177 protein-coding genes (1 of these 177 cut by a window edge) are annotated in these 230,544 nt (G+C 33.2%); 102 read left to right on the plus strand and 75 right to left on the minus strand.

Translation table 11 applies throughout. The features are described from left to right. The 31 genes from H0V01_08895 to H0V01_09045 all read left to right on the plus strand — a co-directional run. Positions 1–123 carry the end of a hypothetical protein gene (locus H0V01_08895; protein ID MBA2583484.1) on the plus strand. 531 nt of this gene lie to the left of the window's left edge, so the window shows 123 of its 654 coding nt (coding positions 532–654); its start codon lies beyond the left edge, outside the window; it ends in the stop codon at positions 121–123. 4 nt (positions 124–127) lie between these two features. After that, a complete protein-coding gene (locus H0V01_08900) occupies positions 128–544 on the plus strand; it encodes an acyl-CoA thioesterase (protein MBA2583485.1) in 417 nt (138 codons plus the stop codon). Between the two features lie 12 nt (positions 545–556). Next, a complete protein-coding gene (locus H0V01_08905) occupies positions 557–1,711 on the plus strand; it encodes a beta-ketoacyl synthase (protein ID MBA2583486.1) in 1,155 nt (384 codons plus the stop codon). A gap of 15 nt (positions 1,712–1,726) precedes the next feature. Then, positions 1,727–2,800, plus strand: coding sequence for a class I SAM-dependent methyltransferase (locus H0V01_08910; GenBank protein MBA2583487.1), 1,074 nt, complete (start codon positions 1,727–1,729; stop codon positions 2,798–2,800). 142 nt (positions 2,801–2,942) lie between these two features. Then, positions 2,943–4,541, plus strand: a complete 1,599-nt coding sequence (locus H0V01_08915; GenBank protein ID MBA2583488.1) for an NAD(P)/FAD-dependent oxidoreductase — start codon at positions 2,943–2,945, stop codon at positions 4,539–4,541. A 340-nt stretch (positions 4,542–4,881) separates the two neighbouring features. Further along, the gene (locus H0V01_08920; GenBank protein ID MBA2583489.1) at positions 4,882–5,799 is read left to right on the plus strand and encodes a dialkylresorcinol condensing enzyme DarA; all 918 of its coding nucleotides are present in this window, start codon (positions 4,882–4,884) and stop codon (positions 5,797–5,799) included. Between the two features lie 169 nt (positions 5,800–5,968). After that, entirely contained in the window at positions 5,969–7,111 is a 1,143-nt protein-coding gene (locus tag H0V01_08925; protein ID MBA2583490.1) for a beta-ketoacyl-ACP synthase III, read from the plus strand. Between the two features lie 57 nt (positions 7,112–7,168). Next, on the plus strand, positions 7,169–7,567 hold the full coding sequence (locus H0V01_08930) for a hypothetical protein (GenBank protein MBA2583491.1): 399 nt from the start codon (positions 7,169–7,171) through the stop codon (positions 7,565–7,567). 59 nt (positions 7,568–7,626) lie between these two features. Then, on the plus strand, positions 7,627–8,628 hold the full coding sequence (locus H0V01_08935) for a BtrH N-terminal domain-containing protein (protein ID MBA2583492.1): 1,002 nt from the start codon (positions 7,627–7,629) through the stop codon (positions 8,626–8,628). Then, the gene (locus H0V01_08940) at positions 8,628–9,377 is read left to right on the plus strand and encodes an ABC transporter ATP-binding protein (GenBank protein ID MBA2583493.1); all 750 of its coding nucleotides are present in this window, start codon (positions 8,628–8,630) and stop codon (positions 9,375–9,377) included. Before H0V01_08935 ends, H0V01_08940 begins: the two co-directional genes overlap by 1 nt. Beyond that, positions 9,377–10,657 carry an ABC transporter permease gene (locus H0V01_08945; protein MBA2583494.1) on the plus strand — a complete coding sequence of 427 codons (1,281 nt, stop codon included), beginning with the start codon at positions 9,377–9,379 and terminating at the stop codon, positions 10,655–10,657. The genes H0V01_08940 and H0V01_08945 overlap by 1 nt, the downstream gene beginning before the upstream one ends. A 134-nt stretch (positions 10,658–10,791) precedes the next feature. Beyond that, positions 10,792–11,043 carry an acyl carrier protein gene (locus H0V01_08950; GenBank protein ID MBA2583495.1) on the plus strand — a complete coding sequence of 84 codons (252 nt, stop codon included), beginning with the start codon at positions 10,792–10,794 and terminating at the stop codon, positions 11,041–11,043. Positions 11,044–11,061: 18 nt separating this feature from the next. Next, positions 11,062–12,264, plus strand: a complete 1,203-nt coding sequence (locus H0V01_08955) for a beta-ketoacyl-[acyl-carrier-protein] synthase family protein (protein MBA2583496.1) — start codon at positions 11,062–11,064, stop codon at positions 12,262–12,264. A gap of 3 nt (positions 12,265–12,267) precedes the next feature. Next, complete coding sequence (locus tag H0V01_08960) at positions 12,268–13,332, plus strand: beta-ketoacyl synthase chain length factor (GenBank protein MBA2583497.1); 1,065 nt, start codon at positions 12,268–12,270, stop codon at positions 13,330–13,332. A 155-nt stretch (positions 13,333–13,487) separates the two neighbouring features. Beyond that, on the plus strand, positions 13,488–15,119 hold the full coding sequence (locus H0V01_08965) for a hypothetical protein (GenBank protein ID MBA2583498.1): 1,632 nt from the start codon (positions 13,488–13,490) through the stop codon (positions 15,117–15,119). Between the two features lie 452 nt (positions 15,120–15,571). Beyond that, positions 15,572–16,186 (plus strand): 3-oxoacyl-ACP synthase, encoded by a 615-nt coding sequence (locus H0V01_08970; GenBank protein ID MBA2583499.1) that lies wholly within the window; start codon positions 15,572–15,574, stop codon positions 16,184–16,186. 2 nt (positions 16,187–16,188) lie between these two features. Further along, entirely contained in the window at positions 16,189–16,443 is a 255-nt protein-coding gene (locus H0V01_08975) for an acyl carrier protein (protein MBA2583500.1), read from the plus strand. A gap of 7 nt (positions 16,444–16,450) precedes the next feature. Then, positions 16,451–17,650: a beta-ketoacyl-[acyl-carrier-protein] synthase family protein gene (locus H0V01_08980; GenBank protein MBA2583501.1), complete on the plus strand. Its 1,200-nt coding sequence runs from the start codon at positions 16,451–16,453 to the stop codon at positions 17,648–17,650. Positions 17,651–17,652: 2 nt separating this feature from the next. After that, positions 17,653–18,711 carry a beta-ketoacyl synthase chain length factor gene (locus tag H0V01_08985; GenBank protein MBA2583502.1) on the plus strand — a complete coding sequence of 353 codons (1,059 nt, stop codon included), beginning with the start codon at positions 17,653–17,655 and terminating at the stop codon, positions 18,709–18,711. A 92-nt stretch (positions 18,712–18,803) separates the two neighbouring features. Further along, positions 18,804–19,478 (plus strand): polysaccharide deacetylase family protein, encoded by a 675-nt coding sequence (locus H0V01_08990; protein MBA2583503.1) that lies wholly within the window; start codon positions 18,804–18,806, stop codon positions 19,476–19,478. Then, positions 19,471–20,109 (plus strand): outer membrane lipoprotein carrier protein LolA, encoded by a 639-nt coding sequence (locus H0V01_08995; GenBank protein ID MBA2583504.1) that lies wholly within the window; start codon positions 19,471–19,473, stop codon positions 20,107–20,109. The genes H0V01_08990 and H0V01_08995 overlap by 8 nt, the downstream gene beginning before the upstream one ends. After that, positions 20,087–20,704: a hypothetical protein gene (locus H0V01_09000; protein ID MBA2583505.1), complete on the plus strand. Its 618-nt coding sequence runs from the start codon at positions 20,087–20,089 to the stop codon at positions 20,702–20,704. The genes H0V01_08995 and H0V01_09000 overlap by 23 nt, the downstream gene beginning before the upstream one ends. Next, on the plus strand, positions 20,704–21,078 hold the full coding sequence (locus H0V01_09005) for a 3-hydroxyacyl-ACP dehydratase (GenBank protein MBA2583506.1): 375 nt from the start codon (positions 20,704–20,706) through the stop codon (positions 21,076–21,078). The genes H0V01_09000 and H0V01_09005 overlap by 1 nt, the downstream gene beginning before the upstream one ends. A gap of 3 nt (positions 21,079–21,081) precedes the next feature. Then, positions 21,082–22,281: a DUF2062 domain-containing protein gene (locus H0V01_09010; GenBank protein ID MBA2583507.1), complete on the plus strand. Its 1,200-nt coding sequence runs from the start codon at positions 21,082–21,084 to the stop codon at positions 22,279–22,281. Beyond that, complete coding sequence (locus H0V01_09015; GenBank protein ID MBA2583508.1) at positions 22,274–26,125, plus strand: 1-acyl-sn-glycerol-3-phosphate acyltransferase; 3,852 nt, start codon at positions 22,274–22,276, stop codon at positions 26,123–26,125. Before H0V01_09010 ends, H0V01_09015 begins: the two co-directional genes overlap by 8 nt. Next, positions 26,126–27,649, plus strand: coding sequence for an NAD(P)/FAD-dependent oxidoreductase (locus H0V01_09020; protein MBA2583509.1), 1,524 nt, complete (start codon positions 26,126–26,128; stop codon positions 27,647–27,649). Further along, positions 27,633–29,309, plus strand: a complete 1,677-nt coding sequence (locus tag H0V01_09025; GenBank protein ID MBA2583510.1) for a peptidase C45 — start codon at positions 27,633–27,635, stop codon at positions 29,307–29,309. Before H0V01_09020 ends, H0V01_09025 begins: the two co-directional genes overlap by 17 nt. Next, positions 29,306–29,680: a holo-ACP synthase gene (gene acpS / locus H0V01_09030; GenBank protein ID MBA2583511.1), complete on the plus strand. Its 375-nt coding sequence runs from the start codon at positions 29,306–29,308 to the stop codon at positions 29,678–29,680. Before H0V01_09025 ends, acpS begins: the two co-directional genes overlap by 4 nt. 9 nt (positions 29,681–29,689) lie before the next feature. Beyond that, positions 29,690–30,973, plus strand: a complete 1,284-nt coding sequence (locus tag H0V01_09035) for an AMP-binding protein (protein ID MBA2583512.1) — start codon at positions 29,690–29,692, stop codon at positions 30,971–30,973. 122 nt (positions 30,974–31,095) lie between these two features. After that, positions 31,096–31,941 carry a hypothetical protein gene (locus tag H0V01_09040; GenBank protein MBA2583513.1) on the plus strand — a complete coding sequence of 282 codons (846 nt, stop codon included), beginning with the start codon at positions 31,096–31,098 and terminating at the stop codon, positions 31,939–31,941. 99 nt (positions 31,942–32,040) lie between these two features. Continuing rightward, the gene (locus H0V01_09045) at positions 32,041–33,282 is read left to right on the plus strand and encodes a tryptophan 7-halogenase (GenBank protein MBA2583514.1); all 1,242 of its coding nucleotides are present in this window, start codon (positions 32,041–32,043) and stop codon (positions 33,280–33,282) included. 137 nt (positions 33,283–33,419) lie between these two features. Here the strand turns inward: H0V01_09045 and H0V01_09050 are convergent, their stop codons facing one another. Further along, positions 33,420–35,327: a von Willebrand factor type A domain-containing protein gene (locus H0V01_09050; GenBank protein MBA2583515.1), complete on the minus strand. Its 1,908-nt coding sequence runs from the start codon at positions 35,325–35,327 to the stop codon at positions 33,420–33,422. A gap of 578 nt (positions 35,328–35,905) precedes the next feature. On the opposite strand from H0V01_09050, the gene H0V01_09055 reads away from it, so the two are divergent. Together H0V01_09055 and H0V01_09060 are read left to right on the plus strand one after the other, a co-directional pair. After that, a complete protein-coding gene (locus H0V01_09055) occupies positions 35,906–36,301 on the plus strand; it encodes a hypothetical protein (protein MBA2583516.1) in 396 nt (131 codons plus the stop codon). Positions 36,302–36,676: 375 nt separating this feature from the next. Further along, positions 36,677–37,180, plus strand: a complete 504-nt coding sequence (locus tag H0V01_09060; GenBank protein MBA2583517.1) for a hypothetical protein — start codon at positions 36,677–36,679, stop codon at positions 37,178–37,180. Positions 37,181–37,288: 108 nt separating this feature from the next. Here the strand turns inward: H0V01_09060 and H0V01_09065 are convergent, their stop codons facing one another. Next, positions 37,289–37,654 carry a response regulator gene (locus H0V01_09065; GenBank protein ID MBA2583518.1) on the minus strand — a complete coding sequence of 122 codons (366 nt, stop codon included), beginning with the start codon at positions 37,652–37,654 and terminating at the stop codon, positions 37,289–37,291. A 66-nt stretch (positions 37,655–37,720) separates the two neighbouring features. Further along, positions 37,721–37,900, minus strand: a complete 180-nt coding sequence (locus H0V01_09070) for a hypothetical protein (GenBank protein ID MBA2583519.1) — start codon at positions 37,898–37,900, stop codon at positions 37,721–37,723. A 199-nt stretch (positions 37,901–38,099) separates the two neighbouring features. Between H0V01_09070 and H0V01_09075 the strand changes: the two genes are divergently transcribed. Further along, entirely contained in the window at positions 38,100–38,306 is a 207-nt protein-coding gene (locus tag H0V01_09075) for a hypothetical protein (protein ID MBA2583520.1), read from the plus strand. Positions 38,307–38,453: 147 nt separating this feature from the next. Here the strand turns inward: H0V01_09075 and H0V01_09080 are convergent, their stop codons facing one another. Continuing rightward, on the minus strand, positions 38,454–39,734 hold the full coding sequence (locus H0V01_09080) for a T9SS type A sorting domain-containing protein (GenBank protein MBA2583521.1): 1,281 nt from the start codon (positions 39,732–39,734) through the stop codon (positions 38,454–38,456). A 361-nt stretch (positions 39,735–40,095) separates the two neighbouring features. On the opposite strand from H0V01_09080, the gene H0V01_09085 reads away from it, so the two are divergent. After that, positions 40,096–41,745 carry a hypothetical protein gene (locus H0V01_09085; GenBank protein ID MBA2583522.1) on the plus strand — a complete coding sequence of 550 codons (1,650 nt, stop codon included), beginning with the start codon at positions 40,096–40,098 and terminating at the stop codon, positions 41,743–41,745. Positions 41,746–42,146: 401 nt separating this feature from the next. Here the strand turns inward: H0V01_09085 and H0V01_09090 are convergent, their stop codons facing one another. Together H0V01_09090 and H0V01_09095 are read right to left on the minus strand one after the other, a co-directional pair. Further along, positions 42,147–46,307 carry a choice-of-anchor L domain-containing protein gene (locus H0V01_09090; GenBank protein MBA2583523.1) on the minus strand — a complete coding sequence of 1,387 codons (4,161 nt, stop codon included), beginning with the start codon at positions 46,305–46,307 and terminating at the stop codon, positions 42,147–42,149. A 20-nt stretch (positions 46,308–46,327) separates the two neighbouring features. Then, positions 46,328–46,735: a hypothetical protein gene (locus H0V01_09095; protein MBA2583524.1), complete on the minus strand. Its 408-nt coding sequence runs from the start codon at positions 46,733–46,735 to the stop codon at positions 46,328–46,330. A gap of 962 nt (positions 46,736–47,697) precedes the next feature. On the opposite strand from H0V01_09095, the gene H0V01_09100 reads away from it, so the two are divergent. Continuing rightward, a complete protein-coding gene (locus tag H0V01_09100) occupies positions 47,698–53,727 on the plus strand; it encodes a T9SS type A sorting domain-containing protein (GenBank protein MBA2583525.1) in 6,030 nt (2,009 codons plus the stop codon). A gap of 541 nt (positions 53,728–54,268) precedes the next feature. Here the strand turns inward: H0V01_09100 and H0V01_09105 are convergent. The 5 genes from H0V01_09105 to H0V01_09125 all read right to left on the minus strand — a co-directional run bounded on the left by H0V01_09105 (position 54,269) and on the right by H0V01_09125 (position 72,369). After that, positions 54,269–54,502: a hypothetical protein gene (locus H0V01_09105; GenBank protein MBA2583526.1), complete on the minus strand. Its 234-nt coding sequence runs from the start codon at positions 54,500–54,502 to the stop codon at positions 54,269–54,271. A gap of 358 nt (positions 54,503–54,860) precedes the next feature. Beyond that, positions 54,861–58,829, minus strand: a complete 3,969-nt coding sequence (locus tag H0V01_09110) for a gliding motility-associated C-terminal domain-containing protein (protein MBA2583527.1) — start codon at positions 58,827–58,829, stop codon at positions 54,861–54,863. Between the two features lie 2 nt (positions 58,830–58,831). Further along, positions 58,832–61,144, minus strand: coding sequence for an SBBP repeat-containing protein (locus tag H0V01_09115; protein ID MBA2583528.1), 2,313 nt, complete (start codon positions 61,142–61,144; stop codon positions 58,832–58,834). Continuing rightward, positions 61,144–64,635, minus strand: a complete 3,492-nt coding sequence (locus tag H0V01_09120; protein ID MBA2583529.1) for a gliding motility-associated C-terminal domain-containing protein — start codon at positions 64,633–64,635, stop codon at positions 61,144–61,146. The genes H0V01_09115 and H0V01_09120 overlap by 1 nt, the downstream gene beginning before the upstream one ends. A 45-nt stretch (positions 64,636–64,680) precedes the next feature. Next, complete coding sequence (locus H0V01_09125) at positions 64,681–72,369, minus strand: T9SS type A sorting domain-containing protein (GenBank protein ID MBA2583530.1); 7,689 nt, start codon at positions 72,367–72,369, stop codon at positions 64,681–64,683. 530 nt (positions 72,370–72,899) lie between these two features. On the opposite strand from H0V01_09125, the gene H0V01_09130 reads away from it, so the two are divergent. The 3 genes from H0V01_09130 (at position 72,900) to H0V01_09140 (ending at position 75,874) form a co-directional block, all read left to right on the plus strand. Continuing rightward, on the plus strand, positions 72,900–73,445 hold the full coding sequence (locus H0V01_09130; protein MBA2583531.1) for a methylated-DNA--[protein]-cysteine S-methyltransferase: 546 nt from the start codon (positions 72,900–72,902) through the stop codon (positions 73,443–73,445). 275 nt (positions 73,446–73,720) lie between these two features. Then, the gene (locus tag H0V01_09135) at positions 73,721–74,191 is read left to right on the plus strand and encodes a tryptophan-rich sensory protein (GenBank protein ID MBA2583532.1); all 471 of its coding nucleotides are present in this window, start codon (positions 73,721–73,723) and stop codon (positions 74,189–74,191) included. Positions 74,192–74,518: 327 nt separating this feature from the next. Further along, entirely contained in the window at positions 74,519–75,874 is a 1,356-nt protein-coding gene (locus H0V01_09140) for an NAD-dependent succinate-semialdehyde dehydrogenase (protein ID MBA2583533.1), read from the plus strand. 112 nt (positions 75,875–75,986) lie between these two features. On the opposite strand, the gene H0V01_09145 is transcribed toward H0V01_09140, so the two are convergent. Further along, complete coding sequence (locus tag H0V01_09145) at positions 75,987–76,988, minus strand: hypothetical protein (GenBank protein MBA2583534.1); 1,002 nt, start codon at positions 76,986–76,988, stop codon at positions 75,987–75,989. 190 nt (positions 76,989–77,178) lie between these two features. Between H0V01_09145 and ytxJ the strand changes: the two genes are divergently transcribed. After that, positions 77,179–77,574: a bacillithiol system redox-active protein YtxJ gene (gene ytxJ / locus H0V01_09150; protein MBA2583535.1), complete on the plus strand. Its 396-nt coding sequence runs from the start codon at positions 77,179–77,181 to the stop codon at positions 77,572–77,574. A 196-nt stretch (positions 77,575–77,770) separates the two neighbouring features. Further along, a complete protein-coding gene (locus H0V01_09155) occupies positions 77,771–77,971 on the plus strand; it encodes a hypothetical protein (GenBank protein ID MBA2583536.1) in 201 nt (66 codons plus the stop codon). A 113-nt stretch (positions 77,972–78,084) separates the two neighbouring features. Here the strand turns inward: H0V01_09155 and H0V01_09160 are convergent, their stop codons facing one another. Then, positions 78,085–78,519, minus strand: coding sequence for a hypothetical protein (locus H0V01_09160; protein ID MBA2583537.1), 435 nt, complete (start codon positions 78,517–78,519; stop codon positions 78,085–78,087). A gap of 376 nt (positions 78,520–78,895) precedes the next feature. Here H0V01_09160 and H0V01_09165 point away from each other — a divergent pair, with 376 nt between their 5' ends. Together H0V01_09165 and H0V01_09170 are read left to right on the plus strand one after the other, a co-directional pair. After that, positions 78,896–80,476, plus strand: a complete 1,581-nt coding sequence (locus H0V01_09165) for a peptide chain release factor 3 (protein ID MBA2583538.1) — start codon at positions 78,896–78,898, stop codon at positions 80,474–80,476. Between the two features lie 9 nt (positions 80,477–80,485). After that, entirely contained in the window at positions 80,486–81,172 is a 687-nt protein-coding gene (locus H0V01_09170) for a class I SAM-dependent methyltransferase (GenBank protein ID MBA2583539.1), read from the plus strand. Here H0V01_09170 and H0V01_09175 read toward each other — a convergent pair. Further along, positions 81,123–81,938 (minus strand): 2,3,4,5-tetrahydropyridine-2,6-dicarboxylate N-succinyltransferase, encoded by an 816-nt coding sequence (locus H0V01_09175; protein MBA2583540.1) that lies wholly within the window; start codon positions 81,936–81,938, stop codon positions 81,123–81,125. The genes H0V01_09170 and H0V01_09175 overlap by 50 nt on opposite strands. A 103-nt stretch (positions 81,939–82,041) precedes the next feature. On the opposite strand from H0V01_09175, the gene ruvX reads away from it, so the two are divergent. The 3 genes from ruvX to H0V01_09190 all read left to right on the plus strand — a co-directional run bounded on the left by ruvX (position 82,042) and on the right by H0V01_09190 (position 83,734). Continuing rightward, positions 82,042–82,455 carry a Holliday junction resolvase RuvX gene (gene ruvX / locus H0V01_09180; protein MBA2583541.1) on the plus strand — a complete coding sequence of 138 codons (414 nt, stop codon included), beginning with the start codon at positions 82,042–82,044 and terminating at the stop codon, positions 82,453–82,455. A gap of 151 nt (positions 82,456–82,606) precedes the next feature. Beyond that, positions 82,607–83,176 (plus strand): peptide deformylase, encoded by a 570-nt coding sequence (locus H0V01_09185; protein MBA2583542.1) that lies wholly within the window; start codon positions 82,607–82,609, stop codon positions 83,174–83,176. Between the two features lie 18 nt (positions 83,177–83,194). Next, the gene (locus H0V01_09190; protein ID MBA2583543.1) at positions 83,195–83,734 is read left to right on the plus strand and encodes a tetratricopeptide repeat protein; all 540 of its coding nucleotides are present in this window, start codon (positions 83,195–83,197) and stop codon (positions 83,732–83,734) included. 109 nt (positions 83,735–83,843) lie between these two features. Here the strand turns inward: H0V01_09190 and dnaK are convergent, their stop codons facing one another. Next, positions 83,844–85,766 carry a molecular chaperone DnaK gene (gene dnaK / locus H0V01_09195; GenBank protein MBA2583544.1) on the minus strand — a complete coding sequence of 641 codons (1,923 nt, stop codon included), beginning with the start codon at positions 85,764–85,766 and terminating at the stop codon, positions 83,844–83,846. A gap of 156 nt (positions 85,767–85,922) precedes the next feature. After that, the gene (locus H0V01_09200; GenBank protein MBA2583545.1) at positions 85,923–87,014 is read right to left on the minus strand and encodes a DUF4249 family protein; all 1,092 of its coding nucleotides are present in this window, start codon (positions 87,012–87,014) and stop codon (positions 85,923–85,925) included. A 132-nt stretch (positions 87,015–87,146) separates the two neighbouring features. On the opposite strand from H0V01_09200, the gene panB reads away from it, so the two are divergent. Further along, entirely contained in the window at positions 87,147–87,968 is an 822-nt protein-coding gene (panB, locus tag H0V01_09205; protein MBA2583546.1) for a 3-methyl-2-oxobutanoate hydroxymethyltransferase, read from the plus strand. 1 nt (position 87,969) lies between these two features. On the opposite strand, the gene H0V01_09210 is transcribed toward panB, so the two are convergent. The 4 genes from H0V01_09210 to H0V01_09225 are packed head-to-tail and all read right to left on the minus strand — an operon-like array spanning position 87,970 to position 90,194. Further along, positions 87,970–88,668 (minus strand): methyltransferase domain-containing protein, encoded by a 699-nt coding sequence (locus tag H0V01_09210; protein ID MBA2583547.1) that lies wholly within the window; start codon positions 88,666–88,668, stop codon positions 87,970–87,972. Further along, positions 88,658–89,137: a hypothetical protein gene (locus H0V01_09215; GenBank protein ID MBA2583548.1), complete on the minus strand. Its 480-nt coding sequence runs from the start codon at positions 89,135–89,137 to the stop codon at positions 88,658–88,660. The genes H0V01_09210 and H0V01_09215 overlap by 11 nt, the downstream gene beginning before the upstream one ends. Before the next feature lie 5 nt (positions 89,138–89,142). Next, complete coding sequence (locus tag H0V01_09220; GenBank protein MBA2583549.1) at positions 89,143–89,427, minus strand: antibiotic biosynthesis monooxygenase; 285 nt, start codon at positions 89,425–89,427, stop codon at positions 89,143–89,145. Then, positions 89,424–90,194 (minus strand): SAM-dependent chlorinase/fluorinase, encoded by a 771-nt coding sequence (locus H0V01_09225; protein MBA2583550.1) that lies wholly within the window; start codon positions 90,192–90,194, stop codon positions 89,424–89,426. Before H0V01_09225 ends, H0V01_09220 begins: the two co-directional genes overlap by 4 nt. 251 nt (positions 90,195–90,445) lie before the next feature. Here H0V01_09225 and H0V01_09230 point away from each other — a divergent pair, with 251 nt between their 5' ends. The 6 genes from H0V01_09230 to H0V01_09255 all read left to right on the plus strand — a co-directional run bounded on the left by H0V01_09230 (position 90,446) and on the right by H0V01_09255 (position 95,434). Then, on the plus strand, positions 90,446–91,402 hold the full coding sequence (locus tag H0V01_09230) for a PhoH family protein (GenBank protein MBA2583551.1): 957 nt from the start codon (positions 90,446–90,448) through the stop codon (positions 91,400–91,402). Between the two features lie 220 nt (positions 91,403–91,622). Next, positions 91,623–92,573, plus strand: coding sequence for a phosphoribosylaminoimidazolesuccinocarboxamide synthase (locus H0V01_09235; protein MBA2583552.1), 951 nt, complete (start codon positions 91,623–91,625; stop codon positions 92,571–92,573). Between the two features lie 324 nt (positions 92,574–92,897). Then, positions 92,898–93,485, plus strand: a complete 588-nt coding sequence (locus H0V01_09240) for a hypothetical protein (GenBank protein MBA2583553.1) — start codon at positions 92,898–92,900, stop codon at positions 93,483–93,485. A 104-nt stretch (positions 93,486–93,589) separates the two neighbouring features. After that, positions 93,590–94,138, plus strand: a complete 549-nt coding sequence (locus H0V01_09245) for a hypothetical protein (GenBank protein ID MBA2583554.1) — start codon at positions 93,590–93,592, stop codon at positions 94,136–94,138. Positions 94,139–94,164: 26 nt separating this feature from the next. Continuing rightward, on the plus strand, positions 94,165–94,770 hold the full coding sequence (locus H0V01_09250; protein MBA2583555.1) for a hypothetical protein: 606 nt from the start codon (positions 94,165–94,167) through the stop codon (positions 94,768–94,770). Positions 94,771–94,795: 25 nt separating this feature from the next. Then, positions 94,796–95,434 (plus strand): hypothetical protein, encoded by a 639-nt coding sequence (locus H0V01_09255; GenBank protein MBA2583556.1) that lies wholly within the window; start codon positions 94,796–94,798, stop codon positions 95,432–95,434. A 475-nt stretch (positions 95,435–95,909) separates the two neighbouring features. Here the strand turns inward: H0V01_09255 and H0V01_09260 are convergent, their stop codons facing one another. The 4 genes from H0V01_09260 to H0V01_09275 all read right to left on the minus strand — a co-directional run bounded on the left by H0V01_09260 (position 95,910) and on the right by H0V01_09275 (position 100,819). Further along, the gene (locus H0V01_09260) at positions 95,910–97,178 is read right to left on the minus strand and encodes a dihydroorotase (GenBank protein MBA2583557.1); all 1,269 of its coding nucleotides are present in this window, start codon (positions 97,176–97,178) and stop codon (positions 95,910–95,912) included. A gap of 14 nt (positions 97,179–97,192) precedes the next feature. Further along, positions 97,193–99,235, minus strand: a complete 2,043-nt coding sequence (locus tag H0V01_09265; protein MBA2583558.1) for a BatA domain-containing protein — start codon at positions 99,233–99,235, stop codon at positions 97,193–97,195. 163 nt (positions 99,236–99,398) lie between these two features. Continuing rightward, a complete protein-coding gene (locus tag H0V01_09270; GenBank protein MBA2583559.1) occupies positions 99,399–100,172 on the minus strand; it encodes a TIGR02757 family protein in 774 nt (257 codons plus the stop codon). Beyond that, a complete protein-coding gene (locus H0V01_09275) occupies positions 100,169–100,819 on the minus strand; it encodes a DUF5011 domain-containing protein (GenBank protein ID MBA2583560.1) in 651 nt (216 codons plus the stop codon). Before H0V01_09275 ends, H0V01_09270 begins: the two co-directional genes overlap by 4 nt. Before the next feature lie 261 nt (positions 100,820–101,080). Here H0V01_09275 and H0V01_09280 point away from each other — a divergent pair, with 261 nt between their 5' ends. Then, positions 101,081–101,488: a hypothetical protein gene (locus H0V01_09280; GenBank protein MBA2583561.1), complete on the plus strand. Its 408-nt coding sequence runs from the start codon at positions 101,081–101,083 to the stop codon at positions 101,486–101,488. Between the two features lie 689 nt (positions 101,489–102,177). Here H0V01_09280 and H0V01_09285 read toward each other — a convergent pair. Then, a complete protein-coding gene (locus H0V01_09285; GenBank protein ID MBA2583562.1) occupies positions 102,178–102,663 on the minus strand; it encodes a calcium-binding EGF-like domain-containing protein in 486 nt (161 codons plus the stop codon). Positions 102,664–102,983: 320 nt separating this feature from the next. On the opposite strand from H0V01_09285, the gene H0V01_09290 reads away from it, so the two are divergent. Beyond that, positions 102,984–104,987, plus strand: coding sequence for a dehydrogenase (locus H0V01_09290; GenBank protein ID MBA2583563.1), 2,004 nt, complete (start codon positions 102,984–102,986; stop codon positions 104,985–104,987). Positions 104,988–105,009: 22 nt separating this feature from the next. Here H0V01_09290 and H0V01_09295 read toward each other — a convergent pair whose 3' ends face one another. The 4 genes from H0V01_09295 to H0V01_09310 all read right to left on the minus strand — a co-directional run bounded on the left by H0V01_09295 (position 105,010) and on the right by H0V01_09310 (position 110,342). Beyond that, complete coding sequence (locus tag H0V01_09295; protein ID MBA2583564.1) at positions 105,010–107,295, minus strand: patatin-like phospholipase family protein; 2,286 nt, start codon at positions 107,293–107,295, stop codon at positions 105,010–105,012. A 98-nt stretch (positions 107,296–107,393) separates the two neighbouring features. Then, positions 107,394–109,079, minus strand: coding sequence for a glutamate formimidoyltransferase (gene ftcD, locus H0V01_09300; protein ID MBA2583565.1), 1,686 nt, complete (start codon positions 109,077–109,079; stop codon positions 107,394–107,396). A gap of 236 nt (positions 109,080–109,315) precedes the next feature. Then, on the minus strand, positions 109,316–109,504 hold the full coding sequence (locus H0V01_09305) for a patatin-like phospholipase family protein (GenBank protein MBA2583566.1): 189 nt from the start codon (positions 109,502–109,504) through the stop codon (positions 109,316–109,318). Beyond that, positions 109,494–110,342: an MBL fold metallo-hydrolase gene (locus H0V01_09310; GenBank protein ID MBA2583567.1), complete on the minus strand. Its 849-nt coding sequence runs from the start codon at positions 110,340–110,342 to the stop codon at positions 109,494–109,496. Before H0V01_09310 ends, H0V01_09305 begins: the two co-directional genes overlap by 11 nt. A gap of 244 nt (positions 110,343–110,586) precedes the next feature. On the opposite strand from H0V01_09310, the gene H0V01_09315 reads away from it, so the two are divergent. The 3 genes from H0V01_09315 to H0V01_09325 all read left to right on the plus strand — a co-directional run bounded on the left by H0V01_09315 (position 110,587) and on the right by H0V01_09325 (position 113,684). Next, on the plus strand, positions 110,587–111,954 hold the full coding sequence (locus tag H0V01_09315; protein MBA2583568.1) for a peptidoglycan synthetase: 1,368 nt from the start codon (positions 110,587–110,589) through the stop codon (positions 111,952–111,954). Between the two features lie 379 nt (positions 111,955–112,333). Then, a complete protein-coding gene (locus H0V01_09320) occupies positions 112,334–113,086 on the plus strand; it encodes a hypothetical protein (protein ID MBA2583569.1) in 753 nt (250 codons plus the stop codon). Between the two features lie 91 nt (positions 113,087–113,177). Further along, entirely contained in the window at positions 113,178–113,684 is a 507-nt protein-coding gene (locus H0V01_09325) for a hypothetical protein (protein ID MBA2583570.1), read from the plus strand. Here H0V01_09325 and H0V01_09330 read toward each other — a convergent pair. From H0V01_09330 to H0V01_09350, 5 genes are all read right to left on the minus strand, one after another. After that, entirely contained in the window at positions 113,681–115,939 is a 2,259-nt protein-coding gene (locus H0V01_09330) for an MMPL family transporter (protein ID MBA2583571.1), read from the minus strand. The two genes, H0V01_09325 and H0V01_09330, sit on opposite strands and share 4 nt — an antisense overlap. Positions 115,940–116,012: 73 nt before the next feature. After that, positions 116,013–116,477 (minus strand): DUF4293 domain-containing protein, encoded by a 465-nt coding sequence (locus H0V01_09335; protein MBA2583572.1) that lies wholly within the window; start codon positions 116,475–116,477, stop codon positions 116,013–116,015. An 18-nt stretch (positions 116,478–116,495) separates the two neighbouring features. Beyond that, positions 116,496–117,722: a pyridoxal phosphate-dependent aminotransferase gene (locus H0V01_09340; protein MBA2583573.1), complete on the minus strand. Its 1,227-nt coding sequence runs from the start codon at positions 117,720–117,722 to the stop codon at positions 116,496–116,498. 100 nt (positions 117,723–117,822) lie between these two features. Next, the gene (locus H0V01_09345) at positions 117,823–118,185 is read right to left on the minus strand and encodes a DUF1573 domain-containing protein (protein ID MBA2583574.1); all 363 of its coding nucleotides are present in this window, start codon (positions 118,183–118,185) and stop codon (positions 117,823–117,825) included. Positions 118,186–118,213: 28 nt separating this feature from the next. After that, positions 118,214–118,684, minus strand: a complete 471-nt coding sequence (locus tag H0V01_09350; protein ID MBA2583575.1) for a DUF1573 domain-containing protein — start codon at positions 118,682–118,684, stop codon at positions 118,214–118,216. A 214-nt stretch (positions 118,685–118,898) separates the two neighbouring features. On the opposite strand from H0V01_09350, the gene H0V01_09355 reads away from it, so the two are divergent. Next, the gene (locus tag H0V01_09355) at positions 118,899–121,532 is read left to right on the plus strand and encodes a valine--tRNA ligase (protein ID MBA2583576.1); all 2,634 of its coding nucleotides are present in this window, start codon (positions 118,899–118,901) and stop codon (positions 121,530–121,532) included. Positions 121,533–121,550: 18 nt separating this feature from the next. Here H0V01_09355 and H0V01_09360 read toward each other — a convergent pair whose 3' ends face one another. Further along, on the minus strand, positions 121,551–122,513 hold the full coding sequence (locus H0V01_09360) for a peptidoglycan DD-metalloendopeptidase family protein (GenBank protein MBA2583577.1): 963 nt from the start codon (positions 122,511–122,513) through the stop codon (positions 121,551–121,553). A gap of 643 nt (positions 122,514–123,156) precedes the next feature. On the opposite strand from H0V01_09360, the gene H0V01_09365 reads away from it, so the two are divergent. Then, positions 123,157–125,001 carry a SpoIIE family protein phosphatase gene (locus H0V01_09365; GenBank protein MBA2583578.1) on the plus strand — a complete coding sequence of 615 codons (1,845 nt, stop codon included), beginning with the start codon at positions 123,157–123,159 and terminating at the stop codon, positions 124,999–125,001. Positions 125,002–125,039: 38 nt separating this feature from the next. Here the strand turns inward: H0V01_09365 and H0V01_09370 are convergent, their stop codons facing one another. The 7 genes from H0V01_09370 to H0V01_09400 form a co-directional block, all read right to left on the minus strand. Further along, on the minus strand, positions 125,040–125,420 hold the full coding sequence (locus tag H0V01_09370; protein ID MBA2583579.1) for a DUF1987 domain-containing protein: 381 nt from the start codon (positions 125,418–125,420) through the stop codon (positions 125,040–125,042). Between the two features lie 11 nt (positions 125,421–125,431). Beyond that, a complete protein-coding gene (locus H0V01_09375; protein ID MBA2583580.1) occupies positions 125,432–126,535 on the minus strand; it encodes a hypothetical protein in 1,104 nt (367 codons plus the stop codon). A gap of 152 nt (positions 126,536–126,687) precedes the next feature. After that, a complete protein-coding gene (gene dnaN, locus H0V01_09380; protein ID MBA2583581.1) occupies positions 126,688–127,809 on the minus strand; it encodes a DNA polymerase III subunit beta in 1,122 nt (373 codons plus the stop codon). 233 nt (positions 127,810–128,042) lie between these two features. Beyond that, positions 128,043–129,068: a DUF4340 domain-containing protein gene (locus H0V01_09385; GenBank protein ID MBA2583582.1), complete on the minus strand. Its 1,026-nt coding sequence runs from the start codon at positions 129,066–129,068 to the stop codon at positions 128,043–128,045. Positions 129,069–129,132: 64 nt separating this feature from the next. Continuing rightward, positions 129,133–130,821 (minus strand): gliding motility-associated ABC transporter substrate-binding protein GldG, encoded by a 1,689-nt coding sequence (gene gldG, locus H0V01_09390; protein ID MBA2583583.1) that lies wholly within the window; start codon positions 130,819–130,821, stop codon positions 129,133–129,135. Positions 130,822–130,844: 23 nt separating this feature from the next. Further along, positions 130,845–131,576 (minus strand): gliding motility-associated ABC transporter permease subunit GldF, encoded by a 732-nt coding sequence (gene gldF, locus H0V01_09395; GenBank protein MBA2583584.1) that lies wholly within the window; start codon positions 131,574–131,576, stop codon positions 130,845–130,847. A 298-nt stretch (positions 131,577–131,874) separates the two neighbouring features. Continuing rightward, the gene (locus tag H0V01_09400) at positions 131,875–134,517 is read right to left on the minus strand and encodes a tetratricopeptide repeat protein (protein ID MBA2583585.1); all 2,643 of its coding nucleotides are present in this window, start codon (positions 134,515–134,517) and stop codon (positions 131,875–131,877) included. Positions 134,518–134,820: 303 nt separating this feature from the next. Here H0V01_09400 and H0V01_09405 point away from each other — a divergent pair, with 303 nt between their 5' ends. Beyond that, positions 134,821–136,134, plus strand: a complete 1,314-nt coding sequence (locus H0V01_09405; protein MBA2583586.1) for an aspartate kinase — start codon at positions 134,821–134,823, stop codon at positions 136,132–136,134. Between the two features lie 127 nt (positions 136,135–136,261). Beyond that, complete coding sequence (gene lysA, locus H0V01_09410) at positions 136,262–137,425, plus strand: diaminopimelate decarboxylase (protein MBA2583587.1); 1,164 nt, start codon at positions 136,262–136,264, stop codon at positions 137,423–137,425. A 1-nt stretch (position 137,426) separates the two neighbouring features. On the opposite strand, the gene H0V01_09415 is transcribed toward lysA, so the two are convergent. The 3 genes from H0V01_09415 to H0V01_09425 all read right to left on the minus strand — a co-directional run bounded on the left by H0V01_09415 (position 137,427) and on the right by H0V01_09425 (position 140,500). Continuing rightward, positions 137,427–139,070 (minus strand): hypothetical protein, encoded by a 1,644-nt coding sequence (locus H0V01_09415; GenBank protein ID MBA2583588.1) that lies wholly within the window; start codon positions 139,068–139,070, stop codon positions 137,427–137,429. Further along, complete coding sequence (locus H0V01_09420; GenBank protein MBA2583589.1) at positions 139,070–139,999, minus strand: hypothetical protein; 930 nt, start codon at positions 139,997–139,999, stop codon at positions 139,070–139,072. Before H0V01_09420 ends, H0V01_09415 begins: the two co-directional genes overlap by 1 nt. 123 nt (positions 140,000–140,122) lie before the next feature. Then, positions 140,123–140,500 (minus strand): hypothetical protein, encoded by a 378-nt coding sequence (locus H0V01_09425; protein ID MBA2583590.1) that lies wholly within the window; start codon positions 140,498–140,500, stop codon positions 140,123–140,125. Between the two features lie 417 nt (positions 140,501–140,917). Between H0V01_09425 and H0V01_09430 the strand changes: the two genes are divergently transcribed. Continuing rightward, positions 140,918–143,002, plus strand: coding sequence for a CotH kinase family protein (locus H0V01_09430; GenBank protein ID MBA2583591.1), 2,085 nt, complete (start codon positions 140,918–140,920; stop codon positions 143,000–143,002). A 474-nt stretch (positions 143,003–143,476) separates the two neighbouring features. Here the strand turns inward: H0V01_09430 and ligD are convergent, their stop codons facing one another. Further along, positions 143,477–146,089, minus strand: a complete 2,613-nt coding sequence (gene ligD / locus H0V01_09435; protein ID MBA2583592.1) for a DNA ligase D — start codon at positions 146,087–146,089, stop codon at positions 143,477–143,479. Further along, positions 146,086–146,886, minus strand: a complete 801-nt coding sequence (locus H0V01_09440; GenBank protein ID MBA2583593.1) for a Ku protein — start codon at positions 146,884–146,886, stop codon at positions 146,086–146,088. The genes ligD and H0V01_09440 overlap by 4 nt, the downstream gene beginning before the upstream one ends. A gap of 232 nt (positions 146,887–147,118) precedes the next feature. Here H0V01_09440 and H0V01_09445 point away from each other — a divergent pair, with 232 nt between their 5' ends. Next, positions 147,119–147,499 (plus strand): hypothetical protein, encoded by a 381-nt coding sequence (locus H0V01_09445; GenBank protein ID MBA2583594.1) that lies wholly within the window; start codon positions 147,119–147,121, stop codon positions 147,497–147,499. Positions 147,500–147,731: 232 nt separating this feature from the next. Here H0V01_09445 and H0V01_09450 read toward each other — a convergent pair whose 3' ends face one another. From H0V01_09450 to H0V01_09460, 3 genes are all read right to left on the minus strand, one after another. After that, entirely contained in the window at positions 147,732–148,655 is a 924-nt protein-coding gene (locus H0V01_09450; protein ID MBA2583595.1) for a YihY/virulence factor BrkB family protein, read from the minus strand. Positions 148,656–148,757: 102 nt separating this feature from the next. Further along, complete coding sequence (locus tag H0V01_09455; protein ID MBA2583596.1) at positions 148,758–149,672, minus strand: M20/M25/M40 family metallo-hydrolase; 915 nt, start codon at positions 149,670–149,672, stop codon at positions 148,758–148,760. A 5-nt stretch (positions 149,673–149,677) separates the two neighbouring features. After that, positions 149,678–151,546 carry a T9SS type A sorting domain-containing protein gene (locus H0V01_09460; GenBank protein ID MBA2583597.1) on the minus strand — a complete coding sequence of 623 codons (1,869 nt, stop codon included), beginning with the start codon at positions 151,544–151,546 and terminating at the stop codon, positions 149,678–149,680. A gap of 537 nt (positions 151,547–152,083) precedes the next feature. Between H0V01_09460 and dnaA the strand changes: the two genes are divergently transcribed. The 3 genes from dnaA (at position 152,084) to H0V01_09475 (ending at position 154,783) form a co-directional block, all read left to right on the plus strand. Beyond that, on the plus strand, positions 152,084–153,508 hold the full coding sequence (gene dnaA / locus H0V01_09465; protein MBA2583598.1) for a chromosomal replication initiator protein DnaA: 1,425 nt from the start codon (positions 152,084–152,086) through the stop codon (positions 153,506–153,508). A gap of 82 nt (positions 153,509–153,590) precedes the next feature. Continuing rightward, the gene (locus tag H0V01_09470; protein ID MBA2583599.1) at positions 153,591–154,064 is read left to right on the plus strand and encodes a low molecular weight phosphotyrosine protein phosphatase; all 474 of its coding nucleotides are present in this window, start codon (positions 153,591–153,593) and stop codon (positions 154,062–154,064) included. A gap of 2 nt (positions 154,065–154,066) precedes the next feature. Further along, the gene (locus H0V01_09475; protein MBA2583600.1) at positions 154,067–154,783 is read left to right on the plus strand and encodes an SAM-dependent methyltransferase; all 717 of its coding nucleotides are present in this window, start codon (positions 154,067–154,069) and stop codon (positions 154,781–154,783) included. 441 nt (positions 154,784–155,224) lie between these two features. Here H0V01_09475 and H0V01_09480 read toward each other — a convergent pair whose 3' ends face one another. The 3 genes from H0V01_09480 to H0V01_09490 form a co-directional block, all read right to left on the minus strand. Next, a complete protein-coding gene (locus H0V01_09480; GenBank protein MBA2583601.1) occupies positions 155,225–156,025 on the minus strand; it encodes a hypothetical protein in 801 nt (266 codons plus the stop codon). A gap of 148 nt (positions 156,026–156,173) precedes the next feature. Beyond that, positions 156,174–157,028, minus strand: a complete 855-nt coding sequence (locus H0V01_09485) for a hypothetical protein (protein MBA2583602.1) — start codon at positions 157,026–157,028, stop codon at positions 156,174–156,176. Between the two features lie 24 nt (positions 157,029–157,052). After that, positions 157,053–157,706 (minus strand): protein-L-isoaspartate(D-aspartate) O-methyltransferase, encoded by a 654-nt coding sequence (locus tag H0V01_09490; GenBank protein ID MBA2583603.1) that lies wholly within the window; start codon positions 157,704–157,706, stop codon positions 157,053–157,055. Positions 157,707–157,874: 168 nt separating this feature from the next. On the opposite strand from H0V01_09490, the gene H0V01_09495 reads away from it, so the two are divergent. The 3 genes from H0V01_09495 (at position 157,875) to H0V01_09505 (ending at position 161,252) form a co-directional block, all read left to right on the plus strand. After that, the gene (locus H0V01_09495; GenBank protein ID MBA2583604.1) at positions 157,875–158,864 is read left to right on the plus strand and encodes a Gfo/Idh/MocA family oxidoreductase; all 990 of its coding nucleotides are present in this window, start codon (positions 157,875–157,877) and stop codon (positions 158,862–158,864) included. A gap of 105 nt (positions 158,865–158,969) precedes the next feature. Next, the gene (locus tag H0V01_09500; protein ID MBA2583605.1) at positions 158,970–159,836 is read left to right on the plus strand and encodes a hypothetical protein; all 867 of its coding nucleotides are present in this window, start codon (positions 158,970–158,972) and stop codon (positions 159,834–159,836) included. Between the two features lie 3 nt (positions 159,837–159,839). Next, positions 159,840–161,252, plus strand: a complete 1,413-nt coding sequence (locus tag H0V01_09505; GenBank protein MBA2583606.1) for a sugar transferase — start codon at positions 159,840–159,842, stop codon at positions 161,250–161,252. Between the two features lie 34 nt (positions 161,253–161,286). Here the strand turns inward: H0V01_09505 and xerD are convergent, their stop codons facing one another. After that, positions 161,287–162,195 (minus strand): site-specific tyrosine recombinase XerD, encoded by a 909-nt coding sequence (xerD, locus tag H0V01_09510; GenBank protein MBA2583607.1) that lies wholly within the window; start codon positions 162,193–162,195, stop codon positions 161,287–161,289. 63 nt (positions 162,196–162,258) lie between these two features. Between xerD and H0V01_09515 the strand changes: the two genes are divergently transcribed. Continuing rightward, positions 162,259–162,681 (plus strand): 3-dehydroquinate dehydratase, encoded by a 423-nt coding sequence (locus tag H0V01_09515; protein MBA2583608.1) that lies wholly within the window; start codon positions 162,259–162,261, stop codon positions 162,679–162,681. A 9-nt stretch (positions 162,682–162,690) separates the two neighbouring features. On the opposite strand, the gene H0V01_09520 is transcribed toward H0V01_09515, so the two are convergent. Both H0V01_09520 and H0V01_09525 read right to left on the minus strand, forming a co-directional pair. Continuing rightward, the gene (locus tag H0V01_09520; protein MBA2583609.1) at positions 162,691–164,397 is read right to left on the minus strand and encodes a TonB-dependent receptor; all 1,707 of its coding nucleotides are present in this window, start codon (positions 164,395–164,397) and stop codon (positions 162,691–162,693) included. A 16-nt stretch (positions 164,398–164,413) separates the two neighbouring features. After that, positions 164,414–167,551, minus strand: a complete 3,138-nt coding sequence (locus H0V01_09525; protein MBA2583610.1) for a tetratricopeptide repeat protein — start codon at positions 167,549–167,551, stop codon at positions 164,414–164,416. A 205-nt stretch (positions 167,552–167,756) separates the two neighbouring features. Here H0V01_09525 and H0V01_09530 point away from each other — a divergent pair, with 205 nt between their 5' ends. The 3 genes from H0V01_09530 to xseB all read left to right on the plus strand — a co-directional run bounded on the left by H0V01_09530 (position 167,757) and on the right by xseB (position 170,199). After that, positions 167,757–168,446, plus strand: coding sequence for an ATP-binding cassette domain-containing protein (locus H0V01_09530; GenBank protein ID MBA2583611.1), 690 nt, complete (start codon positions 167,757–167,759; stop codon positions 168,444–168,446). Positions 168,447–168,586: 140 nt separating this feature from the next. Further along, entirely contained in the window at positions 168,587–169,990 is a 1,404-nt protein-coding gene (xseA, locus tag H0V01_09535) for an exodeoxyribonuclease VII large subunit (protein ID MBA2583612.1), read from the plus strand. Then, the gene (gene xseB, locus H0V01_09540) at positions 169,987–170,199 is read left to right on the plus strand and encodes an exodeoxyribonuclease VII small subunit (GenBank protein MBA2583613.1); all 213 of its coding nucleotides are present in this window, start codon (positions 169,987–169,989) and stop codon (positions 170,197–170,199) included. Before xseA ends, xseB begins: the two co-directional genes overlap by 4 nt. Positions 170,200–170,440: 241 nt before the next feature. On the opposite strand, the gene H0V01_09545 is transcribed toward xseB, so the two are convergent. Both H0V01_09545 and H0V01_09550 read right to left on the minus strand, forming a co-directional pair. Further along, complete coding sequence (locus H0V01_09545) at positions 170,441–171,349, minus strand: glycosyltransferase (protein ID MBA2583614.1); 909 nt, start codon at positions 171,347–171,349, stop codon at positions 170,441–170,443. Between the two features lie 206 nt (positions 171,350–171,555). Continuing rightward, positions 171,556–172,677, minus strand: a complete 1,122-nt coding sequence (locus H0V01_09550; protein ID MBA2583615.1) for a glycosyltransferase — start codon at positions 172,675–172,677, stop codon at positions 171,556–171,558. Between the two features lie 140 nt (positions 172,678–172,817). On the opposite strand from H0V01_09550, the gene murB reads away from it, so the two are divergent. From murB to H0V01_09565, 3 genes are read left to right on the plus strand one after another with little or no spacing between them, the layout of a single operon-like run. Next, a complete protein-coding gene (gene murB, locus H0V01_09555) occupies positions 172,818–173,834 on the plus strand; it encodes a UDP-N-acetylmuramate dehydrogenase (GenBank protein MBA2583616.1) in 1,017 nt (338 codons plus the stop codon). A 17-nt stretch (positions 173,835–173,851) separates the two neighbouring features. Next, positions 173,852–174,535, plus strand: coding sequence for a tRNA (5-methylaminomethyl-2-thiouridine)(34)-methyltransferase MnmD (gene mnmD, locus H0V01_09560; protein ID MBA2583617.1), 684 nt, complete (start codon positions 173,852–173,854; stop codon positions 174,533–174,535). 60 nt (positions 174,536–174,595) lie between these two features. Beyond that, positions 174,596–175,312, plus strand: a complete 717-nt coding sequence (locus H0V01_09565) for a hypothetical protein (GenBank protein MBA2583618.1) — start codon at positions 174,596–174,598, stop codon at positions 175,310–175,312. Here the strand turns inward: H0V01_09565 and H0V01_09570 are convergent. Together H0V01_09570 and aroB are read right to left on the minus strand one after the other, a co-directional pair. Then, positions 175,302–176,528 (minus strand): 3-phosphoshikimate 1-carboxyvinyltransferase, encoded by a 1,227-nt coding sequence (locus H0V01_09570; GenBank protein MBA2583619.1) that lies wholly within the window; start codon positions 176,526–176,528, stop codon positions 175,302–175,304. The two genes, H0V01_09565 and H0V01_09570, sit on opposite strands and share 11 nt — an antisense overlap. Position 176,529: 1 nt before the next feature. Beyond that, a complete protein-coding gene (aroB, locus tag H0V01_09575) occupies positions 176,530–177,618 on the minus strand; it encodes a 3-dehydroquinate synthase (GenBank protein MBA2583620.1) in 1,089 nt (362 codons plus the stop codon). Between the two features lie 447 nt (positions 177,619–178,065). Here aroB and H0V01_09580 point away from each other — a divergent pair, with 447 nt between their 5' ends. Both H0V01_09580 and H0V01_09585 read left to right on the plus strand, forming a co-directional pair. After that, the gene (locus tag H0V01_09580) at positions 178,066–180,450 is read left to right on the plus strand and encodes a TonB-dependent receptor (protein MBA2583621.1); all 2,385 of its coding nucleotides are present in this window, start codon (positions 178,066–178,068) and stop codon (positions 180,448–180,450) included. Between the two features lie 170 nt (positions 180,451–180,620). Then, positions 180,621–181,790 (plus strand): proline dehydrogenase family protein, encoded by a 1,170-nt coding sequence (locus H0V01_09585; protein ID MBA2583622.1) that lies wholly within the window; start codon positions 180,621–180,623, stop codon positions 181,788–181,790. 30 nt (positions 181,791–181,820) lie between these two features. Here the strand turns inward: H0V01_09585 and H0V01_09590 are convergent, their stop codons facing one another. Beyond that, the gene (locus H0V01_09590) at positions 181,821–182,198 is read right to left on the minus strand and encodes an STAS/SEC14 domain-containing protein (protein MBA2583623.1); all 378 of its coding nucleotides are present in this window, start codon (positions 182,196–182,198) and stop codon (positions 181,821–181,823) included. A 260-nt stretch (positions 182,199–182,458) separates the two neighbouring features. Beyond that, on the minus strand, positions 182,459–183,226 hold the full coding sequence (locus H0V01_09595) for a pirin family protein (protein ID MBA2583624.1): 768 nt from the start codon (positions 183,224–183,226) through the stop codon (positions 182,459–182,461). 192 nt (positions 183,227–183,418) lie between these two features. Between H0V01_09595 and H0V01_09600 the strand changes: the two genes are divergently transcribed. The 4 genes from H0V01_09600 to H0V01_09615 all read left to right on the plus strand — a co-directional run bounded on the left by H0V01_09600 (position 183,419) and on the right by H0V01_09615 (position 188,376). Next, positions 183,419–184,579 carry a sigma-54-dependent Fis family transcriptional regulator gene (locus tag H0V01_09600; protein ID MBA2583625.1) on the plus strand — a complete coding sequence of 387 codons (1,161 nt, stop codon included), beginning with the start codon at positions 183,419–183,421 and terminating at the stop codon, positions 184,577–184,579. Between the two features lie 220 nt (positions 184,580–184,799). Beyond that, entirely contained in the window at positions 184,800–185,894 is a 1,095-nt protein-coding gene (locus H0V01_09605) for an AI-2E family transporter (GenBank protein ID MBA2583626.1), read from the plus strand. Between the two features lie 229 nt (positions 185,895–186,123). After that, positions 186,124–187,752: a L,D-transpeptidase family protein gene (locus H0V01_09610; protein ID MBA2583627.1), complete on the plus strand. Its 1,629-nt coding sequence runs from the start codon at positions 186,124–186,126 to the stop codon at positions 187,750–187,752. A 63-nt stretch (positions 187,753–187,815) separates the two neighbouring features. Continuing rightward, the gene (locus tag H0V01_09615) at positions 187,816–188,376 is read left to right on the plus strand and encodes a type 1 glutamine amidotransferase (GenBank protein ID MBA2583628.1); all 561 of its coding nucleotides are present in this window, start codon (positions 187,816–187,818) and stop codon (positions 188,374–188,376) included. 190 nt (positions 188,377–188,566) lie between these two features. Here H0V01_09615 and H0V01_09620 read toward each other — a convergent pair whose 3' ends face one another. Further along, the gene (locus H0V01_09620; GenBank protein MBA2583629.1) at positions 188,567–189,178 is read right to left on the minus strand and encodes a DUF1801 domain-containing protein; all 612 of its coding nucleotides are present in this window, start codon (positions 189,176–189,178) and stop codon (positions 188,567–188,569) included. A gap of 32 nt (positions 189,179–189,210) precedes the next feature. Then, positions 189,211–189,732 (minus strand): hypothetical protein, encoded by a 522-nt coding sequence (locus tag H0V01_09625; protein MBA2583630.1) that lies wholly within the window; start codon positions 189,730–189,732, stop codon positions 189,211–189,213. A gap of 132 nt (positions 189,733–189,864) precedes the next feature. Here H0V01_09625 and H0V01_09630 point away from each other — a divergent pair, with 132 nt between their 5' ends. The 6 genes from H0V01_09630 to H0V01_09655 all read left to right on the plus strand — a co-directional run bounded on the left by H0V01_09630 (position 189,865) and on the right by H0V01_09655 (position 197,261). Continuing rightward, positions 189,865–191,058, plus strand: coding sequence for a pyridoxal phosphate-dependent aminotransferase (locus H0V01_09630; GenBank protein ID MBA2583631.1), 1,194 nt, complete (start codon positions 189,865–189,867; stop codon positions 191,056–191,058). A 22-nt stretch (positions 191,059–191,080) separates the two neighbouring features. Further along, a complete protein-coding gene (locus tag H0V01_09635; protein MBA2583632.1) occupies positions 191,081–192,085 on the plus strand; it encodes a D-glycero-beta-D-manno-heptose-7-phosphate kinase in 1,005 nt (334 codons plus the stop codon). A gap of 2 nt (positions 192,086–192,087) precedes the next feature. Further along, positions 192,088–193,899, plus strand: coding sequence for an ATPase (locus H0V01_09640; protein ID MBA2583633.1), 1,812 nt, complete (start codon positions 192,088–192,090; stop codon positions 193,897–193,899). Positions 193,900–194,105: 206 nt separating this feature from the next. Continuing rightward, positions 194,106–194,834, plus strand: a complete 729-nt coding sequence (gene ubiE, locus H0V01_09645; GenBank protein ID MBA2583634.1) for a bifunctional demethylmenaquinone methyltransferase/2-methoxy-6-polyprenyl-1,4-benzoquinol methylase UbiE — start codon at positions 194,106–194,108, stop codon at positions 194,832–194,834. Between the two features lie 36 nt (positions 194,835–194,870). After that, positions 194,871–195,590: a PorT family protein gene (locus H0V01_09650; protein MBA2583635.1), complete on the plus strand. Its 720-nt coding sequence runs from the start codon at positions 194,871–194,873 to the stop codon at positions 195,588–195,590. Positions 195,591–195,716: 126 nt separating this feature from the next. Next, positions 195,717–197,261, plus strand: coding sequence for an FAD-binding protein (locus H0V01_09655; protein ID MBA2583636.1), 1,545 nt, complete (start codon positions 195,717–195,719; stop codon positions 197,259–197,261). Between the two features lie 12 nt (positions 197,262–197,273). On the opposite strand, the gene H0V01_09660 is transcribed toward H0V01_09655, so the two are convergent. Beyond that, positions 197,274–198,050, minus strand: coding sequence for an RNA methyltransferase (locus H0V01_09660; GenBank protein MBA2583637.1), 777 nt, complete (start codon positions 198,048–198,050; stop codon positions 197,274–197,276). Between the two features lie 72 nt (positions 198,051–198,122). Between H0V01_09660 and H0V01_09665 the strand changes: the two genes are divergently transcribed. The 5 genes from H0V01_09665 (at position 198,123) to H0V01_09685 (ending at position 205,238) form a co-directional block, all read left to right on the plus strand. Next, positions 198,123–200,594, plus strand: coding sequence for a BamA/TamA family outer membrane protein (locus tag H0V01_09665; GenBank protein ID MBA2583638.1), 2,472 nt, complete (start codon positions 198,123–198,125; stop codon positions 200,592–200,594). Between the two features lie 104 nt (positions 200,595–200,698). After that, a complete protein-coding gene (locus tag H0V01_09670) occupies positions 200,699–201,757 on the plus strand; it encodes a class I fructose-bisphosphate aldolase (GenBank protein ID MBA2583639.1) in 1,059 nt (352 codons plus the stop codon). A gap of 27 nt (positions 201,758–201,784) precedes the next feature. Next, the gene (locus H0V01_09675) at positions 201,785–202,624 is read left to right on the plus strand and encodes an acetyl-CoA carboxylase carboxyltransferase subunit beta (GenBank protein ID MBA2583640.1); all 840 of its coding nucleotides are present in this window, start codon (positions 201,785–201,787) and stop codon (positions 202,622–202,624) included. A gap of 63 nt (positions 202,625–202,687) precedes the next feature. Then, positions 202,688–202,957 (plus strand): 30S ribosomal protein S15, encoded by a 270-nt coding sequence (rpsO, locus tag H0V01_09680; protein ID MBA2583641.1) that lies wholly within the window; start codon positions 202,688–202,690, stop codon positions 202,955–202,957. A 124-nt stretch (positions 202,958–203,081) separates the two neighbouring features. Then, positions 203,082–205,238, plus strand: a complete 2,157-nt coding sequence (locus H0V01_09685; protein MBA2583642.1) for a polyribonucleotide nucleotidyltransferase — start codon at positions 203,082–203,084, stop codon at positions 205,236–205,238. Between the two features lie 105 nt (positions 205,239–205,343). On the opposite strand, the gene H0V01_09690 is transcribed toward H0V01_09685, so the two are convergent. The 3 genes from H0V01_09690 to H0V01_09700 form a co-directional block, all read right to left on the minus strand. Further along, the gene (locus tag H0V01_09690; protein ID MBA2583643.1) at positions 205,344–206,111 is read right to left on the minus strand and encodes a DUF2236 domain-containing protein; all 768 of its coding nucleotides are present in this window, start codon (positions 206,109–206,111) and stop codon (positions 205,344–205,346) included. A 210-nt stretch (positions 206,112–206,321) separates the two neighbouring features. Next, positions 206,322–207,062: a hypothetical protein gene (locus tag H0V01_09695; protein ID MBA2583644.1), complete on the minus strand. Its 741-nt coding sequence runs from the start codon at positions 207,060–207,062 to the stop codon at positions 206,322–206,324. Between the two features lie 251 nt (positions 207,063–207,313). Then, positions 207,314–207,766 carry a PepSY-like domain-containing protein gene (locus tag H0V01_09700; GenBank protein MBA2583645.1) on the minus strand — a complete coding sequence of 151 codons (453 nt, stop codon included), beginning with the start codon at positions 207,764–207,766 and terminating at the stop codon, positions 207,314–207,316. A 202-nt stretch (positions 207,767–207,968) separates the two neighbouring features. Between H0V01_09700 and H0V01_09705 the strand changes: the two genes are divergently transcribed. Beyond that, positions 207,969–208,352, plus strand: a complete 384-nt coding sequence (locus H0V01_09705) for a hypothetical protein (GenBank protein MBA2583646.1) — start codon at positions 207,969–207,971, stop codon at positions 208,350–208,352. 48 nt (positions 208,353–208,400) lie between these two features. On the opposite strand, the gene H0V01_09710 is transcribed toward H0V01_09705, so the two are convergent. Then, positions 208,401–209,951: a T9SS type A sorting domain-containing protein gene (locus H0V01_09710; protein ID MBA2583647.1), complete on the minus strand. Its 1,551-nt coding sequence runs from the start codon at positions 209,949–209,951 to the stop codon at positions 208,401–208,403. A 482-nt stretch (positions 209,952–210,433) separates the two neighbouring features. Here H0V01_09710 and H0V01_09715 point away from each other — a divergent pair, with 482 nt between their 5' ends. Together H0V01_09715 and H0V01_09720 are read left to right on the plus strand one after the other, a co-directional pair. After that, a complete protein-coding gene (locus H0V01_09715) occupies positions 210,434–211,399 on the plus strand; it encodes a hypothetical protein (GenBank protein MBA2583648.1) in 966 nt (321 codons plus the stop codon). A 237-nt stretch (positions 211,400–211,636) separates the two neighbouring features. Next, complete coding sequence (locus H0V01_09720) at positions 211,637–212,830, plus strand: DEAD/DEAH box helicase (GenBank protein ID MBA2583649.1); 1,194 nt, start codon at positions 211,637–211,639, stop codon at positions 212,828–212,830. Positions 212,831–212,845: 15 nt separating this feature from the next. On the opposite strand, the gene H0V01_09725 is transcribed toward H0V01_09720, so the two are convergent. Next, positions 212,846–214,138, minus strand: a complete 1,293-nt coding sequence (locus H0V01_09725) for an MFS transporter (protein MBA2583650.1) — start codon at positions 214,136–214,138, stop codon at positions 212,846–212,848. A gap of 192 nt (positions 214,139–214,330) precedes the next feature. Next, complete coding sequence (locus tag H0V01_09730) at positions 214,331–214,717, minus strand: hypothetical protein (protein ID MBA2583651.1); 387 nt, start codon at positions 214,715–214,717, stop codon at positions 214,331–214,333. 106 nt (positions 214,718–214,823) lie between these two features. Here H0V01_09730 and H0V01_09735 point away from each other — a divergent pair, with 106 nt between their 5' ends. The 5 genes from H0V01_09735 to gyrB all read left to right on the plus strand — a co-directional run bounded on the left by H0V01_09735 (position 214,824) and on the right by gyrB (position 226,005). Beyond that, positions 214,824–220,076: a gliding motility-associated C-terminal domain-containing protein gene (locus H0V01_09735; protein MBA2583652.1), complete on the plus strand. Its 5,253-nt coding sequence runs from the start codon at positions 214,824–214,826 to the stop codon at positions 220,074–220,076. Between the two features lie 2 nt (positions 220,077–220,078). Further along, a complete protein-coding gene (locus H0V01_09740; GenBank protein ID MBA2583653.1) occupies positions 220,079–221,089 on the plus strand; it encodes a PorP/SprF family type IX secretion system membrane protein in 1,011 nt (336 codons plus the stop codon). A gap of 12 nt (positions 221,090–221,101) precedes the next feature. After that, positions 221,102–223,402, plus strand: coding sequence for a DUF1573 domain-containing protein (locus H0V01_09745; GenBank protein MBA2583654.1), 2,301 nt, complete (start codon positions 221,102–221,104; stop codon positions 223,400–223,402). A gap of 50 nt (positions 223,403–223,452) precedes the next feature. Next, entirely contained in the window at positions 223,453–223,884 is a 432-nt protein-coding gene (locus tag H0V01_09750) for a hypothetical protein (protein MBA2583655.1), read from the plus strand. A 165-nt stretch (positions 223,885–224,049) separates the two neighbouring features. Further along, positions 224,050–226,005: a DNA topoisomerase (ATP-hydrolyzing) subunit B gene (gene gyrB, locus H0V01_09755; protein ID MBA2583656.1), complete on the plus strand. Its 1,956-nt coding sequence runs from the start codon at positions 224,050–224,052 to the stop codon at positions 226,003–226,005. A gap of 92 nt (positions 226,006–226,097) precedes the next feature. Here the strand turns inward: gyrB and H0V01_09760 are convergent, their stop codons facing one another. The 4 genes from H0V01_09760 to H0V01_09775 all read right to left on the minus strand — a co-directional run bounded on the left by H0V01_09760 (position 226,098) and on the right by H0V01_09775 (position 230,216). Then, positions 226,098–226,361: a hypothetical protein gene (locus H0V01_09760; GenBank protein MBA2583657.1), complete on the minus strand. Its 264-nt coding sequence runs from the start codon at positions 226,359–226,361 to the stop codon at positions 226,098–226,100. Positions 226,362–226,368: 7 nt separating this feature from the next. Beyond that, a complete protein-coding gene (locus H0V01_09765; protein ID MBA2583658.1) occupies positions 226,369–228,078 on the minus strand; it encodes a collagen-like protein in 1,710 nt (569 codons plus the stop codon). Between the two features lie 268 nt (positions 228,079–228,346). Then, positions 228,347–229,654, minus strand: coding sequence for a PKD domain-containing protein (locus H0V01_09770; GenBank protein MBA2583659.1), 1,308 nt, complete (start codon positions 229,652–229,654; stop codon positions 228,347–228,349). Further along, on the minus strand, positions 229,641–230,216 hold the full coding sequence (locus H0V01_09775) for a sigma-70 family RNA polymerase sigma factor (GenBank protein MBA2583660.1): 576 nt from the start codon (positions 230,214–230,216) through the stop codon (positions 229,641–229,643). The genes H0V01_09770 and H0V01_09775 overlap by 14 nt, the downstream gene beginning before the upstream one ends. Positions 230,217–230,544 lie beyond the last annotated feature (328 nt).

The raw sequence follows: 230,544 nt of genomic DNA on the forward strand, positions 1-230,544 counted from the left end.
GGTAAGGCCTCTGGTATCTCATTTAGAAATCATTGGAGTAATTCGGTTCATAATATTTTTATAAAAATATACACCAGGGAATATAAAATGTGGAAAAAGGCTTATGGGCCTTCAAAAAAATAATACTATGTTATCTGAAATAACCGAGATTAAGGTAAGGTTTAATGAGGTAGATCCTTTGGGGATTACCTGGCATGGCCATTATTTGAGGTATTTTGAGGATGGACGTGAGGCATTTGGTGCTAAATATGGCTTAGGATATCTTGAAATGTACAAACTTGGTTTTGTTGTTCCAATTGTGAATATAAATTGCAATTATAAAAAATCACTACAATATGGGGATAAGGCAATTATTGAAACAACTTTTATTGATAATCCCGCTGCAAAGATAATTTTTGAATATAAAATTTACAATCCTGAAACACTTGAAATTATTTCTGTTGGAAAATCTGTCCAGGTTTTTTTAGATATTCATACAAAGCAATTACAGATTAAAACTCCAGAGTTTTTTGAAAATTGGAAAATCAATAACAATTTAATTTAATCGATTAAAGTAATGCAAAAGGTTTTTGTTGAGTCTCACAATATTTTATCTCCATTGGGAAACACAACACTTGAAAATTTTATTCAGGTTCAAAATGGTCATTCAGGTGTAAAACTTCACCATAGAAAGGATTTGCATGATGAAGGAATTTGGGCTTCTATTATTGGAGCGGGTCAATTTGAAGAAATAACTAAGGGTATCATTAATTGCAACAATTTCACTCGTTTTGAAAAGCTTTTAATAGCCTCCATAAATAATGCTTTAATAACTTCTTCTGTTGATTTATCCAGTAATGAAACTATTTTTATATTTTCAACCACAAAAGGAAGCATTGAATTGCTAGAAAAACAAGATGCTTCACCAGAACTTTATGAAAGGATGAGTTTACATAATTCCTGTTCACTGGTTTCAAATTATTTTAAAAATGAAAATAAACCAGTTATAATTTCGAATGCATGTGTATCTGGTGTCACTGCAATTTTATATGCAAGGCGAGTATTGGCTTCTGGAAGCTTTAAAAATGCTGTTATTGTTGGGGCTGATACCTTTAGTAAATTTGTATTTTCAGGATTTCTTTCTTTTCAAGCATTAAGTCAAGGAAGGTGTAGCCCATTTTCAAATAACAGGGATGGTATTAATTTAGGGGAAGCTGCAGCCACAATTATTATTACTACACAAGCTGAATACGTAGCACAAGGTGTAAAAATGGAAGTTCTCAATGGAGCTATAAGTAATGATTCCAATCATATTTCAGGTCCTTCAAGAACTGGTCAGGAGTTAAGCACTGCAATTGATAAGGCAATTCAATTATCAGGAATATCTGCTAAGGATATTGGTTTTATTTCAGCTCATGGAACTGCAACCTTGTTCAATGATGAAATGGAAGCCAAGGCTTTTAATTTATCCGGCCTGCAAAATACTCCTGTTAATAGTCTTAAGGGATATTTTGGACATACCCTGGGAGCAGCAGGTTTAGTTGAATCAATTATTAGTATTTTATCTTTAAAGCAAGGAATTGTAATTCCAACAGCTGGGTTTTCAGAATTGGGAGTTTCCCCTCCTATTAATGTGTGTAACAATAAAATTAATAATACAATGCGTTACTTCTTAAAAACTGCTTCCGGTTTTGGTGGTTGTAATGCTACTTTAGTTTTTTCTAAATCATAAATAAATACAAAAAAAATGAAATTTTTTAATAGTGATAATCGTACAGCTCTTGAAGCAATTGAATATGCTCAACACATCGCTTTTGCCCCTATTGTTTTCCAGGCTTCAATAGCACTAAGGGATTTGGGGATATTAACAATTATTGAAAAACAAGGAAAAGATGGAATAACAACTGAACAGGTTGTTGAGCTATCAGGACTAAAGCCTTACGGTGTAAGAGTTTTACTTGAGGCTGGTCTTGGAATCGGACTATTAACCATCGATGATAATTACAATTATTTTTTAACTAAAACCGGTTATTTCATTTTACAGGATGAAATGACAAAGGTGAATATGGACTTTGTTCAGGATATTTGTTACAAAGGGATGTTTGATTTAACTGGTTCAATTCAAACCGGCAAGCCCGAAGGACTAAAAACATTAGGTCCTTGGCCAACGGTTTATGAAGGACTTTCTGTTTTGCCTGAGAAAGAACAAAAAAGCTGGTTTAATTTCGATCATTACTATTCCAGTGATTCTTTTCCTCTTGTTCTACCACATGTATTTAAGGATAGCCCTAAAAAATTACTCGACATTGGTGGAAATACTGGTAAATGGTCACTTCAATGTGCGAAATACAATGAGCAGGTTCAAGTAACAATTGCAGATCTACCAGGACAGTTGAAAATGGCTCAGGCCAATATCGAAAGCCAGGGCCTTTCCTCCAGAGTTGGTTTTCATGAAATTAATATCCTTGATAAAAACGCTAAACTTCCTAAAGGTTTCGATGTTATCTGGATGAGCCAGTTTCTAGATTGTTTTTCCGAGGAAGAAATAATTTCTATTCTGGAAAGATGCTTTGAAGCTCTTGATGAAAACGGACAAGTATTTATTTTGGAGCCTTTCTGGGATAGGCAGAAGTATAAAGTTTCTGCATTTTGTCTTCAGATGACTTCCTTGTATTTTACCAATATAGCCAATGGGAATAGTCAAATGTATCATTCAGGTCTTTTTATAAAACTTGTTGAAAAAGCAGGATTCCATGTAATTGAGAAAATTGACAATATTGGAGTTAGTCACTCTTTGTTAAAATGCAGTAAGAAAAAATAAATTGATATTTTTAAAAAATTAGTAAAGAAAGCCCATTGTACTATAAGTATATATGGGTTTTACTTCATTTTTTTATTAAGCATTTATAGTGCAATTAAACTGAATTTTACCTGTATCTTTTTTAAGCCGGAAATCCTAGCTAATGAAAAATCTTTACACTTCTGATCTTGCCAATTCAAGCTATGATGCTATTGTTATAGGTTCGGGAATGGGAGGACTTACAACAGCTGTTTTTCTTGCCAAGTCAGGCAAAAAAGTTCTGGTTCTTGAAAAGCATTATGTTCCCGGAGGTTTTACCCATACATTTAAGCGGAAAAATTTTGTGTGGGATGTAGGTGTTCACTATGTTGGGCAGGTTAACCTAAAGGATGCATTATTACGTAAGGCTTTTGATTATATTAGTGAGGGAAAATTAAAATGGTCTGATATGGGCGAAATATACGATCAGGCTATTATTGAAGGGGATGTATATAATTTTAAAACCGGGGTTGAAAATCAAATCAATCAAATGATTGAATATTTTCCAGGGGAAGAAAAAGCCATTCGATCCTATTATGAATTGCTTCAAAAAATAAGTGGTAATTCAATCATGTTTTTTTCTGAACGCACTATGCCTGATTGGCTTAGTAGAACACTTGGATATTTTCTGCGCAAGGGATTTTATAAATATTCCAATCAAACCACATATGAAGTAATAAGCAAGCTAACTAAAAATCAAAAATTAATTGCAGTATTATGCGCCCAATGTGGTAATTATGGTTTGCCGCCTAAAAAAAGTAGTTTTGCAATACATGCAATGATTGTTGAACATTTTTTAGAAGGAGGAAATTATCCTACAGGTGGTTCTTCAAGCATACATAAAAGCCTTACTGATGTTATTGAATCACATGGTGGTAAGGTTGCCATAAAAGCAGCTGTGAAAAATATAATTATTAAAAATAATAAAGCCGTTGGGGTTGAAATGGAAAACGGGGATAGAATTCATGGCTTAAAAATTATAAGCAATGCAGGGGCGCATAACACCTTCAATAAATTAATACCAGTAGAATTACAAAAAACTGAAAACACAAAAGCATTAAACAAAATAAAGCCTTCGGTTTCCCATGTTTGTATTTATGTTGGATTAAATGCAAGTGACAAGGAATTAAAGCTACCCAAACACAATATCTGGTTATACGATAGTTATTACTTGGATGAAAAATTTCAGAAGCATCTGGATGGTGAAAATATAAAATCTCCCCTGGCTTATATTTCATTTCCATCTGCTAAAGATGCGGATTGGGAAAACAAGCATCCTGGAACATCCACCATCCAGGTTATAGGCTCATTTCCCTATGATGGAGTAAAATTTTGGGAAGATAAAAAATGGCAAAAACGTGGCCAGGATTACCATGCATTGAAGGAAGAAATAAAAAGCCATCTTCTTGAAAAGTTATATCAGGTATTGCCGCAAGTAAATGGCAAGGTTGAAATTTGTGAATTATCCACACCACTTTCAACAAAACATTTTAGTAATTACAAAAGGGGTGAAATTTATGGGTTGGAACATTCTCCTGAAAGATTTAAATTAGTGCAATTAAGACCCAAAACCAATTATAAAAACCTATATCTTACAGGTCAGGATATTGTCTGTGTTGGTGTTGGCGCTGCTCTTTTCTCTGGAATTATTACAGCGGTTTCAATTTTAAACAGGAATTTATTGTGGAGAATTATACGTTATAAAGTGCCACAAACAGAATGAAAAAATAGATTCTGTAAAATGTAATAAATCTTTAATAGAGTGGCATTTAAAGAAATAATAAGCCTAATTAATTCACCTAAAATAAAATCCCCTAGATTACTGGAATTAATTTATGAAATAGCCATGCACACCGTTCACAAACGCTAATGAATATATCAAGGCTCCAGATAAATCGGGATGACAATTAAAAAAACACATATAAAATAGCCATGCACAAAGGTGAACAACAGAAATGAATTTAACCTGGCCCCTGTTGAATGGAATGACAATTAAAATACGAATGCTTAGTATTCATGGTTCTATGGAGGAACATTAACAAACGATTTAACTTATTATACAGATGAAAAAAGTATTGGTCATTTATTATACTCAATCTGGTCAATTAAATAAAGCATTAAAGGCAACGCTAAAACCATTGGAAGACATTGCCAAAGTTCAATTGTATTATGAACAACTGAAACCGAAAATTCCATTCCCTTTCCCTTGGAGTTACATGGAGTTTTTTGATGCTTTTCCTGAAACGGTTCAAGGAGTTCCATGTGAGCTGGAATCTTTTGAATTTAATCCTGAAGAAGATTTCGATTTAGTTATTATTGCCTATCAGCCTTGGTTTTTATCTATTAGTAGACCTGTGAATTCTTTTTTACAAACTCCTCAAGCAAAAATAGTACTTAAAAACAAACCCGTTGTAACAGTTATAGCCTGCAGAAATATGTGGCTAAACGCTCAACAAAAAATGAAAATTAATTTAAAAAAACTTGAGGCTAATTTAGTGGGTAATATCACTTTTGTAGACAAAGCTTCAAACTTGGTTAGTCTTATTACTGTTCTGGCTTTTGCTTTGGGAGGTGTTAAAGATAAATTCTTAGGTGTTTTCCCTAAATATGGGGTTTCAGATAAGGATCTTGATTTGTTAGCTGGAATTTTTGGTGAAATTATCCTGAAAAACCTCAAAAGTGGCGATTATTCAAAGCAACAACAGGAATTGATTAACCAGGGAGCAATTAATATAAAATCAAATTTAATGCTCATGGAGGGAAGGGGAAGTGTGCTTTTTCCGCTTTATGCAAATTTCATTTCCAAAAAAGGAGCCTCTAATAGCAGGGAACGAAGGACACGTGTTCGTATTTTCGGAATTGTATTACCCACAGCAATTTTGATTCTTTCTCCTATTATTACTATAGTTTCAAGACTAGCTCCGGTTTTATTTCCTAAAAAAATAAAAAAAGAAATTGAGCGCCATTCTTTGATTCACTAGTAATTTCTTCTGTATAGGAAGTTAAAATCCCCATTATTAGTAATAAATTTGAAGTTTTTTATATATTCCTTATCTACGTAATAAAAGAAACTATTATCTTTACCCATACCCATAAGAGTTTAATCCATAATGCAGAATTTAGCATTATAAAGCAAACCTATTTTAATTCATGAATAAGTCAGTCTATATTAACCGCATTTCCAAATTTTTACCTGGTAATCCTGTCAGTAACGATGAAATGGAGCAATATCTTGGATTTGTTGGAGGAGATTTCAAATCCAGATCAAAACCAATTATTCTAAGGAATAATAAAATAACAAATCGCTACTATGCTCTTGATAAACAGGGCAAAAGCACATATAGCAATGCTCAACTTTCTTATGAGGCAATTAAAGGTTTAGTAACAAATGATTTTAAGTTAGACGATATTCAACTCTTAACATGTGGAACCACAACCCCTGATCAACTTTTGCCTTCACATGCATCTATGGTTCACGGGCAATTAAAATCAAAGCCTATAGAGGCCATTTCCTTTGCAGGTTCATGTTGTGCAGGAATGAATGCCTTAAAGTATGCCTACATGTCTGTATTAACGGGCTATACAACAAATGCTGTTACAACGGGTTCCGAGAAACTCTCACAATGGATGGTGGCAAATAATTTTTCTGAAGAAGCTTCAAAATTAAAGCAGGTGGAAGAGAGGCCCATATTGGCTTTTGAAAAAGAATTTTTACGTTGGATGCTTTCCGATGGTGCAGCGGCTGTTTTAATTTCAGATAAGCCAAATAGTGATGAGCTTTCCTTGAAAATAGAATGGATTGAAATAGTTTCTTTTGCAAATGAAGTGGAAACTTGTATGTATGCTGGAGGAGAAAAAACTGAAGATGGAGAAATTAAAGGCTGGGCCACTTTTGAGCAGAAAGAATGGCTGCCAAAATCCCTTTTCTCCTTACGTCAAGATACAAGACTTCTCGAAACTCATATCGCCCAATTAGGTACAAGAAAATACATAGAGTTATTTAAAAAACACAATGTTGATCCCCAAAGTATAGACTGGTTGTTACCTCACATTTCATCAGAGTTTTTTCGTTCAAAAGTAGATGATGAAATGAAAAAATTTGGTGTTCAACTTCCACAAGAAAAATGGTTTATAAATCTTACACGAGTTGGTAATATTGGAGCTGCGGCCATATTTGTTACTTTAGCAGAATTGATGAGTTCTGGGAAACTCAAAAAAGGACAGAAAATAGTACTTACTGTTCCTGAAAGTGCTCGTTTTTCATATGCCAATGCTTTGCTTACTGTTTGCTAATTCAGTAAAAAAATATCCATAGTTTTGATTTAAATTCAGTCTAAGATTTAACTTATAATGGAAAAAGATAAAGTCCCTCAGGATGATTCAAATGTGTTGGAAGGCAAATTAAAAGTATTAAAATATGCTGTTGACGAAAACGGGAAATATACCCAAGTCCCTACAGTAGGCTGGGAGCCTGAAAACATTGTATTATCGCAGGCTTGGGAAGAAATTAATGAAAAAGTAGAAAGTGTTCGAAAACGTGTTCTTGCTAATGAATTAAGCCCCATTGCATATTACATGGAAAAGCAAATGTTGGATATAAAAATGCTTGCTCAATATGTCGGGTATTTTGGGTTTCGTGTAAAAATGCATTTGAAACCTGCTAATTTTAAACGATTGTCTGAAAATCAATTGGACAAATATGCAAATGCTTTTCAAATTACTAAGGAACAACTTTTAAATATTGATTAATGCTCTTTTCCCTCGGTGCATTCTATTGAATTCAGATTAAAAAATTTAACAAAAAAAAATTGAATATAAATTTTATACATAATCAATCAGCTCATTGCGAAAGTGGCGTGGCCTCTAATTTATTGGCTCATCACGGATTGAAATTGAGTGAAGCAATGATATTTGGTATTGGTTCTGGATTGTTTTTCGGGCATATTCCATTTTTAAAAGTGAATGGAATACCAGGCACAACCTATCGTATATTACCAGGAATGATTTTTAAACGCACCTGTAAGCGTTTAGGAATTCAAATGAAAAGACAGACATTCAGAAATGAAGCAAAAGCAATGGATGAGTTGGATAAAGTGTTGGAAAAAGGAATGCCAGTAGGTCTTTTAACCAGTGTTTATTATTTGCCCTATTTGCCTTCCGCATTGCGTTTTCACTTTAATGCTCACAATATTGTAGTATATGGAAAAAGCAATGGGAATTATTTAGTGAGTGATCCGGTTATGGAAACAGTTTCTGAAATTTCATCAAAAGATTTACAACGTGCACGTTTTGCAAAAGGCGCTTTGGCGCCCAATGGCAAAATGTATTATCCTATTCATGTGCCTCAAAATATTGATTTACGCAAACCAATTATTGATGGAATTATTAAAACATCAAGTGATATGACCACTATTCCTGTTCCACTTTTCGGTGTGAAGGGGGAGAGGTTTCTTGCAAAAAAAATTCGTCAGTATCCAAAAAATCTGGATAAGCGTAAAGCTGCACTTTATTTGGGAAATATAGTGCGGATGCAAGAAGAAATTGGTACTGGTGGAGCTGGATTTCGTTTTATTTTCGCAGCATTTTTACAAGAAGCCTCAGTTATCTTAAATCAGGAATGGTTAATGGAGGTTTCAAAAGAAGTAACTCAAACAGGTGATTGCTGGCGTAATTTTGCTTACAATGCTGCCCGTATCTGCAAAGATCGTGCTATTACAGGAGAAAACTACGATAAACTTGCTGATATTATTATGGATTGTGCTTTTCGTGAAGAGCAGATTTTTAATAAACTTAAAAAAATCACCTTGTAATGACCACAAACAGTGCAATTCAAGTCAGCCATTTAGTAAAAATCTATAAAGGAGTGCATACTCCGGCCGTTGATGATATTTCCTTTACTATTGAAAAAGGATTGATATGGGGGCTTTTAGGGCCAAATGGAGCAGGTAAAACTACTACTTTATCTATTCTTTGTGGCTTACTTAAACAATCAGAGGGAGAAGTTTTAATTAATGGTTTACATTATGGAAATCATAAGAACCAGATTAAACACATGATAAGTATTGTTCCACAGGAAATTGCACTTTATCCTACCCTTACTGCATTTGAAAATCTTAGGTATATTGGCAATATGTATGGGTTAAAAGGGAATGCTTTAAAACATCGAATTTCAGAATGCCTAAATATTTTTGGTTTAGAACAAAGTATAAATAAACAGGTAGGAACCTTTTCAGGCGGCATGAAACGCAGGATTAATTTAATAGCAGGAATTCTAAATCAACCACAAATTTTATTTTTAGATGAACCTACCGTTGGAATTGATGTTCAGTCACGTAATATTATTACCGAGTATTTATTAAACATGAACAAACAGGGAACAACTATTGTTTATACCTCACATCTAATGGAAGAGGCAGAAAACCTTTGTTCACATATTGCTATAATTGACCAGGGAAAGATAATTTCTACAGGGAATCCTAAAGATTTAATTCAACAAAACAAGAGTAAAAATTTGGAAGATTTGTTTTTAAAACTAACGGGGAGAAAATTAAGAGATTAATGCTTAGATTATTTTCAACCATAAGAAAGGAATTACTCATACTCATAAGGGATAGGAGTGGGCTTGCCATAATGTTTTTAATGCCCATGACTCTTGTTACTATTATGGCACTAATACAGGATGGCCCTTTTCGGGACTACCAGGAATTTAAAATACCCTTGTTGTTAGTAAATAATGATAGTGGAAGCTTGGGTAAAAAAATTGAGGACGGTTTAATAAATTCAAAAATATTTGAAGTAAGTAATTCCACCAAATCAGAAAAAGAAACTAGACAGGATATTGCCGAAGGAAAATATGACATAGGTATTATTATTCCTAACAATGCCACAGATCAATTGAATGAAAGAGTTGAACGTTTTGTTGCTGAAACCTTGAATTCTGTTGGTATTTCTGACACATTGGAAAAGGAAAATAATAATTCTGAAATTAATTCGGATATCCTTGTTTATTTCGCCCCTACAATAAAAAAGTCATTTAAGAATGCTGTTTTAAGTTCAATTAAACAAGTTTCATCAAAACTGGAGACACAAACCCTTTTGGATTTTTTTCAATCATCCTTAAGAGAATCAACTGGAGAATTGCCTGATGTAAAAAATGAAATTGGTGATTTTGTTAATTTCAGAGAATATGATGCCACTGAATATAGCGGAGATAAAATGGAATTGAATTCTGTACAACACAATGTACCAGCGTGGACCTTATTTGGTATGTTTTTTATTGTAATAACCCTTGCTGGAAGCATTATCAAAGAAAGGGAAGATGGAAGTTATCTTCGAATACTCACTATGCCTGGATCTTATGTTACCGTTATGGCAGGAAAGGTTGTTGCCTTTCTTTTGGTTTGTTTGATACAGTGCATGCTCATGCTTTTGGTGGGAATTTATTTAATGCCAATTCTGGGATTGCCTGAATTGGTAATAGGATCTAGTATTGCAGCCATTTTGCTTGTTGCCTTATGCAGTGCATTGGCCGCTACAGGATATGGGGTTATGATTGGAACTTTTTTTAACACTCACCAACAGTCTTCAACATTTGGTGCTGTTTCAGTAGTTATACTGGCTGCATTAGGTGGTATTTGGGTGCCAGTATATGTAATGCCGGAGACCATTAAAATCCTTGCTGAATTCTCCCCTCTTTACTGGGGTTTAAGCGCTTTTCATGATGTCTTTCTTCAAAATGGAACTGTTGAAACTATTCTGCCTTATGCATACAAATTATTGCTTTTCTTCCTATTTACCATTAGTATTGCATATTTGTTTAATAAAGTAAAATCAAATTAAATTAAATAGATAAGTAGAAAGCATTTGTACCAAATTAAATTTATAGTTAAGCATTTATACGCCTTATTTTTAAATCAGATTCAGAAGAATTTTAAGTAGATAAACTTCAAGAAAAAAAAATTAATAGTATAATCATGGAAGCATTAATTGAGCAATTGAAAATAGAAATAATAGAGCAACTTAATTTAGTTGACATAAAAAAAGAAGACATCACTCCCGACACTCCTCTTTTTGGAATAGGACTTGGCCTGGATTCAATTGATTCATTAGAATTAAGCGTGTTATTGGAAAGAAAATACGGGGTTAAAATCACAAATTCACAAGAGGGTAAAAAGGTTTTCCAATCCCTTCGTACCATGGCTGAGTTTATTCAGTCAAAAAAATAATTCTCCAAGCCCCAGCACATGAGTGAAAAAGTATATGTTACGGGTGTGGGGATTATTTCAGCTATTGGAAATAACATTGCTGAAACATTAAAATCACTAAAAGATCAAAGATCGGGAATTGGTAATTTAAGCTATGTAAATAGCAGACATAAAGATCAACTTTCTGTAGGTGAAGTAAAAAATTCGAATGAGCAGCTAATGCAGCTTAAGGGTTTACAAAAAGGAAGAAAACAAACTCGTACCTCCTTGCTTGGTATCCATGCAGCCAGGGAAGCGCTTATAAGTGCGGGGATTGATAATATTAAGGAATTCCGAACAGGAATAATTTCAGCCACAAGTGTTGGTGGAATGGGTATTGTGGAAAATCATTATAAGGACTATTTCGATATTCAGAAAAAAGGAGAATTCCTGGAGTATATTCCTACCCTTGATTGTGGTGATAGTACCGAAAGAATTGCTGATGACCTTGGAATTAAAGATTATATTTCAACCATAAGTACAGCTTGTTCATCCTCCGCTAATTCAATTATGTTTGGTGCACGTTTAATAAAAATGGGTTTGCTGGACCGCGTGGTAGTAGGAGGAACTGACTCCCTTTCGCGTTATACTATTAATGGTTTTTTGAGTTTAAAGATTTTGGATAAGGATCCCTGCAAACCTTTTGATGGCTTGCGTAAAGGCCTGAATTTAGGAGAAGGTGCTGGTTTTATTGTTTTGGAATCAGAAAAATCAGCAAAGAAAAAAGAAATACTTTGTGAATTATCTGGTTATGGTAATTCAAATGATGCATTCCACCAGACAGCCTCCTCTCCAGATGGAGCTGGAGCATTTCTTGCAATGCAAAAATCCTTTCAGGTTAGCGGGTTAAGTCCAAACAAAATTGATTATATAAATGCTCATGGAACAGGTACGGAAGTAAATGATCTATCTGAAGGACTGGCTATTGAACGAATCTTTGGTAATAATGTGCCTCCTGTTAGCTCCACAAAAGCATTTACCGGACATACACTGGCAGCAGCAGGCGGAATTGAGGCCGTTTTATCTGTTTTAGCAATTAAATACAACACCATTTATCCCAATTTAAATCATAGTAACAACATGCCTGAACTTTGTTTTACACCTGAAAAATCTTTCCTTACCAATAAGTCTGTAAATCATGTTCTGTCTAATTCTTTTGGATTTGGAGGTAACACCTCTTCCTTAATTTTTTCAAAGCTATAAGTTATGGAAGCTTTTATTCGAGGTACAGGAATTATCTCACCCCAAAATACCTTTAATACAGCTAATTTTCTTTTAAACCCAGTTGAAACAGAAAGCAACTTTTTGCATTGTATTGAACCCTCTTACCTGGAATTTTTAAATCCTGTTATGGCTCGTAGAATGGGAAGAATCATAAAAATGGGTATTGCCGCAGCAAGTATTTGCCTGAAAGATGCTAAGTTAGAAATGCCAGATGCAATTATCACTGGAACGGCTTTAGGTTGTCTTGGGGATACTGAGAAATTTTTAACTGCCATTATTGAGGATGATGAACTGTTTTTAACCCCAACATCCTTTATTCAATCCATACAAAATACTGTAAGTGCCCAAATTGCGCTACAGTTAAAATGCATGAATTACAATTTCACTTATGTTCATAAGGGATTCTCTTTTGAAAGTGCGGTTTTAGATGCTATGATGCTTATTGCTGAGGGTAATGCAAACAATGTGCTAATTGGGGGATTAGATGAAATGACAGAAAAAAACTTTTTGGTATATGACCGCATAAATCTATGGAAAAAAGAAAAAATTAAAAGCAGTGAATTAATTCATAGTAAAACCATTGGTACAATTGCAGGAGAGGGAGCGGCCTTTTTTGTTTTAAGCAACCAGGAAAATGAAAATAATTATGCAAAACTAAAGGGTGTTAAAACAATATACAAACCCAACTCTCAACAAGACATAGAAAAAGAAATTTCCTTTATGTTAGCAGACAATAATTTAAACATAAAGAGCATTGATCTTGTAATATATGGAATTAACGGAGACAATAATTTGGATTCTATAAGTAATTTTTTAAAAGACAATTATTTAAAAAACAGTGCAGCTGCATACTTTAAACACCTTTGTGGAGAATATCAAACATCAGGTAGTTTTGCAATGTGGATGGCTGCAAAAATTTTAAAAACCCAAACAATACCTGAACATATACTTATTGGTACTTATGAACTGGACTCTATTAACAATATATTGATTTACAATAATTTTGGTCATGAAAATCATGTCCTTTATTTATTTTCAAGAGTGTGATTTTTTATTCTGAATTTATTCATTTAATCTTTGATTTTTGTTAATATTGTAAAATTATTAATATTATTTGCTAGAAAAATTGCATTGTGAATTTATTGATGTTGATATATTATTAACTTGTAAATAGAATATTTTAATCTTAAACTATAATTTATATGAGAACACAAAACATTTTAATTTTAATTCTATTAATCCTTCCACTGGGATTGTTTTCACAAGACAAATTTACTGTGAGAAGCCCTTATCCTGTTGTGGATGCTGGAAGCAAAAATTATTTTAACAAGGGCGATGAAATTTTGACAGTAAAAATTCATGGAAAAAAAGTATTCATGCAGCGTTTTAACACTAGTAATAGTAATCTGCCTAAAATCAATATAAGTATAATGCCTGATGGTTTTTCGCTTGAAAGGGTTCTTGAATTAAATAATAAATATTACCTGTTTTATTCTCTTTGGGATGGTGCCAACAAAAAAGAACAGCTTTATAGTCGTGAAATTGATTTCGATTCTGGAAAATTTATGGATAAGGAGAAATTATTGGTAAAAGTAAATGGTAAAATAACAGGTTCAGTTGCAGCAGTTGTATCTGGTGGGTTTGGTTGGATTTTTGGAGGAATAGTGGATAAGTTTGATTTCCAATATTCTCAGGATTATTCTAAGCTTATGATTACCTATCGTTTAAAGCCGGATATTAAAAATGATGCTAAAAATTTTGATAAGATTGGCATGTATGTTTTTAGTAATAATTTAGATCCTATTTGGAATCAGGAAGTGGTTATGCCCTATACTGAAAAAAAGATGAATAATATTGATTATTCAATCGATAATAAAGGTAACACATATATTCTTGCCACTGTTTTTGAAGATATTGAACCAAAAGCAAAAAAAAACAGCGATGAACCAAATTACCATATAGAATTGTTGAAAGTTAATGCTAAGACCCAGGAAATGGAAAAATCGGTTATTAAGCTTAATAATATGTTTATTAAATCTGTTTGGCTCTATGAATCTCCAAAAGGGAAAATGGTATGTGCAGGCTTTTATAACAAAGGAATTAATTCTAAATCTACGGATGGAATACTTATTTGCAACATTGATAAAAAAGGTGAAGTAATTGATATTCGTTCTTATGAAATTCCTGTTAAAATTCTTAACATGTATCAATCAGCAAAAATTCAGAAGAAAAACAATAAAAAAGATGAAAAAGCTGTTGCCGAATTTGAAAATCTTAAATTAAGGAATGTTTATTTTGAAGATGATGGAAGCATTGTATTGGTTGGAGAACAGCATTTTATTACATCCCATACAACTTGTAATTCAAAAGGAAATTGCCGTACAACTTATGTTTACCATTATAATGATATTCTTGTAACAAAAATTGATAGTAAAGGAGAATTAGCGTGGATGCAAAAGCTTCCTAAACGTCAAAGAGGAGGAAATGGTAAAGGTGGAATGGGATTTAAATTTATTTCAGGAGATAATAATTATAATTTCCTTTTTCTTGACAATGAAAAAAACCTTGATCTTTCTATGAATGAAATTCCAGCATTGCACCATGATGGAGCAGGGGGATTTTTAACCCTTTACAAGGTGGATAAAGATTTTGGCAATGTATCCAAGGTATCAATTGTAAATTTCAAAGCAGTTAAACTAGCTAAGGATGCAAAAAAAGGTCAGCCTGTCTACCAGTTTTCAACGAGTCGTATTTTGCCCTTATCTCGTAAGCAATTTGCCTTTGAGGTTTACAAAAAGAAAAAGCAGGATGTTTTAATTAAAGTTGATTTGTAAACAATAAATCAATAGAATAAACGAAAAATTAATTTGCATTATTTTTCGGGTTTTTCCCTAATAATTTTTATAAAGCCCCTTGATCAATAATCAAGGGGCTTTATAAAAATTATTAATGTCCGGTAAAAAAGGAAAGATTCCTCACTACACTGCGTTCGTTCGGAATGACATTGAAAGTGAGAACAACTAAAACTCTTGGAAAGCCTGTCATCAGGGTGTATCGAGGAATCTAAATTTTTTTTACCGGACAGCAGTAATTTTAAATATGAAATTTTTTTGAAACTTCCCGGCTAAGAAAAAATTGTGGCAAGTGGATTAAATAAATCTTAGCTTTTATAGTTTAATTTACTTTGATAAAGAGATAAACTAACAAGTTAATGCAAAAGAATCTAATAAAATTGAATTAAATTAAATTTTAATTTTGCAAGGAATCAAAAAGAGAAAATCACAACATGTTTAGTATAAAGCGTTATAGCAGCATTAACAATAATATGGTACATCAAAATGGCCATTTGCTGTTTGATCTTCCCAGCTTTTCTTTTGAAGAGTTTTCGGATGAAATTTACCGCATTTATAAGATTGCTTATCCGAAATATCACAAAATGGATAATCTTTCAAAACTTGGTTTTCTTACTTCTGAAGTGTTATTGAAAGAAATGCCTTTAAAGGAAATCTATGATGAAAATAAAATAGGTATTGTTTTGTCAAATAAAAATTCAAGTCTGGATACAGATATTAAATACAATAATTTGGTAAAAAAAGGTATAGCTAGTCCTGCCATTTTTGTATATTCGCTGCCAAACATAGTGATAGGGGAAATTTGTATTAAGAACGGAATAAAAGGAGAAAACACTTTTTTTGTTTCTAATAGTTATGATATCCCTTCCCAGGTTGATTACGTAGGTAGCCTTTTAAAAGCAGGTATTGTAGATGCCTGTATTTGTGGTTGGATTGAAATTTTGGAGGGCAGCTACAAGTCCTTTTTATTTTTGGTGGATTCGCATGAACAAAAAGAACTGATACCATTTACTGTGAAAAACGTTGAATTATTATATAATACATTATAAAGATGAATGAATTAATACAAAATCTGAAAGTTCAGATTATAGAACAATTAAATTTAAAGGACATTAAGCCTGAAGATATTGGCGATAACCAGCCCTTATTTGTTGAGGGCCTTGGATTGGATTCAATAGATGCACTCGAATTAATCGTATTGCTTCAACAAAATTATGGGATAAAATTAGCCAGGGCTGAGGAAGGACCTGTTGTTTTTAAATCCGTTAGTTCTATGGCCAATTACATAATGGCCAATAAGAAATAATTCTTAAATGAATAAACGTATATATGTTGCAGGTGCAGGTATTATTTCTGCCATTGGTAACGATATAGAGCAAACCCTTTTGAGTTTTGAAAAACATCAATCAGGAGTTAGTTCTGCCATGCACCTTACAACCCGTCATAAAAGTGAGTTTCCCTTGGCTGAGGTTAAAATGAGTAACCAAGAGTTAGGTGAACTTACTGGGCTCAATGAGAATTTAAGCCGTACTGTTTTGCTTAGCTACTACGCTGCAAAACAAGCCGTTTCTCCCTTTTTAACTGATGTTTTAAAGAAATTCAAAATTGGTTTTATTTCTGCTAGTTCTGTTGGAGGAATGGATAAAACAGAATTTTTTTTCCAGGATTTTTTAAAAGACAATAATACAGGGAATCTTCGCGATGTTATGTTACACGATTGTGGAAAACATACTGACTTTGTGGCTGAAAAACTAGGTATAAACGATTTTGTAACAACCATTAGCACCGCCTGTTCATCGTCTGCTAATGCAATTATGTTGGCTGGAAGGCTCATTAAAAGTGGACAGCTGGATATTGTTGTGGCAGGTGGAGTAGATGCACTAACCAGATTTACGCTAAATGGTTTTAATTCCCTAATGATTGTAGATAGAGAACAATGCCGGCCACTTGATCAAACAAGGGCAGGACTTAATCTTGGAGAAGGTGCAGCTTATTTGGTTTTAATGAGTGAAAAGGCAGCTGAAGCTTTTTCAGCATCACCTTTATGTGAACTTACCGGATACTGCAATACCAATGATTCATTTCATCAAACAGCACTCTCCGATGAAGGAAACGGTCCTTACCTTGCAATGATGGGGGCTTTAAAAATGAGCAATTTAAAAACTTCAGAAATTAGTTACATCAATATGCACGGAACCGGTACCCAAAATAATGATAATGCAGAAGGAAAAGCAGTAGAAAGGGTTTTTCATCCTGATTATCCAAAATTAAGTTCCACTAAATCTTTTACCGGTCATACTTTAGGCGCCAGCGGGGCAGTTGAAGCTGTTTTTGCTGCATTAGCAATTAGCAAAGGACTCGTTTTTCCAAATTTTAATTTCAAAGAAACAATTCAGGATTTACATATTAAACCAGAAACCAGTTTTCAAAAAAATCTTGAAATTAATCACGTCTTGTCAAATTCCTTTGGTTTTGGCGGTAATTGTACTTCTCTGATATTTTCAAAAGCTTAAATATGGACGTTTTTATTAAAGGCATGGGAAACATATCTCCTCAAAGAACTTTTGATGGAAATACTATTGAAAATGCTTTCACTTCCTTTGAGGCAAACAGACTAAAATGTATCGAACCTGACTATTCTCATTTTGTAGATGCAAAACAAATTCGCAGGATGAGTAGGGTTATTAAAATGGGAGTTGCCTCATCAATGCTTGCCATGAAAGACGCAGGTTTGCAAAAACCAGAAGCAGTAATTGTTGGAACAGCCTTGGGCTGTTTGGAAGATACTTCCACCTTTTTATCTAAAATGGTGGAATACAAAGAAGATATGTTGAGCCCTACAGCTTTTATACATTCTACCCACAATACAATTGCCTCTCAAATTGCTTTATTGTTTGAATGCAGAGGTTATAACAGTACCTATGTACACCGAAATATTTCCTTTGAAAGTGCATTAATTGATGCAATAATGCTTTTGCAGGAAGGATCCATAACTAATGCACTGGTGGGTGGAATTGATGAATTAACCAACACAAGTTTTAAAATATTGGAGCGGCTGGGACATGTTAAACAATCAGAAGGATTAAACACAGCTAATTTATATCAAAGCACATCCAAAGGGTCTATAGCAGGAGAAGGATCCGCATTTTTTTCACTGGTTAACAAACCCGATAACACTTGTTATGCCAAGATAAAAGCAATAAAAACCATCTCTTTTACTTCATCTGATCAAGTTTGCGAAAAAGCTCTGGCAATGCTAAAAGAAAATGGAATTAAAGAACCGAATGTTTTAATTTCAGCATACAATGGCGATTTGGAGGATGATAATACTACAAGTACAGTTGTAAATTCATTGGGCATGCAAAGTAAGGTTTTAAAATACAAGCATTTATGTGGAGAATACGCTACCTCTGCAGCTTTTGCAATGTGGTTAGCCGCTGTTATAATCAAAAATAAACGACTTCCACAAGAATTTATCACTGCACCTAATTCTGAACAAAAGATTGAAAATATATTGATTTATAATCACTATAAAAAAATTCATCATTCACTTATTTTACTTTCTTCATGTTAACCTGTAGGAATTCTACCATTCTTTTTACAGTTTTGATAGGAGCACTTTTATTTGTTGATTTTTTAAGCTTTGTCCCACTCTGGTTATTTATTGTGACAGTTGGAGCGTATGCTGCAATTTTATTTTTCGGTTCCTATTACATAGGTTCTGGTTTCCATATTCCTATTATTTGCAAAGCTTACACTGATCAAAGGGAAGTTGCATTGACCTTTGATGACGGACCTGTAGAAAAAAACACTTCCATTATACTCGATATTTTGAAGAAGAATAACATACAGGCTGCATTCTTTTGTATTGGAAAGCGCATGAACATTAACAATTCACTTGTGCATAGAATTAATGAAGAAGGCCATATAATAGGGAACCATAGTTATTCACATCATTTTTTTTTCGACCTTTTTTCTAAAAATAAAATGTTGGGTGAATTAAGGGAAACAAACAAAATTGCTCAGGCCATAATTCACAAAAATTTAGCTTTGTTTCGACCACCTTATGGAGTAACTACCCCTGTTCTGGCTAAGGCTATAAAGCAGGGTGGGCTTACACCAATTGGTTGGAGTCTTAGGTCAATGGATACAACGATTAAAGATAAAAACAGATTGGTTAATAAAATAAACAATAATATAAAACCAGGAGATGTTTTACTAATGCATGATTCAGCTGATGTTACAGCCGAGTGTTTACAGGAAATTATTGATTCTGTTAGTAGAAAAGGATTCAAATTTGTAAGATTGGATCGATTATTGAAAATTCAGGCTTATGTTTAAAAAAACCATTGTATTAATTTTTTTCTCCTGTTTGTATTTTAATGCAAATGCTCAAGTTGATGGCTATAAAGCTGTGTCCGATGTGGAGGGTTTTAAAAAAAAACTTGCCAATTCCGCTAATGCAACTCAAAGCATAAGGAGCAATTTCGTTCAGGAAAAGAACCTTAGTGTATTATCAGAAAAAATAGTTTCCAAGGGTGAATTTGCTTTTAAAAAGCAAAATATGGTACGCATGGAATATAAGTTACCTTTTAAATATTTAATGGTTATCAATCAGGACAAGGTGATGATAAAGGATGAACAGAAAACAAATTCATTCTCCTCCAAAAGCAATAAACTCTTTGCAGTTATCAATAATATTGTTGTTGATTGCGTACAGGGAACAGCCCTAATGAATAAAGATTTCTCTTCAAAGATATTTGAAAATGATAAATATTTCCTTTTGGTTCTTACTCCCCAGAAAAAAGAGTTGAAAGAATTTTTCACAACCATCAGTATTTATTTAGATAAAAATGATATTTCAGTTTATAAAATGGACATGTTAGAGCCTACTGGAGACAATACTGTTATTACTTTTTTAAATAAAGAATTTAATGTAAATATTCCTGATGCGGAATTTATTATTAATTAGTATTTGTTGTTTTTTGCTTGGTTGTTTTCAATCCCCTTACCAGAATCTGCAGGCTTCTTCTGAAAATTCATCCTGTCTTGGTAATTTAAAACCAAATTTCACCTCCGTGCTTTATATGGCACATGTAAATGTTGTGGGAAAACATTTAAGCGGATTGTTATTGTTTAAAAAAATGCCGGATAATACCACAAGAGTTGTTTTTTCAAATGAAATGGGAGTTAAATTTTTCGATTTTGAATATGCTGAATCAGGTTTCAAGGTTATACATTGTATTAAACATTTAGATAGAAAAGCAGTAATAAAACAGCTGAAAAAAGACATTGGCCTAGTAATAATGCACAACATTGATGTTTCAACTGCCAAAATTTTACATAAAGACAATCAAAATTATTTTGGATTTTTTTCGGGCAGGGAGCAAACATATTACTTAACTAATAAAACATGCACTCAATTGATAGGAATTGAAAATGCATCTAAAAAGCAAAAAAAACTCATTATAAATTTAACGGATTATAAAGGTGGAATGGCAGATTCTATTTACATTGCACATCAAACCTTTGAATTTAATATTAGTTTAAAACAACTTGAAAGATAATGCTTAAAGACACTTTCTACAAAGTAGTTTCTTCCCTTGAAAAAGATGTATCTTCTTTTCAGTGGTCAATTATTATTAACAAGGAACATGAGATATTTGAAGGCCATTTTCCAGGTCTCCCTATTGTTCCGGGAGTTTGTATGATGCAGATAATAAAAGAACTCTTGCAGGATAAATTGCGAATAAAACTAAATCTTAAAAGTGCTTCAAACATTAAATTTTTATCCCTTATAAATCCCACCGAAACAAACCAGGTAGATGTAGATGTAGAAGTTAAATATACATCATCTGAAACCGGTACTTATATAGCGGATGGAATTATTTCTGTAAATGCAATTCCATATTTTAAAATTGTGAGAGCAGTGTACAATTAATTTATGGACTTAGTAAAACCATATCAGCAAAAGTTCATTGACCACAAGATTTGTGTAATCATTCCTACTTATAATAATGCAACAACGCTTAAAAAAGTAATAGATGATGTTTTGGAATATACTGATAATGTTATAGTAGTAAATGATGGCTCCACAGATGGAACATCCGATATACTTGCTTTATATAAAGACATTAAACAGGTAAATTACAGAAATAATGTTGGCAAAGGCTGGGCACTTCGAAAAGGATTCGAATTTGCTATTGAGCAAGGATTTGACCAGGCCATTACCATAGATTCAGATGGGCAGCATTTTGCAAAGGATCTTCCACAATTTATTGAAAAGCTTGAAAACATTGGAACTTCTCTGATAATAGGAGCGCGCAATATGGACCAGGACTCAGTTCCTGGAAAAAGTAGTTTCGGTAATAAATTTTCTAATTTTTGGTTTTGGGTGGAAACAGGGATAAAAGCTCCCGATACTCAGTCGGGTTACCGTTTGTATCCGCTTACTCAACTAAAGGAAATTAAATTTTTTTCCAGGAAATTTGAATTTGAAATTGAAGTAATTGTTAGAGCGGCATGGAAAGGGATAAAAATTGAATCAGTTCCAGTACAGGTTTATTACGCACCTGATGGAGAGCGCGTTTCTCATTTTCGACCCTTTACAGATTTTTCGAAAATCAGTGTTTTGAATACTATTCTTGTAATTATCACTTTTGTATATATAAACCCGCGTAATTTTTTCTTTGGAATTTTTAAAAGATCAACTTATAGCAGTTTGAAAAATCAAATTTTCAATCCCTATGAATCAAACTTGTTAACCGCATCCTCTGTGGCATTCGGTGTATTTATGGGAATTGTTCCTATTTGGGGGTTTCAACTTGTAATTGCTATATTTCTGGCAATTTTGTTAAGGCTTAATAAAGCTTTGGTCATAATTAGTGCAAACATCAGTATTCCCCCAATGATTCCTGTAATTGTTTTTTTGAGTTATAAAATGGGTCATATTTGGGTGGGTGAAAGTTTTACTTCGTTAATTTTTACAGAAAAAATAACTTTGGAAACAATACATTTGAATTTTATGCAATATGTTTACGGAAGTATTACCCTTGCTGTAATGGCCGCTGTATTCTTTGGGTCAATAGTGTATGTATTGTTGACTTTTTTTAAGAAAAAGAAAATCAGAATTGATAATGAGTAATTTGTTCATAGCCCTATATGAGTTTTTCGAACACAAAAAATTTCTTTTGTTTTTTGTGTTTGCATGTATTGTGTCCTCCCTGATGTTTTTTGCTTCAAAAATACAATTGCAGGAAAATATTATGCAAATGCTCCCAAAAGATAAGGATTCTGAGCAGTTAGCTAGCTTTTTAGAGAATTCCAAATTCTCTGATCGAATTATGGTTTGCATTACTAAAAAAGATACCCTTTCTCCTGCCTTGCCTGATAGTATGGTGGAGTTGGCGGATGTTTTTGCAGATCGTTTAAATGAAGAATTAGCAGAGTATATTGAATCGGTTAATTATACTGCCGATGATAATGATGTATCAGACTTGCTAGAAGTTATTGATAATAACCTTCCTTTATTTCTGGATGACAAGGATTATTTAAAAATAGATTCGATAATAAGTTCAGAAGGAATACGGGAAAAAGTAAAGTACAATTATCAAACCCTAACAGGACCTGCAGGAATAGGTTTGAAAAAATTCATTCTAAATGATCCCCTTGGCCTTAATTTTTTAGCATATAAAAAACTAAACAGTTTTCAGGCTGATGAGCAGTTTGAATTGTATGATCAGCATTTTGTAACCAAAGACAGATACAGTCTTTTTTTATTTATAAATCCTAAATTCCCTTCCTCAGAAACGGGTAAAAATGCTGAATTTTTCATTAAAATGGATCAGCTTATCTCTAAGGTGATAACCCCTGAAAGCGAATTTGAACTTGTTTATTTTGGCGCCCCTGTAGTTGCATCTGGAAATGCAAAACAAATAAGAACGGATACAATATTAACTGTTTCAATTACAATTATTTTGTTGGTTTTAATGGTGGTTTTGTTTTTCAGAAAGCTATCCGCGCCTTTATTAATGCTCATTCCTGTTGTATTTGGAGCTCTATTTGCCTTGGCTTGTATTTATTTAATTAAGGGAAATATATCCGTAATATCTCTTGGGGCAGGATCATTGGTTTTAGGTATTGCTGTAAATTATTCGCTTCACTTTTTAACTCATTTTCATCATCATCCCGATCCTAAAGTTGTCATAAAGGAATTGTCATTTCCAATGACAATAGGCAGTTTAACAACAATTGGTGGTTTTCTTTGCCTTCAATTCGTGAAAGCTCCGGTATTAAGAGATTTAGGTCTTTTTGCAGCTTTTAGCCTAATGGGGGCAGCTTTGGCATCCTTACTTTTTTTACCTCATTTTTTGAAGGAGAAAACAGTTGATACACATGCTGAAATTTCAGATAATTCATTGTTTCAAACTCTATTGAGCAAAATACAAGGTAACAAATTGTTAGTTTGTATGTTTTTAGGCCTTACACCCTTGTTCCTTTATTTTGCTAAAGATGTGCAATTTGAAACCGACATGTATAAGATTAATTATATGTCTTCCCAGGTTAAACATGCTGAAAATAAAGTTAACAGTATTAGTTCCTATTATCAAAAATCGGTGTTTGTTATTACAAAAGGAAAATCCCTTGATCAAGCACTTATTGAAAATGAAAAGACCTTGCCAGTTCTAGAAAAATTGAAAGAAAAGGGCAAGATTAAATCCTATGTAAATGTTTCGGCATTATTGCCCTCCAAACAAGAGCAGTTAAAGCGGATTAAGAAATGGGAAAACTACTGGAGTGCTGAAAAAGGAAATACTGTTTATAATGCAATGGTTAAGCAGGGAGCTGAATTCCAATTCAAGGAATCTGCTTTTATTCCATTTAAAACCCTTACTAACAAAAAATTCAATCTTCTTTCCTCAGGGGATGAAAAAGTATTGAAAGATGCATTTTTAAATAATTTTATCGAAGAAAAAAACGGACATTTTTCCTTGATAGGATTAGTAAAAACCACTCCGGAACAGGTAAGTGAAATTTATGATAATTTATCTTTTCTTCCCGATGTAATTGTATTTGACCGTCAATATGTAACAGATAAATTGATGGATCTTGTAAGTGAAGATTTTAATTTCATAACACTGTGGACCTCCTTGTTGGTTTTTCTTGCCCTACTGCTTGTTTATGGCCGAATTGAACTTGCACTTGTTACCTTTATTCCAATGGTTGTTTCCTGGATATGGATTTTGGGAATAATGGCCTTGCTGGGGATAAAATTCAATATTGTAAACATTGTGCTTTCAACCCTTGTTTTTGCACTAGGCGATGATTATTGCATTTTTACAACAGATGGGCTTCAGCAAGAATATGCAAGGAAAGTAAAAAACATAAAATCAATTACCACCTCAATTTCTCTTTCGGCTATAACAACAATAGTTGGCCTTGGTGTTTTGGTTTTCGCCAGACATCCTGCACTTAATTCAATTGCTTTAGTTTCAATAATTGGAATATTGTGCGTTTGGATTGTTTCACAAACCCTCCAACCTGTTTTGTTTAATGCTCTAATTACAAAGCCTACGAATAAAAAGCATGAGCCTTACACCTTTTTTAATATTATTAAATCAATATTCGCTTTTGGCTTTTTTGTTTTTGGTTCTCTTTTTCTTGGTGTTTTCGGCTTTCTTCTTTTTAATCTAATTCCAATAAAAAAGGCTGTTAAAAAGCATTTTTATCATAAAATGTTAAGTGGCTATGCACGAGCTTTAATCTATATGATGATTAATGTAAACAAACAAGTCATTAATGATTACAAGGAAAATTTTTCCAAACCTGCTGTTGTTATTGCAAATCATTCTTCTTTTTTAGATATACTTTTATTGGTGATGCTTCATCCTAAATTAATACTAGTAACCAACAAATGGGTATGGAATTCACCTGTGTTTGGCCTTGCAGTAAGAATGGCAGATTATTATCCTGTTGCAGAAGGAGCTGAAAATACGATTGCTAAATTTTCAGAGAGAATAAATGAAGGGTATTCAATTGTTATATTTCCAGAAGGCACAAGATCTGTACATGGGAATATTGGTCGTTTTCATAAAGGTGCTTTTTTTCTTGCACAGGAATTGCAGCTCGATATTTTGCCAATTGTTATACATGGCGCTAATTATGCCATGACTAAAGGCCATTTCTATTTGAAAAACAGCAAATTGACTTTGAAGGTTTTACCACGAATTAAACCTGGAGACCTCACTTTCGGAGCAAATTATTCAGAAAGGGCCAAACTAATTGGAAGGTATTTTAGGCAGCAATATGCTGAATTAAGTGCAGATATAGAAACAACAACTTATTTTAAAGGAATGTTGTTTAGTAATTATTTGTATAAAGGCCCAATTTTAGAGTGGTATATGCGCGTAAAGGTAGGCCTGGAGAAAAATTATGAGCTTTTTGATCGCTTATTGCCTAAGCAAGGGAAAATTCTTGATATTGGGTGCGGTTATGGTTTTATGGCATATATGCTGGGTTACCGATCTTCACAAAGGATTGTTAAAGGAATTGATTATGATGGCAATAAAATAGAAATAGCACAAAACGGGTATCTTAAAGGTAAAAATGTTTCTTTTGCTCAAGGAAATGCCTTGGAATTTAAATTTGAGCGTTATGATGCTATTGTATTAAGTGATGTATTGCACTATTTAAAGACTGAAGATCAAATTGTTTTATTGGAAAATTGCATTGAAAATGTTTCTGAAGGTGGTATGCTTTTGATACGTGATGGGGTTAAAGAGCTTGAAAAAAGGCATAAAGGAACAAAACTTACGGAGCTTTTTTCTACTCGTATTTTGGGCTTTAATAAAACAGGTGAAAATGGTTTAACCTTTTTGTCATCCCAATTAATTCATGATATGGCTGCAAAACATTCTCTGGAATTATCCTTAATTGATAATTCTAAATTTACTTCAAATGTTGTTTTTGTACTTAAAAAGATTGCTTAAATGGAGAGCGGAAAAAGAATTGTAATTATTGGAAGCGGTATTGGGGGCTTGATATGTGGTGCGATATTAGCAAAAGAGGGATATGTTATCACCGTACTTGAGATGAATAAGCAGATAGGAGGAAATCTGCAAACCTATGCAAGGGATAAACATGTATTTGATTCAGGAGTCCATTATATAGGAGGTCTTGAAAAGGGCCAAAACCTTTTTAAAATATTTAAATACCTCGATATCATGGATAAATTGAGGATGGAAAAGTTGGATGAAAATGCTTTTGATAAAATTGTTTTCGGAAGTGATAATAAGGAATATAAATATGCTCAGGGCTATGATACTTTCAGTAAATCGTTAATTGCTGATTTCCCGGAAGAAGAACAGGCTATAGAAAAATATTGCCAAACAATTCGTGACATTTGTGATAAATTTCCTTTATATAATTTACGCCAAGGGGATTTCATGGAAAAATCAATTTATCTTGAAATTGATACCAAAACTTTTATCTGCTCCATTACAAATAACACAAGATTACAGAATGTTTTAGGTGGAAACAATCCACTTTATGCAGGAATTGGCGATAAAACCCCTTTATATGTGCATGCCCTGGTATTAAACAGCTACATTGAAAGTTCCTACAGGCTTATCAACGGTGGTTCTCAAATAGCCAAATTGCTTACTCGGATTATTCTTGCCAATGGCGGAAGTGTTAAAAATAAAACGGAAATTAAAAAACTTTCAGTTGATAACCATGGATTGGTGGAGTATGCAGAGGCAGCAGATGGAAGCAGATATGAAGCAGACCATTTCATTTCAAATATTCATCCTGCCAAAACACTTTCCTTAACCGATTCAGAGGTAATCCGAATGGCATATAGAAACAGGATTAATAACCTTGAAAATTCAATTTCTGCATTTATTTTAAATGTTACATTAAAACCCAATATGTTCAAATATGTAAATACAAATTATTATTGTTACCTGGAGGATGATGTTTGGGAGTGTTCAAGTCATACGGATGATTCATGGCCCTTGTTTTATGCCATGTTTTATTCCGGTATGCCAAAAGACACTCAATACGCAGAAGGAATAACAATTATGGGGTATATGAAATTTGAGGAAGTTGAAAAGTGGAAAGATACTTTTAACACTGTTGGTTATCCAAACAGCAGAGGAGAAGAATATGAAGCCTTTAAAAAAAGGAAAGCCGAGAAACTTCTAGATGTTGTTGAACAAAAATTTCCTGGTTTAAAAAATGCAATAAAGAACTATTACACATCCACTCCCCTTACTTTCCGTGATTATATGGGAACGGATGATGGATCTATTTATGGAATTGCAAAAGATTATAAAGAACCACTTAAAACATTTATTTCTCCAAGAACAAAAATTAAAAATCTTTTATTGACTGGGCAAAACATTAATTTGCATGGAATTTTGGGAGTTTCAATAAGCTCACTGGTTACCTGCTCTGTGTTATTGGGTATGGACGAAATAATTAAAAAAGTTGATGATGCCCAAATTGACTAAATGGATCAAGTTTCCTCTGTACATTTTAATAGGATTTGTAGTCCTGGTAATAACCTTATTTGTTTATCTGTTATCCGTTGCCCTTGTAAGTGCTCCTATACCTGATGATTTATCAAGCCTTGAACTGGAAAGGAAACAAATTGACACCAATAGTTATGTTATTGGTAACAACTGGATCAGGAAAAGCAATACCGGAATTTGGGAAATGTATGTTGAAGGAGAGGCTTTTGAAAGAGGAGTGATAAATGGAAAACTTTCCAGTGAACTGGTTTTTGAACAGGAGGACGCATTTAACGATCAAATATGTAAAATGGTACCTTCTTCTTTTTACAGAGGATTTCTAAAGTATTTAATTGCCTGGTTTAATCGTGATTTGGATGAAAATATTAGGGATGAGTATAAACTTGAGATTTATGGGGTTTCAAAATCGGCTTCACCCAAATTTGATTATATAGGCCCTGCCTATCAAAGAATAATGAATTACCATGCCGCACATGATATAGGACATGCTTTACAGAATTTAGCCCTTGTTGGTTGTTCTTCATTTGCTACCTGGAATGATAAATCAAAAGATAAAAAGCTTATTGTTGGCAGGAACTTTGATTTTTTTGTTGGAGATAAATTCGCAGAAAACAAAATTGCCCTTTTCGTCAATCCTGATCAGGGATATAAATTCATGATGGTAACATGGGGAGGAATGACTGGAGTTGTTTCAGGTATGAATATGGAAGGACTTAGCATTACTCTTAATGCTGCCAAATCAGACATTCCATCAAAATCAGCAACCCCTGTTTCGCTGCTGGCAAGGGAGATTTTACAGTATGCAAAAAATATAGATGAAGCAATTGTTATTGCCAAAAAGCGAAAGGTATTTGTTTCTGAATCTTTCCTTATAGCCTCTGCTTATGATAATAAAGCGGTTAACATAGAGATAACTCCTGATACTGTAGGAATTTATAGCCCGGAGGGTAATTATATTATTTGTACCAATCATTACGAAAGTGAATACCTTGCAAAGCAGCAACTCAATAAAGAACATATAGTTGAAAGTGCTTCCCTTTACCGCCATGAACGCATAGAGGAATTGCTTGCTAACATACCCGAAAACACACCTGAACAAACAGTTTCAGTACTAAGAAACCAGTTGGGAAAAGGAGATGAATTTATAGGACTTGGAAATGAAAAGGCAATCAACCAGCTAATATGTCATCATTCAATTGTTTTTGAGCCGCATTCCAAAAAAGTTTGGCTATCGACTTCCCCCTGGCAGCTTGGAAAATTCGTTTCTTATGATTTGAATGAGCTTTTTGCTATGAAAGGATTAACCCAAAACAGTGAACTATATGATACCTTAAATACAATACAAGCCGATACTTTTATGAATACTTTAGAATACAATCAATTTCTACTGTTCAGGAAAATGAAAGAACAAATCACAAAGGGTGGAACTTTTGATGTAAATAGACTTATAAAGCTAAATCCTGAATATTACCACACTTATGTATTGGCTGGAGATTACATGTTCAGGGAAAAAGATTTTTTAAATGCCAAAAAGTTTTATGAGATTTCCTTAAAAAAGGAAATAGCTACAAAAACAGAAGAGTATTATATTGTTGCACAAATAGAGAAATGCAACATTGAAAATAATAAGAAAAAATGATTGCAGGCATAGGCATTGATTTGATAGAAACAGAGCGCGTGGCAGAAAAAATTGCCAAGGAAGGGGGTTTCAGGGAATACGTGTTTTCAGAATCAGAAATTCAATATTGTGAAAGTAAAACCAATAAGGCAGAAAATTATGCAGCACGGTTTGCTGCAAAAGAGGCCTTGTTAAAGGCTATTGGTACAGGTATGATGGGAAATTTTGTTTTCAATGAAATGGAAATTGCCACGGATGATATGGGAAAACCTTCATTTAATTTTACAGGAGGATCAAAAATATTGATGGATTCAAGAAAATATTCAAATATTATGGTATCCTTATCCCATCTAAAAGGGATAGCTTGCGCCATGGTAGTAATAGAATTATAATAGAACAATATGCAGGATATAGAAAAAAAAGCTTCAGGAGATATAAAAGAATATCAAAATAAGGAACTGATCAAATTACTGCTTTATCTTGAAGAAAATTCCATTTTTTATCGTGATCATTTTGTTAAAAACAGGATTAACATTCATGAAATAAAAAGCATCCATGATATTGCTAAAATACCTGTTACCACAAAAGATGATTTGCAGGCAAGGAATTGGGATTTTCTGTGTGTTGAAAAAACAAAAGTAGTTGAATATTGTTGCACTTCAGGAACAATGGGCACTCCAGTAACAATTGCCCTTACTGAAAAGGACATGGAACGGCTTGCCTACAACGAATACCTTTCCTTTTTGTGCACAGGAGGAAGTGATTCTGACATTTACCATTTGATGCTTTCTCTTGACAGGCAGTTTATGGCAGGTATAGCTTATTATGCAGGAGCCAGGAAATTAGGAGCAGGGATTATTCGCGGTGGGCCTGGAAATTTCCCCATGCAGCTTGATACCATTGAAAGACTTTCTCCAAACGTACTCATCTCAGTTCCCTCATTTATTATTCAACTGATAAATTATGCCAATGAAAAGAATGTTGATCTTAATGCTACTTCAGTAAAAAAAATTATTTGCATTGGAGAAAATATTCGTAATGAGGATTTTTCACTAAATGCCTTGGGAGATCGAATAGTTAAAAACTGGAAAGTCGAACTTTTTTCTACCTACGCCTCAACAGAGCAACAAACAGCATTTACAGAATGTAGTAATGGAAACGGAGGGCATCACCATGAAGAATTAATGTTGTTCGAAATACTTGATGAAAATAATAATCCACTTCCAAGTGGGGAATATGGTGAGCTTGCAATAACAACACTTGGTGTGCAGGGAATGCCTTTATTAAGGTATAAAACCGGTGACATATGCGCCTATTACGACCAGCCTTGTTCATGTGGAAGAACTTCATCCAGGATCAGTCCGGTTAAAGGACGAAAGCAACAACTTATAAAATACAACGGCACTACACTTTATCCACAATCAGTATTTAATGTTTTGAACCAAATTGAATACATTCAGGATTATGTTGTGAGTATTTACAAAAATGATATTGGAACTGATGAAATGGTCATTAACATTGCCATGCCTGATTCAGTTAAAATGCATGACAATAAAATAAAACAAGTTCTGCAATCACGTTTAAGGGTTACACCAAAAATTAAATACATTGCCCTTGCTGAAATAATTAGTATGCAAATGAGTGATGGTAAGCGAAAGGCAAGTAAATTAATAGACAGCCGTTGATTTCTTTATTAATAATTCCATTTTATAAATAAAAAATAAAATTTATATTGCAGAAAAATCTGAATAAGTTAATTTTATTCGGATTTTTGTACTTTATCAGTAATTATTTAAAAACTAAAAACATGAAAATTTTTTCAACCATGTTAATACTCATTTTATTGTTAATGAGTAATTTGTATGCCCAAAGACCAGTAAGTGATCCAAAACATGAGAACCATTATTCAGTGGAAACAATTGAAACCGATGATTTGGTTATTGAATTTAAAAATGCCCATTCTCAACATCAATTTACAATAGTAAATGTGAATATTAAAAATAAGAGCAGTGACTATATTTATTTTAAAGGTTCAGAATCCAAATTTAAATATGCTCATGGCGATTACAGTCCAGTAGGCAGTTTAGTTTCTAAAATTGATTTTTTTATTGAACCAAATGGATCAGCATCAAAAACACTTAAAGTTTCCGGTGATAGTAAGTTTCATGTAGAGCAACTTAAACTTGAGCTTTCAGGCTTTTACAGGATTAATCCAAAAGGAGATAAAACCCTTACTGCGGCTGATTTTCAATTGCCTGCTTCCAAGAATTCTTTTTCTGCAGGGGATTGTAATTGTTCCCTTGAAAAATCAAGTCAAACCACAAAAGAAACTTCCGCCAAGTTTAATTGCAAATACCAGGGAAAAGATTTGTTGATATTGGACCCAACTAAACTTTCGGTAAAAGTAAAAAAGAGTCCTGAAAATATTTTTGCAAATGATAACCGAAAAGACAAAGCAGAAATTATTTTTCCAGGAGGCGATTATAAATTTACTGCTGAATTCCACATACCGGGAAAGACAGCTGATATGCAATTTTCTGTATTAGATGTTGTATGGAATGATACTTTTGTGCAGGCTAAAATGATTCCCATAAAAATCCCTTCCGTAAACTTTGTTTTCGATGATGGAATGACTTTATTGAAAAATCAATAATTTAGTTTTGTTAAATGTTATTCAAGTGAATTAATATTCACAAAAATACGTTTTGTACTAAGAATTTTTTTTGCTTGCATACAATAGATAAAACATTAAATGAAAAGAGAACAAGTTGACGTGTTGGTAATAGGGGCAGGACCATCTGGTACAGTTGCAGCATCCATGATAAATAAAGAAGGATTTAAGGTAAAGATCGTTGAAAAATTAAAATTCCCGCGCTTTGTTATAGGAGAGAGCTTATTGCCCAGGTGCATGGAAGCTCTGGAAGATGCAGGATTCATTGATGCAATATCGAAAAAAGGCTTTCAGGAAAAATTCGGAGCTAAGTTTGTTAAAGATGGCAGAATATGTGATTTCAACTTTTCAGAATGCTTCACCCAGGGTAGCAAGACTTGGACATGGCAGGTTCAGCGTGCTGAATTTGACAGGGTTCTTTCTGATGAGGTACAACGAATGGGCGTTCCCATTGATTTCGAAACAGGTGTTACTGAAATTAAATTTAATGGCACTGATTCAGTTACAACTGTGGAGGATTCGAAAGGAAATAAAAAAGAAATTGCTGCACGATTTATTGTTGATGCAAGTGGATATGGCAGGGTTATTCCAAAATTATTTAATCTTGACAGACCCTCCAATCTTCCCCCACGCAAAACATGGTTTTCGCACATTAAGGATGTAAACCGGGATAGTTCGGATGAACCAAACCGTATTACCATTGTTTTACATCAAAAGGATATTTGGATTTGGATCATTCCTTTTTCCAATGGAATTACTTCTGTTGGCTTTGTTGGGATCCCTGAATGGTTTGAAAAATTTAACGGAAATCCTGAAGAAAAATTAAGAGCAATAATTGAATCAGATTCAACCATAAAAGATCGTTTTAGGAATTGCGAATTTGTTTTTGAACCTAGAACAATTGAAGGATGGTCGATGAGTACAGATAAATTTTTTGGTAATGGCTTTGTATTAACCGGAAATGTTACTGAATTCTTAGATCCTGTTTTCTCATCAGGAGTTACCCTGGCAACAGTTTCAGGACATAGGGCCGCTCAAATGGTTTGTGAACAATTAAAAGGCCAACAAGTAAACTGGCAAAAAGATTATACAGATTACATGATGCAGGGGGTTGATACTTTCCGCTCCTATGTTATGGGCTGGTATGATGGTTCTTTGCAGGATATCTTTTTTGCAAAAAAACCAAATCTTGAAATTCAAAAACAAATTTGTTCTGTTTTAGCCGGGTATGTTTGGGATACCGAAAACCCCTACGTAAAAAACCACAAAAGAGCATTACAGTCACTTGCAAAAGTGTTGAAAATGGAAGAAAGTGATAATTAAAATAGGTTTTTCAACTTTTTAATTTCATCCCTAATTCCATATTCTTTCTATCAACATTTATATAAATTAAAAGAGCCGCAAATCATGTTTCACGGCTCCTTTTAATTTTAAATGTTATTTAAATAAACTAAGCTCACTTATTTTCCAACCTTTCTATCGCTTATTTCTAATTTTGAGGCCAGATCTACCAGTCTTATAAATTCTGCCCTATATCCTTCGTTGTCCCTTCCTTTTGATTGTCTGGCAAGTTCTATCGTGTTTGCATAATTGGAGTTGCCTTTATATTCTGAATGGCTTAAAAGCATTCCAAACTGTGCTACAGAGGCTGAGAATCTAAAATCATCAGAAGTACTAAGAAGTTCTTGATTTATTCCTTTTACTGTAACAGATAGCAATTTGCTTTTTGATTCTTTTGGTTCTTTGTACCTGAATTTAATTGTAGCATACTCATTGGATGAAAAATCCTGTGGTTTAACCCTGTTTTCCTGGTATTTCAAAGGGTCGGTTTTAGGATTAAAATCCGAATCAGATAGGATTAGTTCATACAAAGCAGTTACCGTGTGACCAGCTCCAAGCTCACCCGCATCTTTTTTATCGTCATTAAAATCCTTTGCTTCGAGAATCCTGTTTTCATAGCCTACAAGCCTATATCCTTTAACAAGTGCCGGGTTAAATTCAATTTGAATTTTCACATCTTTTGCAATTGTTAATAGAGTGGCACCTAGTTCATTTACCAAAACTTTGTTTGCTTCTTGCAAATTATCAATGTAAGCAAAATTCCCATTTCCTTTATTGGCAAGCTTTTCAAGTTTGGAATCTTTGTAATTACCCATTCCATAGCCTAGCACAGTCAGGAAAATTCCCTCTTCCCTTTTTTCTTCAATAAGCTTTACCAAATCATTATCTGAGCTTACACCTACATTGAAATCTCCATCTGTTGCCAGGATGATCCTGTTGTTGCCATTATTTAAATAATTTTCTTTGGCAATTTTATACGCCAGTAAAATTCCTTGTCCACCTGCAGTAGATCCACCAGCTTTAAGGTTTTCAATGGCGTCCATTATTTTATCTTTTTGATTGCATCTTGTTGGTTCAAGCACAACTCCCGCTGCCCCGGCATAAACAACAATGGATATTTTATCCTCTCTGCCTAATTCATTCACCATTAACCGCAATGATTTTTTGACAAGGGGAAGTCGGTTAGGTGCATCCATAGACCCTGATACATCTATAAGAAATACAAAATTCCCCGGAGGAAGGTTTTCCGCAGTTATTTTTTGTCCTTGTAATCCAATATGAAGTAGTTTGTTTTTTGCATTCCACGGACATGGACCCAGTTCTGTAGTTATACTGAAAGGAAGATTATCCTTGGGTTGGGCATAATCATATGAAAAGTAATTGATAAACTCTTCGGTTCTTACAGCATCAGTAGGAGGGAGGTTCCCCTGTTGAATAAAGCGTCTCGCATTACTGTATGAAGCAGCATCCACATCAATGGAAAAAGTTGACAGGGGCGCATCTAAAGCATGTTCAAACTGGTTTGGTTTATAATGTTCATAGCTTTCTTCTTTTTGTTCATTGTAATAATTGGTGGAGTAATTCTCCTGTGTTCTATAATTGCTATTTTTATTGGACTTATATGACTTTTGAGTTGATTCTGATAGTACAACGGCCCCGGTACTCAAATGATCAAGTGAATTTTGATGTGGTTTTTGCTCTAATTTTTCAACCGATTTCAATTTCTGAGGGCTTTGAATAAGGATAGGATTAATTGTAACAATTTTTCCAGAAGTAATTTGAATCGCTTGTATTAGAGAGGGAGCATAGCCTAAATAGCTTGTTTTTAAAGTATAGGACCCGGGTTTAAGTTTCGTGAATCTATAAAATCCATTACTATCAGTTGTGATTCCTGAAATCTGAATTCCATTTTGCTCTAGCAGTACATTGGCAAAAGCAATTGCTTCTTTTGTAATATTATCGCTTACTTTTCCTTTTAAAATCCCGTTTTCTTCCAAGTTGGAATTGAATTTTCCATAAAAAGTCATTTTACTGTTTGATAAAATTGTGTTCGAGGTGTTTTCAATTGTTGACCAGGCCATTGTTACAATTAGCACAAGGTTAAAAAATATCATTTTTTTCATAAGGCTGAGTTTTTAGTTTTAATTAGTAGTGTTTAGACTCAGATTGTTAATTATTCCATAAGAGAAATGATTTTTTTCATTAAAATTCTTGCAATGCTCTCACTCAAAGCCTAGCCAGGGATCTAAAAAATTTTACCGGGCAGCAGTAACTTCTTTTATAAAGACTGAAATTTGTGAATAAGCAGAGTAGAATTTGAAACTACCAAGGGAAGGAAAGTTTCATTGCAGATTCTTTAAAATAAAATATAGATAATATGGAGATGTGAGAAAACTAAGTTTTATTGTTTGTGTTTTAATTTAAGCTTGAATTTTACATTTTAAGTTTTGTTCAAAGATTGTAAACATAAGAGAAATGATTGCTTTAAGGCTTTTTATTTTAATGAAATGTTGTATATATTTGCCTCAGCTACAATTTATAAGGAATTTATAAAATAAGGCTTAGTAATTTTAATAATTTTTAAACTCATTAAAAAAAAACAAACATGAAAACAATAAATTTCATCTTAGCTGTAGCTACTGTAATATCATTTCTGGGATGTGCGAAAGACCCTAAGAGTGTTTCACTTATTTCAGATAAAACCACTGTAAATAAAGGCGAAACTGCCACTCTGACTTTAAAATGGGAAGGAGGGGCTAAATGGACTGATCTATATATTAAAGCTCCTGGAAGCCAGGAGTATAAGCAAGGACCAGGTACAAATGCAAGTTACTATGAAGGGACATTGGATTGGCCTTTGAATAACTATTTTGATTCTACTGGAGTTTATGGCTTTTACTGTATAATTTACGATTGTCAGAGTAAACCCAGTAAAGGTGAAAAATACAAAGAATGTAAAGGACAAACAAAATCAAATGAAGTTTTGATAACTGTTAATTAATAATTTTAAATATTTTTATTCTTTACTATTAACTAAAAAAGCAAAAAAAATTTTTAAAAGAGCCGTTTAAGTTTCCTTATTCGGCTCTTTTTTCATTTTTAATTTTTGCATCAAATAAACTAAAGTGATAAAGTAAATTTTTTTTTTCAATGGTTTTACTCCTATTTAAATTTTCATTTCAGGGAAATCGTGATGCGCTTAGCTTAATTCGGGACAATTGCATTCTTTTATAGACCAACGATTGCTTCCTCTTTAGTCATAGATGTTCAATCCGATTAAAGGATAATGAAATTTGACACTCCGAGAATTTCTAATATAAATGATAAATAATAGCGTATTTTAACGTTTTATTTATAATCCTATTCAATAAAAAACATGTTACAATTGATATTGCTGTTTGTGTCTTCTCTTTTTTCATCTCCTGATGAAAATATTATATTAATTAGAAATCAATACTACCTGGCTTCAAAGGATAGTAAAGAAGCCGAGGCTTTTTATGAAAAACTATCCAGCGCAAATGAAAAAAACCCTTTAATGCTTGGTTATAGGGGCATGTCTGAATTTATTTCTGCTAAATATGCCTATAATCCATATTCAAAAATGAACTTTTTTAAAAAAGGCAAAGAGTATTTGGAAAAGTCAATTCAATTGGATCCTAAAAATCCTGAATTAAGATGGTTGAGATTTTCTGTTCAGTCCAATGCACCTTCGTTTTTAAACTACAATTCCAATTTGGAAGAAGACAAATTAATTCTAATAAAAGTATTGTTAAAACAATTAAAGGTGGATGCGGATTTGCAAAAGAGAATTTATGATTTTTTACTTCAATCACCTGATTTCACAAGTGAAGAAAAAGAAAAATTCAAAAAAGCAAAATGATTTGTGATGGAAGAAAACCAATTTACTAGGGCCAACCCCAAGATCTATGACCATGCAAAGAGATTTACCTGAAATCTTTCCACAACATGAACTCCCACATCAATACAATTACTTTTTTTCCAAATGATTTACCTTGATTAAAAGTTCATCAAAATTTAACGGCTTTTCTAGAAAATCATATTCTCCCAAATCAAGCTTAAGTTTTGACAAAATGGCATCAGCTTTATTGAGTGAGGAAATAAGAATTACAGGAATAGTATTCGAGTAAAACTGTTTTGTCAGACTGAGTAAGCCATGCCCAGACATGTAGGGCATAAGAACATCACTAATTAATAGATCTATATTTTCTTTTTCAATTAAATCAAGAGCTGAAATTCCATCATTTGCAGTAAGTACAGTATGCTTATCTTTTTTTAATACATGTGCAATTGTTTGCAGCGTAAATTCATCATCATCAACAATAAGTATTTTCATGGTCTTTATCCTCCAATATATAGTGATAAATAAAAAGAAAAACATAAAGGAGAAACACATCGATATTTACTTTTTTTGAAAAACAACATCTTGTTGAATTTTATCCAGGGCTTCTATTCCGTTTCTTATGTTTTTAATTAAATTTTCAATTTTAATAAAGGTACTTTCGCTTTTGCTCACATAATCAAAAGCGCCATATTCAATTGTATCTGCTGCTATTTTTATGCCATCCTTCGCTGAAAGCACTATAATCAGAAAATCAAAATTTTCTGATTATAGTGCTAAGACAATTTATAAGCTAAAATTTACAATTTTTTATCCTTTTGTTAAAAGTGTTTTTTCTTAAACCCTTACTCCTATTTTACAAATATCTTTTCCTTTAAATTAAAATTTGGATTTTTCTTATTTTGTGGGTAAATTCAACTAAACAATTAATCCCATCCTTATGAACGAAGAAAAAAATTTAAACAGCGAAAATGGTAATACCACAAATGAACCTAAAAGCGAAACTCAGGAAGATAGAGATAGACGATATGATGAGCAGAGAGAGCGAGACCGTATGTGGAACCAGGGAGTTAAAGAACGCGAAGATCAATGGAAAAAAGAAGTTAGAGAGCGTGAACACAAAAGGGAACAAGAAGACAGAAGATAAAAGTGCAGTTGCCAGAGAGAGCTACATAATTATTAATTATTGTGTTAACCTGGGAAGTTTCATTTCTAAAACGTTTTAAAACAACAAAAAGCCATTAGTTGTACTTACTATGAGTATAACTAATGGCTTTTTTGGATCCTTGAATAGCTAATCTTTTAATAATTTAGAAATCCTGGAATCAACTTTAAGAAAGTAAATACCAGGAGCAATATCAGTTAAATTCAACTGTATTTGCCCAAGAGTTAAAAACTTACCTGTTTCAATAAGTTTATTGTTCATATCATACAGTTCCACTGATTCTATGTTAGTTCCAGCTATACCAACAAATTCCCTGGCTGGATTTGGATAAATTATAAACTTTTCAAAATCTTTTTGAGAAAGAACAGATGTAGGGTTTTCCTGAACACTGAATGGTATGTATGTAACACAATCATTTGCATCAATTATGGTAAGGGAATAGTTTCCAGGTGAAAGATTATTGATCCCGTTTGGATCTGTAGACCCATTGTCCCAAAGGATTGCATAAGGAGCAGTTCCTCCTGAAACATTTATTGAGGCACTACCATCATTTGCTCCTGTAGTAGAAGTGTTTGTAACAATAAGATTAGGTTCAATAGGTGTAGGTTGTAAAATCACAGACATGCACATTGCCGAAGTACCAGTCATATGCATAATATAGCCATTAACCGGGCCCTCACACTGATTATTAATAAAAAGGGAAGAACTGGAACTTTGGCCAGCTAAATTTGAAAAAATAATTTCATTGGGATTATTCAAAAAGATCAGTGTTGCTTCTCCATCACATTCTCCAATACAAGAAACGTTTTCAGAAAAAATGAAACAATCTAACATATCTATAGCAACTGAAATTATTGGTGGATTACCCATTCCAGGACAGAAAGTTGCACCATCAGTTAGTGAATATCCATAACTTCCGGCACATAAATTTGTTAAAGAATTCCCACTAACTGTGGGCATTACCGAGCCATTTTGATACCAGATTAAAGTTGTTGGAGAATAACCTCCATTAATGTCAAGATTTATTTCGCCATTGCATGTATTGTTAGATATCTTATAGGTTCTTATTACAGATAAGGGCAGCACTGTTGGTTCAATTAAATAGGTTATAGAAGCATTATTAGGATCAAAATTTATGTTTGCTTCGAAAGCATAATTATTTGTTCCATCTGTTGCCTGAAACATGAAATTGTGTGTAGCACTGCAAATAGCCATAAGAGAGGCATCATCCATTAGAACCTGATTGCCGTTATAATTTAGTATGTAGGTAAAAGGACCTTGAGAACAGGTGTAAAATTCAATTTTACCTGTACAAGCATTGTAATCAGGTTGTATGTGCATGTAAACCTGGATGAAGGCATTTGCAGAACTTGTTAATAATACAAAGATTAAAGAGTAAATTAGTTTCATATATATATAATCTATTTGTTGTTAATTATTCCCCCCAGGCACCAATAAATGCTAAAGCATTTGTTTTATAATCCTCAAATGGCAAGCCATATGAGGATTAATTCGAGTTGTTTACTTATTAAACGCAAAGAGTGGAATTGGTTGCTTTATTATTTATCAAAAAATTAATCTTTTTATAATTCTAAATAAAATATAAAACACGATACACTATGCAATTTCCATCGTGCAACAAAAGTCAGCGTAGAAACTTTCTTATTTTATTGATTTGAAGAAAACTCCATTATAATATAAATTCTTAATAATAATCAAAACCTTTTAAACTATTTTTATTATGCTTAAATTCACGGCATAAACCCATTAAATGGTTAAGAAAAATAACAGAGGATTAGTATTGTTTCTAAAAATAAGTGTACTTATTTTCGGCTTTTTTCTGTTGTTAGTTTTTGCTATAAATCCAACACTTGAAAAGATGTTGGCCAAACAAATAGAATTAAAATTGTTGGGCAATTTTAACTACACTTATGAATCCCTGGAAGTTGATTTATGGACTGGTTCGGTAGCATTTAAGGAGATTAAATGGTCTTTTCCAAAAGATTCTACAGCAGTTGAGCAGGAAGGTAGTATTGAAAAAATCAGCATAAATGGAATTGCCTTAAGGATTTTGCTTGGGGATACGGATATTAAAATTGATAAAATTCTTTTTGATAATCCTGAAATGCTTCTTCGTATTTCCGATAATGCTCCTTTAAAGGATTCAGTTGAGCAGAAAGATAAATATATAAAATTTAGTTTTTATTCTCTTTTCCAGGGAAAAATAAATAGCCTTAGAATCCGCAGTATTAGTATAAAAAATGGAAATGCAACCTGGATAAGTTTGGCAGATAATAAGGTCCGTAGAACTATAAAAAATGCACAATTACAAGTAGATGACATAGAATTGGATGCTGAAATTGCAGAGGCAAACAATGGTTGGTTTTCTTTGAGTAATGTTCATTTGGATTGTGCAGGAGGCGAACTTTTTTTACCCGATAGTTTGCATAAAATTAAAACAGGTAAAATACATTTAGATTATAAAGGTTCTGCAATTACAATTGATTCAATTGTACTTGTTCCTTTATATGCAAAATCAGAAATGAGCAGGGCATATAAGTTTGAAATTGATTGGATAGATTTGCTAGCTGAAAGGGTTGATATAAGTGCCATTGACCTGCATACTTTAATGGTGGAAGGGAAAGTTAGGATTGCTAATGTTTTAGTTGAAGGACTTAGCCTAAATGCTTTCAGAGATAAAACCTTAGACCAGGGGCCTAAAAATTATTTGCCTTTGCCACAAGTTTCACTTAAAAATTTAGGAGTAAATATTAAAATTGACTCTGTGAATATTAAGAATGCAACAATAATATATGAGGAACGCAATGAAAAAACAAAGAAATCAGGAACTGTTTCCTTTACAAAATTGAATGCACAAATTTACCATATTACCAATGATAGTATAAGTTGTATTCAAACCCCAACTGCTAAAATGAGGGTAAATACTAAACTAATGGGTAAAATTGATTTGAATGTTGATTTTGGGTTTGTTTTAAATAATGATAAAGGTGATCATTGGTTGAAAGGGAGTATAAAGGATTTTGATCTTAAAATGTTTAATCCTGTTTGTGAACCCCTATCATCAGTATCCATTCGAAGTGGAAAAGTGGAAAAGATAAATTTTGATGTTCGGCTGAATGACCATGTTGCAGATGGTAAAATGACTTTTTTATATTCTGATTTAAAAATAGACATGCTGGATGAAAATTATTCAAAATCAAGCAGGAAAATAAAAACCATAAGTTTTCTCGCAAATACTTTTTTAGTTAAAAAAAGCAACCCTTCGGGCAAAAAGGAACCAAGAATTGGGATTATTCACTTTGAACGATTAAAGGAAAAGTCTATTTTTCACTTTTGGTCTAAATCATTACTTACAGGCGTAAAATCCACTTTGATTTCTACTGAAGAAAATAAAAAATAAGGTTAGAATTCATATTCAAGTTTGCATTTTACAAATCAACTCATGAACGCTAAAGCATTTGATTTTTAATTCCGATTTACCGGAAGCCATTGTTATATTCATTCCTGTTTGTGTATAGTTCCTGTATGGCTATTTCAAATTATTGTAAATAATTTTAAGGCTGAAAGAAAAGAAGGATTTCCTGATTGTTTAAACTTAACATAAATTCCTAAAAATGGACATAGCCTTTTAGAATTTACCTTGCAGTAATAACACGAAAATTAAGTGATACAAGAATCCCATTTATCTTCAATCGATTTATACAAGGACTAAAGACTATTAAAGCAAAAATTCAGATTTGTTTTTTAGGACAAATCTGAATTTCAGAATAAGAATAAATTTATGAGTATAAATCGTTGTTGTTATCTAAACAAGGTAACTGTACCGCTGGTAATTGGATATTTCTTGCCGTCTGATCGTTCAAGGTTTGAAATAATATAGAAGTAGGTTCCATCTGAACAATCTGAGCCAGAATTGTTTTTACCATTCCAGTATCCTTTTGGATCATCCCATTCATAAATTTTCAATCCCCATCGGTTATAAATAGTAGCATGTATAGTTTTCAGGTTAGCGTTTTTAACGGTAAAGACTTCATTTTTTCCATCACCATTAGGTGTAAAAATATTAGGTATAAATAGAGTGTCTAAAACTTCTATTGATGATAGAATGGTATCGCAACATGCGTTTGTATAACAAGCTAAAAGAGAAATTTGATAAACGCCATTTTGTTTGTAAATATGTTGCGGGTTTTCCAGAATTGAATTTTCTGTACCATCTCCAAATGTCCAGGAATAACTAGAAGCCCCGGTGCTTAAATTATTAAAATTTACTGACATAGGAGATTCATTGTCAATTGTGGGAACAACTATAGTATAATCAAAATTAGCCTCTATACCCAATTCCTGATTAATAATAATGGATTTAGAAACAATGCAATTATTCTGATCTTTTATATATACATTATAATAACCTGATCCAAACCCAGTAAGTAAATCCTGGCTTTGATAATCAGTTCCATCAATACTATATTGGTAAGAAGGAGTACCACCATTTGCATTTACCTTAATTTGACCATCCAAATGACCACAAGTTGCAATATTTCCTGTAAGGGTTGTTTGAATGCCCGTTGCTGCTGGAATATTAACAGTTCCTGTTTTGGTGCAACCTGCCAAATCCAGAATTGAATAAGTGTATGAACCTTGTGATAGGTTATTTGCCATTGTTCCTGATTGTGCATTTGACCAGCTAATAGTATAAGTTGGAGTTCCTCCATTTAAGGATACAATGCTTGCAGTTCCATCATTTTTGTCAACACATGTAGTTCCGGTATAGGAGACAGTTTCATTAATTAACGTAGGAGAACTAATTGTAACTGTTTCGTTAACCGAACAACCAACATTGTCAATAAAAGTTACAACATAAGTTCCCGGAGGTAAATTGTTAAATACATTCGATGAGCTTTGTTGAGTTCCATTAATAAGATAAGAAAATGGAGTATTAACACCAGATCCATTAATGGTAATTGAACCATCATTATACAATGCCCCTGAAGCAAAATCTCCGCAAGAAGTTGAATCAGTAACAATATTGTCTATCTGAGGATTTGGGCCTGCTATTAAGGTTTCCTGAACAGTTATAGAACAACCATTTGTATCTGTTACAACAAATTCATATGCTTGTTGACCCAATGAGTTAAAGATGTTTCCTGAATTAGGTTCTCCTGTAATGGGGTGGATGTATAAATAAGCAGGTGTACCACCAATTACAGTTAATTCAATTTCTCCATCATTGTTTGCACATGTAGGTTGTAGATTTACTGTACTTTGCAAAATTAATTCTGTTGGAGAAACAACATTTATGGTTGTATCTTTGATACAAACTACACCATTTGGACCTGTTTCTGTAATTGTAACTAGGTATGAACCAACAGGCAAGGTAAAAGCTGTATCATTTGTTTGAGAAAGGTAATCCCATAAGTAGGTGAAGGTACTTCCTGCCTGACCTTCGCCAGGGAAAACAACAGCAAAACCCAGTGAATCACCATAACAAAGATTATTGGAAATACTTACACTATCAATTGTAGGTGGAGCTATTGCCAAAACTTCTATGGATATAGTATCCCTACATCCAAAATCATCCATCCCAATTATTGTATAAGTTCCAGAAGCAAGATCAACCAGATCAGATGCAGGAACAAATTGAATTCCATTATCAATGCTATAAACATAAGGACTCTCGCCATTTAATGGATCAGGAATAATTATACCATTATCATTACCACATGTGGCAGGGGAATAAGTAGAAATAAATTGAAATTCTGTAGGTGCAATATTAAATGTTGTTGAGTCTTTATTTCCACAACGATCAGAAACAACAAGGTAATAAGTTTCTGCAATACCTGTAAAAGGCATATTTGGATTTGAAACAATTTCTCCATAACTCCAATTATAGTTATAGGGCTCGGCACCTCCAACAATATTTGCACTTACAGATATTGAGGTGGTGTTACATGGGACAATAGAATCAGGAATTACAGTAACAATAGGATCAGGCTCATCAGCAATATTTAATAGGAAAGTAATTGTATCCTCACCACAGCCCATAGTGTTTTGGTACACATGAATAATAAAGGTTTCATTTCCTTCCGCCAATCCATCAGCCAATGCAATAAAAGTAAATGAGGTGGTATTGTTACCAGGAAGAATCAGAACACTATCAGGAACAACTGTATAATCAACCACACTTATGGCAGTACCATCAAGGTTCAAATGAACTACGAGTGTATCACCCATATAATTTGAACGTGAAAAGACAATTGTAACTGTATCACAACCCTCTACTGTTGGGTCATTTCCGATCAAATAAATACTATCTAAACGAGGAACATTAATTTCATCAATAATTACATCCACAGTATCTCTACATCCAAAGTTGTCCATACCTATAACCTGGTAGGAACCATATAATAAATCTGTAAGATTAGGTCCGGGTAAAAATGTGGATCCGTTGTTAATACTATAGGTATAGGGGGCTTGGCCAACTATAACATTGGTTTCAATAACTCCGGTTGTATCACCGCAATTATCTGGTAGAGTAGTTGCAGTAAATTCAAATTCAGCAGGTTCTAATAAAAAATTAACAGTATCCTTATTTGCACAGCGGTCAGTAACAATAAGGAAATAAGTTTCAGCTACACCAGTAAAAGGAATATTGGGATTAGGTGCAGTTGAACCGAAACTCCAGTTGTAAGTATAGGGTGTAGCTCCTCCGGATATATCAGGCCCTATGGCTATGGAAGTGGCATTGCAAGGGACTATGGAATCCGGGATGAGGGCAAGTACCGGGTCAGGCTCATCCACAATATAAAGAAGTGCAGTAATAGTATCGTTACCACAACCTGAATTTGCCTGAACAACTGTAATTATTAATGATTCTGCGCCTTCAAAAATCCCATCAGTATTCGGAATAATTGATAAATAATTTACGGCTTGACCAGATGTAAATACAATACTATCAGCAATTTGAACATAGTCAGTACCATTTGCAGCAGTACCTGAAATTGTAAAATAGATAGTTTGAGAGGTGTTAATAAGACCTGGAGGCCTGATAAAAGCAAACATTGCAGTATCACATCCTTCTATTACTGAACTATCACCACTTACAGTTGTTGTTGCTATTTGAATATTCTCGGAACTGAAACTTCCACCTTCCAAAAACACTCCTGAATCATAACTACCATCACCCAAATCAGAAATGGCAATTTTAATGTGATAGGTTTGACCACATTGTACAGCAGACTTAGCCTCCAGTACTGTAGTGAAACCATCATATTGTACAGTTGTTCCACTACAATTGTTTACATAATACTGGCAGTTTGTACAAGCGCCTCCAGTTTGGTTTGTAGGACAACCGCTAAAATTACCATTATTTACATTGTTTATAGTAACAGCAGTAGTTGTATTGGGAATTAGGGCAATATTTTTAGCATTGTTTGAATAAATCCCAGTAATACCAGGGCCACTTAGAAAGAATCCAAAAGCATCATTAAAGGATGAATTAACAAATTCAGGATATTCCTCTGATCCGAAAACATAGCGGAATTTTACAGAATCGCCCATAGGAACAAAATCAAATTCAAGAATTGCTTTATCACGAATGTTGGTGCAATTATTACTTGGCCCGGTAATCCTGCATAAATCAGGATCATTTGTTGTTGTTCCCACATTTGTCCCTGCACTACCCAAATTATTTGGTCCTTGTGCCACATTTATATTTCCTGTTGCTAATATTACCCCATTTGCAATACCCATGTTAGAAGTTGCACCATTAAAAGTTCCAGCCTGAACTGTAATGCTATTTGCTGCTATTCCATTAAAAGTGATATTGGTTGCACTAACACCAGCACCCAAAAGTACATTTTGAACTAGTTGAGTAGGGGTCATTGTATTGGCAGTGGACAGAGGTTGTGTAAAACCATTTAAACCAAACAACAATAGGATTACAGAGAGTATGTTTTTTTTCATATAAAGAAAACTTAAAATAATTATTTTATTAAATATTGCATGAAAAAATCACTTCTATTCATGATCCTTTCCTTTACATTCACTTCATTCACATTATTCATTGCTAAATGCCTGTTAAGAAAATTCAAACCAAGATTTTTTTCTCCCAATAATGTTACGGTATAGCTGATTTTAGTTGAATTTTCCATATGTTTTTCAGTTGTTACAGAAAAATCAAGGTGAATTAAATGATCAGGATTGAAAATTTTATAATCAGCAACTTTGGAATCATCTACAATAAGATAATAATTTAAGGTTTTTTCATTTGCTTTCTTTTGAATCAGGGCGATTTCTTCAGTGAAAAAAGCTGTTTGTTGGGCTTGGGATGTATATATTCCTAAAAAAGAAATAAATAAAATTAAGATTGTTACAGGTATTTTTTTTTCCATAGAAGAAAACTTTAAAAAGGGTTTATTTATTAATTTCATTCAATTTTAAAAAATCAAGCATTTTACAAAGCAAAGACGGTGAAATTTTTAAAAGTTGCTTTTGTATTTATTTTTTTAATGTATGAATTAGCCCATTCACAAATAGGAAATAATTTGTAAACATATAAAATAAATTCTAAGATTATAAATATTAAAATTGTTCTTTAATGTAAATAATCAAACTTAACTAGAGTTTATTATACTAATTTAGTAGTGCAACTTATTAATTTTTTTTAAAAAAGCCAAATAAAATTAATTTTTTTTTGAAAAAATAAAAACCCCCACACTCTTATATTAAATAAAAAATACTTTAGCTTTAAAAAGTGGTCCATAAATTTAAATACTCATCATGTTATGAGGTTTTCCTGGAAAAATATTTTAATTCTAACAAGATCAAATTGCGAACGAGTTTCTTGTCTAAGGATCTGCCTGGTGATTTAATAGAATAAATTGCATTGCCCATTAAATTTTAGAATTTTCGATTTGGATAGTAAATTTTTTGTTTTTGTTGTAATACCAAATCTTTGAATGTTTTTAACTGCTTTTCTCTGTGGTTTTTATCGCCTTTTTTTTCAATAATTGTATTTGTATTGAATTGCGGCTAACAGGTCTATAAGAATCAGTGATTTTATCTAATAAATAATATTTTTTTTCTGGGGGTTTGATTTTAAGGTAATTAATGTAGTATATTTGTAAAATAAGGAGAAAAACTACCTGTAGCAAAAATTACTAAAAACTCCGGGAAGAATAGTATTATTTTCTAATTATATCCCTTTTCAATTTGTATTTTCTTATTAATTTTTTGATTTAATAACAAAATAAAAATACCACAATTTGTTAATTTTTTTTTATAAATCAACATTTAAAAGTTTATCAGTATAATTTTTTAATTAGCATTTTATCACAAACTTAAATTAAACACTATGAAAAATTTCTATTCTTTAATGAATAAAACTCTGTTGTTCTTTATTGCCAGTTTATTTTCATTATCGGCATTTGCACAACCTCTTTCAGGGTTAAAAAACATTCCCGGAGATTACGCAAGCATTGCCTTAGCAGTCACCTCGCTTAATTCCAATGGAGTAGATGCACCTGGTGTAACTTTTAATGTTACTGCAGGCCATACTGAATCGGGATTAATTCCAATGATTACTGCAACTGGAAGCTCTGCGGCTCCTATTGTATTTCAAAAGGCAGGAGTTGGTAATAACCCGATTATTACAGCTGGTATAGGTACGAGCACTACCCTGGATGGAATTATTCGTTTATCAGGTACTGATTACATCACTTTTGATGGTATTGATGTTCAGGAAAATGGTGCAAATACTGATGCAACTACACGCATGGAATGGGGCTATGCATTGTTAAAAACATCTGAAACGGATGGTTGCCAGTATGTAACGATTAAGAATTCTAACATTACCCTTAATAAGGCTCATACCCTTTCCACAGGTATTTATGTGGCAAATCACACTCCTGTTGTAACTACCAACCTGGTTGTTTCAAATGTATCTGGAACCAGTTCTTTTAATAAATTTTTCTCAAACACTATTTCCAACGTTTATGAGGGAATAAAAGTAACTGGTTATGGAACCACAACGGTTATAAATTTCCATGATGTGTTTAATGAAATTGGTGTTGAAGGAGGAAACTTAATTACCAATTTTGGAGGTGGAACAGTAGCATCAAACGGTATTTATACCAAGTATCAAAATAGTTTGAAAGTTATTGGGAATACCATTAACGGAGGCAACGGGACGGCTGCGATATTGCAAGGTATTCACATTGATGTGGCTGCATCTGCTTCTGCAGAAATAAAAGGTAATACAGTTACCATTAATGGTGGAGGAACATTTCATGCAATGCGAGGTATACATAATCAATCTGGAATTACTCCAGATGGAAATACAATTACTATTGATAATAACTCAATAATAAATTGTACTTATTCTACAGCAACTTCTGCTATTTTTCAAGGAATATTAAATACAGCAGGAGCGGATGTTGTGAACATTACTAACAATACAATTTCTAACTTTTCATATTCTGGTACAGGTTTATTGCATGGAATCCAAAATACAAGCACAAATGCAACACCAATAAATATTACTGGAAACACCATTTCAGACATCACCCGGGCTTCCGCAGCTTCAGGTATTATATATGTTGTACAAGCCACTACCGGATTAATTAATTTCAGCACGAACAACATTTTTAACATTAGTCAATCGGGAACAAGTGTTGTTTATGGGTATTATAACTTTGGTTCCCCAACCCTGGAGAATTATATAGGAAATAATATTTATAATATTTCAAGTTTAGGAACAGGGGCAGTGGCAGGTATTTATGTCAATACTTTAGCGGCAAGTGTTAGGACAGTTACATCCAACAAAATTTATTCTCTTTCAACTCAGGGAACTACTGTTTATGGATATTATGGTGCAGCCTCTAACCAGGTAACATTTAGCAGGAACAGAATTTCGGATCTTACTTCCAATTCTACAACCACTTCTACAGTTAATGGTATTCATATAGCTTCAGGAAACCATACTATTCAAAACAATATAATTGGAAATCTTTTTGCTCCTACAACTGCAAGTTTAGTAGCAGTAAACGGAATACAAATTGCAGGTGGTACTGCTCACAATTTATATTATAACTCTATTCACCTCAATGCTTCTACAAGTGCTGGAGGAGATTATGGTTCAAGCGGAATTTTCATTAGTTCAACTTCTGCAACTTTGGTTGTTAATTTAAAAAACAATGTGGTGGTAAATAAATCAACTCCACAAGGATTGGGAAGGACAGTTGCACTTAGAAAAGCAAATACAAATCTTGATCAAATAAGTGCTTCAACCAGCAATAATCTTTATTATTCGGGGGTTCCATCAGCTGCCAATGTAATTTATTTTGATGGAACTAATTATGATGAATTATTATCTGCTTATAAAACAAGAGTTTCTCCAAAGGAAAAAGCTTCTGTTACAGAAGATCCTTCTTTTTTGAGCTTAACTTCCTCATCTGTTAATTTTTTAAGACCAAATGCAACCATTCAAACAAAAATAGAGAGTGGAGCTTTTGAGATTGCAGGAGTAACAAATGATTATTACACACCTGGTATAAGAACAGGATATCCTTTGGCCGCGCAGGTAAATGGAGCTGGATTTAAACCGGATCTTGGTGCCATTGAAGGTGATTATTCTATATTCCCGGTTATTGATATTGGAATTACCAATTTGGCAGCACCTATGATGCCAAAGTGTTTGGGTACTGCAGAAACCATATCTTTTAGACTTTCAAATTTTAGTTCTTCACCAATTGATTTTTCAGTTGATCCGGTAACCATTGAATCTGCAGCAACCAATACCTCTAATGTTACTACCACTTTTGCTCCTGTTGTTTTAAATTCAGGAACCCTTGCAGGAGGAGGTACAATGAATATTGCTGTTAGCTTATCTTATGATATGTCTGAGGAAGGGGTCTATTCATTTACTGCTTCTTCAGCAACTCCTGAGGATAATAATGTTGCTAATGATACCTTAGTAAATAAATTAGTTGAAGTAGGTGCTGGTGCAGCTTCAGCTACCGAACTTGCAATTTGTGCCACTAAGGAAACTACACTTTTCTTAACAGGTAATTCTGCCTCTTCCATTCAATGGGAAAGCAGCAACGATGGGCTTGCTCCCTGGACTGCTGAAACCGGAACAGGAAACAATACTGCATCCTATACTGTTTCTCCAATGGCTACTAAGTATTACCGTGCGGTGGTTTGTGGAAATATGATTTCAGATACTGTTTTAATTGATGTAACATTTGTTCCTAGCCCTGTTGCCTCAGATGTTACCCGTTGTGGTGAAGGTCCAATAACAATTACTGCAACTTCTAATAACCCGGTTAATTGGTATGATGCTCCGGTAGAAGGTAACTTAATTGACACAGGATTGGTATTTAATAGGTACATGACAGCTTCTAACACCTTTTTTGCTCAGGCAATGGATGGTGGATCTGGACCGGAAACAGCAGGGAAACTTGCACCAAGCCTTACAACATCAACTTCTGGAAATGCATGGGGATTAGTTTTTAATGTTGTTAATCAGGATATGACCTTAAATTCGGTTAAAATTAATTCTGTTGGTGCAACAGCTGGTACTATGAGCGTTGAATTAAGGAGCAGTACTGGAGTTTTAATAGAAACAGTTGGTCCTTTTGCCTACGCTGCTGGAACTACAGCCAATCCTACTATAGTTACTCTTCCACTTAATCTTAATATTCCTGTAGGCACAGGATATAGATTGCAATCTGCGGCAATGTCTGGAGGATCAGTAATACGTGAAACATCCGGTAATACTTATCCCTATACATCACCTAGTGGCAATGTTTCAATTACCAGTGGTTTTATTACTAATCCGGGAAGTGCATCTTATTATTGGTTTTATGATTGGAATGTAACCTCAGGTTGTGTAAGTGAAAGAGTTCCGGTAATGGTAACTGTTACTCCAGCTCCTCAGGTTTTTGCATCGGTTTCAGATTCTCTGCTTTGCCAGGGTGATTCTACTACACTTACAGCTACAAGCGTAAATAGTGACTATACTTATTCCTGGTCACTTATGGATAGTACTACCTCAATTTCAGGAGCTTCGGTAAATGTAGCTCCAGCTTCTGATGCAATTTACATTGTTACAGGTGTGGATTCTGATGATTGTTTTGCTGTTGATACTGTGAAGGTTTATGTTAACCCGATGCCTCAAATTGCAGCTATTGCAAACGACTCTTCGGTTTGTAAAACTAATTCCGTACAATTGGATGTAACCAATCTTCCTCTATTTAATGCACCTGTAGGAACAGGTACCATTACCAACGGAAATCAGTCTTATCCAACACCATATGGAAATTATTATTGGGGGTCAAAACATCAAATGCTGATTAGGGCTTCTGAATTAACAGCGGCAGGAATATTGCCTGGTCCTATCAGTTCTTTATCTTTTGATGTTACTAACGTAAATAGCTGTCCTGCACTTGAAAATTATGAAATAAAGATTGGAAATAGTTCTTTAACTGTTCTTACAAGTACGTTCGAAACAGTTAATACTTCTGTGTTCTTTAGTGCATCATATTTACCTGTTGTTGGTTTAAATGAACATGTATTTAGTTCTGCTTTTGTTTGGGACGGTGTATCTTCAATCCTTGTTGAAACATGCTTTAATAACTCTAGTTATTTAGTTAATGGGAATGCTAGCGTTAATTCAACAGATGTAGGCTATAATACTGTAAACCGTAACCAAGGAGATAATGCAACAATTTGTTCCAATTTGCTTACTGGAACATTGCATACTGTAAGACCAAATATGAAATTTATGCAAAATTTTCAGTGTGATTTTGCTTGGTCTCCTTCAGCAGGTTTATCTGATGCTACTGTGCAAAACCCGATAGCTACTCCAGAGAATACCACTACATATAATGTTATAGCAACTCACCCTATTACAGGCTGTACAAGTTCTTCATCCGTAACCATTGTAATTATACCTGGTGCAGATGTTACTTTTTCTGTAACTGATATTAGCTGTAATAATGCCAATGACGGAGCTATGTCCTTTGTGCAAAATGATACTGCTTCTATTACTTATGTATGGGCGCATGATATTGCCGAAACAGCTACTTCCCTTACTGGATTAATGGCTGGTAATTACAACTTAATAATAACTAAAACATCAAATGGTTGTATGATGGAATTTGAACACATGATGGTTGATCCTGATGTAATTTCACTTAGCACCTCTGCAAATGATGCAACTTGTTTTGGAATTGCCTCTGGTGAGGCTTTTGTAAATGCTTCTGGTGGTACTCCTGGTTATTCCTATAATTGGAATACTATGCCAGCTCAAACCCTTTCAAATGCTACAAGTTTAGCTGCAGGAACATATCAGGTGACTGTAACGGATGAGAACGGATGTGTTGAAATTTCTTCAATTTTAGTTGGAGAGAAGGATCAAATTATCATCGCTTCAAACCTTAACAATGTTTTATGTTTTGGTGGAAATGCTGGCAGTATTACTACAAATTCTACAGGAGGAACAGGTACTCATGAATACAGCTGGAGCCATGATGCAAACAATACAAGTTCTTCTGCTGCAAACCTAACTGCAAATTCATACACTTTAACAGTTACGGATGATAACAATTGCACGGTTTCTGAGATGTTTATAGTTTCAGAACCTACTCAGATTGCAGGAGTAATTACAACTCAGGACGAAACATGTGCAGGTTCAAATAATGGACAAGCAACTGTTAATGCCTCAGGAGGAACAGGATTTTATGCTTATTTATGGAATAATACTTCTGGTCAAACAGGTTCCACAGCTTCAAACCTTGCACCTGGAGTTTACCCTGTTAAAATTACCGATAGCAATGGTTGTGAAAGTATGGAAAGTGCTACTGTTGGAGTTGGGAATAGTGCTCCTACTGCTGATTTTACCTTCAGTGCAGTTGAAAATACAGTAAGCTTTACAAGTACAGGTTTGGGTGCAACTTCATACAGTTGGAATTTTGGTGATGGAAGCCCTATTTCCAGTGTTCAAAACCCTGTTCATTCTTACGCTGATTATGGAAATTATTCTGTAACCTTAATTGTAACCAATAATTGTGGTGTTGCTTATACCCAGGTTCAACTTGTAACTACGGGTATTGCTGATCATAATGAAGCCTATACTTTTGATATATTTCCAAATCCAACAAGCGATTTGGTTAATATTAAATTCACCGGTTTGCAAACTAAAAATTTAACCGTGAAAGTAATCAGCTACAATGGACAATTGATTGTAAATGATCAGTTGAATAATTTCACTGGTGTTTACAACAACAGCCTTAACTTGAGGAATTATGCTTCAGGTATTTATACCGTACAAGTAGTAACTGATAATGGAATTATTACTAAAAGGATAGTGCTTAGCAAATAAATTTTAATTAATCCTCTTAAAATAGGATGTTCCTTTATTGGGACATCCTATTTTTTTTATGCTTTTTTTAAAACAGTGAAACCGATTTCTGTTTTTAATAGTTTTTTAGGCAGCCCTTTAAAAACAGATTAGTTTTAAGGGTACTCATTACACAGCGCTTCATTTTTGAATGACAGGTTGTTTTTTTAGGAGAAGAAAAAGAAAGAGGGTTTTGCCGCCCTTCTTTTCCTTTCTTGTCCATTCATTGTTGTCATTCTGAAAGAAGCGAAAACGAAATGAAGAATCTCTATCTGAGTGAATCATTTGCTGCTTGTGCTATTTGCAAGAGATTCTCCCTTTGGTCGGAATGACAGGGGTTGTTTTTTTAGGAGAAGAAAAAGAAAGGGGGTTTTGCCGCCCTTCTTTTCCTTCTTGTCCATACAGTCTTGTCATTCTAAATGAAGCGAAGCGAAATGAAGAATCTCTATCTGAGTGAACCATTTGCTCCATGTGCTATTTGCAAGAGATTTTCCCTTTGGTCGGAATGACAGGGGTTGTTTTTTTAGGAGAAGAAAAAGAAAGGAGGTTTTGCTGCCCTTCCTTTCCTTTCTTGTCCATTCATTGTTGTCATTCTGAAAGAAGAGAAGCGAAATGAAGAATCTCTCTGAGTGATCCATTTGCTGCATATGCTATTTGCAAGATTCTCCCTTTGGTCGGAATTACAGGAGTTTGTTTTTTTAGGAGAAGCAAAAGTAGGACGGCTTTGCTGCCCTTCTTTTCCATCTTGTTCATTCATTGTTGTCATTCTGAAAGAAACGAAGCGATTTGAAGAATCTCTATCTGAGTGAACCATTTGCTGCTGCAGGTGCTATTTGCAAGAGATTATCCCTTTGGTCGGAATGACAGTGGTTGTTTTTTTAGGAGAAGAAAAAGAAAGGGGGTTTTGCTGCCCTTCTTTTCCTTCTTGTCCATTCATTGTTGTCATTCTGAAAGAAGAGAAGCGATTTGAAGAATCTCTATCTGAGTGAACCATTTGCTGCTGCATGTGCTATTTGCAAGAGATTATCCCTTTGGTCGGAATGACAGGTTGTGTTTTTAGGAGTGGGAATAGAAGGTCAGGCAAAGCACTATACCCCTTAAAGTTCGCCAATTCTTTATCTAATCAAGGTAACATGCCCTTTATAGGTTAGAATTTCGCCTGTATTCGTTTTTAATGTTATTTTATAAACATATACACCTGATATAGCCTGTTTGCCGTGTTTGCCTATGCCATCCCATCCTTTGTGTAAATCTGTTGATGTAAATATCATTTCACCCCAACGGTTAAAAATATTCATTTCGAATTTATCTTCTTCGATACCAATTCCCTGAGCAATGAAAATATCATTTGCTCCATCTCCATCAGGTGTAAAAGCATTCGGAATATATACACCCATTGCCTGAATAATTGTAATATAATCAGTAACGCTATCCGTGCAGCCGAAATCATTGGTTATAATTAGAGTAACAGGAAATTCACCAATTTCACTGTATATGTTTGAAGGATTCTGCAAACCTGTTTGTATATTTCCATCACCAAAATTCCAGGCCCAGTTTGTGGAACCGAAAGAATTATCTGTAAAAACAATTAAAGGATTATCAGAATTTGCAACATATTTATTTGCAATAAAACTAGCCTTAGGCTTCGGATGTATAGTTATAAACCCTGGCATTGTTAACTGTGCGCTACATCCAAGATCATTCGTTACTAAAAGACTAATATCATAGGAACCTGAATTTTCATAACAAAAAGTGAAATTTTGTTGGTTTTGTATTTGTCCTGTTCCTATATTCCATGTCCAACTGTTAATAGCAGAATTACCAGATGTTGAATTATCAATAAATTTGATACAAGCTACAGGGCATACTCCATTTATATCTGTAGAGAAACCCACAGTTGGTAAAGGTTTTACATTTACAACTGCTTGTGCTAAATCTGACTGATTTGTACATCCATCATTAAGCTCAACTTGATAAATCAGGGTATCGGATGGTGAAACGGATATAGATTGAGAAGTGAAATTGCCTGGAGTCCATAAAAAGGTGTAACCAGTAATGTTGCCACCACTTGGATTAGCTGTTAATGTTGTGCTTTCACCCAAACATATTGAACTGGTTGAAGGAGTGATGGTAACATTTAAAGGATTTGCCACAGACACAATAAAGTTATGAATTGCTGATGTGCAATTTCTGCTATCGCGAATAATAACTGAATATGAAGTAGTAACAACAGGCGATACAGTATATGAGCTACCTGTTACAAAACCATTGTTATTCCAGTTAAATTCATAGCCGGGGGTTCCTCCAGCAGTATTTACACTTAATACAGTAGATTGTCCTTGACAAATGGTAGGATTTGATGAAGGAGTGAAGCTAACCTGATCAGGCTGGGTAATTACATAATTGATTAAAGCTGAACAACCATTGGCATCTGTAATAATAACGGAATGGTTCCCTGCACCAATTCCAGTTAAAACATTATTAGACTGTGGGGCTGCACCATTCCAGGAATATAAATAGGGTAGAGTTCCTCCATTTACATTATTAACAGTGGCTTCTCCAGTATTTCCACCATTACAACTAACATTAATTTGGGCTGCTGAAGCAGATAATAAAGCAGGTTGATCAACAACAACTGTTGCACTATCAGAACAATTTAAAAAATCGCTTACAATTACTGTATAAGAACCAGCACTTATGGAGTCTTCCTGAGCCTGTGTATATTGTCCAGAATTCCAACTGTAAGTATAGGGAGGCAAACTGCCAGATGCAATTACCTCAATTGTACCATTATTAGAATTAAAACAAGTAGAATGGGATGATGTGGCTAAAATAACCAATGGAGAAGCAACATTAACTATTATGCTGTCTCTTCCTGCACAACCGTTTATAAAACCAGTAACTATAAATTCTGATGTATCCAAAGGTGAAACTGTGATTGATTGTGTTGTTTCACCTCCGGGAAACCAAAGGTATGTATCCGCGCCACTAGCTGTTAGTATCGCAGAAGCTCCGTTACAAATGGAAACATCAGGTCCTGCACTAATGCCTGGAATAGTGTTGACCTTAACAGTTCCAATAGCTGAGCTGGTACAGTTATTTACAGTTTGTGAAACAGTATATTCTGTTGTATTGTCAGGAGAAACGGTAATGAAATCGGTTGTGAAATTACCAGGTGTCCATAAAAAGGTTCCTCCTATTAAGGATGAATTGGCATATAAGGTTGCAGAATCTCCTAAACATATTGTATCATTGTTAACAGTTAATACAGGAGTAGGCTTAACTAAAACCAATGCGCTTGCCATTTCACTTATACATCCTGAAAAGGAATAAAAAAGGCTAAAGGTTGAATCTGCCAAAGGACTTACCAAAAGGGTAGAGGAGCTAGCACCGGTACTCCAGTTATATGTTCCACCAGCAGCGGAAACAACAGGAACCAACAGGACAGATGATCCAGAGCATAGTGATGTATCACTTAAGGAAATCTCAGGTTGTTGAATTACTGTTACAAGAGCAGTATCATTATTTGAACATCCATTTAAAGTATAAACTACAGAATATAGTTCTGAACTGAGTGGGTTAACGGAAATACTAGAACTGATCTGCCCGTTCGGTGACCATTCATAGCTGCCTCCAGCAAGATTAGTAACTGCATTGAGGGTTCCCGAAAAACCTTCACAAATAGTAATGTCATTCACTGAAATAGTGGGAACTGGCTTAACAGTAACAGTAGAAGTGTCAGCTAGGGAAGGGCAACCATCAAAAGTATAAATAAGAAAATAATTTTTTGTAGAATCAGGACTAACAGTAATTGTGGCTGTGGTTTCACCTGTTGACCATGCATAGGTACCGCCTGGATCAGATACGTTTGCCATAATGGTTGCGTTTTCACCCGGGCAAATGAAATAGTCGTTTAAAGTTACAGTAGGGGCATAATTAACAGCTACCGTAGCCGATGCAGGTTGACTTGGGCAATTTTGCAGCGTGTATACAACAGAGTATGTTGTACTTGTTGCTGGTGATACTGAAATGCTCTGGGTTACCGCGCCATTAGACCATAAATAAGTACCCCCTGTTGAACTAGGATTGGCTTGGAGTTGGGCTGTTCCTCCTGCACAAATGGTAGTGTCTTGAAATACTGTAACAGTAGGAGTTTGATAAACAACAATTAAAACAGAATTTGAATTTGCTGTATTACCGCAAAATGTAACTCTGGCCCTAAACCAGGTTGTAGCGTTTAGAGGACCTGTAACAAACGATGAAAGCGTGTCTCCGGTAGAATTTGTCCATGTTGAACCACCATTTATTGAAGTTTGCCACTGAATAGTTGTTCCATTGTTACCTGCTAAATTTATTGTGGCAGAATTTCCGGAACAAATTATGGGCGTAGCTGTGCTTGCGGTGCCTGCAATTGCAGCACCACCAACAGTAACAACAACATCCTTTGCTATTATTGTTCCTGTACATAAATCTGTAACCTCGGCCCTGTAAGTAGTGGTTATAATTGGATTTACTGATTTAACAGGGCCTGATCCAAGCCCACTGTTCCATTGATAAGTAAAATTTCCACATCCTCCAGAGCCACTTGCTGTAAGAATTGAATATTGCCCGGGACAAATATTTGCAGGATTGGCAGTAACATTCAAAAATAAAGGAGGTTGTACCCCAGGGGTTTTAAAGGTGAAAGTCGCCGACCATGGACCCTCAGAGGATGTTCCCTCTGAAATATATTCCCTTACTTGTAATTTATATACTGTTCCCGGACATAAAGATGAAAAGTCTATAACTAAATCCGGATAAGGCATTTGGATTGCATCGGGTTTAAAAATATTACCAGAGGTATGCGTTACAGCACCCGTAAAAGAAATTCCTGCACAAACAAGCTGCACTTGCATGGAATAACCTCCGTTGTCATTACATCCGTTTGTTGCTGCATCTGATTCTCCTGAAATGGTAACTGATGTTGAATCTGAGGGTATGGTGAAAGTCAAATTTACTAGTGGCAATCCATGACAGGCATGTACCTTTTGTACCGAAAAAAGAAGGGCGGCCAAAACAAAAAGTATATGTAATTTTAATTTCATAATCATAAATATTTAATAAAAGAGGCTGAAAATGGTATTTTCTGCTCTTTTGTTTTCAAACGCAATATATACTTTCCCTCCAAAAGGAAGGTAATATTTATACGTGTAATCTCAGAATTGGTTAAACCTGTAACAATAACTTTACCTAAATTATCAATTATTTCATAAGTAACAGGATTTAAGCCTGAATAATTTAAATTAATGTAATCACTGCATGGATTGGGATAAATTTTAATATCAGTGGCACCAGGTTTAGAATAAAAAACAACATTTACAGGGTTCTCGTTGAAATTAACCCATTGCATTGCATTAAATCCTGCAATAAAAGCATCTCCATCCATTATATAAGTAGTTTGGAATGCATTTGAGCTTACTGGTAAATCAGAACTATAGGTATAACCTGTAATGAAAACTTCATTATTATCATTAATAACAATATCCATGGATTTATCATCCTGATTTCCTCCGAAATAAGAGGAATAATAAAAATTTCCAGCAGTATCAAAAACACATATAAATGAGTCAGTACCACCCCCATTATTTATTTGGGTCGCATTGCTTGAAGCGGGAAGGGTTTGGCTATTGGAAAAACCGCAAGCAAATAAATATTTACCAGAATGAAATTTCATTTCAAGAATCCTGTCATTGTTATTTCCATCAAAGTAAGTAGACCAAACCAGGTTACCATTTGAATTGAATTTGGAAATAAAACCTGCTTCGGTCCCCTGCTTAGTAGTTTGGAAAGAATTTCCTGCAATATGAAAATCATTGCTTTGGGTTACTCCTGAGAGGTACACATTTAAATCTTCATCGCTGGTCATACCTGCAGGGTCTTCATAGGAAGAACCTCCAAAATAGGTTGACCATTCTACGGATCCTGCTGTATTAAATTTAGTCAGGTATGCATCAGCAGAACCAGCATTGTAAGTTTGAAATGCTCCAATAGTTACAGGAAAATCATTGCTGTAAGTATCACCGGTGATTAAAATATTGCCAGCCTTATCAAATGTAACAATATGAACATCTTCAGAAGCTGTACCTCCAAAATAGGTTGAATAAAGCAAATTCCCTTCCGAACTGAACTTAGCTACAAATGCATCTCGGGCCCCTGCTAATGAATTTTGTGCACTGTTTGCTGTTAAGGGTAAATTAACACTTGTGGTAAAACCTGCTATTACAATGTTATCAAAGTGGTCAACATCCATTGTTAATGCCGCATCTGCACCAGATCCACCAAAATAAGTAGACCAAATGAATTCACCCATTGGATTCAACTTAAGTATAAAAGAATCATAACTTCCTGCAATTGTATTTTGCCATGCATTGGCACTTATATATAAATCAGTACTGTTGGAGTAGCCTGCTACCAGAATGTTTCCTTGTGAATCAAATTTTGTTTTATATGCAAAATCAATGGATGATCCTCCATAATAAGTAGACCAAAGGATAGTTCCGCTTGAACTGAATTTTGTTATTACTGCATCATAATTAGCTTTTTTTGTTTGCTGAATCACTCCTTGGGTAATTGGAAAATTCGCACTTGCAGAAAATCCTGTTACAACAATATTGTTTTCAAAAGAATCTATTCCATGAAGTTCATCCGAATCACTCCCACCAACAAATGAAGCCCATATAACAGAGCTACTTCTATCATTAGTAGATAGGGAAAAGTTGTAAGTTTGGGGATCAGTTTTTTTCAAAGAAGAGGCATTGAATATTTTATTACTGAAATAAAAATTAATATCACCAGCTGTTGTACTTGAACTTACCTGGTTTCCATTAACAATTAAATCCTTTGAACCCATTAGAATAAATTCCGAAATTCCATTAATTGTAGAATTATTATGGTATTCAATCCTCAATCCATTATCCGTTTGTATTTGTAAAACAAGTTCTGAACCTGTTTCAACATTTTTATAAATTAATGTTTTATAAACTGCTGAATGATATGTTTTACCATTCAAATTAAAGTTTACTGGATAAATTATGTCAGCTGGCACAAGTTCTATTGTATTCCCTGAAAATTCCAGGGGTAAAAGATCAAGCCTTTGAATAGAGTAGGAAGGGGATAATTTATTTTCACTAAATGTTTTACTTTCTATTTTCTCACTATTAGTTGCAACAAAGCTAATAGCATTATCAAGGAAAAATATTTTACCGCCAGGAATAGTTGTATAAAACCTTGTTTTGCTATTGTCTTGCAATTGACCTTTGTTTTCTATAAACCCAGACATCCTTTGACCCCTTACTTCAGCTTGGGCTAAAAGAGAGGTTGATAAAGTAATAATCCAAATAAATGAAAGCAATTTTTTCATTATCTTATTAAAGTAAGCTGTCCTGAATAATTAAAATCTTCTCCTAAATAGTCGGTAAAAGTTATGACGTAAAAATAAACCCCATTTTCCGATTCCTTTCCATTCCATCCTTCCATGCTGTTTTCCCATTCGTAAATTTTCTTTCCCCAGCGGTTAAAAATTTGTCCGTTGAACGTGCTCATTCCCTTCCCTTTTATAGTAAAAACATCATTTTTGCCATCCCCATTTGGAGTAAAAACATTGGGAATAATAAAATCCAAAGGTTCTTCTATTACTATTTCAAGGCTTATTGTATCCGAACATCCATCTATATTTGAAGCAACAAGAATTACAGTATAACTTCCCCTGTTTTCATAAGTCATGGAAGGATGTTCCTGGTTTGATTTTTCACCAGTACCAAAATTCCAAAGCCAATTTGTAGAATTTATTGAAGTATTTGAAAAGAAAATTTCAGCCGGGGTTTTTTCTGTAAAAGCAGAAGGAAAGAATCCCGCTGTAACCGATTCACCTATATTGGGAATATAAACAGTATCGGTTATTTGACAACCTTTTGCATCTAAAACTGTTAAAATATTATTACCTGAATAGAGATTCATAATATCTACTTGATTGTTTACAGTATAAACATAAGGCGCAGTTCCGTTTTCAACTCCGAGAACATTAATGCTGCCATTATTAATTTGACAGCTAGTGTTTTGAACGGAATATAAAGTCTTAATTCGTAGGGGTTGGTTAATAATAACAGTTTCTTTATGATGGCATTTTGAATTATCATCTGTAATTGTTACTATATATAATCCTGCAGTTAAACCATTTATGCTTGATTGTGTATTTCCTTCCGGAGCCCAAATGTATGAATATGTTCCACCTGTTCCCCCTGATACGTTTACTGAAGCACTGCCGTCACTTCCTCCCCAACAGCTTGCTGGAATTGAATTTGGTGTAACATTCAGCGCAGAGCCCTGTACAATTACTAAAACGGTATCAGTTTCAGAGCAGCCCACAGCATTATCAACAATAACAATATATTGTGTTGTGCTATTTGGAGATGCATCCGGACTCGCTATTGTTGCATTATTAAGTGTTGTGGAAGGAGACCAAAGATAATTTACTGCTCCACTGGTATTATAAACAGCAGCATTAAGATTTGCAGAAGAGCCTGGACAGATAATAATATCGTCTCCTGCATTAACCATTGGAGCTTGGTTTAAGGTTATATTAACACCATCAGAGGCAGAGCATCCATTCGCATCAATACCAGTAACAGTATATATACCAGGGTTTGCTGTTTCTCCTGATAATATTGGAAATTGTTCATTTGCATCTGAAAGTCCCTCTGTAGGAGTCCAGGAATAAGCTATACCACCTGTGGCTGAAAGAATAACGGAACTGTTTGTACAAACACTAAGGTCAGTTCCCGCATCCACATTAGGCAAAGGGTTTACGGTAACCGTAACAGTGGTTGTATAGGGACAAGTTGCTGAAACAGCGGTAACTTCATAGGTTGTTGTGCTTGTTGGAGATGCAATAGGATCTCCTATTGTGATATTGCTAAGGCCAGTACTCGGAATCCAGGAATAATTAGGAGCAGAACTTGCCTGGAGTTGAACTGAACTACCCATACAAACAGATCTATCCTCAATAGTAAAAACGGGTGAGGCAAGAACCTGAACATCAACAAATGCCTCTGATGAACAACCCTCGTTATTGTAAACTGTAACATAAAATCTTGTATCAGTTGTAGGGTAAGCCGTGGGATTGGCAATGCCTGAGTTATTCAAAAAAGAATCCGGATCAATCCATTGATAACTTGTTCCGCCAGTTGCATTGAGTTGTACTCCAGAACCATAACAAACCTGCTTATCAGGACCTGCAGAAGCAATTGGATTATTCCCCACTTGTACCGTAACTGAATCAGTTTTTATACACCCGATATTATCTTGCATTGTAACATAATAAGTTGTGGTTGTGGAAGGATTAGCAAGAGGATTTGCAATATTATCCTGATTTAATCCGGATGAAGGTGTCCACAAATAACTTATTCCACCATTTGCGTTAAGTTGGGTAGCATCTCCATCACATACTGGAGGAGCAGTATCTACTGAAAGTACTTTTGGATGAACATTAACATTAAAAGTATGTGTATAAGTACATGTCAGATATTGAACCGTTAGCAAATAACTTATGGTTGTATCTGTAACAATAGTTGGTGATCCTAAAGTGGTATCTACCATGAGATTAGGATAATTCCAAAAATAATTACTATTTGGATACAAAGCATCATCAAGCAAGGTAATGCTCCAATTATCAATTGAACCCTCGTTTCCTGGGCCATCATCAATAACCTCAAGAGTCCATGTTCCATTTACTGCAGAACCAACAATAGAGGCAAATCCACCCATCCCCTGAGGTTTGAAATAACCGTTAAAGGGAGCTGTTCCAATAGTTATATTCCTAATGGCAGTATCACTAAAACAAGTGTTGGTATAATTTACGCCAGTGCCACCATTATTCATGCTTAAATTTAAAATGTCGCCACTTGGAGAATGCAGTTTTATCTGAAGATCGGAAGTTTTTGTATGGGTAAGTTTCATACAAACTCCTACAACAGTATAATTTTTCGAAGTAGTAGCAAACATCCCTGAAACTAAAATTTCAGCAGTGTTTGCCCTTAAATCTTTAATAGGACGTTTCACTGGATCTGTAAAAGTATATTGTGATCCTGGCCCAATTGTTTCTTTTGGTACAGCGGGTTCAAATACAATAGTTTCTCCGGGACAATGTGTAAAAGAACTTATTGAGGTTGATGGAGCTACATAAATTGTAATGGCTTGCGAACCTGTAAATCCTGTGCAAGTATCCCGTCCTGTAACAATGTAATTGGTAGTTACACTAGGGCTCACAGTTTTCACCCTTCCGTTTCCTAAAGAAATAAAAGTTCCAACAGTTGTTTCTTGCTCCCATTTATAAGTAATTGTTCCACAACCTCCAGTTGAAAGCCCGTAAATTGTAGTAGAGTTTCCGCAAAGCAGATTTGTGTCCACACCATGGGCAGTTATTACTGGTGGAGGAGGAGGTGTACCAGGGGTGGTGAAGTAATAAGTTGCCGACCAGGACCCTATCGCTGTTACAGGATTCCCCGTTAGCCTTTCCCTTACTCTCCATTTATAGGTAGTTCCTGGACATAAATCAGAAAAAGGTATTACAACCGGATTATATGGAGCTTCAATGCAATTAACCTTTGTAATAGGTTCAGAAGAATAATTAGCTACTCCCTGAAAACCACTCATAGTACATATAATCTCTACCTGAAGATAATATGCCTGAGGGCCACAAGTGGCACCATCGGAACTTCCACTTATAATAAGTTCGGTTCCCGTATTACTCGAGGTTAAATTTACAATTGGCATGGCATGGGTTGCATTTACTTTTTCTGCCATTTGAAGCACTGAAAATAAAAAGAACATCAAAAAAATAAGATTTCTTTTCATCGTAGATGGATATTTAAATTTAATTCTCATGTTTTCCGAATCCCATTATTTGTTCAATATTATTTTCCTGGTCAACACTTGTTTATCCGTTAATATTTGCAACATATACACTCCTGCAGATAAATCCTCCATCTCTATTTGTTTTGCGTATTCTCCTTTAAAATTATTTTTCACCTCATCCAAAATTATTTTTCCATTCATATCCATCACTTTTATTTCAATTCTCTCTGAATAACTAGCAGTAAATTTAATTGTTACAGATCCTGTTGTTGGATTTGGATAAATTTTCATTGCGTAATTATCCTTTAAATCCAACATTCCTACTGCTTCTGTACCTACTACTGCATATGCTGTATCATTACCACAGTCATTACCAACTATGTGCACTATTGAATAATAATCATCATTAATATAAGTATGTATTGCACTTTGATTCATAATAAAACTACCATCACCAAAATCCCAGAAATAGTAAGTTGCATTCTGGGCAGTGCTCACGCAGGAAATGGTTTTACCAGAAATACTTGAGGTAAACGAAGCTTCAGGAGCAGTTTCCACTGTTACAATTAATGAATCCTGAGAAGAGCAATTAAAGGTATTTGTTCCTGTAACAACATAAGTTATTGTATTAGTTGGGCTCACACTAATGGAACCTCCATTTAATCCTCCTGGCATCCAGGTGTATACATTCGCTCCATTGGCTGTTATTGTTACTGAATCACCCAGGCAAATGGTTTTATTTGAACCTGCATTTACCAGGGGAGGAGGATTTATTTTAACTTTAATGGTATCTGAGTCCGAACAACCATTCACATCGGTTACAGAAAGAATATAGGTTCCGGATAAATCAACTGTAATTGTATTATTTGTTGAACCATTACTCCAATTGTAGGTATTAAAGCTATTTGCAGCATTAATAGTTACTGATCCTCCGCACTGTTCAATGTCCGGTCCTAAAGAAAGCTGGGCAGCTGGATTAATATTTACTGTAACGCTGTCACTAACAACACAACCATAAATGTTTGAAACCTCAACCCAATAAATACCCGAAGTTGAGGCAACAATAGTTTGGGTAAAAGCACCTGTATTCCATAAATACATGTCTCCTGGATTCTGAGCATTTAAAATAACAGGCTCTCCACAAGTAGATATTACCGAACCTATATTTACAGTTGGTGCCGGAGAAAAGTCAACCTCAATATCATCTGAGGCTATGCAACCTTTATTGGAAGTAACTTGTACAGAGTAAATTCCTGAAGATTGTACCAATAAGCTTTGATTGGTTGAATTTGTGTTCCAAAGATAAGTTGAACCCGGATTTCCAGCATTCAAGGTAAGCGTTCCGCAGATAACAGTATCATTACCAAAATCAACAACTGGAATAGGATTGATTTCTATATCAATTGAATCTCTTGTTAAACATCCGTTATTGTTAACATCCACAAAATACAATCCTGAACTTGTTACAAAAATAGAATTTCCTGTTTCCATTGTATTCCATAAAAATGTATTTCCAGGATTGCCAGCCTCAAGAGTTGCAGAGCCACCGCATTGAGAAATATCATTTCCTAGATCTACTGTTGGATATGTATTTACGTTTATAGTTACAGAAGAATTATCCTTGCAACCACTAGGTCCAGTAACAATTACATTATAAGTGGTTGTGGATAATGGGTTAACTGAAATAACTTGTGATGTTTGTCCCGAACTCCATAAATAAGAATTACCTCCTGTTGCTGTAAGAATAGCTGTTTCCCCTTCACAAATAGTTTGATCAACGCCTGCACTTGCAGTTATTGCAGCACCAAATGTAATGTTAACTGTATCAGAAACTGTACAGGTATATACATTTGTTGCGGTAACCCAATAAGTTCCTGATGTTGTAATTGTTTTAGTGCTGTTTGTTGTCCCGTCATTCCATTGTAGATTAGTTCCTGGTTCTTGAGGACCTGGATTCAGTACATAAGATGTTGGCCCGCAAATAGAGGTATCTGCGCCTAAGTTAACCGTTGGTACTGGAAGAATGGTTATTTCAACAGTACTGGTAGTGTCATATGCAGCACATACACCTAAAGCCTGAGCTGATACCACTGCTCTAAAATGAGTGGAGGTATATAGGGGTCCGGTTCCATAAAAAGTAGAGGTGGAGCCTAAGCCAGTAAGATTTGAGAAATTCACTCCTCCATCTGTTGATGCTTGCCATTGAATTGCCCCTGTAGATCCTAATAATTGTAAAATTGTACTGTTTCCACCGCACATCATTGTGTTTCCTGCGCTAATGTTGCCTGCATTACTTTGTGGTTGTTCCCCAATTCTAATGTCATCAATGGCTATATTATCTCCAAATTTACTTACTGCAATAAATGCTACCCTTACCGATGTTGAATTAGAAAGATTAGAGAGACAAACTCCGAATTTTTTCCAACCAGGAGTAGTGTAGTTAGCATTATACCTTGATAATTTCGCAATAGTGTCTGACCAGGTATTCCCCCCATCATAGGATAAGCAAACATAAAGGCTATCACGGTTAAAAGCGTATGCATTGTTTTGGCTCATATAAAATTCAATTCCAGGATTGCTTAGTACTGTCAAGTTTAAACAAGGTGAAAAAAAGGCAGAACTTACTCCAGGGTCAAAATAATTGGAATTGAACAATAAGGTACCATTGGGCGAAAAAGGTGCAAGGGTAGGATTGCTGATTGTTCCTGTTTTAAATTCCCAAGTACCATTCCCTGACATCTGGCTAATTATCCAGTTTGTTGTTGTTGTATTAAAATTAACAGTGGATGGAAAAAGTGAAATGTTGTTACTGCTAATTGTAGAAGGATTCATGCTATTATTAGTAGTGTCATAATCAGCCAAAACAACTGTATTTGCATTAAATGTAAAGTTCCCTTGATTATTAAGCATATCTAAGGAGGTTGTAACCTGAACAACCATTGTATCAAGGGAGTTAATAATTCCAGAGGTCAAAGCAACAGAATATGTTGTATTAACCGGTCCGCTAACAATTACATTTAGGGTTGCATTATTAACAGAAAAATCAATTGGATTAAAACTCATGTTTTTAATTGCAACGCTAACAATTTCATTTGCAGAATAACAATTAAGGGAAATTGGTGTTACAAGCCTAACTGCGCCAATATCTGTTCCTACCGCCTCCAGTAGTTTGATATCATCCAAATGGAGTTCATAGTTTTTTGTATCAAGTGTAGTGCCGTTTGTAGCATAAAAACCTATAATAATATCCTGATTTACATAACCAGATAAATCAATATATTGTTCCTCTAAAAGTGGAGTAAGATTGGATGAGGCATTATAAGTTGCAATTGTAATCCATGATAATCCACAATCTGCCGAAAGTTTAACTTCGAGTTTGTCATCCGTTCCCATTGTTGAGGGTTCAGTTAAAGAATTTGCCTGGGTTACAGCTATCTTAAATTTAAGAAGTGTATTTGGGGTGGCTTTTATTTTCGGCCCTATTAACCATTCATATTTATTGGTAGAAGATAAATTCACCGCAGCGGTAATGTTGGTTGATGATCCAAGTCCTGTTACCTCAACCCATTTTGCATTTATTGCAACAGGAGTTACTGCTCCCTGGGCTTCCTTCCAATTGGGAAATATGGTTGTTAAATTTGAACCGTTATAACCCGTAAAATCTACAAAAAGTGGTAAAGAAGTAGGTGCCGTAAATGTTCTTTGGGCAGAAAACAGCAGGGAATCGTTATTCATGTTTCCATCACCTGTTATATCTGTTTTAGCCTGAATGGCATAAGTGCCGTATATAGATAAATCTGCATTAGTGGTTACTGTTACAAGCAGGAAAGAATCGGGTAAAAGAATGCCTGAAACAATATTTGATGTAAAGGATTGATTTATTGGTCCGTTAATTACTACTTCAACATTCAAAGGATTTAGCGAAAAATCAACAGTATCAATACCATGATTTTTAACTCTTACAACAATTGTTTCATTTGCTGTAAAACATTCTTTGGAACTTGAAGGTGTAGGAATTGAAATGGCTCCCATATCAATTGGAAAATAATCCTTGATGAGAATATTATCAATATGAAAATCGTAATTTTCAACATTAGCAATAGATCCGTCAGTAGCATAAAACCCCAACATTATCAATTTACCATTAAAACTACCTAAATTAAAGTTAAATGCTTGCAAAGAAGTTGTAAGATTCGAAGCTGCGTTAAATGTATGTATTGTAAACCATGTTACTCCGCAATCATCAGAAACTCTCAGTTCAACTTTGTCATCGGATCCCATTGCAGAAGGTGTGCTGAGTGTTGTGTAGGCTGTTATGCCAGCATTAAAGCTTATAGTTGTTACTGTAGTGGCAGGGAACAATTTACTTACAATCCATTCATTCTTATTTGTAGAATGCAGCCGAACCTTTGCAGTTTGATTCGATACTCCACCAACTCCTGTTTGAGAAGACCATAATGAATTTGTAATAACCGGTGTTGTTGCGCCTACACCTTCTTCCCATGCTGGCCAAAGTGCGTTTATGTTATTTCCGGTAAAACCGGTAAAATTTACTTCAAGTGGCAGAAAGTTAGTGTTTTCAACATTTACACTGATTTTTAAAGTGTCATTGAGTGAAACCATATCTCCAGATAATACAGTGTAACCCGTAAATTCATAAATTCCTCCAAAAGAAATTATGTAGTTAGCTGCAACAGTGGTGTCAATTGTACTTCCTGAACTAAATATCCCGGTATTTAGATTTATTGCAGGAAATGTTGCAGGGTTAGGTCCTGTAACAGATGAGTTAAGAATCAGATTATTTGTACTTAAGTCAATATCGAACCCATAATTGCTGATCCTGAAAGTAACATTGCTGGTCATTCCCGGGCATGTTCCTGGTGCTATTAATGCGGATACGCCAACATCTTTTGAAATTGGCGTTCCATCAAATTCATCAGCTCCGATATCTGTATTTATTCCTCCTCCATTTACCGATCCCATTGGACCTGGCCTGTCATCTCCGTCTTTATCAGTATTTATTGCCGCAATTACAGCTCCTCTTGATTCAAGATTGGAAGCTGTAGTATAAAAAGATGAATTTATGCTTAAATCACCTAATGATGGATTTACAAACAGTGAGGAAGCCGGCACATTGACAGGGGGTTCAAAATAAGAAGAATTATCACCAGAAGATATTGATTTCCATTGGGAAAGTGATGTGTTTCCGGTTCCCCATTCACCCATTGCATTCACATTGTTAGAAAAATAAAAGTTGTTGTTAGAGGTGCTCGAGTTCCAGGAAGCTGAAGGAGTACTCGCATTATTTCCTATGGCATAATTGGTTGAGGTACCCCCTGTTCGAACATTATAAAACAGATTGTTCCTTAAAGTAATAGCAGAGGTATTGGATCTTAAAAAACAATATGTTTTAACAGATCCTGAACTAATGCCACCTCCAATAAAAACAGAATTATAATAGTATTTTGAGCTTGAAAAAGCTGAATTATCCCATATTCCACGAATAACCACCAAATTTGTTCCTGTAGTATTGGATAGCGATATCATATTATTAGCAACTGTCCAATTACCTCCGTTTACATGAATTCCTGTAAGCGCACAAGAAGCTGAAGAAGATGTATTTCTTAATCCATATATATTATTCAGAGAAATATTTCCCCCTGAAGTGTTTGTTGAAACACATATTGCATTGGAGTATGTCCCCGCGCTGGCATGTGTAGGCCTCAAATTAAAAATTGTATTGCCAGAAATCAGTTGATTAACTGTTGAGGAGGATGAATAAATCCCCAAAACGGCTGATGTTATAGAGTTTGTGGTTGATGAGTTTGAATACAAATCATGAATGCTATTGTTTGTTATTGAAATGGATCCTGATCCTGAATTTATTATACCTCTTGTGGAATTGCCAACACCAGATGCAGAATTAACAAGATTAGCAATGCTGTTGTTGTTAATGTTAATGGTTGATGAAGAGGATGATAAAATACCTGTAATTAGTCCTGTTCCTGAGCTGGTAATTGAATTTGCAGCAATTTGATCTCCAATAATATTGGTTAATAAATTTACTCCTCCACCTGTAATATTAATACCTGCAAAAGAAACAGCTCCTGTTGATGTTAAAGAAATATTTTGAATTACATTACCTGAAACGGTAGAACCAGTGTTTGCTGTGGATACAACAATTCCTGTAAATTGAAAATTACCTGAATTTACCCATGGTAAACCAGATGCCCCTAGATTACTTCCACCTATAAAATTCCCGCTTATTACATTGCCTGATGAATTTGCACCAGGAATAAAGTTAATTGCTGTTTGAGCCGCACTAGGGGCAGTTGAAAGGGTGTTGTAAAAACTGTTTCCGCTAATTTCCCAGTTATTTCCATTTCCTGTGGAAGTAATATTTATTCCAATGGAATTAAAGTTGAAAATAGAATTGTTTTTCAGAATGTTCCCACTATTTGCTGAAGCTACTGTTCCTAGGGAATATATTGCAGTACTTATTAAAGCATTTACATCACTTCTGTCCCTAATGTTGCAACTTTCAATTGTATTGTTGCTGTTTCCTGTTGTTGTATTGCTTGTACCAAAAAGTATGTTTCCTGATCCGGAAGTGGATGTATTGGTGTTTTGGCTTTCTATGTTTAAATAAGATAAAGTGTTGTTTGTGGCACCATTGATAAAGCGAAAAACAGGACCAAACGTGGTAACAGATCTGGTATTCCTAATTGTCCATTCTTTAACTCCGCTACCACCTGGTCTGCCATCAAAAAACAAATTACTAACACCGTTAAATGTAATTAAGGAGGCGTTTGTTCCTGGATCACCAGAAGTAACACGGTTTGTAACTCCTGTTGCTGGTCGAATGGTTGCAGTATAATTTCCCCCGTCAGTTGTCAACGAATTAAAAACAATTGGAAAATTTTCACCACTTGTTCCATCATAATCTGATTGTAATTCAAAAATCACATTTCCAGTTAAGGTGGAACTGTTAAGAACATTCGCTATCTGGGTTAATTTTTGATAATCTAATGAGCTGCTACCAACATAATATAATCCGCCTGCGAGTAGGGGTGGGGGAGCGCAAACCAGCGAAATGTTATCAATAGCAGCTGCAGGATTATTTCCAGTGGTATTATCGTTTTGCCAGGTGAAAATTAACCTGCCCGTAGAAGATGTGGTACTATTACCGGCTACATTACCAGGAATATTAATAGTAACGTTTTGATAGGATCCTTGTATATTGTAAATACCCAATAGAACTGCTCCGGGAATGGAGGTATTAGGTGAAATTGGTGATCCTGCACTTGGAGTAACAGATGTAGGTGCAAGCGATACAAGCATTGCATGGCCTGTTTTTCCCAATCCTCTCCAATCAAAACTAAGTGTTATGTTTGATTCTCCCGCAGGGAAAATTACATCGTAATATATGTGAGTTGTAGAATAAGTATAGCTATAGTTGTTACTCGCACCTCCATCACTGGATATATAAGCTGTGCGTGCTCCTCCGGAGGAGGGTTGAGTGGCCGTTCCTAAAACCCATTGATTTGCTTGAGTTCCATTTACTATTGTCCAACTATTTGATGAAAATGTTGTTCCTGTTTCAAAACCTCCGTTTGCCACAGGATCTATTAAAATACTCTGACTGCTTACAAATTTCGAAATACAGATTAGAAATAACAGAACTACCGTATTTTTGTTGGACTTTTGTAAAGAAGAAAAAGTAAAAATTAGCATGATTTCGTTTAGTTTGAAATTAATCATCTGGCAAAGTTCCGCCTTAAAAAATTAATATATGTTACACTGTTTTTTAATTAGTTACATCTTTCACACATTACTTTTTTTTAATTAAAATGGTACAAGGTCCTCCTTAATAAAAGAGATGAAAGAAAGGGAAATAGTTAGAGAATAATATTTTATTCCTCGGTTAAACATTGATTTTCTATTTAAATTAAATAAATATTCCGTTAAATAAAGAAAATTATTGTAAATATATCTAAAAATTACCTAAAATAATTAAAATAACCCAATTAAAAGGGTAGTTTTTAGGCAGAGATAAAGAATTGGTCGATATTCGTAATTTTATTATTCATGAATTAAGGAAAAAAACGGATAAAAATTTAAAAATAACAGGTTGATATTTTGTTATGTGAAAAGCCATTTTAAGGCTTGTTAATACTGTGTTTTTTGAAAAAATCAGCAGTCAATTTTTTTCGCTTATTCTATTAAAGAGTAACTATAATATATGCAATTCAATTTCTCAATAAATGAAACCACAAAATAGAATAACAATAACCCGATTTGCAACTCCAATAGGTGAAATGATAGCAGGTGCCACAGATGAAGGGCTACTATTGTTCGACTTTAGCAAAAGAAGGATGATAGATTCAGTTCTAAATCGGATCAGAATTTTTCAAAAGGCTGAATTAATTGATGGATACCATCCTCATTTCAATGCATTAAAGGAGCAATTCAAAGCATATTTAGCAGGAGAAAGAATGGAATTTCAACTCCCACTGTTATTTTCCGGAACTCCTTTTCAAATAAGGGTTTGGAATGAGCTAACGAATATACCATATGGCAGAACAAGGTCTTACAAACAACAGGCCATGGCACTGGGAGATGTAAAAGCAATTCGTGCTGTGGCAAGGGCTAATGGAGAAAATTGTTTTGCCGTTCTTGTTCCCTGCCACAGAGTAATTGCAGAAAATGGGGATTTAACCGGATATGCAGGAGGACTGGCAAAAAAGAAATGGCTTTTGAATTTTGAACGAAAAAATTCTGCGAAAGAATTGCAGGGTTCATTATTTTGAGAATAATGAAAGGGCAGGGTTGAATTTTTTCAAAAAATGAGAATAGTAAATAGAAATTTATAAAAACTTTTTTTCTTTTTAAATTTATTGAAATTGGGAGAAGTGCATAAAAATAAAAAAGCCGACATTAAGAATAGTCGGCTTTTTTAAAGTCGTAATTGGAAGCACTAAGGATCAAAAGCATTAAGCTTTGTTTTGTTATTTTTTTTAGCCGATTTTTCTTATCTTTAAGTTAGTTATGAATTAACCTTTATTACATTTAAGAATAAAAGACGATGAGCTATTGGATTAAAATAATCATTTTTCTTGCCCTTAATTTCGGGGCACTAGTAATCGGAAGCTTTTTTACTGGCCCTGGAGCTTCTTCTGAATGGTACCAAAGCTTAAATAAGGCTCCCTGGACTCCTCCAGGTTTTGTATTTGGTCTGGCATGGTTTACCATAATGCTCTGTTTTAGCTTTTTCATGGCAAATATTACGGAAGAAAAGCAAGCATTAGCCCTGAATACTATACTTATTGCATATGCGCTCCAATGGCTCTTTAATGTAATTTGGAACCCGCTTTTTTTTAAATTGCAATTACCTGCTTTGGCTCTAATTGATATAAGCTTACTTTTTCTAGCAGTAACCTATTTTGTTTTTATAGGTTTTAAGCATTCCATAGTTAATGCATTGTTGATTCTTCCTTATTTCCTATGGCTTGTTATTGCTGTTTCTTTAAATGCATTTATTGTATTAATGAATTGATTTGCTCCTGGTCTAATTTTGTAACTGATCCGTTATCCTCTCCATTAATTCCTCATGAAGTAATAATGGTATCAGGTTTATTATCATAAATATCTGTTTCAAGGCTTGGACCCGTAAAAAGGACTATTTCTTCTTTTAGTTTTTCTGCTTCTCTTTTTTAGGTTGTGCTAATTTTAATGATTTTTTAACCACACAAAAGTGGGGACATTCCAGAAGCAGGAAAAGTGTTTTTATTTCAGGTTTTTTACAACTCATGTAAAAAATGTACAACTTGCACTTTTTTACTTTTAGTCCTAACTTCAAAAAAAGTCTTTAAAACAATTTTACATGAAATTTCAAAGTATTAATCCATTTTCAGGTCAAGTAATTTCAACTTTCGATGAGCATTCCGAAGAAGAAATAAAGGAAATTTTGATAAATGCAGAGGTTGCTTTTCAAAATTGGCGTGCTTGGCCAATTCATGATCGTTCCAAATTAATGCTAAAAGTTGCAACTATTTTGCTTGAAAATATAGATACCTATGCTCGTACAATTACATTGGAAATGGGTAAGCCAATAAATGAGGCCCGAGCAGAAATAAAAAAATGTGCATGGGTTTGCGCCTATTATGCTGAAAAAGCGGAACATTTTTTAGCCGATGAAATAATTGAAACCGATGCCCAGGAAAGTTTCGTATGTTATGACCCTCTTGGATGTATATTAGCAATTATGCCCTGGAATTATCCTTTCTGGCAAGTATTTCGTTTTGCTGCTCCTACACTTATGGCGGGGAATGTGGGCTTACTAAAGCATGCTACTTCTGTTTTAGGCTGTGCAAAACATATTCAGGAAGTTTTTGAAAAAGCGGGTTTTCCTAAGGGCGTTTTTCAAAATCTATTTATTAATCATCAAAAAGTAGAAAGGCTAATTGAAAGTCCTGTAGTAAAGGCCATTTCCCTTACAGGTAGTGAAAAGGCAGGCTCTGAAGTGGGCGCTATTGCCGGTAAAAACATTAAAAAAAGTGTACTAGAATTAGGGGGAAGCAATGCTTTTATTGTTTGGGATGATGCAAATATTGAACAAACTGTTAAAATAGCACTGACAGCAAGAATGCAAAATGCAGGACAAAGTTGTATTGCAGCCAAAAGGTTTATTATTCTGGAAAATGTTTTTGATGCCTTTGTTTCTAAATTCATTGATGAACTCAAAGGGTTTAATACAGGTAATCCTTTGGATGAAAACACGCATATTGGCCCCATGGCAAGAAGGGATCAGGCTGAAAAACTTCAGGAACAGATTTTGAAATCAAAAGAAATGGGTGCGAAAATTATATATGGGGGAGAACAAATTGGAGCATTTCACTATCCCACTGTAATGATAAATATTAAGCCCGGGATGCCAGTTTTTGATGAAGAAACCTTTGGGCCAGTTGCAGCCATGATTAAAGCAAAAAATGAAGATGAAGCTTTTGATCTCGCAAATAAAAGCCCTTTTGGTTTAGGAACATCCTTATTTACTAAAGACATTGAGAGAGCCAAAAAGTGCATAGGCAGAATAAGCGATGGAGCTTTTTTTATAAATGAACTTGTAAAATCAGATCCTCGCTTGCCTTTTGGAGGAACTAAAAGCTCCGGCTATGGAAGAGAACTTTCAAAAGAAGGTGTTTTAGAATTTGTAAATATTAAAACAGTTTATGTAAAATAGCCATGCACAACCCTTCACAAATAGAAAGGATGCATTTCTATTCCAATGGTTTTACTTGTTTTAATGTGAAAATTAATAAAGGAAGCTTTAATAACTGTCTTTATATGAGGAATTAATTTTCATTTTCTTTTATTTCCTTTCGCTCATAATATAATTTCGCCATTTGGCTGGCAATTATTCCAAAAATTAAAAAAATTAAATATGCAAGTAAAAGCTTGGAATAGGCCAAGTTAAATACATCCTTTAACATAGCCAGAATAAATGCAAGAAACCAGGATATAATTGAAATAGCTCCTAGTGCAAATGATATTTTTTTTAGATTTTCATGCCTTCCTCTTCCTTCCTTTAACAAAGATATTTTTTTGATTTTTGGGGTTACATAAAAATTTAATAGCCCTCCATTTATAATAATTACAAAAACAACAGTCATTTTCATTAAAAATCGGGAATTTTCAAGATAAAATGTATAGGATGGCAATAGCAATGCAGTTCCACTTAAAATTAATAATATCAACCCTAAAATTATCATTTGGGAAATAAGGTGCATTATTACCGATTCTTGAGGTGAAATCTTGTATTTTCTAAGAAAATGTGTAAACATAATATCAATTACCATTGTTCCTCCCAAGCCCAATACAAGTCCCAGCAAATGAATGGTTAAATGATAGCTCCCTGTATCGGCTAAAAATGGGATTAAATCAACCCCAAATCCTCCATATACAACTAAAAATATTAGAAGTGAGAAAAGGAGAGAAAATAACAGCCAGGGAGTAAATTTATTTACCACACCAGCAATCAAGGTCATTTTATAAAGAACCAAAAAGAATATTATTCCCGATAGGTAAAGAACTGCAAGATCTACTCCTGGCAGCCTTTCTCCTGCAATTATTTTTGTTAAATATACAAGTGAAACAAGAATAAAATATCCAAATAAAATTTTTTCTACAGGAATTTCAAGAAACAGTTTGTTTTTTATATGTATAACCGGATCATCTTTTTGAGGATCATAAACGGGTGCTTTTGCTTCTTTTCTTAATCTTTTTAAAAGCGCATAAAAAATGATTGCTGCACCTGAAAGGCCAAGTATTAGTAATGAAAATTTGTTAAATGTCATTCTTAAAAAGTATGTGTTTGTTCTATTAATTTACTAAATATTTTTAGTCCATACAATCTTAATTTATTGTATCAGAAAAAGGATACTTTTTCTGTGATTGTTCAGTTTATATATAATAGCCATATTTACACACCAAATGAAGGACTTTGGTGTATGCTTTAATTTTTTAGTTTGAATAATTTAAAATAGAATGGGATTTTTTGATAGAATAACAAATGAAAATACTAACAATTCAAATGAAACGAATAAAATCACATGGATTGAAATTAAAAGTATTGAAAATTTGGATGAGCTAGTTGAAAGAGCTAAAAGCCAGCCAGTAGCCATTTTCAAACATTCTACCAGGTGCATAATCAGTAAAATGGTATTGAAACAATTTGAAAAGGATTTCAATTTAAAGTTTGGCCAAATGGATATGTATATTCTTGATCTGATAGCTTATAGAAGCGTTTCAAATAAAATAGCAACAATTTTTAACCTTCGTCATGAGAGTCCTCAAATTATTGTGATAATAGGCGGGAAGGTAGTTTTTCATGCTTCTCACAATGATATAAATGCCCAAATACTGAATGAACTTGTTGGGTAATTAGTGCTTTTTGCCAAAAAAAGCCTTGTTACTTTTTTTTTAATAAAAATGGATAAGCTTTAATTGCAATGTTTTGCTTAAAATAAGCTCCCACTATTTTTTTAATAAAAAACCATTATATAAAAATCGCCTCTCCGCTGGTAAAAGTCATTGCAAAGAAATTTCATGAAAATGCTGTCAAATAGTTTGAAAGAAAATGAAGAAAAAGCTTATCAAACTTGCCTACAACTCTGTAAAAAAAAGTGTTTCTGAAGCCTTGGTAATGCTTAATGATAGATACCAGAAAAACAACGAATCTAATCTTGTTTCCATTTCCAGGGAAGATTTAGCTAATATTGTTGGACAGCCACAAAATCAGTTATCAGAACCCTTTCTGACTTTAAAGATGACAAATTAAATAGCATATATAAGGGGGAAATAACTATTCTTAATCAGGAGAAATTGGCAAAAATGAGAAATTAAGGATTAATTCTCTCTTTATACAATCGTATTATTAACTGTAATTTTCTTTTATTTTTTAATTTTAGTGATAATAGTTTTATTCCCTAATATCTTGTAATTCCAACTTTGGTCGAATATTATTTTAAGATAACGTTCATAAAGTCTTATCCTGGTACTTGGTTCACCATCTGCTATTTCTTTATTAGGCTCTCCGGTATATTCAAAGGAATTTACGTTTGGGTGTTGTGACATATACATCTTAACCACCCGTACAATTGTTGCCATTACTTTGTAAATTTCCCCTTTGTTTGTTACTACATATTCCTCCCCTTCATATTCCTCATTTAAAACACCAAAAACTATAGTTGCATTTAAAAAATTGTCTTGTTTGCGACCAAATCTTACCTCATATTGTATTTTATTATCAGTAGTAAAATAGTAAGCACTGCCGGTAGGGATGGCAGGAGGAATAATCTCATAAGTTGGATGATGGTTTTCTTCCATTTTAAATTTAAATCTTATTTAAAATTAGAAAAAAGTTTTGGAGTTCCCCATTTTAATGCAATAATTATATCAATAATTTTTGTTTATTTAATGTCAAAGGTAATTTTTTCTGATATAAATGCTTAATAAAATATGATGTTCAATCTTTTTTATCTTTTTTTTAGTTCTAAAAACAATTTATTCACTTTTGCTTACACCGCTAATATTTTGGTTAGAATTACTCTAAAACCCTTTAGTATTGCCTTTACCTTAACCAATGTTTTTGAATATCCACACCGATTCTTATTATTAGAATGAATTTGCATTTTTATGGGATAATGTTTTTTACTTTTGCCGTTATTATAATAAAGAACAATCAGATAGTATAAAATCAAATATGAGTATAGCAGATCAAATAAAAAAAAGAAGAACCTTTGCCATTATAAGTCATCCAGATGCTGGTAAAACTACCCTTACTGAAAAATTCCTTTTGTTCGGAGGGGCAATACAGACGGCTGGGGCAGTGAAGTCAAATAAAATTAATAAAACAGCTACTTCTGATTTTATGGAAATTGAGAAACAAAGAGGAATCTCAGTTGCCACATCTGTAATGGGCTTTGAATATAGGGGAGTTAAAATAAATTTATTGGATACACCAGGTCACAAGGATTTTGCTGAAGATACCTACAGAACACTTACGGCTGTTGATAGTGTTATCCTTGTTATTGATTGTGTAAAAGGAGTGGAGCCACAAACCGAAAGGCTTATGGAAGTTTGCAGAATGAGGAAAACCCCGGTAATTGTATTCGTAAATAAAGTAGATAGGGAAGGACAACCCCCTTTTGATCTTTTGGATGAAATTGAAGAAAAACTAGCTATACGTGTTAGGCCTCTTAGCTGGCCAATTGGAATGGGACAAAGCTTCAAAGGAGTTTACAATTTGTTCGATAAAAGTCTCTACTTATTCAACCCCAATAAACAAAAAATAGAAAAAGACATTGTTGCAATAAAAGACCTTTCAGATAAGGTACTTGATCAGGAAGTGGGGAAATATGCCGATTTGCTTCGGGAAGAAGTTGAGTTAATTGAAGGTGTTTATGAACCCTTTTCAAAAGCTCAATACGCCTTAGGAAACATTGCACCCGTATTCTTTGGAAGTGCAATAAATAACTTCGGAGTAAAGGAACTGCTTGACACATTTATTGAAATTGCCCCTTTTCCCAGAGAAAGAGAAACAGACCTCAGAATGATTAATCCGGAGGAAGAAAATTTTACTGGTTTTGTGTTTAAAATACATGCCAATCTTGACCCCAGGCATAGAGACAGAATTGCTTTTTTGAGAATATGTTCCGGGAAATTTGAGCGCAATAAAAATTACCAACACGTAAGATTAAACAAGCAATTGAAATTTTATAATCCTACCAGCTTCATGGCACAGGATAAGTCTGTTATTGATGAAGCCTTTCCTGGTGATATTGTTGGTTTGTACGATACCGGGAATTTTAAAATTGGTGACACCCTTACCGAAGGAGAATCATTTACTTTTAAAGGAATACCTAGTTTCTCCCCTGAAATTTTCCGGGAATTGATAAATACAGACCCAATGAAAAGCAAACAATTGGAAAAAGGTATTAACCAGCTCACTGATGAAGGCGTGGCACAGTTATTTACACAACAGCCAGGAAACCGCAAAATTATAGGTACTGTAGGCGAACTTCAATTTGATGTTATACAATTCAGGTTATTGCATGAATATGGCGCCTCCTGTCGTTTTGATCAAATGCCCTTTTACAAGGCATGCTGGATAACCTCTGATAACAAAACAAAACTTAATGATTTGTGTGAGTTTAAGCATAGGAATATTGTTACGGATAAGGATAACAACCTTGTTTTTCTGGCAGATTCAGAATGGGCACTTAATATGACAATTGAAAACAACCCTGAAATCAAATTCCATTTTACTTCTGAACATAAATAAAAGTAAATAATGCTAGTATGTCAGTTGTGCAGTTCAGAGGAAGAAAATTCCATTAGAGGGGCAGATACAAGGGTTTACCACAAGTGCAATAACTGCTCTCTTATTTCTGCTGATTACAGCCACCATCTTAGCATGGAACAGGAGAAAGAAAGGTATCTGAAACATATTAATTCTTTAGAGGATCCAAATTATATTAATTTTCTTTTAAATGCTGTAAATCCAGCTTTGCCTTTTTTAAATAAGCAAATGAAGGGGCTGGATTTTGGATGTGGACCAGTTACTGCAATTAACCATATTTTGAAGCAGCACAGTATTTCATGCGATTCTTATGACCCCGTTTTCCCCCACGGAACTCCTCTTCCTCCTTATGATTTTATTTTTTCAACAGAAGTTTTCGAGCATTTTTTTTATCCCCGAAAAGAATTGAAAAAATTAAGCATGATGTTAAAAGAGGAGGGATTTTTAATAATCATGACGGAATTTCATCCAGGAGAAAACCATTTTAAAGATTGGTATTATCCCAGAGATCCAACTCATGTTGTTTTTTATAATTTGGATACTTTTAATTACATCTGTAAGGAATTTCAGTTTCAAATTGTTTTTACAGACAATAAAAGGGTTGTGATTTTGAAAAAAAAAGCCCTAATCAAACAGCCACATTATGCTCTCTTAAAGCATCATTTAGCGAAGTTTTAAGGTCAGTGCTTGCTTTCCTTTTACCAATTATTAAAGCACAAGGAACCTGGAAATCTCCTGCCGGGAAGCTTTTTGTATAACTTCCAGGAATAACTACTGATCTTTCTGGCACCTCTCCCTTATATTCTATTGGTTTTTCACCACTTACATCTATAATTTTAGTTGATTTTGTTAAAACCACATTGGCTCCCAATACTGCTTCTTTTCTAATTTGTACGCCTTCAACCACAATACACCTTGAGCCTATAAAGCAATTATCCTCTATTATTACTGGTGAAGCCTGAAGAGGTTCTAGAACTCCTCCAATACCCACACCACCGCTTAAATGCACGTTTTTCCCGATTTGTGCGCAGGAACCCACAGTAGCCCATGTATCAACCATAGTTCCCGAATCTACAAATGCACCAATATTAACATAAGAGGGCATTAGAATTACTCCCTGGGCCAGAAATGAACCATACCTTGCAACAGCCGGGGGTACAACCCGAACTCCAAGTGACTCATAATTGGTTTTCAGTTTCATTTTATCATGAAATTCAAATGGGCCAACTTCAATCACCTCCATTTTGCGTATAGGGAAATACATCACAACTGCCTTTTTAATCCATTCATTTACCTGCCATCCATCTCCCACTGGTTCAGATACCCTTAAAATTCCTTTATCAAGTTTTTCAATTACCTCTAAAATTGCTTGCCGGCTTGCTTGTTCTTTTAATAAATCTCTATTATTCCAGGTCAATTCTATTATTTCTTTTAATGCTTTCATTTTATTAATTTTTGCAAAGATATATTTATCAAATTAAAAACTCTTAAATAACCCTGTAAAGGTTAGTGCAATATCATTATCTTTGCCATCTTAATTTTTTTAAATGGGTAGAGTCCTTGCAATTGATTTCGGAAGTAAAAGAGTTGGGCTTGCAGTTACCGATAGTTTACAGATCATTGCAACTGGCCTTACTACAGTGCATTCTAAGGATGTGATTAATTATTTAAAGGAGTATTTTAAAAAAGAAAAAGTGGATTGTGTAGTAATTGGAGAGCCAAAAAAACTAGATAATACGCCCTCTGATATTGCTGTTCAAGTGGAAGCATTTGTGAAGAATTTTAAAAAAAATTTCCCGGATGTTAAGGTTGAACGTGTTGACGAAAGATTTACCAGCAAAATGGCCTTTCAAACAATGATTGATTCAGGACTTAGAAAAAAAGCAAGACAAAATAAGGCCTTGGTTGATGAAATAAGTGCCACAATTATCCTTCAATCATACCTTGAAAGCAGGAGGTAGACTGATTGTGTAAGTAGTGAACAATGAAGTTTTCATACAATAAATTTAATTATATAGCATTAAGTACATAAATGAAACTAAACATAAGGATAAGTTGCAAATTATGTTGGAAATCTTTCATTATATGTGTTTTTTGACACAACACTAATTTATGATATTACCTATTGTAGCTTATGGCGATGCTGTTTTAAAAACTCCAGCCAAGGAAACAGACAAGAATTATCCTAAACTCAATGAGCTTATAAAGGATATGTTTGACACAATGTATAATGCTAAAGGCGTTGGTCTTGCTGCCCCCCAAATCGGAAAATCATTAAGACTGTTTATTGTTGATGGAACTCCTTTTGCTGAAGATGATGAACCTGGAATGGATAAATGGAAAGTGGTTTTCATAAATCCTGAAATTATTGAGGAGCAAGGCAAAGAATGGGCTTTCAATGAAGGTTGTTTAAGTATTCCCACAGTTCGTGAGGATATTTACCGAAATCCAAAAATTCGTATTACCTATTATGATGAAGACTTCAAGCACCACGATGAATATTTCGATGGACTAAAAGCAAGAATAATTCAACATGAATATGATCACATTGAAGGTGTCCTTTTTACGGATAAAATCAGTGGTTTAAAGAAAAGGCTATTGAAAAACAAATTAGCCAATATTTCAAAGGGCTTTGTTGAGGTTCATTATAAAATGAGCTTTCCATTAAAAAAAGGACGTTAATTAATAATAAATAAACCTATGAGAAAAAAACTTTTTTACATGCTTTTTACCTCCGCCATTTTAATGGGCTGTGGGGAGGCAAATAAACCAGAACTTACAAAAGAAGAAAAACAAAGAAATATTGAAGAACTTCAAACAAAGTTATATTCTGATAAACAATTATTCAATGATTCAGTAGCCTTGGTTGTTATTGAAGCCTATGATCAATATGCTACAGATTTTGTTGATGATGATCTTTCTGCTGATTATTTATTCAAAGCAGGGGAGGTTTCCCTTGCCTTGAACCAGGCAATGCGATCAGTTGAATATTTTAAAAGAGTTTGCAAGCAATATCCAAGGCATGAAAAAGCTTCAATTAGTTTATTTCTGCAAGCCTATATTTATGATAATCATATTAATGATGATAAAATGGCTGAAGGTTTTTACAGGGAATTCATTGAAAAATTTCCTAAACACGATATGATTAAAGATGCTGAATTTTCAATTGGTAACCTGGGTAAATCAGATGAGCAATTAATAAAAGAATTTGAAGCAAAGCAGATAAAAGAAGAAGCATAATTTAAAAAAGTCCTATACCACCAATTATTTAGAGTTATTCCTAAAAAAAAACCGCTTTAGTTAATCTAAAGCGGTTTTTTTATATTTCAATGATAAATTTTACCAAGGATTATTTTTTATTTTTATCCTTATCCTCATTTACCTCTTCAAAGTCAACATCAGTTACCTCTGTTTCGCCATTTGAAGTAGGCTCCTGAGCTTGTCCTGCACCCTCAGCACCTGGTTGGCCTTGTGTTGCTTTGTACATTTCCTCAGAAGCGGCTTGCCATGCTGTATTTAATTTTGCCATAGAACTATCAATTGCCTCTATGTTTTTGTCAGCGTGTGCTTTTTTTAATTCTTCAAAAGCCTCTTCAATTGGTTGTTTTTTATCTGCTGGGAGTTTTTCACCGAATTCTTTAAGTTGCTTTTCAGTTTGGAAAATCAGACCATCCGCTGCATTTAGTTTGTCAACCTCTTCTTTTATTTTTCTGTCTGATTCAGCATTTGCTTCTGCTTCGGCTTTCATTTTTTTGATATCCTCGTCACTTAATCCTGAAGAAGCTTCAATTCTAATCTGTTGGGATTTTCCTGTAGCTTTATCTTTTGCCGATACATTTAAAATACCATTGGCATCAATATCAAAGGTAACTTCAATTTGAGGAACACCTCTTGGAGCTGGTGGCAAACCATCTAAATGGAAACGTCCAATTGTGCGGTTATCTTTTGCCATTGGTCTTTCACCCTGAAGAATATGAATCTCCACAGATGGCTGACTATCTGAAGCAGTCGAAAAAGTTTCTGATTTTTTTGTTGGTATGGTTGTGTTTGCCTCTATAAGTTTTGTAAATACACCACCCATTGTTTCAATACCCAATGAAAGTGGGGTAACATCAAGTAACAATACATCTTTAACCTCTCCTGTAAGAACTCCACCTTGAATAGCAGCACCAATTGCAACTACTTCGTCTGGGTTTACTCCTTTTGAAGGAGCTTTACCAAAGAATTTTTCAACTGCCTCTTGAATCGCAGGGATACGTGTTGATCCACCTACTAGGATAATTTCATCAATGTCAGCATTTGTGTATCCTGCATTTTTCATGGCTGTCTTGCAAGGCTCAATTGTTCTTTTAATTAAAGAATCAGCAAGCTGTTCAAATTTAGCTCTGGTTAATGTTTTTACAAGATGCTTTGGTACACCGTCAACAGGCATAATATAGGGAAGGTTAATTTCAGTTGTTGAGGCACTGGACAATTCAATCTTTGCCTTTTCAGCTGCTTCCTTAAGTCTTTGTAAAGCCATTGGATCTTTTCTTAAATCCAATCCTTCATCATTCTTAAATTCATCTGCTAACCAATCAATTAGAACCTGGTCAAAATCATCTCCTCCTAAATGCGTGTCTCCATCAGTTGCTTTTACTTCGAATACACCTTCTCCTAAATCAAGAATTGATACATCATGGGTTCCTCCACCACAATCAAAAACTACAATTTTCATGTCCTTGTGCTTTTTATCTAAGCCATAAGCCAAGGCAGCAGCAGTAGGTTCATTTATTATTCTCCTTACTTTTAAGCCTGCAATTTCCCCTGCTTCTTTTGTAGCATGTCTTTGAGAATCGTTAAAATAAGCTGGTACAGTAATAACTGCTTCTGTTACTTCATGTCCTAAATAATCTTCAGCTGTTTTTTTCATTTTCTGAAGAATCATTGCTGAAATTTCTTGAGGGGTATATTGACGGTCATCAATTTTAACTCGTGGAGAATTATTTTCCCCTCTTACCACTTCATAAGGAACCCTTTTGATTTCGTTTTGAACTTCATCAAAATTGTTTCCCATAAATCGTTTGATAGAGGACAAGGTTTTTTGAGGATTCGTTATTGCCTGGCGTTTTGCTGGATCGCCCACCTTACGTTCACCGTCTTTTAAAAATGCTACGATCGAAGGTGTTGTTCTTTTTCCTTCGCTATTAGGGATTACAACAGGCTCGTTGCCTTCCATTACCGATACGCAGGAGTTTGTTGTACCTAAATCTATTCCAATAATTTTTGCCATTTCAATGTTAATTAAAGTTTTATATTTCTTTTGTTAAAACCCTATAGTCAATGACTATGCCAAGGGTATTTTGAAACCAAATAAGGAAATTATGGCATTAATTAGGAATACATGCCTAAAAAAGAAGTGTCTTGAATGACAAAAAGACAGAATACATTACTCACAACTGGCAGTAACAGAATTGAAAGTGATGCATAAATACTGGTTTTTTTCAACATCCCAATATTTACTAAATCCTTTTCCAAATGTTTTTTCTCTTTCTTTTATAGCTTTTACAGTGGTGGAATTTAGGCCTTTATTTTTAATGGATTGATTAAGCCTGGAGGAAAAAATGCCAATGCCGTTTACAACATTTGTGTATTCAGGTTTTTCTTGAACAATTCCAGAAACAGGTTCATTAACTTCCATGTATGTATTGAGTTCATCACCAGCTACCGAAAAATTAAAATCAATTGTATGTACTAGTCTTTCGATATTTCCATTTGTTTCTGGAATATTATTTGCAATTTTATTAAAAAATTCAGCTCCTGTCATTTTAAAAGGCATTAGTTCCCCTCCTTTTGCTGTTTTAGATTTTAAAGTATAACTCCAATCAAGTTGCCGTGCAATTGTGTCTAAACTTGTTTTATCCACTTCAAAATAATTAAAAACAACTTGAACTGTATATCTTCTTCCATTAACAGCCGAAAACCATTCAATACTTAGATCGGAATCAACACCTGTTGCAGTAGCGAAACTTATTGTTGCCTGATTTGCCGAAAATGGTTTTGTAATTTTAAAGGATTGAACAAGTTCAGTTTCTGCCGAGGTTGTAATGCCCGTACTATTATTTAATACCTTAAGTTCATATTTTGCTTGTGGATTCAGTGGTTGGTTATAAGTATTAAAAGAGTATGCAATATGGTCAGGACTATAAAATAATCCTGTCTGCTTGTTTTTTAAAAAAGATCTTTCAAGGCTAAAGGTTTTTAAAACCTTTCCATTTAGAATTTCATTTACCTTAACATCAAGTATATCGCCATATTCTGAAGAATCTCTTACCTGAGCCATTTGATAAGCATCGGCCTCTCCCAAAAATGCTTTATTTATTTTTATGTAATGAATGCTGTCGTTCTGATTTAACAGCCCATATACTATTGGAGTTTCTTTATACGGTGCATTAACATTTAATTCAGTTTTACACGAAGAAAAAATTGCAATAAAAACCAAGGTTAATATTACGTTTTGTAATGGAATTGTATTTTTCATTTTATGTTTTAAAGCTTCAGGTACAAATTTATCTTAAATTTCAATAGGAACAAACACTATTTTGTAGCTTTGTAGACAATTAAATGCAAAAACAACATATTTTACCTAATTACTACTTAAAAATTTAATTTTATGTCAACCGCTAAGGCAAGTACAGCAAAAAAAGTGACTACTAATGTACTGCAGGAAATGAAAAAAAGGGGAGAAAAAATTTCTATGCTCACAGCATATGATTATACCCTGGCAAAAATTATTGACGCAGCGGGCATTGATGTAATACTTGTTGGTGACTCTGCATCAAATGTAATGGCAGGAAATGAAACAACTCTGCCTATTACCTTAGATCAAATGATTTATCATGCCACTTCTGTAATCAGGGCAATTAATCGTTCTCTTGTTGTTGTTGACCTTCCATTTGGCTCCTATCAGGGAAATTCAAAGGAAGCATTAACCTCTGCAATTCGTATTATGAAAGAATCAGGGGCTCATGCAGTAAAATTGGAGGGAGGAAGGGAAATACAAGAATCTGTAATAAGAATTCTTTCAGCCGGAATTCCTGTAATGGGTCATCTGGGACTTACCCCACAATCCATATACAAATTCGGGACTTATACTGTAAGGGCAACCGAAGAGGATGAAGCATTAAGGTTAATAGAGGATGCACGTTTACTTGAGGGCATAGGTTGTTTTGCAATTGTGCTTGAAAAAATACCTGCTAATCTTGCTGAAAAAGTGGCTAAAGAAGTTAGCATCCCAATTATTGGAATCGGTGCTGGCAGTGGTGTTGATGGCCAGGTTCTAGTTTTGCATGACATGTTAGGGCTTACCCAGGAATTCTCACCTAGGTTTTTAAGAAGATATTTAAGTCTTTCTGAAGAAATAAATGGCGCTGTTCAAAAATACATTAAGGATGTTAAATCAGTTGATTTCCCTAATGAAGATGAACAGTATTAGATTAATTATGTGTTAACCTTCCAAGGTATTGTTCATTTTCATCTACATAAATTAACTGGAAATTTAAATTAAGCTTTTTTGCTGTTTCCTCCATTAATTCCTGGTGGATATACAGCCATTTGAACCATTTTCCTGTTTCCCCCTCATAAGTATAGCGGTATTTAATTTCGCCAAAGTAATAATCTTGTGGAAATGAATGGTCTTCATACAAATAATCAATGTTAGAGGAATCAAAAAGTATTTGTCCTTTTGATGAAAGCAAATTTTTTAATTTCTGGAGCAGAAGTGGCAATTTGTCAATAGTGCCTGCTATTCCTATTCCATTCATTAACAATAAAAGGGTATCAAACTGTTTTCCTTTATAAGTAAAAATATCCGAATTAATTATATTTTGAATTCCCCTCTCTTTCATAAGTTGAACAGAATATTTTGAAACTTCAAGACCAGTAATGTTCTTTCCTTTTTGTTGCAAAAAAAGAGAATGGCTACCGGATCCAGCACCAACATCAAGAATTTTTCCTTTGCATAATTCAATAGCAAACAATTCGAGTTGTGTAAATTGATGGGGTGACTTTAAAAACAGCTCAAGCGGCACTACTTCTGTATCTCCATAGGAAGTATCCAAAAACAAGGGAGAATTACATTGTTTTTTAAAAAAATCATATAAGGCCTTGCCAGATAAATCTTGATTATTTTTCAACACTTACCTTATTCCAGGAAAAATCAAAGCTTTTAACCGATTCATTTACCAAGCCTTCAATTCGTGCATTAAGTGTATTTTCATTTTCCTGCCAATAAATTATCCTTTGGGGGAAATCATGTTCCAGATTTTCAAATTCAAGCCTTTTTTCCTCTTGTAAAACCAATTTAAAACGGGTAGCCATTTTGCCAGAAGGAATTGCTGTAAAGGTAATTTCAGAATCTATTATTTCAATAAACATCTGCTCTGAAAATACAGTATCACCCTCAATCAGTATATTTCCATTGCCTTCAAGTTTGGCAGGATTATTAAAACGCCAGGTTTCTATAGACAATTCTCCATCCTTCTCATTGATCCATTCTCCTTCAATCCATGACATTTTATTCATAGCCTCTTTATTTTGAATGTTACATGCACATAGGCAAATCAAAATAAGAGCAATTTGTGAATACATTAATGATTTTTTCATGATTTTTATTTTTTTATTAAACTCCAAGCCTGCGGTTTATCCGAGAACAAAACTTTAGTAGATGCCCATGTTTCTTTAAAAAGAAAAGAATTACGGTATTTTTCAAGGTGTTTTTCGCTTTTCCAAATACTATGGGTGAAAAAAATGTTTGTTTGATTTACATCCCTAAGTAATTCCAAAAACTCACATCCATTAAAACTCCTTATTTTTTCACTGGAATTATTAAAGACATTTAAAAAATCTCCTTCCTTACCAGTTTCAAATGTCATTTTTACAAAGCGTATAATCATTGAAATTCTATTCTAATTGTTGAACGTAGTTTTAATCCCAGAAGTGTATCTGCCGGGCCTTTGTTAATTGCAATTTCAAGATTTCCTGAAGAATTAAATACGGCCACAATTTCACCTTCAGAAATTTCGCTGTAGGTTCTGCTAATCGTGTTTATAGTATGGTTAATTCCAAAATCAATTAAAAAAGGCCTTGTTTCACCCATTTTCATGAAGTGATCTCTTGTAATGTTTGTGATCAGGTTACCATAACTATCGATATAGATTATAGCACCTCTTATTGTGTCCTTCTCTATAAAAGCAACCAATTCCATTTTTTGTGCAAATGAGCCAATCTCCCCACCCAAATCTTCTAGTTTGCCTCCTTTTGCTAAATGACATGCTGCCTTTACAAAAATTTCTTTTACCGGGAATTTAGCATATTTATTTTCCGTTTCTATCAATGCAATCTTAGCAGGTAAATCTTCAAGTATGAGTGAAAATACTCCATTGTCTTTTCCAACAAAAAAATGGTTTTCCGATTGTACTGCCAAATATGGTTCGTTTGGGGAGTGTTCATCATTTAATCCAATAATATGCACTGAACCGTTTGGAAATGATCTAAAAGAGTTTTTTATTAAAAAGGCTGCACTTCCTGTATCAAATTTAATTAGTTGGTGAGAAATATCAACAATTACAGCATCAGGAATCAATGTGTAAACAGCACCTTTTATTGCTGCAACATAATGATCTTTTAATCCTAAATCTGTTGTTAATGTAATGACGGACATATTGCCGGAAACTATTTTTAAAAAAATGATTGAATATTTTAGAAACCAAAAGTAGTGAATTAAACCTTTTCAGGATTTTTTTTTAAAATAATCCCAAAACAAAATTTTCCTGAGGGGCGTATAAGAAAAAATGTAACGAAAATAGGAACATTCAAAAGCCATAATACTTTTGTTTGATTATGATTTACTTAAAATTTGTAGGATGTTTGATAATTATATAGAATTCTGTAACTTCATAAAAAACTAATCACGTGAGCGAAAAAATCATCCAACTCGAAGCTGTAAATCCAATTGATTTATATGGAATTAACGATAATAAACTTGAATTGCTGAAAAATGCTTTTCCTAAATTGAAAGTTATTGCAAGAGGAGATACAATTAAAGTAATTGGAGACGAAACAGAGATAGAACTGTTTGAAGTAAAATTAAACCGAATGGTTGAACACTTTCATAAATATGGAAATATCAATGAGAATAATATTGAAAGAATACTAGAAACAATTAAAGAGGAGTCTGGCAAGACTTCTGAAGAAGCTGGTGATGTTCTGGTTTTCGGAAATTCAGGCTTACTCATAAAAGCCCGTTCCGTAAATCAACGCAGAATGGTAGACTCATATGCCAAAAATGACATGGTCTTTGCCATTGGTCCTGCTGGTACAGGGAAAACTTATACTGCCGTTGCTTTGGCAGTAAGAGCATTGAAGAATAAGGAAATTAGAAAAATTATCCTTACCAGACCAGCTGTTGAAGCTGGAGAGAACCTGGGCTTTCTGCCTGGTGACTTAAAGGAAAAACTTGATCCTTACCTTCAGCCCTTATATGATGCCCTTCGAGACATGCTTCCCCCTGAGAAGTTAGCAAGTTATATTGAAACAGGTATTATCCAAATTGCACCTCTTGCATTTATGCGTGGCCGCACCCTTGATAATGCATTTGTTATTCTTGATGAAGCCCAAAATGCTACTGAAAGTCAACTTAAAATGTTTTTGACTAGAATGGGGAAAACCGCTAAATTTTATATTACCGGTGACCTTACCCAAGTGGATTTACCCAGAAACCAGAAATCAGGGCTTGTTCATGCCCATAAATTGCTTCAGAATTTAGAAGGAATTGATTTTGTTTTTCTTGATAATAGAGATGTTTTAAGACATAAATTAGTAAAGGCGATTATTAGTGCCTATGAATCAGAGCAAACTGAAATCAAATAAATTTGAATGTTTTTTTAGCCACTTTTATTTTTTTAAACAGTAAGATTTAGACTTTTAATTCAAGTGAATTAAAAACCAAACTTTCTCTTTTAAACGCCATTAAAATTATGAACATTTTAAGTGTTCATAATTTTAATGGCGTTTAATGTACATAACCAGCTTTAACCCCTTGCATAATAACTTATATGACTATATTTGTTTAATAAAAAAATCATATAAAATGCTGCCAACCATTACCCATACAAATTTCCATTTTAAAGGACAAATAGGGGAAATTTATCACGGAAAAGTAAGAGATGTTTACAACATAAACAATGAAATGCTTGTAATGATTGCAACTGACAGAATTTCTGCTTTTGATGTTGTTTTACCAAAGGCAATACCATATAAAGGACAAGTTTTAAATCAGATTGCTGCAAAATTCCTTCATGCCACCAAAGATATTGTGCCGAATTGGATGATAGCAGTGCCAGATCCTGTGGTTACAGTAGGCCGTTTTTGCGAGCCTTTTAAAGTGGAAATGGTTATTAGGGGTTATCTTTCCGGCCATGCATGGAGAGAATACAAATCAGGTAAAAGAATTGTTTGTGGAGTTCAAATGCCAGAAGGAATGAAAGAAAATGATAAATTCCCTGAACCAATAATTACTCCAACCACAAAGGCTACTGTAGGACATGATGAAGATATTTCAAGAGAAGAAATTTTAAAACAAAAAATTGTAACACAAGATGATTATATTCAACTTGAATCCTATACCAGGGCTTTGTATAAAAAAGGCACTGAAATGGCCTATGAAAGAGGATTAATACTCGTAGATACAAAATATGAATTTGGTAAGTCAGAGGGTATTATTTACCTGATTGATGAGATTCATACTCCTGATTCTTCCAGATATTTTTATCAGGAAGGCTACCAGGAAAGACAGAATAGGGGAGAAGAGCAGAAACAACTTTCCAAGGAGTTTGTAAGACAATGGCTTATTGCGAATGGATTTCAGGGCAAAGAAGGACAACAAATGCCTTTTATGCCTGATGAATTCGTGGAGCAAGTATCAGAAAGGTATATTGAACTTTATGAAAAAATTACTGGTGAAAAATTTGACAGAGCTGAATTGGATAATGTACTTAAAAGGGTAGAATCAAATATTACTAATTTTTTAGTAATAGCTTAAAAAATTATTTCGATAATTTTCAATATTTAAAATCATTGTTGAAGACCTGGAATTTAAGCGCCTAAAAAAGGCGCTTTTTTTGTTTCAACAAGTATGTATCAGTTTCTCTTATCTGCATTTTTTCTAATTAATGCAGGAAATATTTACTCGAATTGTGGATGGTTCTCCCATCTCTTATGATTGTTGTTCTTTCTAAAAAAGATTTAAATCATTAGTTTTTAAATTATTACCCTTTTAGATTTTTCACATTTTATTTCAAAACTATTCTGGCAGAATTTTTTGAACATATTAGGTTAGTCATTAATTAATTTAATAATAAAATGTATGAAAAACATCTTTTTGCTTGTTTCGGGAATGCTGGTAACATTCGGATTTTCTTTTGGCCAGCAAAAATACTTGAGTATGGATGCAACCGGTTTGGTTGAATATGGCTACCGTGATGGAAAATTGGATTCATCCCATGTAAATCCAAAAGTCAATTCTGTTTATAACAGCACAAAATGTATACAATACAAGCGTTCTGCTATGAAGTTCGATAATGTTAAAATTCATCCAAAAGGGAAATTTGAAAATTTAACACTTTTTGCAACATTTGACAGTACAGAACATAAAATTAAAATGAAAGTATATTCGACTTCCCCTGTTGGTACAATTGTGGAAATCCAATTCGCTAAAAAGGGGATAGATAACTATCCAAAAGGAGTGCATAGTCAGTTTCAGGCAAAAACAAAAAAACAGAACGAGTGGGAGGAACTTACTTTTGATTTTGTAAACACCCCTGAAGGAAGCCAGGTAGAATCAACTGAAATTGATGAGATTGTAATTTTGTTCTCCCCCAACGCAACAACAACCAACATTTACTATTTCAGTGATATGACAGGGCCTAAATTAATTGCAGCACTTAAAGAGTAACAATTTTGACAAAGAGATAAATATTAAGAATCGTAAGATAAAGGGAAAGTTCTATGTTGAAATGTATTGCATTTTTATTATTGATTTTTTCAAGCCTCTTTGCATTGGCTCAGAAAAATTACAATACACATCAAGGAAAGGCTCACTATAATTTTGGATTTAGAAATGGAATTTTAGATTCTGTGGCATTAAATCCTTCTCCAAACAAGATTAACAGCAGTACCTATTGTATTAAATACAGGAGAAATAAGGATGAAATTTATGATAATTTAAAATTACAGCTCCATTCTAAACTTGACAAAGTATCATCCTATGCCTCTTATGAGGAGAATGCACCAGCAATAAAATTAAAGATTTTCTCAACTGCTCCAATTGGTACCCAAGTGGAACTTCAATTGGGAAAAAAGGACGAAGTTCCATATCCTGATGGCGTCCATAGCCAATATCAAGCCTTTACTAATAAACAAAACGAATGGGAGGAAATAGTTTTTTTGTTCGCCCAAATTCCATCTGGTAGTCACGTTAATGATAAGCAAGTGGATCAGATCACCATTTTGTTTGCCCCAAATACTCATATTAATAATGTTTTTTATTTTGATGATTTAACCGGTCCGGAATTTGCAAGCCCAGGAATAGTTGTTGCGCTTGAATAGCGAGAAACTTGTAAATTTTGTTTTAAATGAAAACCGCATTAATATTTATGTTTACTGGAATTGTAACAGTCATAAATGCGCAACAAAATTTTAACGATTTTGAAGGTAATGGTTTTCATATAATTGATTACAAAAGTGGGAAAATAAATACCCGAGCCAAAAATCCAAGGATAGATGAAATTAACAGCAGTAAGCATTGCGCAAGCTATACAAGAACTTCTTCTGAGCCTTTTGATCATATAAAACTTTTATTAATTGGGAACCTTAAAGATGTTTCTGATTATGCAAATTACAAGGAAGATTCTCCAAAAATTAAGATGAAGGTTTATACTTCAGCCCCACTTGGAACAATGGTTGAAATTCATTTGGGTAAACAAACGTTAATGGAATACCCATTTTGTATACATAGCCAATATCAGGTAAGAACAACAAAACAAAATCAGTGGGAGCAATTAGAATTTAGCTTTTCACAAATTCCTAAAGGAAGTAAGGTTAAATCTTCTGAGGTAAATCAAATTACGATATTATTTGCACCTGAAACAAAGGGAAAAAAAATATTTTATTTTGATGATTTAACAGGCCCTTTATTCTTAGAGAAAAAAACAATTAGAAAAAACAAAAAGTTTGATTAAATAAAATTTTAGAAAAAAAATTATAATGAAAAAACGATTACTTATTGCCTTACTTATTCTAATAAATTCATTTGGTTATAGCCAGCAAAATTATAATGACTTTGAATTAAATGGAGTTAAGCATTATGATTTTGGATTTACAACAGGTAATCTTGAATCTCCATACACTAATTTTGATACATTAGGATTAAACATTAGTAAAAAATGCGCCATGTATGTAAGGAATGATAGTGCTATTTACGATGTAATTCACCAAAAATTACTTACTAAATTATCAGATGTATCATCCTATGCAACTAATATTACAACTAAAAAAATAAAAATGAAAGTATATTCAAAAGCTCCAATAGGAACAGCTATTGAACTTCAATTGGGCTTGTTTAGTAATGAAGGTTATCCCTCTGGAATACATTGTATTTATACAAGCCAAACTACAGTGAAAAACCAATGGGAGGAACTAGTCTTTGATTTTTCTGAAATTCCTTTTGGAAGTTTGGCTTCCGCAACTGAAATTGACAGATTAACACTTTTGTTTAATCCTAATCCACAAATCATCAAAGGCGATACCTTTTATTTTGATGATTTATCTGGTCCTGAATTATTTGATGTTGGGATTTCTGAAAGTGTTTCTGATATTCAGAATACATTCTTAGAACAAAATTAGCCTAACCCGGCTAGTTATTATACCTCCATTTCCTTCTCATTAAAGGAGTATTCGAATATTCAACTTTATTTATTGGATTTGAATGGAAGAAAAATATTCACCCTTGCTAATGGAAACTATGCAAAGGGAAAACATGAAGTGAGAGCAAATTTAATTGAACTTCCAACTGATTATATATTTATCAGTTACAAACAGATGAGCTTGTTTTTAACAAAAGAATAGTGGTATTTAAAAACGATTTTAAGGAATAAAAGGGATAAAAAAATAGTTTTAAATTAGTTTAACTTAAAGAAATGGCCCTTGCTATTAATACAATCGTTATTTCTATTAAAAAAAAACAAAATATGGAGGTTAATATTCATCCACTAAGGCAAATTATATTGGAGGGTAAAAGTTCAATCAAAATATGCCATTTGGTTAATATTAATGATTATTATTCATCCAATAAGCTTATATTAAATAAGAGGATAAATCTTTAATCACAAAATGACATTTGGTTATTATTAACTACAGCAAAGGGTTTTCCTGTAAATTGAGAACCAACAAACGGAGTGTTTTTCGATTTTGATTTTATATGCTTTTTTTCAAACACCCATTTCTGATTGGGATTAAAAAGGGTTATATTGGCTATTTCACCAACTTTAATGGATGGTACTTTCAAATTTAAAATAGTACGTGGATTAACAGCTATTTTTTCGATTATTTTTTCAATGGAAAGTTTACCATCAAGAGCAGTGTTTGCTGCACCAAAAGCACTTTCCAAAGCAATAATGCCAAAGGCTGCATGGTCAAATTCCCGTTTCTTCATTTCTTCATCCTCAGGACTATGATCAGAACAAATAACATCTATAGTACCATCAATTAGGCCTTCAATTAAGGCTTTTATATCATTTGCAGTTCTTAAAGGAGGTTTTATTTTATAATTGGTGTCAAAGCTTGTTAGGTTATTCTCATCAAGAATAAGGTGACTTGCAGATACTTCAGCAGTTACATTTAAACCACTTTTTTTTGACTTTCTTATTAATTCTACTGAATTGGCAGTGGAAACAGTAGCAAAATGAATTCTTGATTCTGCGTACTGGGTAAGGAATATATCCCTTTGTATCATAAGTTCTTCTGCCAGCCCTGGTATTCCTTTTAATCCTGTTGAAGTACTTACTATACCTTCATTTATTTTACCATCAAGTGAAATGTTTTTATCATCTGGAAAACTTATTATGAGGCCATTAAATGATTTTACATAAAGCAGCGCTCTTTGTAATAATCCTGGATCCGAAAGTGGTTTTTTATCATCAGAAAATGCAATTGCACCGGATAAATGCATATCATACATCTCAGATAGATCTTTACCCTCATGCCTGTGTGATACTGTCCCTACTGGATAAACATCAACAAGAAAACCCTTTGTTTTGTTAAGAATGTATTCAACTTCAGATTTTGAATGGATAGGGGGTAAGGTGGAAGGCATACAGGCTACAGCTGTAAATCCTCCTGCTATTGCAGCATCCATTCCTGTAAAAAGATCTTCCTTGTATTCAAACCCAGGGTCCCTGAAATTTACTCTCATATCAAACCAGCCTGGAGATATATGTAAATTTTCTGATTCTAATAAGGTGGCATTTTCAGCTTTAATTGCTGTTCCAATTTCTTTGATTATACCATTTACAATCCAAATATCTTTTGTTTTGCCATTGTCTGCTGAACCCGTGTCGATTATTCTGGCTGAACGAATGAGGATGTTCATTGGCTTTTTTTGATTTATTTTTTTAGGAACCTCAGTAAAATGATCTCTGTAAATAAAAATAACAGGGCGAATATAATACAAAGTTTCCACAGTCTTTTACCTAAATTCAAATCTTCTAGAGCTGTTGTTAAATTTTTATTTTCTGAATCTAAAATCAAGAAATTTAAAAAACCCATATTTTCAACCAACATTGTGAGCTCTGGTAAAGAATAATAACTTAAATCTGATTCTTTCCTGCTGTAATTAAAGGAAATACTTCCTGCATTCTGGTTTCCTGATTTCAAACTGTAATTGCCTGCCATTTTTAGTTGATCATGTAAAATCAACTGATGTTTCCCATCAATAATTTTGTTTTCTGGAATTATGTCAAAACCATTTTCTTCTGAAATCAACCGGAAAATTTCATCAGCCTGAAGGTTTTGCTTGGATTCAATAATCTCATCCCTGGCAATGGTAAAGAATAAAGGATGAAAAGGTTCGCTATGCATTGCTATGTTGTACATGGCAGGAACAAAAAGAGCATGTTTATGAAAGTTTCCATTTTCATTTCTTAAAGCAACTGCACTTAAATACACAAATCCCTTTCCTGATGCATATTTTGATAGCAACATGTTTCCGTTTTGAAGCCTAATTAATTCTTCTTCATTACTATGTGTTGATTTTGATATTGCGAAATGAGAGGAAACAAAGGGTAAATCCATGTTTTCAGGAATTTTCTCAAATACATTTTTAAATAGTACATGTTCAAGGTTTATTCTACTTGCTTTAGTATAATTAGTATCTAAAGCTGTGTAGTAATTGCTTTTTAATGAAGATAAAAAAATCTTAAATGATTCAATATCCATGTCAGGAGCGGGGATTAAAAAAATGTTTCCTCCGTTATGAACATATTTTTTTAGTTCCTGAGCAAGTCCTGAGCTTACTGTTTTTAATTGGTTTAAAATGATTAACTTATTCTTCACCAACAAGGAATAATCCATATTCTTATCTGAAACATTAGTGAATACAAAAAAATCATCTTTGCCAAATAAAGAATTAAGATAGGGACTTTCTTTATCGCTGTTTATGGCCAAAACAGGCAAATGTTTGGCAACGTTAAAAGAAAAATAAAAATCATCATCATAAGAAATCGGGTAATCCGTAATTTTTACCATCCCTTTGTTTTCCCCGATCTCATTTATTGTAAACACCATTACATGTTCCTGAGTAGAATTAGCTTCAATATTTATACTTGCAGGGGCTTTCTGTTGTCCGTTGATAAATAATTTAAGGGGAACATCCTCAAAAGGTATGTTTGATGCATTTTTTACTCGTATTACTAACTCTTCACTTTGCCCTAGAAGTCGGGTAGGGGATTTAAACCAAAGCGAGTCAATATATAAATTGTTGTTTTGTTCAGATTTTACCGGAACAAGTTTAAATTCAATTAAAGTGTCATTCTTGAAGCTTTCAAAATCAACTATAGAACGTTGAAAATCAGATATAAGAAAAGCATATTTATTGATCTGATCCTGGTTCAAAAGTAAATCCTTTTGGCGTGAAATTATTTCTGAAATATTTTTTACAGCTGGACTAATATTAACCTCATCAAGTTGTTCCAGGAATTCTTCTTTATTTACAATGCGTTGATGCCTGGCTTCAAAATCATTTGTTAAAAGCTGAAATCGGTCGGTGGGTTTGTAAGCTCCTGCAATTTCCTTTGCCTTTTTTCTGGCCTCTTCAAACAAATTCCCAGATTCACCCATTGATTGCATACTAAATGAATTATCCAAAAATATGCTAATTACTTTATCACCTGTAACCGCTTTTTTATTCTCTGAAGGAATATAGGGCTGGGCAAAAGCAAAGACAAGAAAAGAAATTGCTAGGATCCTGCAAAATAATACAAGTAAGTGTTTTAATTGTGATTTGGATTGTGTTTCTTGTTTAACTTCCTTTAGGAACCTAACATTGGTGAAATAGATTTTTTTGAATTTCCTGAAATTAAATAAATGTATAATTACAGGAAGTGCAATTGTTATTAAAGCGAATAAAAATAGTGGAAAAAGGAATTTCATTTATTTTCTAGAAATCTGTTTTTATTCTTGCAAAGATAATTGTTTAATCAGAATGTAAATCTATAACAGCAGCATGTTTTAAAACATAGACTATAATTGATTTTTCAGAAGTAATCCTTTAATTATTTTATTCTTTATAACTCACAACTAAAAAAAATAGTATCTAAAAATTTTCAAAAACACCCAGTCCGAAAAGTGCAAAATCGTATTTTACAGGATCAATAGGATCGAAAAGCAGGAGTGATTCAGTTAATTGTTCTGCTGCTTTCCAATCATTTTGAGACCGTGTGAGTAATCCTAGTTTTCGAGAAACATTGCCTGTATGAACATCAAGAGGGCAAATAAGCTGGGAGGGTTGTATGGATTTCCAAATTCCAAAATCAACCCTATCTTTTCTTACCATCCAACGCAAAAACATATTGATTCTTTTTGCAGCGGATCCTGCCAGGGGATTAGAAAAATGTTTTAAAGAACGGTGAGGGAAATCTATTTCAAAAAAACATTTCCGAGCATTTACAATGCTTGTGGCTACATTTTTATCGGTTTCTTTTATCGAAAAAATTGTTTCCAATCCTCCTTTATGTTTATAAATATGTTGGAGTGAGCGAACAAAAAAGATACAATCAGTCCCGTTAAAGGTACGATGCACGAAATTTTTGAGCTGTCGGCAAGATTTGTTCTCTTCATTGAAATCCATAATGAACTCATAGGGTGAATTGCCCATGTATTCCATTAATTTACGTGCATTATTAATTATTGTTTTTCTTTGTCCCCATGCTATAATGGAGGATAGAAATGAGGCTATTTCAATATCTTCTTTTAAAGAAAATGCGTAAGGGATGCTAATTGGATCCGATTCTATAAAAAAAGAGCGGTTGTATTGTAAATACTTTTCCTCCAAAAAACCTTTTAGGTCGATAACCTGCGTATATTTCACTGTAATTCTCTGGTAAGAATTGTTGTGCAGCTATCTTTGAAAATATTGTACTGTTTAATAATATCCAATGTAACTAGGGTTCCCGAAATGTTTATTTTCCCTGTTCCGGAATAAATAGTATCAAAAATGGCTTGTTGGGGAATTGTTAACAACTGGCCAGTATTGCTTATTATTATTGCTTTTATTTTTTTTTCCTGGGGCAAATTGTTGTATCCCTTTAGGTAAATGGAGTTGGTATTAAAGTCCTCTTTCTCGATAGAAATAAAATAATTTTCATTGTTCATTGATGTTTCACTACAAGTTTCAGAAGCCTCATAAATAGAGCTAAGAGATATGTTGTTATGTGAAACAAAACAAATTCTTGTCATTTCTTTTGCATGGTTTCCTGAGGCATCAGTTACATTATATCTAACATAATATATACCCGAAACATTAGGATCAGGCAAACCTGTACTTTTAACAAGATAGGTAATATCACCGTCTTTTTTATCGGTTGCCCTAAAACCAGGTTCCATATATTTATTTCCTATAACCATAGTAAAATTAGAATCACCATACAAGGTGATAACTGGTGGGGTTTGATCCTCCTTAAAGCAGGAGGTTAATAAAATTCCGGTAAAGAAAAATAAAAGGAGGTTCTTAAGCAATGGATTAACAGATTAAATTGTATTTGAAGTATGTATAAACGCTAAATTTAGCTTTTCTAAATAGAATTTAACTGTAAAAATAAAAAATATTTTTTTTCTAAATTGAAATGCCTTTATATTTGGTTTATTTTCCAAAATTGACTCTAAAACTATACTATTTTTATTTTTAGAAAAAATATCTAATAAATTTACAATAAGTAAATTAAAATATAGTTAGATTTGCACAACAATCAATTAAAACCATTTAAAACTAAACTGATTATGAAAAAATTATTAATAATGGCAGTAGTTGCAGGCGCTGTTTCATTAACTTCATGCGGACCAAGCGCAGAAGAGAAAGCTGCAAGAGAAAAAGAAATTCAGGATTCAATTGCAAGTGTTGAACAGTTAAGAATGGATTCAATTGCATTGGAAGAAGAAATGGCAAGAGTTGCTGCAGAACTTGAATTAGCTAGACTAGATTCAATTGCTGCTGCTGAAGCTGCTGCTTCTACAAAAACAAGTTCTAAGACTAAAACTACTACCAAAACAACCACAACAACTACGGTAGAACCTAAAAAAGATCCTGAAAAAGATAGAGCTGGATCAGGCAAAACTGCTACAGATGCTCAAAAAGACAGAGCAGGTAGTACAGGAAACCCTGTTGAAGATCAAAAAAAGAGAAATTAGTTTCACGATCAGCTTACAAAAGAAAAGCCGTTTCATTTATTTGAAACGGCTTTTTTTTGACCGAATAATTTTAGGCTTAAAAGAATTCTTTCCTTTTGGATTTTCCATTTAGATTAAACTTATTTCTAAATTAAAGTTGATATGATTTTTGATTAGCTATTAAACAGCTTTCATACCAATACATCTGGGTTCTACATATATCTCTCCAGTTTATACCTTTGATAATTACCTAAATAGTTTAGGTGCGTATCTTCTGATTGATCTATGAATCTAATAATCGTCATTTCTGATACAGATTGTGTTTTTTAATTTGTTTATTCCTTAAACAGCTTTTACAATTGCATCCCACTTAGGTATTCAATACTGCAATCTCCATGAATAATTTTAGTAATTAATAAATGGAAGAGTTATAATGGTGGAACTTTTCAAAAGCCTATTAAAAACACCTTAGGCTTTTGTATAAATTGAGGCAATGATTAATGTTATAGATACAGCAAATAATTGGGTATACTTAAATGGGAAACAACAAATCACAAATTTATCCTTTTTTGGAATTATTAATTCTTTGAATAGTACTAAATAAAAAAGCTTTACAATAACCTGTAAAGCTTTTTTATTAATAATTTTTTAGGGAATAAAAAAAGCTGCCTCATCAATGAGACAGCTTTTTTTTATTAAAAGATTAAATATTACTTAACCATAGTAACATTTGCACAAGTTTCACTTGTGTTATCAGTATATGTTACAGTGTAAGTTAAAGTAATTGCATTATTAGAATAAGAACCTGTTACTGTGAATTTTCTTCCAGAAGCATCAACATAATTAGTAGCTGAAACAGAAGCACCAGAAACAGTTGCTTTTACAACTGCAGGAGTTCCAAAATTACCTAGGTTAGAAAAAGTAATTTCTGTTGGAAGGCTACCAGCAGTAATAGTTTGTGAATAACCAAGAGCTGTACAAGGATCAGTAACATTGTATGATCCAACAAACTTAGCGTTCATAGCTTTTTCACAAGCATCACCTTCGTAACCAGCAGTACAATCACATACACCCTCAACACAAGTTCCGTTAGCACCACATTCAACATTTTTACACTCATCCTTACAAGAAGTTGCTGTAACCATTAAGCCGAAAGCAAGTACCATTACGGTAAAAAGATTTTTAAATTGTTTCATAAGTTTTTAGTTTTAGTTTTAGTTTTGTTTTAAAGTTTATGGGACAAAAGTATAAAAAATATTGAATAGAATACTATTTTTTAATATTTATATTATATTCTATAGGAGCAAACCTTTGTTTATGATTGTCAGTCTTTATTTATTTTACAATTCGAACATCCTTTTGATTTCTTAAATTGATGTTGAAATTTTTTGAAAAGAAAAAACAAAGCAGTTGAAAAAATTAATATTACAAGAATATATTGATAGTTCATGAATTTAAATAATTTTATACAAAAGTACCTGTTTTTTTAATATTTTTGAAGCTTAAATTTAAATAAATGATCACCCTTCAGACTCCTGTTGTTTTTCAAAGAAAAAAACGTCATACCGATAATATTCTTATTGATTTATATAAAAACCTGCTTAAACCCAGAATGATTGAGGAGAAAATGCTTTTGTTATTAAGACAGGGGAAAATTTCCAAATGGTTTTCAGGTATTGGACAAGAAGCAATTTCAGTTGGTTCAACCCTTGCTGTAGAAAAAGATGAATACATTTTACCAATGCATAGAAATCTTGGTGTTTTTACAGCACGTAATATTCCTTTAAATAGATTATTTGCTCAGTTCCAGGGAAAAATGAGTGGTTTTACCAAGGGAAGAGACCGTTCCTTTCATTTTGGGACCAATGAATACCATATTGTAGGAATGATTTCTCATCTTGGTCCTCAGCTTGGTGTTGCTGATGGTATTAGTCTTGGTACCTTATTAAACAAAGAAAACAAGGTAACTATAGTATATTCTGGAGATGGTGGGGCGAGTGAAGGTGATTTTCATGAAGCTATTAATGTTGCCTCTGTTTGGAATCTTCCTGTTATTTTTATCATTGAAAACAATGGATATGGATTATCTACACCATCTAATGAGCAATTCCGTTGCAAGCAATTTATTGATAAAGCAATTGGCTATGGAATGGAGGGCATACAAATAGATGGAAATAATGTACTTGAAGTTTATGATACAGTAAAAACGATTGCTGAGGATTTGCGTCAAAATCCAAGGCCAATTTTGTTGGAATGTATGACCTTTAGAATGAGAGGCCATGAGGAAGCATCAGGTACAAAATATGTTCCGGGAGAATTATTTGATACCTGGGGTAAAAAAGATCCTTTGGTTAACTACGAACGTTTTTTACAGGAAGAGGGTGTTTTAACCGAGCAAATGATCTTTGAATTTAGGGCAGAATATAAAGAAGAGATTAATAAAGGACTTGATCTGGCTTTTAATGAAGAAAAAATAAAACCTTCTCTTGAAAGGGAACTTGCTGATTTATATAAGGAATACAAACAGGTTGTTGTAAATCCTTCTTCAGATAAAAAATCGAAAAAAAGGCTCATTGATGCTATTTCTGATGGACTAAAACAGAGCATGGAAAAGCATCCCAACCTTGTTTTAATGGGGCAGGATATTGGTGATTATGGTGGAGTTTTTAAAATTACCGATGGTTTTGTAAATGAATTTGGTAAGGAAAGGGTAAGAAACACACCTTTATGTGAGGCCGCAATTGTTGGAACTGCTTTAGGTTTATCTATTAAAGGATTTAAAGCAATGGTGGAGATGCAATTTGCGGATTTTGTAACAGAAGGATTTACCCAAATTATAAATAATCTGGCAAAAATTCATTGGAGATGGGGGCAAAATGCTGATGTTGTGGTTAGAATGCCTACAGGAGCAGGAGTTGCTGCCGGACCTTTTCATTCTCAATCAAATGAAGCCTGGTTTTTTCATACCCCTGGCTTAAAAGTTGTTTATCCAGCCTTTCCCTATGATGCAAAAGGATTATTGACTGCTTCCTTTGAAGATCCTAATCCAGTAATGTATTTTGAACATAAAGCCCTGTATCGCAGTATTTCTGAAGAAATTCCTGATGATTATTATACCATAGAAATTGGTAAGGCTAAATTATTGAAAGAAGGAAGCCAGGTTTCAATTATTACTTACGGAATGGGAGTTCACTGGGCTCTTGAAACACTTGAAAAACATCCTGAAATTTCAGCTGATCTATTGGACCTAAGAACTCTACTTCCCCTTGATTTAGATGCTATTATTTCTTCAGTAAATAAAACAGGAAAGTGCATAGTATTGCACGAGGATACTTTAACTGGAGGAATAGGAGGTGAGATTGCCTCAATTATTAATGAACATTGTTTTAAAAACCTTGATGCGCCTGTAATGCGTTCAGCAAGTATTGACACTCCTGTTCCATTTGTAAGTGAACTCGAGCAGGAATTTTTGCCAAAGAAAAGATTTGAGGAGCAATTGCTGAAGTTGATTGCTTATTAAAGGTAAGAGCCCAGGTTATTTTCTATTTCAAAAGTTCTTGCAATTTGCTTATAGCTCTTTGGTTTTCAGGTTGCTTGATTGATTGTTGTACTGCCCATTTTTCCTTTGTTGTTAGATGCCAGGATAAAGAAATCTTTTCATCTTTATCATTTAAATGAAAATCTATTACATCTATTTTCCCATCAAACCAGGAGCTTGCATACTGAATTAATTCATCATGATTGAAATTTTGAATTTTATCGAAATTACCATAGAAGTTTCCCAGGGGCGCAGATAAACTTTGAATAGTTGTAGCAAGTGGCTTTTTTTCCATTTCCCATTCTTTAAATTTATCCCTGGTTTGAATTATAACAACTCCACTGGTATTGGTACTGATCCAGTTTCGGAAAGTATAAAGATAATTTAAAGTAGTTTTTAAACCATAATTATCTCTGATACCTCCATCCATAATCTCAATGGATGGAGAACTTGGTAAAGAAGTAACAGGCAAAACATATGGGAAAGATGCATTCATTCTTAATGCGCTTGTAAACCTTGTGTTGTAGGCATCCTGATGTTTAAAAAAACGGGTGTATTCAACAGCCTCTGGTAATGGCTCATTATATACATTTGACTGTGAATTGTTATTGGTTAAATAGGAAACAGGCTGGGAAGCAATAATTAACCTTCTTCCCTCATTGATAATAGTTGGGGTGAAAACAAGCATGGGTATTAAAGCATCTTTTTCAGGTTGCCTGTAATCCACTAGCCGTTTATCAAGAAAATTATCGGTATTAATGTTTAATTGTCGCTCAAAAGCATATCCTCTTTCCTTTGTATAAGTATATGGGCCATCCTTAAATTTTTGTAAACGTAAAAACATATCATTTACCACAATGGTGAAAGCAATTGGATTTAATAAGTCAGTGGAAATTTTCTCTCTGTATTTTTTATCATAAATATTAATGGTGGAATCAGAAAGACTGCGTAAATAAACTTCCCTGAAATAGGACGCTCCGATCAATCCTCCAGAAGAGCCAGTAATAAACTGAGTATGTTTAATTAAATCTCCCTTCAGAATACTATCAGAGTGTTGCAAAACAAAAAGGGTCCACAATGAAGCTCTTAAACCACCTCCGCTACAAGAGATAATCACCAATTTTGGTTTTTTTGTTTTATCCTTGTAATTATCATTATTAACAACAGAGGTTTTCCATTTATTCAAAATTTCTATTGTATTGGAAAAATCTAGTTTGTTTTGGGTTAAATCATATGCGTGTTTTTTTAATTCCTCATTACTATATACTGCTTTGGTAGAATAATCCAGACCATACACTTGATTTTCGTAATTGAAAAAGGTTTGCCCTGAAAGGTAATTTACAAATACAATAAGCAATAAAAACACAGGCAAAAACCAAGCTTTTAACCATGAATACAATGCACTGGTTAACATGATAAACATAGTAAACAGCAGGAAAACAGTAGCTCCTGCTGGTATCATAAATACGTTGATCTCCCTGAATAAACCCAGGAATAACAGGGATGCAATTGCAATGATTTCAAAGAATGCAGCATTTAAATGATTTTGTTGAAAAACACTGTTTAGCATTTCCCGATCATAATGACTGCAATCCCTACACAATTGGACCTTAAAGGGATTGGATAAATATGTTTCCACATACCATTCGCTATTTTTAAATAAACTTCTGGTCCATTTTTCGTTTTTATGAAAAACATCCACAACAGGCTTAAATTTTGGTTTTCCAGGAAAAAAATCTTCCTCGGTTCCAATTCCAAAGAGTTTAAAAAGATCTTTATTGGTGGATAGAAAATAAGTAAATGAGAAAAATAAAAATAAAATGATACCTGAAAGAAATCCAGAAACAATAAAAATAATTTCCGGGATGGGCAAGAATTCCTTATTGTATTGAAAGGTAATAATAAACAATAAATAAAGAAGCAGGAAAGCAAAAGGGATAATGGAATTATTAAGGCAAAATTTCATGAAAGGCCTTGAAATAGTAGCAATAAAAGGAAATCTGAAACTGTGCAGAATGTAACTGGCAATATGAAAAGCCATAATAAACCCTCCACATGAAAAACCAAGAATCAGGAAAGACCAGAATCCTACTTCTCCCAGATATTCAGGGTTTAAAAACAGGTTTTGTAAGCCAAACTTATTGCCAATACTTCCTGAGATTATTCCCAATAGGATAACCCAAAAAAACAATAACAATAGATTGCTTTTAATATGCAGAAATACCAATTGCAATGGAAAGGAAAAGAAAATTCTTCTGAACCTAGAATTGTATTTGAGACGCGAAATCATTGCAAAATGTTGGGATTAATAAAAATTAATTTAAATCTGCAAGTACCGTTAAACTAATGTAAACACATGCTTATTGTCTTATTAACAGTTTTTATTGCTTAAGCTATATTTTTTTCGACAATTTCTAATATTTCTGCTTCAAGATCTTTTGCGTTTCGTTCAATTTCAGTTCCTTTTTCCATTACTTTTTTTACGAAATCCTTATCGTTTAATCCTGATGCATTAATTTTAACATTTAAAAACGCCCCCATTACCGCGCTACGCGCACAAAGAGCACCAACACCAGCATCACTTGCAGAATTTGGATTTCCATTTTGTGCCATAGCTTTTATCACGTGCATTGATTTCAGTGTAGTTTCCATTACCCTAAATGGAACTTCAATTGCATTTTTTGTGGCAGCCTGTATGCTATCAGCTCGGTTTTGTTTGTCATCTTGTGTTGTATTTGGCATTGAAAAGGCATCCATAATCAAATTAAAGGCTAATGTATCCTCATCAACTAATTTCACTAGTTCTTGTGTGTATTTTTGGCCCTCTGAGGCAATATCTGAGAATTCCTTCCATCTCTCATCCCAACCCCTTTTATGTGAAGATAGATTAGCAACCATAGTTCCCAATGCCACTCCCAAAGCTCCCATATAAGCCGAAATAGAACCACCACCAGGAGCAGGTGATTCAGATGCTGTTTCATCTGCAAAATCTGTAAGACTCATATTAACAAGTCTGCTTTTTGCTTTGTTCCTGAGCATATATTCAATGATTCTTTGCTCTGGTTCAAATGGTCCAAGTTCATCTAAGCCTAAGGATTTGACAGCAATTTTTATAAGTTCTTTTTCCGAAACTCCTGTTGAACGTTCTTGTTTTTCAAGGAAATATTTTCCCGCATCTAGCAATGCATTTAAAGGGACAAGTCCAACAAGCTCGGAACCTGTTACACGAATACCTCTTTCCCCCGCTTTTTTGCACACCTCATCAAATGCAATGTGAACAGGTGTGATGTTTATGTTTGTTAAATTCATCGAAATTTGTGCTATTCCATATTCTTCAATATACCAACCTACTGCTTTTACGGATTTCAAACTTCCTGGAATATTAACTGGTCTGCCATTCTGATCGGTTACAATCTTTCCAGTTAGTGGATCTCCTTCTCTTTTAACTCTTCCTCCCTCACGTACATCAAAGGCAATTGCATTTGCCCTGCGCGTGGATGTGGAATTTAAGTTTATGTTGTAAGCCACTAAAAAATCACGTGCTCCTATTACTGTTGCACCTGATTTTACACTGAATTCAGAAGGACCAAAATCTGGTTTCCATTGTGGCAATTTTATTTTTTCAAAAAATCCTTCATATTGACCTGCTCTGATTATGGAGAGATTTTTCCTTGCACTATCTACCTGCGCTTCTTCATAAAGATATACTGGAATATTAAGTTCTTTTCCAACCCTTTCACCCAACATTTTTGCATATAAAACGGTTTCTTCCATAGTTACCCCAGAAACAGGAATTAAAGGGCAAACATCAGTTGCTCCCATTCTTGAATGTTCACCTTTATGCCTGGTCATGTCAATTAATTCAGCAGCTTTTTTTATTGCATTAAAAGCCGCCTCAATAACTGCTTTTGGTGATCCTACAAAAGTAACCACTGTTCTGTTGGTTGCCTTGCCCGGATCTACGTTCAAAAGTTTTACGCCCTCAACCAGTTCTATCTGGTCAGTAATTTGTTTGATAATATTTAAATCTCTCCCTTCGCTAAAATTGGGTACGCATTCAATTATTTTCTCCATTTTTTAAATTAATTTTGTGTTTTATTTTTGAATTAATGATGAATTTTGTTTTTAATAATTCTAACTACTGAATACAATCTCCCTAATTTTATTTTGAATTTGAATTGTATAATCATATCCAATTGCAAATTTTTCATCTGCCTTATTAATATCAGTTAAAAATTTTTTTTTCATATTTGGTGATTCAATAAACAAGGTACATGCTTTTATACTTTCTTTTATCTTTGTGTTCTTAACTATTGCAGGGTTTGACGTGGTGAATATCCATTTGCATAAAAAGCTCCCACAATTGCTCCGCCACTAACACCTGAAATTGCTTCAGGTTCAATATCCATTTCTGTTAATTCCTCTAATATACCCAAATGAGCAATACAACGAGCAGCTCCGCTCGAAAGAGCTAGGCCTATTTTATTTTTATTCACCAAAAGCTTCTTTAAATGAAAAAGAATTATTTAATCTTATGCCTTTTTCTGTATGTTTTAAAGTACAACATTCATGAATAGCATCATGTTCAAAAAATAAAATATAATTGTTATCTGCAGCATGTTTTAGAAATTCGCTTTTTTCCTGTAAAGTTATAAGGGGCCGTGTATCGTAAGCCATAACATATGGAAGAGGAATATGCCCTGTGGAAGGCAGCAGATCGGCCATGTAAACTATCGTCTTTTCTTTGTATTGTATGTGGGGTATCATCATGGCATCTGTATGTCCATTTGCATACATTACAGAAAAACCAGGAAATAATTCACCCTGTTTTTCCACAAATTTTAGTTGCCCACTCTCCTGAATTGGTAAAATGTTTTCTTTTAAAAAACTAGCTTTCTCCCGAGGATTTGGTTCAGTTGCCCATTTCCAATGATCTTTATTGCTCCAATATGTTGCATTCTTAAAAGCAGTTTCATAACCTGTTTTATCCTTATTGTATTTAATGCTTCCTCCACAATGATCAAAATGAAGGTGGGTAAGAAACATATCTGTAATATCATCAGGGTGAAAACCATGGCAAGCAAGTGATTTTTCAAGAGTATCATTACCTGAGAGATAATAGTGACTAAAAAATTTCGCATCCTGTTTAGTCCCAATACCGTTATCAATTAAAATAAGTCGGTTTCCATCTTCAATAAGCATACTGCGCAAGGCCCAGTTGCACAAATTATTACTATCTGGAGGATTTATGTTTTGCCAGATTGTTTTTGGTACTACTCCAAACATTGCTCCCCCGTCTAATTTAAATAATCCTGTTTCAATTGAATAAATTTTCATTGCCTCTATTATTTTTGTTTAATTTCAAAATAATTTTATTCTACTATAATAATTTTTTCTCCATTTAGGTTAAAATAATTAATCAATCACAAATTAACAAGAAATATATTTTTTAAGAGGAAACAAAGCGTAAATATAATAACAACAAACTGTTTAAAACTTAAATTTAATAACTTGTTTTTGATGCTTTGGAATTAATATGTTAGCTGTTTAATAAAGATATAGACTAAGAACTTACCAAAATATGCAAATTCATTTTATAGCAATAGGAGGAAGTGCAATGCATAATCTTGCCTTGGCCTTGCACCACAAAGGATATACGATTAGTGGTTCAGATGATGAAATTTTCGAGCCCAGTAAAACAAGATTAAAAAATCATGGACTTTTACCTGAAGTTGATGGTTGGTTTCCAGAAAAAATTACAAAAAATACAGATGCGGTGATTTTAGGCATGCATGCAAGGAAGGATAACCCTGAATTGGAGCGTGCTAAAGAACTGGGTATAAAAGTTTTTTCTTATCCTGAATATATCTATGAACAAACTAAAAATAAAATTCGGGTTGTAATTGGTGGAAGTCACGGTAAAACAAGTATTACCGCAATGATTCTTCATGTACTGGATTACAATAAAATTAATTGTGATTATATGGTAGGGGCGCAGCTGGAAGGCTTTGATACCATGGTGAAACTTTCGAAAGAGGCTCCAATTGCTATTCTTGAAGGAGATGAATATTTGTCCTCCCCTATTGATCGCAGACCAAAATTTCATTTATACAAACCTAACATTGCACTGTTAAGTGGAATTGCATGGGATCATATTAATGTTTTTCCAACTTTTGACAATTATGTAGAACAGTTCAAAATTTTTATTGATTTGATAGAAAAAGATGGAACAATAATATATTGTGAATCAGATTCAGAAGTGAAAAAAGTATGTGAAGCATCAAAAGAGGATTTAAAGAAAATTCCGTATAACATACCTGAACATACAATTGTAGATGGAACTACTTACCTCACCTATGGTAATCAAAAAGTACCCTTGCAGGTTTTTGGAGATCATAATTTAATGAATATTAACGGGGCTAAATTGGTCTGTTTCGAGTTAGGAGTTAATGAGCGCAGTTTTTATGAAGCAATCAATTCTTTTAATGGTGCCTCAAGGAGGCTGGAATTAATTATTAAAGATGATAGTACTGCTGTTTACAGGGATTTTGCACACTCACCATCTAAATTAAAAGCTACAACAGAGGCTGTGAAAAAGCAATTTCCGCAAAGAAAATTAATTGCATGCATGGAGTTGCATACTTTTAGCAGCCTTAATGAAACTTTTTTAATGGAATATAATGGTGCAATGTTAAAGGCAGATGAGGCAATTGTATATTATAGTCCGCATACAATTGCCCATAAAAAATTAGCACCAATTTCTATAGCCCAGGTGAAAAAGGCTTTTGGTGGAAATAATATTTCTGTTTTTGTTGATTCAAGCGAACTTGTTGCATATTTGCTAAAAAAGCACTGGAAGGATACAAATCTTTTATTAATGACCTCTGGAAACTTTGATGGTATTGATTTTAAAAGCTTTTCTGAAAAGATTATGAAAAAAGAAGGTTAATAAAAAGGGAGAATATATACAAAAATATTTTTTTTCTTTTAATTTAAAGGAGATTGATTAAAGCAAATGAGGCTTTAAAATAATCTTTGATACTAATTTTTCAACAATTTATAAACAGGCAAAAATTCAAATAAATAATCCAATTGGGTACTAAAAAAATAATGATTTTTCTCATTTCATGTTTAACAAAATAGTATTCATTAGCAATAAAACCATTACAGCCAAAGAAAAATACAAAAACAAGAGGCAAGAATTAAGAGGTTTTAAAATAAAATCATAGTTTTGTACAATTACTTTCTTAGTAACTGCAATGTTTTGAACTGGTATTAATTTTTTGTTTTTTATTTTTTTTCTATTTTTATCCCCAATTCAAAACAAAGTGACAAAAATAAATTGTTTTTTCATTACTATATATTGTGCTTTTACACTTGCTAATTGTATTGCACAAGGTAAAACAGTATTTAAAAAACCAGAAGATACAGTAAGATACAGCGATACCGTAGTTAATATTAACTATGGAGTTAGGATGTTTGATAAATATAACAATATACTTGGTGGTGACTCAATTAGGAATTGCCGCAATTATGCTTGCCAGGGCTGGGTTGAAGATTTTTATGAGAACGGTAAAACCTTACATAAAGGCTTTTATATTGAGGGGATATTAAATAGTTATAAGAATTTTTATCCCGATGGTACACTTGAACGTGAATTTAAAAACAAAAGCCTTGTTAAAAGTGAACTAACAACCTATCATCCAAATGGAAACATAAGAACTAAAGGGGTTTTTGTAGAGGGAAGTTCATTGATATATGAGGAATATTATGAAACAGGCCAATTGGAGTATATGGAAGAAAACCATAAAAGCATGGAATACTATGTTTCTACTAAATCCTTTTACAGTACAGGAACACAGGAATCAATACTCCTACTTACAAATCCTAAAAAACTTACTTTTAGTAAAGTTGAATACCATGAAAATGGTACTATTAGAGAACAAGGCGAACTTTTCTTTAATAAGAATAATATGGATTATTACAAAAGCGGTAAATGGTCCTATTTTGATGAAACAAGCAAGCTCACCCACGAGACTTTATATGAAAATGGGAAAAGCATTAAAACTATAAATTATTAAAATTCATTAATTTCTTTATTTATATGTTTTTAAGGAAACGGGTTAAAATATATAAAGTACTGTTAGAAGATAATTGTTTTTTATTAATAGCATGAATAATTTCGGTAGAATGTATAAAAAGGCTTTATTGGCAATTTTTTTAGCATCCTTAGTTTATGCTTTGCTAATATCGCCCATATTTTTCCTTTACCCACATTTTAATGACTCTATAAAAAAAAACATTGAAAAGGAATTTTTCAATGAAATAAGTGATAACATTAAAGGAGATTGTTATAGAATATGCCAGAGCTTTGACAGGGAATGTCCTTTTCCAACAAGGGAGGTTCATTTGAATTCAGAACATACCATTGTTGAAATATTAATAAATGGTAAATGGTATGCTTATGATCCTTTGTATAAAAAATCGTTTAGAGATAAAAATGTTATTCAAATTTCTTTTGATGTAAAAAGAGGATATATGCCTACTTATCTTAAAGGGTATGCATATGCTAATTCATTTAAAGAAGTAAAGTATTACCATAGCCATTATTTTGTTTTTTTGAAATACATCTGTCCTTTTTATGATGAATTAGTAAGGCAATATTACTCTGTGAACTAATTTTCTTTTAATTTTTTTGGAATAATCATTAATAGTAATGCCGGCAAAAGGAGTAAGTCTGCAAGTATTGCGAAAAGCAAAGTAAGACTAATTAATAATCCAATATAAAAGGTACTGGAAAAATCAGAAAGTATCAAGGTTAAAAATCCTCCACAAAGTATCATTGATGTAATTACAATTGCTTTTCCAGTAGATAACATAGTTCTTTTTATTGCATAAGGTAAGGTTTTGCCTTTTCTTAATTCCTGTCTTAATTTGCTTAGAAAATGGATTGAATCATCCACTGCTATACCAAATGCAATAGTAAAAATTATTGAGGTAGAAACTTTCAGATCAATACCTGTAAAACCCATAATTCCGCCAATCATAACCAAGGGTAAAAAATTTGGAAATAAGGCTATAATTATCATTTTAATTGACTTAAACATAATTCCAACTATAAAAGCAATAATTAAAAAAGCGATAAGCAAACCCTGGAGCATGCTTTTTGATAAATTCTCATTGTTTTTATCAATTAAATGTGCCCCTCCGGTTAATTTATAATTTATCAAAGTGGTGTCAATTTTCGAAATGAAAAAGTTTTCCAGTTGTGCATTCTTCTCGTTAATAAGATGACTTCCCCAATCGGGTATTTTTGCTGTTAACCTTGCAGATTTCTGGTCCTCTGAAATTAAAGTCCTAAATTCCTTCCGTTTTTTAAAATTCGAAAGCTTTTCAACCAATTGATCAAAGCCTTCCTTTTCGGGTAAAACAAAGGCATTGTTTCCACCACCATTAAATGCACGATTAGCTGATTTTACTAAAAAGAGTGGAGAGATAATATGTCCTGTTCCATAAACACTATATAGATATTCCTCAATTTTGTTTATTTCCTGAAGTATTTTATAATTTAATACTGATTCTGTTGAGCCTTCAATATTTACAACCATTTCAAATGCCCTGGCTCCTGAATATTCCTTCTCGAAAAAATTAAAACTTTGTTTTAGCTGCACTTTTTCACTTAAATCTTCAAGCAGATAATTGTTTATTTTAATTTTACTTATACCTATAAATGAAGCAATAAGGACAAATCCAGTTATAATTAAAATTGTTTTATGCCTTTTAAAAACGAAAATAACAATTTTACCCAGGTACTTATTCCATACCTTGTTGTGGTTAGCCTTTTCCGTTATTTTAGGGGTGTTTAGATTAATCAATATTGCTGGCAGTATTGTAAATGTTAGGATAAAAGCAATAAATATCCCAACAGCCAAGTAAAGGCCAAATTCTCTAACTGGTTTTATTCCTGCTGTAAGAAGAGTTAAAAACCCTGCAGCAGTTGTGATTGTTGTTAGGAAAGTGGCTAATCCAACTTCTTTCAGGCTTGTTTTTAAGGCTGCTATTTTTTCTTTCCCAAGCCTGAGTTCTTCCAGATATTTAGAAAGTAAATGAATAATATCAGACATCCCAACAATATATAAAATTGTAGGGATGAGAGTTACCATTAAATCGATTGATTTTCCTGTTATTTTCATGAATGCAAAAAGCCAAATCAATGAAACAACAACTATGATTAATGGAACAACAACTCCCCAAACTGAACGGTATGAGAGGAAAAGAAATAGTATTACCAGGATAATTGAGGATACTACAAAAATTTTCATTTCATCACTCATTGTTTGCAAATAAACCTTTTGACCAATCACTTTTCCAGCCACATGAGTAGTATGAAAATTGAAATTCTTTAAAATTTTGAAAATATTGTCAGCTATGGAATCAGATTTGGCCTTGGATGGATTATTTACAGTAGTAACATAAAGTGCAACTGACCTGGCATTGTTGGCGAAAATATTACCAGGTAATTCTTTGGTTTGGTAAATATTCAATGAATCCTGGTGATAGAGTTCAGGTTTATTCAAATGAATATAAGGCACTTCAATAATCCCCAGGGGGCCCACAATTGGATTTTTAATTGTTGTGGGCGATACAACTGATAGTATATATGGTATATTTTTTAATGAATCTGTGAGGGCATCAATTTTATTTAGAAAATATTGATCAAAAATGCTTGCTTTATTGCTAATTCCAATAAGAATATAATCATTATCATTTTCAAAATTTCTTCTGAATTCCTGGTAATAATCAAGGTCGGGGTCGTTTACAGGAAAAAAGCTTTCAAAATCGTAATCAAATTTCAAGCCTGTTGCTATTATAGCAGATACAACCGTAATGACAAAAGTTATCACAAGGAAAATCCTACTGTATAATTTATACATTTTTGATTTTATGAATAAAAAAGATTTAAGTTTAAAAGGGATATTTCCAACAGAAAAAGTGGCAATTCTGTTTTTATCGAATTCTGTCAGATGCCCTTACCAATGCCTCGTCCTTTCGAATAGCCCTGTTTGCTAAAAAAGTAAGTATAATGCCAATTACGGGTATAATTGATCCAAACTTATATGTTGTTACAAGGCTTTCAACATTTAATTCATTCTCCACCCTATCAGAATAAAAAAACACTCCTGCAATAAGAATTACATAAAGTAGAATATTAAGGTTGCACAGTCTTATTTGTAGTGTTCTTTTATTGAAAAGAAATATGGTTGCAAAAGCAATAAGGATACAAATGGATACTAATAGTAATAAGGGAAGAGTTGAAAAAATAGTTTCTGAAGTGGAATTGTTTTTCAATCCCATAATATCAAGTAAATAAAAGGTACCATCTTTTAAATATTCAGCAAAGGGGAATATATAAATTAAGCTTGTTAAAATTGCAGCAATAAATAAATAGATGCTTTGAATTCTTTGAATCATGGGTATTGTATTAATAAATTAAACTTCCAGTTTTCCGGCTTCCTGCTTTACTGTCCGGCCTGGGTATATTTTCAATGCTTCATCCAAACATTTGATTGCATTTTCAAGAGCGAATTTATTCAAAACATAAGCAATCCTAACTTCATTGTTCCCAAGGCCAGGAGTAGAATAAAACCCCGTTGCAGGAGCAAGCATTACAGTTTGATTTTCATATTCGAATTCTTCAAGCAACCATTGGCAAAAGGTGTCTGAATTATCAATTGGAAGGCTGGCAATGCAATAAAAGGCTCCACTAGGAACAGGGCAAAATGCTCCTTTTATTTGGTTTACGCCATTTACAATTACATTTCTTCGCTCAACATATTCAGCGGTAGTGGAGCTAAAATATGAATCAGGAGTTTGCAATGCTGCTTCTCCTGCAATTTGTCCAAAGGTTGATGGACTGAGCCTTGCCTGAGCAAATTTCATTGCTGTTGCCATAACTTCCTTGTTTCTTGAAATCAATGCTCCAACCCGTGCCCCACATAAACTATAGCGTTTAGAAATACTATCAATTAAAATTACATTATTCTCGATCCCTTTAAGATTCATGGCAGAATGATGTACATGGCCATCATAACAGAATTCCCTGTACACTTCATCTGCAAATAAATACAGATCATGCTTTTTTACCAGGTCTCGTAAAGCTTCCAACTCTTGTTTAGTATACAAATAACCGGTAGGATTTCCTGGATTGCAAATCATTATTCCTTTTGTTCTGGGAGTAATAAGTTTTTCAAATTCACTAACAGCTGGAAGTGCAAATCCATCTTCAATATTTGCTGTAACCGGCACCACATTGATTCCTGCTGCACATGCAAAACCATTGTAATTGGCATAAAAAGGTTCCGGTATTATTAATTCATCACCTGGATTAAAACAAGTCAAAAACGCTATTTGTATTGCTTCAGATCCTCCATTTGTAATTATTATGTCATTTTTGGTTATTTCAATTCCCAGATTATAATAATAGCGGGCAAGACCTTCTCTGTAGCTTTCAAAACCTGCTGAATGGCTGTATTCAATAACATTAAGATTTATGTTTTTTAAAGCTTTCAATACAATTTGTGGGGTCTCAATATCAGGTTGTCCAATATTAAGATGATATATAGTTCTGCCTTTTCTTTTTGCTTCTTCAGCAAAGGGAACTAGTTTTCTGATAGGGGAGGCAGGCATTTCATTGCCTTTTAATGATAGTTTTGGCATATCCAATCGGTTTGTAAGTCCTCAAAGGTAATTAATTTAATACACTGAAAAGAAACTTATAATGGAAAAATGCAATTAAGAAAAGTATAATTACTGTATTTTATTTGTTATCCACAATTCCTTTAAAATGGAGAACATGAGGTGATCTTATTGCATTGGAATGTATTTCCAGTTTTCTATTCTGGTAACCTATTTTGTTTTGGGTATCAAACTTTACACTTATTTTTGCTGAGTTTGCAGGTTCAATAGGGTGTTCGGGGAAATCAACAAGGGTACAATTGCAGGCAACTTTAATATCGGTTATTGTAAGAGGGACTTTGCCGCTATTTGTAAAAGTGTATTCAAATTCAATAACCTCGCCTTCCTTTACCTTTTCGAATTTATGTACTTTTTTATCAAATTTAAAATCGGCCTCCCCTGTTTGAGAAAAACTGGGGAAAGCCGATAATAAAATTGCAATCACACAAAAAAAAGCAAAAATTCTGAACATATTAATGTTTCTCAAGCGGAGCTCCTACAGGAACTGCTTTGCCAGGAAAAGTTTCTTCTACTACGGCATCTACATTACCTTTAATAGTAAGCAATTTAGAAGGCTCATTTTTAGCGTTAGAAGTAATTGTAACTGTTTTGTTAATTGGACCAACTCGTTTAGTATCATAATTAACTTTAATAGAAGCTGATTCGCCTGGTTTAATTGGTTCTTTTGGCCAATCTGGAACTGTACATCCGCAACTACCTCTTGCCATTGAAATTATTAATGGCTCCTTACCTGTGTTTTTAAATTTAAATTCACTGGCTCCACTTGCATTTTGTTTAATGTTGCCGTAATCATAAACATCTTTCTCAAAAGTAATTTCAGCTAGACTTGGTTTAGGATCAATTCCTGTTGTTATCTCCTGAGCTCTTACAGTTGTGAAAAAGGTAGCTACAACAACTCCGATGGTCAATAATGATTTTTTCATAATTTTTTTATCTGAGTTTTAATATTTACTTTTTGTTATTTACAAATTTATTAAATATTTTTTTGAATTAATAACATTTAACATTTCATTAACAATTGGATTTGATAATGACTTAAAGTTAAATGAACGCTAATGTTTTCGATATTATTTTCCGAATAAAGAATATTAATTTCAAAATTGCTAATTTTGATTCCTTATAAAATTATAAAGAGAGATGGAAATAGCATCAAAATACGATCCTTCATTAACAGAAGATAAATGGTACAGGCATTGGATGGAGCAAGGGTTTTTCAATTCAGTTCCTGATGAAAGAGAGCCATATACTATTGTAATTCCACCACCAAATGTTACCGGGGTCCTGCATATGGGCCATATGCTTAACAATACCATTCAGGATGTTTTGGTAAGACGGGCACGCATGCAAGGTAAAAACGCATGTTGGGTTCCAGGAACAGATCATGCCTCTATTGCCACAGAAGCTAAAGTTGTGGCTATGCTTAAGGAAAAGGGAATTAATAAGGCAGATATTTCAAGAGAAGAGTTTTTAAAATATGCATGGGAATGGAAGGACAAGTATGGAGGCCTTATTCTTGATCAGCTTAAAAAACTTGGCGCTTCCTGTGATTGGAACCGCACAAGATTTACCATGGAAGAGGATCTTTCTGATGCAGTTATTTCAGTATTCATTGATTTGTACAATAAAGGATTTGTTTACCGGGGTGTACGAATGGTTAATTGGGATCCTGCTGGTAAAACTGCAGTTTCTGACGAAGAAGTAATTCACAAAGAGGTAAACTCTAAACTTTATTATGTAAAATATAAAATAGAGGGATCAGAGAATGAATGGATTACTATTGCTACAACTCGACCTGAAACAATTTTAGGCGATACTGCTGTTTGTGTTCATCCCCTCGATCAAAGGTATAAGCATTTGAAAGGCAAAAATGCCATAATTCCAATTGTTAACAGAGCTGTACCAATCATTTTTGATGAATATATTGATATGGAATTTGGTACAGGTGCTTTAAAGGTTACTCCTGCACATGATATTAATGATTATAATTTGGGAGTAAAGCATAAATTGGAGGTGATTGATACTATTAATGATGATGGTACAATGAGTGAACAGGCAGGTTTTTACATTGGGGAGGATCGATTTGCAGTTCGGAAAAAAATAGCAAATGATTTGCAAGAAGAGGGATACCTCATTAAGACTGAAGATATTAAAAACAAAGTTGGTTTTTCTGAAAGGACAAATGCTGTAATAGAACCAAAGCTATCTAGGCAATGGTTTGTAAAAATGGATAAAATTTCGGGGCCTGCACTTGAAAATGTGATGAATGACAATATAAAACTGGTTCCCGAAAAATTCAAAAACACTTACAGGAATTGGATGGAAAATGTTCATGACTGGTGCATTTCGCGACAGCTTTGGTGGGGGCAACAGATTCCGGCATGGTATAATGAAGATGGAGAAATTGTAGTTGCAAAAACAAGGAAAGAAGCAGGAGTTTTATTCAGTGAAAAATTTCCAAACAAAAACAATGAAAACATAAAACAGGACGAAGATGTTTTGGATACCTGGTTTTCTTCCTGGTTATGGCCAATTTCAGTTTTTGATGGTTTCAAAGATCCTGAGAATCCGGATATAAAATATTATTATCCTACCAATGATCTTGTAACAGGCCCGGACATACTCTTTTTCTGGGTGGCAAGAATGATCATGGCAGGATATGAATTTCGAGGCGAAAAACCCTTTTCCAATGTTTATTTAACAGGAATAGTAAGAGATAAACAAGGAAGGAAAATGTCAAAGCAGTTAGGTAATTCACCAGAACCATTAGATTTAATTAAAAATTTTGGAGCAGATGGTGTTCGTGTGGGCATGTTATTAAGCGCTCCTGCAGGCAATGATCTTCTTTTTGATGAATCATTGTGTGAACAAGGTAGAAACTTCAGTAATAAAATATGGAATGCATTCAGGTTAATTAAGGGTTGGCCGATTTCCAAGAGTATCGAGCAACCTAATGTGAATAAAATTGCAATTTCCTGGTTTAAAACAAAATTCAACGAAGAGTTAAAAACCATTAATGACCATTACACTAAGTACAGAATGTCGGATGCATTAATGGCCACCTATAAGCTTGTGTGGGATGACTTTTGTGCCTGGTATCTTGAAATAATTAAACCTGCATATGAACAACCAATTGACAGTAAAACAAGTGAAATAACTCTTGAGTTGCTTGAAAATTTACTAAAAGTGCTTCATCCATTTATTCCTTTTATTTCTGAAGAAATCTGGCATTGTATGTCCGAAAGAACTAAGGCAGATTGTATTATTGTTGCGAAATGGCCTGTGGTAAAGGAGCAGGGGGATATAGAAATTTTAGAAAAATTCAATACCGCATCGGATGTTGTTTCTGCAATTAGAAATTTAAGGAAGGAAAAAAATATTCCAATGAAAGAACAATTGGAACTGTATATAAAAGCGAATGAAACAGATGCATATACTTCAATGGATTCATTAATTTCAAAGCTATGTAATTTGAGTGGAATAAATTATGTTGAGGACAAGGTGGAAAATGCGTTCTCCTTTCTAATAAAATCAAATGAATATTTTATTCCTTTAAGTACAAAAATAGATATTGAGGCTGAAATTGAAAAACTGAACCATGAATTGGAATATACACATGGATTTTTACATTCAGTAACAAAGAAACTACAGAATGAAAAATTCGTTGCTAATGCTAAATCGGAGGTAATTGAAACCGAAAGAAAAAAGGCACACGATGCTGAAGCAAAGATTAAAGCTATTGAAGAAATATTGGCAAGCTATATTGGGAAATAAAAAAAATCAGGTATGCAATTAAGCATACCTGATTTTTTTACCCACTCTTAATACTGTGGTAGATTTAAATTTATTAAGCTTGCATAATTTTGAAACTGTGGTTCTGTGCTTCTTGGCAATTCCAGAAAGGGTATCTCCCTTTCTGACAGAATAATATTTAACAGCCCTAGCATTTACTACATAATCAAATAGGTGTTTATTTATAGCTAGTGTATCCATTTTAAGCCTGTTGTTTTCAAAACATATAATATCATTGGGATTAATTGCCTCCCCTTGAAATCTTACTTCAAAATGAAGATGACTTCCTGTGGAACGTCCTGTGTTTCCTCCAAACCCTATTAAATCCCCAGATCCAATAACATCGCCTAACTCAACACTTATTTTATCAAGGTGTGCATATAAGGTTTCTAAGCCATTATTATGCCTTACAACCACTACATTTCCATAGGAAGCACTTTTTTTAGCAATACGTACTGTACCTTCAAAAGCATTATAAACACTATCTCCAATTTGTAATTTTATATCAATGCCATAATGAAACCTACTGCCCCTAGTACCGAAGTTTGAAGTTACATAACCGGAAATTGGATGATGATAGTCGCATTTGTTTTCGTCTTGTAAAAAAACAAAAGTTGTGTCTGTTTTCTTGGTAAGGTCAAATTTATATGGGTGAATAACATAGTTATCCCAGCCTCCATACAAATCATGAGCAGGTATATTCATTGAAGAAAAATCATTTTGGCAAAAGGTAGAATTAATTTTCAAGCTTATTGAATCGGAATCAAGAGCTTCTTCATCTTCATCATTTTCATCTTCATCCTCGCCATGATCTTTGTTTTCATTGTTTTTTTTATCTTTTGTTTTTTCTGTAGAAGTATTTTTATTGTTGTTATTGTATATACAAGTATATGATACGGATGGATTTCCAGCATTTACTGAAAAACAAAACAGTAAAAAAGATATTAAAATGCTTAACTTCATTTATTCTATTGCTTTTTAAGAAGGGCTAAAAATAGTAAAACACTTTGTTTTAAACTACATGAAAATGATTTTTTTTACATAAAAATCAGCAGAATGCCCTCTAATAAAGGGTTTGCCGCTTGTTTTTTTACTTTGAAATAAAAAAAAAGTTTCATAAAATTAAAATAAATCATCTTTTTTAATAAAATTTATATTTAAGTTAATTCTTTATTAAGCCAGATTTAATAATGCTTTTAAAAATTAGACACTTTATGTTTTTTTATCCTTATAAAATATTTAATAAAAAAATTACGAGGTAAAAGAGAGCAAGAAGTTAGAAACTACTATGGATTCAAACTACTGTTTTAGATAAATATTTTTTATGAAAACATGTATTAATTTGTATTTTGAACCAGAAAAGTTCAGTACAAATTCATTTTAAATCATTTAATATTGATTAACTTCACCCATTGTTTGGAATAATAAATAGCTTTGATTTTATTTTTGTAACACAACAAAAATAAATGCAAAATTAAATGGCTTAGGAATAGAATATAAATTGGACAGGTAATTTGATTATGATTTTATAGCAACTATTTACCTTACATACCGTAAATGCTTATTGTAAATTGTTATTAAGGAATACCATTATTATTTTATTCAAATGAAAATTAAACTTTTATTTATTATTCCTTTATTCATTTTCTTTCAAAATCAATTTTCCTTTGCTCAAATAAAAAGTGAATCTTCTGGGATATTTGTTTTTGAAGGACTAGTTTATGGTTATGAAAATGATTCCTCAAGGAAATTATTTAAAAAAAACAAACAAACCGTACTGGAGGGACTTCTTGAAGGAGTGCAAATAAATGTTTACCAGAATAGTGAATTATCTTTTAAAACAGTTTCCGGTGCTAAAGGGGATTTTAAAATCACATTAAAACCAAATGTATTATATAAAGTCGAAGTTTTAAAAGAAGGTTATGATAATAACCTTCTTTACATTGACACTAAAGGTATTCCGGTTACAAACAAAAGTGATGTTTATCTATTTTCAGATGCCGAATTTCTTTTAAACAGTTATAATAATAAGGCAAATGTAAATGAGCCTGTTGGAAGACTATTGTATAATCCTGATAGTGGTTATATGGAGTTAGAACTTAATGGAAATTCAGTTAAAAAATCAGGTAAAAAAAACGACCAGGACAATTTAATTGAATTAATGAAAAGGGCAGTGCTGAAAAACAAAATGGCAAATCAATCTGAAAAATTATCAAAACAAAAAAACCTAATTGTTCAGTCAAAAGATCAAATAAAAAATTTACCCCTTAAAGAAATCAAACCAGAGAAAGTTTTTTCTGAATTTCACTTGAAACCAATAGGTATACGGAATAATGATAAAAAAAATTTCAAGGAACGTATTTTAGATATTCGTCAAGCTAGGATGCAACTTGAATTGGACAGGGCTCAGGCTACAACAAAAGAGGACAGTCTGTTAATTGAACAAAGAGAAATAGTGATAAATTGGGCAGAGGCAGAATTGAAGAGTGCAATTGTATTAATCAAAATACAAAAATCGAAATTAGAAATTCAAAACAAGGCACTGTATTTATCCTTATTGAGTTTATTGATGCTTCTAGTACTCTTTTTGTTTGCTTTTTGGCACTATAAGCACAAGGCAAAAATGAACCGATTGCTAATTAGGCAGAATCGAAGAATTCTTGATAGTATTAATTATGCCTGGCGTATTCAACAATCAGTCCTATTGAATGAAGATGAAATACATAAATTATTACCTGATTCGTTTATTTATTATCGCCCAAAGGATATAGTAAGTGGCGATTTTTATTGGCTCTCGGAAATAAATAACAGACTAATAATTGCTGTGGTTGATTGTACTGGTCATGGGGTACCAGGAGCATTTATGTCTTTAATTGGAAATACTCTTTTAAATCAAATCATTAATGAAAAACAAATTACAGATCCGGCCTCTGTTTTAAAAGAATTACACAAGGGTGTGCTTAAAGCCCTTCGTCAGGATAATAAGGAGAGCCTTTCTGAAGATGGCATGGAAATGTCAATTTGTGTTGTGGATCCAGTAAATAGTACCATGGAGTTTGCAGGGGCTATGAATCCAATTTATATTGTTACAGATGATAAGTTGCAGGTAATTAATGCAGATGTCAGATCAATTGGTGGAAAGAATCTGCGACTTGAAATGGAAAATCAAATTGAATTCACAACAAAGAAGGTTTCTTTGGGTGAAAATACTTCTGTTTATATGTTTACTGATGGATATATGGATCAATTTGGAGGCAGGAACAATAAAAAATTCAATACCATGAACTTTAAAAAATTGCTAATTGATATTCAGCATTTGGGAATGCAAGAACAAAAAATGGTAATACATAATACCATGGAGGATTGGAAAAAAGATAGAAACCAAATTGATGATATTTTAGTGGCTGGTTATAGCTTGGGAAAGCGACAAAAAAGTACAATTGAAAATTAAAATGGAATTATTTTTATTGAGAGGAATTTGAAATTTTTTTATTCAATTATTTTTAAATGGAATGGAATTTTCAAAATGCTTTTTATTTCCTGGCCCTTGATTTCCATTAGTTCATCATCCTGATTATAAAACCAGGTAATACTAACTTTACCACCGTTTTTTACTACTTTCTCCAATGTAATAAGTATTTTTAATACCTGTTTAACAGAACCGGAATTAAAATATTCTAAATTAATATTAAAATCAGTAAAGGACGAAGGCTCGTTTGCATAGTTTCTCATCCAGTTTAGAGCTGTCTCATAAAATTTTTCAGCATCCTCTGGCAGAGATCGGCCACTTATCTCGAATTTCATTTTTTCCTTATCCAAAACTACTTTAGGAGTATCTTCCGTAGCGTCAAAATAAATTGCTTTTTCCATTAATAAAGTAGTTATAAAGTAATGTTTAATGAAAAAAAGGATGATTCATCATTTATAGAAAAAAAATCATAATCTATTTCTGAATTGCTATTTCTAAAAATATCGATTAGCCCTAAGCCTGCCCCCCCTTTTAATCCTGGTTTTTTATCCAATAGATTATGTTTATATAATTCTGATAAACTTTCCTTGCTACGATTTTTGAGATTATCTAATTTTTTCTGTAGTTCACTTACTTTCTTATTGTCAACAATGTTGCCTGCACTAATAAAATATCCATTGCCTTTAATTCCTATAATAATTATCCCTTCACAGTTTTCTTTAATCTTTTTACCATGTTTACTGATGTTTTGAAGCAATTCAACTAGCACGTAATAAACTTTTTTCATTTTCCCAATATTACCGGTTTGATTCAAATTATGTTCAATCATACCTAAAATAGGAAGAATAGTTTCTTGAGAAAAATTTCCTTTATATGCAAGCAGAATATTATCTGAATACATAATATCATGTATTTCTTTAGTATGACTTAGGGGAAATATGAGTGGGTTTTTTTCTTCAGGGCTTGTTTTAGATTTTAACTTTAATTGTAAATGGAAAAGGGAAAGAAAGTAATTTACAAATTCAAAATCAAAAGTAATTGGATGTCCACTTTTCCGGGCCATTTCTATAATTCCAAGTCCGGCACCACCTTTTTCAGAATAACTTTCATTGGTAAGAACTTCTAAATACAATTCTTTGAGTTCAGCCTTTTCTAATTTATTTACAATATCTAATTGTCCCTTTATTCGCTCAATCTTGGTATTTTCAATTAAATTAGTAGAGCTAATGTAAATGGTGTTTTCAATATTTCTTACCAAAAACATTTCGGGTAAATTGTTTGTTCTGTTTTTGATTTTTGGTTTATCACTATGGTGAATAATATTTTGAAAACATTCAGCCATTAAAAAGGAAACTGTATTGTTTAATTTTGATATTTCAGGAATATTATTGATGTTAAATTCACTTAACCGAAGTAAATTTTCAGTAATATTTTCATTGAAATCTGCCTGATAAACAAATGTGGAACTATCCTTTTCCAATTGCTTAAAAAAAGCAAAAAACACTTTAGGTTTCATTCTGATTTTTTTATATAATGGAAAAATAAATAAATTAATTATTATTCTGATAAAGATAAGAATAATAGGATTTGCCTTTAAAGTAAAAGAAATAAAATAGTATCTAAACTTTTATATACACTATCCTTTTTATTCACTTTTAAAAAATCAAATTAATTATTTAACATTATGGGCATAACAAGCATTAGAATGTCTTCTTCAGGAGAGTCACTATTTGCAGGTGTTAGTATCCCTGCTCTGTTTGGGGCAGACATTTCAATGTTAACTTGTTCCGAATCAAGGTTATTCAGCATTTCCATCAGGAATTTAGAATTAAAGCCAATTTCCATATCCTCGCCATCATACTGACATGTTAATCTTTCTGTGGCTTCATTTGCAAAATCAAGATCCTCAGCTGAAACCTGTAATTCACTTCCCGTCATTTTTAATCTTACCTGATGGGTGGTTTTATTGGAAAATATCCCTACCCTTCGAATTGAACTTAAAAAGGAAGCACGATCAATTGTTAATTTGTTTGGATTCTCCTTAGGAATTACAGCCTCATAATTTGGATATTTTCCATCAATCAACCTGCAAATAAGGTTTATATTGGCAAATGAAAAGAATGCGTTTGAATTATTGTATTCTATGCTTACATTAGTATCTTCATTTTGAAGCAAGTTTTTAAGCAGGTTTAAAGGTTTTTTAGGTAAAATGAAGGAAGTGTTTTTGTCTGACTTAGCATCGGTTCTGCTGTATCTAACTAGTTTGTGGGCATCGGTTGCAACAAAAATAAGATTTTCACTAGATAACATGCAATAAACCCCAGACATAACAGGTCTTAATTCATCATTTCCACTTGCAAAAATTGTTTTATTTATTCCATTGGCTAAAACAGATGAATTTATAGTAAGTGAGTTTGGTGATTCAATAGTTGGAAGCCTGGGAAATTCTTCACCATCATGTCCTGTAAGTTTATATTTTCCAAAATCAGATCCTATTTCTATTCCGTTTGTTTTATCCTGTATTGTAAATGTTAGTGGTTGTTCCGGAAAAGCCTTTAATGTTTCCATTAATAGCCTGGCAGGAATCGCAATTTTTCCTTTATCCTTGGCCTCTACAGGAAGCGAGGTGCTCATTGTGGTTTCCAGATCAGAGGCTGATATTACCAGTTCATTCTCTTTAATTTCAAATAAGAAATTATCGAGAATCGGCAAGGTATTGCTAGAGTTTAAAACACCGCTAATATTTTGTAGCTGCTTTAATAATGTCATGCTGGAGACAATGAATTTCATATGTTTTTATATTGAAAGTTAGTTTTTCCTTTAATGATTTACTAGTTCATTACTTTTTAATATTCAAAGAATTGATTTAAGTAAATATTTATTGGGGAACAAAGATATGGTATTTGAAACAGGATATAATAGTAAAGAATTAACTTTTCCAACTACTTTTTAACAATTCTGAAAGTAAGTTTTATATAGGTGGGATATATATTAAATCAGGAATAATTGTTTAATAAATTATCCTATAACCTTTTAACAGTATCCTGATTTAAAAAATAATTGATCCTGGGAGTTAATTCATTAAAAACAAAGAACTGGATAATAACAAAATCTTTTTCATTTGTAAGTCCATACATTCTGTCCATATCAAAAGTAATAGGATTTCCTTCAAGATCGGTTGATCCTTCTTTCATTGGTTTATTGTATCCTGTAAAAGAATTTACTTTTCCATGAATATCAGTTATCTCAATACTGAAATTTTTGCAAAAATCCATGATTGAATCTTTTGTTGTGAGTGGGGTATCGTTGGCATAAAATTCGAAGTTGATATGCCTGAAATTACTCACAAATTGAATAATGGAAAGGGTGTCAATTTTTTCAAGGTATTTATTATCCTGAATAGATTTTAACCTAGGCTTACGGGTGCTAATATTTTCAATAGCAAAAGATTCTTCAGGTGATTTCACATAATTAATTTCAATTTTTTCTATTTCATTGGGATTGTACCTGTACAAAGCAGTTGATTTCCATTCGGTTTCATCAATAAAATACCTGGAACTGAGGTATCCTCGGTGACCAGGTATAAACATTACAAATGGTACTGATGAATTTTCCAATAACATGAAAGTGCCCATATTATCAGGAGTAGCTCCACCAACATAATAAACTTTAGCTGGTTTGTCTTTACCCATGTAAATTTCAATTTTAGTTGAATTACCTGCCATATTTGAAACAACATGGTCAAGAGAAGCCCTTGAAACAGGAGATTTTACCTCTAGTTGGCTAATTGTATTAAGTAATAAATCAATACCGTCTTTTCTTGCCTCTGCATTTCCATTAACCGTCCAGATGCTATTGGTTTTTCTTTCCAGTGTTACTGTTCTTCCAATACCATCAGCCATAAAAATTTTGGAAACATTAGCAGTATCTTTTACAGCAAAATCTTTCAGCTCTTTTTTAATTGTTCCTGTTTTATTATTAAACCATAAATAACCAGCAACAATGCTTAATACAAGGACAATAATTAAGGTAATTCTGTTTTTTTTCATGATATTTTTTAAGAGCTATAAAAGCATTATTTAGAAATCGGTTTTCAATAATCCAAAAATAAAATCAGGAGTATTTTCTTTTTCTGATATAAAAGAGTATAATTCCAGCAAACAAAACAATAATAACAGGTAGAACAGTATTTAGTAATTGCCAGAATGTTCTTTCAACTTTAATTCTTTCAGAATCAAGCAGTCTCAATTTAAATTCTTTTGAACGAGCACCTATAATCCCTGAATCATCACAAAGGTAATTCATGGCATTTAATATAAATGTTTTGTTTGAGTAAATTTCTCCTGTAAACCTGTCGTAACCCAAGGGATAAACATTTCCAGTTGATTTTTGTATTGAATTTTTGATAATATTTCCGCTTCCGACTACAATCATTTTAGTTGGTTGGCTTTTATCTTTAAACTTAATATCCTCACTTTCCATAACCTCAGGTGTAATTCTGTTGGTAAATGCTGATTCAAATTCACCTTCAAGAAGATAGGACACAGGTTGGAATGATTTGTTGAATTGCTCGGCTTTGGGTTCTTCTCTTAAGGAATTGATACTTATTCTAACTGGTGCATTAAGCAGTTTTGTATATTTTGAAGTATGAAGCAAAGGGGTTTTCTTTATCCCTGGGGCACTAACAGTATCAATGCTACTGATGAATTCAACACGAAGTGCATTAAGGTTATTTACAATAGGGTGATTGCTCTGGGGCATAAGCAATGGAAAATAAAACCACGGAAAAAGTTTTTGCTGGGGTTGATTGCCTATATATCCAGTAACAACTGGAATAGGAGCAGCCTGCAAATCCTGAACTAAATTGTTATTTATTCGAATGCCATACCTGAAAAGCTGATCATCAAGATTTAATTCTTTGGCAATTGCAAAAGTCATTTTATTCGTAGAAAGACTATCCATTATTGCATCAACAGGATTAATCAGCCAAAGGACTTTTCCTCCCCTCATGATAAATTGGTCAATAATAAATTTGTCTTTTTCAGAAAAAGCAGAATCCGGATTAGCAATAATAATTGCACTTATTCCTTTAAGACTGTTAAGCTTCTCTGCAATTTTAATTCTTTTCACATCGTAATATTCCGACAATGCCCTAGTAGCATCCTTAACTTCAGTTTCATCAAGTTCCCCATGTCCCTCAATAAATGCAATACTTGGTTTTGATTCATCACTCAGTTTTTTTATAGTATTTGCAATTTCATATTCGAGTTGTTGTTCAGAAATATTAAGCATTTGTTCCGGAGAAGCACCCATCTGACTTTTAAGAAGTTGTAAAGGAGCCTCTTTTCCACGGTATGAAAAAATTGCTCCCGGAAATATTATTTTTTCTGATTTACCATCTCCTTCCTTAACTTCCAAATTTGTATACTGAAGTCCTTGTTTTGTAAGTTGTTGATAAATCTCATGACGCTTTTTTTCATCCGGGTCTGAGGAGGGGTTTATAAATTCATATTCAATATCAGGGGAAATTGCTCTTAACTCATCAAGAATTTCCTTAGTGGAATTACGCAGGCGTTTAAAACCAGCAGGGAAGTCTCCTTCAAGGTAAACCTTAACATAAACTACATCATCCAGGTTTTTTACCAATTCTTTTGTAGCAGAGGTAAGTGTGAAACGCTTTTCAGATGTAAGGTCAATTCTCTTAAAAGCAAAATTTCCTATGATATTTATGAGAATAATTATCAATACGCTTGCCAGCAACTGAATTAAGTCTCTTTTTTTATTTGTTTTTTTAGTGGTCATTCTTCTTTAAGTCACTTTATTTATTACCATTTCCTGCTTTCAAGAACTGTTCGGGTAAGCAGCAAAAAGACACCTATAAGGCTAAGATAATATATCACATCCCTTGAATCAATTACCCCTCGACTCATTGAAATATAATGTTCATTAATACCAAAATGAAGAATAACACTATCTATTTTACCGAACATTGCTAGTGTGCTAATGGATTCAAACCCTATAAAAAAGAAAAAGCTTAAAAACACCCCAATGATAAAGGCAATGATTTGATTTTCTGTTACAGAAGAAGAAAAAATTCCAATAGATACAAATGCAGAGGCCAAAAACAATAAGCCTAAATAAGAGCCCCACATGCCTCCGGTATCAATATTTCCTGTTGGATTTCCTAAAACCTGGGCTGAATAATAATATACCAGAGTAGGCAATAGTGAGAGAATTACCAGGGTTAAGCCAGCCAAATATTTACCAAGAATAATTTGTATATCAGTGAGTGGCCTTGTTAGCAATAATTCAATTGTACCAGATTTTTTTTCATCAGCAAACATTCTCATTGTAACAGCTGGAATTAAAAACATGAATACCCAGGGTGCTATAATAAAAAGGGTATCAATATTGGCATATCCGGCATCAAGTATGTTGAACTCACCGGGGAATACCCACATAAACAAACCAATAACGGTAAGAAAAATGGTTATAACAATATACCCTATAAGTGAACTTAAAAAACTGCTGATTTCCTTAAAATATAGTGTTCTCAATTCGTTAATTTTAATTGGGCAATTAATTTTTCCTGTTCATAGGGTAGTAATTTCACCATATGCTATCAATTAGCCGCAAATATATATATTTTTATATGCTTACCTTCTTAAAACTTATTTTCGTTGAAATTGTTTTAAATCAAAAATTAAATCAGTTAATTATACCGTGAATTCAAATCATTGAAATAAAACCAATTTAATTAATACCAGTTTAAGTAAAAGCAAAGAAATCTGAAAGAGATATTTTATGCAAATATAAAGGAGTAAGAAATTGTAATTGTATTTTTAAGCGGATCAATTAAACCCTTACTCCAATCATACATATATCATCAATTTGTTCAAAATGGCCTTTCCAATTTTCAATGGTTGAATCCAAAATTGATTTTTGTTCTTCCATGGGTAGATGGCAAATTGAAAGTAATAACTCTTTTAACCTACTGGATTTGTATTTTTTATTTTTTTCGCCTCCAAACTGATCAACATAACCATCGGTAAAAATATAAAAACAATCTCCTTTTTGGAGTTCTATTTCATGGTTTGTAAATTTGTATTCATCTTCTGTAAATCCACCAATCGAAGTTTTATCTCCTTGTATTTCAATAATCTGCGATGAGGGATTTTTAGAAAAAGTATTCGGGGAGCTTGATTCATCCTTGTTGTGAATAAATGAACTTTGAATATCAGTTGATCCATTTTTAATTATCCAGATTGGCCTGTAAGCTCCCGAGAATTGAAGTTTAATTGTTGAATTCAACTGTTTTTGGTTTGTAAATTCTGATTTTGTATCAGGTTTTGGTTGGTTATTGTTCCATTGCAAACTGGTTAAAGCGATGTCCATACCGTCCCTTGATTTTACCCCATCAGAACTTTGTTTTAATGAGTTTTTGATGTTTCTGTTCAAATGTGTAAGGGCTTGAGCTGGATTATAAATTCCCTTTTCCACAATAATGTGGTTAAGCTGGGCATTTCCTATCATACTCATAAAAGCCCCGGGTACTCCATGACCTGTGCAATCGCAAGCGGCAAAAATAACTCCTGATTCTGAAAAAGGCTGATTAGCATCTATAGATCCTAGGTTCTGAGTAAAAAAAGGACTAAACCAATAAAAATCTCCTGAAACAATATCTTTTGGTTTAAACAGCACAAAGCTATCTGGCAGTGCTTGGTTAATTAAATCCAAAGGGGGCAACATGGCTTGCTGAATTTTTTTTGCATAATTTATACTGTCTGTGATGTCTTTGTTTTTTTGGGCTATTTCATCACGATTCTGTTCAATAATATTATGGGCAGTTTCAATTTTTTTATTTTTTAATTCCAGTTCCTGGTTAGCTTGTTGTTTTCTAAGGTATCCACGATAAATTACAAAAGCCAGTACCAGCATAAGTCCAAGACTAGCCCCAATAGAGTTTCGAAGCATTTTTTGGCGCGACAATTCTGTTTGTTGAATTTTATTGTCTTTACTTAATAAAGCTACTTCGGTAGTTTTGTTTTTAGTTTCCATTATTTGATAGTTTAGTTCGCTTTCCTGCTTATCTACTACCATCTGTTGAATTTCCCTGTTTTTATTCAAAAGGATTATTTCTTTTTCTTTTGTTTCAGCCTCCAGTTGTTGCTTTGCCAACTCTGATTGTTGAGTGCCAAGCCTTAGGCCCTGAATTTCCGTTTCCTGTATTAGAACCCTTATTTCTTTTTCTTTTTTTTCAGTTTCATACTTAGTTTGCATTTCAGAAAGCTGCTGGTTAGTTGCCAATGAATAAATTGAATCTTTTATTTGGGAGTAAAGCTTGTAGTATTCCAGTGCTTTTTGATGATTATTCTGTTTATCATACACATTTATAAAACCTTCATAGGAGTTTTGCATTCCTTTCTTGTCATTTAATTCTTTGGCCAGTTTAAGGCCTTTTTGATGATACTCTATTGTTTGCTCATATTGTTGTTGACTAAAGTAATATGCGGCTATATTGTTGTAGGAACTAACCAGGGAGTTCTTATCATTTAATTCTTCCTTTAATTTTAAGGCTTTAATATTATATTCTAAGGCTAGTTCATATTTCTCCTGGTTGCGATAAACAACGGCAATGTTCCCATATAACTTTGCCATGTTTTTTTTAAGGTTGTTTTTTGTATCAAGTTCCAGAGCCTTAAAGAAGTATTCTAATCCTAAATCGTACTTTTTTTCATTAACATATATGGCACCAATATTTGTATAAGAATCACTTATGCCTTGTGTTATTTTTCCTTCTTCTTTGGTTTTTAATCCTTTGAAAAAATATTCTAAAGCCTTCTCATAATTGCTTTGATATCTATAAATAAGACCTATATTATTGTAGGAAATAGCCAGGCCATGTACATTTTTTTGTTCTTCAAAAATGGTAAGACTATTTAAATAATTCTCCAAAGCGGAAGGGTAATTCTGTTGGTATAAATTTAAATTACCTGAAGAAACCAAACAAGAAGCTATTTCATTTTTCTCGTTTAACTCTTGATAAATCTTTAAAGCCTCATCATTATATTCCAGAGCTTTTGCATAATTTCCTTTATCCTCATATATGTATGAGAAATGAATATAATTTTCTGCAATACCTGATTTGTTATTAATTTTTTTGTTTATTTTTAAGGACATTGAATAATACTCATTGGCTATGTCTAGTTTATTCTGCCAATAATTAATTAGCCCTATCCTTGAAAAGCAAGTAGCTTTGCCTTTTTCCCAATTAAATTTTTCTGCTAATGGCAATGCTTTATTAGCATATCCTAAGGCTTTTTCAGAATTACTTTTACGGTACTCCCAACTGAGATTATTTAAAACTTTAACCCTGTTTGTATCCTCTTTCATTACCAAAAGTAACTTTTCAAGAGAATCAACTACAGTTAAGTTTTGAGCCTCTGAAATAGTAAAGGATAAACCTAAAATAAAAAAAATTAAAACACTTTTAAGCAATTTTTTTTTTGATTAATTTATGAAAAAAACGAGAGCAAATGCATTATTCATCGGCCAAATTAAACAATATTTGGCAAGAATTTATTTTAATTTTTTAGAATTAAATCAATAATTGTTTTGAATGTATTTTGATTTCGAATCCCATGTATTGCTTATTGTTGTTTATTTAATACGGAAGTAAATTTTAATGACCATACTTAAAAACCCTGTTTTCAAAGTAATTGTTTTAAATTTGCATAAAAATCACTATTACCATGTATCATTTGCTTTCAATAGTGATGCATTTAACACACCTATACCTTAATGAAAATATTGAAATTTGGAGGGACTTCAGTTGGAAGTCCAGAGCGAATAAAAAAAATGGTTGAACTTATTCATAATGAGGATAAGAAAATTGTAGTTCTTTCAGCCATGTCTGGAACAACAAATAAGCTGGTTGAAATTGCTACAGCACTTTATGCCAAGGAACATGAAAAAGCAGGAGAATTAATAAACAAACTTCAGGAAGATTATTTAAAGGTAATTGATGATTTATACCAAAGCCCTGAATCAATTGTTAAAGGCAGGGAAATGATAAACGCTCATTTTGGGTTTATACGAAGTTTTACCTTGGATTTATTTACCATTTTTGAGGAAAGGGCAATACTGGCCCAAGGCGAGCTTATTTCTACCGCTTTATTGCAGTTTTACCTTGAGGAGTTACATATTGATTCTGTTCTGCTTTCTGCACTTAATTTTATGCGTATTGATGTAAATGAGGAACCTGATTTTCAATTTATAGAGGAGAATTTAAAAAAGGAATTGTCGCAATTTTCTGAAAAAAAATTATTTATTACTCAGGGATATATTTGCAGAAATACTTTTGGAGAGGTAGATAATTTGAAAAGAGGGGGAAGTGATTATACTGCATCTTTAATTGGTGCTGCTTTAACTGCTGAAGAAATTCAAATATGGACTGATATTGATGGAATGCATAATAATGATCCACGGTTTGTCGAGAATACATATCCAATTGCAGAACTTTCTTTTGATGAAGCAGCTGAACTCGCTTATTTTGGAGCCAAAATTTTACATCCATCTAGTGTAATGCCTGCAAAACTCAGAAATGTACCTGTAAGGCTTTTAAATACAATGAATCCTCAAGCAAAAGGAACATTAATTTCTTCGGTTTCTTCAGGAGAAAACATTAAAGCCGTAGCTGCAAAAGATGATATTATAGCAATCAAAATTAAATCTGGAAGAATGCTTTTAGCTTATGGTTTTATGCGAAGTGTTTTTGAGGTTTTCGAACGATTTAAAACTCCTATTGATATGATTACAACTTCTGAAGTTGCTGTTTCTATTACCATAGATAATAATAAATTTTTGACGGAAATTATTGAGGAACTTCAAACTTTTGGAACTGTTGAAGTTGATGATGGCCATACAATAATATGCATAGTAGGAGATTTTTTGGCCGAAAAAACTGGATATGGAATAAAAATTTTTGAAGCATTAAAGAGCATTCCAATTCGAATGATCTCCTATGGAGGAAGTAAAAATAATATATCCCTACTTGTAAGTACAAGTCAGAAAAAAGAAGTACTTAATGCATTAAATAAAGGAATTTTTAATTAAGAAAAGCTTTATTGTCTGAGTAAACAATCATAGGTTTATTTATACTTAATTTTTCTGATTATCTTATTTTAAAAATACTTTAAAATAAGAATTAAATAATCTCTCAATAAATTTAAAAGAATTGCAAATGTATAAATCTGTATTTACTGCTGAACTTACACAAAGACTAAAAAATTATAAGACTCCATTTTATTACTATGACCTAAGTAGCCTGGGTGAAACGCTTAAAATGGTAAAAGATAATGCCAAGAAATATAATTACATAGTTCATTATGCTTTAAAAGCAAATGCCAATAACAAAATTGTCCAATTAATAAGGGATACAGGCATGGGTGCAGATTGTGTAAGTGGGAATGAAGTAAAAAAAGCCATTGAACTGGGTTTTAATTCAGAACTTATTGCTTTTGCAGGGGTTGGAAAAACAGATGAAGAGATCAATTACGCTTTGGACCACGACATATTTTGCTTTAATTGCGAATCGGTGCAAGAGCTAGAAGTAATACAGGAATTGGCAGCGGCAAAGAAAAAAAAAGCAAGTATTGCATTACGAATCAACCCAAATGTGAATGCTTATACACACCATTATATTACAACTGGTTTAGAGGAGAATAAATTCGGAATAAACATGTGGGAAATGGATGCAGTTTTAATTCTATTAAAACAATTGCCAAATGTTGAGCTAAAGGGTTTGCATTTTCATATTGGATCTCAGATAACCGATTTATCTGCATTCAAGAATTTATGTTTAAAAGTAAATGAAATTCAACAATGGTTTTTGACAAAAAAAATAATTTTAGAGCATATTAATGTAGGCGGAGGACTTGGAGTTGATTACCAGGATCCCGACAAAAATGCTTTTCCTGACTTTAATGCCTACTTTAAATTATTTAATGATTTTCTAGAGCTTCAGCCCCATCAACAGGTTCATTTTGAATTAGGAAGATCAATAGTTGCTCAATGCGGCAATCTTATATCCAGAGTGCTTTACATTAAAAACGGAATTAATACCAATTTTGCTATTTTAGATGCTGGAATGACAGAATTAATAAGACCAGCGCTTTATCAATCATATCATAAAATTGAAAATATTAGTAAAATTGATAAAGTTTTGGATTTTAAATATGATGTAGTTGGCCCAATTTGTGAATCAAGCGATTGTTTTGGAAAAGCGGTGGTTTTGCCAGAAACTCAAAGAGGGGATTTAGTGGCAATCCGTACAGCAGGGGCTTATGGGGAAGTTATGGTTTCAGGGTACAATCTGCGAGAACAAAACCCTGTGGTTTTTGGTTAAATTAATTGTTTTTTACTTCAATTAAATTATGATTTAATTCTAAATTTCCAGTTTTAAAAAAATCATTCATCCATACATGTTTTTCAAAAGCTCGTTTAGCATTAATAGATGAATTAATTTTAAATGAATCATATTCGTTAAACCAAATCAGTAATTTTACTTTAGATAAGTCGGTAGTTAATGCTTCAGCCATTTGTTTTATCCATTCCGCTTTATCCTCCATTATACCAGATTCATTTGGTTCTCTTTCCCTTGAAGCAACTTCACAAATAAACAATTGTTTATGTGGAAGTAATGTATTTAGCAAGTAATAATGTTCAATTGCTTCTTTTCTGAAACTTCTCCATATTGGAGTTCCTTTTTCCCCGGCACCGTTATAAATATCAAGTCCAACAAAATCCACATATTCATCGCCAGGATAAGCATCCATCATATTATTCCAACTTTCCTGGGGAATAGACATTGAATTGGGACACCATATAAATTTAACATTAGTTACACCCTTATTGTTGAAAATTTCCCTAATATGTCTAAAGGCCTTTATGTAAAGCTGAGTATTAAAATCATTTTTAGAAATACACCAGGGATACCAATTCCCATTGAATTCGTGAAGGATCCTTAAAATAACAATTCCATCGGCTTGCTTAATCCTATCTGCCCATTCATGAAAAAGGTAATCGAAATGGCCTTCTACTATACTGTATAAATTGGGTTGTTTATAATCTTTTGTTACCTGAACAAAATGATTCTCAAGTGTAATCATGGGAATGTATCCATTTTTTAAAACTTCATTAATATGTTGAATTGAAGGATATTGCTGTTTCTCTTTTCCAGTGGAAAAAGGCTGAAAAAAATGTACAACGGCAAGTTTTTTATCTGAGGATTTAAAAAGATTTTCAATGGTTTGTGGAATTTCGTTAAATAATCCCGAATTTCCTTCCTCTGACCAAGCACCTAAAAGACAATAATCATCTATTAATGGTGGAGGTGGAGAGAATAGATTAACCCCAGGAGAAAGCGTTCCTTTTGAAAAACAAATAAAATCAAAATACCAATGCTGATTATTTTTTATAGAAGTTGAATCTGTAAAGCTTACAATAAAAGTAAATAATTTGCCACCTTTATAACCCGTGTTAAATATTCCATCACCACCTTTATTGGCGTCCTTGAAATTCATCAAGGGAATATTTATTAGTTGCCATTCATTTTTTTGCACAATGCATGTATCAAATTGCCAGGAATCATCATTGTCGGTTTCAAAAATACTATTCATATCATCATCCTCTTGTAGAATAATTCGAATATTGCTTTTGCCGTTTATCAAGGGATTGTATACATAAAAGTTTAAAAAATCCTCCATTGGGTTAAGTTCTATATGTCTTCCAATGCCTTTTCCCCAACCACCAAAACTATCTTTTCCATTCCAATTAACCATTATAGCCCTGTTGCCAGAGTATCCATTTCCAACTGTCAAATGTTTTTTAATAACAGTATTCGCATTTCCAAAGGAAAAAATGCCTGATTTTTTTAAATCTTTTTGTGCCTCTGCCATTCCTTCAAAATCATCCACAATGAATTTTATTTGACCAAATGCATTGGTATTTGGAATTATTAGAAGCAAAAAAAATAAACGAAAATAAATCATTACCATGCCCAATTAAAAATAAATTTAAAATTTCCATCTAAAAAGCCATAATTAGGAAACGGCTTTTCATTCCAAGGGAATCGGTTTATAACCCAGTTTCCATAAGTGAATGAAAGTCTAAATGGCCTGTAGTCAAAGTACCCAAACCCATAAGTATAATCCGGATCCCAGGGCTGTTTATATTTTGGACTAACATAGGCATATAGGGCCCCTTCTGCATAAAATCTTTTCCAGATATTGTACCTTAAGGATAAACCCATATTTGGTTTACCTAAACCTCTTAATACATTTTGATTATTATCGATAAAACTAAATGAATAGCGAAAAAAAGGAGTTATTATTAAATTCGAATTTCCATTGTGAATTCTGTCAATGAGGTTCTGAAGTAAACCATTGTTGTAGGAAATAAAATAATTTCCTTGCAAGAATTTCAATAAAAATTCTTTTGAGGAGTCAGAGTATTTATTTGGTGCATAATTCTCGTATCCATAACTCCATGTTTTTGGCCTCCAATTATATCTGCCAAAGGAATAGCTGTAATCTGGAATCCAAGAAGTTCTGGCATTTGGATTCCAATCTTTGTAAAAGGTTGTACTAATGTAGAATTCCTCAACAACTCTTGTTCGCAATTGAAAACTAGTAGCATTTCGGATCTCATAATAGTTATCACTTTCGCTTATAATAACCCTTCCAATATTTTGTGAAATGTTTCCGCTAAAAATCCCGTAACGCATCAAATATTTGTCACTGTGTATTATATCGCCTACGCATTTCATATCTTTGAATTTCTTTATTCTATGCGTTCGCTCGTAGTATAAAGGCCTTGGCATTTCATTCAATAAAATGATTTGGGCATAGTTTTTTGACTCAATTATTAATGTTATGAATGAAAAGGCAACGAATATCCTAAAAAAGTATTTAAATTTCATTTGAATTAATATTTGAAGCACTTGCAATTCCGAAAAAACTTTTTTGATAATTTTTAATTAATCCCTTTTATTAAATTCCTTTTCCAAAGAAAATTTATACTTGGAATAAAAAGATATCAAAGCTTATTTTGCATATGCAAATTCGTCATTATTTGGGCCTTTTTGAATTAGTAAAATGTTGTTATTTGGCTTGCTTATCCTTACTGAGTCTTTTAAAGTTGCATTTTTAATTAGATATTGCAAGTTTGCCATTAATTGAACCCTATTGTTTTGTTTAACCAGTTCTTGTTTTAAGGAATCAACCTGTGAATAGCAGTTTTTGGCAACTAATGGGGCAAGACCAAGAGTTTCTTCGTTTTGAGCATAGTAAAAACATGTAAGTAAGAAAAAAACTCCTGAAGTAAACATTAAAGCAAGAAGCATTAGGTTGTGCATCAGAAAAGGTCTGCTTACTTCTTCATAAACACAACTCTCTTTGTTAAAGCTATAGAATTTATCCACGTTGCATCAATGAGTTATTAAACAAAAACTTTATATTAAAAGGACTAAAAACCATTCCTTTTTTTTGCGTGTGGGTCTTCATTATTAATAGTAGTAAATAGCTTTTGTCTTTATACACTTATGTGGAAAACCCTAGTCAGTTTTGTAGAATAAAATCCCCAGCAAAAGCTTTTTTGCGGGAATGAATTGGAATGAATATTCTTAAAAAGTATCAATTAGGTTATTGATCTCATAAAGGAAAAATAATTTCCTTTTCTATGGTTTTTTTTCCACAATATTAAGCCCGAAAATTTATTATTTAAAATTTATGAGAATCAAAACAAGCTATGAAATTGTCTTAATTAATTATAAATAGAATTGGCAGGAATTTTTAGTCATTTAAATTGAATTCAAAAAAATATCAAATAAGGGAAATCAATGAAAGCTAAAAAATTACTGGGATTAATAATTGTATACCTGCTCTTTACAAACATGCTTTTTGCCCAAGTATTTCCCTCTGGAAATATGCAAACAGCTCTACCTGATTATCAATCCATGTTATTTAAAATTTCAGTTTCTGGACTTTCCTCACAAACTGATGCTTCCTTTGGTTTGGAATCAGTTTGTATTGATATTCAACATCCGAATATTAATGATCTTGTTGTTAAGCTTATTTCACCTGACAATATTGAGACTTTACTTGTTGGATATTACATTGGAACAAATTATACGGGCACCTGTTTTAATGGGAGTGCTCCAAATATGATAAGCGAAGGAACTGCACCTTTTACTGGTTATTATAGGCCAGAGGAGGATTTGGGAAAGAACAATTACTATAAAAACCCTAACGGAAATTGGAAATTGCAAATCATTGATACAAAACAGGGAAATTCAGGTACAATAAACAACTGGAGCCTTACTTTTAGTAATAATCCAGCTAAACCATTTGTTGAATCTGAACTTCCAATAATGGTAATTAACACAAAAGGGCAATTTATTGCCAGGGAAAAAAGAATTGTTGTAGATGTGGGTATTATTTCAAACGGGGATCAGCAGATAAATCGATTATCCGATCCCTGGAACCATTATAGCGGGTTGGGAAGTATACGATACCGAGGAAGAAGCTCCATGATGTTTCCTAAAAAAGGATATGCCTTTGATACAGAAACTATAAATGGAGAAAATCTTGAAGTTCCACTTCTGGGTATGCCTGCAAACAATAAATGGGTGCTTTATGCCTCCTATAATGATAAAACTTTATTAAGAAATGTATTCTCTTATGAGCTTTTTGAAAAAATGGGTCATTATTCTGTACGATCAAGATATGTAGTATTAATTATTAATGGTAATTACATGGGAGTTTATGTTCTGACTGAAAAAATTAAACGAGGAAAGGAACAGGTACCCATTTCAAAATTAGCTCCAGAGGATATTGCTGGTGATGACCTTACTGGAGGATATATAATTTCCATTGACAAAAAAAGCAGCAACAGAGATGGCTGGAGTAGCAATTTTCCGTCAAACTCAAAGAATCAACCTGTTTTTTTTCAATATGAATATCCAAAGCAAAAAAATATACAACAAGTTCAAAAAGATTATATTAGAGCTTACTTTAATGAATTTGAAAATACGCTAATGGCATCTCATTTTAAAGATCCGTTCATTGGATACCGGAAATACATTGATGTTAGGTCTTTCTATGATAATTTTATCATAAATGAATTATCTAAAGATATAGATGGCTATCGAATAAGCACTTATTTTTATAAAGACAAGGATAGCGAAGGTGGAAAAATAATAAATGGACCAGTTTGGGATTTTGATCTTGCCTGGTATAATTCAAATTATGGGGGGGGGGATCAAGTTGCTGGCTGGCAATACCAGTTTGGTTGGAGTTGGCAGGCTCCTCCACCAGGAGAAGAAACATTTCCAACGCCTTTTTGGTGGCGAAAATTTATGGAAGATCCTGTTTTTGTAAATGAATTAAACTGCCGCTACCAAAATCTCAGACTCAAAGAGCTCTCAATTGATAATTTATATAAAATGATTGATAAAACTGCTGCTGAAATAAAAAAGGAGAGAGAAAAAAATTTTCAGTATTGGCCAATTATGGGAAAATGGGTTTATTCAAATGTAACACCTGTTGCCAAAACTTATGAGGAGGAAGTTCAAAGAATGAAAGATTGGATAAAAAACAGAATGGCCTGGATTGACACCAATATTCCCGGGGGATGTGCTGATGTTGGATTGAAAAGTCAAGATCTAAAGGTTTCATCCTTTTCAGCATTTCCTAATCCTTGTACCGATAATTTAACATTGAATTATTATATTTCAAATTCTGCCAATGTGAAAATTGAAATAATAAATTCACTTGGAATTACTGTTGTACAAATACTAAATGAACAACAAAATTCAGGTCTTTATTCTGAAAAAATAGATGCACATTCCCTGGCAAAAGGAATTTATTTAGTCAAACTTACAACTGACAATACAATTTACCATCAAAAGATAATAAAAAACTAAAAAAATGATGGAATTAGTAATGCCAGGATGAGTCAAGGTATTTGTTTAAATTGAAATGCCAGCATTTTGATTTAAAACGAGAATTATATCTGCATTCATTATTGCATTCAGCGGTTAAGGCCCAAACTTGTCCATTTAAATTGTTATTTGTTTTGCTTCACTTTGAAAGCTTCCCCTTGAACAATTGCTTGAATTTTAATGCTTGTGAATACTAAAATAATTAACAACTGTAAATGTTGCATAATAAATTTACAATTTTTCCCGTAATTCCTATTTTTGAATAAAAAAACAATTAGAATCCCCAGACTCTGCTCTGATAATGAGGTCTAAGCAATTGTACTGTTTAAATAAGTTAAGCCAAGATAAATTCTATTCATATAACCTTTTAAAGAAAATGTGAAAATGGAAAATTGAACAAATCAATGTTTTATGTAATTATGGAGCCTTATTTAGTGGAAGAGTTTCTAAATGGGTTTAAACTTGCAGTTTTTTCAAACTTTTTTCTATATTAACTCCCCTATGTGTTAATAAACCCTTCAATAAATCTCCTTTTTTTTCCAGTCTTCCAAAAATATTTTTAATGGTGAATTGCTTGGGATTCAAATCATAATTTACTTCATCCCAATTCAGAGGTGTAGAAACCGTTGCTCCCTTCCTTGGTCTAACGCAATAGGGAGCAGCAATGGTTTGGCCATGATTGTTTTGAAGATAGTCAAGATATACTTTGTTTTTTCTTTTTTTTGGACTTCTTTCCAGACTAGTAATTTCTGGTAAACGATTGTTTACAATTTTGCAAATTACATGTGCGAAATTTTTACAAGTTTCATAAGAATATTTGGCTCCTAAGGGAACAAGTATATGAAGACCTTTTGATCCAGATGTTTTAATGAATGCAGGTATTTTTGCAGAATCAAGAACTTCCTTTACAGTAAGGGCAGTTTGAGTTACAAGCTTAAAATCCACATCAAGTGGATCAAGGTCAATAATTAGGTAATCAGGGTTATCCAAAGATCCTATTCTTGAACTCCAGGGATTAATTTCGATGCAACCAAGATTGGCCATATAAATAAGGGTTGGCTCATTTTGACATACCAGGTATTTAATGCTTCCTTTTGATTCGGAAGGAACTTCAATGGTTTTTACCCAATCTGGAATCATATTTTTTACATTCTTTTGAAAAAAATTTTTCTCATTTATTCCGTTTGGGTGCCTGTTCATTGATTCTGGACGGTTTTTCAAGTATGGGAGAATGAATGTTGAAATTTTTTGATAGTAATCAATTACATCTCCTTTAGTATACAGCTCATCAGGAAAATAGATTTTATTTAAATTTGTTATTTTTAGCTTTTCACCATTAATAACAACTTCCTTATTAATTGATTTCCTACTAGCGGTTGCAGTTTTGTTTATAGTATTGTCTTTCTTTTTTTTATTTTTTATAATTGCTTTCATCTGGATTTCTTTTTCCTTTTCAACATCACTTGCCGTTTTATCTTCACGCAAGCCTAAAAATACGGGATGCCGCATTTGTCCTTGCTTTGTCCATTCAGTAAATTTCACCTCGCCTACTAACATTGGCTTAACCCATGTTGCTTTTGTATTGGTTTTTGGGACTTGATTAAAGGGAGATACATCAGTGGTGATTTTATCTAATTTCTCCTTTATTGTTTTAAGCGATTTTTCATCAAATCCTCCTCCTGAATGTCCTGCATATTTAAGTTCCCCGTTTTCATATAAACCTAAAATAAGGGATCCAAAGTGTTTTCTGCTTTTTCTTGGCGCAGTATATCCACAAATTATTACTTCCTGGCGCAAATGAGTTTTAATTTTCAGCCATTCACTGGTTCTTTTGCCTGAATAATATTTCCCTTGTTTTTTTTTTGCTATAATGCCTTCCATTCCCTTTTCCTCAACCTCATTAAAAAAGAAAACACCATCTTCTTCGATATGATCACTAAAAGAGATCTGATTGTGTTTAACCGTATCAATTACTTGTTTTAATATTTTTTTTCTTTCAATCAAAGGAAGATTTCTCAGGTCTTCTCCATTGAGCCAGAGAATATCAAAAACATAATACACAAGGTTTAACTCTGTGTCATTATAGTTCTGTAAAAGTTGAAAAGAAGGCATTCCATGCTTATCTAATGCTACAATTTCACCATCAATAACTGCATTGTCCTGAATTGTTTCAAGAGCATTTTTAATGGAAGGGAATTTTTGATTAAAAGATTTTTTGTTTCTGGAATATAGCCTTATTTTGCCTTTTTGAATTGCCGCCATAGCCCGATAACCGTCCCATTTTATTTCAAAGATCCAATCTTCATTATTAAATGCCTGTTCCACAGAGCTTGCCAGCATGGGTAAGCAGTTTTCAGGAGGGATTGTGATTTTTGTTGCTTTTTTCCTTTTTGATGAATTAAACGGAGCACTTGTTTTTTGAATGTGTGATGAAAGAAGTATGGCAGGTTTAACCGATTTATTTTTTCTGATTTTTTTCTCTAATTTTTGTTTGTTTACTTTTGCAATATCTTCAATTTTTTTGCCTGATCTTACTGATTTATCAAGAGAAAGTATGTCTGTTCCAGAGAATTCATCTTTCGCTTTTACAAGCATCCAGGCATTTTCTCCTCTTTTTCCTATTTTTATTAGTGAAAATTTTCCTTTCAATTTTTTTCCTTTCAAATAAAAGGAAATGCGTCCTTTACTGAATCCTTTTATAAAGAGGTTTTCATTCTCCTTTTTTGGTAAATCATTATTAATATAAAAATGTCCTTGGTCCCAAATTAAAACTTCTCCTGCACCATAATTTCCTTCAGGAATTATTCCTTCAAAATCCTTGTATTCAAATGGATGGTCTTCCACTATGATGGCAAGCCTTTTTTCATTTGGATCCATTGAAGGGCCTTTTGGCACGGCCCAGCTTTTAAGCACACCCTGAATTTGCAAACGAAAATCATAATGCAAATGTGAAGCTGCGTGCTTATGAACAACAAAACTTAGTACTTCTTTTGCAGCTATTTTTTTTTCACCCTTTGGTTCTGTTGTTTTATTGAATTTCCTTTTTTCTTTATATTTTTCCAGTGTCATTTTTTTATTTGCTTTTGTTGCGACCGTTCCTTTTTACGTTTTGCTAAGCTTGCCTTTAGCATATTCATTAATTGGTTATTGTCAGTTGGTTTGGGTTGCTTTGCTTTGCCTGCTTTTATTGGTTTGCCTTTTGCCTTTTTCTCAATCATTTCCAATAGTGCCCGGGAATATTCATCTTTGTATTTTTGGGGATTAAACTCTGAACTAGATTGCTCAATAAGTGCAAGAGCCATTTCCAGTTCCTTTCCCTTGCTGAGTTTGTCCATGGGTAAGTTTAATTCTTCAGTACTTCTTATTTGATCAGTGAACCTGATTTGATTCAATACTACTACATCTCCTGATGGTTTTACAACACCAATATGTTGTTTGTTACGAAATACAAATAGTGCAATGCCCACTTTTTTTGATTTTTGAAGGGCCTGCCTTAACAATGCATAAGGCCTCTGGGCTGTTTTATCAGGTTCAAGGTAATAGGGCTTTTCATACAAAATGGAATCTATTTCTGATTCATCCACGAAATCAACTATTTCAATGGTTTTTGTTTTTTCAGGGCTGGCTTTTTCGAAATCTTCATTTTCAACAATAATATACCTGTCATCCCATTTATAACCTTTTACAATATCCTGGTAAGGTATTTCCTTATCAGAACCTGTTGAAATCCTTGCATACCTAATAGGGGAAAGGTCATTCTTATCCAACATATCAAAATCCAGCTTTACACTTTCTGTGGCACTGTATACCTTTACAGGTATATTTACTAATCCAAAACTTATAGCACCTGACCAAATTGCCCTCATGACTTTTTTTCAATAAAAAGTCAATAATAAAGCCTATTTATACAATTGAATGATATACCAATGAATGATGCTGTGATAGGAATTTAATTTCCACATAAAGCGAAAAATAATCCAAGACTGGGAGCAAAACACCTTTATATTTTATAGAGCCATAAACAGAAGCTCCCTTAGTATTAGTTTTATATTCTTAACAGGCATTGATTTTGAGTGATAACTTAAAAAACTCCCCAATATGAGTAATACTAATTCAATTAAAAAAAAAGAATTGCCCCCATATGAAACCCGGTACAATGATTTAGTTGGCGTTGTTTCCATTAATTTAGATAATAATATGGATGATTTCAATGAATTTGCCTCAGCACTTTTTCATTACAATCCAGAAAGATTTAAAGCAGTAGCATTAAAGGTTTTCATAGAAAATAATCCTATTGTCACTTTATATGCCCTGGATTTAGAAAGACAAAAAAAACATCCTGAAAGAGAAAAATTGCCAGTTCATAAATTCAAATTTCAAATGAGTCTTGATCAGCTATTTTCAAAATTAAAACGCTTTAATTTCACAGTAACTGCTGGAAATTACTCTATTGAGAAAATGGAAGTAATAAATAAATAAATAAATAAATAAATAAATTTGAGAAGGATAAAATATTCTGGAAATATAAAATCAGGATTAAATTGCACATTTATGTTTCAGGGGTAAATCCTCTAATTTTCCTGGATAAATTGTGATAAGATATGCTTATTGTTTTATCCTTTTTGTTTTTTATCTCACATCTATTCATATTAAGTTAATGGCCAAAGCCTTGGTTTTTAATTTACATACAATTGAAAAATTTCAATTATAATTATTCAATGAAATATGGGTCATTAATATCTTCCACAATTTCTGCATTTTCTTTTGGTTTTATTCCATGTCCGTATTTAATTGCAAATTGCCTGGTGAATTCAGCTCCCAGGAACAAAATCATACATACATAAGATACCCAAAGCAAAATAAGTATTATTGATCCTGCTCCTCCATATATGGATTCAGGTGTAGCTTTACTGAAATATATACTTAATAAAAATTTACCCAGTTCAAATAAAAAGGCTGTTACCATTGCACCAACCCACACTGATTTCCATTTAATTACTGCATCAGGTAATATTTTAAAAATAAGTGCAAATAAAATGGTTGCGACTCCAAAAGAAACAAGGAAGTTCAGCACATGGAAGATGACATATATGAAATCAGGAATTCGTGACTGAAACCAGTTTCCCAGGATAGTTAGAAGAGAACTTAATAACAGGAAGATAAGCATTAGAAAGCCAATTGCTAAAATAAGTCCAAATGAAAACAAGCGATCCTTCAAATATTTCATAAAAGCTTTTTCTGGTCTTGGCCTTACTCCCCATATTCTGTTCAGTGATTTTTGTAATTGAAAAAAAACTGCTGTGGCTCCAAAAAGAAGGATTCCAATTCCAATCATTGCAGCAAAAGTAGAACTTTCAGTCTGTACTGCTTGGGCTACCATTTGCTCAATGCTCTCAGCAGTCCCTTTGCCTAGCATGGATGCTATTTCATTTGAAATCTCTCCTTCAACTGCTTCTTCTCCAAAAAAATATCCTACAATGGCAATAATTATAATAAGCAAGGCGGGCAGAGAAAAAATCGCATAAAAGGCAATAATGGCACTCTGTCTGAAGGGATCAGAATCATTCCACCTTTTGATGGTACCTTTGATAACATCCCACATATCAATAAAAACATTACCGGTTTTTTTACCCATTTAATTGTTTGTTTGTCCTGAAAACAAAAATCAAAATTTGTACCGATAAAATTTTTATTAGAAAGGTGTTTGAACAAGGCCTTTAGGAAACGTATATTAATATTAAAGCTCCTTCATTAACACTTCATAAAGCTTAACCATGCTTTCAATATCTTTTTTATCTACTTTTTCATCCGGGGAATGCACATTATCCTCAGGTGCCCCAACAAAGCACCAGTCAATAGGATAGGGGCTATGTTGAATGGCATTTCCATCACTTCCCCCTGCGTCTTCCGCTTCTAACTGAAAGGGTATTTTGCTGTTTTTTGCAGCATTTATTATTCTGTTTAAATAGGACCGGCGGGGAATTCCTGAATCACGCATGGATATAGCAACTCCCTTTCCATGTTCAACTCCACTCGTAATCCAGGTTATATCAGAAATAAGAGCTTGTTTAACATCGAATTTTTCATAAATAAATCGTGTAAGAAATTCAACACTTCCTCCACCATGTTCTTCATAAGTAGAAAATACTATTATTCCGTCCTTCAAAGTTTGGGCTACTTTTAATGTACTCCATAAACCTAGTCTATTGTCTAAATAGGGGGATTGTACATATTCTTCATTTTCCCTGAAATTGGGTTTAAAGGTTAAAATGGTTCCTCTATCAATTTCTCTTTTAAAAAGATAATGGAGCGAATTATTCTCTTTGTTAACACTAAGGGTGCAATTTATTTCACCTAAACTATCGCTACCTACTAGTTCATAATCATTTTTTGCTTTTGGCCCTCCAATTTTCACTATTTCCGTTCCATACCTAACATTAAATCCAATAGAATCCATATGGGCGAAAATAGCAGTTCTTGGTTTCCCGAAAACTAAAACAATACAATCCTGGAAATGCTCTCCTGAAAAGATTTGTGGCTTAACACTCCAGTTTTTTTGTTCTTTACTAATATAATTAATGAGAAATTCAGTCATAACTGCTTCGTCACCAGAGGCAGCTCTAATTGCACAAAGTTCCTTTAATAAATGCATAGGTGTTAGTGTTGAAATTTAATTAATTTAATAACTGGAATAGTATAATTGCTTTGGAATTTTAAAAAATAAATACCTTGATTATAATCTTTTGAGGAAAGAGTTATTGAAGTGGAATTGCTAATCTTTATCGACCGTATAATTTTTCCGGTTGAATCAAAAATTTCCATTTTTGCATCTAAGGAAAAAGGAAAGCGAATAGTAGCATCAGCTATGCCTTTGGCAAATCCATCTGAATTTAAAATTTCAACACTTAATGGATTAATGTTTACTTTTTCAATATTATCAGTATTGCATATATATAATCCTCTTTGGTTGAAAAAATTGCAAATCAAATTGAAATTTTCTCCTTGATTTAAAAGTTCATTTGCTTGTAAAAACAATATTGCTGCATCGGGCATTTTCATGTTTGATGCATAACTATAAGCGGACTGCAAAAGTATTTGATCTGTTAATTCACGCCCTATAGCATTGTTTATTTGCATTAAAACAGAAGACCAAATTTCACCATTCAAATGATAGGATCCCGAAAGATCCTGGGGATATATTTTTGTGGAAGCAGCATTTCTTCCATTCCAGAAACTATTGTGCCCATCCCAAGAAAAAACCTTTTGCCAATCAAATGGATTTATAGCCTTGGAATAAGAAACAGCAAAATAATCGCCAATAGCCTCATCCAATGCCTGTCTTTCGTTTCCATTGTTTGTATTGGGAGCCGCACTATGCATTATGGCATGGCCATATTCATGAATAATAACATGTGCGTCTTCAGCATCATCAACTCCCCCTTCACCAAAATTTAATTGTGGAACCGTGAAAAATGGGGAAAAACTGGATTGATCAGCACCATTGAGTGCATGCGCATCAATATGTATTTGGTAATTTGCAAGGTTAGTAAACCCTAATGATTGGATATATTTCTGGTATTCATTAATATGATAATAGGCATTTACATCCTCAAACTCACTTTGTGAACGGGTGTATATAAATTCCGGGATTGTATTTGATGCTATAGAGGTTACAGGGGATGAATGTTCAGTGATTTTAGCCCAAGGACTCTCAAGAGTAAAAGTACCAGCGTCATATTTCACTTTCATGGTTGTATGAATAATTTCGGCATTTAATTGGGCAATATCACTATTATTATCATCTATATAAGGGGGGGCATATGTTACGGCTGCTGAAATCAAAGGGTTTGGAAGAAATACGCCTGCCATTACAACAGAATCCTGACTGCGATGATACATATACATGTTTAGATCCTTTGAATAAATAATTTTTCCAAATTCATCTACAATGAATTCCATTACATTGCCTTGTTCATCAGCTAATTGTAGCTTTAATGCAGCAATAAAAGTACTTCCTAAAGGGAAATAAACCTGATTTATACGGTATTCAATTGCTGCTCTAAAGGAAAATAAGCTGTCTAATACTTCTTTTGGAGGAAAAACTTCAGGAAGAGCGGTATGAATCGTAAAGGAATTATCAAATATGGATAATATTTTTCCTTTTTTGTTTATACCGATTTTTATTTGTGAACCATAAATTTCATTTCCTTTGAATTCCTGGATAAAAGTAAAATGCCATGCACCAGGGCTTTCTATACTACTCTCGCATATTATTGTTGAACCTGCTCTATCAAGATGGGGAAAATTCTTTAGCAGGTAATTTTTAACATTTTGTTGATGAAGTGATATAATGGATTGATTAAAATGATAGTAGGATTTCCCAAAATCCTCATCCTTAAAGGATTTTTGGAATTGATTAGTATTTTTTTGTCCCTGGGATTGAAAAAATACTAATAATAATGCTGCTATTATTGCAGGTTTCAGAACATTATTGGGGAAATTCGAATAGTTAAGGAATCTGTTCACTTTTATTTTTTCAATAGTTTGTTGGCAATTATTTCCAAATTCTTGTTAATGGGGGCTAATTTAAATCTATAATTATCCATTAAAATGCTAATATACAATTTCATCCGTAGTGATTTATTTATTAGTTTAAAAAGCAAAAAAAAAACAAAGTTTTATTTTGATTAATACTTATTTTAAATAAAATAAAAATCGACATAGTTTTAAAATTTAAATTCAAGTTTTAACAAAATAAAAATTACCTTTAACCAGAAATAAAAACATAAAAGTTTATTTTCTGAGGAAGTCAAAGTTCTGCCTGTTTTTTTATTTTGTTTTTTATCAGAAATCATATAAATTTCAGCAAGAGTATTTACGAAAACTTCCTAAATGGTTGATTTTCCATACAAGTAAAAGATTTTTAAAAATCAATACTTATTAAACTTTTTTTTAAACTTTTTTAGTTAAATATTTGCTTAACAATTTTTATCAAATTGTAATATTTGAAATTTTAATTGCACCCCAAAGTATTCCTTAGGGAAAAAATATTTTTGTATTAATATGGAAGAAAAAACATGTGAGAAAATCTGGAATAATTGCCTGAGTATAATTAAGGATAATGTGAATCTTCAAAGTTATAAAACATGGTTTGAGCCAATTAAACCAGTTAAATTAGTTAGTAAGGTACTTACAATCCAGGTACCCAGTCAATTTTTTTATGAATGGCTTGAAGAACATTACATTACTTTACTTAAAAAGACAATTAAAAAGGAATTAGGTACCGAAGGTCGTTTAGAATATAGTATTGTTATGGAAAATTCCTATAATAATACTAAACCTCATACTGTAGTTTTTCCAACATCAGGAAACAAGTCAATTAAGAACCCGCCAGTTTCAATGCCTATAGATATTGGAATCCGAAATCCATTCATTATTCCGGGCTTAAAGAAGATAAATGTAGAATCACAACTGAATGTTAATTATTCTTTTGATAATTTTATTGAAGGCGATTGCAATCGTCTTGCGCGTTCTGCAGGATTTGCAGTAGCCAATAAGCCAGGAGGTACTTCCTTTAATCCTCTTTTAATTTATGGTTCAGTTGGTTTGGGTAAAACCCATCTTGCACATGCCATTGGTCTTCAAATAAAAAATAATTTTCCAAATAAGACTGTACTTTATGTTTCTTCTGAGAAATTTACCCATCAGTTTATTGATGCTGTAAGAAATAATTCACAGAATGACTTTGTACATTTCTATCAAATGATAGATGTACTTATAATAGATGATGTGCAATTTTTTGCTGGTAAAGAAAAAACACAGGATGTTTTCTTCCATATTTTCAACCACTTGCACCAGTCAGGAAAGCAACTTGTACTTACCTCTGATAAACCTCCAGTAGAAATGCAAGGTCTGGAACAGCGTTTATTATCCAGGTTTAAATGGGGCCTGTCAGCAGATTTGCAAGCACCAGAACTTGAAACAAGAATAGCTATATTAGAGAAAAAAATGTATGCTGATGGAATCGTTCTTCCAAAAGATGTAGTTGAATACCTGGCTTATAACATTACAGCGAATATACGTGAACTTGAAGGAGCTCTGATTTCCCTTATTGCTCAATCATCAATGAATAAAAAGGCAATTACAATTGAACTTGCCAAACAGATGATTGACAAATTCGTAAAAAATACCGTAAGAGAAGTTTCCATTGATTATATTCAGAAAATTGTTTGTGATTATTTTAATCTTCCCATTGAATTAATGAAATCCAAAACAAGAAAAAGAGAAGTAGTTCAAGCCAGGCAAATTGCAATGTTCTTTTCCAAATGCATGACTAAATCATCACTTGCAACAATAGGAATGCATTGCGGTGGAAAGGATCACGCAACTGTTCTTCATGCTTGCAAAACAGTAAATAACCTTATGGAAACGGATAAAAGGTTTAAAATTTATGTTGATGAACTTGAAAAGAAAATCAACCTTCAATAAAAACAATGTTTACTAATTACTTTAAAAGGAATTAACTTATTATAGTTAATTCCTTTTATTTTTTATCCTTATTCAATAAATTATGCTGAAAATTTTAATGGTCTGCCTTGGAAATATTTGTCGTTCTCCATTGGCGGAAGCCATTTTGGTGGAAAAATTAAAAAATAAGGGATTATATGATGTGCAAGTTGATTCAGCCGGAACATCCTCTTATCATATTGGCGAGAAACCTGATTTACGCACCATAACAAATGCCCGAAAGCATGGGCTTGAAATTTCTCACCTTATTACCAGGCAATTTACTCTAAATGATTTTGATCTTTTTGATAAGATTTATGTAATGGACCATTCAAATTATACTAATGTAGTAGAACTGGCCAGAAATGAAGAGGATATAAAAAAAGTTGAATTAATTTTAAATGTATCTCATCCAGGTTCCAATATGACTGTACCTGATCCATATTTTGGTGGTGATTTAGGTTTTGAAAATGTTTATAATCTTTTAAATGAAGCTTGTGACAGAATTGTTATGAATATTCAAAACAAGAATTTTTAATTATGGAAAAAGGTAAAATTTATTTAATACCAACCACATTGGGTGAAAATGCTCAAATTGAATATGCAATTCCTGCATTTGTTTCTGAAATTGTAAATAGTATTGAGCATTATATTGTAGAAAATGAAAAAACAGCAAGGCATTATCTTAAGAAATTAAAAATAGAAAAGCCATTGCAGGAACTAAAATTGTATCCTTTAAATAAATTTACTCCCGTTGAAGATATTCCCGGATATTTAAGTCCGGCTTTGGATGGTAAGCCAATGGGAATAATTTCTGAAGCAGGGTGTCCTGGTATAGCTGATCCGGGAGCGGATATAGTAAAACTTGCTCATGAACAAGGCTTAAAAGTAGTGCCTCTTGTTGGACCATCTTCAATTTTACTTGCATTGATTGCATCCGGACTTAACGGACAAAATTTTGCTTTTCATGGCTATTTACCTATTGAAGCAAGAGAAAGAGTTAGAAAGTTAAAGGAATTGGAAAATTATTCAAGACAACACAATCAAACTCAAATTTTTATCGAAACTCCTTACCGCAACGATAAGCTTTATGCTGATATTATAGCTACTTGTAATTCAGAAACCCTTCTTTGTATTGCCACAGATATAACATTAAGATCAGAACAGATTTCTACCCATTCAATTGATTATTGGAAAAAAAAGAAACCAGTACTGAACAAAAGGCCGGCTGTTTTTTTGATTCATTCCGGCTTTTAAAAAATTGAAAATGCTTTCAATGAGTCTCCATTGAGTTTTATAGAAAAGTCATTAATGTTTCTTTTATTACGCTGTAATAATTGGAGAAAAATTCCAAATTCAGATGTAGGTTTTTTGAATCAAGTGGAATATTGCAGGAGGATACTCACTTTGGTTGATCACTAAAATCCCACAAATAAAATCTTAATAATGGCAAAGAATATGGCTTTGCGGCCTTTTCTATTTTTTTCTTTGCGGATTTTGCGAGGAAATTAACTTAGTGAATTTTCCTCATTCATCATTTCTAATTTATCCTTTTTTTTGATATTTTTTGATCTTCAAAAGAAGGAATTTGTTAATCAGGTTTAAGGAAAAGAAATCTTCAAATATAACAGCTAAACTTTAGAGCAAAAAAAACTCCTGATTGCTCAGGAGTTTTTTTTATAAGTAATATTAAAATTCTTATTGTTCAGTTAAAGTCCAGTTAGACTCTGAAGTGTAACTAGTAGTTGTAGCACCAGAAACGTAAGTATTAGAATTTGTGAAATTCACTTCCATTACACCTTTTTTCAAGCTAGATACATTTAAAATAGTAGCGGTAGAAGAAAGACCTGTATTGCTTGAAGTCAATGAACTTGAAGCCTCTAAAGCTTTGTAGTTGTTACCAGAACCATAAGATTGCTCATAACGATCAGTAATTGTTAAAGGAGTAGATCCACCTGCAACAAAATAAGTAAAAGTTGAATTTGCATCTGAAACATTTGAAGTTTCAGTTAAAACAATTTGAGTGTTTTTTTCAATTTCACCTGTTCCGCCAGTAATAGTAAAAGTTCCTTTTTCAGTTGTAGTTGAAACTTCTTTAATTATCCTGTCAAAATAACCTTCAAAGTTATAAGTGTAATTTCCTGAAATATTTTGCGCTCTTGAATAAAAACTAACATCTTCATCTTTGTCATTTTCTGTAGCAACAGTAACTTTAGTATAAGTACCTGCTTTTTTATCGAAAGAAAAAGAAACCGTTTTATCATTCGTAACTGGTACACTTCCAACATAAGAATAAGTTATTTTTTCTTTTTCCCCGTCAAATTCATAAGTTGTTGTAGTTGTTGTTCCTGAATTTGTACTATTATAAATAGTTTTTCCGCTTGTTACTTTCCATTCTCCATCTAATTTTTTAGGGGTAACTGTTTTTTTACAGCTTGTTGCAGTTGCTAAAAATGCAATTGCAGTAATTGCAAATAAAGATGTTTTGATTGTTCTCATTTTTTTATTTGTTTTTTTGGTTTATACTGCAAATGTAAAAAAAAAATTTTAAATAATTACATTTTTGAATAAGAGTTATTTTTAGACCAATATTAAGTTAAAAACTTTGAATAAAAATGGTAGTGTTATTAATGAAGTAAAAGTTTAATTAAAAGTGTAAAGTAAGATTAATAGCCCCGCCAGAGATATCGGTATTTAGGCCAAAACGGCTTCCCCCAGCAGTTCTTGAAACTGTTCTTATCACTGTGCTTTCAACACTATCCCATTCTTGAAAAGCATTTTGTCCATCTCCTGTAAAATCATACATCATTCCCCATCCATATTCCATTCCTAAGGATAATTTAGGTATAATAAAATATTCAGCACCAATAAAACCTCTTGCGCCAACACCAAATGAATTACCTGTTCTGCCAGAAATAATTCTTGAGCTTGTTAAAGCGGATATACCTGTGTTAAAATCAATTGTAGATGTTGGTGTTGTATTATCAGCAGAGAAAGTATTTCCGTAAGTATAATTAGTCCTGGTTCCGCCACTGAACATAAAAAGGATTTCTGCTCCATAAAAACCTTGTAACCTTGTTTTACCTTTCCTTTTTTCAATTCCTCCCCCAATAAATACCATATTATTATTAGCTTTTCTTGAATCCCTTACAGTTTCATTAGGATCAATTGGGGCAACCTGTCCATCACGAACAACAAAATTATTGGTGGTTATAGTATTAATATTTATTGTTGCTTTGGCTCTTAATGCTGTTTTTTCAGTTTGAAAATATTTTACCGCAATGGAAAATGGATAAGCAGAAATTGGCTGGGCAGAAACAGTGTTTTTACCTGCACTGCTAAAAAAATTACCTGTATATTCTAAAAAAGGCACTGCATTTACTTGTATTGCCCAGTCACCTGTTTCGGGAAGTATAGCTTCTCCTTTTTTTGAAACAAGTTCCTGTGCACCTAGCAATGAGCTTGTGAATAAAAGCGAAATCAAAACAAAATTAGTTTTCATAATATAAATTGAGTTTGTGGTTTACTATTGACTTTTCCATTCTTTATCTTTTAACAATGGAACAAATTGAAAATATCCATGTTCATTAATTTCTGTTTCACCCTCATTTTTTTTGATTAAACTCGTCATTACCTGTACGCTTGTTGCGCCAACAGGAATTACCATTATTCCATCTACTTTTAATTGTTCAATCAAAGCTTCAGGAATGTGCGGTGCTCCTGCAGTTACAAGAATTTTATCAAAGGGTGCATACGCTGGTAATCCCTTATACCCATCTCCATAAAAGAATTTTGGATTATAACCTATTTCCGGCAGCAATATTTTTGTTTTTTCAAACAGTGTCTTTTGTCTTTCAATGGTATAAACTTTTGCCCCCAATTCAAGTAAAATGCATGTTTGATATCCTGATCCTGTTCCAATTTCAAGAACTTTATCTCCTTTTTTAATTTTTAAAAGCTGAGTTTGGAAAGCAACAGTATAGGGTTGTGAAATTGTTTGCCCCGAACCTATTGGAAATGCTTTGTCTTCATAGGCATGCTCAAGAAAAACATTTTCCATAAATACATGCCTTGGAACTTTTCCAATTGCTTTTAACACTTCCTCATCCTCTATCCCCTTTGCTTTTAAACTATCAACAAGCTTTTTCCTTAATCCTTTATGCTTATAAGTATCTTCCATTTTATAATCTTTTAAAGTTACCCTTTAAAGTTACAAAATAACAATAAACAATTTTTAATTTCATAAAATGCTCTATTTTGTTTTAAACAGTTATTGGTTATAATTAATTTAGAAATAGATTGTGAAACTGTATAAAAAAAATTTTCTTTGTCCAATAAATCATTAGAGATGCTAAAAATAGGAATAATAGGGGCAGGTCATCTGGGAAAAATACATATTAAATGTATCAGGGAAATTTCTGGTTATGAATTAATAGGTTTTTATGATTCTAATGAACCCTATGCAAAAGAGCTTTCTAAAGAACTTAATCTTAAATTATATCCCTCTATTGATGAATTAATAAAGGATTCAGATGTCATTGATATTGTAACCCCAACAGTATCTCACTTTGAAATTGCGGTAAAAGCATTAAAAAATTTCAAGCATGTTTTTATTGAAAAGCCTTTAACTCAAACGGTTGAAGAAGCAAAAATTCTTATGGAATTAAAAAGTGAGGCAAACGTTAAAGTTCAGGTGGGGCATGTTGAAAGATTTAATCCTGCATTTAGGGCCGCATTGCCCTTTTTTGATCAACCCATGTTTATTGAATCACATCGGTTATCTCAGTTCAATCCTAGGGGAACTGATGTTTCAGTGGTATTGGATCTTATGATTCATGATTTGGATATTATTTTAAGCGTTGTAAAATCAAGTATAAAAAGAATAAGTGCCAGTGGGGTGGCTGTTGTAAGTGATTCTCCGGATATTGCAAATGCCAGAATTGAATTTGACAATGGATGTGTTGCTAATCTTACTGCAAGTCGAATTTCAATGAAAAGCATGAGGAAATCAAGGTTTTTTCAGCGTGATGCATATATTTCAGTAGATTTTCTTGCAAAGGAATCAAATATAGTTAGACTAAAAAATGTGGTTGGAGAACCTGACCCCCTTGGATTAATTATTGATTTAGGAGAAAACAAGGGATCAAAACAAATTTTTATTGAATCACCTGAAATAAAAAACATAAATGCCATTAAAGAAGAGTTGTCCAGCTTTTATAATGCAATTATTCATAATCTCACGCCAGAGGTTCCTATTGATGATGGTTTTGCAGCACTTGATGCAGCTCATAAAATTATCGACAAGCTTAAAATAAATTCGGGAAAAATGCATGCTTAGTAGCATTGGTGGCTTTTATTAACCTTGCTAATGAATATTTTTACCCATTTTTAAAATAAGTTTTTCATTACTCCGTTAAATGATACTTTCTTTTTCTGATTATAAATGAATCGATTTACAATTGTTTTTTTTACAGTTATTGTTTGCTTGCTGTATTGTTCTTGTAATATCATTAATCCTTCAGAAGAAATTCCCTCCTATATTAAAATAGATACAATTACTTTCGAAAATGACCCAGGGCAAAGCATTAGTTATCAAAAAATTACTGATGCATGGGTTTATGTTGATGATCAATTAGTAGGAACGTATGAACTTCCGGTTACTTTTCCAGTACTTGCAAAAGGAAACAGGCAAATTCTAATAAGACCTGGAATAATAATAAACGGAATTGGGGCAACCAGAGGTATTTATCCATTTTTTGAAAGTTATGGAAAATCTGTTGATCTTAATCCAAATGAAACTAGCGTAATTTCTCCAACAGTTAAATATCACTCTTCTTATACCTTACCCTGGTCCGCTAATTTTGAAACCGAGATTAAAATTGAAAGATTACCAGGAAGTTTATCAGATATAAAAAGAGTTACTGACCCTGCTATATTAGGACCTTTTAATGGTATTGCATGTGGAGCTATCCTTTTAGATGCTGATTCAAATAGATTTGCTGGTGCCTCCTTAACAGATTTTCCACTTTCCCTACCAAGAACTTCCCAACCAATTTTCCTTGAATTAAGTTATAAGTCCAACAATCTATTTTCTGTTGGAATTATTGCCAGGAATCCAGAGGGTGATCAGGGACAAACTATTCTAAATATAAATCCTTCATCCGGTTGGAATAAAATTTATGTTAATTTAACAGAAACTGTTAATCTAAATATAAATGCTGCAGGGTATTATTTCTTTATTCATGCCCAAAAATCCGATGATGTTTCACAAGCAGAGATTTATATTGACGATTTGAAAATATTATATTAATTCATGAATAAAAAAGCACAGTTATTCATACTTATACTAGTAGATTACCTTTCGGCTGCTCTTGCTTGGAGTTTTTTCTTTGTATTTAGAAAATTGTATATTGAGGCTAAAATTCATGGCTTACCCGTTCCTGTTGAATTTGACGATAATTATTACATAGGCCTTGCTCTAATTCCTTTATTCTGGCTTCTTTTATATTTACTAAATGGAGTATACAAAGATATTTTCAGACGATCAAGACTAAAAGAATTAGGCCAAACATTGCTTCTTTCTGTTATTGGTGTGCTTATTATTTTCTTTTTACTCATTTTAGATGATGAAATAGCATCCTATAAATCGTATTATCAATCATTTGCTGCTTTATTCTTGCTTCACTTTGGCATTACAGCTTTAGGAAGATTAATTATATCTACATCAATTGTAAATAAGGTTCACAATCGAAAAATTGGTTTTAATACTATTATTATAGGAAGCAATGAGAAGGCCTTGAGTCTTTACAATGAGTCTTTGGCCCAGGTAAAATCTTCTGGTAACAGATTTATTGGATTTGTTCATGTTGAAAATAACATTAGTTTAATGGAGCCATTTTTACCTCATTTAGGTTCTTTTACAGCCTTAAAATCACTTTTAGTTCGGTACAATGTCGAAGAAGTTATTATTGCCATAGAATCGTCTGAACATGATAAGTTGAATAAAATATTAAATGAATTAAGTAACACAGGAGTAGTAATAAAAATAATTGCAGATTTATATGATATTCTTTCGGGTTCAGTTAAAATGAGTTCGATTTTTGACACCCCACTCATTGAGGTTAGCAGGCAAATTATACCTGAATGGCAATTAAATGCCAAACGACTTCTTGATGTTTCCGTTTCCTTTTTTATTTTCATTTTCTTTTTACCTGTTTTTCTTTTATTGGCACTTTTGGTGAAATTGTCTTCCAAAGGACCTGTAATATATAAGCAGGAAAGGGTTGGCAAACACGGGAAGCCTTTTAAAATATATAAGTTTCGTTCCATGTTTACCAATGCTGAGAATAATGGACCTGCACTTTCAAGTGACAATGATTCCCGTATAACACCTTTAGGTAAAACATTAAGAAAATACCGGCTTGACGAACTTCCCAACTTTTATAATGTACTCATTGGTGATATGTCTCTTGTAGGTCCACGACCTGAAAGACAACATTATATTTCACTTATAATGGAGCAAGCCTCACATTATGCCCATTTACAAAAAGTAAAACCTGGGGTAACTTCTTGGGGACAGGTTAAATACGGTTATGCCTCTAATGTAGATGAAATGATCAAAAGGCTTAAATACGACTTGCTATACATTGAAAACATGTCACTGTATGTTGATTTGAAAATACTGATCTACACAGTGATGATTGTTTTAAAGGGAAGAGGGAAGTAGTTTCATTAAATTATTCTCTGATTCAATTTTTAAATCATTTAATTTTCGCTCTGGGGTGGAATTGTATAATTGCATCCCTTAAATATTCACGATCTAAATGAGTATAGATTTCAGTTGTAGTAATTGAAGCATGTCCAAGCATTTCCTGTATTGCTCTTAAATCAGCACCTCCTTCAATTAAATGCGTTGCAAAAGAATGCCTGAAAGTATGTGGACTTACAATTTTTTTCACCCCTGCTTTTTGAGCAAGGAGTTTTATAATTGTAAAAACCATAACCCGGGAAAGGCTTTTTCCATGTTTATTTAAAAATACAAAATTTTCAAATCCTTTTTGAACATTGATTTTTTTTCTGGAATTATTAGCATAAATATCCAAATATTTCAGGGCATAGCTTCCAATGGGGATAATTCGCTGTTTATTCCCTTTTCCTGTGGCTTTTATAAATCCTTCGTTTTTAATTAAGTCGGTTATTTTCAAATCGGTAAGTTCAGAAACCCTTAGGCCACAACTATAAAGTGTTTCAAGCATTGCTTTGTTTCTTTCACCCTCAGGTTTGCTTAGATCTATTGCCTCAATAATTTTTTCAATTTCTGTTGGAGAAAGCACTTCAGGTAATTTCCTTTTTAATTTAGGTGCTGATATAAGTGCGGTAATATCATTATCTGTTAAATTTTCCATTACAAGATATTTATAAAATGCCTTTATTCCTGATATCACCCTTGCCTGGGTTGTGGCAGAAACCTCCAATTCATTCAACCACGCAATAAATTCGTTAAAATGTTTTAATTCAAGTTGCAGTGCATTGTATGTATACTTCTTGTATTCCAGGAACTGCATAAGCTTTTCCATATCCCTTTGGTAAGCTTCTATGGAGTTATCAGCAAGGGATTTTTCAAGTCGTAAATAGGCAATAAATCCTTTTATGAGCGATGACCAATGCATTAATCTTTATATTCGTAAAATATTTGTTGTAAAAATAACAAGTTAAAAGCACATAAAAATAAAATGAAGATTATAATCATTAACGGACCGAATTTAAATTTAACAGGTAGCAGGGAAACCGAAATATATGGAAATACCGGGTTTGAACCTTTTATGAACGAATTAAAAAAGTCATTTAAGGATGTTGAGTTTCATTATTTTCAAAGCAATATTGAAGGGGAAATTATAGATAAGCTACAGGAAACGGGTTTTTCCTTTCATGGGATAATTTTAAATGCAGGTGGTTACAGCCATACTTCTGTAGCAATAGCTGATGCCATTGTAGCAATAAAAACTACAGTAATAGAAGTTCATTTATCCAACATTTATTCAAGAGAAACATTTAGACATGTTTCATTAACAGCAAAAAACTGCAAAGGCCTTATTTCAGGGTTCGGTATGGATTCCTACAAATTGGCTGTTAATTATTTAACCAATTTAATGTAGGGTAATTAATTAAAAAGAATAAGTGAATCCACCCATTAAGTTGAATCTCTGCAAAGGATAATTATACCAGCGGTTGTATTTTGCTGCGCCTATGTTATTGAAGTTCACGAAAGCAGATAGCTGCTTTGTATAACGGTATTCAACACCAAGATTTATATCAGCAAAGCCTTTTAGTTTTTCAGGATATTTCCCCGGAATAACTTCTAAATTGTCTGAAACTTCGTACCGTCTTGTCCCATACCTGGTATTCAAATAAAAGGCATCCGCTTTAACAATGATTTTATCACGCAGGCTGTACAACGTTGTTAAGGTGATTTCAGCATCAGGACGATGCCATGGATGTAATTCATTCGTCATTTGATAACGGTACCAATCTCCTTTAAGTAGGATTTTTAGCTTTTCGGTTTTTTGATAAGCCAATTCTCCGGTAATATTCAATAGTTTTACATCATCATAAACCACAGAGAAACGCTCAGGGAAATAAACATTGTAATCATTAATGAAAAAAGCCATATTGTGTACATCACTATAGGAAACACCTGCATTGAAAGTAATTGTAGAACTTAAACTTCCCCTTAAACCCCCAAATATATTGTAACGGGTATTTGTGTTTTTTAAAGGAGTGTATGCGGTCATAAAAGGGTTTATGCTGGTTAATGAGCGATAACTATTCCTCTCCAGCTTTCCGTTAATACCTCCGTAAGGTATAATAATGTTTTCGATAAGGTTGAAATTAAAATCCACATCAGGATAAAAATGAAAACTTCCTATTTGATCCGTTCCAACTCCTGCAAATAAACCAGCCCCCACCTTTACACGCCATTTTTTTCCCGATGAAACTATATTGGGCCCCAAATTTATAATGGCATTATCGGTGGTGTCTGTAGGAAGTGTATTGTGATAGTAGTCAGTTCCTATATTAAGTCCTATGAGTTCCCTTCCATGGTATTTGCCAAGCTTGACATCAAGTCTTACATTGTTTTCAATGGCTGTATCATATAAATCAGCAAAATTATTATACCTTAATTTTACATTGTGGTGCAATTTTGTGGAATCTTTGTAGGTGCTTTGAGCCTCAGTACCAATAGAAAATAAGTTGAATCTTTGACGAATTAAATCTTTAGTTATTTCCTTTCCTGGAAAATCATATATTGGAGAGTACGGAATACCATTGGGTATAGCATAATAATGCAGAACGTTCCTGTTGTAATTAAAATCTCCTGAAATAGTATGAGTTGGTTTAAAATAGCTTCCTGCCAATCCTGTTCCAGTATTACTAAAACCACTGTAATATGCATTTGAAATAGAACCAGTAGAAGAGATATGTTTCAAAAAAGCCAGGTAAGAAAATTCCTTTGAACGCAATGAATTAAAATAAATCTCACCAAGGGGGGTGAAATAATTTCCAAAACCTCCCTTAATATGTGTCCTGTATAAATTTGAAAGTGGCTCTCCTTTCATTTTTGCTGCAGGAATGGGATCAACCTCAAAACTTGTGTTTACTTTTTTATTCAATAATTTATAATCAGGAATAGGTAACCTGGCTGTAGTATCGTTGATAACAGGGTTTTTGCCAATTTTAAAAGCATCAGAAATTACAGGATTAAAATCACCTAAAATTTCAACCTGTTCATTTCCCAAATCTTTGTCCTTAACCTGGGCAAAAGATCCTGTTACAAAAACAATTGCTGAAAACAATAAAAAAAACTTTGGCATAATGCTGTTTGAATATTTAATCATTATTCATTTCCTCCTCATTGTTTTCATCCTTAAACAAACGATCGCTTTTAGGGTTATTCTCATTCATTTTTATTTCTAAAGGCTCAGGAGATTTTTTTTGGGGTTCAGGCTTTTCTGCATCAATAATAGATTTTAATTTCTCCCGCGCCAGTGTTTTTAAATCATCCCCTTCATAGTTGTCAATTATACTCTGTAAGGTATGTTTTGCCTGGAAAGCATCATTCTGGGCTAAATAATTATCAGAAAGAAGGATAAATGCTTTAGCAACCCAATAATCAAAGGCTGAAAATTTATCCGCAAGAGCAAATATTTCTTTTTCGGATTCACTGTATTTTTGTTGCAGGTACCTAACATAAGCCATATTGTATTTCGATTCGGCTCCTAATTCATTGGATGGTGCATTTTCTGCTACCATTTTAAATTTCTCATAGGCCTTGTCAAATGCATTTTGTTCAAGAGATGCCTTAGCTTGAATTAAATTTGCCTCATTGATTACTTTCTGAGAAATATTTTCCATTACCATCACCTTATCAGCGTATTCCTTTGCTGTTTGAAGATCCTTCAAAATAAAATTTGTCCGCATTAATCCAATGCGTGCATCCATCAAAAGAGCGGAATGTTCAGATTGTTTCTCAAGCTTTTCATAAGCTAATTTTGCCTGGATGTAATTCTTTTGTTCAAAATAAATATGAGCTGTTTTTGCCAGAGATTTTTCAGTAAATATGTTCCTTGGCTGAGCTACCACAAATAAATATCCTTTAATAGCCATTTCATATTGCTTTGCTTTAAAATGACATTCAGATAAGTAGAAATTAACCTGAAGTACAAATACACCCTCAGGAAATTTTTGCAGATAGTTGTTAAAATTAATAATTGCTTCCTGGCAGTCTCCTTTTAAATATAGACCTTCGGCAGATTCATAAAAAGTTGAATCCAAAGAAGTGCGGGTAACATTTGCAAAAGGTAGTTTTTCAACAAAACTGGAATATTCCTCCGCTTTTCCCTGGGCTATCGAAATGTTTTTAAAACCCAACAAGGCCTGATGAGATTCAGGTGTACCAGGATAATCATTAATTACTTTCTTATAAATTGTAGCTGATTTTTCATCCTCTTTTTGATTGTAATAAATAAGTCCCTGCTTGATCATAGCCTTACTTACTACTGGGCTGTTAGGATGTTCATTTACAATCTTATTAAAATAGGTTAATGCTTTTTGGTTATCTCCAAGTGCTAAATATGTTTTCCCAATCTCGAACTTCGCATCAACGGCATAAAAAGAAGCAGGGTAATCTTTAATAATTGATTCTAATACCGGAAGCTTAGCTTCTTGTTTTCCTGTTAATCCAAGACAAACGGCTTTTTGAAACAATGCATAATCGCTGTTTGACATTTTCAGGTTTGCCGCCTGCCCATAATAATCTACAGCATTTTCGTAATTTTTGGTGATAAAATAACTATCGCCAATACGTAGCAAAGCATCATTTACTTTCTTGGTATCCTCTATGGGGGTTATGGATGTATATTTCCTGAACCATAAAATGGCAGCAGGATAGTTTTTCTTTTTAAAATAGGCATAACCCAGATTGTAATTTGCAGTAAAATATTCGGGTAAAGCAGCTGCGCCTGGTTCAAATAAAAATGTTTGATAACTTGTTATAGCCTCATCATATTTACGTTGATTGAACAAGGCTTCGGATTTCCAATACTGAGATTGGGCATTTATGTTTTTATCTAAGGGGAAGGATAAGGCCTTATCAAAATGTATGACAGCGGCTGTAAAATTAGCAGTATTGAATAAATCTACACCGCGGTAATATGCCATTTTCTGGTAAGCATATTCCAAATCTTTTGTTTTTTTACCAATGCTCTCAATGGTTACTAATGCCTCTTTGTAATTGCGGGTAGTGAAAAAAACATTTAGAAGGTATTTATAAGCCTCATCAGCCCTATCTGTTCCTGGGAATGCTTTAATATAGAAATGTAAGGCTTCAATAGCTTCATTAAATGGGTTATTGGAAAGTTCATAGGAAAGTTTTGCATATGTAAACATTGCATCTTCTTTAACTACTTTATCAAAATCAAATTTAGAAGCTGAACTAAAAGCATTTCTTGCAAAGTTTTTATTATCCTGTTTAAGGTAAGCCCTTCCAATTTGGTAGTAGGCATTTTGAGCAAGTTCATCTTCCACTTTAGTTACTTGCTGGAACAATTCAATTGCCTTATCATAAATGGCGGTTTGTAAATAAGCAAATCCTAATTGATAAGCATCTTCCCTTGTTAATCTTCCTGATGCTTTTCTGAATTGTTCTAAAAATGGAATAGATTTTTCAAATTCATTAAGTTTGAAATAGGATTCGCCAATTAAACGCGCTACCTCTGGCGCTCTTTTAACATCCTCTGTTTGAAGCAGGGGAGGAGCATATTCAATAACAAGTTCATATCTTTTTTGTAAAAAATAAATTTGTGATATGTAATAAGGAACAATGGGTCCAAAAACTGGTTCGCTTTGTAACCTTTGAAAACCTATAAGGGCAGTTTCATAATTTTTAGTTGTATAGGCGATATGAGAGTAATAATAATTAGCTGGATTGGTATAGCGGGTATCAACATCCTTTATTTCATAAAACATTTTGGATGCCTCATCAAATTTGCCAGTTTCATAATAAGAATATCCTGCTTTAAAATAGTATTCAGCAAGTTCATCCGTACTTAATTCATATATGTCTACCAGTTCGTAGGATTTAATGGCGTCTTTAAATTTCTTTTTTCTGTAATGGTAATTTCCGAGTTTGAAAACTGCCATGCCCACTTTAGGGCTTTCCGGATGCTTTTCAATAAAATTATTTAATTTGTCTTCAGCATCCGAATGAAAGAGTTCAACGGCACACATGGCCGAATAAAAATCACAGTTTGTTATTATTTCCGAATGTGAATTTTTATTGGAATTAACAGCTTTTTCAAAATACACGCGTGCTGCAGCAAATTTTTCCTTGTTATACAATTCCATTGCAAGTTTATAATGCTTATCCGGATCGGAATGTATAAGAGATTGTTGAGCAGAAGCCCTTCCTGCAATAATTAACATTATAGCAAGAATAATAAGTGCTACAAGTATTTTAAGTTTATTCAAAATAAGATTTTTTAAACCCGACAAAGATAAAAACAGCTTTAGCCTCATATTTTTTTAAAATGATAAGTTATCAACGTTTCAATGTTGAAATTGATACTCTTCCGGGATTAAATATTTTTTCAGTAAAGAAAGAAAATGCCGATATTTGTTGAATAAACTTAATTACCCGCTAAATTATTTTCTGGTAAATTAAATAATAAATGAAATGACAGGTGAAACTATTATAGAATTAAGTAATCTTTCCATTTTCCAAAAGAGCAATCTTGTTTTGGCTGAAGTAAATATTAATATTGAAAAGGGAGAATTCGTTTATTTAATTGGTCGCACAGGAAGCGGAAAAAGCAGTATTCTGCGCACCTTGTATGCAGATTTGAAACCTGTAGAAGGTGATGCACATATTGCAGGGTTTGATTTAAGAAAAATAAAATCCCGAGAAGTGCCTTTTCTTAGAAGAAAATTAGGAATTATTTTCCAGGATTTTCAATTGTTATCCGATAGGTCTGTTTATAACAACCTGTTATTTGTTTTAAAAGCCACGGGTTGGAAAAACAAAAATGATATTACAATGCGTATAAAGGATGTATTGGCAAAAGTGGGCCTAAGTACAAAAGATTTTAAAATGCCTCATGAATTATCAGGAGGAGAACAACAAAGGGTTGCTATAGCCCGAGCCCTTTTAAATGATCCTGATGTTATTCTTGCCGATGAGCCTACCGGAAATCTTGACCCGGAAACCTCCGAAGGGATAATGAACCTTCTGTTTGAAATCAGTAAAAGCGGAAGAGCTGTTGTTATGGCATCTCATGATTATGCCCTTTTTGAAAAATTTCCTGCACGTACCATTAAATGTGAAAATGGAAGGGTATTGGATTCTAAATTAGTGGCAAACAGCTAAAACATACTTTAAAAGCGAGTCTGTAAATAAAGCTTAAAGCTTTATGAAATCCTTTGTATTTTACCCTGATTATTTTTATCCTCAAGTTTTTGCATTAACTTAGGATGAAATTGCGTTTGACATTACAACCAATTTAAGCAATGCCTGAAACAGTTAACAACAAAAGCGTTTTTACCTTGCTGGAGGTTACCCAAAGCATACAAAAAACACTTGCTGATAGATATAAAAGTACATTTTGGGTAAAAGCCGAAATGAATAAATTAAATTATTATAGTCATTCAGGGCATTGCTATCCTGAATTAGTTGAAAAAATAGAGGGAAAGGTTATTGCTCAAATAAAATCAACTCTTTGGAAAGACGAATACAGGAATATAAATTCCAACTTCCTTAGCATTCTTAAGGAACCTTTAAAAGACGGAATTAAAATATTGTTTCTTGCCAGTATTACATTTGATCCTTCTTATGGGCTTTCTCTCAGAATCATTGATATTGACCCCAGTTATACATTAGGAGATCTTGAAAAAGAGAAACAGGAAACAATCAAAAGACTTCAGGTTGAAGGGATTTTTAACAAGAACAAAGCTTTGCCTATTTCCTTGTTGCCTCAACGCATCGCTATTATTTCAGTTGAAACCAGTAAGGGCTATGCAGATTTTTTAAAAGTACTTGAAACCAATCCATGGAAGTATAAATTTTTTCATCTTCTTTTCCCCTCCTTACTTCAGGGAGAAAAGGCAGTTTATTCAATCATTGACCAGTTGAAACGAATAAATAAAGTAAGGCAACATTTTGATGTAGTAGCTATCATTCGAGGTGGAGGAGGAGATGTTGGACTATCCTGTTACAACAATTATGAACTTGCAAAAGAAATTGCTTTGTTTCCAATCCCGGTTATTACAGGAATTGGACACGCAACAAACGAAACAGTTGCAGAGTTAATAAGCTACTCCAATGCAATTACACCTACAAAAATAGCAGAGTATCTCATTCAAAAATTTCATAATTTCTCGGTCCCGGTTCATAGAGCAGAAGAAAAAATAATAGAAAAATCAATTCGACTGATAAAGGATGAAAAATCGAAATTTGATGCTCAAATAAAACTCTTTCGTTCCTTAACAGAAAATATACTCCTATACAACAGGAACCAGCTTAAAGAGCACTTTAGATCATTGTTTCAACAATCTGTGTTTCGCTTTAAAAGTGAAAAAGGCTTTTTGAAAAAAAATGCAGAAGAAATAAAAAAAGGTTCCATTAATCTATGCATTTCAGCAAAGCAAGAAATCAAACAGTTTGCTGTACTTTTGAAAAGGGATGTTTTCACTCAAATCCATAGGGTTAAATCAGAATTAAATAGTTTAGAAAAAAACATCAACAATATGAGCCCGCAAAGTGTATTAAAAAGAGGCTACAGCATAACCACGAGGAATGGAAAGGCAATAAAAAGTTTTCAATCAGTGAAAAAAGGGGACATAATAGAAACCTTGGTTTATGATGGTAGTATTAAAAGTAGTGTAAATGAATCAAAAAAAACAGAAGAACAATGAGCGATAAATATAAATATACAGAAGCTTTTGATGAACTTCAATCCATAGTTTCAGAAATTGAACAAGGAGAAATATCTGTAGACGAACTTTCAGAAAAAGTAAAAAGAGCGGCTTTTTTGATTAAAATTTGCAAAACAAAACTAACCACAACAGAGGAAGACGTAAACAAGATTTTAAAAGAGCTGGATAAAGCATCAGATGAAGAATAATAATTAGTAGTGTAATCTATAATATTGGATTAGAAATTTAGGAATTACAGGTATTCCAAGTATTACAATAATGCTGGTTGCGTACTGCCTCAATAATTACAGAAGTTTTTTCTCAAAAAGGAATTTGGAAATGCTATACATAACTGGATCTGAAATGCTATTGAAATACATAATTTTCTTAATCATTGGTGAAAAAAACGTTCTGTTGATTGCTTAATTTGGATTAAAACGAATGAAAGAGTTATAGAATTAATATTAATCGATCAGCATTAACAGAATTAGAAAAATCGCCTGATAAAAGTTCTGTTCTCATCTTAATTTCATCTTCAGTAAAAGCTTGTTTCATCAAAGTAATAATTTCTGAAATTATTTCCTGAGGACTGTCTCTTATAATGCAAAACTTTTCCAGACCTGTTCCAATAACCATTGGAGAATTAACAAGGCAAAATTTACCGTTGTGAAGTGCCGACAATAGTTTTAATTTAATACCTGTTGACTGAAAAGTTGGAAGCAGGTTTATATGTGCCATCCTTATTAACTCTGTAATTTGAACTGTTGAATAATTATCTCTTAATTGTATGTGTTCATGTTTTGCTACCTCTGCATTTAATTCAGCAGAAGGATTACTTCCTGCTATAATAAAAGGAATATCAATTTTACTGAATATTTCCTTTACAAGAAATAAAGCAGCCAGGTTATTTTCTCCAACAGAAAGGTTGCCATGATATAAAACAAAATCGCCCTTTCCCTGATTAATATTTAATTTATTATCAGGATGAAAAGCAGAAACAGTTACTGTTTTTGGATGATAACACAAGTAATATTCAGTATCAGGGGCAGAAATGGCGGCTATTGCTGAGGCATTTGAAAGTTTTTTTTCAAAATTTTCAAGCTTTGAAGCCGCCCTTGCAAAATATATTTTTTTTAATGGATTCGTTTCTGCCTGTGAAAGTTTACGGTAATATACCTGTTCAATATTATGGGTACGAACTATTATTTTTCTATCAGCCAATCGTTTATCATCCAGATAATAGCAGCAATGCAAACCTTCCATCAATATTGGGTGTTTATCTGCTAAAAGGTTATTGATTAATTCCTTGGAATTTCTGCTTTTTATAATATAGGGTGTGGAATTTAAAAATTGAAACAAATTATTCTGCCTTTTGTAATAATTTACTTTGTAACAATATTTTTTTAATTCCTGGGCAGGTTTTCTGCCATATTCAAAACAATGAAGGTGGATTTTAATGCCTTTTTGGCTTAGGGCTTTTATCTTGTAAAAAACATCAATAACCCCACCATAATCTGCAGGATAAGGAACATCAAAAGAAATAATATGTAAGTGCTTTTCGATAACTACTTGAATTTATTATATATTTCTTTAAGCTTAATGCTTTCATTCTCCCAATTATATTCTCTGGAAGCTAAAAGTGTGTTTTGCCTCCATACTAATTGCATTTGTTCATTCTGAATCATAAATCTTAATTTATCTGCAATGTGTTCAGGATTATGATTGTCAATTAACTCACCCACATTATAACGAGAATAAATTTTTTTAATTTCAATGAGCGGGGAGGAGAGTACAGGAATTTGAGAATGAATGTAATCAAACAATTTGTTAGGTAAACTCAATTCATAATTTGGATTGTCTGCTTTATCTAATGTAATACCAACATCAGCACAACGTGTATGCTGTATTAATTCAGTAAAGGGCATTTTGTTTTTAAAAACAACCTTTTCCTGAAGATTAAATTTTGCAGTAATTCCCTTTAATTTATCTATTACATCTCCTCCTCCAATAATAAGCAATAAGGCATCTTCAATATATAACATTGCTTGAAGTGCTTCTTCGGCTCCTCGGTTTATATTTATACCAGCACCCTGTAAAAGTATTATTGCTTTATTTTCAGGCAAACTAAGCTGGGAACGACTTCTAAATGGAATATTTTCAAAGTTTTTAAGCGAAGGAACATTTCTTAGCACAACAGGCTTTATTCCATAATGTTTTTCATATGCCTGAGCAATGCTTTCATTTACGGTAAAAACATATTTTAATTTGGGGAATATCCATTGTTCAATTTTTAGCCAGGTTTTCTGAACCATTTTCCTGTTAACAAGTTCAGGAACAAAACAAAAATATTCATGACTATCATACACTAATTCTTTTCTTTTAAATTTGCAAACAAGGAAATTTGGCAAAAGCGTATCAAGATCATTTGCATGATATACATCGGCTTTTTGGAATAATAGAAAGAAAAACAAGCGTATATTATATTCAGCATAAAACAGAAAACCTTTTGTAAACAACAGTTTCATCCTGTGGGTAGCATAAGTCCTTTTATCCATTGGTAAGCTTGTTTTTAATTTTCTGCCAACAAGTAAAACCAAAAACCCTTGCTCTGAAATAGTATTGCATACTTTATTTACACGTTGGTCTGTAACAAGATCATTTATAACAGATACAATAACTTTTTGCATTGAATAATAAAAGATGTATATATATCAATTGGCTGCAAAAATAGAAAAATAGAAGCAACTAGGTTTCAAGGAATCAATATTCATTTTAACTTTGCTTTATATTATAGTATTAATTATGCCGTTTTTCAATAAAATAATGCATGCAGATTACTGAAAATTTCCCCCTTAAAAATTACAACAGTTTTGGCATATCTGCTCAGGCTAAATATTTTGTTGCTATTCATACTCCTGAAGAAATTCAGGAGCTTATACATGAGAATACAATAATTGGTTTAGAAAGGTTAATTCTTGGGGGAGGTAGCAATTTATTGTTTACCAGAAATTTTGATGGCATTATTATTAAAAACAATATTAAAGGCATTGAACTTCTTAAATCCGATACTGATTTTTATTACTTAAAGGCTGGTGCAGGAGAAATTTGGCATGAATTCGTTTTACATTGTATAAAAAATAATTACGCAGGCGTAGAAAATTTATCTCTGATTCCGGGGAATGTGGGTGCCAGTCCAATGCAAAATATAGGAGCTTATGGAGTAGAAATTAAAGATGTTTTCGAATCTCTTGAGGCCATTGAAATCACTACAGGAGAGATACATAGCTTTAATAACTCCGATTGTAATTTTGGATACAGGGAGAGTGTTTTTAAAAATATATGTAAAGACAAGTATATTATCACTTCGGTTACTTATAAACTCAGAAAAATACCAGAATTCAATACCAGTTACGGTGCAATTGATCAGGAATTGGAGGCAATGGGTGTAAAAGAATTATCCGTTTCAGCTATAAGTAAAGCCGTTTGTAACATCCGTTCAAGTAAATTGCCTGATCCAAGATTAATAGGGAATGCTGGAAGTTTTTTTAAAAATCCGGTTGTTGGTAAGTCTCATTATGATTATTTGAAAACAGTTTTCCCTGGAATTCCTGCGTATGCCCAGCAAAATGAAACTTTTAAATTGGCTGCCGGATGGTTAATTGAACAATGTGGTTGGAAGGGTTTCAGAAAGAATGATGCAGGTGTGCATGCAAAACAAGCACTGGTTCTTGTAAATTATGGCAATGCTTCTGGAAATGAAATATATGAAATATCAGAAGAAATTCTAAAGTCTGTCTATTTAAAATTTGAAGTTAACCTTGAAAGGGAAGTAAATATTATTTAGTTAATATAGAATAATTAATGTCAGAGCACATTACAAACCAACATTTGCTTATTACTAGCGATGGTTCTCATACGGTTTACCATCCCCAAACCCAACAGCATTACCATTCCATTCATGGTGCAATTCAGGAATCAGAACATGTTTTTATTGATGCCGGTCTTAAAGTCATTGAATCAAAGGAAATATCAATTCTTGAAATAGGTTTTGGAACTGCTTTGAATTGCTTTTTAACTGCCATGTATGCTATGGAAAACAATTTGAATATCCATTACACCGGTATTGAACCTTTTCCTTTAGATTTAAAAATAGTGCAGGAATTAAATTACACTCAAAAATTAAAAAAACAACAATTCAATAATGTGTTTTTAAAGATGCATGATTCACAAATGGATCATTGGATTGAAATTAATTCAAATTTTAATTTGATAAAAGTTCAACAAAAAATTGAAGATGCAATCCTAATGGATCAATATAATTTAGTCTATTTTGACGCATTTGCACCTGGAGCTCAACCAGAACTGTGGCTCCCTGAAATTTTTAATAAGATATATAATTCAATGCTTCCCGGAGGAATTTTAACTTCTTATTGTGCTAAAGGGGAATTTAAGCGCACACTTAAAAAATCAGGTTTTATTTTAGAAGCTTTACCCGGTCCTTTAGGTAAAAGAGAAATGGTAAGGGCCATTAAGCCTCTTTTTTAATTTAATTTATGTATTTTTAATAAATCACATGGAGTGCTAATTCGAGTAAAATTTAAAGCAATGAAAATCAAATCTAAATTCAGTTTGTTTTTTTTAATTTTTTGTATTTTATTGTTGCCTAACAAGCTATATAGTCAGGCTTGTACACAATTCGAACTTTTAAAAGCAGGTACTTCTTATACTATTAAAAATTACGATCCCAAGGGTAGGCTAACATCAACTTCAAAAAACAAAGTACTAAAGGTTGAAAAAAAAACGGAAGGCATGGAAGCAGTTATTAAAAATGATATTACCACTATCAATAATGAACCTTTAGGTAGTGGTATTATTAAAATGCGCTGCGAAAAAGGTGTTATGCACTATGATTTACGGGCAATGCTGAACCCACAAAGCATGGCAGAATTTGAGGGCATGCAAATGCAAATGGAGAATACCACACTGGAACTTCCCTCAAATTTACAACCCGGTCAACAACTTTCTGAAGGGAATTTAAAGATGAAAATTAATAATAAAGGAATAAATATAGCTACTGTTGAATTAAAAATTTACAATAGAAATGTGAATGAATTCGAACAAATTACAACGGAAGCAGGAATTTTTGATACCTATAAAATTTCTTATAATACGGAAATGATAACTACTACCAGTATTCCTCTAAAAGTTTTAACCAGCACTGTGGAATGGTATTCTGTTAAGTATGGAATTGTACGATCAGAAACCTTTAATAGAAATGGAAAGCCAATTGGATATTCAGTATTGGTAGAATTTAAACAGTAATTTCAAATCCGGCATTTTCAAGCTCAATCCAAAATCCCGGGTATGACTTTTTAACAACCCCTGGATTTTTTATTCTTATTTCACCCAGCACTTCTGCAAGAGGGGCAAAGGCCATTGCCATTCGGTGATCCTGATAGGTTTCAATTGTTACATCCTGTTTGTTGATCTTATCCCCTAAAATTTCAATGTAATCGGCCCCACAAAGTGTTGCCACTCCTAGTTTTTCAAGTTCAGTGGACAATGCCGATATTCTATCAGTTTCTTTTATTCTCAGACTTGTAATTCCTGATAATATTCCTTTTATTCCTTTTGCAGCCATAGTTACTGCTACCGCTTGAGCAAGATCAGGGCAATTGGTGAAATCATAATCAAAGCGGTTTAAAATAGGCTGGGGAAGTTTTATTAAAACTGTATTCCCTGCTATTTCTTTAGATCGCACACCAAAATTTTTGAAAATTTCATCAAGTACGCTATCACCTTGTATAGTTTGTTTAGAAAGCCCTGACAAAGTGATTTCAGCCTCATAGGAAATAGCAACGAGTTCATACCAATAAGATGCAGCGCTCCAATCTTTTTCTACAATAATGTCTGCTGGTGTATATTCGCCTGATGCTACAGTAATTAAAGTATCCTTTTCGTGAATTTTAGCTCCACACTTTTTCATTAAATCTAAAGTCATTTCAATATAAGGAGCTGAAATCACCCTTCCTTTCAGGCTTATCACCAATCCATTTTCTAGATAAGGTGCAATCATAAGCATTGCGGAAACATATTGGCTGCTTATTGTGGAATTAATATCTACTTTTCCCCCTGATAGTTTTTTGCCTTTTATTTTTAGTGGTGGGAATCCTTTCTTTCCCAAAAATTGAATATCCGCACCAATGGAGCTTAACACCCTGATTAATTCCTTTACAGGCCTTTGCTTCATTCTTTCGGAACCAGTTAAAATCCTCTCTCCTTGAATTATTGAAAATAATGCAGCAAGAAAACGCATCACAGTTCCCGCATGTCCCACATCAAATGTAGGACCTTGTTCATCTAATAGGTTTTTAAGAACAATGGAATCTTCGGCATCAGAAGGATTGATTATATTTATTCTTCCTCCTGATAGTGCATTTATAATAAAAGCCCTGTTGGTTATACTTTTTGAGCCAGGTAAATTTACCCTGGACGAAACTTCCCCCTTTTTTCTTTTAATGTAAATTGCGTTTATCATTTTATAGATCTGAAGCAACCATTGCAGCGCGCATTTGATAAAAATTAAACGATTCAGATATTAGTTCCGTACTGCATTTATTGTTTACAACAGCATTTCCTGTTTTGGAAATTAGGGTAAACATTATTTGGCCGTTTTCATTCTTTTTATCCTGTTCCATAATTTCAATAAGTCGTTGTGGAATAACTTGATTAAAATTAACTGGTTTGTAAAATTTCAATAAAAAGTCACAGATTTCATCCAATTGGGTGTGTTCCAATCCTGCTTTTTTATACGATAAAAAGGCCTCGCAAAAAATGCCTGCAGCAACTGCCTCACCATGCAATAAGGGTTGTAACTCTGATTCAAGAAAAAATGTTTCAATGGCATGGCCTATTGTATGGCCAAAATTCAAGGATTTTCGAATGTTCTTCTCATGTGGATCCTTTAATACAATATTGTTTTTTATAACAACAGAACTATAAATTATACCCTCCCAGTCGGGATTTGCTGGTTTGAAATTTTTTATCTGGTTCCAATAGTTTTCATCAGCAATAAGTGCGTGTTTTATAACTTCGGCAAATCCTGAAAGAATTTGTTTTTTACTTAAGGTATTTAAATATGGAGGGTAAATGAATACTGCTTTTGGATTGGAAAATAATCCTACTTGATTCTTGAAATTATCAAGATCTAATCCTGTTTTGCCGCCTATTGAAGCATCTACTTGTGCAAGAAGAGTTGTAGGAATATTAATATAATCCATTCCTCTTTTAAATGTTGATGCTGCGAAACCTCCCAAATCAGATAAAACTCCTCCTCCAAGATTTACAATTAGGGACTTACGGTCTGCTTTCAGCTCTGTTAAGGCTTTCCACATTTGAATACAAATGTCAATAGTTTTATTTTCTTCCCCACTTTCAGTTTCAATTATTTCTGCTTTTTTTAATTTTTCAACCCGGGCAATTAATTCAGTAAGACAAAACTGCATGGTGTTTTCATCAACAAGGATAAAAATTTTACTGTAATTGTTACTTGCTAAATAATCATTAATTTGATTAAAAACATCTTTGCCAATGTAAACATTATAGGTATCTGATACTATTGTTTTCATGATTTTCACTTTGCAAATATCTGATATTTATTGTTATATACTTATTTTTATGTGCTGTGGTTCTTAATTGCAAAATTAATTAAGTTTAAGTATAAATTTAGCAATTTTTTGTATAAAATAACTGAAAAGAGAATGTACTACTAAAAGCCTGCTTTAATAATTTTCAGCCCTGATATCATTCTCAATTAAATTTGCTAATCTTTTGCTTTATGTAAAACATTTTTCTTGCACCTAAGCCTTTAGTATGAAGATTATTACTATCAATAATTTAGATTGAAATCATTTCTTTTATTTAGGAAAAAAAGGGAGTAAGCAAAGGTTGAAATTTTCATTGATTTTTCTTAAATTAGAATAAACATTTTTCTTAATTAAGGATAATTCCATTGTTGATTTTTACTTAATTTCGTAAAAAATTAATCTGGTAATTTGCTTTAACTTTTTTTATTCATGAGGTTTATTTTATTCATTTTAGTATTAATCACCCACATCTCACTATTTGTTTTTCCTTCAAAAGCTCAGCAATTAACACAAACTGTAAGAGGGCAGGTGATCGATCAACAATCCAAAGCCACACTAATAGGTGCTAATATAGTGTTATTAGATTCCACCCAATTTATTGGAGCAGCAACAGACATAGAGGGTAAATTTCGATTGGAAAGGGTGCCGGTAGGTAGGCATAAACTTAAAATTTCTTACCTTGGATACAAGGAAATAGTTCTTAATATTATTGTTGGTTCAGGAAAAGAGATCGTGTTAAATATTGAAATGGATGAATCAGTTCTAATGGGTAGAGAAGTGGTTATATCCGCGGAAAAAGAAAAAAGTAAGGCCAACAATGAAATGACATCAGTTAGTGCTCGCTCTTTCACAATTGAAGAAACAAACAGATATGCAGGCAGTATGGGTGATCCTGCTCGTATGGCTGCTAATTATGCAGGAGTTTTAGGTTCAAGTGACAATACAAGGAATGATATTATTATTAGAGGCAATTCACCAACAGGAGTGTTATGGCGGCTGGAAGGGGTTGATATTCCCAATCCCAATCATTTTGCCTTGTTTGGTACAACTGGTGGACCTGTAAGCATTTTAAACAATAACGTGTTAAGCAATTCTGACTTTATTACCGGGGCTTTTCCTGCAGAATACGGCAATGCAGTGGCTGGTGTTTTTGATTTAAAAATGCGAACTGGAAATAATGAGAAAAGAGAATTTATGGGACAGCTCGGTTTCAATGGACTTGAAGCTGGTGCGGAGGGACCAATCAATAAAAAGAAGAATTCCTCCTACTTAATTAATTACAGGTATTCAACTATGGAACTTTTTAGCCTGGCTGGAATTAGTTTTGGAACCAATGCAATCCCCTATTACCAGGATCTCTCATTCAAATTTAATTTCCCAAAAACAAAAATAGGAAGTATTGCCCTTTTTGGAATAGCTGGTGCCAGTCGCATTGCAATTTTAGACAGTGAAAGAGACACAACTAATTTCTCCTTCGGGAATGCAGGAAATGATGTGTCTTTTGCCAGTAATATGGCAGTTGGTGGGCTTTCTCATACATACCTTATTAATAGTACAACCTATACACAATTGGTAATTGCTGGATCAGGAAGCATAATGGATATTAAAAGTGATTCAGTGAATTTCGACAAAACTACAGTTCCCATTTATCGAAATGAATCAAATCAGGGCAAATGCACAACAAATTTCTTTTTAAATAAAAAATTAAATTCCCAGCATAATTTTAAGACAGGCTTTATTATTGACCGCATAAATTTTAATTTAGTAGATAGTTTTTTGAATATTGATATCAATCAATTTATAACCAGCCGAAATTACCAGGGCCACTCTTATTTATTGCAACCCCATTTTCAATGGAAATATAAAATTACGAATTCCCTTGTTTTTAATGGAGGCTTGCATTATCAGCATTATTTTTTTAATAATTCAAATTCCCTTGAACCCCGAGCAGGGCTTTCCTGGAATTTTAAACCTTTTCAAACATTGAGTATTGCTTATGGTTTGCATAGTCAGCTTCAAATGGGGTATGCATACGTTAATCAAGTTCAGTTAGGTGATGGAAATTATGTGAAGCCAAACGAAAATATGGGTTTCACTAAAAGCCGTCATTATGTTCTTGCCTATGATCATTTATTAAGCGAAAATTTACGTTTAAAATTTGAAACATATTATCAGGAAATTTTCGATGTTCCAATTGATAGAAATAATTCGAATTCCTTCTCAATGCTCAATCTTGGGGCCGATTATGATCTTTATTTTCCTGATTCTCTAATTAATAATGGTACAGGAACCAATTATGGATTGGAACTCACAGTAGAGAAGTTCTTTAGCAATAAATATTATTATTTGTTTACTACTTCGTTATTTGAGTCAAAATATATTGGAAGTGATGGAGTACAAAGAAATACATCCTTCAATGGAAATTGGATAGCGAATGTGCTTGTGGGGAAAGAATTTAAAGTAGGAAACAAGGAAAACAAGTCCAAAGTATTTACAATAGATGCAAAGGTAATAAATGCAGGAGGAAGAAGGTATACTCCAATTGATTTAGAATTGTCTGAAAAATTTGGATCTGCAGTTTATATTGATTCTAAAGCATATACCTTAAGATATCCTGATTTTTTTAGGGCTGATCTTAAAATTGGTTTTCGATTTTACAGAAAAAAGCTAACACAATATTTTGCTCTTGACATTCAAAATGTCCTGAATACCAAAAACATACAAGTAAGGATTTATGATAAATCCACCAATTCACTGAGAACAGAATATCAGTTAGGCTTTTTCCCTGTTGCTTTATACAAAATCGAGTTTTAAAACAAGCCCCAATTTTCTCACTTCCCTCGTTATACCTATTTTCTGGTTCATACCCATAGAAGTAATGCTTTTGAACATATTTTTTATAGTCCTTGTTAATTGTGTGTTTATAATCCTGTTATATTTGCGGCTTTGGAATATCTTTAAAACGGTTGAGTACGGTAACTTGTATGAAAATATCATTTGACAATACAGAAATAGCTTTTTCAGGAAAAAGTGATGCAGACCTTACCAGGGCTTATATCCTTTTCAATATGGTTTCAAGTATGCAAATGGTGAAAATTGGTAAAAAGCTTACCGATTTTTCCATAAAACTTAATCTGCCAATTAAAGGACTTATAAAAGCTACAATTTTCAAGCAATTTTGTGGAGGAGAAACAATAGCTGAATGTGATAAAACAATAGCCAATCTGGCTGATTATAAAATAAAAACCATTTTGGATTATTCGGTTGAGGGAAAAGAATCTGAATTAGAATTTGAGCGAACAACAACGCAATTAATTGCCACAATAGAAAAAGCAAAAACAAGCCAAAATATTCCTTTTAGTGTATTTAAAGTCACCGGTATTGCTCGTTTTAATCTTCTTGAAAAAGTAAATTCCAATTGTGTTTTAACTGAAGCTGAAAAACAGGAATGGGAGAAAGTAATTTCCCGTTTCGACCATATTTGCAAGACAGCCTTCCTATCTGGTATTCCGGTTTTGATTGATGCAGAAGAAAGTTGGATACAGGATGCAATTGATGAATTGGCATTAAAGATGATGCGTCTTTATAACAATGAAAAAGCCATTGTTTACAACACACTTCAAATGTACCGGACAGGCCGCATTAATTATTTGGAAGAGTTGCTAATGAAAGCCAAAGCTGAGAAGTTTTTTATTGGAATGAAATTAGTTCGGGGGGCTTATATGGAAAAGGAGCGAACCAGAGCCATTGAAATGAATTACACCTCACCTATACATGTGGATAAACTGGGTGTAGACAAGGATTATGACAGGGCATTATTGTTTTGTATTGAAAATTTCTATGAAATTTCAATATGTGCGGGAACGCATAATGAAGCCAGTGCGCTTTACCTTGCCGAATTAATGGACGAGTTTAAAATTGAAAAAAACAATCCCAAGATTTATTTTGCTCAATTGCTAGGTATGAGTGATCATATTAGTTACAATATGGCAAAAGTGGGATATAATGTGGCCAAATATGTCCCCTATGGTCCGGTAAAGGAAATATTACCATATTTAATAAGAAGGGCAGAGGAAAATACTTCAGTGGCAGGGCAAACAAGCCGTGAGCTTAGCCTTATTTTAAAGGAGAGAAAAAGAAGAAAAGGACACTAATCATTTATGATTTCTGAAATAGATAAAATCCTACTGTGTGTTAGTATGGTATGAGTAGGATTCTAACCATTTCTTTGCATTCTTTTTTTGATCATAATCAAAATATTTAACTTCAGGTGAAATTATTTTGCTAAAAATAATTGTCATCTGTTCATACCATCCCTTTATACCAACTACTGCAATTTTTTCCAATCTATTGTATTTAGGTATATTTTTTATATCCTCCCAAATAGCCTGAAATTCTGGCATATCAATTTCATGAATTTCTATATAAATTTTAGGCTTTTCAAAATCTCTTATCGTTTTTTCCAAAATAGGATTAAAAACATCAAAATCCCCTTTTGTAAGCTTGCCTTTAATCTTAATGGAAATTAAATCTCCTTTTGTTTCATCCAGTATTTGTACCATTTTCTATTGTATTTAATTTTTTATAGATTTTCACAATTCATTTTTATAAATACTCCACTCATAGCGAATCTCCTATCTTTTCTATCAAGGGATCGAGGGAACTTATAAATTGTCGAGTTTATATAACTATAATTTTTTATTCGAGCTGTAATTGCATCGGTATTTAATTTTTCTGTTGAATGAATATAGGCTATTTTAAAACATAAAAGATGAGTACTGTGTTACCAATGCTAGTTCTACTTACCAGGATTTTCTCTTGCTTATTCAACAATTCCACCTTTAACTTTAATTGGCTCTCCATAAGGCATTCCTGATACAAAAATAAATCTACATGCCTTTTCGCGGCAAATAACTGTGAGATCATGCAAATTTTCAAAAAAGATTCCCTCGCCCGGTTCTATGATTATGTCATTGATACGTATTGAACCATTAATTCCGGTAATAACATAAATAAAGCATCTGCTTTTTTCTGAGAAAGTAAATTTATGAAATGCTTTTTTTGCAAGAGTTACATCATCAAATTGTATATTTCCATGAAGCATAAGGGGACATTTTTTTCCAGCTATTTTACGTATTAATTTTGTTGCATTTTCTTCATAGGGAATGTCTTTTGCCTCTAGATATTGAAAGGAAATTTCAGAACCATGCATTTCTGAGGGAAGTTTTATCCATAATCTTAACCCATGGTTTACTCCATTGGATACAGGTCTGAATGAATTTTGGACGCCTTTTGGGGCAGTAAATCTTTGTAAGCCTCCATCAGATATTGTTCGGGTATTTCCATTGTGATCTTTAAATTCAAAATTCCCGTCCAATACATATGTTAAGCACTCAAAACCTTGATTTATTTGTGTAGGAAGTTCACCAGGAGGTTCAACAAAAAATTCATCTAAAAGAACAAAAGGATCGAATCCACGCATGAAATTTGAAGGAAACAACCTCTTGCCCCAAATTCCTTTTTCATGGCTCATTTCAACTGATTTTGTTTTTTTTAACTTTTCTATTGTATATTGATGCTGATGATTCATAATTATTCAATTTAGTTTATAAAAATTTCTATTTACTAATTTACAAAATTTATAAAGCTTTAGCAAACCTGTTTGAAACACTGATAAACACTTGTTTTATAACTTATCTTTTAAGTTTTAGAACAGTTTTATAAATAGTTAATGTTGCTTTTTATAATTTAGCTGAAAAATTTGAGTTTGAAATTTTAATATATGGCCAGAATTCTTGTAATTGATGATGAAAAACCAATAAGAGCAACACTTATTGATATTCTTGAATATGAAAAATTTTCTGTTGATGAAGCTGCGGACGGTATGCAGGCCTTGGCTTTAATCAAAAAGCAGAAGTATGATGTTATTCTATGTGACATCAAAATGCCCAAAATGGATGGACTTGAGGTATTGGAAAAGATCCAGGAAATTTCTTCGGATGTTCCGGTTGTCATGATTTCTGGTCATGGCACTATTGAAACTGCAGTTGAAGCTATAAAAAAAGGAGCGTTTGATTTCATTGCCAAACCTCTTGATTTAAATCGCTTGATGATTACCATTCGAAATGCCATGGAAAAATCATCCCTGATTACAGAAACCAAAGTGTTAAAAAGAAAAATCAAAAAAGCTTTTGAAATGATTGGTGATTCAAAGCAAATTGAGGAAATTAAAGAAATGATTGAAAGGGTTGCACCCACTGAGGCTAGGGTTTTAATAACGGGTGATAATGGAACAGGAAAGGAACTTGTAGCTCGTTGGTTACATGAGAAAAGTAACAGAGCAAACGGACCTTTGGTTGAGGTGAACTGTGCAGCTATACCGTCTGAATTGATAGAAAGTGAACTTTTTGGACATGAAAAAGGAGCTTTTACTTCTGCCATTAACCAACGCAAAGGTAAATTCGAACAAGCCGAAGGAGGTACATTATTTCTGGATGAAATTGGAGATATGAGTCTTTCTGCACAAGCAAAAGTGCTAAGGGCTTTACAAGAAAGTAAAATTACCAGGGTAGGGGGAGATAAGGAGATAAAAGTTAATGTAAGGGTTGTGGCTGCAACAAATAAGAACCTGAAAAATGAAATAAGCAACAATAATTTCCGAGAAGACCTTTACCACCGTTTAAGTGTGATATTAATTCATGTTCCATCTTTAAATGATAGAATGCAAGATATTCCCCTGCTTACAGAGCATTTCCTTTGCGAAATCTGCCAGGAATATGGAATGCCAAAAAAATCAATTTCAAAGGAAGCTTTAAAAGAACTTCAACAAATTAATTGGACAGGAAACATCAGGGAACTTCGCAATGTAATTGAAAGACTTATTATTCTTTGTGATAAATCAATTACAGAAAAAGATGTGCTTGCCTATGCCGGAAAAAAATAATTGTATTGTTTTTTTTGTACCCTTTTTCAAAAAAAGTATCCCTCTTTTGGTTCTGTAGCAATCGCTTTTGAATTTTTATTATAGGTATCCTGCACTTGTTTCTAAAGCCCGCCCCGCTTCCTCCTAAACAGTCGTTTTGTTAATTCCTTTAAATTCATTATTTTCAATAAAGATTTTTATCTACTACCTAATTTGGAATTGATAAACTAATTTTTATCCAGTGGAAAATAAATTAGGCTTATATAAATTTAACCAGACCCTTTTGTTGGGGTTTTTGTTGCTTGGAGGATTGTATCTTGGAAAAACTTTTTTAATCCCTGTTTTTATTGCAGCTTTAATAGCCATGCTGTTGTTGCCTATTTGCTCAAAACTTGAAAAATTGGGATTTAACAGGATTTTTGCAATTATTTCATGCATTTTAATTTTTCTAACTATTTTAATAGGAATTATTTATTTATTCACCTATCAAATAATCGGACTCTCCAAAAATTTACCATTTTTTGCAAACAGAATTCAAGAAGTTTTATTAAAGTTAAAAGATTTTATTGCAGAAAACACAAGGCTTTCACACAATGATATAAGTTCTTATATCGAATCCAGTATAAGGCAGATTGTTGATTCCTTAGGTTCCTATATACAAAGTGTACTTACTATAACAACAGGGGTAATTGTTAATTTTTTTCTTGTGTTAATATATATTGCATTTTTCCTTGCCTATCGTGAAAGAATAGAAAACTTCATTTTAAAAATTGCTCCTGAAAATGAAAAGGAAAAAACAGATAAAATCATCAAAAGTTGCACAAGCATGTCCATTTCCTACCTTTCAGGAATTCTAACAGTTTCGTTTATTCTTTCAGTTAGTAATGCAATTGCGCTTACAATATTTAGAATAGAATATGCCTTGTTTTTTGCTGTACTTGCTGGAATTCTTAACATCATTCCATTTGTCGGAACATTTTTAGGAAGTATTTTGCCTGTTGCCCTAGCATTACTTACTAAGGATAGTATTTGGGTTGCTGTTTTTGTTGTAATATATTTTACAGTAATTCAATATATTGAATCCTATTTCCTTACTCCATTTATTGTTGGAGGAAAAGTAAGGGTTAACCCCCTAACTGAAATTCTAGCCCTTGTGCTAGGAGGAGTTATTTGGGGTGTTGCTGGTATGGTTTTATTTATCCCTTTAACAGGATTAGTTAAAGTTTTATTTGACCATATTGAAAAATTTGAGCCTTTTGCTTATGTTATTGGTAGGGAAGATGTTCCCAAAACAAGCAAAACTGGAAAAAAGATAAAATACTGGTTTAAGAAATAAGTTTTTTTAGTGTTTTTTTTATCTTTTCAAATCAGCTTGCTTCAAATTAGTACTTAAAATGCTCGTTTTTAATACTTCTAGGTACGGTTTTTGGTTATCAAAACATATTAATTGGAGGTGAGTTTTGAGATTACAAATTTTTATTCAGCCAATATTCTTTTCTGTTATTTTTATCTTAATAAGCTGTTCGAACGATAATAGCAATAATCAAGAAGAAAAAAAATGGATATTGAAAAGAGAGCAAAATGAGTTATTAGCTAAGGAAAAAAACAGTCTAATTGCCCATTACCTGCAGCTGGAAATAGATTCTTTGGAATCCAAATTCTCAACTCAATTTAATGATGAGCTTAATCATAAAGCCTTTGAATTTTATCGCAAAAGAAATTATGATCCTATTTGGAGATTAAATGAATCTTCTTCTATTCTTCCTGAACAATACCTGAGCTTACTAGATTCAGTCCACCTGGAAGGTTTAAATGCCAATGATTACAATAAAGAAATACTCGAACAATACAGAAAAAATGTTGGGGATTTCATTGATAAGAATAATAAGACAAAAGATATTCATGCAAAAGCTATAGCCAAGACCGATTTAAATTTTACAATTTCATTCCTGAAAATTCTCAATCACCTTAAGAATGGAAAAATAGATCAAGGTGAACTTGGTTTGCAATGGGATTTAAATAATGAAAATGAGATAAATGCCGAGCAACTTTTAATCCAGGTGATTCAAAAGAATGATATAAATGCAGCAATAGCAAAAGTTTATCCCAAAATAAAACAATATAATCAATTAAGGGAATTGCTTAAATTCTATTACTCGCTTTCAAACAATACAAATTGGAGAAAATTACAACCTGGAATTACTTTAAGCCTTGACAGCGTTTCTGCTGATGTTATAATTTTAAGACAAAACTTATTACAGACAAAGGATTTACAAGAGAATAAAAATAATGTACAGCAAAGTACTTTATTTGATGCTGAATTAAAAAAGGCTGTTGTCTCTTATCAAGTAAGGCATGGTTTGGAACCCTCTGGTATTGTTGATGAGGAATTTATTGAAATAATGAATACTCCTCTCAGTAATTGGATTGCATTAATTGAATTAGGACTTGAAAAAACAAGATGGCTTCCTGATTCTCTTGGTGATAAACATATTTTTATAAATATTCCTGATTTCAGCCTGCAAATGATTGATAAGGAAAATGTAATTAGGGAAATGAAGGTAATTACCGGAAAAACAATGCGCTCAACTCCTGTGTTTAGTGGCAAAATTAAGTATGTTGTGTTTTCTCCCTATTGGAATGTGCCTAAAAGCATTGCTGTAAATGATCTTTTGCCAAAAATTAAAAACAATCCAGGGTTTTTACGCAAAAATCATTATGAATTATTTGAAAACTGGGATCCAAATTCAACTAGAATTAACCCCCGGAAAATTGATTGGGACACTATTGAAGAAAATAATTTTTCTTTTCGTTTAAGGCAAAAACCCGGCCCATGGAATTCCATGGGCAGAGTCAAATTCATGTTTCCTAATAATTTCAGCATTTACATGCATGATACCCCGGAAAAGCACTTATTTATAAAAGAGCGCCGCGATTTCAGTAGTGGCTGTATAAGAATTCAGGAGCCTGAAAAAATGGCTGAATTTTTATTGCCAGAAATGACTGAAGAAGAAATTACTGGTAAAATGAATAAAAAGTCAGAGGAATACATAAATCTCAAAACCCCAACATCTGTTTATATTACCTACAATACTGTTGGGGTGAATGATAAGGGGCAGGCAGTTTTTTTTCAGGATGTTTATAAAATGGATGAAAAATTGATAGAAATGTATCATAAAACGCCATTAAAATAAGTGCTGTTTTTTTATTAATTTAGATAGAATAAATTATTTATTCATTTTTTATTAATAAAAAGTATGGAAAACCTAAAAAATTTAAAAGTTGCAGTTCTTGTAGCCGATGGCTTTGAATTATCTGAATTTGTTGAACCAGTAAAGGCTTTAGAGCAGGAAGGAGCAACAGTACACGTTGTTTCTACTCAAAAAGATACTGTGCGTTCATGGGATAATGGAAATTGGGGAAAAGAATTTGCAGTTGATGTTGAATTAGAAAATGCAAACCCCAATGATTTTGATGCATTATTATTACCGGGTGGTGTGATAAATCCAGATAAATTAAGGAGATCTGAAAAAGCAGTTGATTTTGTAAAAACATTTATGAAAGAAGGAAAGCCTTTAGCAGCCATTTGCCATGGTCCTTGGACATTGATAGAAACGGGGATGGTGAAAGGAAGGAAATTAACCTCCTTTTATTCTATAAAAACAGATCTGATCAATGCTGGAGCAGATTGGCAGGATAAAGAAGTTGTTGTAGATCAAAACCTGGTTACAAGTAGGAACCCAGGAGATATACCTGCATTTATATCTAAAATGACTGAGAAATTCAAAGAAGGGGTACATGAACCACATTCAAAATAATAGTTTATAGGATTTAAAAAAGCCGCAAATATTAAATTTTGCGGCTTTTTTAATATTAAATGTATAAATCAAAGTGGCTGAGTTAACTAACCCTCATTGTTGAAATAAAGCTTTACTGCATTTAAATCCTTTACTTTTTCAGAATTGGATTAAAAAATCAGTTTTTTATTTACCTAAATTCTATTTCAATTTATTTTTTGATGTATTTCCAGTTCCTTGTTTTTCCCTCACTTAACCATTCTACAGTGGTTTCCAGACGTTTATTCATGGTAGCATCGGTTTTTGCTTCCATAATCCATTCAACATAGTCTTTTTTATTGCTGTAACTAAAGTCATTGAAGTATTGAAGTGCTTTTTTGTTTTTTGAAATGGCATCCAGAACAGATTTAGGAACAACTAATTCTTTTTTGGGTTTATTTGTGGGGGAGGGGAGTTTTACCCCATTATCGTTTAAAACGGCCGCTTGCGTAATATATTCAATCAAAATTTTTTCATCCGGTAGATCATTTATACTTGTAATTCTACCTAAATGTCCCATTGCGGTTTTTCCTATTTCTTCGAGTATTTTATTGTTGTCTTGCATTATGGCCCCTTTCCAAAACCCAAATACACAATGTTTTTTAAAAGAGGCCATATGGCATAGGTTTCCTTTATATTCAAAATGTGGAAACCCCCATTTAATGGTTTCTTCAACCTGTGGACAGGCTTGATGAACAAGTTCCCTTAAGTGGTTTAATATGGGTTTTGCAAATTCTTCAGACTTTATAATATAGGCATCAACCCTTTTGTCCCTGGTTTTCATGTCCTTAAATAAAATTAAACAAATTATTCAATTTAAAATAATGCCTTAATTTCTCTTTTTATGAAATCAAGAGCAAAATCACTAGGAGTTTGTTCAAGTTGACCGGAAAGTTCAAGAATCACTCTGCCAAGCTCAGTTCCTGAAGCATCGTCACTTATTTTAGTGGAAGCAATGTTAATTAATTTAATGGTTTCTTCCTTTGCTGATTTAATTGCTTTCCAGGCGGAGGATGACATATAAATCTGTTGGGCTACATTATGTTCATATTCCGAACGAATTGTTTTAAGCAATTCAGATTGCATTGTGCGCGCACTCATTCCTGTTTTATGGCTACGGATAATAAGGCTGCTTGGAGCAATTCTTTCCAGGAATATTGCAATTCTTTCGTAAGCTTGCAACCTTATTGGAGTAACTGATTTTTGGTTTTCTCCTTTTATTTCCATCCAATGCCTTTTTTGCTCATTATCTATAAATCTTTTAATAATATAAAAAGCCGTTAGAAAAACAACTAAAGAAGGCAGTACCGCAATTAGTACATCAAATAATCTATCCATAAGTCCACAAGAATTATAATTGCAAATATCGGATTTTTTATCTTTTACCCATACTGTTGTATAATTAAAACGAATAATTTACTTGCTAACCACAATTTTAGTAGATTTGCCAATAAAATTTCAATACCTGTAATGAATAAATTATCTGATAGAATAAACGCGCTTTCTGAGTCGGAAACAATTGCAATGGCAAGGCGTAGCAGAGAATTAATTGCCAAAGGCATAGATGTTATTAACCTGAGTTTAGGTGAACCTGATTTTTCAACTCCTGATGTCATTAAGCAAGCTGCTAAAAAAGCAATAGATGAAAACTTTAGTTATTACACTCATGTTTCAGGGTATTTGGAATTAAGACAAGCAATTGTCAAAAAATTTAAAAGAGATAACAACCTGAATTTTTCAGCAGAACAAATTGTTGTGTCAACCGGAGCAAAACAGTCAATAGCAAACGCTGTGTTGGCTTTAATTAATCCCGGAGACGAGGTTATTGTTCCTGCTCCTTACTGGGTAAGTTATATTGAAATAATCAAACTCGCAGGAGGAGTAGCAGTTATTATTCCAACAAGCCTTGAAGATGATTTTAAATTAAACCCTGAGCAGTTAAAAAAAGCCATCACTCCTAAAACACGATTATTCATTTATAGCACCCCCTGTAATCCAACAGGAAGTGTATATACTAAACAAGAATTACAAGAACTTGGAAATGTTCTTGCTACCAAAGAGGATCTTTATATTATTTCTGACGAAATATATGAACACATTAACTTTAGTGGGAAACATGAAAGCATGGCGCAGTTTGCAAATGTATCGGATAAGGTTATTACTATCAACGGACTATCAAAGGGTTTTGCTATGACTGGTTGGAGAGTAGGATTTATGGCCGCTCCATTGTGGATTGCCAAGGCCTGTGATAAAATGCAGGGCCAATTTACATCAGCCACCTGTTCCATTGCCCAAAAAGCTGCTCAGGCTGCAGTGGAAATGGATCCTTCTACAACTTGGGAAATGAGAGATGCCTTTAAAAGAAGAAGAGATTTATTATTGGAATTATTAAAGCAAATTCCAGGTATGAAAGTTAATATTCCTAAAGGTGCATTTTATGTGTTTCCGGAAGTAACTTATTATTTTGGTAAAAAAGTGGATGAAACTATAATAAATAATGCTTCTGAATTATGTATGTACCTTTTAGAAAAAGCAAATGTTGCTGTTGTCCCGGGTGATGCTTTTGGAGCACCTGATTATATCCGAATTGCATACGCTACATCAGAAATAAAACTTGAGCAGGCTGTTTCCAGAATCAAGACAGCACTTGAAAAATTAACATAGATTTTTTTATATAGCTGCATTTTTGAACAAAGAAACTTTAAAAAATATTTTCCAGGAATTTAATAATCTTAAAGTCCTTATCATTGGTGATGTAATGATTGATGCTTATTTATGGGGCGATGTCAATAGGATTTCACCTGAGGCTCCAGTGCCAATTGTTGTTGTTAATAAACGTGAAAACAGGCTTGGAGGAGCAGCTAATGTTGCCCTTAATATTCAGGCAATGGGAGCAAAGCCTATTTTATGTTCTATTATTGGAGAGGATGAAAAAAGTAAACTTTTTCTTGAGTTGCTTGAAAAACAAAATATTACCAGCAAAGGAATTTTAAAAAATTCCGAAAGAGTTACCACTGTTAAAACCCGGATTATTGGAAATAATCACCAAATGTTAAGGGTAGATTCAGAAAATGAAAATGAAAATAGCCCAGCTGCAACTGCTGCTTTGTTTGAATTAATAAAATCACTTTTAAATGAGGAGAAAATTGATGTTATTATTTTCGAGGATTATGACAAAGGAGTTATTACAGCTGATTTAATAAAACAAATAGTTTCCTTAGCGCTGGAAAAAGGAATTCCTGTTGCTGCCGACCCCAAAAAACGTAATTTTATGGCCTATCATGGGGTTACTTTATTGAAGCCTAATATCAAGGAACTAAAAGAGGGCTTGAAAATTGATTTTAATCCTAATTTAAAAGATGAGTTGGTTTTAGCTGTGACTAAATTAAGGGAGCAACTTGATTTAAAATTTGCTTTGGTAACATTATCAGAAAAGGGAATACTGGCTGCTACAGATATGGAAAATACTGTTATTCCTGCACATGTGAGAAATATAGCAGATGTTTCAGGTGCAGGAGATACAGTAATAAGTGTGGCAGCTTTGTGCCTTGCGTTAAAACTACCAGCTTTAACGCTTGCCTCCCTTGCGAATTTGGCTGGCGGTCTTGTTTGCGAATATGTTGGAGTAGTTTCTGTAAATAAAGAACATTTATACCAAGAAGCTTTACAATTTGGTAATATCAATAGTTAACAATGTCATTACAAACATTTAGGGAAAGGGTTAATCTTTATATTTATGACAGTAAGGAGCGAAACCTTAGAATATTAAGGTATACAAGCTTTTTTGTTTCTGTATTTGTAATAAGTGTTCTTGTTTTTTATTATGGTTTTCCTCAAACCACTGAAAGACAGGAAATTCTTTTAGGAGTTATAAAAGTTAGTTTTGTATTTTATATCTTTAGCTACATAACCCGGTTTTTATACACTTTTGAGCCAAAGGAGTTTTTAAAACGAACATGGTTTGAAGGTTTATTAATGCTCTTGTTGGTTATTGACGGATTCAGTTATTTCTTTCTCAGAACCCCTTTGGTTATTAATTTTTTCAGAATACTTGGCTTTGAGGATATTACTCCCTTTTACGTATTGTTCATTCAACTATATGTACTTGTAATAGTGGCTCTTGATGTGGGTTCTGCCACTTCACGCATTTCCAAACTTAACCTCACCCCGCCAACCATATTTATATTATCTTTTGTGGCACTTATAATTTCTGGTTGCGGCTTGTTCATGCTTCCAGAAATGACCACCATTGAAGGCAGTATGCCTTTCTTTGAAGCCTTATTTACATCTGTTAGTGCTAGTTGTGTTACAGGTTTAATTGTGGTTGATACAGCCACTTATTTTACTTTTAAAGGTCACTTGATTATTTTGATTTTAATGCAACTTGGTGGATTGAGCATTATTTCATTTGCAACTTTTCTTGTTTCTTTTTCTGGAACAACAATGGGTATTAAACAGCAAACTATGATGCAAAGCTTTCTGAGTACTGATTCCTTATTCAGTACAAAGGGATTGCTAAACCAAATTATTTTAATGACCTTGAGTATTGAGTTTTTTGGTGCTTTGATGATTTATTTTTTATGGAATCCGGTTCTTACATTTCAAAACATTGGCGATAAAATATTCTTTTCGATTTTTCACTCTGTTTCTGCATTTAATAATGCCGGCTTTTCGCTTTTCACTTACGGACTATTTCAAAATTTTGTAGTGGATTCCTATATACTTCATATCGTATTAATTGTTTTGATATTCATGGGTGGGCTGGGTTATTCATCTATAAGAGATTTATTTAGTATCCATAGCCTAAGAAAAAGATTTGATCAACCTTGGAGAAAGCTTCAGTTAACAACTCAAATTGCCTTGTATTCAGCCATTACTCTTGTTTTGATTGGAACAATTGTGTTTTATATTTTGGAAAAAAACAATACCCTGGATGGGAAAAGGCTGGTGGAATCAGTTATTACCTCCTTGTTTCAATCAGTTACTGCAAGAACTGCAGGATTTAATACCGTTGATTTTTCCCTTGTAAGCGCACCAATGCTGATTTTTTTCATTATGCTAATGTTTATTGGAGGCTCCTCCGGTTCAACTGCAGGGGGTATTAAAACTTCTACATTTACCCTTTTAATTTTATCAGCATATTCAACTTTAAGAGGAAAAAGAAGTTTGGAATTATCAAATCATTCAATTTCTTATGAACTTCTAAACAGAGCTTTCCTTATTTTTCTTTTTGCTTCAGGGATAATTTTTTCGGGAGTGTTTATCTTGTCAATCTCAGATCCACATATTCCTATACTCAATCTTGTGTTTGAAGAAGTTTCAGCATTTGCCACTGTCGGACTTTCCACAGGAATTACCCCTACGCTCTCTGTCACCGGTAAAACCGTATTAATGGCTTCGATGTTCATAGGTAGGGTTGGAATTTTAACCCTCGCATTTTCTATGAGCAGAAAAGTAATCAGCCGTAATTATAAATATCCTTCAGCTCATATAATGGTGGGATAGAAGCAAGCATTAACACCTTGCACAAGTCCTACTGTTTTACAAAGCATTCAAATTCTTGTTGCAAAATCGTTTTCATTTACACTAAAATCATATTTATTTCTATCAAAGTTTTGAGTAACAAATCGAAAACTAGTATACTTTACAAGAATTCAACGCGTTTATGATAAACTTTTTACCTTTGCTTTTTTTTGTAAAATTTCTGTAAAATGACAGTAACTCCATATAAGGATAATAACCTCGGAAAAAAGCAGCAGGTAACTGCAATGTTCAATAATATCGCCCCTAAATATGATTTTTTAAATCATTTTTTATCCCTTGGCATAGATATTTTATGGAGAAAAAAAGCAATAAGATTGCTTAAAAAACATCAACCAGCACCAAGATATATTTTAGATATAGCAACTGGAACAGGTGATTTTGCCCTGGAAGCACTTGCTCTCAATCCTGAAAAAATTACCGGACTTGATGTTTCTGAAGGAATGTTGTTAGTTGGAAGAGAAAAAATAAAACGGAAAAACCTTCAGAATAAAATTGAGTTAATATTGGGTGATTCCGAAAATTTACCCTTTGATGAAAAAACGTATGATGCAATAACCGTAGGTTTTGGTGTTAGAAATTTTGAAAATCTAAACAAAGGCTTATACGAAATGTACCGGGTGTTAAGCAGTGGAGGGATGTTAGTGGTTTTGGAATTCTCCAAACCAGTCAAATTTCCTGTTAAGCAGATTTATAATTTATATTTTATGCAAGTACTTCCTCTAATTGGAAATTTAATTTCAAAGGATAATTGTGCCTATACATATTTGCCAGAATCTGTTAATGCTTTTCCTGATGGTAAGGAATTTTTAGACATATTAGAAAAAAACGGATTTAAAGAAACTAAGTGTATTCCTCTTTTCTTTGGCATTGCAAGCATTTATACCGGAAAAAAATAAATGTTGTATCTTAGATAAAGAATAAAAATAAAAATATTGAAACCGGAAACTATTTTATTTTTAATATTTAGCCTTTTAATAGGTAGCCAAAATACCTATGCCCAAAAGAAAAAGATTGAAAACCTTCCAAAGTTCGATCGGAAAAAGATGCATTTCGGTTTTTCAATCGGAATAAATTCATCCGATTTCGTTGTTGATCGAATGCCTGATTATCAGAATTACGATAGTCTTAGAGTAATTGAATCCCAAGCGAAGACAGGTTTTAACTTAGGAATCATTGCCGATTACCATTTAACACCAGTTCTTAACCTTCGTTTTATTCCTGCCTTATCCTTTGCTCAACGTAATCTTGAATATACTTTTGCAAGCCAAAACAATGGTTCCTATAACCGTGTTATCAAACCCGTTGAATCAACCTTTTTGGATTTCCCACTTTCCATTAAATACCGTTCAGCCAGGCTTAATAATTTTGCAGCTTATGTAGTTGGAGGGGCTAAATATAGTATAGATCTTGCCTCTCAAAAAGATGTTACGGGAGTATTTGGTGAAGAAATCGTTAAATTATCAAGACAAGATTATTCCTTTGAAGTTGGAGTTGGTTTTGATTTTTTTCTCGAATATTTTAAATTCTCACCTGAAATTAAATTATCCTTTGGTTTACCCAATTTAATTATCAGGGATGGTGGTATATATTCGGATCCGATCAAAAAACTCACTTCACGGATTGTCTTAATTTCTTTCCATTTTGAAGGATGATTTTTAATCAACAGTTCAATAATTATTAAAATTTTCTGTTTTTTTAATGAGGTATTGCAAGTACTTTACTTTAAATAATGGCATTCAGCTTTCAATTTGTAACTTGCGCGCCAATAGTTTAAAATAATGCAAAAAGAACTTAATTTAGTTGTATCCCCGGAAAATTCTACTGATACTAAATATTTAATAGGAGTTGTGGCAGAAATGCTTCAGGTAGAAGTTGTGGACGTTTCTTTTGTAAAAATTTTAAAAAGATCAATTGATGCACGTTCCAGAAATGTAAAAATTCAGCTAAGAGTATTGGCTTTTGTAAAAGAACCTGAACCACAGGAAACAATACCTGGAATAAAATATGAGGATGTAAGAAAAAAAACACCTGTAATTATTATTGGCGCTGGTCCTGCCGGTTTATTCGCTGCATTAAAATTAATTGAAAGAGGTTTTAAGCCGGTAATATTAGAAAGAGGAAAGAATGTAAGGGAGCGAAGACGGGATTTGGCAGCTTTAAATAAACAACATATTGTAAATCCAGATTCTAATTATTGTTTTGGTGAAGGTGGTGCAGGTACTTATTCTGACGGAAAATTATATACACGTTCAACAAAAAGAGGAGATGTACAGGATATTTTAAATACCCTTGTATTTCATGGTGCAAATGCTGATATATTGATTGATTCTCACCCTCACATTGGAACTAACAAGTTACCTTCAATAATTGTTTCAATTAGAGAATCCATAATTAATGCAGGTGGTGAAGTACATTTCAATACCAGGGTTACTGATTTTATCATTAATAAGGGAAATTTTGAAGGAGTAACTGACAATAACCAGAATGAATTCAGGGCAAAAGGATGTATTTTAGCAACTGGGCATTCAGCACGTGATATTTTCAGGCTTCTTTATGCAAAAGAAATCCTGATTGAAGCCAAGCCATTTGCAATGGGAGTTAGAATCGAGCATCCTCAACATATTATTGATTCTATCCAGTATCATTGCAATACAAGAAGTGAGTTTCTACCTCCTGCTTCCTATAATTTAGTTCAACAAGTAAAAGACAGGGGAGTTTATTCATTTTGCATGTGTCCTGGAGGAATTATTGCTCCCTGTGCTACTAGTGATGAGGAAGTTGTAACAAATGGATGGTCTCCCTCTAAACGGAATAACCCTTATGCTAATTCAGGAATTGTTGTTTCTGTTGAACCAGATGATTTAAGGGCTTTTTCATATGCCGGGGTCTTTGCAGGACTTCAATACCAACAAGAATATGAGAAAATGGCATTTACTGCAGGAGGAAAAACCCAAACAGCTCCTGCACAAAGGCTTGAGGATTTTGTAAAAAACAAATTATCTAAGGATTTACCAAGTTGTTCCTATCAACCCGGAATTATTTCTGCACCACTTCATCAGCTGCTTCCTGAACCCATAAGATATAGGTTACAAGAAGGGTTTAAAGCATTTGGCGCTAAAATGAAAGGTTATTATACTAATGAAGCTGTTATTGTTGGGGTTGAATCGCGGACATCCTCTCCCATACGCATTCCTCGTGATAAGCTAACATTGGAACATCCTCAAATAAAAGGATTATATCCTTGTGGTGAAGGGGCAGGGTATGCAGGTGGAATCGTTTCTGCTGCCATTGACGGGATAAAATGCGCAGAAGCAATTCAATGATTTGTATGGTTTTTAACTATTTGTATTTCTCACAAACTCTGAGCAAATTACAGCTGCAGCTGTTGAAACGTTTAAAGACTCAGCATTTCCATAGGAAGGTATTTTTATTTTGTGAGTAATAAATGGAAGGAGTTGGTTTGAAATTCCTTTTGATTCATTTCCCAAAAGTATTATTCCCCATTTCATTAATTTAACCTTATAAATATTTTCACCATTTAATAAAGCCCCATATACTGGCAAACTTAAATGCTTTGAAATATTTCCTTCCAATACAAATTCCAGATCCTGATAAAAAATATTAATACGGGAAACAGAACCCATTGTAGCTTGAATAACTTTTGGATTAAAAACATCTACAGAATTTTTTGAGCAAATAATGTTTTCAATTCCAAACCAATCCGCTATCCTTATAATTGTCCCTAAATTGCCCGGGTCTTTAACTTCATCCAACATTAAAGTGAGTTTTCCTGTTAATGTTTCTAACTGGAATATTGGTGAGGGCTTTGCAACCACCATCAAAACTTCATTTGCAGTTGAAAGCGAACTTATTCTTTCCAATTCCTTGTCAGATATTTCAAAAGTAGAATCCACTAAATCATTTCTTTGAGCTAAAAGATAATTATTCTGATCAAGCCACGTTTTTTTCGCGTAGATTGAATGAATTGTTAAGGGTGAATTTAAAATTTCAGAAACAATTTTAGTTCCTTCTGTAAGAAACAAATTAGATTCATCCCTGAATTTTTTTATTTTCAGAGAGTTAATTAGTTTGATTTGATTTTTTGACAGCATCAACTATATAGCTTGAAATTTGTAGATTTGCCAAAAATAATAAAAGGAATTGAACAGAAAATTTAAACCTGCTTGAATATTAAATTGAAATCTCAAAAGCTATTTTTTTTCCTTTTATCCCTAATAATTACTTTCAGTGCCTGTAATCCCACACGCAGAGTGCCGGAGAATCAATACCTGCTTGTTTCCAATACAATTAAAGTTGATAAGCAAGGAGTTGAACGCGAAAGCTTAAGACAGGTAATAAAGCAGAAACCCAATAGGAAAATTTTAGGCGTTTTTCGATTTCATCTAACCATGTTTAACTTCGTAGATCCTATAAAGGCTAAAAGGGAAAAAGATAAAAAAATTGAAAAACGAAAAGAAAAAAATAAAAAAAGGGATGCTAAGGGGAAATCCCTAAAAAGTATGGAATTTCAAACAGTCAGAGAATGGCTTATGAATATTGGTGAAGCTCCTGTTTTACTCGATAGCAATCAAACGCTCACTTCCAATAAACAACTTCATTTGTCCTTAGTTAAAAAAGGATATTTTAATAATACTGTTTCCGATTCTACTGTTTTTAAAAATAAGAAAGCACATGTTATATATAGTATTTTAACGGGAATACCTTACAAACTCGAAAAAATCACCTACACCATACCTGATCCTAAACTAGCTCAGTATGTGGTGGAGGATGCAAAAAAAGCTTCTTTGTTTAAATTAGGGGAGAATTATGATGAGGAAACAATTATTAAGGAAAGAGAAAGAATTGTTAAGGTACTTCAAAATCTCGGTTATTTTTATTTTGTAAAGGAGTTTATTCATTTTAAAATAGATACAAGTCTTGGCAATAAAATGGTACATATTGATCTGGAAATAAAAAACAGGGAAGTTAAATTGCCGGAAAATGATTCCATTGTTGAAGCAAAGCATAAGCAGTATTATATCAATGATATTTATGTTTACACTGCATTTAATCCTCGAAATCCAGATAAAGAACTCCCGGACACTCTGCTGGTTAATGATTTTCGGTTTGTGTATAAAAATGAACTTAAATACAAGCCAAATATAATTACACAAAGAATATTTATTAAACCAGGAGAGTATTATCAGCTCAAAAATTTAGAAGAAACCTACAAAAAAATGGCGGATTTGAAATCATTCAAATTCATAAATATTCAATTTAAAGACGAAGATAATGATCCGGATAATAAATTAATAAACTGCCACATTATGCTTTCTCCAGTGGTAAAACAATCTTTTAATTTTGAAACTGAAGGCACAAACAGGGGGGTTAATTTGGGTATAGCGGGAAATATTGTTTATACAAATAATAACCCATTTAAAGGAGCTGAAAATATTGAAATAAGGTTAAGGGGAGGCCTGGAGAGTCAGCAGACCAGTGCTCAAATGGAGGGAGTATTGGATGATATTGATCCAAATTTGGTGTTCTTTAATACAAAGGAATTTGGTCCGGAAATAACATTGAACATCCCTAAATTTCTTCTGCCAATAAGGCCAGAAAGGTTTTCCAAATATTTTACACCCAAAACTACAATTACCTCTTCCTATAACTACCAGGACAGGCCGGATTTGACAAGAAGAATAATTAACTTTTCATTTGGTTACAATTGGAAAGAATCACCAACAAAAACACATTTTGTTTTTCCTGCTGATATTAATATTGTAAATATAAATCCAAAACCAACTCTTGCCGATTTTTTTGAAACCCTAAATAATCCATTTATTGAAAGGAGTTTTACTCCCCATGCAACCATTGGTTCAAGATATACCTTTATTTATAACAATCAGATTCAAAAGCAAAGAGGGAAATTTATGTATTTCAGGGGATCGGTAGAGGGGGCTGGTAACCTTTTACGTTTAGGTTATAAATTAGCACAGGCTGATACAAATGAATTCGGAAGTTATGAAATTATTCCCGGCACTCCTTTTTCTCAATATGTTAAACTTGATGCTGATTTTAGATTTTATAAGATTTTGAACCCTAAAAGTAATTATGTTGCTCGAACCGCAATTGGAATTGGTAAGCCTTTGAGTAATTTAAATGTACTTCCTCTGGAAAAAAGTTATTTCGGTGGCGGTTCAAACAGCATTAGAGCATGGGCTGCGCGTTCTTTGGGTCCAGGATCTTATAATGATACAAGTAGTTTTAATACATTGAGAATTGGTGATATTAGCCTAGAAGCCAATTTAGAATACAGGTTTGATATATATAAATTTTTTGAAGGGGCATTTTTTGTTGATGCTGGCAATATCTGGTTATTTAATGAAGATCCAGACAGGCCAGGAGGAAATTTTGAATTCAATAGATTTTTGGATCAAATTGCAATTGGTACAGGGATGGGATTAAGGCTTGATTTTTCGTTTTTTGTTTTTCGTCTTGATCTTGGGATTAAGGTAAGAGATCCAATGATTATTGGACAGGATAAATGGGTAATTACCCATATTCTTGATAAACAATGGAAGCAGGATAATTTATCCTTTAACCAGGGTAGGCGATATTTTACAAATTTAAACTTTGGAATAGGATACCCTTTTTAATTTCCCTTTTTTGCCTTATTAAAACATAGCAAAAAATCATTGTAATTATTGCTACTTTAAATATTATTTATTTTTTAGCTTTGCACTTCTAAAATTTTAAGCAGATGGATAAAAATAGAATAGTAGAATTATTGGGAACTGATGCAGATAGTCTGCTGAACCATTCGTGTAGAACAATTTCAAAAGATTTAATAGCAACTCCCGGAGCCGATTTTATTGACAGAGCCTTTAGAGATACTAACAGGAGCCCACAGGTTTTACGTAATCTCCAGGCAATATACAATCATGGAAGACTAGCGGGAACAGGATATGTTAGCATTTTGCCTGTTGATCAGGGTATTGAGCATTCTGCAGGATCTGCATTTGCTCCAAATCCAATATATTTCGATCCGGAAAACATTATTAAACTGGCTATAGAGGGAGGTTGTAATGCAGTTGCTTCAACCTTTGGTGTATTGGCAAATAATTCAAGAAAATATGCGCACAAAATCCCTTTTATTGTAAAAATAAATCACAATGAATTGCTTTCCTACCCCAATAAATATGACCAAATAATGTTTGGAAGTGTGGATGAGGCTTGGAATCTGGGAGCAGCTGCCGTGGGAGCAACAATTTATTTTGGATCTGAGGAATCTTCCCGTCAAATAGTTGAAGTGGCTCAAGCCTTTGAAAGAGCCCATGAATTGGGAATGGCTACCATATTATGGTGTTACCTAAGAAACAACGGATTTAAAAAAGATGGCGTTGATTATCATGGCGCTACTGATATCACTGCTCAGGCTAATCATTTAGGTGTTACCATTCAAGCAGATATAATTAAACAAAAATTACCGGTAAATAATGGTGGATACAATGCTATTAATTTCGGGAAAACACATAAAAAAATATACGATGAACTTACAACTGACCATCCTATAGATCTTTGCCGTTACCAGGTTGCAAACTGTTACATGGGAAAAATTGGTTTAATAAATTCCGGTGGAGAATCAAAAGGAAGTTCAGATCTTTCTGAGGCAGTAACAACTGCAGTGATAAATAAAAGAGCGGGTGGTCAAGGATTAATATCAGGGCGTAAAGCATTTCAGAAGCCTATAAAGGATGGAATAGAGCTTTTAAATGCAGTGCAGGACGTTTATTTGGATAAACAAATTGATTTGGCTTAATTAACTAGAATAAAAACCGAATAAAAAATGGGATGGTTTAAAAGAATAAAAGAAGGAATTACTACAACCGAAAAGAAAGAAACTCCGGAAGGATTGTGGTATAAATGTCCGGAATGCAAACAAATTTCTCCTACAAAGGAACATGCTGAGAATCTTTTCGTTTGTTTTAATTGTTCATACCACGAAAGAATTTCTTCAAAAGATTATTTTAATATTCTCTTTGATAACAACGTATTCACAGAAATTAATGCAGACCTGGTTTCTGCCGATCCACTTAAATTTGAGGATACCAAAAAATATACCGATAGAATTGACAGTACAATAAAAAAAACTGGTCTAAAAGACGCTATTCGAACAGGTCATGGAAAAATAAACGGATACAATGCAATGATTGCCTGTATGGATTTTGGTTTTATTGGTGGATCAATGGGTTCGGTAATGGGCGAAAAAATTTCACGGGCAATTGATTACTGCATTAAAAACAATACTGCATTAATTATTATTTCCAAATCGGGTGGGGCTAGAATGATGGAGGCTGCCTTCTCTCTTATGCAAATGGCAAAAACTTCAGCCAAATTAACTTTACTTGCTGATGCGCAAATACCTTATATCTCATTGCTTACAGATCCAACAACTGGTGGAATTACAGCATCCTTTGCTATGTTAGGGGATGTTAATATAGCTGAGCCTGGTGCATTAATAGGTTTTGCAGGTCCAAGGGTTGTAAAAGAAACAATTGGAAAGGATCTTCCAAAAGATTTTCAAACCTCTGAATTCGTTCTTGAACATGGTTTTCTTGATCTTATAGTTCATCGAAAGGAATTAAAAAATAAAATTTCAACTCTTATTAAAATGTTTGAAAATTAATTACGTTTTATCAAAAGTTTTAATATCTTTGCACCCTTAATTATTGAAAAAAGCAGAAACTATATGTATTTAACAACAGAAATTAAACAGGATATTTTTAAAAAACACGGAAAATCTGCTAAAGATACCGGAACTTCTGAAGGACAAATTGCTCTTTTTACACACAGAATCAATCATCTTACAAATCATCTTAAAGAAAACAAGAAAGATTTTAATACTGAAAGATCCCTTGTACTACTTGTAGGAAAAAGAAAAGCACTTTTGAATTACCTTAAAAACAATCAGATTGAAAGATACAGAGCTATTTTGAAAGAGCTTAACCTGAGAAAATAAGTTAATGTTTCACAAAATAAATAAATAATAATGCAAAAAAGGCAATTGAAAAATTGCCTTTTTTGCATTATTATACTTATAAAAGAAGAATAAAAAAAGAGGATATAAACAAAAAGAGAGAAAAATGACAAACACAACAAACACAGGAATTACACAAACAATTACATTAGGTAATGGCAGTATTATAACAATAGAGACAGGTAGATTAGCTAAATTGGCTGATGGTGCTGTAGTTGTTAAATGTGGAGATACAATGGTGCTGGCAACAGTGGTTTCAAGTAAAGAAGCAAAAGAAGGAGTAGATTTTCTACCCTTAACTGTTGATTATAAAGAAAAATATTCTGCAGTTGGTAAATTTCCGGGTGGATTTTTCAAAAGAGAAGCAAGACCTTCTGATTATGAGATTTTAATTGATAGGATTATTGATCGTGCTCTTAGGCCATTATTTCCAGATGATTACCATGCTGAAACGCAAGTGGCAATTATGTTGATTTCTGCTGAAAAAAATGTTGCACCTGATGCTTTGGTTTGCCTTGCTGCATCAGCAGCAATAGCTGTTTCTGATATCCCCTTTAATGGCCCGGTTTCAGAAGTTAGAATTGGAAGAATTAACGGCCAGTTTGTAATAAATCCCACAATTTCTGATTTAGAAATTTCTGATATTGATTTAATGGTTGCAGGAACTTTATCTGATATCATGATGGTAGAGGGTGAAATGAAAGAAGTTTCTGAAGATGATATGATTGAAGCAATTAAACTTGCTCATGAACAAATAAAAATACAATGCAATGCTCAAACTGAATTGGGGGCTAAGGTTGAAAAATCATTGATTAAAAGGACTTATAGTCATGAAACTGATGATTTTCAAATTAGAGATACTTTAAAAGCTGCTGTTTATCAGAAATTATATGATGTAGCCAAAAAAGGAAACCCTGTTAAGGCTGAAAGAAAAGCTGCATTTGAGGCAGTAAAAGATGAATACATTGCTACCCTATCAGAAGAAGAAGCCAAAGAAAAAGGCCAGTTTATAAAAAAGTATTTTTATAAAATTGAAAAAGAAGCAGTAAGAAGGTCTATGTTAGATGAGCAAATTCGTCTTGACGGTAGAAAAATGGATCAAATCAGGCCAATCTGGAGTGAAGTTGATTATTTGCCTTCTGTTCATGGTTCTTCTATTTTTACCCGAGGTGAAACCCAGTCATTAACTACTGTAACTCTGGGAACCAAACTTGATGAGCAGATTATTGATGGTGCCATTTTCAAAGGAACAGAAAAATTTATTTTGCATTATAACTTTCCATCTTTTTCAACCGGAGAGGCAAGACCAAATAGAGGAACAAGCCGCAGAGAAGTAGGGCATGGTAATTTAGCTTTAAGGGCATTAAAAAACATGATTCCTAAAGGGGAAGAAAATCCTTATACTATCAGGATAGTTTCTGATATTTTAGAATCCAATGGTTCTTCATCTATGGCCACTGTTTGTGCTGGAACTCTTGCTTTGCTTGATGCAGGTATTAAAATGAAAAAATCAGTTTCAGGAATTGCAATGGGATTGGTTACGGATGAGGCAGGTAAATATGTTGTGTTATCGGATATTCTTGGGGATGAAGATCATTTAGGTGATATGGATTTTAAAGTTACAGGTACTGTAGATGGAATTACGGCTTGTCAAATGGACATTAAAGTAGACGGTTTGCGATATGAAGTACTTGCAGAAGCTCTTCAACAAGCCAAAGCAGGAAGACTCCACATTCTTAAAGAAATGGAGAAAACCTTATCTGTTCCAAGAGCTGTCTTTAAACCTTTTGTACCTAGAATTGTTCAATTGTCAATTCCAAAAGAATTCATTGGTGCTATAATCGGACCTGGTGGAAAAGTAATTCAGGAAATGCAAAAAATGACCAATACTGTTATTTCTATTGAGGAAAAGGGAGAGTTTGGCATTGTTCAAATTTCTTCTGAAAATGTTGAGGGAATTGAAGCTGCAGTAGCTAAGGTTAAAGCAATTACAACAGTTCCTGAAGTTGGAGAGGTTTATACAGGAAAAGTTAAATCAATAATGCCTTTTGGTGCCTTTGTTGAAATTCTTCCAGGAAAGGATGGTTTACTGCATATTTCCGAAATAGATTGGTCCAGATTGGAAACAGTTGAAAGTGTGCTGAAAGAAGGAGATGTTATTCAAGTTAAATTAATTGAAATTGATAAGAAAACTGGCAAAATGAAACTTTCAAGGAAAGTTTTACTTCCAAAACCAGAAAAGCAGGAACAATCAAATCAATAATAGAAGTATAAAATAAAAAAGCCCGGTTTATCCGGGCTTTTTTATTTTAGCGATGTTTGTTAATCAATTTTTTTTAAATCAAAAATACTTACAGTCTTTTTACCTTTAGATTCCTGGTTGTTTATCTAAGGCTTTTATTTGTAATTTATATTTAGGGGGAAACAATATAGATTTTAAAATCCAATCTGAATTTAGCATACGGCAAAGCTTGTATAAACTAATAACAGGACTTAGAAGGGACATCTTACCAAAATTAAGCAGTTGATTTACTTTTTCAGGAACTATCAATATTTGGGTTTCAATTAACAATTTATATCTTATTATACCAAGATGTTTTTGATATTGTGTATATAAATCCAGAGTGAAATTACTTTTTTCCAGGTTCTGAATTAAGTGTTCTTTGCGCATGGGTATAAATTGCAAATAATTTTTTGGTAGACCTTTTAATCCCATTCGAATTCCCATCCGGTAAAAAACATCAAAAGCTTCCTGTTTTTCATCAACTGTAAGTTTTTGTTCAAGGAGTTCATAAGAACGAATGGAGTAATCAATAAGCATAAAAAGAACATCACGATAGGCCCACTCTGGTATTGTTGCGCCACGATTTGATTCCACTGCTGAATGAATGGCTGAAATTTTGTCAATGGATTCATGCGCGGTTTTTAAATCAGAAAACACAATAACCCGGGCATAACTTACAGTGGAAAATAATCTCCCTAAAGGGTCAGCGGGAAGTCGTCCTGTAAAATACAACCAGTCTACAGCCTTATTTAAGGCAAATTCAGCAGAAGCCCCTGCAAAAATCAACAAGATAGTATCGGCTTTACCCCATATTTTTCTTACTATTGATCCTTTATCCACAAAATATTCCATGGTTGGTAAACGAGCAAACTTATCTTGTAATTGTAGTCTGAAAAAATCTATTGTTTAAAAATACATTTGATTAATTAGACCATTGTATAAGATACTATTAAACAAAAGTTTAACAACCAAGGATTAAACAGTAGGATTTAACTCTTTACAATCAGAAAGGAAAATTGAATTAGCCGTATACTGATTACATAGAAATTAAAGTCAGATACATTAATTTTTTGCAATAACCAGGTCAGCTAAATTAATAACCTGGTTATTGGTGGTGATTTCCACATCCATAACCACAGTAACGGTACCTGAGGGTGAGGAATTTGAAGGGGCTTTTGAGTAAGAAAAAACCTTGTATTTTCCTTTTCTTAATCCCTTAAATTCATAATTGCCATCATAACTGGTCCTAATTCTTTTGCTAAAGGATGGTTCATTACCGAACTTCAAATACACCTCTTCGTCTGAACCGTTATATTGACTAAGTATTTGAGAAAAATTAAAATTGTATTTTTTAACTAATACTTTCCCCTTTATGGATGAACTTCCATCTTTGTCTGCTGCTCTAAATACTGTTAAATCAATTTCAATTTGTTGTTTCGAATCAGTGATTTCAAAAGATTTAATTACCGGAACCATTGGCGAGGAAGATTCACTTACAGTATCAAGGGAATAGGCGAAAATTTGATATTTTCCCTGCCTTAAAAAGGGAAACTGAAACGAGCCATCATGGCTGGTCCTTACATCCTTATCATATGCATTTTCTTTTTCGCCATATACCAAATAAATCCTTTCATCAGGCTCACCATCCTCTGCAGTTAGAACAACATCTGGAGAATGGTAATTCCCGGAAAACAATTTTCCTTTAACATTTGCTCTTCCACCTGGCCCGGGATCTTTTGAGCAAGAATTTATCATTATAAAAACAAGAAGGCCAAATAGTAAAAAAATATAATTTTTTTTCATGAGCTTTGAATTATTTGATTTTTTTATTCTTATTATTTTAGCATTCATAATTTTGAATTTGTTCCTACTCATTTCTTCTTTCTCACTTTCCCAAATCCTATATTTTGCATTGATTTTTTCACATTGTTTTTAGGAACCAAAAAATTAATTACAAAATCCTTTAGCCTCTATTTTTATATTTTTTTATAAAAACCAAATAAGCATTTCATGTTTTTGGCTTTTATAAAATCAAGCAAAAAGCACTAAAAAGTTTAATTTTTATCGGTAACTTTCATTAACTCTCCCAAAGGGTTGTATAGAAGTTCAGTAATATTCCTTGCTTTTACAACCCTTATGAAATAAAGGATTTTATAATCGGGTGTTTCAATTTGTTTAATATCATCAATCATCCAGGAACGAAATTCTGATTTGTTATGGGATTCTAGAATTGTAGATGGTAGTTCTTTTTTATTAATGTTCATAGATGTTTTTTTCCATGTGCCATCAGTGGTATATTTTGCTTCAAGTTTTTTGCTTTCAAAATTAAAATCAACTTCATAATCACCGTTTTTTGTTTTCCAGGATCGATTTTTTGCATCAGGATACTTAGTTGAAAAATTATCCTTAATTAACTTAGGAACGGCAGATTCCTGAACATCCTTTTTTTGTGCATAAACTGAACAAGAAATAAATAGAATTACCACTAATAGATGTATTTTTTTCATGACTTATTGAATTTTTTTAAAAGTTAAATTTTTTAATTCAAGGTATATTATTAATAGAATTCACTCCTAATACTTAAATCCCTGTTTTAAAATCTGTAAAAAACATACCACAGTTTATTAGCATATAAAATTCAACTTTTAGTACATTCCATACAAATGCTAATTTGAATATTGATATTAGACGTTGAATTTTTTCCTGTTTATGAGAAAAATATTACTCTACCACATAAATTGGTTTTTCTTTGACCCCCAAAATGGAGAAAAAAGTGTTGCCCTTTTTAATGTCATTCCAAATGGAGCCAAGCGCAATGAGGAATCTCTTTCTGAGCGCATTGTTTGTTGGAAGTACTATTTGCAAGAGATTCCTCCCTTTGGTTCGAATGACAGCTTGTGTTTTTTAGGAGTAGTCAAAGAAGTGGTCAGCAAAGCCGACCCCTTCTTTGACTACCTTGTCCATCCAATGTTGTTCATTCCGAGCGCATCGAGGAATCTAAAAAACTTTTACCAGACAGCAGTATTTTTTTTTACTAATCAAAAAAAAAAGGAACAAAACGCTTTTAGGCGAATTGTTCCTTTTAAAATTTGAACCTCTACTTTTGAAAAAACTAGATAGCTTTCAATTTAATTCAACTCATTATTTTATTAATATTTTTTGAGTTTCAACCTTTCCCTCTGATTCGATTGTAATAAAATATATTCCTGGAATTAAATCCTGAGTTTTTACTACCAATTTGTTTTTATCTACATAGGAAATATCCGTTTGAATGGATTTTCCTGTAATATCAAGTATTTTGACCAAACCTCCTGATATTTTTTCATCTAATTCAATGTTAATGAATTCCTCAGCAGGGTTTGGATAGCTTTTAATTAAAGTAGAATTTACCTCGTTTGCCTCCTCATCAATTTTAACAGTCATTCCAGGGTTAGGATAAACTGTTACTACTGCACCATTACTTGGAGCCCATATATTAATGTTTGAAGGTGAGGCAAAAATATTCGCGTCAGACACAGTACCAACGTTATCAGCGTTATCAATTTTAACATATCGTACTTCAATTTTTTCCTGATCAATAAATATCCAGGTAAAGTGATTGAATTTATCGCTGTTACGTGTCCAGCTTTTGGCTTTATCCACTGTTCTTAATGGTGCTCCCCAACATCCTTCTCCTATATAAGTAACTCCTTTTTCCTGATCTCTTACAAAACCCTGAACGTTTCCTGAAGCGCTTGAGGCCCTTATCGGATAAGTTGATTTTACACAATGTGCATCTGACTCAACTACTAATTTCACGCCATGCTGATAGAACAAAGGCTCCCAATTGGCAACAATATCGTTTCTATCCACTTTAGATGAAACATGAGGTCTCATTGGCCTGTGGTATTGAGCAATTTTCCATTGGGTATTTGTATTGGCCTCAAGATCGCTTTTTAACCATGAAGTCTGATTACCTGCTACTGATATCTCACTATTTAATGTATATACCCTTAATAAGGAACCACCAAGGCTTAAAGCATAATAAACTTCTGCACTTGGAACATCAAAAATATTTACCATATCTGGATTTTTATCATGATTTCCTCTTTCAGCGATTATTGGAATCATTCTACCATCTGCTCCAATAGTTAATTGCCAATCATCTAACCATTCTTTCCATTCTGAATCTGTACTTTGATCAGTCATGTCGCCACCAAACAACACAGCATGTGGGCGCAATTTTGCAACCATCTTATTTCCGTTCCTTCTGGGAACAGCATTGTTCCTAGAATCACCACCTGCAATTAACGAAAGTCTTTCTGTAGGTGAATCAGGTGCTGTTTTAAACCAGAGTCTTTTGCTGGTTCCTTCACTGTCACGAATTACAAAATAATATGAAGTATTTGGCATTAATCCGGTTAAGCGTACAAAATTGTGGTTTAAGCCTTTATCTGTAACAGTACGGTTGGGAGTTTGTGAACTTGTATACAACTGGTAATTTGTCCCCTGATCTGTGGTGCCATAATGTACCGTTGGGGAACTGCCGCTTACTTGTGCCCAGCCAATTACCATTGTGGTTGAGGGATTATCACGCCAGGATATTCTGTATTTATTTGTAACTGCTAATATTCTTTCAGGACAAAACATACAAAATGTAAGTATTGCAGTAAACAAGTAAATCAGTTTTTTGCTTTTTTGTAGATTTTTCATTTGTTTCGGATTTAGTTTAAATAAAAAATTGATTTTTGACTTTTTTGAAAATTTCAATTGATTTAAAATAAAAATATAAAACTGGTCTCTTCATTGGATTTCGGATTTAGTTTAAATTAAAAAATTGACTTCTGATTTTTTTGAAAATTCTAAAGATTTTTGTTGAAAAAAATAATGCTGTTCCCTGGTATATTGAATCTTTTTTTTTGATTATAAATTCACTTATTTCTTCTGTAGTGCTTGTAAATAATGCGTTTCGTGGATTATTAGAACTAGAAAATTGTCAAATTATTTTATTGTAGTTGTTTGAAAAAATGAATTATTCTTTAAATAAATTATTTTCTGATACACATTGAGTTTTTATTTTATTTTTTACTTGATTTTTTTCTCTGATGCCTTTGTAATTAACCGTTTCAGGCAATATGAATTTTGAAAAACAGTTTATTTGTTTATTAAAATAAAAACACAAATTGTTATTGAAAATGAATTCTAACATAGCCAATAGTAATCAATCATCCTCCTACCAATTTTTACTACTTGTGATTTTAAAAATTACCTGCTTTGGTGTTTTTATTGGAAGAGCCTGGGAACATTTAAGATGGGACCCTCCCTTTAGATCATTTTTGTGGGATCAGAGTTTATTAGAGCCTTTTATTTTAAAAATCACAGGTTTAAGCTGGATGGAATATGCTACAAGTGATAAGGTTGATAGTTTAATTCAAAATACTGTCTTTTCAATTGGATTGTTTTATGTTTTATGTGCTATTGCTGCTTTAGTAATCTCCAAAAAACACCTTTTAATTTATAGGCTATGTAAATATATTTTAATCCTGGGATCATTAAGCTTAATATTCCTTGCTTTTCTCTATTATAAGGAACGGTTTATGGAAGTTGGGCAGTTTTTTGAATACACTTCTCAATTTAGCTCCCCATTGATTCTATTGCTTTTGCTTTCTGGTTTTTCCAAAAAAGGGATGGTATTCTTTATTAAGGCAGCAATTGCATTAACCTTTATTTGCCATGGACTTTATGCCATTGGTTTTTACTCAATCCCTGGAGAATGGGTAGATATGCTTATTGTTTCTTTAAATGTTTCTGAGCAAAGTGCTTATTCCATACTCTATTTAGCGGGCACCTTAGATATTGTATTTAGTGTACTGATATTTATTCCAGGGCTAGTAAAACCATCCCTGGTTTATTTGCTTTTATGGGGTTTGGCAACAACTGCTTCACGAGTTTATGCCAACATTTACATTGATTCTTTCTGGTTAATAGTTGAAATTTATTTACATCAAGTTCTATACAGAGTGCCTCATTTTCTTTTGCCCCTTTCTTTATTGTTTATAATTAAAGACAGAAGTATTTTAAGTGAACTAATAAAATGCATTTCCATAGATAACAAACACTCCAAATCACATGAACCCGAGCCCCAGCCCCAGTCCTCGTAGGACTAATATCTGGGCTTTTGATAGGATAATTCCTTATTTCACATTATAAGTTTTAAATTAATAAAACACAAAATCGTCAATAATTATTCAATTAAAGCTTTAGGTTTTGTATTTGAATCAGAACAAATATCCAGTATTGCTTTGTAAATGAAGGAATATAATATCTTTGTAGCCGTTATATTACATAGATGGTCTTAAAGTAGGATATTTCCTGCTACATCCTAAATAAATTATATTTTGAATTTCAGTGATTTTAAATTCCACCCCTCACTTCTGGAAGGATTGGAATCAATGGGTTATACAAAGCCAACCCCCATACAAGAACAAACAATACCAATTATACAAGAGAACAACGATATTATTGCATGTGCTCAAACCGGTACAGGTAAAACTGCTGCTTATTTGCTTCCCATACTAGATAAATTATCTTCGAACAAGGCAGATACATTTAAGATTAATACAATAATTTTAGCGCCAACCAGGGAACTTGCATTGCAAATAGATCAACAATTAGAAGGGTTTTCATATTTTACTAACGTGAGTTCACTTCCTCTTTATGGTGGTGGTGATGGAGCCGGATTTGATCAGCAGAAAAAAGCATTAACCAAGGGTGCAGACGTTATAGTTGCCACGCCTGGTAAATTACTTTCTCATTTAAATCTTGGTTATGTGGATACTTCTGAACTAAAACACCTTATCTTAGATGAGGCAGACCGCATGCTGGATATGGGATTTTATGATGATATTATGAAAATCATTAATTTTCTTCCTAAAAAAAGACAGACATTGTTATTTTCAGCCACAATGCCTCCAAAAATTAATTCTTTGGCAATTAAAATTTTAATTGACCCAAAACAAGTAAATATTGCTATTTCAAAACCAGCTGCAGGCATCACTCAGCAGGCTTATATGGCTTTTAACAGTCAAAAAATTCATTTGATTCAGCATTTACTTAAGGAAACTGTTTTTACCAGTATCATTATATTCTCAGGAAGTAAAGCCCTTGTTAAGGAAATAGAAATTACCCTGAAAAAACTAAAACTAGCAGTAAAATCAATCCATTCAGATTTAGATCAAACCGAGAGGGAAAATGTATTAAGAGATTTTAAGAGTAGAAGGCTTCAGGTACTTGTTGCCACTGATATTCTCTCACGGGGAATTGATATAGAGGCTATTGATTTGGTTATAAACTATGATGTTCCAGGTTCTCCGGAAGATTATGTTCATAGAATTGGACGAACAGCCCGGGCATCAAATAAAGGGCTTGCAATTACTTTTATCAATGAAAAAGACCAGCAAAGATTTTATAGAATTGAGAAATTAATAGAAACAAAAATACCTAAACTAGCTTTACCTGAATTTCTGGGAGATGGTCCCAAATATGAACCTGAAAAAAGAGTTCACCATTTTAAGAAACCCATACGCAAGTAAAACTGGTTGTAATACCTATAAAACCTGAACTGAAAGATCTATGGCTGGTGTTAAAACTGTTGATTCTTTAGTAGTTTTAAGTTCCTCTTCTGTTTTCCCTGAATCTGATTTCAAAATTAAATAAAATCCAAGAGCAGCAATAGAGGCAATAATTCCTGTTAACCACCAAAGCCATTCATACCCTAAATGAACTATTGTTTTTGTTCCTAAAAATGGTGCAATTACAAATGCGCTGGCATAAGAAAGAGAATATAAACCCATATATGAACCCCGAGTTTTTTCACTCGAGCGTTTTATTGTATAAGTTACCATAAAAGGCATTGCTAATATTTCTGCAATACTCATTACAATCATAGAGGCATAAAGTATCCAATAGGAAGAAGAAAAATTCAACATTACCATTGCAACACCAATAAATAGAGTTCCCAATGCGATTAATTTCCCGTAACCAAAACGATTCCCAATTAGATAAACAATTATCATTTCAAACAAAAAAACAATAATTCCATTTATACCAATTAGTATTCCTATTGAACTTTCCTTCATTTTGTATACTTCCCTGTAATAAAGAGGAAGGGTAGAAAACAATTGAAATAACACAATTGCAAAAAGCATACAGCACAGGGCAAAAAGCAGAAATCTACCATCATGCCAGGCAGATTTTTTTAAATTCATCTTTTCAGATAGTGTAGCTGTTTTTTTTTGCTCCACAGGTTTATAGGTTTTTCTGTTTCTGAAAAAGAAGAAAAATAATAAGCCGGCAAAAATGCAGGTAATTCCATCGCCAAGAAAAAGCCACTGATATGAAATTGCTGCTAAAACTCCCCCAAGGGCCGGACCTATGGAAAAGCCTAAATTTATTGCCATGCGATTTAGTGAAAAGGCCCTTGTAAGGTTTTCAGGCCGGGCATAAAGTGCAATGGAAGAAGCATTTGCAGGCCGTAAACTGTCTGTAACCATACTTAAAAGGAAAATCCAAATTGCCAAAAATTCAAATTGGGTGATTTGCCCCAAAATAAGGAACATAAAACCACCTAAAGTCAGGCTTGTTAATTGTACATGAAATTGTCCAAATCGATCAGTTAGCCATCCTCCCAGAAAGGACCCGGCCATAGATCCAAGGCCAAAAATACTTAGGATTATACCTGTACGTTCTACCGTAAATTTAAGTTCCATTGTAAGATAAACACTCATAAATGGAATCACCATTCCCCCGGCGCGGTTAATCAGCATTACCAAAGCAAGTACCCATGCTGCATCCGATAAACCGCCATAAGCGTTTTTATACAATTGAATTACTCTTTTCATGCCAATTAAAAGCGGTTAATCATTCATTACAAAGGAAAATAAAATTAAACGATGATTTATCTGATTTTTATAATAAATAGGAATAGGTAAACTCAGAGCATCTAGTGCAATAGGGAAGAAGAGAGAATGAAATTAAGCACTTTTAAAATCGTGGTTATAAAAGTTTTTTATAAAACTTCATGGGGTATTTTTTTATTCAAATCCGGCAAAAAAAATACAATTTCTATCGGAGCGAATTAAAACTATCATTTTTCTTAATGGATCACGGTCAATAATTACCGACTGAATTCCTAATGGATTATTTTCAATTTGGTATGTTGTAACCCCAGTTGAACTATCATCAGGTTTTACTGAAAGTATATTAAGATCATAACCTGATGCTCCATCAGCAAAAACAACTACCACTTTTTTATCCGATTCATTGACAATAATGGTGCTTTTAATCACCCTTGGGGTACCTGAAGTATTGCTTCCACAACGGCCAACTTTCATCACCGTACTATAAAAAGTATATTCCTGAGAAAAGGCATTTGCGATTAATAAAAAAGAAAAAACTAAAATTAGTGGAATTGATCTCATTTTTATTTTTTTTAAAGATTGAAAACTTACATTCATTTTCTGCTAAAATACAAAATTTCACTGCCTTTAATCGAAATAATTTGTAATTTAGTTCACTTCTATGATTATGCGCATTTTTTTATTGTTATTGTTCTCTTTTTTATTCAGCAAAACATATGCTGAACATAAGGATAATGGTTCTCATTCATCCGATAAAAATTCCCGTTTAACATTTATTGAAAATAAAAATCAATGGAATAAAAATGTGCAATACAAGGCAGATATTCCAGGAGGCTTTCTTTACCTGGAAAAAAACGGATTTACCTTGGATTTTATTGATCACCAAACTTTTACTAATCTAAGAGGGCATGGACATAATAGTAAATTAAAATCGGATGCCACAATTGCAGAAGCCATAAAAGCCCATTGCATTAAAACCTCCTTTATTAATTCCAATTCCATAGTTACACTTACTGGTATAGAAAACACCCAGAATTATTACAATTACTTTCTTGGAAATGATAAAGCCAAATGGGCTGGGAATGTTCCCGGCTACAATAAAATCCTATATAACGACATTTATAATCACATTGATTTAATAGTGTATTCAACCCAAGCTAATTTAAAATATGATTTTATTGTTAAACCAGGTGGGAATCCTTCCCAGATATTAGTTGAATACCAAGGTGCTGATAAAATGCAACTTAAAAATGGCCATTTATTGATAAAAACCTCGGTAAATGAATTTACAGAACAAAAACCTTATGCTTACCAGGTATTTAATGGTATTTTAAAAGAAGTTCCTTGTAAATATGTCTTAAATGAAAAACAAATAAGTTATTTCTTTCCTTTAGGATATGATATAACAAAAGAATTAATTATAGATCCGGTCCTACTATTTTCAACACATTCAGGTTCATATTCTAATAACTTTGGTTATACTGCCACTTTTGATTCCAAAGGCTTTTTATATGCCGCTAGTACTGCTTTTGGAAACTTGTATCCTGTTACTCCAGGTGCTTATGATATAAGTTTTAACTCAGGTAATGTGGATATCGCCATAACTAAATATGATACAAGCGGAACTGCAATAATTTATTCAACTTATTTAGGCGGTAATGGAGATGAATTGCCTCATAGCCTTGTGGTAAACAGCAACCAAGAATTGTTTATTTATGGGACAACAGGTTCTGCTAATTTTCCTGTTACTTCCGGGGCATATGACAATACTTTCAATGGAGGTCCCGCATTAAGTCCAAATGGATTAGGAGTTTCTTTTCCTTCAGGGTCAGATATTATTGTAAGTCGGCTGAATAGCAATGGATCTCAACTTTTAGCTTCTACATACTTAGGGGGATCACACAATGATGGTTTAAATTATACTTCCAATAATACTGTAAATAATATTTTAAAATACAACTATGCAGATGAAGTAAGAGGCGAAATTGATATAGATGAACAAAATAATATTTACATTGTTTCATGTACACGTTCAATAAATTTTCCTATTGTTGGGAATTCATTCCAGCCTGTTTATGGAGGAGGTGATATAGATGGCGTGGTTGTGAAAATGAACAATAGCCTGTCTTCAATTATTTGGAGTTCATTTATTGGAGGGAATCAACACGATGCAGCTTATTCACTTTCCCTGGATAGTAACAATGACATTTATATAGCTGGGGGAACCTCTTCTCCAAATTTTCCTGTCACTTCTACGGCTTTGCAAAGTACTTTTCAAGGGGGAAGATCGGATGGTTTTATTCTGCATGTTAGTAAAAATGGACAAACTATTATAAATGGAACCTACTATGGTTCTATTGCATATGATCAAACTTATTTTGTAGAACTTGATAAACAAAATAACATTTATGTTTTTGGTCAAACAGAGGCATCTGGAAATACATTTATTTATAATGCTTTATATTCTAATCCAAATAGTGGTCAATTTATTAGTAAAATAACCCCTCAACTGGATTCGCTAATTTTTTCTACTGCTTTTGGAACGGGCTCAGGAGGGCCTAATATTTCACCAACCGCTTTTCTTGTTGATGTTTGCAATAAAATGTATCTCTCAGGGTGGGGTGGAGGAACAAATAATTTGAATATTAATTTTTTATACAACAATGCAGGATATACAACAGGAATGCAGGTTACTCCTGATGCCTTTCAGTCTACAACAGACGGTAGTGATTTTTATTTAATGGTATTGGAAGATGATGCATCGGCCTTGGTTTATGGTAGCTTTTTTGGTGGATCACAATCACAGGAACATGTAGATGGAGGCACGAGTCGTTTTGATAAAAAAGGAAAAATTTATCAAACAGTTTGTGCAGGATGTGGAGGCAATTCTGATTTTCCTATTTATCCTAATCCAGGCGCTGTTTCCCCAACTAACAATAGCAGTTGCAACAGTGCGGTTTTTAAATTTGATTTTAATTTACCCATTTCAATTGCTGGTTTTGATGCTCCAGCACCCGGTTGTGTGCCCTACACAGTTCAATTTGTAAACAACAGCACTATTACCGGAACAAGTAATTATTACTGGGAATTTGGTGATGGAAATACTTCTACTGATTTTAATCCCATTCATGAATATTTAACAACAGGACTATTTAATATTATGCTTGTTACTTATGATATTGCTTCCTGCAACCTCTCAGATACTGTATTTGCCCAGGTAATTGTTTTATCAGATACTTCTTATTCACTTACTCCCCAAACCATTTGTGGTTCGGGAGCGGTTCAAATTGGTTTAACACCTGTTAATGATCCATCAATTACTTATCATTGGAGCCCTGCCACTGGATTGTCGGATACTGCCGTTGCAAATCCATTTGCTAATCCAAGTCAAACTGCCCAATATACCTTAATCATGTCTAATGGAATTTGCATGGATACCATTTCTCAAACAGTAAATTATTATCCTGAATTGTTGAATGTAACAGCAGATACATCTGTTTGTGGAGATGCTGCCCTATTGCTTGTTGCAAGTACAATGGGAAATTACTATCAATACATATGGTCAAGTAACAGTACTTTTACTGACACCCTGAATAGTCCCTTAAGCGATAGTACCCTAAATATTAGTATTGCTAATTCAACTACTTATTACATAATGGCTCTGGAATCTGGTTGTGTTTTGAAAGATAGCGTCAAAATCCAGGTTTTTCCGGATAGTACTTATGTTTTAAACCCACTAACTTTATGTGGTCAAGGATCAATCCAAATTGGACTTACACCTTTAAATGATACTGTTACAACCTATCATTGGAGCCCGGGAATAAGTCTTACAGATTCTACTCTTGCCAATCCCTACGCATTGCTTAATGAATCTGCAGAGTTTCAATTAATTATTTTGAATGGAGCTTGTATTGATACTTTAACACAGGTAGTTAATTATTTTCCTAACCTTTTGGAAACTTCTCTGGATACTTTTGTTTGCAGCCCTTCTAGTATTTCAATATATGCAAGTACTTTTGGAAATTTCAGCCAATATATTTGGTCCTCAAATTCTATGTTTTCTGACACATTGAATAATCCTTTAAGTGATAGTACTTTAAGCATAAATGTCATTAATTCATCAACATATTATATTTTGGCTTCTGAATCGGTATGCAATTTATTGGATAGTGTTTCTATACAAGTATATTCTGATACCACATACAGCTTAAGCCCATTAGAAATTTGTAAGGGCGATACAGTTAACATAGGATTTTTAACTGTACCAGGGAATGTATACACCTGGAATTCCTCCTTTGGAATAAGCGATAGTACCATTTCATATCCACAGGCATGGCCTATTGAAAATTCATCTTACATGCTTCTTTCATTTGATGGCTTTTGTACCGACACAATTTATCAATCAGTTAATGTTGTTCCGGTTCCGGATATTCAGGTAACCAACGATACAACAATTTGTAGGGGAAATGAAATTACGGTTTTTGCAACCACAGGAGGAGTTTACAGCCAATATATATGGTCAAGTAATCCTTCTTTTTCTGATACTCTTAACAATTCTGTTGCTGATAGTTTTTATACTTTTATTCCTTTAAATGATGTAACATTATATATTGGGGCATTTCAAAGTATTTGTGTTGTAATGGACAGTGTTAAAATTTATGTTTTAAAAGACACTATGTATTCATTGCCTAATGTAAATTTATGCTTTGCAGATTCAGTTCAAATTGGCCAAATACCCTCAACTGATCCCACAATTACTTATAGTTGGAATCCATCCACAGGATTAAGCAATTCAAGCATTCCCAATCCTTTTGCATCCCCTGGGCAGTCTTTGATGTATGAATTATTAATTTCAAATGGTTTCTGCACTGATACTATTCGTCAGTTTGTTAATGTAACCTCTTTCAATTTATTTACTGTAAATGATACAACTGTTTGTAAGGGTCAATCCCTACAAATTAATGCAGGAACTGATATTCCGGGCTCAAGTTTTCATTGGTCTTCCAATGCTGGTTTTACAGACACATTAAACTTTGTGTCTAATGATGGAAGTCTTTTTGTGAATCCTGTGCAGGGTTCTAATATGTATTATGTTAAAGCCCTTTTATCCGGATGTGAAAAACAGGATAGCGTAAGGATAAACAACGATGAAGTAAAAATACAGGCAAATTCTTCAGGAATATGTTTTGGTGATACCGCTTTTTTAACTGCAATTAATTTAGTTAGCAGCCAGGAGTTAAGTTATTCATGGAGTCCCGTTTCAATGATTATAGCGGGTGAAAACACCTCAACTGCCCTGGCGAGTCCTTCTCAATCCACTGCTTATTCTGTTACTGCAGAAAATTCTTCTGGTTGCAAAGCAAGTTCACTAACAACACTTTCTGTATCATTACTAGAGCCTCAAACAATTAATGCCTCTGTTTCACAAGATTCTATACTTGCTGGAAATTCAGTTTTACTGCAAGCCATGCCCACTTCAGGTTACACCTACCAATGGAACCCTCACTATGGTTTAAATAATAGCCAGGTTTCAGCCCCCGTTTCAACTCCCTTTACTACTACAACTTATACCGTAACAATTGCCGATGGACCATGTTATTATTCTGATTCAGTAACTGTTTATGTTTATGAAATCGTTTGTGGAGCACCAAACATATTTATTCCCAATGCTTTTACTCCCAATGATGATAATAAAAATGATGTTTTATATGTAAGAGGGAAGTATATCGATTTAATTTATTTTACTGTTTACAATCGATGGGGAGAAAAAGTTTTTGAAACAACAGATCAGTCAGTTGGCTGGGATGGAGTGTTTAAAGGCATGAAAGCAGATCCAGGTGTCTTTGTTTACTATCTTACAGCAACATGTTTGGATGGTCAGAATTTTTTCCTAAAGGGTAATGTTACTTTAATTCGATGAGCATGAAAATTCGATCTTTTCTATTGCTTATTTTAACCGGTTCATTTTTTGGATTACATGCTCAGGATATCCATTATTCTCAATTTATTTCTGCACCTTATAATCTTAACCCGGCTTTAACCGGAGCTTTTGTTGGTGATGCAAGATTCACTGCCAACCAAAGAACTCAATGGAGAAGTGTTACTACTCCATATCAAACTTTTGGCGGATTTGTGGATATGAGAAATGTAGCCTTCAAAAATTTCCATCCTGGTATATCAGTATACAACGATAAGGCTGGTGATTCACAATTTGGCACTTTTCAACTAAATATTTCAGGTGCATACTCTAAAAAACTTGGCAATTATAACAGGCATAGACTCACACTTGGAATTCAAACTGGAATTACCCAACGAAAACTAGATTACAATAATCTTTCCTTTGATAATCAATATAACGGATCATCCTATGATTCAGACCTTAGTAGTGGTGAAAATTTTTCCAGGCAAAGTTACATGTATTTTAATTTGAACTCCGGAATAGTCTACAATTACAGGATAAATAAAAAAGTAGAATTTAATACAGGTTTAGCAATATTTAATATTAATAAACCCGATCAATCCTTGTATGACAAAGAAAAAATAAAGCTTGACCGTAGGTATACACTTTTTTTAAGTGCAGATGTGGTAATTGCAAGCAACAGGGTTAATGTATTGCCATCGTTACTTATTATGACACAAGGAACTTTCAGGGAATATCTTGCAGGTTCATCTGTAAAATTCACCCTTCAAAATAATTCTGGAAAATATTCGGCACTGCATTTTGGAAGTTGGTTAAGAATGAAGGATTCAGGTTTTATTCTCCTTGGAATGGATTATGATAACGTATATGTTGGTCTTAGTTATGATTTTAATTATTCGAATCTAGTTCCAGCTAGCAATTACAGAGGAGGATTTGAAGTTTCAGTAATATATATACTAAGAAAATTTGTCCCTGGTAAGATAAAATACAAATATTGTCCAGGCTTTATTTAATAGAGGTTATAAATGATTTTTCCTAAGCTATTTGTTTCCCTTCTGTTTTTATTAATGGTTTTTTCTGCCTTTGGCCAAAGTCAAAAAAAATTAATAAAGTATGCGGATAAGGCATTCCTGGAGGGTGATTTTTATGGTGCATCTATTTATTACAAGCAGGCAATGGATAATGATTCTTCTCAAATTCAACTTTTGTATAAATATGCAAGTTCTTTGAGAATGTTAAATGAATATGAATCTGCAGAATATTATTTTGAAAAGGTTTATAAAAAAGATCGTGGCAGGGAATTAACAGAAACTTTATTTTGGCTGGCTTCCATGCAAAAGAACAATGCCAATTATCTTCAAGCAAAGAAGAACTTTAAAAAATTAAACAGTCAGTATAAAAAGGATAAAAACAATTACTTTTACAAAAAATCATTAAAAGAACAGGAATCCTGCGATTATGCAATGAAGCCCTTGATTAATGATTCTGTTGTTATAGAAAACATTGGTGATCCAATTAATTCAATTCATGCAGAATTTAGTCCTTTTCTTTTTGAAAGCGATTTGTACTTTTCATCCTTAAGGATAAGTGATACAAGCACCAGGTCAATAGTTGAACCAGGGGAACTGCATTATATAAAAATTTACAAACAACCTTTTTTTAGTGAAATTTCAAAGGACATTGAGGAATTGGATACCATCATTAATTCGCCTGGCTTCCATAGTGCCAATGGGACATTCAGCCCGGATGGAAAAAGATTTTATTTTTCAAGATGTTCCCCGGATAATAAATGTAAAATTTATGAATCTAAAGTGGAAGATGGTATTCATGGTATTTCAGTTGAACTTGAAGATAAAATAAATTTACCCGGCTTTACATCCACACAACCTTCAATATCTGGGTTTGATTCTGATCAGGAAATCTTGCTTTTTGTATCAGATAGAAATGGGGGAGAGGGAGGCTTGGATATTTGGTATTCCATGTTTAAATCAGGAAAATTTTCAACACCAGTTAATGCAGGAAAATTGGTAAATTCAATTGAAAATGAGGTTACACCATTCTACCATACATCTTCCCAGACTCTTTATTTTAGTTCATCTTGGCACAATGGATCAGGAGGGATGGATATATTTAAATCACAGGGTGTGCCCGGAAGTTTTAAAGAACCTGAAAATCTTGGAAATCCAATTAATAGCTGTGCAAATGATTTGTATTTTACAATCGATTCCGCTGGTGTTTCAGGATTTTTAGCTTCAAATCGTAAAGGCGGGCATGCTGCACAAGGTGAAACCTGTTGCAATGATATTTACCATTTTCAGTTTCCCCAAACCCTTATTGAGCAGGATTCTCTTCCACCCACTGTTTATACAACTTTAGAACAAATTAATAAATATTTGCCTGTTACCTTATATTTTCATAATGATGAGCCAAATCCAAGAACAACAGATACTATCACCTTTAAAAATTACATGAAAACTTATGAATCCTATTTGGGGCTTAAAGAACAATATAAAAAAGAATACAGTACTGGATTAAAAGGTGTTGATATTCAGGAGGCTACTGAGATTATTGAAGTATTCTTTGAGGATTTTGTATCAAAAGGTGTAGATGATCTTGAAATGTTTACTCGAATTTTATTTGATGTATTAAAAGAAGGACAGCAAATTGAATTAACAGTTAAAGGTTATGCAAGTCCTCTTGCAAAGTCAGACTATAATTTAAAGTTGACAAAAAGAAGAATAAGTAGTCTAAAGAATTATTTAAATGAATTTGAAAATGGAATTTTCAAATCTTTTATGGATGGAACTGCGGAAAATGGAGGCTTACTAACACTTGTTGAAATGCCTTTTGGCTCGTTCAAGGCCAATGAAATGGTGAGCAGCAATTTGCAGGATCTTAAAAATTCAGTATACAGCAAAGCAGCAGCAATGGAACGAAAAATTGAAATTATTGCAGTATCTGTTAAAGATTCGGTAAAAATAAGATTAGATGATTTGCAAGAAGAAAAATTTGCGGAAATTTTTGTAGAGGATAAAATATTTAACTTTGGAAAAATTAATTACGGTGAAGTAGTGGAACATACTTTTCTCATTAAAAACACAGGCGATTCGGATTTAATTATTTACAATGCAAGCGGAAGTTGTGGTTGTACAATTCCTCAATGGAGTAAAGAACCTGTTCTCCCAGGTGAACAGGCTGCTATAAAAGTTAAGTTTGATTCAAAAGGGAAAATGGGAAATCAAAGCAATACCGTCACTTTAATAAGCAATGCGGTTCCCAATGTAACAGTACTAACTGTATCTGCAGAAGTGCTATTAAAGAAATAAATGAATTCATTTTAATAAATAATTTAATGCCTTATATCAACTAAAAAACAATGGAAGTTTACATACATTTTAAAGAAGTAAATTCAGATTTTAGCAAGCAAATCGCAGATCAATTTTTTGAAGGAAAAGAAAGTGAAGATAACATCAAGTATTCCTGGGAAGACGAGGTGAAAATTACTGAGGATGTAGTTGATTTTAAAATCATTAATCGTGCTGTTTACAATTTAAAAGGAAATTTTGCTGATGATAAGGCTTTTAGCTTTGATATTCCTGATATGACTATTTGTGAATCAAAAACCATTTCAGGAAATATAGTGCAATTTGCTGTTTCAGGTAAACTAATTAAGCAAACTGAAAAAAGATACGACAACCAAAAGGAAATAATGCATTTTTATTTTTATTTGTTTGATAGATTTCCAGTAAAAAACCCCTTTCCGGGTGTTTATATTCTCGCCAAACATTTCCCTGAGGAATTGAAATAAAACATTCATTATTTAATTACTTGATTTACGGCAATATAAACCGTTTTTTTTTGTTAATTAAATGTTGATAAATCACCTGATTTTATAAGGATTTCAAAGGGTTTTTATAAGGTGGTTTTGTATGTTTGTATAGTATAAAAAAATCAAAACAAAATTTAAGCAACAATGAGCGATATAATAGAAGAAAAGAACCAGGAATATTCCGCAGATAGTATACAGGTGCTCGAAGGCCTGGAAGCGGTTCGCAAAAGGCCTGCCATGTATATTGGTGATATAGGAACAAAGGGTTTGCATCATCTTGTTTACGAAGTAGTAGACAATTCCATTGATGAGGCATTAGCAGGGCATTGTAATAATATTGAGGTTTTTATTAATGAAGATAATTCCATTACTGTAAGAGATAATGGTAGGGGAATTCCAGTTGATCTGCATAAGAAAGAAAACAGATCTGCTCTTGAAGTGGTTATGACTGTGCTTCATGCTGGTGGTAAATTTGATAAAGACAGCTATAAAGTTTCAGGAGGATTGCATGGGGTAGGGGTTTCGTGCGTTAATGCACTTTCAATTGCATTAAAAGCAGAGGTTCACCGCAAGGGAATAAAATATGTTCAGGAATACAGCATTGGAAAACCATTATACCCAGTTAAAGAGGTTGGAACTACAGATGTAACTGGTACAGTAATTACTTTTAAACCAGATGATACAATATTTATTACCACTGAATATCATTTTGATACACTTGTTACTCGGTTAAGAGAACTTTCTTTTCTAAATAAAGGGGTAAGGTTGAGTATTGCTGATAAACGGAATTTAGATGATGATGGAAATCCTATTTCTGAATCATTTCTTTCGGAAGGCGGGCTTAGAGAATTCGTTACTTTTCTGGATGCAAGCCGCGATAAATTGATTTCCGAGCCAATTTATATGGAGGGTGAAAAAGCAGGTATTCCTGTTGAGGTTGGAATGCAATACAACACTTCCTATACTGAAAATATTCATTCCTATGTAAATAACATCAATACACATGAGGGTGGTACTCACCTTGCAGGTTTTAGAAGGGCACTTACCAGAACATTAAAAGGTTATGCTGAAAAACAGGGTTTTCTTTCAAAATTAAAGTTTGACATAAATGGTGATGATTTTCGTGAGGGATTAACTGCAGTAATTTCAGTGAAAGTAATGGAGCCTCAATTCGAGGGCCAAACAAAAACAAAATTAGGTAACAATGAGGTTTCAGGGGCTGTTGATCAGGCAGTTCATGAAATGCTTACAAATTATCTTGAAGAACATCCAAAAGAAGCTAAAACAATTGTAGATAAAGTGATTTTAGCTGCAACCGCGCGTCATGCTGCCAGGAAAGCACGTGAAATGGTTCAGCGAAAATCAATTTTGGGTGGTTCAGGATTACCCGGAAAGCTATCCGATTGTTCTGAAAAAGATGCCGCCCAGTGTGAAATATACCTTGTCGAGGGTGATTCTGCAGGTGGTACTGCCAAACAAGGCCGCAATAGACGTTTTCAAGCTATTTTACCATTAAGGGGGAAAATTCTCAATGTGGAAAAAGCCATGGCCTATAAAATATTTGATAACGAGGAGATAAAAAACATTTATACTGCCCTTGGTGTTACAATAGGTACGGAAGAGGACAGTAAAGCATTAAATATTGCAAAGCTCCGTTACCACAAGGTTATTATTATGTGTGATGCCGATGTGGATGGTAGCCACATCACTACACTTATTCTGACCTTTTATTTCAGGTTTATGAAAGAGTTAATTGAACACGGATATATTTATATTGCAACCCCTCCTCTTTACCTTATTAAAAAAGGAAAAGAATCCAGATACTGCTGGAATGAAGAAGAAAGACTTGCAGCCATTGCTGATCTAGGTGGTGGAAAAGATTCATCAGTGGGTATTCAGCGTTATAAAGGTCTTGGAGAGATGAATGCTGAACAATTATGGAGTACAACCATGAATCCTGAAACCAGAACTTTAAGAAGAGTAACAATAGAGAGTGCTGTAGAAGCAGACAGAATATTCTCAATGCTTATGGGTGATGATGTTCCACCCAGAAGAGATTTTATTGAGAAAAATGCAAAGTATGCTAAAATTGACGTTTAATACTAAATTTTATAATCAAAAAGAAAGGCCGGTTCAAATTGAACCGGCCTTTCTTTTTGATTATCTTTTCCTGTTAGAAATAGATATAGAATTTATTCAGGAATCCTTTTGCTGGAATAAGTTACATTTCCTTTTTTATTTGTAGAAGTTGTATCAGAAGGAACTTCTTTAGGCAAAGAAGATGGAATTCTTTGATTTGATGTAGCTTTTTGAGTGTTTTTTTCTTCCATAATTTCAGGAGCCGTTTGAATTGACCTTTCTGAATTTAAATTGTTTGTTATCCTTTTAGAACTTTCTTGAGCATAACTATTAATTACTATCAAAGTAAATAATAAAACAAAAGCTGTAAGTTTCATACTATTTTTAATTTAAAATCATAATTGTCATTTCACCAGGATTGGTATCTGTAGCTGCATTTCCACCAATATCAACGGTAGTGTTACCACTCAATCTTGCAGTTCTTAACTGTATAGTATGTGTTCCTGCTGCAACGGTAAACATTGAATTTATAGCACAGGTATTAAATGAATTTGCATTTGTTGGATTTACTATTGTAAATCTATTCCAGCCTCCCGATACTAAAGCCGCACCATTTAGATAAACTACCATATCAACATTGGCATATAAGCCAGAACTTGTAGAGGTATTTCTAGCTCCAATAGTTGCCCATACAATAACGGTTGATGGTGCTGTTACAGTAAAAGTTTGGGTTATTCCAGGTTGCAACACATACGCTGTTGAACTTATTCCTAGTCTTGCTCCTGTTCCATAAACGTGGAAATTTTGAAAGATACCAGTTGCTCCAGTTGCACCAATTGATCCAGTTGCACCAATAGCACCGGTTGCTCCGTTAGTTCCAGTTGCGCCATTAGTCCCGTTTGTTCCAGCTGCACCGGTTGCTCCATTAGTTCCATTAGTTCCAGCTGCGCCTGTTGCACCGGTTGTTCCTGCTGCGCCAGTTGCTCCATTAGTCCCGTTTGTTCCAGCTGCTCCTGTTGCGCCAATTGATCCTGTTGCGCCATTTGATCCTGTTGCTCCTGTTGCACCAGTTGCTCCAGTTGCACCGTTAATTCCATTTGCTCCATTTGCTCCCGTTGTTCCTTGCGGACCTTGCACTCCGATTTGACCGGTTGCTCCTGTTGCTCCGTTAATTCCATTTGCTCCCGTTGCTCCATTTGCTCCTGTTTCCCCTTGCGGACCTTGCACTCCGATTTGTCCAGTTGCTCCTGTTGCACCGTTTATTCCATTTGCTCCTGTTGCACCTTGTGGACCTTGCACCCCCATTTGACCAGTTGCTCCAGTTGAACCTTGAGGACCTTGCACTCCAATTTGTCCTGTTGCTCCTTGAGGGCCAGTTGGGCCAATTGAAGCCGTACCCGCACAATCATTTGAATCCCAGTTTCCATCATTGTTTATATCCTCGGATGGATCATTTATTCCATTTCCATTTAAATCCCAGCAAGGAGTACCATTTGCTCCAGTGGGTCCAGTTGAACCGTTAATCCCAGTAGCCCCTGTTGTTCCATTAATACCATTAGTTCCATTCGCACCAGTAGCTCCTGTTATACCATCCAATCCGTTAGTACCATCAGCACCAGTAGCTCCTGTTGTACCATTTATTCCGTTAGTGCCTGTAGCACCTGTTGTTCCATTTATTCCATTGCTTCCATTAGATCCCGTTGCACCAGTTGTTCCGTTTATTCCATTAGTTCCATCAGTTCCATTAGTTCCATTAGTTCCATTAGTTCCATTAGCACCGGTAGGGCCGGTGGGACCTATAGGACCAGCTCCAGCTCCAATTGCCCTCCAAAATATACCATCAAAATAATAAAATATATTATCTGTAATTTGATAAATCAATAATCCTGTAGCAGGAGTTCCAGGTGCAATGTTTACTGTAATTGTATCTGTCCTTGGTATTAATATTCCTTTATCAGAAGATTTTAAATCAAGAATTGCTGAAGGGTCAGGAGTAACTGTTCCTATTCCAACATTGTCTTGGGCTGTAGTAATAAATAATGAGCAGAAATAAACAACAGCTATTAGTCCTAATTTTTGTAAACCTTTATTCATATGATAGATCTATAGTAAATAAAACACTAAAGTATAAAAAATTCCCATTTTTATATTCTTTTTGTATAAATATTAATTTTTTTCTTTCAATTTAAAATGATTCTACATGAATATTATTACAAATATTTATGTATTTACCATCCTGTTTGCTTGAAATACTGAAACACTGTTTACTTTAACTGTTCGTGGAATTAATATTCCTTTATCTGAAGATTTTTAATGCAGAATAGATGAGGGTTTAATGCTTTTTAAGATTTGAAGGTTTAAATTATCGTCTGATTATAGTAATATTACCAAAGTACGATTTTATTTCCCCATCATTTTGATTGATATTTACAACCCATAAAAATGTTGTTCCTGTATGAAATTCATCTCCTGATTTAAAACTTCGTCCATCCCATGGTTTACTTGCATCTTTTGTTTTATAAACTAAAGATCCTGAACGATCATAAATTAACATTTCAAAAGAAAATTCTGATATTTCAAGTGCTTTAGGAATAAAATTATCATTTAATCCATCGCCATCAGGTGAAAATACATTTGGAGCCAAAAGAGGATTGTTCTCCTCAAATACAATCGTTTTTGCAATACTATCCTTACAGCCATCTGGGTTTTTAGCTATCAATTTTACCTGATAATTGCCTCTGGATAAGTATATGTGTTTTGGAGTTTTCTCATAGGAAAACTGATTGTCCCCAAAACTCCATATCCATTCAGTGGTATTGTTGCAATTGCCCGAAAATTCAGCCCCATGATTTACAGAACCGGAATTAAAAGTCTTCCAATCAAAATTTGCATCAGGAGTATTAATTGGATCAATATTAAATTGTTTTTTTGAACCGGAAATTTTATTGTTTTCCTTATCATAAACATTTAAAACAACCATAAAACTTCCTGGATTGCGATATTGATGAATTGGATTAATATTTTTGCTACTCATCCCATCACCGAAATTCCATTCATAGCTATAGCTGTCATTTGGATTATCCAAAGTAAACTTCGATAACAGATCACATTTTGAGAGACGTTCAATTGTGAAATTCGAATTGTATAATGTTCCTGAATTGTTTTTTATGGATTTTACATTGTCTTTTATTTCAGTCTCATTTTCAGTGGAAACTTGATTTAATATTTGTTGAAATGCAATAGTTTCAGACTTTATTACGGAAAGATTGTTTTGTATCTGTTCTTGATGTTTATCAGGGATAGAATTAATTATACCACTGATATTTTCCGAATCAGAAATAATTGCTTTTTCAGCTATTATTACATTTTTGTCTTTTGCTGGTGTTTCTGGAATTACATGATTCCCTATTCCATTTTCTTGAGCAATAATAGGTGATCCAAGGTCATATAAATAATAACAAATAAAACTGGTTATTAATAATAGACTTACTCCTCCAAGTTTTATTCCAGAAGAACCAAACCAATTTGTTTTACTTGATTTCCCAATTGGCGAATTCTCAAGTTTTTGGCTCATTTCAGTCCAATGACCTGGATTGTATTCAACTTCATAATTCTCAAAAGAATCTTTAATGAAGTCTTCAAAACCATTGTTTTCTTTATTGTGATTCATTGTTAACTAACTTAAGTTGTAATATTTTTTTTAAATTTTGCTTGGCTTTTGAATAATTAGATTTGGATGTCCCAATACTTATATTTAATTCGTTTGCAATTTGCTGATGTGAATAACCATCTACGGCATAAAGATTAAACACTGTTTTATAAGCGGGAGAAAGTCTTTGAATTGCTTCTAAAAGATCAGCAGTTTTAATTTTTTTCGAAATTAAATTTTCCTCGGGATCCTCTTCTACAAAATCTATGTTTTCAAGCTGTATGTTCGTGTCAAATAATTTAATAGCACTCTTGTTTTTTCTAAAATTATCAATGGCAGTATTTACCATAATTCTTCTTAACCAACCCTCAAATGATCCTATAAAATCAAACTTAGATAAGCTATTAAAGACTTTAATAAATCCTTCCTGCAAAATATCTTTTGCCTCATCAGAATCATTCGTATATCTTAAACAAATAACCATCATTTTACCATAATACATTTTATATAGCATTTCCTGACATTTTTTGTCTCCATTTTTGCATCCTGAAACTATTTCAATTATGTTCTTATCTTGAGACATTATCTTAATTCACTTTAATGACGAGGTTATAATTAATAGGTTGCTTGTGAATGAGTTTTTAATATAATAAGTACTATAAAGCGTATTTGCAATTTTTTGATTGTTAAGAAACAAGGATAGTTTTGATTTTCCTAAATAAATAAAAAAACAGGCTCCAACTATTTATTAATATAAAAGTCTGAATAATTTTTAATTAATTATCAATGTTGTCCTAAACAATTTTTAGGTTAAGCAAAACTACTGATTTCATTGAACAAATTCATCAGTATTTAACAATTTCAAAAAAGAACCCCTTGTATAAAATCTTGTGGTGGGTCATTGTATTCCT

This window comes from Bacteroidota bacterium, from assembly GCA_013696965.1.
In the GTDB taxonomy this organism is placed as follows: Bacteria; Bacteroidota; Bacteroidia; order JACCXN01; family JACCXN01; genus JACCXN01.

Coding starts and splice junctions, on each gene's coding strand:
- H0V01_09750 (MBA2583655.1), top strand. CDS start 223,453: ATGGAAGTTTACATACATTTTAAAGAAGTAAATTCAGATTTTAGCAAG.
- H0V01_08900 (MBA2583485.1), top strand. CDS start 128: ATGTTATCTGAAATAACCGAGATTAAGGTAAGGTTTAATGAGGTAGAT.
- H0V01_09090 (MBA2583523.1), bottom strand. CDS start 46,307: ATGAAAAAAAACATACTCTCTGTAATCCTATTGTTGTTTGGTTTAAAT.
- dnaA (MBA2583598.1), top strand. CDS start 152,084: ATGGAAGAAAAAACATGTGAGAAAATCTGGAATAATTGCCTGAGTATA.
- H0V01_09025 (MBA2583510.1), top strand. CDS start 27,633: ATGCCCAAATTGACTAAATGGATCAAGTTTCCTCTGTACATTTTAATA.
- H0V01_09360 (MBA2583577.1), bottom strand. CDS start 122,513: ATGAAGTTAAGCATTTTAATATCTTTTTTACTGTTTTGTTTTTCAGTA.
- H0V01_09505 (MBA2583606.1), top strand. CDS start 159,840: ATGAATAAAAAAGCACAGTTATTCATACTTATACTAGTAGATTACCTT.
- xseA (MBA2583612.1), top strand. CDS start 168,587: ATGCCTGAAACAGTTAACAACAAAAGCGTTTTTACCTTGCTGGAGGTT.
- H0V01_09265 (MBA2583558.1), bottom strand. CDS start 99,235: ATGAAATTCCTTTTTCCACTATTTTTATTCGCTTTAATAACAATTGCA.
- H0V01_09740 (MBA2583653.1), top strand. CDS start 220,079: ATGAAAATTCGATCTTTTCTATTGCTTATTTTAACCGGTTCATTTTTT.
- H0V01_09080 (MBA2583521.1), bottom strand. CDS start 39,734: ATGAAACTAATTTACTCTTTAATCTTTGTATTATTAACAAGTTCTGCA.
- H0V01_09335 (MBA2583572.1), bottom strand. CDS start 116,477: ATGATTCAAAGAATTCAAAGCATCTATTTATTTATTGCTGCAATTTTA.
- H0V01_09255 (MBA2583556.1), top strand. CDS start 94,796: ATGAAAAAACGATTACTTATTGCCTTACTTATTCTAATAAATTCATTT.
- H0V01_09445 (MBA2583594.1), top strand. CDS start 147,119: ATGAGTAATACTAATTCAATTAAAAAAAAAGAATTGCCCCCATATGAA.
- H0V01_09675 (MBA2583640.1), top strand. CDS start 201,785: ATGGGATGGTTTAAAAGAATAAAAGAAGGAATTACTACAACCGAAAAG.
- H0V01_09625 (MBA2583630.1), bottom strand. CDS start 189,732: ATGGATAGATTATTTGATGTACTAATTGCGGTACTGCCTTCTTTAGTT.
- H0V01_09640 (MBA2583633.1), top strand. CDS start 192,088: ATGTCATTACAAACATTTAGGGAAAGGGTTAATCTTTATATTTATGAC.
- H0V01_09670 (MBA2583639.1), top strand. CDS start 200,699: ATGGATAAAAATAGAATAGTAGAATTATTGGGAACTGATGCAGATAGT.
- H0V01_09705 (MBA2583646.1), top strand. CDS start 207,969: ATGAGAAAAATATTACTCTACCACATAAATTGGTTTTTCTTTGACCCC.
- panB (MBA2583546.1), top strand. CDS start 87,147: ATGTCAACCGCTAAGGCAAGTACAGCAAAAAAAGTGACTACTAATGTA.
- ruvX (MBA2583541.1), top strand. CDS start 82,042: ATGGGTAGAGTCCTTGCAATTGATTTCGGAAGTAAAAGAGTTGGGCTT.
- H0V01_09020 (MBA2583509.1), top strand. CDS start 26,126: ATGGAGAGCGGAAAAAGAATTGTAATTATTGGAAGCGGTATTGGGGGC.
- H0V01_09570 (MBA2583619.1), bottom strand. CDS start 176,528: ATGATAAACGCAATTTACATTAAAAGAAAAAAGGGGGAAGTTTCGTCC.
- H0V01_09495 (MBA2583604.1), top strand. CDS start 157,875: ATGCTAAAAATAGGAATAATAGGGGCAGGTCATCTGGGAAAAATACAT.
- H0V01_09095 (MBA2583524.1), bottom strand. CDS start 46,735: ATGGAAAAAAAAATACCTGTAACAATCTTAATTTTATTTATTTCTTTT.
- H0V01_09005 (MBA2583506.1), top strand. CDS start 20,704: ATGCTTAAAGACACTTTCTACAAAGTAGTTTCTTCCCTTGAAAAAGAT.
- H0V01_09075 (MBA2583520.1), top strand. CDS start 38,100: ATGAACGAAGAAAAAAATTTAAACAGCGAAAATGGTAATACCACAAAT.
- H0V01_08955 (MBA2583496.1), top strand. CDS start 11,062: ATGAGTGAAAAAGTATATGTTACGGGTGTGGGGATTATTTCAGCTATT.
- H0V01_09685 (MBA2583642.1), top strand. CDS start 203,082: ATGACAAACACAACAAACACAGGAATTACACAAACAATTACATTAGGT.
- H0V01_09160 (MBA2583537.1), bottom strand. CDS start 78,519: ATGGAAGAAAACCATCATCCAACTTATGAGATTATTCCTCCTGCCATC.
- H0V01_09280 (MBA2583561.1), top strand. CDS start 101,081: ATGAAAAAATTATTAATAATGGCAGTAGTTGCAGGCGCTGTTTCATTA.
- H0V01_08915 (MBA2583488.1), top strand. CDS start 2,943: ATGAAAAATCTTTACACTTCTGATCTTGCCAATTCAAGCTATGATGCT.
- rpsO (MBA2583641.1), top strand. CDS start 202,688: ATGTATTTAACAACAGAAATTAAACAGGATATTTTTAAAAAACACGGA.
- H0V01_09500 (MBA2583605.1), top strand. CDS start 158,970: ATGAATCGATTTACAATTGTTTTTTTTACAGTTATTGTTTGCTTGCTG.
- H0V01_09715 (MBA2583648.1), top strand. CDS start 210,434: ATGAATTCTAACATAGCCAATAGTAATCAATCATCCTCCTACCAATTT.
- H0V01_09165 (MBA2583538.1), top strand. CDS start 78,896: ATGAGTATAGCAGATCAAATAAAAAAAAGAAGAACCTTTGCCATTATA.
- H0V01_08940 (MBA2583493.1), top strand. CDS start 8,628: ATGACCACAAACAGTGCAATTCAAGTCAGCCATTTAGTAAAAATCTAT.
- H0V01_09015 (MBA2583508.1), top strand. CDS start 22,274: ATGAGTAATTTGTTCATAGCCCTATATGAGTTTTTCGAACACAAAAAA.
- H0V01_09430 (MBA2583591.1), top strand. CDS start 140,918: ATGAAAGCTAAAAAATTACTGGGATTAATAATTGTATACCTGCTCTTT.
- H0V01_08975 (MBA2583500.1), top strand. CDS start 16,189: ATGAATGAATTAATACAAAATCTGAAAGTTCAGATTATAGAACAATTA.
- H0V01_08950 (MBA2583495.1), top strand. CDS start 10,792: ATGGAAGCATTAATTGAGCAATTGAAAATAGAAATAATAGAGCAACTT.
- H0V01_09125 (MBA2583530.1), bottom strand. CDS start 72,369: ATGCTAATTTTTACTTTTTCTTCTTTACAAAAGTCCAACAAAAATACG.
- H0V01_09775 (MBA2583660.1), bottom strand. CDS start 230,216: ATGTCTCAAGATAAGAACATAATTGAAATAGTTTCAGGATGCAAAAAT.
- H0V01_09085 (MBA2583522.1), top strand. CDS start 40,096: ATGGTTAAGAAAAATAACAGAGGATTAGTATTGTTTCTAAAAATAAGT.
- H0V01_09340 (MBA2583573.1), bottom strand. CDS start 117,722: ATGCCAAAACTATCATTAAAAGGCAATGAAATGCCTGCCTCCCCTATC.
- ytxJ (MBA2583535.1), top strand. CDS start 77,179: ATGGGATTTTTTGATAGAATAACAAATGAAAATACTAACAATTCAAAT.
- H0V01_09100 (MBA2583525.1), top strand. CDS start 47,698: ATGAAAAATTTCTATTCTTTAATGAATAAAACTCTGTTGTTCTTTATT.
- H0V01_09620 (MBA2583629.1), bottom strand. CDS start 189,178: ATGAAAACCAGGGACAAAAGGGTTGATGCCTATATTATAAAGTCTGAA.
- H0V01_09065 (MBA2583518.1), bottom strand. CDS start 37,654: ATGAAAATACTTATTGTTGATGATGATGAATTTACGCTGCAAACAATT.
- H0V01_09130 (MBA2583531.1), top strand. CDS start 72,900: ATGAAACCACAAAATAGAATAACAATAACCCGATTTGCAACTCCAATA.
- gyrB (MBA2583656.1), top strand. CDS start 224,050: ATGAGCGATATAATAGAAGAAAAGAACCAGGAATATTCCGCAGATAGT.
- H0V01_09240 (MBA2583553.1), top strand. CDS start 92,898: ATGAAAAACATCTTTTTGCTTGTTTCGGGAATGCTGGTAACATTCGGA.
- H0V01_09120 (MBA2583529.1), bottom strand. CDS start 64,635: ATGAAAAGAAATCTTATTTTTTTGATGTTCTTTTTATTTTCAGTGCTT.
- H0V01_08970 (MBA2583499.1), top strand. CDS start 15,572: ATGTTTAGTATAAAGCGTTATAGCAGCATTAACAATAATATGGTACAT.
- H0V01_09655 (MBA2583636.1), top strand. CDS start 195,717: ATGCAAAAAGAACTTAATTTAGTTGTATCCCCGGAAAATTCTACTGAT.
- ubiE (MBA2583634.1), top strand. CDS start 194,106: ATGACAGTAACTCCATATAAGGATAATAACCTCGGAAAAAAGCAGCAG.
- H0V01_09565 (MBA2583618.1), top strand. CDS start 174,596: ATGAAAATCAAATCTAAATTCAGTTTGTTTTTTTTAATTTTTTGTATT.
- H0V01_09295 (MBA2583564.1), bottom strand. CDS start 107,295: ATGATTTCGCGTCTCAAATACAATTCTAGGTTCAGAAGAATTTTCTTT.
- H0V01_09225 (MBA2583550.1), bottom strand. CDS start 90,194: ATGTCCGTCATTACATTAACAACAGATTTAGGATTAAAAGATCATTAT.
- H0V01_09585 (MBA2583622.1), top strand. CDS start 180,621: ATGAAAATATCATTTGACAATACAGAAATAGCTTTTTCAGGAAAAAGT.
- H0V01_09480 (MBA2583601.1), bottom strand. CDS start 156,025: ATGAGAACAATCAAAACATCTTTATTTGCAATTACTGCAATTGCATTT.
- H0V01_09355 (MBA2583576.1), top strand. CDS start 118,899: ATGGAAATAGCATCAAAATACGATCCTTCATTAACAGAAGATAAATGG.
- H0V01_09055 (MBA2583516.1), top strand. CDS start 35,906: ATGAAAACAATAAATTTCATCTTAGCTGTAGCTACTGTAATATCATTT.
- H0V01_09470 (MBA2583599.1), top strand. CDS start 153,591: ATGCTGAAAATTTTAATGGTCTGCCTTGGAAATATTTGTCGTTCTCCA.
- H0V01_08910 (MBA2583487.1), top strand. CDS start 1,727: ATGAAATTTTTTAATAGTGATAATCGTACAGCTCTTGAAGCAATTGAA.
- H0V01_09310 (MBA2583567.1), bottom strand. CDS start 110,342: ATGAAAATTTATTCAATTGAAACAGGATTATTTAAATTAGACGGGGGA.
- H0V01_09330 (MBA2583571.1), bottom strand. CDS start 115,939: ATGTATAAATTATACAGTAGGATTTTCCTTGTGATAACTTTTGTCATT.
- H0V01_09760 (MBA2583657.1), bottom strand. CDS start 226,361: ATGAAACTTACAGCTTTTGTTTTATTATTTACTTTGATAGTAATTAAT.
- H0V01_09185 (MBA2583542.1), top strand. CDS start 82,607: ATGATATTACCTATTGTAGCTTATGGCGATGCTGTTTTAAAAACTCCA.
- H0V01_09745 (MBA2583654.1), top strand. CDS start 221,102: ATGATTTTTCCTAAGCTATTTGTTTCCCTTCTGTTTTTATTAATGGTT.
- H0V01_08995 (MBA2583504.1), top strand. CDS start 19,471: ATGTTTAAAAAAACCATTGTATTAATTTTTTTCTCCTGTTTGTATTTT.
- H0V01_09155 (MBA2583536.1), top strand. CDS start 77,771: ATGAAGAAAAAGCTTATCAAACTTGCCTACAACTCTGTAAAAAAAAGT.
- H0V01_09325 (MBA2583570.1), top strand. CDS start 113,178: ATGAATAATTTCGGTAGAATGTATAAAAAGGCTTTATTGGCAATTTTT.
- H0V01_09485 (MBA2583602.1), bottom strand. CDS start 157,028: ATGAAAACTAATTTTGTTTTGATTTCGCTTTTATTCACAAGCTCATTG.
- H0V01_09045 (MBA2583514.1), top strand. CDS start 32,041: ATGAAAAGAGAACAAGTTGACGTGTTGGTAATAGGGGCAGGACCATCT.
- aroB (MBA2583620.1), bottom strand. CDS start 177,618: ATGAAAACAATAGTATCAGATACCTATAATGTTTACATTGGCAAAGAT.
- H0V01_09600 (MBA2583625.1), top strand. CDS start 183,419: ATGGCCAGAATTCTTGTAATTGATGATGAAAAACCAATAAGAGCAACA.
- H0V01_09350 (MBA2583575.1), bottom strand. CDS start 118,684: ATGAAAAAATCATTATTGACCATCGGAGTTGTTGTAGCTACCTTTTTC.
- gldG (MBA2583583.1), bottom strand. CDS start 130,821: ATGACCACTAAAAAAACAAATAAAAAAAGAGACTTAATTCAGTTGCTG.
- H0V01_09770 (MBA2583659.1), bottom strand. CDS start 229,654: ATGAATCACAATAAAGAAAACAATGGTTTTGAAGACTTCATTAAAGAT.
- H0V01_09215 (MBA2583548.1), bottom strand. CDS start 89,137: ATGAAAAAATCATTAATGTATTCACAAATTGCTCTTATTTTGATTTGC.
- H0V01_09050 (MBA2583515.1), bottom strand. CDS start 35,327: ATGACTTTTTATGGAAAATTCAATTCCAACTTGGAAGAAAACGGGATT.
- H0V01_09710 (MBA2583647.1), bottom strand. CDS start 209,951: ATGAAAAATCTACAAAAAAGCAAAAAACTGATTTACTTGTTTACTGCA.
- H0V01_09765 (MBA2583658.1), bottom strand. CDS start 228,078: ATGAATAAAGGTTTACAAAAATTAGGACTAATAGCTGTTGTTTATTTC.
- H0V01_09315 (MBA2583568.1), top strand. CDS start 110,587: ATGCAAATTCATTTTATAGCAATAGGAGGAAGTGCAATGCATAATCTT.
- mnmD (MBA2583617.1), top strand. CDS start 173,852: ATGTCAGAGCACATTACAAACCAACATTTGCTTATTACTAGCGATGGT.
- H0V01_08925 (MBA2583490.1), top strand. CDS start 5,969: ATGAATAAGTCAGTCTATATTAACCGCATTTCCAAATTTTTACCTGGT.
- H0V01_09630 (MBA2583631.1), top strand. CDS start 189,865: ATGAATAAATTATCTGATAGAATAAACGCGCTTTCTGAGTCGGAAACA.
- H0V01_08905 (MBA2583486.1), top strand. CDS start 557: ATGCAAAAGGTTTTTGTTGAGTCTCACAATATTTTATCTCCATTGGGA.
- H0V01_09190 (MBA2583543.1), top strand. CDS start 83,195: ATGAGAAAAAAACTTTTTTACATGCTTTTTACCTCCGCCATTTTAATG.
- ligD (MBA2583592.1), bottom strand. CDS start 146,089: ATGACACTGGAAAAATATAAAGAAAAAAGGAAATTCAATAAAACAACA.
- H0V01_09690 (MBA2583643.1), bottom strand. CDS start 206,111: ATGGAATATTTTGTGGATAAAGGATCAATAGTAAGAAAAATATGGGGT.
- H0V01_09700 (MBA2583645.1), bottom strand. CDS start 207,766: ATGAAAAAAATACATCTATTAGTGGTAATTCTATTTATTTCTTGTTCA.
- H0V01_09035 (MBA2583512.1), top strand. CDS start 29,690: ATGCAGGATATAGAAAAAAAAGCTTCAGGAGATATAAAAGAATATCAA.
- H0V01_09615 (MBA2583628.1), top strand. CDS start 187,816: ATGGAAAACCTAAAAAATTTAAAAGTTGCAGTTCTTGTAGCCGATGGC.
- H0V01_08945 (MBA2583494.1), top strand. CDS start 9,377: ATGCTTAGATTATTTTCAACCATAAGAAAGGAATTACTCATACTCATA.
- H0V01_09595 (MBA2583624.1), bottom strand. CDS start 183,226: ATGAATCATCAGCATCAATATACAATAGAAAAGTTAAAAAAAACAAAA.
- H0V01_08980 (MBA2583501.1), top strand. CDS start 16,451: ATGAATAAACGTATATATGTTGCAGGTGCAGGTATTATTTCTGCCATT.
- H0V01_09140 (MBA2583533.1), top strand. CDS start 74,519: ATGAAATTTCAAAGTATTAATCCATTTTCAGGTCAAGTAATTTCAACT.
- H0V01_09695 (MBA2583644.1), bottom strand. CDS start 207,062: ATGAAAAAAAATTATATTTTTTTACTATTTGGCCTTCTTGTTTTTATA.
- H0V01_09455 (MBA2583596.1), bottom strand. CDS start 149,672: ATGCATTTATTAAAGGAACTTTGTGCAATTAGAGCTGCCTCTGGTGAC.
- xseB (MBA2583613.1), top strand. CDS start 169,987: ATGAGCGATAAATATAAATATACAGAAGCTTTTGATGAACTTCAATCC.
- H0V01_09385 (MBA2583582.1), bottom strand. CDS start 129,068: ATGAAAAAAAACAGAATTACCTTAATTATTGTCCTTGTATTAAGCATT.
- H0V01_09515 (MBA2583608.1), top strand. CDS start 162,259: ATGAAGATTATAATCATTAACGGACCGAATTTAAATTTAACAGGTAGC.
- ftcD (MBA2583565.1), bottom strand. CDS start 109,079: ATGGAGAAAATAATTGAATGCGTACCCAATTTTAGCGAAGGGAGAGAT.
- H0V01_09590 (MBA2583623.1), bottom strand. CDS start 182,198: ATGGTACAAATACTGGATGAAACAAAAGGAGATTTAATTTCCATTAAG.
- H0V01_09105 (MBA2583526.1), bottom strand. CDS start 54,502: ATGAATGAACAAGATGGAAAAGAAGGGCAGCAAAGCCGTCCTACTTTT.
- H0V01_09440 (MBA2583593.1), bottom strand. CDS start 146,886: ATGAGGGCAATTTGGTCAGGTGCTATAAGTTTTGGATTAGTAAATATA.
- H0V01_09145 (MBA2583534.1), bottom strand. CDS start 76,988: ATGACATTTAACAAATTTTCATTACTAATACTTGGCCTTTCAGGTGCA.
- H0V01_09290 (MBA2583563.1), top strand. CDS start 102,984: ATGATCACCCTTCAGACTCCTGTTGTTTTTCAAAGAAAAAAACGTCAT.
- H0V01_09450 (MBA2583595.1), bottom strand. CDS start 148,655: ATGGGTAAAAAAACCGGTAATGTTTTTATTGATATGTGGGATGTTATC.
- H0V01_09170 (MBA2583539.1), top strand. CDS start 80,486: ATGCTAGTATGTCAGTTGTGCAGTTCAGAGGAAGAAAATTCCATTAGA.
- H0V01_09060 (MBA2583517.1), top strand. CDS start 36,677: ATGTTACAATTGATATTGCTGTTTGTGTCTTCTCTTTTTTCATCTCCT.
- murB (MBA2583616.1), top strand. CDS start 172,818: ATGCAGATTACTGAAAATTTCCCCCTTAAAAATTACAACAGTTTTGGC.
- H0V01_08920 (MBA2583489.1), top strand. CDS start 4,882: ATGAAAAAAGTATTGGTCATTTATTATACTCAATCTGGTCAATTAAAT.
- H0V01_08985 (MBA2583502.1), top strand. CDS start 17,653: ATGGACGTTTTTATTAAAGGCATGGGAAACATATCTCCTCAAAGAACT.
- H0V01_09175 (MBA2583540.1), bottom strand. CDS start 81,938: ATGAAAGCATTAAAAGAAATAATAGAATTGACCTGGAATAATAGAGAT.
- dnaK (MBA2583544.1), bottom strand. CDS start 85,766: ATGGCAAAAATTATTGGAATAGATTTAGGTACAACAAACTCCTGCGTA.
- H0V01_09520 (MBA2583609.1), bottom strand. CDS start 164,397: ATGCCAAAGTTTTTTTTATTGTTTTCAGCAATTGTTTTTGTAACAGGA.
- H0V01_08930 (MBA2583491.1), top strand. CDS start 7,169: ATGGAAAAAGATAAAGTCCCTCAGGATGATTCAAATGTGTTGGAAGGC.
- H0V01_09725 (MBA2583650.1), bottom strand. CDS start 214,138: ATGAAAAGAGTAATTCAATTGTATAAAAACGCTTATGGCGGTTTATCG.
- xerD (MBA2583607.1), bottom strand. CDS start 162,195: ATGCATTGGTCATCGCTCATAAAAGGATTTATTGCCTATTTACGACTT.
- H0V01_09405 (MBA2583586.1), top strand. CDS start 134,821: ATGAAAATATTGAAATTTGGAGGGACTTCAGTTGGAAGTCCAGAGCGA.
- H0V01_09735 (MBA2583652.1), top strand. CDS start 214,824: ATGCGCATTTTTTTATTGTTATTGTTCTCTTTTTTATTCAGCAAAACA.
- H0V01_09415 (MBA2583588.1), bottom strand. CDS start 139,070: ATGATTTATTTTCGTTTATTTTTTTTGCTTCTAATAATTCCAAATACC.
- H0V01_09580 (MBA2583621.1), top strand. CDS start 178,066: ATGAGGTTTATTTTATTCATTTTAGTATTAATCACCCACATCTCACTA.
- lysA (MBA2583587.1), top strand. CDS start 136,262: ATGTATAAATCTGTATTTACTGCTGAACTTACACAAAGACTAAAAAAT.
- H0V01_09475 (MBA2583600.1), top strand. CDS start 154,067: ATGGAAAAAGGTAAAATTTATTTAATACCAACCACATTGGGTGAAAAT.
- H0V01_09370 (MBA2583579.1), bottom strand. CDS start 125,420: ATGGAAAAAGCAATTTATTTTGACGCTACGGAAGATACTCCTAAAGTA.
- H0V01_09250 (MBA2583555.1), top strand. CDS start 94,165: ATGAAAACCGCATTAATATTTATGTTTACTGGAATTGTAACAGTCATA.
- H0V01_09375 (MBA2583580.1), bottom strand. CDS start 126,535: ATGAAACCTAAAGTGTTTTTTGCTTTTTTTAAGCAATTGGAAAAGGAT.
- H0V01_09110 (MBA2583527.1), bottom strand. CDS start 58,829: ATGAAATTAAAATTACATATACTTTTTGTTTTGGCCGCCCTTCTTTTT.
- H0V01_09260 (MBA2583557.1), bottom strand. CDS start 97,178: ATGAACATCCTCATTCGTTCAGCCAGAATAATCGACACGGGTTCAGCA.
- H0V01_08965 (MBA2583498.1), top strand. CDS start 13,488: ATGAGAACACAAAACATTTTAATTTTAATTCTATTAATCCTTCCACTG.
- H0V01_08960 (MBA2583497.1), top strand. CDS start 12,268: ATGGAAGCTTTTATTCGAGGTACAGGAATTATCTCACCCCAAAATACC.
- H0V01_09040 (MBA2583513.1), top strand. CDS start 31,096: ATGAAAATTTTTTCAACCATGTTAATACTCATTTTATTGTTAATGAGT.
- acpS (MBA2583511.1), top strand. CDS start 29,306: ATGATTGCAGGCATAGGCATTGATTTGATAGAAACAGAGCGCGTGGCA.
- H0V01_09115 (MBA2583528.1), bottom strand. CDS start 61,144: ATGAAAAAATTGCTTTCATTTATTTGGATTATTACTTTATCAACCTCT.
- H0V01_09420 (MBA2583589.1), bottom strand. CDS start 139,999: ATGAAATTTAAATACTTTTTTAGGATATTCGTTGCCTTTTCATTCATA.
- H0V01_09530 (MBA2583611.1), top strand. CDS start 167,757: ATGACAGGTGAAACTATTATAGAATTAAGTAATCTTTCCATTTTCCAA.
- H0V01_09365 (MBA2583578.1), top strand. CDS start 123,157: ATGAAAATTAAACTTTTATTTATTATTCCTTTATTCATTTTCTTTCAA.
- H0V01_09660 (MBA2583637.1), bottom strand. CDS start 198,050: ATGCTGTCAAAAAATCAAATCAAACTAATTAACTCTCTGAAAATAAAA.
- dnaN (MBA2583581.1), bottom strand. CDS start 127,809: ATGAAATTCATTGTCTCCAGCATGACATTATTAAAGCAGCTACAAAAT.
- H0V01_09235 (MBA2583552.1), top strand. CDS start 91,623: ATGCTGCCAACCATTACCCATACAAATTTCCATTTTAAAGGACAAATA.
- H0V01_09220 (MBA2583549.1), bottom strand. CDS start 89,427: ATGATTATACGCTTTGTAAAAATGACATTTGAAACTGGTAAGGAAGGA.
- H0V01_09000 (MBA2583505.1), top strand. CDS start 20,087: ATGCGGAATTTATTATTAATTAGTATTTGTTGTTTTTTGCTTGGTTGT.
- H0V01_09285 (MBA2583562.1), bottom strand. CDS start 102,663: ATGAAACAATTTAAAAATCTTTTTACCGTAATGGTACTTGCTTTCGGC.
- H0V01_09490 (MBA2583603.1), bottom strand. CDS start 157,706: ATGGAAGATACTTATAAGCATAAAGGATTAAGGAAAAAGCTTGTTGAT.
- H0V01_09550 (MBA2583615.1), bottom strand. CDS start 172,677: ATGCAAAAAGTTATTGTATCTGTTATAAATGATCTTGTTACAGACCAA.
- H0V01_09730 (MBA2583651.1), bottom strand. CDS start 214,717: ATGAGATCAATTCCACTAATTTTAGTTTTTTCTTTTTTATTAATCGCA.
- H0V01_09135 (MBA2583532.1), top strand. CDS start 73,721: ATGAGCTATTGGATTAAAATAATCATTTTTCTTGCCCTTAATTTCGGG.
- H0V01_09010 (MBA2583507.1), top strand. CDS start 21,082: ATGGACTTAGTAAAACCATATCAGCAAAAGTTCATTGACCACAAGATT.
- H0V01_09200 (MBA2583545.1), bottom strand. CDS start 87,014: ATGAAAAATACAATTCCATTACAAAACGTAATATTAACCTTGGTTTTT.